171 protein-coding genes, 1 tRNA gene, 1 rRNA gene, 6 pseudogenes and 1 riboswitch are annotated in these 215,495 nt (G+C 71.4%); of the genes and pseudogenes, 59 read left to right on the forward strand and 120 right to left on the reverse strand.

Annotated features, from left to right (window positions below; genetic code table 11):
- Positions 1 to 836 (forward strand): elongation factor 1-alpha C-terminal domain-related protein (locus ABEB03_RS29875; RefSeq protein ID WP_345656015.1); only part of this gene is annotated, 836 nt, incomplete at its 5' end.
- Positions 837 to 870: 34 nt separating this feature from the next.
- Here ABEB03_RS29875 and ABEB03_RS29880 read toward each other — a convergent pair.
- Both ABEB03_RS29880 and ABEB03_RS29885 read right to left on the reverse strand, forming a co-directional pair.
- Positions 871 to 3,204 carry a bifunctional salicylyl-CoA 5-hydroxylase/oxidoreductase gene (locus tag ABEB03_RS29880; RefSeq protein ID WP_345656016.1) on the reverse strand — a complete coding sequence of 778 codons (2,334 nt, stop codon included), beginning with the start codon at positions 3,202 to 3,204 and terminating at the stop codon, positions 871 to 873.
- Between the two features lie 2 nt (positions 3,205 to 3,206).
- The gene (locus ABEB03_RS29885) at positions 3,207 to 4,034 is read right to left on the reverse strand and encodes an enoyl-CoA hydratase family protein (RefSeq protein WP_345656017.1); all 828 of its coding nucleotides are present in this window, start codon (positions 4,032 to 4,034) and stop codon (positions 3,207 to 3,209) included.
- A 399-nt stretch (positions 4,035 to 4,433) separates the two neighbouring features.
- On the opposite strand from ABEB03_RS29885, the gene ABEB03_RS29890 reads away from it, so the two are divergent.
- Positions 4,434 to 4,886, forward strand: coding sequence for an ATP-binding protein (locus ABEB03_RS29890; RefSeq protein ID WP_095937188.1), 453 nt, complete (start codon positions 4,434 to 4,436; stop codon positions 4,884 to 4,886).
- On the opposite strand, the gene ABEB03_RS29895 is transcribed toward ABEB03_RS29890, so the two are convergent.
- The 3 genes from ABEB03_RS29895 to ABEB03_RS29905 form a co-directional block, all read right to left on the reverse strand.
- Entirely contained in the window at positions 4,846 to 6,309 is a 1,464-nt protein-coding gene (locus ABEB03_RS29895; protein WP_345656018.1) for an amino acid permease, read from the reverse strand. The two genes, ABEB03_RS29890 and ABEB03_RS29895, sit on opposite strands and share 41 nt — an antisense overlap.
- A 308-nt stretch (positions 6,310 to 6,617) precedes the next feature.
- Complete coding sequence (gene argF, locus ABEB03_RS29900) at positions 6,618 to 7,625, reverse strand: ornithine carbamoyltransferase (protein WP_345656019.1); 1,008 nt, start codon at positions 7,623 to 7,625, stop codon at positions 6,618 to 6,620.
- Between the two features lie 165 nt (positions 7,626 to 7,790).
- Positions 7,791 to 9,014: an arginine deiminase gene (locus tag ABEB03_RS29905; protein ID WP_345656020.1), complete on the reverse strand. Its 1,224-nt coding sequence runs from the start codon at positions 9,012 to 9,014 to the stop codon at positions 7,791 to 7,793.
- Positions 9,015 to 9,208: 194 nt separating this feature from the next.
- On the opposite strand from ABEB03_RS29905, the gene ABEB03_RS29910 reads away from it, so the two are divergent.
- Complete coding sequence (locus ABEB03_RS29910) at positions 9,209 to 10,288, forward strand: SPFH domain-containing protein (protein ID WP_345656021.1); 1,080 nt, start codon at positions 9,209 to 9,211, stop codon at positions 10,286 to 10,288.
- A complete protein-coding gene (locus ABEB03_RS29915) occupies positions 10,285 to 11,178 on the forward strand; it encodes a hypothetical protein (protein WP_345656022.1) in 894 nt (297 codons plus the stop codon). The genes ABEB03_RS29910 and ABEB03_RS29915 overlap by 4 nt, the downstream gene beginning before the upstream one ends.
- 54 nt (positions 11,179 to 11,232) lie before the next feature.
- On the opposite strand, the gene ABEB03_RS29920 is transcribed toward ABEB03_RS29915, so the two are convergent.
- The 3 genes from ABEB03_RS29920 to ABEB03_RS29930 all read right to left on the reverse strand — a co-directional run bounded on the left by ABEB03_RS29920 (position 11,233) and on the right by ABEB03_RS29930 (position 16,315).
- On the reverse strand, positions 11,233 to 12,078 hold the full coding sequence (locus ABEB03_RS29920; RefSeq protein WP_345656023.1) for a M55 family metallopeptidase: 846 nt from the start codon (positions 12,076 to 12,078) through the stop codon (positions 11,233 to 11,235).
- A gap of 191 nt (positions 12,079 to 12,269) precedes the next feature.
- Positions 12,270 to 14,843, reverse strand: coding sequence for a polynucleotide kinase-phosphatase (locus tag ABEB03_RS29925; protein ID WP_345656024.1), 2,574 nt, complete (start codon positions 14,841 to 14,843; stop codon positions 12,270 to 12,272).
- Complete coding sequence (locus tag ABEB03_RS29930) at positions 14,840 to 16,315, reverse strand: 3' terminal RNA ribose 2'-O-methyltransferase Hen1 (protein WP_345656025.1); 1,476 nt, start codon at positions 16,313 to 16,315, stop codon at positions 14,840 to 14,842. The genes ABEB03_RS29925 and ABEB03_RS29930 overlap by 4 nt, the downstream gene beginning before the upstream one ends.
- 216 nt (positions 16,316 to 16,531) lie before the next feature.
- Here ABEB03_RS29930 and ABEB03_RS29935 point away from each other — a divergent pair, with 216 nt between their 5' ends.
- Positions 16,532 to 17,455 (forward strand): LLM class F420-dependent oxidoreductase, encoded by a 924-nt coding sequence (locus ABEB03_RS29935; protein WP_345656026.1) that lies wholly within the window; start codon positions 16,532 to 16,534, stop codon positions 17,453 to 17,455.
- A 186-nt stretch (positions 17,456 to 17,641) separates the two neighbouring features.
- Here ABEB03_RS29935 and ABEB03_RS29940 read toward each other — a convergent pair whose 3' ends face one another.
- From ABEB03_RS29940 to ABEB03_RS29955, 4 genes are all read right to left on the reverse strand, one after another.
- The gene (locus tag ABEB03_RS29940) at positions 17,642 to 18,121 is read right to left on the reverse strand and encodes a DUF6099 family protein (RefSeq protein ID WP_028802231.1); all 480 of its coding nucleotides are present in this window, start codon (positions 18,119 to 18,121) and stop codon (positions 17,642 to 17,644) included.
- Positions 18,122 to 18,304: 183 nt separating this feature from the next.
- Positions 18,305 to 18,640 carry a nucleotide pyrophosphohydrolase gene (locus ABEB03_RS29945; RefSeq protein WP_345656027.1) on the reverse strand — a complete coding sequence of 112 codons (336 nt, stop codon included), beginning with the start codon at positions 18,638 to 18,640 and terminating at the stop codon, positions 18,305 to 18,307.
- A gap of 34 nt (positions 18,641 to 18,674) precedes the next feature.
- Positions 18,675 to 19,835, reverse strand: coding sequence for an AAA family ATPase (locus ABEB03_RS29950; RefSeq protein ID WP_345656028.1), 1,161 nt, complete (start codon positions 19,833 to 19,835; stop codon positions 18,675 to 18,677).
- A 383-nt stretch (positions 19,836 to 20,218) separates the two neighbouring features.
- Complete coding sequence (locus ABEB03_RS29955) at positions 20,219 to 20,608, reverse strand: cell division protein SepF (RefSeq protein ID WP_345656029.1); 390 nt, start codon at positions 20,606 to 20,608, stop codon at positions 20,219 to 20,221.
- 175 nt (positions 20,609 to 20,783) lie between these two features.
- On the opposite strand from ABEB03_RS29955, the gene ABEB03_RS29960 reads away from it, so the two are divergent.
- The 3 genes and pseudogenes from ABEB03_RS29960 to ABEB03_RS29970 all read left to right on the forward strand — a co-directional run bounded on the left by ABEB03_RS29960 (position 20,784) and on the right by ABEB03_RS29970 (position 22,377).
- Complete coding sequence (locus tag ABEB03_RS29960) at positions 20,784 to 21,203, forward strand: TOBE domain-containing protein (protein WP_345656030.1); 420 nt, start codon at positions 20,784 to 20,786, stop codon at positions 21,201 to 21,203.
- A 23-nt stretch (positions 21,204 to 21,226) separates the two neighbouring features.
- Positions 21,227 to 21,427 (forward strand): annotated as a pseudogene (locus ABEB03_RS29965) (hypothetical protein); the annotation flags it as partial.
- A gap of 182 nt (positions 21,428 to 21,609) precedes the next feature.
- Positions 21,610 to 22,377: an SDR family NAD(P)-dependent oxidoreductase gene (locus tag ABEB03_RS29970; RefSeq protein WP_345656148.1), complete on the forward strand. Its 768-nt coding sequence runs from the start codon at positions 21,610 to 21,612 to the stop codon at positions 22,375 to 22,377.
- An 88-nt stretch (positions 22,378 to 22,465) separates the two neighbouring features.
- Here ABEB03_RS29970 and ABEB03_RS29975 read toward each other — a convergent pair whose 3' ends face one another.
- The gene (locus ABEB03_RS29975) at positions 22,466 to 23,782 is read right to left on the reverse strand and encodes a hypothetical protein (protein ID WP_345656031.1); all 1,317 of its coding nucleotides are present in this window, start codon (positions 23,780 to 23,782) and stop codon (positions 22,466 to 22,468) included.
- 72 nt (positions 23,783 to 23,854) lie between these two features.
- Positions 23,855 to 24,394, reverse strand: a complete 540-nt coding sequence (locus ABEB03_RS29980) for a DUF7144 family membrane protein (RefSeq protein ID WP_345656032.1) — start codon at positions 24,392 to 24,394, stop codon at positions 23,855 to 23,857.
- Positions 24,395 to 24,717: 323 nt separating this feature from the next.
- Between ABEB03_RS29980 and ABEB03_RS29985 the strand changes: the two genes are divergently transcribed.
- Positions 24,718 to 25,812, forward strand: coding sequence for a hypothetical protein (locus ABEB03_RS29985; protein ID WP_345656033.1), 1,095 nt, complete (start codon positions 24,718 to 24,720; stop codon positions 25,810 to 25,812).
- 93 nt (positions 25,813 to 25,905) lie between these two features.
- Here ABEB03_RS29985 and ABEB03_RS29990 read toward each other — a convergent pair whose 3' ends face one another.
- Positions 25,906 to 26,541 carry a TetR family transcriptional regulator gene (locus ABEB03_RS29990; RefSeq protein WP_095937170.1) on the reverse strand — a complete coding sequence of 212 codons (636 nt, stop codon included), beginning with the start codon at positions 26,539 to 26,541 and terminating at the stop codon, positions 25,906 to 25,908.
- Between the two features lie 86 nt (positions 26,542 to 26,627).
- Here ABEB03_RS29990 and ABEB03_RS29995 point away from each other — a divergent pair, with 86 nt between their 5' ends.
- A complete protein-coding gene (locus ABEB03_RS29995; protein ID WP_345656034.1) occupies positions 26,628 to 27,392 on the forward strand; it encodes an LmeA family phospholipid-binding protein in 765 nt (254 codons plus the stop codon).
- A gap of 260 nt (positions 27,393 to 27,652) precedes the next feature.
- Entirely contained in the window at positions 27,653 to 29,917 is a 2,265-nt protein-coding gene (locus ABEB03_RS30000) for an MMPL family transporter (RefSeq protein WP_345656035.1), read from the forward strand.
- 380 nt (positions 29,918 to 30,297) lie between these two features.
- Here ABEB03_RS30000 and ABEB03_RS30005 read toward each other — a convergent pair whose 3' ends face one another.
- The 3 genes and pseudogenes from ABEB03_RS30005 to ABEB03_RS30015 form a co-directional block, all read right to left on the reverse strand.
- Positions 30,298 to 31,311 (reverse strand): CU044_5270 family protein, encoded by a 1,014-nt coding sequence (locus tag ABEB03_RS30005; RefSeq protein WP_345656036.1) that lies wholly within the window; start codon positions 31,309 to 31,311, stop codon positions 30,298 to 30,300.
- The gene (locus tag ABEB03_RS30010) at positions 31,304 to 31,927 is read right to left on the reverse strand and encodes an RNA polymerase sigma factor (RefSeq protein WP_345656037.1); all 624 of its coding nucleotides are present in this window, start codon (positions 31,925 to 31,927) and stop codon (positions 31,304 to 31,306) included. The genes ABEB03_RS30005 and ABEB03_RS30010 overlap by 8 nt, the downstream gene beginning before the upstream one ends.
- Before the next feature lie 611 nt (positions 31,928 to 32,538).
- A pseudogene (locus ABEB03_RS30015) lies at positions 32,539 to 32,850 on the reverse strand (DUF4291 family protein); the annotation flags it as partial.
- Between the two features lie 110 nt (positions 32,851 to 32,960).
- Between ABEB03_RS30015 and ABEB03_RS30020 the strand changes: the two are divergent.
- Together ABEB03_RS30020 and ABEB03_RS30025 are read left to right on the forward strand one after the other, a co-directional pair.
- Positions 32,961 to 33,734, forward strand: a complete 774-nt coding sequence (locus ABEB03_RS30020; protein ID WP_345656038.1) for a hypothetical protein — start codon at positions 32,961 to 32,963, stop codon at positions 33,732 to 33,734.
- A gap of 117 nt (positions 33,735 to 33,851) precedes the next feature.
- Positions 33,852 to 34,445 carry a DUF4291 domain-containing protein gene (locus ABEB03_RS30025; RefSeq protein ID WP_345656039.1) on the forward strand — a complete coding sequence of 198 codons (594 nt, stop codon included), beginning with the start codon at positions 33,852 to 33,854 and terminating at the stop codon, positions 34,443 to 34,445.
- Positions 34,446 to 34,519: 74 nt separating this feature from the next.
- On the opposite strand, the pseudogene ABEB03_RS30030 reads toward ABEB03_RS30025, so the two are convergent.
- A pseudogene (locus tag ABEB03_RS30030) lies at positions 34,520 to 34,726 on the reverse strand (DUF4291 family protein); the annotation flags it as partial.
- Between the two features lie 171 nt (positions 34,727 to 34,897).
- Between ABEB03_RS30030 and ABEB03_RS30035 the strand changes: the two are divergent.
- A pseudogene (locus ABEB03_RS30035) lies at positions 34,898 to 35,227 on the forward strand (transposase); the annotation flags it as partial.
- 15 nt (positions 35,228 to 35,242) lie between these two features.
- On the opposite strand, the gene lysA reads toward ABEB03_RS30035, so the two are convergent.
- Both lysA and ABEB03_RS30045 read right to left on the reverse strand, forming a co-directional pair.
- Positions 35,243 to 36,577, reverse strand: a complete 1,335-nt coding sequence (lysA, locus tag ABEB03_RS30040; protein WP_345656040.1) for a diaminopimelate decarboxylase — start codon at positions 36,575 to 36,577, stop codon at positions 35,243 to 35,245.
- A 13-nt stretch (positions 36,578 to 36,590) separates the two neighbouring features.
- Positions 36,591 to 36,938: an SAV_915 family protein gene (locus tag ABEB03_RS30045; RefSeq protein ID WP_345656041.1), complete on the reverse strand. Its 348-nt coding sequence runs from the start codon at positions 36,936 to 36,938 to the stop codon at positions 36,591 to 36,593.
- Between the two features lie 323 nt (positions 36,939 to 37,261).
- Between ABEB03_RS30045 and ABEB03_RS30050 the strand changes: the two genes are divergently transcribed.
- Entirely contained in the window at positions 37,262 to 37,828 is a 567-nt protein-coding gene (locus ABEB03_RS30050; RefSeq protein WP_345656042.1) for a universal stress protein, read from the forward strand.
- On the opposite strand, the pseudogene ABEB03_RS30055 reads toward ABEB03_RS30050, so the two are convergent.
- Positions 37,810 to 38,298: pseudogene (locus ABEB03_RS30055) on the reverse strand (NAD(P)-dependent oxidoreductase); the annotation flags it as partial. The gene ABEB03_RS30050 and the pseudogene ABEB03_RS30055 sit on opposite strands and share 19 nt — an antisense overlap.
- Between ABEB03_RS30055 and ABEB03_RS30060 the strand changes: the two are divergent.
- Positions 38,285 to 39,706, forward strand: a pseudogene (locus ABEB03_RS30060) (xanthine dehydrogenase family protein molybdopterin-binding subunit); the annotation flags it as partial. The pseudogenes ABEB03_RS30055 and ABEB03_RS30060 sit on opposite strands and share 14 nt — an antisense overlap.
- A gap of 41 nt (positions 39,707 to 39,747) precedes the next feature.
- Here the strand turns inward: ABEB03_RS30060 and ABEB03_RS30065 are convergent.
- The 5 genes from ABEB03_RS30065 to ABEB03_RS30085 form a co-directional block, all read right to left on the reverse strand.
- Complete coding sequence (locus ABEB03_RS30065) at positions 39,748 to 40,197, reverse strand: response regulator (protein WP_345656043.1); 450 nt, start codon at positions 40,195 to 40,197, stop codon at positions 39,748 to 39,750.
- Complete coding sequence (locus ABEB03_RS30070) at positions 40,194 to 41,981, reverse strand: sensor histidine kinase (protein ID WP_345656149.1); 1,788 nt, start codon at positions 41,979 to 41,981, stop codon at positions 40,194 to 40,196. Before ABEB03_RS30070 ends, ABEB03_RS30065 begins: the two co-directional genes overlap by 4 nt.
- A gap of 53 nt (positions 41,982 to 42,034) precedes the next feature.
- Entirely contained in the window at positions 42,035 to 43,255 is a 1,221-nt protein-coding gene (locus ABEB03_RS30075; protein WP_345656044.1) for a PP2C family protein-serine/threonine phosphatase, read from the reverse strand.
- A 226-nt stretch (positions 43,256 to 43,481) separates the two neighbouring features.
- A complete protein-coding gene (locus tag ABEB03_RS30080) occupies positions 43,482 to 44,810 on the reverse strand; it encodes a class I SAM-dependent RNA methyltransferase (protein ID WP_345656045.1) in 1,329 nt (442 codons plus the stop codon).
- A 152-nt stretch (positions 44,811 to 44,962) separates the two neighbouring features.
- A complete protein-coding gene (locus ABEB03_RS30085) occupies positions 44,963 to 47,014 on the reverse strand; it encodes an APC family permease (protein ID WP_345656046.1) in 2,052 nt (683 codons plus the stop codon).
- A gap of 412 nt (positions 47,015 to 47,426) precedes the next feature.
- Between ABEB03_RS30085 and ABEB03_RS30090 the strand changes: the two genes are divergently transcribed.
- The gene (locus ABEB03_RS30090; RefSeq protein ID WP_028802244.1) at positions 47,427 to 48,098 is read left to right on the forward strand and encodes a potassium channel family protein; all 672 of its coding nucleotides are present in this window, start codon (positions 47,427 to 47,429) and stop codon (positions 48,096 to 48,098) included.
- Positions 48,098 to 48,775 carry a potassium channel family protein gene (locus ABEB03_RS30095; RefSeq protein WP_095937147.1) on the forward strand — a complete coding sequence of 226 codons (678 nt, stop codon included), beginning with the start codon at positions 48,098 to 48,100 and terminating at the stop codon, positions 48,773 to 48,775. Before ABEB03_RS30090 ends, ABEB03_RS30095 begins: the two co-directional genes overlap by 1 nt.
- A 308-nt stretch (positions 48,776 to 49,083) precedes the next feature.
- Here ABEB03_RS30095 and ABEB03_RS30100 read toward each other — a convergent pair whose 3' ends face one another.
- From ABEB03_RS30100 to ABEB03_RS30120, 5 genes are all read right to left on the reverse strand, one after another.
- A complete protein-coding gene (locus ABEB03_RS30100; RefSeq protein WP_345656047.1) occupies positions 49,084 to 49,839 on the reverse strand; it encodes a DUF3159 domain-containing protein in 756 nt (251 codons plus the stop codon).
- Between the two features lie 3 nt (positions 49,840 to 49,842).
- Positions 49,843 to 50,241 (reverse strand): OB-fold nucleic acid binding domain-containing protein, encoded by a 399-nt coding sequence (locus ABEB03_RS30105; protein WP_078629174.1) that lies wholly within the window; start codon positions 50,239 to 50,241, stop codon positions 49,843 to 49,845.
- A gap of 69 nt (positions 50,242 to 50,310) precedes the next feature.
- A complete protein-coding gene (locus ABEB03_RS30110; protein WP_095937145.1) occupies positions 50,311 to 51,027 on the reverse strand; it encodes a response regulator in 717 nt (238 codons plus the stop codon).
- Positions 51,021 to 53,567 carry a sensor histidine kinase KdpD gene (locus tag ABEB03_RS30115; protein WP_345656048.1) on the reverse strand — a complete coding sequence of 849 codons (2,547 nt, stop codon included), beginning with the start codon at positions 53,565 to 53,567 and terminating at the stop codon, positions 51,021 to 51,023. The genes ABEB03_RS30110 and ABEB03_RS30115 overlap by 7 nt, the downstream gene beginning before the upstream one ends.
- A 200-nt stretch (positions 53,568 to 53,767) precedes the next feature.
- Positions 53,768 to 57,418: a hypothetical protein gene (locus tag ABEB03_RS30120; protein ID WP_345656049.1), complete on the reverse strand. Its 3,651-nt coding sequence runs from the start codon at positions 57,416 to 57,418 to the stop codon at positions 53,768 to 53,770.
- A gap of 120 nt (positions 57,419 to 57,538) precedes the next feature.
- Between ABEB03_RS30120 and ABEB03_RS30125 the strand changes: the two genes are divergently transcribed.
- Positions 57,539 to 57,778, forward strand: a complete 240-nt coding sequence (locus ABEB03_RS30125) for a hypothetical protein (protein ID WP_345656050.1) — start codon at positions 57,539 to 57,541, stop codon at positions 57,776 to 57,778.
- Between the two features lie 48 nt (positions 57,779 to 57,826).
- Here the strand turns inward: ABEB03_RS30125 and ABEB03_RS30130 are convergent, their stop codons facing one another.
- From ABEB03_RS30130 to ABEB03_RS30150, 5 genes are all read right to left on the reverse strand, one after another.
- A complete protein-coding gene (locus tag ABEB03_RS30130; protein WP_028802250.1) occupies positions 57,827 to 58,519 on the reverse strand; it encodes an ABC transporter ATP-binding protein in 693 nt (230 codons plus the stop codon).
- Positions 58,520 to 58,578: 59 nt separating this feature from the next.
- The gene (locus tag ABEB03_RS30135) at positions 58,579 to 59,799 is read right to left on the reverse strand and encodes an alginate lyase family protein (RefSeq protein WP_345656051.1); all 1,221 of its coding nucleotides are present in this window, start codon (positions 59,797 to 59,799) and stop codon (positions 58,579 to 58,581) included.
- A gap of 263 nt (positions 59,800 to 60,062) precedes the next feature.
- Positions 60,063 to 60,827 carry a DUF3710 domain-containing protein gene (locus ABEB03_RS30140; protein ID WP_028802252.1) on the reverse strand — a complete coding sequence of 255 codons (765 nt, stop codon included), beginning with the start codon at positions 60,825 to 60,827 and terminating at the stop codon, positions 60,063 to 60,065.
- Between the two features lies 1 nt (position 60,828).
- Positions 60,829 to 61,353 (reverse strand): dUTP diphosphatase, encoded by a 525-nt coding sequence (dut, locus tag ABEB03_RS30145; protein ID WP_095937141.1) that lies wholly within the window; start codon positions 61,351 to 61,353, stop codon positions 60,829 to 60,831.
- A complete protein-coding gene (locus ABEB03_RS30150) occupies positions 61,350 to 61,934 on the reverse strand; it encodes a PaaI family thioesterase (RefSeq protein WP_345656052.1) in 585 nt (194 codons plus the stop codon). Before ABEB03_RS30150 ends, dut begins: the two co-directional genes overlap by 4 nt.
- 58 nt (positions 61,935 to 61,992) lie before the next feature.
- On the opposite strand from ABEB03_RS30150, the gene ABEB03_RS30155 reads away from it, so the two are divergent.
- The gene (locus tag ABEB03_RS30155; RefSeq protein ID WP_345656053.1) at positions 61,993 to 62,454 is read left to right on the forward strand and encodes a DUF3093 domain-containing protein; all 462 of its coding nucleotides are present in this window, start codon (positions 61,993 to 61,995) and stop codon (positions 62,452 to 62,454) included.
- A 171-nt stretch (positions 62,455 to 62,625) separates the two neighbouring features.
- On the opposite strand, the gene ABEB03_RS30160 is transcribed toward ABEB03_RS30155, so the two are convergent.
- The 4 genes from ABEB03_RS30160 to ABEB03_RS30175 form a co-directional block, all read right to left on the reverse strand.
- Positions 62,626 to 63,537 (reverse strand): hypothetical protein, encoded by a 912-nt coding sequence (locus tag ABEB03_RS30160; protein WP_345656054.1) that lies wholly within the window; start codon positions 63,535 to 63,537, stop codon positions 62,626 to 62,628.
- Between the two features lie 13 nt (positions 63,538 to 63,550).
- The gene (locus ABEB03_RS30165; RefSeq protein WP_003997302.1) at positions 63,551 to 63,847 is read right to left on the reverse strand and encodes a DUF4193 domain-containing protein; all 297 of its coding nucleotides are present in this window, start codon (positions 63,845 to 63,847) and stop codon (positions 63,551 to 63,553) included.
- 393 nt (positions 63,848 to 64,240) lie between these two features.
- The gene (locus ABEB03_RS30170; RefSeq protein WP_345656055.1) at positions 64,241 to 65,485 is read right to left on the reverse strand and encodes a sensor histidine kinase; all 1,245 of its coding nucleotides are present in this window, start codon (positions 65,483 to 65,485) and stop codon (positions 64,241 to 64,243) included.
- Positions 65,486 to 65,490: 5 nt separating this feature from the next.
- Positions 65,491 to 66,144, reverse strand: coding sequence for a response regulator transcription factor (locus tag ABEB03_RS30175; protein WP_010983842.1), 654 nt, complete (start codon positions 66,142 to 66,144; stop codon positions 65,491 to 65,493).
- A gap of 413 nt (positions 66,145 to 66,557) precedes the next feature.
- Here ABEB03_RS30175 and ABEB03_RS30180 point away from each other — a divergent pair, with 413 nt between their 5' ends.
- Complete coding sequence (locus ABEB03_RS30180) at positions 66,558 to 66,731, forward strand: hypothetical protein (protein ID WP_179332611.1); 174 nt, start codon at positions 66,558 to 66,560, stop codon at positions 66,729 to 66,731.
- A 110-nt stretch (positions 66,732 to 66,841) separates the two neighbouring features.
- Here ABEB03_RS30180 and ABEB03_RS30185 read toward each other — a convergent pair whose 3' ends face one another.
- Positions 66,842 to 67,657, reverse strand: coding sequence for an inositol monophosphatase family protein (locus ABEB03_RS30185; protein WP_345656056.1), 816 nt, complete (start codon positions 67,655 to 67,657; stop codon positions 66,842 to 66,844).
- Between the two features lie 8 nt (positions 67,658 to 67,665).
- The gene (locus ABEB03_RS30190; RefSeq protein WP_345656057.1) at positions 67,666 to 68,793 is read right to left on the reverse strand and encodes a ferrochelatase; all 1,128 of its coding nucleotides are present in this window, start codon (positions 68,791 to 68,793) and stop codon (positions 67,666 to 67,668) included.
- Positions 68,794 to 69,020: 227 nt separating this feature from the next.
- Between ABEB03_RS30190 and ABEB03_RS30195 the strand changes: the two genes are divergently transcribed.
- Both ABEB03_RS30195 and ABEB03_RS30200 read left to right on the forward strand, forming a co-directional pair.
- Positions 69,021 to 70,259: an MFS transporter gene (locus tag ABEB03_RS30195; RefSeq protein ID WP_095937134.1), complete on the forward strand. Its 1,239-nt coding sequence runs from the start codon at positions 69,021 to 69,023 to the stop codon at positions 70,257 to 70,259.
- Positions 70,219 to 71,538, forward strand: coding sequence for a D-arabinono-1,4-lactone oxidase (locus ABEB03_RS30200; RefSeq protein ID WP_345656058.1), 1,320 nt, complete (start codon positions 70,219 to 70,221; stop codon positions 71,536 to 71,538). Before ABEB03_RS30195 ends, ABEB03_RS30200 begins: the two co-directional genes overlap by 41 nt.
- Here ABEB03_RS30200 and ABEB03_RS30205 read toward each other — a convergent pair.
- Positions 71,462 to 72,241, reverse strand: coding sequence for a hypothetical protein (locus tag ABEB03_RS30205; protein WP_345656059.1), 780 nt, complete (start codon positions 72,239 to 72,241; stop codon positions 71,462 to 71,464). The genes ABEB03_RS30200 and ABEB03_RS30205 overlap by 77 nt on opposite strands.
- A gap of 439 nt (positions 72,242 to 72,680) precedes the next feature.
- On the opposite strand from ABEB03_RS30205, the gene sepH reads away from it, so the two are divergent.
- Positions 72,681 to 73,766: a septation protein SepH gene (gene sepH, locus ABEB03_RS30210; protein WP_345656060.1), complete on the forward strand. Its 1,086-nt coding sequence runs from the start codon at positions 72,681 to 72,683 to the stop codon at positions 73,764 to 73,766.
- 52 nt (positions 73,767 to 73,818) lie between these two features.
- Here the strand turns inward: sepH and ABEB03_RS30215 are convergent, their stop codons facing one another.
- Positions 73,819 to 74,646 (reverse strand): sulfurtransferase, encoded by an 828-nt coding sequence (locus ABEB03_RS30215; RefSeq protein ID WP_345656061.1) that lies wholly within the window; start codon positions 74,644 to 74,646, stop codon positions 73,819 to 73,821.
- A 324-nt stretch (positions 74,647 to 74,970) separates the two neighbouring features.
- Here ABEB03_RS30215 and ABEB03_RS30220 point away from each other — a divergent pair, with 324 nt between their 5' ends.
- The gene (locus tag ABEB03_RS30220; RefSeq protein WP_345656062.1) at positions 74,971 to 75,783 is read left to right on the forward strand and encodes a VOC family protein; all 813 of its coding nucleotides are present in this window, start codon (positions 74,971 to 74,973) and stop codon (positions 75,781 to 75,783) included.
- Positions 75,784 to 75,836: 53 nt separating this feature from the next.
- On the opposite strand, the gene ABEB03_RS30225 is transcribed toward ABEB03_RS30220, so the two are convergent.
- From ABEB03_RS30225 to ABEB03_RS30240, 4 genes are all read right to left on the reverse strand, one after another.
- Positions 75,837 to 76,484: a thymidine kinase gene (locus tag ABEB03_RS30225; RefSeq protein ID WP_028802266.1), complete on the reverse strand. Its 648-nt coding sequence runs from the start codon at positions 76,482 to 76,484 to the stop codon at positions 75,837 to 75,839.
- A gap of 68 nt (positions 76,485 to 76,552) precedes the next feature.
- Positions 76,553 to 77,794, reverse strand: a complete 1,242-nt coding sequence (locus ABEB03_RS30230) for an alkaline phosphatase family protein (protein WP_345656063.1) — start codon at positions 77,792 to 77,794, stop codon at positions 76,553 to 76,555.
- Entirely contained in the window at positions 77,794 to 78,381 is a 588-nt protein-coding gene (locus tag ABEB03_RS30235; RefSeq protein WP_345656064.1) for a DUF5998 family protein, read from the reverse strand. The genes ABEB03_RS30230 and ABEB03_RS30235 overlap by 1 nt, the downstream gene beginning before the upstream one ends.
- A 124-nt stretch (positions 78,382 to 78,505) precedes the next feature.
- Positions 78,506 to 81,373, reverse strand: coding sequence for a bifunctional acetate--CoA ligase family protein/GNAT family N-acetyltransferase (locus tag ABEB03_RS30240; protein WP_345656065.1), 2,868 nt, complete (start codon positions 81,371 to 81,373; stop codon positions 78,506 to 78,508).
- A 177-nt stretch (positions 81,374 to 81,550) separates the two neighbouring features.
- Between ABEB03_RS30240 and ABEB03_RS30245 the strand changes: the two genes are divergently transcribed.
- The gene (locus ABEB03_RS30245) at positions 81,551 to 81,832 is read left to right on the forward strand and encodes an HPr family phosphocarrier protein (RefSeq protein ID WP_028802270.1); all 282 of its coding nucleotides are present in this window, start codon (positions 81,551 to 81,553) and stop codon (positions 81,830 to 81,832) included.
- A 169-nt stretch (positions 81,833 to 82,001) separates the two neighbouring features.
- Here the strand turns inward: ABEB03_RS30245 and ABEB03_RS30250 are convergent, their stop codons facing one another.
- The 4 genes from ABEB03_RS30250 to ABEB03_RS30265 form a co-directional block, all read right to left on the reverse strand.
- Positions 82,002 to 82,697, reverse strand: a complete 696-nt coding sequence (locus tag ABEB03_RS30250) for a GntR family transcriptional regulator (RefSeq protein WP_345656066.1) — start codon at positions 82,695 to 82,697, stop codon at positions 82,002 to 82,004.
- A gap of 261 nt (positions 82,698 to 82,958) precedes the next feature.
- Entirely contained in the window at positions 82,959 to 83,723 is a 765-nt protein-coding gene (locus ABEB03_RS30255) for a M23 family metallopeptidase (RefSeq protein WP_345656067.1), read from the reverse strand.
- 12 nt (positions 83,724 to 83,735) lie between these two features.
- A riboswitch (cyclic di-AMP (ydaO/yuaA leader) is annotated at positions 83,736 to 83,895 on the reverse strand.
- 215 nt (positions 83,896 to 84,110) lie between these two features.
- Positions 84,111 to 85,511 (reverse strand): M16 family metallopeptidase, encoded by a 1,401-nt coding sequence (locus ABEB03_RS30260; RefSeq protein WP_345656068.1) that lies wholly within the window; start codon positions 85,509 to 85,511, stop codon positions 84,111 to 84,113.
- Positions 85,508 to 86,863 carry a M16 family metallopeptidase gene (locus tag ABEB03_RS30265; protein ID WP_345656069.1) on the reverse strand — a complete coding sequence of 452 codons (1,356 nt, stop codon included), beginning with the start codon at positions 86,861 to 86,863 and terminating at the stop codon, positions 85,508 to 85,510. Before ABEB03_RS30265 ends, ABEB03_RS30260 begins: the two co-directional genes overlap by 4 nt.
- A gap of 509 nt (positions 86,864 to 87,372) precedes the next feature.
- Between ABEB03_RS30265 and ABEB03_RS30270 the strand changes: the two genes are divergently transcribed.
- Entirely contained in the window at positions 87,373 to 89,832 is a 2,460-nt protein-coding gene (locus ABEB03_RS30270) for a DNA gyrase/topoisomerase IV subunit A (protein WP_345656070.1), read from the forward strand.
- Between the two features lie 49 nt (positions 89,833 to 89,881).
- Here the strand turns inward: ABEB03_RS30270 and ABEB03_RS30275 are convergent, their stop codons facing one another.
- Complete coding sequence (locus ABEB03_RS30275; protein WP_345656071.1) at positions 89,882 to 91,012, reverse strand: CobW family GTP-binding protein; 1,131 nt, start codon at positions 91,010 to 91,012, stop codon at positions 89,882 to 89,884.
- A 394-nt stretch (positions 91,013 to 91,406) separates the two neighbouring features.
- Between ABEB03_RS30275 and ABEB03_RS30280 the strand changes: the two genes are divergently transcribed.
- Positions 91,407 to 91,919 carry a DUF6082 family protein gene (locus tag ABEB03_RS30280; protein ID WP_345656072.1) on the forward strand — a complete coding sequence of 171 codons (513 nt, stop codon included), beginning with the start codon at positions 91,407 to 91,409 and terminating at the stop codon, positions 91,917 to 91,919.
- A 126-nt stretch (positions 91,920 to 92,045) separates the two neighbouring features.
- Positions 92,046 to 92,282 (forward strand): hypothetical protein, encoded by a 237-nt coding sequence (locus ABEB03_RS30285; protein ID WP_345656150.1) that lies wholly within the window; start codon positions 92,046 to 92,048, stop codon positions 92,280 to 92,282.
- A 304-nt stretch (positions 92,283 to 92,586) separates the two neighbouring features.
- Here ABEB03_RS30285 and ABEB03_RS30290 read toward each other — a convergent pair whose 3' ends face one another.
- The gene (locus tag ABEB03_RS30290) at positions 92,587 to 93,756 is read right to left on the reverse strand and encodes a citrate synthase/methylcitrate synthase (protein WP_345656073.1); all 1,170 of its coding nucleotides are present in this window, start codon (positions 93,754 to 93,756) and stop codon (positions 92,587 to 92,589) included.
- 96 nt (positions 93,757 to 93,852) lie between these two features.
- Here ABEB03_RS30290 and ABEB03_RS30295 point away from each other — a divergent pair, with 96 nt between their 5' ends.
- The 4 genes from ABEB03_RS30295 to ABEB03_RS30310 all read left to right on the forward strand — a co-directional run bounded on the left by ABEB03_RS30295 (position 93,853) and on the right by ABEB03_RS30310 (position 98,796).
- Positions 93,853 to 95,112: a citrate synthase gene (locus tag ABEB03_RS30295; RefSeq protein ID WP_345656074.1), complete on the forward strand. Its 1,260-nt coding sequence runs from the start codon at positions 93,853 to 93,855 to the stop codon at positions 95,110 to 95,112.
- A 168-nt stretch (positions 95,113 to 95,280) separates the two neighbouring features.
- Positions 95,281 to 96,225 carry a sucrase ferredoxin gene (locus tag ABEB03_RS30300; protein WP_345656075.1) on the forward strand — a complete coding sequence of 315 codons (945 nt, stop codon included), beginning with the start codon at positions 95,281 to 95,283 and terminating at the stop codon, positions 96,223 to 96,225.
- 145 nt (positions 96,226 to 96,370) lie between these two features.
- The gene (locus tag ABEB03_RS30305; protein WP_345656076.1) at positions 96,371 to 98,119 is read left to right on the forward strand and encodes a sensor histidine kinase; all 1,749 of its coding nucleotides are present in this window, start codon (positions 96,371 to 96,373) and stop codon (positions 98,117 to 98,119) included.
- On the forward strand, positions 98,116 to 98,796 hold the full coding sequence (locus tag ABEB03_RS30310; protein ID WP_345656077.1) for a response regulator: 681 nt from the start codon (positions 98,116 to 98,118) through the stop codon (positions 98,794 to 98,796). Before ABEB03_RS30305 ends, ABEB03_RS30310 begins: the two co-directional genes overlap by 4 nt.
- An 18-nt stretch (positions 98,797 to 98,814) precedes the next feature.
- Here the strand turns inward: ABEB03_RS30310 and ABEB03_RS30315 are convergent, their stop codons facing one another.
- From ABEB03_RS30315 to ABEB03_RS30325, 3 genes are read right to left on the reverse strand one after another with little or no spacing between them, the layout of a single operon-like run.
- Positions 98,815 to 99,873 (reverse strand): ABC transporter substrate-binding protein, encoded by a 1,059-nt coding sequence (locus tag ABEB03_RS30315; RefSeq protein ID WP_345656078.1) that lies wholly within the window; start codon positions 99,871 to 99,873, stop codon positions 98,815 to 98,817.
- Positions 99,874 to 99,928: 55 nt separating this feature from the next.
- Positions 99,929 to 100,804: an ABC transporter permease gene (locus ABEB03_RS30320; protein ID WP_345656079.1), complete on the reverse strand. Its 876-nt coding sequence runs from the start codon at positions 100,802 to 100,804 to the stop codon at positions 99,929 to 99,931.
- Positions 100,794 to 101,609, reverse strand: a complete 816-nt coding sequence (locus tag ABEB03_RS30325) for an ABC transporter ATP-binding protein (protein WP_028802285.1) — start codon at positions 101,607 to 101,609, stop codon at positions 100,794 to 100,796. Before ABEB03_RS30325 ends, ABEB03_RS30320 begins: the two co-directional genes overlap by 11 nt.
- Before the next feature lie 161 nt (positions 101,610 to 101,770).
- Here ABEB03_RS30325 and ABEB03_RS30330 point away from each other — a divergent pair, with 161 nt between their 5' ends.
- The gene (locus ABEB03_RS30330) at positions 101,771 to 102,463 is read left to right on the forward strand and encodes a response regulator (protein WP_095937111.1); all 693 of its coding nucleotides are present in this window, start codon (positions 101,771 to 101,773) and stop codon (positions 102,461 to 102,463) included.
- A gap of 113 nt (positions 102,464 to 102,576) precedes the next feature.
- On the opposite strand, the gene ABEB03_RS30335 is transcribed toward ABEB03_RS30330, so the two are convergent.
- The 6 genes from ABEB03_RS30335 to ABEB03_RS30360 form a co-directional block, all read right to left on the reverse strand.
- Entirely contained in the window at positions 102,577 to 104,169 is a 1,593-nt protein-coding gene (locus tag ABEB03_RS30335; RefSeq protein WP_345656080.1) for a solute symporter family protein, read from the reverse strand.
- Positions 104,166 to 104,654 carry a DUF485 domain-containing protein gene (locus ABEB03_RS30340; protein WP_345656081.1) on the reverse strand — a complete coding sequence of 163 codons (489 nt, stop codon included), beginning with the start codon at positions 104,652 to 104,654 and terminating at the stop codon, positions 104,166 to 104,168. The genes ABEB03_RS30335 and ABEB03_RS30340 overlap by 4 nt, the downstream gene beginning before the upstream one ends.
- A gap of 104 nt (positions 104,655 to 104,758) precedes the next feature.
- Positions 104,759 to 105,448: a response regulator transcription factor gene (locus ABEB03_RS30345; protein ID WP_345656082.1), complete on the reverse strand. Its 690-nt coding sequence runs from the start codon at positions 105,446 to 105,448 to the stop codon at positions 104,759 to 104,761.
- Positions 105,445 to 106,596 (reverse strand): sensor histidine kinase, encoded by a 1,152-nt coding sequence (locus tag ABEB03_RS30350; RefSeq protein ID WP_345656083.1) that lies wholly within the window; start codon positions 106,594 to 106,596, stop codon positions 105,445 to 105,447. The genes ABEB03_RS30345 and ABEB03_RS30350 overlap by 4 nt, the downstream gene beginning before the upstream one ends.
- Positions 106,593 to 107,114 (reverse strand): DUF1453 domain-containing protein, encoded by a 522-nt coding sequence (locus ABEB03_RS30355; RefSeq protein WP_345656084.1) that lies wholly within the window; start codon positions 107,112 to 107,114, stop codon positions 106,593 to 106,595. The genes ABEB03_RS30350 and ABEB03_RS30355 overlap by 4 nt, the downstream gene beginning before the upstream one ends.
- Before the next feature lie 630 nt (positions 107,115 to 107,744).
- Positions 107,745 to 109,868, reverse strand: a complete 2,124-nt coding sequence (locus tag ABEB03_RS30360; protein ID WP_095937105.1) for a DNA gyrase/topoisomerase IV subunit B — start codon at positions 109,866 to 109,868, stop codon at positions 107,745 to 107,747.
- Positions 109,869 to 110,310: 442 nt separating this feature from the next.
- On the opposite strand from ABEB03_RS30360, the gene ABEB03_RS30365 reads away from it, so the two are divergent.
- Positions 110,311 to 110,541, forward strand: coding sequence for a DUF7455 domain-containing protein (locus ABEB03_RS30365; RefSeq protein WP_345656085.1), 231 nt, complete (start codon positions 110,311 to 110,313; stop codon positions 110,539 to 110,541).
- Between the two features lie 108 nt (positions 110,542 to 110,649).
- Here ABEB03_RS30365 and ABEB03_RS30370 read toward each other — a convergent pair whose 3' ends face one another.
- The 7 genes from ABEB03_RS30370 to ABEB03_RS30400 all read right to left on the reverse strand — a co-directional run bounded on the left by ABEB03_RS30370 (position 110,650) and on the right by ABEB03_RS30400 (position 121,416).
- Positions 110,650 to 111,468, reverse strand: coding sequence for a S1 family serine peptidase (locus tag ABEB03_RS30370; RefSeq protein WP_345656086.1), 819 nt, complete (start codon positions 111,466 to 111,468; stop codon positions 110,650 to 110,652).
- A 132-nt stretch (positions 111,469 to 111,600) separates the two neighbouring features.
- Positions 111,601 to 113,136 (reverse strand): RNA polymerase sigma factor, encoded by a 1,536-nt coding sequence (locus ABEB03_RS30375; RefSeq protein ID WP_345656087.1) that lies wholly within the window; start codon positions 113,134 to 113,136, stop codon positions 111,601 to 111,603.
- 416 nt (positions 113,137 to 113,552) lie between these two features.
- The gene (locus ABEB03_RS30380; protein ID WP_345656088.1) at positions 113,553 to 114,440 is read right to left on the reverse strand and encodes a FadR/GntR family transcriptional regulator; all 888 of its coding nucleotides are present in this window, start codon (positions 114,438 to 114,440) and stop codon (positions 113,553 to 113,555) included.
- 162 nt (positions 114,441 to 114,602) lie between these two features.
- Positions 114,603 to 116,429 carry an ABC transporter ATP-binding protein gene (locus ABEB03_RS30385; protein WP_345656089.1) on the reverse strand — a complete coding sequence of 609 codons (1,827 nt, stop codon included), beginning with the start codon at positions 116,427 to 116,429 and terminating at the stop codon, positions 114,603 to 114,605.
- Positions 116,430 to 116,554: 125 nt separating this feature from the next.
- Complete coding sequence (locus ABEB03_RS30390; RefSeq protein ID WP_345656090.1) at positions 116,555 to 117,313, reverse strand: NUDIX hydrolase; 759 nt, start codon at positions 117,311 to 117,313, stop codon at positions 116,555 to 116,557.
- Positions 117,314 to 117,443: 130 nt separating this feature from the next.
- Positions 117,444 to 119,576, reverse strand: coding sequence for a glycogen debranching N-terminal domain-containing protein (locus tag ABEB03_RS30395; RefSeq protein ID WP_345656091.1), 2,133 nt, complete (start codon positions 119,574 to 119,576; stop codon positions 117,444 to 117,446).
- A 286-nt stretch (positions 119,577 to 119,862) separates the two neighbouring features.
- Entirely contained in the window at positions 119,863 to 121,416 is a 1,554-nt protein-coding gene (locus tag ABEB03_RS30400) for a DUF4192 domain-containing protein (protein WP_345656092.1), read from the reverse strand.
- A 538-nt stretch (positions 121,417 to 121,954) separates the two neighbouring features.
- Between ABEB03_RS30400 and ABEB03_RS30405 the strand changes: the two genes are divergently transcribed.
- A complete protein-coding gene (locus tag ABEB03_RS30405; protein WP_345656093.1) occupies positions 121,955 to 124,156 on the forward strand; it encodes a RecQ family ATP-dependent DNA helicase in 2,202 nt (733 codons plus the stop codon).
- 223 nt (positions 124,157 to 124,379) lie between these two features.
- Positions 124,380 to 125,003: a hypothetical protein gene (locus tag ABEB03_RS30410; protein ID WP_345656094.1), complete on the forward strand. Its 624-nt coding sequence runs from the start codon at positions 124,380 to 124,382 to the stop codon at positions 125,001 to 125,003.
- Positions 125,004 to 125,558: 555 nt separating this feature from the next.
- Here ABEB03_RS30410 and ABEB03_RS30415 read toward each other — a convergent pair.
- The 3 genes from ABEB03_RS30415 to ABEB03_RS30425 all read right to left on the reverse strand — a co-directional run bounded on the left by ABEB03_RS30415 (position 125,559) and on the right by ABEB03_RS30425 (position 127,742).
- Positions 125,559 to 126,185, reverse strand: coding sequence for a hypothetical protein (locus ABEB03_RS30415; RefSeq protein WP_345656095.1), 627 nt, complete (start codon positions 126,183 to 126,185; stop codon positions 125,559 to 125,561).
- A gap of 68 nt (positions 126,186 to 126,253) precedes the next feature.
- Positions 126,254 to 126,955 carry a ribonuclease HII gene (locus ABEB03_RS30420; protein ID WP_345656096.1) on the reverse strand — a complete coding sequence of 234 codons (702 nt, stop codon included), beginning with the start codon at positions 126,953 to 126,955 and terminating at the stop codon, positions 126,254 to 126,256.
- Positions 126,956 to 127,118: 163 nt separating this feature from the next.
- Positions 127,119 to 127,742: a TetR/AcrR family transcriptional regulator gene (locus tag ABEB03_RS30425; RefSeq protein WP_345656097.1), complete on the reverse strand. Its 624-nt coding sequence runs from the start codon at positions 127,740 to 127,742 to the stop codon at positions 127,119 to 127,121.
- A 173-nt stretch (positions 127,743 to 127,915) separates the two neighbouring features.
- Between ABEB03_RS30425 and ABEB03_RS30430 the strand changes: the two genes are divergently transcribed.
- Positions 127,916 to 129,463: an MFS transporter gene (locus tag ABEB03_RS30430; RefSeq protein WP_345656098.1), complete on the forward strand. Its 1,548-nt coding sequence runs from the start codon at positions 127,916 to 127,918 to the stop codon at positions 129,461 to 129,463.
- 150 nt (positions 129,464 to 129,613) lie between these two features.
- On the opposite strand, the gene ABEB03_RS30435 is transcribed toward ABEB03_RS30430, so the two are convergent.
- From ABEB03_RS30435 to ABEB03_RS30450, 4 genes are all read right to left on the reverse strand, one after another.
- Positions 129,614 to 131,266, reverse strand: a complete 1,653-nt coding sequence (locus ABEB03_RS30435) for a DUF4153 domain-containing protein (RefSeq protein ID WP_345656151.1) — start codon at positions 131,264 to 131,266, stop codon at positions 129,614 to 129,616.
- A 476-nt stretch (positions 131,267 to 131,742) separates the two neighbouring features.
- A complete protein-coding gene (locus ABEB03_RS30440) occupies positions 131,743 to 132,672 on the reverse strand; it encodes an ADP-ribosylglycohydrolase family protein (RefSeq protein WP_345656099.1) in 930 nt (309 codons plus the stop codon).
- A 12-nt stretch (positions 132,673 to 132,684) separates the two neighbouring features.
- On the reverse strand, positions 132,685 to 133,344 hold the full coding sequence (locus tag ABEB03_RS30445) for a histidine phosphatase family protein (RefSeq protein ID WP_028802307.1): 660 nt from the start codon (positions 133,342 to 133,344) through the stop codon (positions 132,685 to 132,687).
- A 104-nt stretch (positions 133,345 to 133,448) separates the two neighbouring features.
- Positions 133,449 to 134,054: a YdbC family protein gene (locus tag ABEB03_RS30450; protein ID WP_345656100.1), complete on the reverse strand. Its 606-nt coding sequence runs from the start codon at positions 134,052 to 134,054 to the stop codon at positions 133,449 to 133,451.
- Positions 134,055 to 134,209: 155 nt separating this feature from the next.
- On the opposite strand from ABEB03_RS30450, the gene ABEB03_RS30455 reads away from it, so the two are divergent.
- A complete protein-coding gene (locus tag ABEB03_RS30455) occupies positions 134,210 to 134,743 on the forward strand; it encodes a TerD family protein (RefSeq protein WP_345656101.1) in 534 nt (177 codons plus the stop codon).
- A 129-nt stretch (positions 134,744 to 134,872) separates the two neighbouring features.
- Here ABEB03_RS30455 and ABEB03_RS30460 read toward each other — a convergent pair whose 3' ends face one another.
- From ABEB03_RS30460 to nrdR, 3 genes are all read right to left on the reverse strand, one after another.
- Positions 134,873 to 136,033, reverse strand: a complete 1,161-nt coding sequence (locus ABEB03_RS30460) for a hypothetical protein (RefSeq protein ID WP_345656102.1) — start codon at positions 136,031 to 136,033, stop codon at positions 134,873 to 134,875.
- A 267-nt stretch (positions 136,034 to 136,300) separates the two neighbouring features.
- Positions 136,301 to 139,204, reverse strand: coding sequence for a vitamin B12-dependent ribonucleotide reductase (locus tag ABEB03_RS30465; protein WP_345656103.1), 2,904 nt, complete (start codon positions 139,202 to 139,204; stop codon positions 136,301 to 136,303).
- A gap of 150 nt (positions 139,205 to 139,354) precedes the next feature.
- Positions 139,355 to 139,909 (reverse strand): transcriptional regulator NrdR, encoded by a 555-nt coding sequence (gene nrdR / locus ABEB03_RS30470; protein ID WP_345656104.1) that lies wholly within the window; start codon positions 139,907 to 139,909, stop codon positions 139,355 to 139,357.
- Positions 139,910 to 140,428: 519 nt separating this feature from the next.
- Between nrdR and lexA the strand changes: the two genes are divergently transcribed.
- Positions 140,429 to 141,205 carry a transcriptional repressor LexA gene (gene lexA, locus ABEB03_RS30475; protein ID WP_095937079.1) on the forward strand — a complete coding sequence of 259 codons (777 nt, stop codon included), beginning with the start codon at positions 140,429 to 140,431 and terminating at the stop codon, positions 141,203 to 141,205.
- A gap of 202 nt (positions 141,206 to 141,407) precedes the next feature.
- Here the strand turns inward: lexA and ABEB03_RS30480 are convergent, their stop codons facing one another.
- From ABEB03_RS30480 to ABEB03_RS30505, 6 genes are all read right to left on the reverse strand, one after another.
- A complete protein-coding gene (locus tag ABEB03_RS30480) occupies positions 141,408 to 141,854 on the reverse strand; it encodes a DUF1772 domain-containing protein (protein ID WP_345656105.1) in 447 nt (148 codons plus the stop codon).
- Positions 141,855 to 142,320: 466 nt separating this feature from the next.
- Positions 142,321 to 144,297 (reverse strand): ATP-dependent DNA helicase, encoded by a 1,977-nt coding sequence (locus tag ABEB03_RS30485; RefSeq protein WP_345656106.1) that lies wholly within the window; start codon positions 144,295 to 144,297, stop codon positions 142,321 to 142,323.
- An 88-nt stretch (positions 144,298 to 144,385) separates the two neighbouring features.
- On the reverse strand, positions 144,386 to 146,437 hold the full coding sequence (locus tag ABEB03_RS30490; protein ID WP_425589323.1) for an IucA/IucC family protein: 2,052 nt from the start codon (positions 146,435 to 146,437) through the stop codon (positions 144,386 to 144,388).
- A gap of 57 nt (positions 146,438 to 146,494) precedes the next feature.
- On the reverse strand, positions 146,495 to 147,388 hold the full coding sequence (locus tag ABEB03_RS30495; protein WP_345656107.1) for a GNAT family N-acetyltransferase: 894 nt from the start codon (positions 147,386 to 147,388) through the stop codon (positions 146,495 to 146,497).
- A gap of 39 nt (positions 147,389 to 147,427) precedes the next feature.
- Positions 147,428 to 149,503, reverse strand: a complete 2,076-nt coding sequence (locus ABEB03_RS30500; RefSeq protein ID WP_425589324.1) for an IucA/IucC family protein — start codon at positions 149,501 to 149,503, stop codon at positions 147,428 to 147,430.
- Between the two features lie 971 nt (positions 149,504 to 150,474).
- Positions 150,475 to 152,064 (reverse strand): diaminobutyrate--2-oxoglutarate transaminase family protein, encoded by a 1,590-nt coding sequence (locus ABEB03_RS30505; protein WP_425589325.1) that lies wholly within the window; start codon positions 152,062 to 152,064, stop codon positions 150,475 to 150,477.
- Between the two features lie 358 nt (positions 152,065 to 152,422).
- Here ABEB03_RS30505 and ABEB03_RS30510 point away from each other — a divergent pair, with 358 nt between their 5' ends.
- Together ABEB03_RS30510 and ABEB03_RS30515 are read left to right on the forward strand one after the other, a co-directional pair.
- On the forward strand, positions 152,423 to 153,652 hold the full coding sequence (locus ABEB03_RS30510; protein ID WP_345656108.1) for a trypsin-like serine peptidase: 1,230 nt from the start codon (positions 152,423 to 152,425) through the stop codon (positions 153,650 to 153,652).
- A 186-nt stretch (positions 153,653 to 153,838) separates the two neighbouring features.
- The gene (locus ABEB03_RS30515) at positions 153,839 to 155,014 is read left to right on the forward strand and encodes a trypsin-like serine peptidase (RefSeq protein ID WP_345656109.1); all 1,176 of its coding nucleotides are present in this window, start codon (positions 153,839 to 153,841) and stop codon (positions 155,012 to 155,014) included.
- A 198-nt stretch (positions 155,015 to 155,212) separates the two neighbouring features.
- On the opposite strand, the gene hflX is transcribed toward ABEB03_RS30515, so the two are convergent.
- The 6 genes from hflX to miaA all read right to left on the reverse strand — a co-directional run bounded on the left by hflX (position 155,213) and on the right by miaA (position 163,695).
- Positions 155,213 to 156,706, reverse strand: a complete 1,494-nt coding sequence (gene hflX, locus ABEB03_RS30520; RefSeq protein WP_345656110.1) for a GTPase HflX — start codon at positions 156,704 to 156,706, stop codon at positions 155,213 to 155,215.
- Between the two features lie 169 nt (positions 156,707 to 156,875).
- Positions 156,876 to 158,372: a M1 family metallopeptidase gene (locus tag ABEB03_RS30525; RefSeq protein WP_345656111.1), complete on the reverse strand. Its 1,497-nt coding sequence runs from the start codon at positions 158,370 to 158,372 to the stop codon at positions 156,876 to 156,878.
- A gap of 78 nt (positions 158,373 to 158,450) precedes the next feature.
- Positions 158,451 to 160,664 carry a RelA/SpoT family protein gene (locus ABEB03_RS30530; protein ID WP_345656112.1) on the reverse strand — a complete coding sequence of 738 codons (2,214 nt, stop codon included), beginning with the start codon at positions 160,662 to 160,664 and terminating at the stop codon, positions 158,451 to 158,453.
- Between the two features lie 481 nt (positions 160,665 to 161,145).
- Entirely contained in the window at positions 161,146 to 162,015 is an 870-nt protein-coding gene (gene dapF / locus ABEB03_RS30535; protein WP_345656113.1) for a diaminopimelate epimerase, read from the reverse strand.
- A 70-nt stretch (positions 162,016 to 162,085) separates the two neighbouring features.
- Positions 162,086 to 162,649, reverse strand: coding sequence for a hypothetical protein (locus ABEB03_RS30540; RefSeq protein ID WP_345656155.1), 564 nt, complete (start codon positions 162,647 to 162,649; stop codon positions 162,086 to 162,088).
- Between the two features lie 107 nt (positions 162,650 to 162,756).
- Positions 162,757 to 163,695, reverse strand: coding sequence for a tRNA (adenosine(37)-N6)-dimethylallyltransferase MiaA (gene miaA / locus ABEB03_RS30545; protein ID WP_345656114.1), 939 nt, complete (start codon positions 163,693 to 163,695; stop codon positions 162,757 to 162,759).
- A 183-nt stretch (positions 163,696 to 163,878) separates the two neighbouring features.
- On the opposite strand from miaA, the gene ABEB03_RS30550 reads away from it, so the two are divergent.
- Positions 163,879 to 164,136 carry a hypothetical protein gene (locus tag ABEB03_RS30550; protein WP_345656115.1) on the forward strand — a complete coding sequence of 86 codons (258 nt, stop codon included), beginning with the start codon at positions 163,879 to 163,881 and terminating at the stop codon, positions 164,134 to 164,136.
- Positions 164,137 to 164,160: 24 nt separating this feature from the next.
- Positions 164,161 to 164,424 carry an antitoxin gene (locus tag ABEB03_RS30555; RefSeq protein ID WP_028802327.1) on the forward strand — a complete coding sequence of 88 codons (264 nt, stop codon included), beginning with the start codon at positions 164,161 to 164,163 and terminating at the stop codon, positions 164,422 to 164,424.
- Between the two features lie 108 nt (positions 164,425 to 164,532).
- On the opposite strand, the gene ABEB03_RS30560 is transcribed toward ABEB03_RS30555, so the two are convergent.
- The 3 genes from ABEB03_RS30560 to ABEB03_RS30570 form a co-directional block, all read right to left on the reverse strand.
- Positions 164,533 to 165,252 (reverse strand): class III extradiol dioxygenase subunit B-like domain-containing protein, encoded by a 720-nt coding sequence (locus ABEB03_RS30560; RefSeq protein WP_345656116.1) that lies wholly within the window; start codon positions 165,250 to 165,252, stop codon positions 164,533 to 164,535.
- Between the two features lie 308 nt (positions 165,253 to 165,560).
- The gene (gene miaB, locus ABEB03_RS30565) at positions 165,561 to 167,087 is read right to left on the reverse strand and encodes a tRNA (N6-isopentenyl adenosine(37)-C2)-methylthiotransferase MiaB (protein WP_345656117.1); all 1,527 of its coding nucleotides are present in this window, start codon (positions 167,085 to 167,087) and stop codon (positions 165,561 to 165,563) included.
- A 40-nt stretch (positions 167,088 to 167,127) separates the two neighbouring features.
- The gene (locus ABEB03_RS30570; protein WP_345656118.1) at positions 167,128 to 167,643 is read right to left on the reverse strand and encodes a pyrophosphohydrolase domain-containing protein; all 516 of its coding nucleotides are present in this window, start codon (positions 167,641 to 167,643) and stop codon (positions 167,128 to 167,130) included.
- Between the two features lie 87 nt (positions 167,644 to 167,730).
- Between ABEB03_RS30570 and ABEB03_RS30575 the strand changes: the two genes are divergently transcribed.
- On the forward strand, positions 167,731 to 168,729 hold the full coding sequence (locus ABEB03_RS30575; RefSeq protein WP_345656119.1) for a TAXI family TRAP transporter solute-binding subunit: 999 nt from the start codon (positions 167,731 to 167,733) through the stop codon (positions 168,727 to 168,729).
- A 260-nt stretch (positions 168,730 to 168,989) separates the two neighbouring features.
- On the opposite strand, the gene ABEB03_RS30580 is transcribed toward ABEB03_RS30575, so the two are convergent.
- A complete protein-coding gene (locus tag ABEB03_RS30580) occupies positions 168,990 to 170,396 on the reverse strand; it encodes a HAMP domain-containing sensor histidine kinase (protein WP_345656120.1) in 1,407 nt (468 codons plus the stop codon).
- A gap of 9 nt (positions 170,397 to 170,405) precedes the next feature.
- Positions 170,406 to 171,092 carry a response regulator transcription factor gene (locus ABEB03_RS30585; protein ID WP_095937060.1) on the reverse strand — a complete coding sequence of 229 codons (687 nt, stop codon included), beginning with the start codon at positions 171,090 to 171,092 and terminating at the stop codon, positions 170,406 to 170,408.
- A 282-nt stretch (positions 171,093 to 171,374) separates the two neighbouring features.
- Here ABEB03_RS30585 and ABEB03_RS30590 point away from each other — a divergent pair, with 282 nt between their 5' ends.
- From ABEB03_RS30590 to ABEB03_RS30625, 8 genes are all read left to right on the forward strand, one after another.
- Positions 171,375 to 172,151: an amino acid ABC transporter ATP-binding protein gene (locus tag ABEB03_RS30590; RefSeq protein WP_345656121.1), complete on the forward strand. Its 777-nt coding sequence runs from the start codon at positions 171,375 to 171,377 to the stop codon at positions 172,149 to 172,151.
- A 108-nt stretch (positions 172,152 to 172,259) separates the two neighbouring features.
- Entirely contained in the window at positions 172,260 to 173,096 is an 837-nt protein-coding gene (locus ABEB03_RS30595; protein WP_345656122.1) for a glutamate ABC transporter substrate-binding protein, read from the forward strand.
- 74 nt (positions 173,097 to 173,170) lie between these two features.
- Positions 173,171 to 173,836, forward strand: coding sequence for an amino acid ABC transporter permease (locus ABEB03_RS30600; RefSeq protein ID WP_028802336.1), 666 nt, complete (start codon positions 173,171 to 173,173; stop codon positions 173,834 to 173,836).
- Positions 173,833 to 174,732 carry an amino acid ABC transporter permease gene (locus tag ABEB03_RS30605; protein WP_345656123.1) on the forward strand — a complete coding sequence of 300 codons (900 nt, stop codon included), beginning with the start codon at positions 173,833 to 173,835 and terminating at the stop codon, positions 174,730 to 174,732. The genes ABEB03_RS30600 and ABEB03_RS30605 overlap by 4 nt, the downstream gene beginning before the upstream one ends.
- A 225-nt stretch (positions 174,733 to 174,957) precedes the next feature.
- On the forward strand, positions 174,958 to 176,625 hold the full coding sequence (locus tag ABEB03_RS30610) for an FAD-dependent monooxygenase (protein WP_345656124.1): 1,668 nt from the start codon (positions 174,958 to 174,960) through the stop codon (positions 176,623 to 176,625).
- 268 nt (positions 176,626 to 176,893) lie between these two features.
- Entirely contained in the window at positions 176,894 to 176,980 is an 87-nt protein-coding gene (locus ABEB03_RS30615) for a putative leader peptide (protein WP_324608114.1), read from the forward strand.
- 76 nt (positions 176,981 to 177,056) lie between these two features.
- A complete protein-coding gene (locus ABEB03_RS30620; protein WP_345656125.1) occupies positions 177,057 to 177,584 on the forward strand; it encodes a cupin domain-containing protein in 528 nt (175 codons plus the stop codon).
- Positions 177,581 to 177,979 carry a rhodanese-like domain-containing protein gene (locus ABEB03_RS30625; protein WP_345656126.1) on the forward strand — a complete coding sequence of 133 codons (399 nt, stop codon included), beginning with the start codon at positions 177,581 to 177,583 and terminating at the stop codon, positions 177,977 to 177,979. The genes ABEB03_RS30620 and ABEB03_RS30625 overlap by 4 nt, the downstream gene beginning before the upstream one ends.
- A gap of 105 nt (positions 177,980 to 178,084) precedes the next feature.
- Here the strand turns inward: ABEB03_RS30625 and ABEB03_RS30630 are convergent, their stop codons facing one another.
- From ABEB03_RS30630 to recA, 4 genes are all read right to left on the reverse strand, one after another.
- Positions 178,085 to 180,619 (reverse strand): ABC transporter permease, encoded by a 2,535-nt coding sequence (locus ABEB03_RS30630; RefSeq protein WP_345656127.1) that lies wholly within the window; start codon positions 180,617 to 180,619, stop codon positions 178,085 to 178,087.
- Positions 180,616 to 181,278: an ArsR/SmtB family transcription factor gene (locus tag ABEB03_RS30635; RefSeq protein ID WP_345656128.1), complete on the reverse strand. Its 663-nt coding sequence runs from the start codon at positions 181,276 to 181,278 to the stop codon at positions 180,616 to 180,618. The genes ABEB03_RS30630 and ABEB03_RS30635 overlap by 4 nt, the downstream gene beginning before the upstream one ends.
- A 232-nt stretch (positions 181,279 to 181,510) precedes the next feature.
- A complete protein-coding gene (recX, locus tag ABEB03_RS30640; RefSeq protein ID WP_345656129.1) occupies positions 181,511 to 182,347 on the reverse strand; it encodes a recombination regulator RecX in 837 nt (278 codons plus the stop codon).
- Positions 182,348 to 182,350: 3 nt separating this feature from the next.
- A complete protein-coding gene (gene recA, locus ABEB03_RS30645) occupies positions 182,351 to 183,475 on the reverse strand; it encodes a recombinase RecA (RefSeq protein ID WP_345656130.1) in 1,125 nt (374 codons plus the stop codon).
- Positions 183,476 to 183,890: 415 nt separating this feature from the next.
- Between recA and ABEB03_RS30650 the strand changes: the two genes are divergently transcribed.
- Positions 183,891 to 184,673 (forward strand): hypothetical protein, encoded by a 783-nt coding sequence (locus ABEB03_RS30650; RefSeq protein WP_345656131.1) that lies wholly within the window; start codon positions 183,891 to 183,893, stop codon positions 184,671 to 184,673.
- Between the two features lie 52 nt (positions 184,674 to 184,725).
- Here the strand turns inward: ABEB03_RS30650 and ABEB03_RS30655 are convergent, their stop codons facing one another.
- Positions 184,726 to 185,940 (reverse strand): AI-2E family transporter, encoded by a 1,215-nt coding sequence (locus ABEB03_RS30655; RefSeq protein ID WP_345656132.1) that lies wholly within the window; start codon positions 185,938 to 185,940, stop codon positions 184,726 to 184,728.
- Between the two features lie 60 nt (positions 185,941 to 186,000).
- Positions 186,001 to 186,195 carry a DUF3046 domain-containing protein gene (locus ABEB03_RS30660; RefSeq protein ID WP_345656133.1) on the reverse strand — a complete coding sequence of 65 codons (195 nt, stop codon included), beginning with the start codon at positions 186,193 to 186,195 and terminating at the stop codon, positions 186,001 to 186,003.
- An 80-nt stretch (positions 186,196 to 186,275) separates the two neighbouring features.
- Between ABEB03_RS30660 and ABEB03_RS30665 the strand changes: the two genes are divergently transcribed.
- Entirely contained in the window at positions 186,276 to 187,220 is a 945-nt protein-coding gene (locus ABEB03_RS30665) for a hypothetical protein (RefSeq protein ID WP_345656134.1), read from the forward strand.
- A 58-nt stretch (positions 187,221 to 187,278) separates the two neighbouring features.
- Here ABEB03_RS30665 and ABEB03_RS30670 read toward each other — a convergent pair whose 3' ends face one another.
- The 3 genes from ABEB03_RS30670 to ABEB03_RS30680 are packed head-to-tail and all read right to left on the reverse strand — an operon-like array spanning position 187,279 to position 189,193.
- Positions 187,279 to 187,587, reverse strand: coding sequence for an AzlD domain-containing protein (locus tag ABEB03_RS30670; RefSeq protein WP_345656135.1), 309 nt, complete (start codon positions 187,585 to 187,587; stop codon positions 187,279 to 187,281).
- Entirely contained in the window at positions 187,584 to 188,303 is a 720-nt protein-coding gene (locus ABEB03_RS30675) for an AzlC family ABC transporter permease (RefSeq protein ID WP_345656156.1), read from the reverse strand. The genes ABEB03_RS30670 and ABEB03_RS30675 overlap by 4 nt, the downstream gene beginning before the upstream one ends.
- Complete coding sequence (locus ABEB03_RS30680) at positions 188,204 to 189,193, reverse strand: AraC family transcriptional regulator (RefSeq protein ID WP_345656136.1); 990 nt, start codon at positions 189,191 to 189,193, stop codon at positions 188,204 to 188,206. Before ABEB03_RS30680 ends, ABEB03_RS30675 begins: the two co-directional genes overlap by 100 nt.
- Positions 189,194 to 189,483: 290 nt before the next feature.
- On the opposite strand from ABEB03_RS30680, the gene ABEB03_RS30685 reads away from it, so the two are divergent.
- From ABEB03_RS30685 to ABEB03_RS30695, 3 genes are all read left to right on the forward strand, one after another.
- Positions 189,484 to 194,592, forward strand: a complete 5,109-nt coding sequence (locus ABEB03_RS30685) for an ATP-dependent helicase (RefSeq protein WP_345656137.1) — start codon at positions 189,484 to 189,486, stop codon at positions 194,590 to 194,592.
- A gap of 152 nt (positions 194,593 to 194,744) precedes the next feature.
- A complete protein-coding gene (locus ABEB03_RS30690; RefSeq protein ID WP_345656138.1) occupies positions 194,745 to 195,587 on the forward strand; it encodes an Fpg/Nei family DNA glycosylase in 843 nt (280 codons plus the stop codon).
- A gap of 32 nt (positions 195,588 to 195,619) precedes the next feature.
- Positions 195,620 to 196,381, forward strand: a complete 762-nt coding sequence (locus tag ABEB03_RS30695) for an SDR family NAD(P)-dependent oxidoreductase (RefSeq protein ID WP_345656139.1) — start codon at positions 195,620 to 195,622, stop codon at positions 196,379 to 196,381.
- Positions 196,382 to 196,384: 3 nt separating this feature from the next.
- Here the strand turns inward: ABEB03_RS30695 and ABEB03_RS30700 are convergent, their stop codons facing one another.
- The 10 genes from ABEB03_RS30700 to ABEB03_RS30745 form a co-directional block, all read right to left on the reverse strand.
- Positions 196,385 to 196,612 carry a hypothetical protein gene (locus tag ABEB03_RS30700; RefSeq protein WP_345656140.1) on the reverse strand — a complete coding sequence of 76 codons (228 nt, stop codon included), beginning with the start codon at positions 196,610 to 196,612 and terminating at the stop codon, positions 196,385 to 196,387.
- Positions 196,613 to 196,713: 101 nt separating this feature from the next.
- On the reverse strand, positions 196,714 to 197,184 hold the full coding sequence (locus ABEB03_RS30705; protein ID WP_345656141.1) for a Dps family protein: 471 nt from the start codon (positions 197,182 to 197,184) through the stop codon (positions 196,714 to 196,716).
- Between the two features lie 233 nt (positions 197,185 to 197,417).
- Positions 197,418 to 197,795, reverse strand: coding sequence for a helix-turn-helix domain-containing protein (locus ABEB03_RS30710; protein ID WP_028802355.1), 378 nt, complete (start codon positions 197,793 to 197,795; stop codon positions 197,418 to 197,420).
- Positions 197,796 to 197,904: 109 nt separating this feature from the next.
- Entirely contained in the window at positions 197,905 to 198,450 is a 546-nt protein-coding gene (locus tag ABEB03_RS30715; RefSeq protein ID WP_095937036.1) for a CinA family protein, read from the reverse strand.
- Positions 198,447 to 199,169 (reverse strand): CDP-diacylglycerol--glycerol-3-phosphate 3-phosphatidyltransferase, encoded by a 723-nt coding sequence (gene pgsA / locus ABEB03_RS30720; protein ID WP_345656142.1) that lies wholly within the window; start codon positions 199,167 to 199,169, stop codon positions 198,447 to 198,449. Before pgsA ends, ABEB03_RS30715 begins: the two co-directional genes overlap by 4 nt.
- Positions 199,166 to 200,644, reverse strand: a complete 1,479-nt coding sequence (gene rimO / locus ABEB03_RS30725) for a 30S ribosomal protein S12 methylthiotransferase RimO (protein WP_345656143.1) — start codon at positions 200,642 to 200,644, stop codon at positions 199,166 to 199,168. Before rimO ends, pgsA begins: the two co-directional genes overlap by 4 nt.
- Positions 200,645 to 200,736: 92 nt before the next feature.
- On the reverse strand, positions 200,737 to 201,603 hold the full coding sequence (locus tag ABEB03_RS30730; protein WP_345656144.1) for a helix-turn-helix domain-containing protein: 867 nt from the start codon (positions 201,601 to 201,603) through the stop codon (positions 200,737 to 200,739).
- A 264-nt stretch (positions 201,604 to 201,867) separates the two neighbouring features.
- Positions 201,868 to 204,600: a DNA translocase FtsK gene (locus ABEB03_RS30735; RefSeq protein ID WP_345656145.1), complete on the reverse strand. Its 2,733-nt coding sequence runs from the start codon at positions 204,598 to 204,600 to the stop codon at positions 201,868 to 201,870.
- Positions 204,601 to 204,751: 151 nt separating this feature from the next.
- Positions 204,752 to 205,435 (reverse strand): response regulator, encoded by a 684-nt coding sequence (locus ABEB03_RS30740; protein WP_037620357.1) that lies wholly within the window; start codon positions 205,433 to 205,435, stop codon positions 204,752 to 204,754.
- Positions 205,436 to 205,777: 342 nt separating this feature from the next.
- Entirely contained in the window at positions 205,778 to 211,279 is a 5,502-nt protein-coding gene (locus ABEB03_RS30745; protein ID WP_345656146.1) for a HAMP domain-containing protein, read from the reverse strand.
- Positions 211,280 to 211,598: 319 nt separating this feature from the next.
- On the opposite strand from ABEB03_RS30745, the gene ABEB03_RS30750 reads away from it, so the two are divergent.
- Complete coding sequence (locus tag ABEB03_RS30750) at positions 211,599 to 214,346, forward strand: SpoIIE family protein phosphatase (protein WP_345656147.1); 2,748 nt, start codon at positions 211,599 to 211,601, stop codon at positions 214,344 to 214,346.
- 121 nt (positions 214,347 to 214,467) lie between these two features.
- Here ABEB03_RS30750 and ABEB03_RS30755 read toward each other — a convergent pair.
- The 3 genes from ABEB03_RS30755 to rrf form a co-directional block, all read right to left on the reverse strand.
- Positions 214,468 to 214,540 (reverse strand) — tRNA-Thr (locus ABEB03_RS30755).
- Positions 214,541 to 214,645: 105 nt separating this feature from the next.
- The gene (locus ABEB03_RS30760; protein ID WP_345656157.1) at positions 214,646 to 215,308 is read right to left on the reverse strand and encodes a DegT/DnrJ/EryC1/StrS family aminotransferase; all 663 of its coding nucleotides are present in this window, start codon (positions 215,306 to 215,308) and stop codon (positions 214,646 to 214,648) included.
- 114 nt (positions 215,309 to 215,422) lie between these two features.
- Positions 215,423 to 215,495: ribosomal RNA gene (gene rrf / locus ABEB03_RS45450) — 5S ribosomal RNA — on the reverse strand; the annotation flags it as partial.

Genomic DNA, 215,495 nt, shown 5'->3' on the forward strand with positions numbered 1-215,495 from the left:
CCCGACGCCACGCCGCCGTCGCCGCCCTCCTCCGCGTCCCCCACGTCGTCCTCGCCGTCAACAAGATGGACCTCGTCGAATACGACGAAGCCACCTTCGAGCGGATCGTCGAGGACTTCGCGGGCCACGCCGCCGAGTCGGGACTGCCCGGCTTCACGCCGGTCCCGGTCTCCGCGCTGCGCGGCGACAACGTGGTGGAGCGGTCGGCGCACATGGACTGGTACGCGGGCCCGGCGCTGCTGGAGCATCTGGAGACCGTGCCGGTGGCCTCCGACGAGTCGGCCGCTCCGGCGCGCTTCCCCGTGCAGTACGTGATCCGGCACGGCGAAGTCCGCCATTACGCGGGGCAGTTGGCGTCCGGGACGCTGCGCGTCGGCGACCGTGTCACGGTCCATCCGTCCGGCCAGACCTCCGCGATCGCCGGCATCGACGTCCTGGGCCGGGAGGCGGACATCGCCCGCGCGCCGCAGTCCCTGACGCTGCGGCTGGCCGATCAGCGTGACGTCTCGCGCGGCGACATGATCACCGCGGGGCCCCACGCACCCGCGCTCACCCAGGACGTCCGGGCGGCGGTGTGTCATCTGGCGGACCGCGCGCTGCGGGTCGGTGACCGGGTGCTGGTCAAGCACACGACACGGACCGTGAAGGCGGTCGTCGAGGACCTGGGCGGCGCGACCGAGCTGACCGCGAACGACCTCGGCAGGATCGTGCTGCGCACCGCCGGTCCGCTCGCGCTCGACGACTACGCCGAGGTGCGCCGGACGGGTGCGTTCATCCTGGTCGACCCGGCCGACGGGGCGACGCTGACGGCCGGTATGGCCGACCTGTCCGCGTAGTCCACGACGGCCGCTCCTTCGACTCTCGACGCCCTCAAGTGCCCAGCGTGAGGCGGGGCTTGGGGGCGTCGGTGCGTCCGGTCCGCGGAGGCCTGCTGCCCGCCCGGTAGGGCATGGGCCAGGCGATCCCCGGGCCGTCGTACCCCTGCTCGGCCGCCGCGTGCAGGGTCCAGTGGGGGTCGTAGAGGTGCGGTCGGGCCAGCGCGCACAGGTCCGTGCGTCCCGCCAGGACGAGGGAGTTGACGTCGTCCCAGGAGGAGATCGCGCCGACGGCGATCACCGGGACGCCGGTCTCGTGGCGGATCCGGTCGGCGTACGGCGTCTGGTAGGACCGGCCGTAGTCGGGCCGCTCGTCCGACACCACCTGCCCCGTCGACACGTCGACCGCGTCGGCGCCGTGCGCGGCGAAGGCCCGCGCGATCTCCACGGCGTCGTCGCCGGTGGTGCCGCCGTCCGCCCAGTCGGTGGCGGAGATGCGGACGGTCATGGGGCGCTCCTCGGGCCACACGGCGCGTACGGCGTCGAAGACCTCGAGCGGGAAGCGCAGCCGCCGGGTGAGGTCGCCGCCGTATCCGTCGGTGCGCCTGTTGGTCAGCGGCGACAGGAAGCCGGAGAGCAGATAGCCGTGGGCGCAGTGCAGTTCGAGCAGGTCGAAGCCGCAGCGTGCGGCCCGCCAGGCGGCCGACACGAACTGCTCGCGCAGATCGGTGAGCTGGGCGCGGGACAGCTCGCGGGGCGTCTGGCTCCCCGGCTTGTACGGGATCGGGGAGGCCGCCACGAGGGGCCAGTTGCCGTCGTCCAGGGGCTCGTCGATGCCCTCCCACATCAGCTTCGTCGACCCTTTGCGCCCGGCGTGGCCGAGCTGCACGCCGATGGCGGTGCCGGGGGCCTGCCGGTGCACGAATTCGATGATCCGCCGCCAGGAGTCGGCCTGTCGCTGGGTGTACATGCCCGCGCAGCCGGGGGTGATGCGGCCCTCGGCGCTCACGCACACCATCTCGGTCATGACCAGGCCCGCGCCGCCCAGTGCCCGCGCGCCCAGGTGGACGAGGTGGAAGTCGCCGGGGACGCCGTCGGCGGCCGAGTACATGTCCATGGGGGAGACGACGACGCGGTTGCGCAGGGTCAGGCCGCGCATCCGGAACGGCGTGAACATCGGGGGTGTCCCCGGCGGGCAGCCGAACTCGCGCTCCACCGACTCCGTGAAGCGCGCGTCGCGCAGCCGCAGGTTGTCGTGCGTGACGCGGCGGCTGCGGGTGAGCAGGTTGAAGGCGAACTGCCGGGCGGGCTGGCCGAGATGGAAGCGGATGTCCTCGAACCACTCCAGGCTGGCGCGGGCGGCCCGCTGGGTGGAGGCGACGACCGGCCGCCGCTCCTCCTCGTAGGCGGCGAGGGCCTGGGTGAGGCCGGGCTGTTCCTCCAGGCAGGCGGCGAGCGCGAGCGCGTCCTCGACGGCGAGCTTGGTGCCGGAGCCGATGGAGAAGTGCGCGGTGTGCGCGGCGTCGCCGAGCAGGACCAGATTCTCGTGCGACCAGTGGTCGTTGACGACGGTGCGGAAGGTCGTCCAGGCGGACTTGTTCGACCGCAGCGGCCGGCCGCCGAGGGTGTCCGCGAAGATCTTTCCGCACTGTTCGACGGACTGCTCCTCGTCGAGGTCCGCGAAGCCGGCCGCGCGCCACACCTCCTCGCGCATCTCCACGATGACGGTGGAGGCGTCGGGGGCGTAGGGGTAGCCGTGCAGCTGCATCACGCCGTGCTCGGTCTCGGCGATCTCGAAGCGGAAGGCGTCGAAGGCGAAGTCGGCGGCGAGCCAGATGTAACGGCAGCGGTGCTCCTCGACGGACGGCCCGAACACGTCGGCGTGGGCGGTCCGGGTGGCGCTGTGCACGCCGTCGGCGGCGATCACGAGGTCGTGGGCCGCCATGAGCTCGGCCACGGGTGGGGCCGGTGCCCGGAAGCGGAGGTCGACGCCGAGCGAGCGGCAGCGGTCGTGCAGGATCTCCAGGAGCCTGCGCCGCCCGAGGGCGGCGAAGCCGTGGCCGCCGGAGGTCTGACGGACCGAGCGGTGCACGATGTCGATGTCGTCCCAGCGTACGAACTCGTCCTGGAGCGCCGCGTACACGACGGGGTCGGCGTGCTCGATGCCGCCGAGCGTCTCGTCGGAGAGCACGACGCCGAAGCCGAAGGTGTCGTCGGGGGCGTTGCGTTCCCAGACGGTGATCTCGCGGCGCGGGTCGAGGCGCTTGAGCAGCGCGGCGGCGTACAGTCCGCCGGGCCCGCCTCCGATCACGGCGACCCGCAGGGGGTCGCCCGGCCGTCCGGAGGTGCCGTCGTGCGTCGCCGTCGCCGTGTCGCGCGGTGTCGTCATGGCTATCGCCCCCGCCACTTCGGCGGCCGCTTCTCCGTGAACGCGGCATGGAACTCGGCGTAGTCCTCCCCGTTCATCAGGAGGGCCTGGGTAGAGGCGTCGAGTTCGACGGAGGCGGCGAGCGGCATGTCCAGTTCGGCGGTGAGCAGGGCCTTCGTCTGGGCGTACGCGAGGGCCGGGCCCTCGGCGAGACGGTGGGCGAGCCGCTGGGCGGTCTCGTCGGCCGCGCCCTCCTCGGCCATTTCGCTGATCAGTCCGATGCGCTCGGCCTCGGGGGCGCGCACGGGTTCGCCGAGCATGAGCAGCCGGGTCGCGTGGCCGAGTCCGACGACCCGGGGCAGCAGATAGGCCGCGCCCATGTCGCCGCCGGACAGTCCGACACGGGTGAAGAGGAAGGCGAAACGGGCGCTCGGGTCGGCGATCCGGAAGTCGGCGGCGAGGGCGAGGACGGCTCCCGCTCCGGCGGCCACTCCGTGCACCGCCGCGATCACCGGGAAGGGGCACTCGCGTACGGCGCGGACGACCTGGCCGGTCATCCGGTTGAAGTCGAGGAGCTGGGCGGTGTCCATGGCGAGGGTGGCGCCGATGATCTCGTCGACGTCACCGCCGGAGCAGAAGCCGCGGCCCTCGCCCGCCAGCACCAGGGCGCGGACCGACCTCTCGCGGGACAGCTCGGCGAGCAGGTCGCGCAGGTCGGCGTAGGCGCCGAAGGTGAGCGCGTTGAGTTTCTCGGGGCGGGCCAGCGTGACCGTGGCGACCCCGTCGGCGATCTCGCACCTGAGGTGCTGCCAGTCGGAGGTGCGGGCGGCGGATCCGGTGAAGGGACTCATGACGTGCGGCCTCCTCGGGCGGGGGCGGCGGTCTGCGGCCTGGGGGAACCGGGCGGCGGGTGCCTGTGGGCTCCTCCCTCACGAAGTTATCACCTATCCGTGACTGTCGTCACGACCACGCAATAGCCCGGGCGGAGTGTCGCGCCTCGCGCCTCGTCGTCACGATGCGACAGCGCACCGTCACCGAGTCACCGTTCCTCGATAGCCGCGTAACGGCTGGAGCACCTCGGGGAGACGGGGCGTCCACCTGGGTACGCACCCTCATGCCGGGGCGAACGTCCCGGCGGATCACCGACCGACGTCCCGCAGCACCACCAAAGGTCCTCGAACGGCCCGCCGACCGCCGCTGCCCGGCGGCGCCGTACCATTCCTGAGGTTGAAAGCAGGACAGGCTGCTCCATGAACGGACTCGCCTTGCACGACACCCCGGCCCCCGCCTCCTGGCGCATCGCGCTGCCGCACACCGTCGCGGCCGTGCCCGTCGCGCGTGCTCTGGTGCGGACGGCACTGGCCGAGCTGGAGCACGCGGCCGACAGCGACACGGCGGAGCTGCTCACCGCGGAGCTGGTCGCGAACGCGGTGGAGCACACCGCGGGCACCGGCCCCATAGAGCTGGTCGTGGAGCTGCTGCCGACCGGCTGCCGGGTCGAGGTGCACGATCCGGACCCGGCGCCGCCGGGGCATCTCACGGTCCCGCACCCGGTCGGGGAGCCGGACCCCTGGCAGGAGCACGGGCGCGGTCTGCTGCTGATCCGCACCCTGAGCTCGTCCTGCGGCCACCGCCCCACCGACACGGGCAAGGCGGTCTGGTTCAGACTGCCTGTGGTACCTCGTCAGCGACGGCCTGCGTAGCCGCCGCGGCCCGGGCCGCCAGCCGTGAGTTGCGGCGCCCGTAGAGCACGTAGACCAGGAGCCCGGCCGCGAGGAAGCAGGCGAACTGGATCCAGGTCGTCCAGCCCGTCTCGTACATCAGGTAGAGGCAGAAGCCCACGCCGAGCAGGGGCACGACGGGGTAGAGCGGCACCCGGAACGTGCGTGCCAGGCCCGGCTCCGAGCGGCGCAACGCGATCACGGCGATGTTCACGGCGGCCATCACGGCGAGGGTCCCGATGGTGCACAGGTTGACCACGGAGTCCAGGGACGCGAAGGCCGCGGGGATCGCGAACACGATCGCGACGATCAGCGTGCCGGCGACGGGCGTCGAGGTCCTCGGGGAGACCCGCTCGAAGACCCGCGGGATGAGGCCGTCGCGGGACATCGACATGAGGATGCGGGTCTGGCCGTACATCACCGCGAGGACCACCGACGCGATGGCGACCACGGCCCCGAAGGCGATGACCCCGCCGCCGGCCGAGGAGCCGGTGACCTCGTTCACGACGTACGACAGCGCGGCGGGGCGGCCGCCCACCTCGTCCCCGCCGATGGCGCCGATCGCCGCGAGGGCGACCGCGCAGTAGAGCAGCGTGACCAGGCCGATGCAGACCAGGATCGCGATGGGGATGTTGCGGCGCGGGTTCTTGGCCTCCTCGCCGGCGGTGGTGATCGCGTCGAAGCCGATGTAGGAGAAGAAGGCGGCGGTGGTGCCCGCGCCGATGCCGCCGAGTCCCGCCGGGGAGAACGGGGTGAGGTTGCCGTCCTTGAAGGCGCTGAAGCCGACGGCGCAGAACAGGACGAGGACGACGAGCTTGAGCACGGCCATCGCGGCCGTCGCCCGCGCGCTCTCGCGCACGCCGCGCACCAGCAGGACCGACGCCAGCGCGATCACGATGACCGCGGGGAGGTTGACGATCCCGCCGTCCGACGGGCCCGCGGAGAGCGCGGCGGGAAGCTGGGCGCCGGTGAGGCTGCCGAGCAGTTCGTTCACGTACTGGCTCCAGCCGACCGCCACGGCGGACACGGAGACGCCGTACTCCAGGAGCAGGCACCAGCCGACCAGGAAGGCGGTGCCCTCGCCGAGTCCGGCGTAGGCGAAGGAGTAGGACGAGCCCGAGACCGGGATCGCGCCGCCGAGCTCCGCGAACGCGAACGCGGTGAAGACGCAGGTGACGGCGGCGAGGACGAAGGAGACGACCACGGCGGGTCCGGCCTGGGCGACCGAGTCGGACAGGCCGACGAAGATGCCGGTGCCGACGATCGCGCCGACACCGAAGCAGATGAGCTGGAAGAGACCCATGGTGCGCTTGAGGCCGTGCCCGTCGAGGTCCGCGCCGGATTCGGCGATCAGCAGCTCGGGGGACTTGACGCGGCGGGTGGGCCTGAGGGCGGGAGCGGGCATGCGGGTGGTGCTCATTTCGGTGGTGCGGGTGCGGCTGGGTTGGCCGCGCGACGGGCTTGCGGAAGGGGTGGTTCCGGGGCCGTCGAGGATGGTACGGGCAGGTCGGGCCGGTGCGCGAAACGCGTCGGCCCACCCGACCGGCGTGCGCCACGTGTCGCGGGTCCCGCGGGACGGGGGTGCCGTGCGCGGCGCGCGTAGCGCCGGGGCCGGGGTGCCACGCGCGGGGCGGGTGACAGCGGGGCCGGCGACACGCACGGCGGGGGCCGTGCCGGGGCCGGGGCGCCGCGGGGCGCGACCGGCCGCCGCGCTCAGGCGAGTGTGGCGACGAGGATCGCCTTGATGGTGTGCAGCCGGTTCTCCGCCTCGTCGAAGACGACCGAGTGCGCCGACTCGAAGACCTCGTCGGTGACCTCCAGGGAGTCCAGGCCGTGGGTCTCGTACAGCTCGCGGCCGACCTTGGTGCCGAGGTCGTGGAAGGCGGGCAGGCAGTGCAGGAACTTGACGTCGGGGTTGCCGGTGAGCCGCAGGACGTCCATCGTCACGGCGTACGGGGACAGGGCGCCGATGCGCTCGTCCCACACCTCCTTGGGCTCGCCCATGGAGACCCAGACGTCGGTCGCGACGAAGTCGACGTCGGCGACCCCTTCGGCGGGGATCTCGGTCAGCGTGACGCGTCCGCCGCTGCGCTCGGCGAGCTTGCGGGCGCGCGCGACGATCTCGTCGGCGGGCCAGTAGGCCTGCGGGGCGACGATGCGGACGTCCATGCCCAGCAGCGCGCCGGTGATCAGGTACGAGTTGCCCATGTTGAAGCGGGCGTCGCCGAGGTAGGCGAAGGCGATCTCGCCCAGCGGCTTGTCGCAGTGCTCGGTCATGGTGAGCACGTCGGCGAGCATCTGGGTGGGGTGCCAGTCGTCCGTCAGGCCGTTGTAGACGGGCACGCCCGCGTAGGCGGCGAGCTCCTCGACGGACGCCTGGCTGTCCCCCCGGTACTGGATCGCGTCGAACATCCGGCCGAGGACGCGGGCGGTGTCCTTCACGGACTCCTTGTGCCCTATCTGCGACCCGGAGGGGTCGAGGTAGGTCGTCGAGGCGCCCTGGTCCGCGGCGGCCACCTCGAACGCGCAGCGCGTGCGCGTGGAGGTCTTCTCGAAGATCAGCGCGATGTTCCTGCCCCGCAGGTACTGAGTCTCGGCCCCCGCCTTCTTGGCCGCCTTGAGCTCTGCGGCCAGCTCGATCAGACCGCGGAACTCCTCCTCGGTGAAGTCCAGCTCCTTGAGGAAGTGGCGGCCGGCGAGGGCGGTCGGGACTGTCGCCATGGGGGCGCTCCAGGGTTACGAAGACGAGGACCTTGGAATTCTATACGATACTCAGCATTTCTATACGGTGCCCTGCCTCCTCGTGCGCGGCAGCCGCACTCCCTCCACGATGCCCCCACCTCCTATATGCGGCGTCCCGACGCGCCATACCGCACCGCCGGCCTCCTATACGGCGTCCCGCTGGACCGGGCAGCTCATACAGCGCGGCCCGCCCCGGCCGCGGCCCAGCTCACTGCCCGGGATCTCGATGACCTCGATGCCCTGCTTGCGCAGGTGCGTATTGGTGGTGGAGTTCCGCTCGTAGGCGATGACGACGCCCGGCTCGACAGCGAGGACGTTGCAGCCGTCGTCCCACTGCTCGCGCTCGGCCGCGTGGACGTCCTGGGTGGCGGTCAGCACACGGATCTCATTGAGTCCGAGCGCGGCGGCGATCGCGCGGTGCATGTGCTCCGGGGGGTGGTCGGTGACCTTGAGCTCCTTGTCCTCCACGCCCGGCTCGATGGTGTACGAGCGGAGCATGCCGAGGCCCGCGTACTGCGTGAAGATGTCGCCGTCGACCATGGTCATCACGGTGTCGAGGTGCATCAGGGCCCGCCGCTTGGGCATGTCGAGGGCGACGATGGTGCGCGCCGAGCCGGCGGCGAAGAGTTTGTGCGCGAGCATCTCGACGGCCTGCGGCGTGGTCCGCTCGCTCATGCCGATGAGCACGGCGCCGTTGCCGATGACGAGCACGTCGCCGCCCTCGATGGTGGACGGGTAGTCGGCCTGACCCTCCGACCAGATGTGGAAGCCCTCGTCCCGGAAGAGCGGGTGGTGCCGGTAGATCGCCTCGAAGTGCACGGTCTCGCGCTGGCGCGCCGGCCAGCGCATGGCGTTGATGGAGACCCCGTCGTAGATCCAGGCCGAGGTGTCCCTGGTGAAGAGGTGGTTGGGCAGCGGTCCGAGCAGGAAGTCGTCGAGGTCCATGACGTGGAAGCGCACGGAGGTCGGCTCCGGGTGGACGTCCAGGAACTCCCGCTTGGTCATCCCCCCGACGAGGACGGGCGCCAGCTCGGCGGCGGGCAGGGTCTCGAACGAGGCCCTCAAGTGGTCGGTGGCCAGCGGCCCGTACTCCTTCTCGTCGAAGACCCGGTCCAGGACGAGTGCTCGGGCCGCCGGGATCTCCAGCGTCTCGGCGAGCAGGTCACCGAAGAGGTGGACGGTGACCCCGCGGTCACGCAGGACGTCCGCGAATCCGTCGTGCTCGGCGCGCGCCCGGCGCACCCAGAGCACGTCGTCGAAGAGCAGGGCGTCCTTGTTGCTGGGGGTGAGCCTTTTGAGCTCAAGATCCGGCCGGTGAAGGATGACGCGGCGCAGCCGCCCGGCCTCGGAGTCGACTTGGAATCCCATGCCTCCATCCTGACCATCCGGACGCGCGTTCACCCGCCGATCGCACGAGCTCGAACGCATTCATTTCGTCCCCTTGACGATAAGTGCGCCTCGCCATTATCGTCTTGCTGACGACAATGAGGAGTGGACGACGGGCGCACGGCGGCGGGAGATCATCCCCGCCCGGGGGACGCCCGACGACGAGGGGGTTTCCCATGGCCGACATCACGCGCCGGTTCGGCTGGCGCCATCTGCGCGGAGCGCCGACCGCCCACGTCCGGCACCACCGGTCGGGCCGGCTGGTCCACGACGGCCCGGGCCTCAGCTTCTGGTACCGCTCCCTGACCGCCGCGCTCTCCGAGGTCCCGGTCGACGACCGCGAGCTGGCGATGACGTTCCACGCCCGCACCTCCGACTTCCAGGACGTCGCCGTCCAGGCGACCGTCACCTACCGCGTCGTCGACCCCGCGATCGCCGCCGCCCGCCTGGACTTCTCCGTCGACCCCGACACCGGCGCCTGGCGCGGCACTCCCCTGGAACAGCTGGGATCGCTGCTGACCGAGACGGCCCAGCAGCACGCGCTGGACGTGCTGGCCCGCACCTCGCTGGCGTCCGCCCTGGTCGACGGCGTCGCCGCGGTGCGGGAGCGGATCGCCGGGGGGCTCGCGGCCGAGCCCCGACTGCCCGCGACGGGCATCGAGGTGGTGGCCGTCCGCGTGGTCGCCCTGCGCCCGGAGCCCGAGGTGGAGCGGGCGCTGCGCACGCCGGCCCGCGAGCAGATCCAGCAGGACGCCGACAAGGCGACGTACGAGCGCCGCGCCGTCGCCGTCGAGCGCGAACGCGCCATCGCCGAGAACGAACTCGCCAGCCAGATCGAACTCGCCCGGCGCGAGGAGCAGCTGGTCGACCAGCGCGGCACCAACGCGCGGCGCGAGGCGGAGGAGCACGCGGCCGCCGACGCGGTGCGGGCGGGCGCGGAGGCGGCACGGACGGTGCGCCTCGCGGAGGCGGAGGCCACCCGCGCGCTGCGCCTCGCCGAGGCGGAAGCCACCCGCAAGGTGCGGCTCGCCGGCGCCGAGGCGCAGGCCGAACGCGAGGTCGGCGCGGCCCGCGCCGAGGCACAGGCCGCCTGGCTGCGGGTCCACGCGGACGTGGACGTCAGCACGCTGCACGCCCTCACGGGCACCCGGCTCGCGGAGAACCTGCCGCGGATCGACAGCGTCACGGTGTCGCCCGACGTCCTCACGGGGCTGCTCGCCAAGCTGGGCAACCCGGACGCCGGGGACGAACGGTGAGCCTCGCGCCCCGGGTGGTCCTCGTCCATCGCACCACGGAGTACGAGGAGCTCGTCGCCCGGCACGGGACGCACGGGCAGGCGGCGTTCTTCCTCTCCTCCCGGGGACGCGACATCGCGGAGGTGGCCGAGCGGTACCGACGGGACCGCGAGGCGCTGGCCGGCGTGGTCGCGGCGATCCCACTGACCTGGCGTCAGGCCCGGGTCGAACGCGGCGACCTGGACCGCTTCCTGTTCGCCCCGGAGGACGTGGTCGTCGTGGTCGGCCAGGACGGGCTCGTCGCGAACGTCGCCAAGTACCTCGCGGGACAGCCCGTCGTCGGCATCGACTCGGACCCCGGGCGCAACCCGGGGGTACTGGTGCGGCACCGCCCCGGGGACGCGGCGGCGCTGCTCGCCTCGGCACACCGGAGCCGGGCCGACGAGCTGACCATGGTCGAGGCCGTCGCGGACGACACGCAGCGCCTGGTGGCGCTGAACGAGATCTATCTGGGAGCCGCGGGCCATCAGACGGCCCGCTACCGGCTGGGGCTCGACGAGTACGGGGGTGCCGTCGAGCCCCAGGCCTCCTCCGGGGTCCTGGTGGGCACCGGGACGGGGGCCGGCGGCTGGCTCCGCTCCGTGTGGCAGGAGCGGGGCGGGGAGCTGACATTGCCCGGCCCCACGGACGAACGCCTGCTGTGGTTCGTCCGCGAGGCCTGGCCGTCGCCGGCCACCGGCACCTCACTCGTGGCCGGCCACCTCACGGCGTCCGACCGCCTGTCCCTGACCGTGGAGTCCGACCGCCTCATCGCGTTCGGGGACGGGATGGAGAGCGACGCGCTGGAGCTGGTGTGGGGTCAGACGGTGCGGGTGGGGGTGGCGGGGGTGCGGCTGCGGCTGGTGGGATGACGCCGGGCCGGACGGGCCACGGCGGACGGTGCCCAGGCGGCACGCGACACCCCGTCAGCAGTACGGCGGCTGGTTGGTCAGGGACGCCGCCACCCTCATCCACACGCCGAACAGCCGGTACAGCGAGGGCAGTCGACCCTCCGCCCGGACGGTCCGGCTGTCCGTGGCGGTGACTCCGGGGATGCCCTGGAGCGTGGCGGCCACGGATGCCGACTGCCAGCGCACGGTGAGCTCACGAGGAGCCCGCGGTCCCGACGGGGGCGTCGACTCGGCCCGTACGGCGTGGGCCGACAGAGCGGTGGTGACGGCCTTCTCGATGGCCTCGCGCGCCTCGTCCACCGGGCGCAGCCGGGCCGCGAAGCGGTCCCGCGCGTACTTCACCGCGACGGTGGTGACGGAGTCGTCCCACGCGGTCGCCTCGTCGCAGGCGGTGTCGTCGCCGGTGAGCGCCACCAGCGGCACGCCGATCGCGGCGGCGGTGGCGTGGGCCAGCCCGATCTCGCCGACCGGGCGCCCGTCCAGCCACATGTCCTCGATCTCATGCCCCATGAAGCTGTGGCTGAGCACGCCGAGCACTCCGGCCCGGGAGTGGTACCCGACACCGATCATGGCGTGGTGTGCGGGGGTGAGGCCTTCGAGCATGCCCATCTGCTTGGGCTTGCCGCGGACGAGGCGGACCGCCGGGTGCAGGGCCTCGGGCAGCAGGTTGCGCATCGGGCCGTGCGCGTCGTTGACGACGATGTCGGTGGCGCCGGCGGCGAGGGCGCCGCGGACGGCGGCGTTGACGTCCTCCGCCATCATCAGCCGGCCCCGCTCGTAGTCCCGGCCGGCCGGCTGGACGTCGTCGGCGTCGACGAGTCCGGTGATGCCCTCCATGTCGGCGCTGATGTAGATCCGCACTGCGCGTACTCCTCCGGTTGATCACTTGGCAGACGCCGGGCCACCACGGCATGGTTCCGCCGTCCGGGCCCGCCCCGGCCGCCGGCGCACGGAGTGCGGCCGAGCGGCCGGCCCGTCCGGTCGGCGAGGACGGGAGCGTGCGCCGGGGGCCGCGGCCGGAGCCCCGGCCCCCGAAGTCGGGTGCGTACCCGTCACAGACGGGGGTCCACCGGTTCGGACTCCAGGGCCAGGACTCCGAACACCGCCTCGTGCACCCGCCACAGCGGCTCACCGTCGGCGAGCCGGTCCAGGGCCTCCAGCCCCAGCGCGTACTCGCGGATCGCCAGCGACCGCTTGTGGTTGAGGAAGCGGCCGCGCAGCCGTGCGAGGTTCTCGGGGCGGGTGTACTCCGGACCGTAGATGATCCGCAGGTACTCACGCCCACGGCACTTGATGCCCGGCTGCACGAGCCGACCCTGTTCGCTGCGCACCACCGCGCCGACCGGCTTGACGACCATGCCCTCGCCGCCGCGGCCCGTCATCTCCAGCCACCAGTCGACGCCCGCCTGCACCGACTCGGGGTCGCCGGTGTCGACGAAGAGCCGCCGGGTGGTCTGCAGCAGCCCGCTCCCGTCGTTCTCCACGAGGCGGTCGATGAGCGCGAGCTGCTCGTCGTGCGGCAGCCCGGCGAGGCTGCGGCCCTGCACCGCGAGGATCTGGAACGGCGCCAGCCTGACGCCCTCCAGTCCCTCCGTCGTCCAGCAGTACCGCCGGTAGGCCTCCGTGAACGCCTCGGCGTCCGCGGCACGTTCGCGCTGGCGGCCCAGCAGGTCCGCCACGTCGACACCACGCTCCGCCGCCCCTTCGAGCGCGGCCAGCGCCCCCGGGAACACGGCGCCGGACGCGGCGCCGACCGCGGCGTACTGGCTGCGCAGCAGCCCGGACGCCTTCAGCGACCACGGCATCAGCTCGGCGTCGAGGAGCAGCCAGTCGGTCTCCAGCTCCTCCCACAGCCCCGCCTCCGTCGCGGCGGCCCGCACCCGTCCGAGGATCTCCTCGGTGACGGCGTCGTCGGCGAAGAAGGGACGGCCGGTACGGGTGTACAGCGACCCCGTGGGACCGGTCCCGCCCGCACCGGACGGGCCCGGGACACCGAACCGCTCGCGCGTCGCCGCCGCGTCCCGGCAGACGAGGGCCACCGCGCGCGAGCCCATGTGCTTCTCCTCGCACACGACCCGGGGGACGCCGTCGTCCCGGTACTGCGCGAAGGCCTCGGCGGGGTGTTCCAGATAGCCCTCGACGTGCGAGGTCGCGGTCGGCGCCATCGTCGGCGGCAGGTACGGCAGCAGTCGGGGGTCCACCGCGAAACGGCTCATGACCTCCAGGGCCGCCGCCGCGTTCTCCTCGCGGACCGACACGCGTCCGCCGTGCCGGGTCTCGACGACCCGGCGGCCGTGCACGTCCGCCAGGTCCAGCGGGCGTCCCTCGTGCCCGCCGGGCGCCTCGGTGGCGAGCGGCTTGGCCGGCTCGTACCAGACCCGCTCGGCCGGTACGTCGACGAGTTCACGCTCCGGCCAGCGCAGCGCGGTGAGCTTGCCGCCGAAGACGGCTCCCGTGTCCAGGCAGATGGTGTTGTTCAGCCAGGTGGCCGTGGGCACCGGGGTGTGGCCGTACACGACGGCCGCGCGGCCCCGGTAGTCCTCCGCCCACGGGTAGCGCACCGGCAGCCCGAACTCGTCGGTCTCGCCGGTCGTGTCGCCGTACAGCGCGTGCGAGCGCACCCGGCCGGAGGTACGGCCGTGGTACTTCTCGGGCAGGCCCGCGTGGCAGACGACGAGGCGCCCGCCGTCGAGGACGTAATGGCTGACCAGTCCGTCGAGGAACGCCCGTACACCCGCGACGAATTCGTCGCTCTCCCCCGCCAGCTGCTCGATGGTCTCGGCGAGTCCGTGGGTGTGCTGGACCTTGCGGCCCCTGAGGTGGCGGCCGAGCTTGTTCTCGTGGTTGCCGGGCACGCACAGGGCGTTGCCCGAGCCGACCATGGACATCACACGGCGCAGCACGCCCGGGGTGTCGGGTCCCCGGTCCACGAGGTCGCCGACGAAGACGGCCGTGCGGCCCGCCGGGTGGACGCCGTCGACGTATCCCAGCTTGCCGAGCAGGCTCTCCAGTTCCGAGGCGCAGCCGTGGATGTCGCCGATGATGTCGAAGGGGCCGGTGAGGTGGGTCAGGTCGTTGAACCGCTTCTCGGTGCGGACCTCGGCGCCCTCGACCTCCTCCACGCCCCGCAGGACGTGGACCTTCCGGAAGCCCTCCCGCTCCAGGTGGCGCAGCGAGCGGCGGAGTTCGCGGATGTGGCGCTGGATGACGCGGCGCGGCATCTCGGCGCGGTCGCTGCGAGCCGCGTTGCGCGCGGCGCAGACGTCCTCGGGCACGTCGAGCACGATCGCGATGGGCAGCACGTCGTGCTTCCTGGCGAGCTCGACGAGCTGGCGGCGGCTCTCCTGCTGGACGCTGGTGGCGTCGACGACGGTCCGGCGGCCCGCCGCGAGGCGCTTGCCCGCGATGTAGTGCAGCACGTCGAATGCGTCGCCGCTGGCGCTCTGGTCGTTCTCGTCGTCGGCGACGAGTCCGCGGCAGAAGTCGCTGGAGATGACCTCGGTGGGCTTGAAGTGCTTGCGGGCGAAGGTCGACTTGCCCGAGCCCGAAGCGCCGATCAGCACCACGAGGGAGAGGTCGGTGACGGGCAGGACCCGCCCGGGGGTGGTGGTGTCGTCGTGCGTCATGCGGCCTTCTCCTCCTTCGGGGACGGGGTGGCTGTGGTCAGTGCGAAGACGGCCATCTGGGTCGGCGGCCCCACCTCGGGGTCCTCGGGTCCGACGGGGACGAACTCCACGGCGTAGCCGTGCCGTTCGGCGACCTCGCGGGCCCAGGTGCGGAACTCCTCGCGCGTCCACTCGAACCGGTGGTCGCCGTGCCGGGAGTGTCCGGCGGGGAGCGTCTCCCAGCGGACGTTGTACTCGACGTTCGGTGTCGTCACGAGGACGGTCCTCGGACGCGCGGATCCGAACACCGCGTACTCCAGGGCGGGCAGCCGCGGCAGATCGACGTGCTCGACGACCTCGCTGAGCACGGCGGCGTCGTACCCCTTGAGGCGGCGGTCGGTGTAGGCGAGCGAGCCCTGAAGGAGCTTGACGCGCGAGGACTGCCGCTCGCCCATGCGGTCGAGCTTGAGCCGTCGCGACGCGATGGTGAGGGCGCGCATCGACACGTCGACGCCGACGATCTCGGTGTACCGCACGTCCTTGAGCAGCGCCTGCACCAACTGTCCCTGCCCGCAGCCGAGGTCGAGGACGCGCGCGGCGCCGGCGGCGTCGAGGGCGGCGAGGATCGCGTCCCGCCGCTGCACGGCGAGCGGCACCGGCTTCTCCTCCGTGTCGCTCTCCTCGTCGACGGCGTTGTCGATCTCCGCGACATCGGTGTCGTCGGCCTCGGCGAGGCGGACGAGTTCGAGGCGCTCGTTGGCCTGCCGGGTCAGCGACCAGCGGCGCGAGAGGTAGCGGCTGGTGATCAGCTTCTGCTCGGGGTGGTCCGGCAGCCAGCCCTCGCCGGCCCGCAGCAGCTTGTCGACCTCGTCGGAGGCCACCCAGTAGTGCTTCGCGTCGTCGAGCACGGGGAGCAGGACGTAGAGGTGGCGCAGGGCCTCGGCGAGCGTGAGGTCCGCCGCCTCCAGCACCAGGCGCACATAGCGCGAGTCGCCCCACTCGGGGAAGTGGTCGTCGAGGGCGACGGCTTCGGCCGTCACCGTCCATCCCAGCGGCTCGAAGAGCTTGCGTACGAGTTCGGCACCGCCGCGCGCGGGCAGCGCGGGCACCTCGATGCGAAGGGGCAGCGGCCTGGCGGGCAGCTCCGGCCTGGCGGCGCACTGGCCCTTCATCGCGCTGGAGAACACGCCGCTCAGTGCCACGGCGAGTAGCGAAGACGCCGCGTACGGACGGTCGTTGACGTACTGCGCGAGTGCGGCGTCGGGCGCGCCGCCGCGCCCCTTGCCCTTGCCCCGCCGGACCAGTGCCACCGCGTCGACCTCCAGCAGCAGCGCGGCGGTGCACTGCTCGTCGGACGCCTGTGGGTACAGGACGTGCGCTGTGCCGTAGGACGTCGAGAACGCCTGCGCCTTGTCGGGATGCTTGTGCAGCAGGAAGCCGAGGTCGGTGGCGGGGCGCTCTGGGGTACCGGTGGTACTGATCGTCAGGAACACGGGGCTCTGCCTTAAAGCAGCTTCTGAGCTGCGGAAACGTGGTCGGACGCGACGCATGTCGGCGCGCCCTGACAACGTACAGTGAACGTCCTGGGCAGACTCGGGATTTTCCCCGGACCTACCGCCTCCGCCCGCGCGCGGACTGCTTCACGACTGTGAACCAGGCGCCAGCGGTTCGCGGCGGGGCGGTTGTTGTGACCGGTGCATGATGGGTGTATGGATCTTCGAGTCTTCACAGAACCGCAGCAAGGCGCGACCTACGAGACGCTGCTCCGTGTCGCCAAGGCCGCCGAGGACCTGCGCTACGACGCCTTCTTCCGTTCCGATCACTATTTGCACATGGGTTCCGTCGACGGGCTTCCCGGCCCCACCGATGCATGGATCACCCTGGCCGGCATCGCCCGTGAGACGAGCCGGATCGGGCTCGGCACGCTGATGACCGCGGGCACCTTCCGCCTCCCGGGCGTCCTGGCCATCCAGGTCGCCCAGGTCGACCAGATGTCGGGCGGGCGCGTGGAGCTCGGTCTCGGGGCCGGCTGGTACGAGGCCGAGCACGAGGCGTACGGCATTCCTTTTCCCAAGGAGAAGTTCGGCCGGCTGGAGGAGCAGCTCGCGATCGTCACGGGGCTGTGGACCACGCCCGTCGGTGAGCGTTTCTCCTTCGACGGCAGGTACTACCAGCTCAAGGACTCGCCCGCGCTGCCGAAGCCCGCGCAGTCGAAGGTGCCCGTCATCGTCGGCGGTCACGGGGCGAAGCGCACTCCGGCCCTCGCCGCGCGCTACGCCGACGAGTTCAACATCCCCTTCGCCTCCGTCGCGGACACGGAGCAGCAGTTCGCCCGGGTGCGCGCGGCGGCCGAGCAGGCCGGGCGCAAGGGCGACGATCTGGTGTACTCCAACGCGCTGGTGGCGTGTGTCGGGCGGACGGACGCTGAGGTGAAGCGCCGCGCGGACGCCATCGGGCGCGATGTCGACGAGCTGAAGGCGAACGGGCTCGCGGGCTCTCCCGCGGAGGTGGTCGAGAAGATCGCCCGGTACCAGGCCGTGGGTTCGCAGCGCATGTACCTCCAGATGCTGGATCTCGACGACCTGGACCACCTGGAGCTGATCGCCTCCGAGGTGATGCCCCGGCTGGTGTAGCTCGCGGCGCCGAGGGCCGTGGTCGACTCCGGCCGCGCCGGCCGACGTGGGCATCTCCTGCGGGGTGAGTGTCCGTCAACTCGGCGCGTGGTGGCGGCCCGTGCCGGTGGACGGGCCGGACCGCGCCTGACACCCCCGCCGTGGGGGGCGCCCCGCCGCGGCACGGCGGTGGGGCGTGAGCCGCCCCTACCCGGCGGCCCGGTCCCGCTCCACCACCGCCTTCTGGTCCCTGACCGCCAGCCGTCGCAGCATCTCCAGGACGCGGTCCCGCGACTCGTCGGCCGCGTCGATGGCCTCCATGCACTGCCAGTACGTGCCCTCGTCGTCCGCCGCGCAGGCGACGGTGACGAGGGCGATGCCGACCTCTCCGAGGAGGGCCCCCAGGCACAGCAGCGACTCCCGGGCGTCCCCCAGCTCGGAGAGCTGGGCGGCGCGCAGTGCCCCGAGGTCGAGGGCGGGCGCGCCGAGGACCCCGCAGCCCCGGCCCGCCAGTTCGGTCAATCCCAGGGCTTCGCCCCGTAGTTCCGGAGGCCCCGACACGGCGAAGCGGCTGCCTATCGCCTGAGCCAGGGCGTGTGCCTGCCACGCCTCCGTCATCACCTCCGGGGTGTCGCCGCTCTCCGCCAGGGCACGCCTGCTCGTCACGATGAGCCGCACCGCGTCCATGCGCTGCCCCCGTCTGTCCCGACGTGCTTTTCGCACGTCCGCCCGAACTCCGTTGTTCACTACCCAGAGTGAGGGTCTGTGGGACGAAAAGCCAGAGGAAGCCCGAAATCTGTGGACACGGAATTGATTGAAGCTGACTCAATGACTTCATAGAGTGACGATGCCGCTGGCCGGCCGGTCCCGTCACCTCTCCCCCGGCGCCGGGAACCTCCGCTCGTTGCGGTCGATCTTGGCATCGAGGGCGGCGAGGGGGTCGATGCCGAGGACCTCGCACAGCTGGAGCAGATACGCGAGGACGTCGGCGACCTCGTCGGTGACACGGTGCGCGCTGTCCGCGTCGTCCATCACCCGGGCCGACTCCTCCGGGGTCAGCCACTGGAAGATCTCGACCAGTTCGGAGGCCTCCACGCTCAGTGCGGCCACCAGGTTCTTGGGGGTGTGGTACTGCTGCCAGTTCCGGGCGGCCGCGAACTCGGCCAGTCTGCGCTGGAGCTTCGCCACGTTCAGGTCGTCCGTCACGGCCAGAGTTCCACCTTCGGTTCGTCCGTTCTCGTCACGACCGAAGGTCTACCACCGAGACGCCGGGCAGCCCGCGGGCCCAGGAGGCGTCGCTCACGGCGCCCACCAGCCGGATGTGCCCGCGCTCGCACATCCGCACCGCCAGCCGCACGAGTTCCTGGGTCTGCCGGGCGTCCAGGCAGTGGTCGAAGCCGTCGGCCAGGACCGTCAGCGACTGGAGTGCCTGCGGGACCTCGCCCGCCTGGTCGACCTCCAGCACGCCGGGCCCGGTGAGCAGCACCAGGGCGAGCGCGAGGTACCGCAGTTCGCCGTCGCCGAGCAGCCCGAGCGGTGTGCGCACGCCGTCGCCGCGGTCGAGGAGTCCGCGGACGGTGCCGTCGCCGAGCGGTTCGGCCGACACGTCCGCGACCGGACCCGAGCATCCGGCCCGTACCGCCGCCACCAGGTGCGCGTAGCGGTGGGCGCACTCCGAACGCGTGCGCCACAGCACCTCGGCGAGGTTCTCGCAGCCGCCCAGGAGCCGGCCCTGGCCTACCGGTGCGGGCGCGCGCATGCGCCGGGGGCTCGGGGCGCAGGCGTACACGGACCGCAGGGCGAGCACCATCTGTTCGGCGGCGGCGAGGACTTGGCGTTCGCCGTCCGTGCGGCCCGCGACGCGCAACGGCAGCAGCGCGGTACCGAGGCGGTCGTCCGGGAGCGGTCCCCTGGTCACCGCGGACGACCCTCCCGTGTGCCAGGCCGCCTGGACGGACCGGCGGCCGGGGTCACGCAGGGCCGTCTCCAGCAGGATCCGCCCGTCCGCCGTCAACCGCTCGCCCACGATGCGCAGTTCGGGCTCGGCCTGCACGGCGACGTCGAGCCGCACCGGACCCTCGGGGCCGTCCACCGTGCAGCCGATGCGGAAGCCGCGTCGCCGCTGGGCGTCCGGCCGGGCCGTCTCGGGCACGCAGGTGACCGGATCGGGGAACACCTCGGCCAGTCCGGCGCCGCCGCCGAGCAGCGCCAACGCCTCGTACGCCCGCAGGGCGACGGTCTTGCCGCTGCCGCTGGGACCGGTGACGAGGGTGAGCGGTCCCAGCGGGAACCGGACCCGGCGGTGGACGGCGAAGGCGGCGAGCCGTAGTTCGGTGATGCCCGGACGGTCGGGGTGGTGGGTGCGCGCCGTCACGACGGCCTCCGGGGATGACACGGTCATATCCGGACCGTAGGCCTCCGCCGGGCTGCGAACCGTTCCGGCCCGGAGACCTTCCCACGATCGGGGGAGCGCGCCGCGGCCTGCCGCGCACACCGCGATCCGCGCCGGCCGGACCCCGGCCCCCGCGGAACGGGCCCGCCACCGCCCTCGCAGGACGAGCCGGTCCGGCACCCGCCCGACTCGCGCGGCTTCCGGACCCGGCCCGGCCCGCGGCCGGCTTCCGGACCCGGCCCGGTTCAGGGTCCTGTTCGCCCCTCAGTCCCGGGGTCACGGGGTCACGGGGTCACGGGGTCACGGGCCCGAGCCGAACCTCGCGCACCCGCCGGACTGCGTACCGGACCCCGCACACCCCGGGCCCCGTACCGGACCCGCCCAACTCCCCTTCAGACGCCGGGAACCCCGGCCCCCTCCATCAGCCCGCGCACCTCGGTCCCCGGCGGTGTCAGCAGGAACACGTTCCGGTCGACCCGGTGCATGCTGCTCGCGAGCCCGAAGACCACACCCGTACTGAAGTCCAGCACCCGCTTGGCGACATCGGTCTCCGCGCCGGTCAGGTCCAGGAGCACCGGAATGCCTGCCATCAGCGTCTCGGCGACCTCGCGGGCGTCCGCGAAGACATTGACCCGCAGCACCACGAAACGGCGCCGGGCCTCGGTCGGGGCGTCGGGGATCGCCCGGTGGCCGACGGCCGACGGCCATGCGTCCCTGCCCCGCAGCGGAACGACCTGGGCGAGCCCCTCCCACTGTTCGTCGGTGACGTCGTGGCTGTTCACCCGTCCACCCCGTCCTGACTCGCACTCAGTATCTGCACCGGGCAATTCTTACGCATGGTCACCCGTTCGGCCCAACAGCGACACGGTCCGCGACGCGGTCGCACGCCCACTCGCTGCGGCAAACTGCGCATAGTCCAGCAATCCCGGCACCCAGTAGAGCGATCGAGGCCTCCCCATGAGTCTGAGCATCCGCAACCAGCTTCCCGGCACCGTCGTCTCCGTCACCGCGGGTGAGGTGATGGCGACGGTGAAGGTCCGTCTCGACGGCGGCCAGGAGATCGTGGCGGCCGTCACCCTGGAAGCCGTCGAGGACCTGGGCCTGACCGCCGGCTCGACGGTGCGGGCCCTCGTCAAGTCGACGGAGGTTTCCCTGGCGACCGGGCCGGTCGACGGCGTGAGCATCCGCAACCAACTGCCCGGCACGATCACGGACGTCGCCACGGGCGGGGCCATGGCACGCGTCAAGGTCGACGTCGCGGGCGGCGAGCTGACCTCGGCCATCACGAAGGACGCGGTCACCGAACTCGGCCTGGTCTCCGGTGCCCGCGTCGTGGCGCTCATCAAGTCCACCGAGGTGTCGCTCTCCAACGCCTGAAGCCCGAGGCGCCCTTGCCCTCCTGGTACGCGCACGCGAGTCTGCCGCTGGCCGCCGGTCTGCTCGCGCTGTTCGTGCTGTTCGTACGGCGGCTCGGGCCGGCGGCGACGGTCCTGCCGTGGTGCGCGTTCCATGTGGCGACCCGTTCGCAGGACGGCTACTACCTGATGATGACGCCCCTGTGGACGGCCGCGGCCGTCACCGCGCCCTCCGGCGCCTTCGCCCCTGACACCCGCCGCACGCCCGATCACCGGAGTCGGACCCGCTGCGGCGCACGGAGGTGCATGCTGGAACTCCCGTTCGGACAGGGGCTGTTGCGTGCGAGCGGCACGCGTCCGCTGCCGAACGGGTGGTGTGGTCGTGATGGTCGTCGTCGCCGAGTGCAGGGGGGTTGTGGGGCGTGAGCGTGGAGGACTTCTCGAAGCGGCCGGGCATCGCGTTCGTCGCGGGCGGTACGGGTGGCATCGGCGCCGCGGTCGTACGGACGCTGGCCGAGCGGGGCAGCGACGTGGCGTTCACGTACCGCGGCCGGCGGGCGGCGGCCGACGCGCTCGCCGAGGAGGTCGGTCGGCCGGGGCGCCGCGCGCTGGCACTGCGCGTCGACCTGAGCGACGAGGCGGCCACGGCGCGGGCCGTGGCGGAGGCCGCGGCCTGCGGGGGGCTGCACACCCTCGTGTACGCGGCGGGTCCGCACGTGCCCATGGTGCATCTGAGCAAGGTCACGCCGAGCCAGTACCGCGCCCAACTCGACGCGGACGCGGGGGCGTTCTTCAATCTCGTGCATCCCGCGCTGCCGCTGCTGCGGGAGAGCCGGGGCAGCATCGTCGCGGTCACCACCGTGGCCACCCGGCGGTTCCCCGTCCGCGACGGGTTGTCGTCCGGCACGAAGGGGGCCGTCGAGGCGGTGGCCCGGGCCCTGGCCGCCGAGGAGGGGCGGTACGGCGTCCGCGTGAACTGCGTCGGCCCCGGCATGCTGACCGACGGCAACGCGGCGCGGCTGATCGGCTCCGGCGAGCTCGACGAAGCCGCGCTGGAGATCACCCGGCGGAACATCCCGCTGCGCCGCTTCGGCGCCGCGACGGACATCGCCGAGGCGGTCGTGTTCCTCGCCTCCGACCGCGCGGGATTCATCACCGGACAGGCGCTGGGCGTCGACGGCGGCTACAGCGTCTAGCCGTATCGCCTCGCCGTGTCGTTCACGCGGCTGATCGGCGGGTGCCCGCCGGGTGCTGTGCGGAACGGCGGTGGTCGCAGGCGCGGAGTCAGCCGGAGCCGGCGAGCTCGAGGCCGCCCGACTCGGGTGGATCGTCGAGGAACTCGACCAGGGCCAGGGCCAGCAGGGCACCCAGCACGATCCAGAGTGTCACGGCGGCGGTGGGGTAGCTCCAGGCGAGCAGTGTGGCGGCCGCGACGGCGACCACGGTCCAGTTCAGCCAGCGCTTGGACCGGTGCACCCAGGTGCCGACGGATCCCGCCTCGAAGCCCGTGGCCTCGCGCACGGCACCGATGCCGGCGGTCCAGGCGAACCGCACCCGGGAGGCGGTCCGGCCGGTCCCGGTCAGCCAGGCCGCGAGCGCCACGACGACGCCGAGGGTGATCAGCATGCGGACCGTGGTCCGCAGGTAGCGCACCAGCGCGTCGTAGACGGCCCCCGCGGCGGGCTGCGAGACCTTCGCCGGCAGTTCGTCGAGATAGAGCGCGCGGCCGATCCAGAGACCCACTCCGAGGACGGCGGCGCCGAGCGCGACGGCGATGGCGACCGCGACGAGGGCCCGGCGTCTGCGCACGGCGGCCAGCACGGCCGCCGCCGCGAGGACCAGCGTCAGCACCGGCAGCCAGAACCCGACGAGTTGCAGCAGCCGGTAGCCCTTCTGGGCCTTGCCGACGGAGTCGGAGGTCAGGACCGTGAAGTCGGTGTGCACCTCGGGGATCTTCGACGCCACCGTCAGGCCCTTGTCGACGAGCGCCTGTTTCACCTGGTCGATGACGGGTGCGAGGTCGATGACCACGGAGTCGTCGGTGAGTTTCACCGCGCCGCCGCCGCTGCCGGTCAGCGCCTTGTCGACGGCGGCGTGAGCCCTTCTGTTCAGGTCCGTCCACAAGGTGGCGAAGGCGTCGCTGTCGACGAACTTCTCGGCGGTGCTGTGCACGAAGCCGGTGAGGCCGGAGGTGAGCGGACCGCTCAGTTTCTCCAGGGCGGCGCTCAGCCGGGGCCGGTCCTCGGGCGCGACGGATTCGAGAAGTGTCTGGAGGTCGATGTGCTGCATCACCGCGTCGGTCACCCGGTCGGCGACGGCTGCCTGGACGTCCGGGTCGGAGGCGAGGGGCTTCATGGTCGCCACGTACCGGTCGGTGTCCGCGACCTCGCTCCTGGCCCAGGCGGCCACCGCGCTGAGCGGCGTGAGCACGAAGGTCAGGAGGATCAGCAGACCGGCGACGAGCGAGCGCAGCCGGTGCCGGGAGGCGGTGGGTCCGCCCTGGCGCTCCAGCTCCGCGACCCTGGCCCGCAGGTCGGCGAGTTCCGTACCGCCGTCCGCGCCCGTGGCGCCTTTGGCCCCGCGGTCTTCGGAACTGGCCATGGATGCTCCTTGCGTGGGGTCGGGGGCCGGTGCGGCACGAAGCCGTCCGTCCGGCCCGCCGCGGGCCGCCCGTCAGCCCGTCGTGGGGCCGGGCTTGTGGACGGCGAGGGCCCAGATCACGAAGCAGTCGATGGCGATCACGACGAGGGACCAGACCGGCGCGTACGGCAGGAACATGAACTGGAAGATGATGCTCAGCGAGGCGAGCAGGATGCCGGTCAGGCGTGCCCAGTCGGCGTCCTTGAGGATGCCCCAGCCGACGACGATCGCGACGGCGCCGAGGACCACCAGGATCCAGCCCCAGCCGGTGAGGTTGATCCGGTACACGTAACCGTTCACGCGCGTGTACACGGTGTCCTCGACGATCGCGGAGATGCCCTGGAGGACGTGGAGGACGCCGTTCACGCACAGGAGGACACCCGCGAAGACGGTGCCGCCGGCCGCCCAGGCGTCGCGGGTCCGGTGCGAGGACCCCGCAGCCGGCGCGCCCGGCGCCGGCTGTCCCTGGTCTCCCCAGAGGGGCGCTTCGCCGCCCCCGGCGGAACCGGTGGAGGGGGCTGCGGCGCCGGTGGCGTGCGGGGTGTCCGACGGCTGCGAGGCGTCCTGGCTCATGTGCGACCCCTTGTGTGGTGTCGGCGTGCGGTGCCGGCCGGGCCCGCCCGTGCGGCGAGCACCGAGTCGAGTTCGAGCCTCGGCCCCGGCCCGTCGCTCCGCCACATGGGTTCGGCCGTTCGGGTGACGACCGCGCCGGCGTCGGCGGGCCCGTGCACGGCGGCGGCCCGGCCCGCGCGGCGGACCGCGTCGCCGGTCCCGTGCCGGAGTCCGTACGGGGCCCCCGAGGCGGGCTTTTCATGCTAGATACGACATATGGCGCAGTCGCCCCTTCCGTTCCGCGACAGCCGTGCGCCCCGCCGCACCCGGGGCACGCGGACCGGGTGCGCACACCCGGGCGCCGTACCGCGGCGGGCGCCCGGCCGCCGACGCTGCGCCCCGGAACCGACGCACCGCACGCGGTACGCGCCGATCCGTTCACGCCGGTCCGGGCGGGGCCCGCGGCGGTGTGGTGCCCGATGAGCCGCGCCGCACCCCGCCGGCCCGCCGGGCCCTCGCCCGAACGGTCGCTGCTGGCATCGGCGCTCGGCGACCCCGGCCGGCTGCCGGAGATCCTGGCGGCCTTCGCGGTCGCGCGGCACGGGCACGCGGCGGCCGACTCGGTGGCCCGGCTGCGTCACGACCACCCCGGGGCGAGCACCCCGGAACTGCGGGCCCAGGTGATCACGCGGGGCCATCGCGCGGTCGTCGCGGAGGGGGCGATGGTGGGCGGCCCGTTCCTCGTGCTGGTGCCCTTCGCGTTCTGCGCGGCGCTGCTGCGACAGGGACGCACGGTTCTGGAGCTGGCCGCGCTCGACGGTCACGACCCCACGACGAGCGCCCGCGTGGCCGAACTCCTCGCCCTGCAGGGCGTGTACGAGGACACCCCGCGGGCGCAGGAGGCACTCGCGGGGATCGCCCGCGCCGAACCCCTCCCCTCTCTGAAGCGCTGGCCGGCCATGTGGCGGCTCACCGTGCGGATGGCCTATCTGCTGGGTCTGGTCACGACCGGCGACGACACCGCGGGGGTGGGACGGGTGCGCAGGATCGCCGTCCAGACGGGCCGTTGGACACTGGTCGTCGCGGTCTTCCTGGTGGGCCTGGTGGCACCGCTCGTCTGGCTCCCCTACCTGGCGTACGTCTACCGGCGTTCCGACAACCGCCTGATGGAACGGGCCCTCGCCCAGTACGGCGCGGTCAGCGCACCCGCCCCGCGCCGCCGGATCGCCGGTATCGAGCCCGAGATGCTGTCCGCGGGACTGCGCGCGTGCGTCTCGCTGCTCGTGCCGCTCGCCCTGGTCACCCTGGCCGTCGTGGCGGACCTGCGCATCGCCGGGAGCAGATGGCCGGTGCTGGCGATCGCCCTGGCGGTCGCGTCGTTCCTGGCCGGCGGTCTGTGGCTGTGGCGGCGCCACCGCAGGCGCACCGGGCGGGCGTGACGGCGAGGCCGGGCTCCGCGCCGCCCGGCACCCCTGCGGCGCGGCGGTACGGCGACGGCGGGCGCCCGGGCCGGTCGACGTCCGGCGCCCGGGTCACACGGCCTCCCGTACGGCGTCGAACGCCTCCCGCAGCAGGGTGCCGAAGTCGTCGACGGAACGCCGTTCGGGCCCCGCGGCGTCCTCCGACACGTGCGCGAGCAGGGCGCTGCGGATGACGGCGACCGACACGCGGGCCAGCACGGCGGCCCTGCGCGCGCGCCGGTCGTCCGGCTCGTCGGGGTGCTGCTCGGCCAGGCGCACGACGAGCGCGTCGGCGATGCCGTCCTCGAAGTCGGTGAGGACGTGGGTACGCCGGGCGCCGGTGGGCAGGGCGCGCGGTGGTGTGCCGACGAACAGGATGGCCAGGCCCTCGTCGAGCGCACCGGCCGCCTCGACGAGGCCGTTGAGGACGGCGGTGAGCGGGGGTTCGCCGGCCGGGCGCCGCGGGATCTCCCGTCGCAGCAGGGGTACGAGGTCGAGGACCTCGGCGAAGACCAGGTCCTCCTTGGAGGGGAAGTAGCGGAAGAAGGTGCGCTCGGTGACGCCGGCCGCCGAGGCGATGTCCTTGACGGTCGTCTCCTGGTAGCCGCGTTCGGCGAACATGCGCGCCGCCGTCTGGAGCAGGGTCCGCCGCGTCGCGGCCTTCTTCCGGTCCCGCAGCCCTGGTTCGCGCTCGCCCCAGTCGTTCACCTGGTCATCCTGTCACGCCACGGGTGCGGCGCCGGGCCCCCGTTCAGCAAAGTGTCAGTCCTGACACTTTGTGTATCGTGTCAGTCATGACACTTTTTGGTGGGCGGCTGCCTCTGCGCGCCCTGACACGCCGGACCCCGGGGCGTCGCGGCCCGGGACACCCCGCCGCGGGACGCACCGTCACGAGACGCCGCAGGGCGGTCGCCGCGCTCACGGTCCTCGCCCTCGGCGGTGCCGCGGTGACGGCGGAGGCCGTGGTCCGGCACCGGGTCGGCGACCGTTTCGCGACCGCGGCGGCGGAACGGCTGGGCACGGTCCCCGACGTCGGCCTGGGCGGCACTCCCGTACTGATGCAGCTGTCCCGGGGCGCGTTCCCGGACGTCGAGCTCACGGCCGACGGTGTGACCGCCCGGCGGATGACCGGACTCGGCGTCGACGTCCATCTGCGGGACGTACGGCGGGCCGCGGGAACGGTCACCGTCGGTTCGAGCACCGCGGACGTCACCGTCGGCGCCGACCGGCTCGGCGGCGACGAGCTGAGACGGATGAACGGGGTGGTCGTCCCCGACCCGGGAACCAGACGGCTCCTCGTCCGTCTCGGCCGCACGGGCGCGCTCACCGTCCCCGTCACCCCGTCACTGGACGGCACGACCGTCCGCGTCACGCCCGCCCGGCCGACGTTCGACGGCGCTCCCCTCCCCGACGCGCTGTCCGCGAGGATCACCGGCAAGGTGCGGCGCACCGTCGAACTGACCGGCCTCCCGATGGACATGAAGCCGCAGAAGCTCACGGTCACCGACGACGGGCTGCGCCTCAGCCTGCGCGGCGGCCGCGCCGCCCTCGACGTCTGACCCCGTCGGCGCGCCTCCGGACGCACGGGACCGCACCACCGTCCCCCGCCACCCCCGCCCCCGCACCGATCGGCGCCCGCCCGAGCCGCGCGGGACCGCGTCCATCCCCACCGCCCCCGATCTCCGCCCCCGTCGGCACCGGCACCGGACGCGCGGGACCGTACCGGCCCCCGCCGCACCGCCCCGGCCGACGCCCGAGAAACCCCTCCCCGAACGTGCCGCTCGCCCCCGCAAGTCCCCCTTCAAGGAGTGGTTCTCCCATGGCTTCCCTGCTTCACCGGCTCGGCCGCGGCGCCTTCCGGCATCGCCGTGCCGTGCTGGCCGGCTGGCTCGTCGTGCTCGCCACGGCCGTCGCCTGCGTGGCCGGCTTCGGCGGCACCACGAACGACGAGTTCACCATCCCGGGCTCCGAGTCGCAGAGCGCGATGGACGCCCTCAGGACCGAACTGCCCTCGGCGGCCGGCACCAGCGCCCAGATCGTCTTCGTCGCCCCCGAGGGCCACGAGATCACCGAGCCCTCGTACGCGCGGGCCGTCGGCGCGACCATGGCACAGGCCGGGAAGGCGCCGCAGGTCACCCACGTCACCGACCCGATGACCGCGGGCCTCGTCTCCCGCGACCGCACGACCGCCCTCGGGCAGGTGCGCTACGACGTGACGAAGGCCCAACTGGCCGGGGACAGCCTCACCGCCCTGGAGAGGACCACCCGGCCGGCCGAGGACGCCGGACTCACCGTGGACGTCGGCGGGTCCGCGTACGGCAGCGACAAGAGCACCGGTCACTCCAAGGAGGCGACGGGGATGCTGTTCGCGCTCGTCGTGCTGACGGTGACCTTCGGCTCGCTGTTCGCCGCCGGCATGCCGCTGCTGACGGCGGTGACCGGCGTCGCCGTCACCTTGCTCGGCCTCCAGGCGCTGACCGGCGTGCTGACCGTCTCCGGCACCGCGCCCTCGCTCGCGTCGATGCTCGGTCTCGCCGTCGGCATCGACTACGCGTTGTTCATCGTGTCCCGCCACCGCTCCCAACTGGCGTCCGGCACGGACCCCGAGGAGTCCGCGGCCACCGCGACCGCGACGGCGGGCGGCGCGGTCGTCTTCGCCGGGCTCACGGTGGTCATCGCGCTGTGCGGGCTGGCCGTGGTCCGCATCCCGTTCCTGACCGTGATGGGCCTGGGCGGTGCCGCCGCCGTGCTGATCGCGGTGGCCGTCGCGCTCACACTGCTGCCCGCCCTGATGGGCTTCGCCGGTGACCGGCTGCGTCCCCGGCCCGGTTCGCGGACCGCCCGCCGGGAGCGCGCCGCCCACGACGGCGGGCGGAACGGACGGCCGAACCTCGGCGAACGGTGGGGCCGGCTGGCGATCCGCCGCCCGCTGCTGACCCTGGCCGCCGTGCTCGTCGCACTGCTCGCCCTGGCCGTCCCGGCACGGGATCTGCACCTCGCCCTGCCCGACAACGGATCGGCGCCCGCGGGCAGCACCGAGCGCAGGACGTACGACATCGTCTCGAAGGAGTTCGGCCCCGGGTTCAACGGGCCGCTGCTGATCCTCGCCGACACCTCGCACACCGCGGACCCCCGGCAGGCCACGGCCGCGCTCTGCGAGGAACTCAAGGCCATGGAGGGCGTCGCCACCGTCGGCGCGCCCCAGCGCGTCGACCACGGTGACGCGGCGGTCGTCCAGGTGGTGCCGCGGACCGGGCCCGCCGACGAGCGGACCAGGGAGCTCGTCGAGCACATCAGGGACCGGTCGGCCGACTGGCAGCGCTCGTCGGGCACCCGGGTGCGGGTGACCGGGAGCACCGCGGTCGGCATCGACGTCTCCGACCGGCTCGCCGACTCGCTGGTGCCCTTCGCCCTGGTCGTCGTGGGCCTGTCGCTGCTGCTGTTGCTGCTGCTCTTCCGCTCCTTGGTCGTCCCGCTCAAGGCTGGCCTCGGCTTCCTGCTCTCGGTGGCCGCGACGTTCGGAGCGGTCGTCGCCGTCTTCCAGTGGGGCCTGCTCGCCGACCTGCTGGGCGTGGCGCGGACCGGGCCGGTGGTGAGCATCCTGCCGATCCTGGTGATGGCGGTGCTGTTCGGACTCGCCATGGACTACGAGGTGTTCATGGTCAGCCGGATGCGCGAGGCGTACGTGCACGGAGCCGGGCCCCGGGACGCGATCCTGGCCGGCTCACGGCACGCCTCGCGGGTGGTCACCGGCGCCGCCCTGATCATGTTCGCGGTCTTCGCGAGCTTCGTGCCGGGGAGCAGCACCATGCTGAGGCCCATCGCGTTCGCGCTGGCCTTCGGTGTCCTCGTCGACGCGTTCGTCGTCCGCATGACCCTCGTACCCGCCGCTCTCGCCCTCGTCGGCCGGGCCGCCTGGTGGCTGCCGACGTGGCTGGCGCGGCTGCTGCCGGAGGTGGACATCGAGGGCGAGCGCCTGCGCACGGCGGGCGCGGGGACGTCCGACGCCGGCACGGCCCGGGAGGAGGTACCGGCCGGCGCCCCGGACGAACGCACCCTGCCGCCGGGTGTGCAGGGCGGCTAGGGGCGTCGGCGGACGGGCTCCCGGCAGCGGCCTCTAGTACTCCAGCAGGTCCTTGATGGAAGCACACGCGGCGGTCCAGATCGGCAGGTGTGCGAGGGCGATAGTGCTGTTGGCACATCGGGTGGGCGTGCACCGATCGATGAGAGGGACTTGATGCCCGTCCGGGGTGACGCCGTCCTCGGGCCCCGTGCCACGGCGTGTGCCGGAAGTGCTCTGGTGCGCTGACCGAGAAGGTTCGCCGGCTTGGTGCATAGAGGTGTTGGACTTCGTCGTCGCGGCGGTACCTCTGAGGGCGGCCGCGGACCTTCCGATCCTGGCCGCCCTCAGAGGTACCGCCGCCACTTCCCGGCCACCGCAACTGCCCCGTGGCCGCCTTCCGGCTACGGCCGCTGCTTGGCCTTGTCGACGATGGCCCAGCTGTCGAGGTAGGAGAGCTGGGTGAGCTCGATCCTGTGCTTGCTCATGACCAAGGCGCGCGCGTCACGGAAGCCGAGGAACGCGTAGGTCTTCGGGTCGAAGATGAAGTAGCCGCCGAAGGACGCCGACCCGTCCGCAAGCGTCGGGTCGTCATAGGCGATGGCCACGCCGGTACGGCCCTTCGCGTCCTTCTGGTTCGGCACCACCTTCACCCCGGGGATCATGCCGAGCGCCTCGTATGCTGCCGGGCGCAGCCCCTCAGGCATCACCGGGACCAGCTTGAGCAGCCCGGCAAGCTGGAAGTGGACCATCGACCACGTCTGGTCGGCGATCCCGCTGAGCGAGTCGTCCTTGTCGCTGGGCTTCCTGTGGGCGAGCGTAAGGATCAGTTTCTTGGGGTCGGTCGGAAGCTTCTTCAGCGTCCCCCAGTCCTGGGGCGGCCACACGGTCTCGTTCTTTTTCGATGGCTGAGACCACCAGCCCTTCCCGATCTCCATGATCCAGGAAGGCTTCGAGTTGTCCACCGACCTCCAGTCCTCGTCGGTGTAGGTCTTGGTGGCGCCGGTCTTCTCGTTGGTCTCCCTGATGATCTCCTTGGTGTAGATGAACTGGTCATCTCTCGGGCTGGCCGCCTGCTCGTGCCGGCGAGCGTAGGTGGCCGCACCGTCGAGCACGGTCTGCACGCTCAGGTTCTGCATGACCGGGGAACTGGCCGCCGGCGGTGCCGCTGTCTTCCCATCGCCGCTGTCGTCGCCCTGTCCGGTGACCAGAACACCGCCGACGACCGCGGCCGCGACCGCGCCGGTCAGGGCGATGCGCAGGACGGGGCGGCGGTGGCGTACCGCCGGGGCGGGTCCGTTTTCCGCGTTCATCGTGGAGAGCAGTCGTGCGCGCACTCGTCCCCGGGTGGCGTCGTCGAGCGGGGGAGTCCCCGCGTCGTACTCCCTCAGTTCTCGCAGTTCTTCGATGTCACGCATGGGCGTCTGCCTCTCGGAAAGCTGTCGGATCGGAACCGCCCAGTGCTTGGCGCAACCTGCTGCGAGCCCGGTTCAGCCGGGATCTGACGGTGCCGATCGGCACCCCGAGGGCTTGGCCCGCTTCCTGGTAGTCGAGGTCGCCCCAGGCCACCAGCAGCACGACGTCCCGGTGCCGGGCGGACAGCTTGGCCAGCGCTGCTGCCAGTTCCTGGTGCACTGCTGCGGCGCCGACCGCGGCGACCGCGCGGTCCGCGACCGGCTCCTCGTGCTGCACAGGCGCCGGAACCTTCGCGAGCGCCTTGAAACGGCGTGCTTCGGCCCTGCGGTGCCGGCTCATGAGGTTGGTCGCGATGCCGAACAGCCATGGGCGGGCGTCAGCACGGCTGAGGTCGTAGGTATGGCGCCGCTGGAAGGCGGTCGCGAACGTCTCGGCCATCAGATCCTCCGCCGTCTCGGGACCGATCCGCCTGGCCACGTAACGGTGCACGGCGTCGGCGTACCGGTCGAAGAGCGCGGCGAACTGTTCGGGCTCGTCCCGGGACCGCGCGATCACACGGGCGTCGCTGTCCTCGCGATCCTCCTCGCAGGTGCGGACGCCCGGGGTCTCAACGGCCATCGGGGCTCCTTTCGTTCATTCGAACGCCTTGAAGGCTTGGGCTTGTGCGAGTTTCACGTGTCCTTCGCCGGTGGGCCACATCGAGTTCCATTCCGGCGACAGCAGAGCCGGGGCTCTCCCGCCCATCGGGCCCGCCAGGTGTCCGACGTCCGACCGGGGCCCCGTTCCGGACGGAGTCGCGAGCCGGTGCAGGTATGCGGCCACGACAGCAGGTTGGCTCGATGAGCGTGCGGGGGCGGGTTGTCGACGGGGCGGACCGGTCGAGCCGAAGGCTGCGCTCCGGCCCGGCGGCGGCGGGTACCGAATCGGCTCGGCGGCTGACTTCGGAAGCTGAGTCGCTGCGCGATCGGCAGCGGAACTTGCCCCCTTGCACGGGCGCGGGTCAGCGGTCCTGTCCGTGCTGACGCTGAGTCCCGGAATGATTTCCGTGCTTCCCGTGCTGCTGGTGGAAGACTGCGAGGACTCATGGCCCGGGAGCCGGAGCCACCTTCTCGAACACTTGCCACAGAAGGTCTGTGAACGCTGCTTGACATGGATATCAAGCAGCTTTCACAGACCTGTGCTGCCATGTGACCCGTGGGTGATGCCGGCGGTTGTGGCCGGATTGCCGGTCAGGGACGCAGGTGGGCCAGGAGTTCTGCGCCGGTGGGGTATTCCTGCTCCTGAGGAAGCAGTCGGGTGGCTGACTCCAGTTCGCGGTCCCTGACGAGTGCGTGGATCTCGTGGGCGAGCGGGGTCACGTCGCTGATGGACACGATCCACTCGTTCGCGTACCGCGTCGACGCCTCGCCCGAGAGCCCCAGTTGCAGCGAGCGGTGCGGCAGGGGGCGCAGGTGCAGATCGCGTTCGGGATCCCACTGGACACGGGCCGGTGCGCGTTTGAGGTCGCGCTGCCAAGCGTCACGATCGGGATGCAGTCCGCGNGATCCATGTCAAGGCGCGTTCACAGACCTTTTGCTGGCTGGCATCACACATCCCTGGCCGCACACGAGGCCGACGCCAAATCCTGGACGTACGTCGTAGCCTTTGCCTCGTGACCAGCGAGAACCAGCAGACTGACGATCTGACGCCTGATGAACTGCCCCATCACCAGTCGTTGTTGGAGGGCACGGCTTGGGCCTCACTCGGCACCGCGAGAGGGAACGGCGGATTTCTGTCGGCCGCGCTGCCTCGCCTTCTCGATGCCGACCCGACGATTCAGATCAGGGCCATCAGCGAGCTGGAGCCGGTATGTCATCAGAACAGCTTCTACGAAGCCACGCTCCCCGTGGCGCTGTACGTGGCCGCGATCCTCGCCCACCCCGCGACGGCGGCCGTCGGGGCAGGCCGTCGGGCTGACTCGGAAAGAGACGGTCCGGTGAGGGCGGCCCTGCTGGACTGGCTTGGATCACTCGCCTACGACGCCTACAACGAGTGCCTTGCCGCCGCCGAGCGTCACTTCGATGGTGACGACCTCGACGACTATCCAGAAGTGCGTGTCTTTCTGGACCACCGCCCCACGTTCTACCGTGCCGTTTCAGCTTTCCTGGGCCACGAAGACACTGCTGTTCGTGAGGCCGCGGTCGTCGCCGCCATCCCCTTGATCGAGCATCCCGCCCTCATTGGCCACAGAGACGAACTTGGACGCCGCATCCATCGCCTCCTCGCTACAAGTACCAACCGCTACAACCGCAAGCGCTGTCTGGACGCACTCAAGAACTGGGGCTACGACATCGCTGCCCTGGAGAGTCCCGCTGACGTTGCCGCACGCGTTCGCTACGTCCGTGACGTCTGGACTGGTGGCTGTACGGAGGAACCCCCGTTCTGACGTCGGACGCCACATGGCCAGTACGGACGGCTGCCTGCTGCCAGCGTGCTCCGTCACGACTATCAGCGGTCGAAAATTAGGTGGTCGCCTGAGCCGGTCGGGCCCACGCTGTACGCCATGGAACAACCGCACCGCAGGATCCGCGCGCTCCACACGGCGTCCACGATCACCGTCTACCAGGCGTACCGCCCGGAGATCGGCGGACCCGCCGCCCGCAAGGGCCGTTTTCCCGCCGCGTGGAAGCCTGACCGCATGACGTGGATAAAACCCAGTTTCATGTGGATGATGTACCGCTCCGGCTGGGGCACGAAGGAGGGTCAGGAAACCGTCCTCGCCGTCGAGATCACTCGCGACGGCTTCGACTGGGCGCTGCGTCATTCCTGCCTGTCGAGTTACGTGCGCGGACTGCATCCCGATCGTGACGCTTGGCAGCGCGACCTCAAACGCGCACCGGCCCGTGTCCAGTGGGATCCCGAACGCGATCTGCACCTGCGCCCCCTGCCGCACCGCTCGCTGCAACTGGGGCTCTCGGGCGAGGCGTCGACGCGGTACGCGGACGAGTGGATCGTGTCCATCAGCGATGTGACCCCGCTCGCCCACGAGATCCACGCACTCGTCAGGGACCGCGAACTGGACTCGGCCACCCGACTGCTCCCCCAGGAACAGCCGTACCCCGCCAGCGAAGAGCTCCTGGCCCACCTGAGTTCCTGACCGGCAACCTGGGCACAACCGCCGGCACCACCCACGGGTCACACGGCGGCAAAGGTCTGCGAACGCTGCTTGATGATCCACGTCATCCGGTCAGGCTTCCACGCGGCGGGGAAACGGCCCTTGCGGGCGGCGGGTCCGCCGATCTCCGGGCGGTACGCCTGGTAGACGGTGATCGTGGACGCCGTGTGGAGCGCGCGGATCCTGCGGTGCGGTTCTTCCATGGCGTACAGCGTGGGCTCGGCCGGCTCAGGTGACCACCGATTTTCGACCTGTTGCCCGATCCGGCGGAGCACGCCGGCCGCGGGCGGCAGGCAGTTGGCCGCGCGCGCCAAGTAGCGTCCGGCATCAGGATCGACGTGCTGCCGGTCGGCCGGCTTGCGGAGCAGTGGCTCGCGCTCGGCGTCCCGCCGATGGAGATCGACCGCGTGGAGGAGTATCAGGAGCACTGGGGAGGCCTCGTGCTACCCCGGACCCGGCCCCTGGCCGTTCTGGCCGACCGCGCGCACTCCTCACGCGCCATCCGCAGTCACCTGCGGCGTCGGGGCATCCGCGCGGTCATCCCGCGGCCCTCGGACCAAGTCGGACACCGCCTGCGGCGGGGTCGCTCCGGTGGCCGCCCGCCCGCCTTCGACAGTGAGGCGTGCAAGCAACGGAACACGGTCGAGCGGTGCATCAACCGCCTCAAGCAGTGGCGCGGCCTGGCCACGCGAACCGACAAGCTCGCGATCGCCTACCAGGCCGCGCTTCACCTCGCGGGCATCCTCATCCGGACCCGACGCTGACCAAAGAGACAGAACCTAGAGGCCGACATCGCGGCTGCGGATGTCGTCCAGGGACTCGCGGCGTACGAGGAGTCGGGCGTGACCCGCGTGGACGGCGGCGACGGGCGGACGGCCGACCATGTTGTACCCGGAGGCCATGGACAGGTGGTAGGCGCCCGCGACGGGCACCGCGAGCAGGTCGCCGGGGCGTACGTCGGCGGGCAGCGCGACGTCGGCGGCGAGGACGTCGCCGGCCTCGCAGTGCCGTCCGACCACGGTCACCGGGGCGGGGGCCGCGGCGCTGTGCCGGCCGATCAGGCGCGGCGCGTACGGCACCCCGTACAGCGCGGGCCGCGGGTTGTCGCTCATGCCGCCGTCCACGGCCACGAAGGTGTGCTCGCCGGTGTGTTTGACGGACAGCACGTGGTAGACGGCGACCCCGGCCGGTCCCACGACTGCCCGGCCCGGTTCGATGATCAGGCGGGGCACGGGCAGTCCGGCCGCGGCGCACCCCGCGGTCAGTTCGGCGCGCACCTGCCGCGCCAGCGCGGTGAGGTCGAGAGCCGGTTCGCCGGGGCGGTAGGCGATGCCGTGCCCGCCGCCCAGGTCGAGTTCGGGCAGCACGATTCCGTGCTGCCCGTGCAGCCGGGCCATCAGCCCCACCAGCCGGCGCACGGCCGCGAGATACGGCTTGACGGTGGTGATCTGCGAGCCCAAGTGGCAGTGCAGCCCGGTGAGTTCGAGCCGGGGCTGGTCGAGTATGCGGGCGATGGCGTGCTGGGCGTAGCCGTCGCGGAGGGACATGCCGAACTTCTGGTCCTCGGTACCCGTGCGGATCTTGTCGTGGCCGCCGGCGCTGACGCCCGGCACCACGCGGACCATCACCTTCTGGCGGCGGCCGGGGCCGACCGCCGCGGCGAGCCGGGCGATCTCCGACGGACTGTCGATCACGATGCGGCCCACGCCGAGGCGCAGGGCCAGCTCCAGGTCGCGGGGCGACTTGGCGTTGCCGTGCAGCAGGATGCGTTCGGCGGGGAAGCCGGTGGTGACGGCGAGTTCCAGTTCGCCGGCGGAGCAGACGTCGAGGCCGAGCCCCTCCTCGCCGACCCAGTGGACCATGGCCCGGCACAGGAACGCCTTGGCCGCGTAGAGGACTTCGGCGTCGGGGAAGGCGTGGCGGTAGGTGCGGCAGCGCTCGCGCACCTCGCTCTCGTCCAGGACGTAGACGGGTGTGCCGAATCGGTCGGCGATCTCGGCGAGCGGTACGCCGCCCACCGCCAGGTCGCCCGCACGGGGCTCGGTGGTGGAGGCGGGCCACACCGACAGCTCGTCGGCCGGGGTGTGCAGGGCGGGTTCGTGCACGGTGGTCATCGTGGTGGCCTCCTCAGCCGATCCGTACGGCGGCGGCCGTGGCCGGTTCGGGAAGGGTTGGACGAAGCGGGGCGGGGGCCGGGGCGCAGAACTGCGGGTCCACCGTGACGGTGGTGACGCCGAGCGGGGCGGTCAGTGCGCGCAGCGCGGGTTCGGCGAGCCTGATCCACGCCTGGCCGGGGCCGAGTGTCGCGGTGAGCCTGTGCGCGGAGGTGAAGCCGACGGCCGTACGGTCGCCCAGGGGGGTACGGAACAGCCGGGCGGCGCATCCCGAGGGGCCCGGCCGGACCGGGACGAACAGGGGGCCGGCCGGGAACCGATCGCAGGGTTCGGGGTCTTCGCCGCTCAGAGGTTGTGACATGGGATGCCTCCTGGAGGATCCGGGGTGGTTCTGATGTGGAGCCTGAGCGCCCCGGCCGCGAGGACGCGGGCCGGGGCTCACCGATGACGTTATGCCCGTCTTCCCCGGCTTCCGGGTGTTCCCTGACGGGATGCTGACGGCGATCCGGCCAACGCTGACGGGACGCTGACGGCACCCCGCGCGCGGCCCGCCCGCGCCGTCAGAGCCGTGCCAAGAAGTGCTGTCCTGGCTGTTCGGGGCATCCGACCAGGAGTGTGATGGAGGGGGATCCGACGAGAACCGCCCGCGCGTGACCGCGCGGGCGGGTGAGGAACGGTGACGTGATGTCCGAGCCCGACGCGCCCCCTGTCGCCCGTGTCGTGGTCGGGGTGAGCGGCTCGCTGGGGAGTCTCACCGCGCTGTGCCGGGCCGCCGGCGAGGCGCGGCGGCGGGGCGCCGAACTGTGGCCGGTTCTGGCCTGGGAACCGCCTGGCGGGGACCTGGGGGCCCGGCGGGTGCCGGCCGCCTCCCCGAGTGTCCAGGACTGGCAGCGGCTGGCCCGGGAGCGGCTGGTCACCGCGCTCGACGAGGTGTTCGGCGGCGGGCCGGACGTCACCCTGCGCGCGCTCGTCGCCCGGGGAGCCCCCGGGCCGGCGCTGGTGGAGATCGCCGACCACGAGGACGACCTCCTCGTGGTCGGCGCGGGACGGCGCGGCATGCTGCACCGCGCCCTGTGCTCCTCGGTCGGCCGCTACTGCCTCGCCCATGCCGGCTGCGCGGTGCTGGCGGTGCCGCCGTCCCCGCTGGAGGCCGAGTTCGCGGCCGTCCACCGCCGCAATCTGTGGCGGTTGCGCCTGGACACCCGGGAGCTGGGGGTGGAGTCCGGGGCGGCTCAGCCGCCGACCGAGTAGGAGTGCGCTCCGGCGCCCGCCAGGGCTCCGCCGTCCACGATCAGGTATTCGTCCCGGATCGGCCGCCCGGCGAACCAGGATTCGAGGATCTCCCGGGTGCCCGCCGCGTACCGGGCCTGGGCCGAGAGCGAGGAGCCGGAGATGTGCGGGGTCATGCCGTGGTGCGGCATCGTGCGCCAGGGGTGGTCGGCGGGGGCGGGCTGCGGGAACCACACGTCGCCCGCGTATCCGGCCAGTTGCCCGCCGCGCAGCGCCCGTTCGACGGCGTCCCGGTCGACGATCCGGGCCCGTGCCGTGTTGACGAGGTAGGCGCCGCGCTTCATCGTGGCGATCAGCTCGTCCCCGAACAGGCCCTCCGTCTCGGGGTGCAGAGGTGCGTTGACCGTCACGACGTCGCAGTGCGGCACCATGGCGGCGGCGCTCTCGTGGAAGGTCAGCCCCAGCTCCTCCTCGACTCCCTTCGTCGTCCGGGTGCAGGCGGGCGCCCGCCGGGACGGCACCCTCACCGCGCTGCGCCTGCGGGTCGTCGCCGACACCGGGGCGTACGGCAATCACGGGCCGGCGGTGATGTTCCACAGCGTCGGCGAGTCGATGGCCGTCTACCGCGCCCCGCACAAGAAGGTCGACGCCTACTCGGTCTACACGCACACCGTTCCCGCCGGCGCCTTCCGCGGCTACGGCCTGGGCCAGGTGATGTTCGCGGTCGAGTCGGCGTTCGACGAGCTCGCCCGCCGACTCGGCCTGGACCCGCTGGAGTTCAAGGCACGCAACATCATCGGTCCGGGCGAGCCGATGGTCACTCCGGGAGGCGAGGAGGAGGACCTCCACATCGCCAGCTACGGCCTCGACCAGTGCCTGGCCGTCGTGCGCCGCGCCCAGGCACAACCGCCGGGCGAGCCCGTGCCGCAGGGCTGGCTGGTGGGCGAGGGGGCGGCGCTCTCGATGATCGCGACGGGTCCGCCGGGCGGCCACATCGCGGACGCGCGGGCGGCCCTGCTCCCGGACGGCACCTTCGATCTCGCCGTCGGCACCGCGGAGTTCGGCAACGGCACCACGACCGTGCACCGCCAGATCGCGGCGGGCGAACTGGCCACGACCGTCGACCGGATCGCCGTACGGCAGTCCGACACGGACGTCGTACGCCACGACACCGGCGCCTTCGCCTCGACCGGCACGGTGGTGGCGGGCAAGGCCACCCTGCGCGCCTCCCGCGCCCTGGCGGACCAGTTGCTCGACTTCGCCGCCGCCCATCTGCGCGTCCCGCGCGCCGACTGCCGGCTCGCGGAGGAGGCGGTGCTGCACTCCGGGGGACGCCTGCCGCTCAAGGAACTCCACGACGCGGCCCGCGCGGTCGGCGTGGAGCTCGGCGCCGACGGGCACTTCGGGGGCACCCCGCGCTCCGTCGCCTTCAACGCCCAGTGGTTCCGGGTTGCCGTCGACCCCGGCACCGGCGAGATCCGCATCCTGCGCAGCGTGCACGCCGCCGACGCGGGCAAGGTGATGAACCCGATGCAGTGCCGCGGCCAGGTCGAGGGCGGCGTGGCCCAGGCACTCGGTGCCACGCTCTTCGAGCACGTACGTCTCGACGCGACGGGCGCGGTCGACACGGCCGCGTTCCGCCGCTACCGGCTCCCCCAGTACGCCGACGTGCCCCGCACCGAGGTCCACTTCATGGAGACGTCCGACGCCATCGGCCCGCTGGGTGCCAAGTCGATGAGCGAGAGCCCCTTCAACCCGGTCGCGCCGGCCTTCGCCAACGCCCTGCGCGACGCCACGGGTGTCCGCTTCACCGAACTGCCGCTCACCCGGGACCGGGTGTGGCGGGCCTTGCGGGACGCCGGGGTGACGGACGGCCCGCCCGGCCGGGGAACGGGATGAGTCCGGCGGCCGGCGCGGGCCCCGGATCCGCGCCCCGCGGGTCAGCCGGACTGCCGGGGCAGGCGCACCACCTGGACGAAGAAGTCGTCGATCTGACGGACGGCGGCGATGAACTGGTCCAGGTCGACCGGCTTGGTGACGTAGGCGTTGGCGTGGAGCTTGTAGCTGCGCAGGATGTCCTCCTCGGCCGCGGAGGTGGTGAGCACCACGACCGGGATGTGCGACAGCGCCGGATCGGACTTGATCTTCTCCAGGACCTGCCGGCCGTCGTACTTGGGCAGGTTGAGGTCGAGCAGGATCAGATCGGGCTGCGGCACGTCGGTGTGCGCCCCACGCCGGTAGAGGAAGTCGAGCGCCTCCTCGCCGTCCCGCACGACGTGCAGGGTGTTGCCGATCTTGTTGTCCTCGAACGCCTCCCGGGTCATCAGTTCGTCGCCCGGGTCGTCCTCGACGAGCAGGACGTCGATGGGGGTGGCTGCGGGGGTGGTCATGTCAGGCTCTTCTCCTCGGTGCCGGCCTTGCCGCCGGTGTCGGTACGGTCGTCCGCGTCGGTGCGCGTGCCGTCCGTCGTCTCGGTGCGCGTGCCCTCGCCGGTGTCGGTGCGCGTGTCGTCGCCCCTGGCGGTGGGCGTGCCCTCGCCCGCGTCGGTGCGCGTGGTGTCCGCCCCGCCGGCGCCGTCGGCCGCGTCGGCCCGGTCGCCCTCCGCCGTGTCGGCGACGGACGGGAAGGTGAAGCAGAAGCGGGCGCCGTCGGTGTACGTGGTGTCCAACCAGATGCGGCCGCCGTGGTACTCGACGATCTTCTTGCACAGCGCCAGGCCTATGCCCGTGCCCCCGTAGGCGTCACGGCTGTGCAGCCGCTGGAAGATCACGAAGACCTTCTCCGCGAACTCCTCCGATATGCCGATGCCGTTGTCGCTCACGGACAGCCGCCAGGCGTCGGAGTCCTCCGGATCGCGCTCGCAGGTGACGCGGATGTGCGGCGTGCGGTCGGGGTGACGGAACTTGACGGCGTTGCCGACGAGGTTCTGCCAGAGCATGGCCAGCAGCGTCGGATCCCCGATGATCCGGGGCAGTTCGTCCGGGCGGTCGACGACCGCGCCGGTGTCGGCGACGACGCTGTCCAGGTTGGTCAGTGCCTTGGAGAGCAGCTGGTCCAGATCGGCGGGCAGCCGGGCGTCGTTGACGCGGCCCACGCGGGAGAAGGTGAGCAGGTCGTTGATGAGGACCTGCATCCGCTTGGCGCCGTCGACCGCGAAGTCGATGTACTGCCGGGCGCGGTCGTCCAGCTGGTCGCCGTACCGCTTCTCCAGCAACTGGCAGAAGGAGGCGACCTTCCGCAGCGGCTCCTGGAGATCGTGCGAGGCCACGTAGGCGAACTGCTCCAGCTCGGCGTTGGAGCGGCGCAGCTCCACGGCCTGGGCGTCCAGGTCGGCGGCCTGCCGGGCCAGGGCGTCCTGCTGCTCGCGGGAGGCGTCGAGCGCGAAGACGATCCGCTGCCGCATGTCCTCCACGTCCCGCGCGACCGCGGTGACGTCCACCGGACCGCCGCCGGTGATGACATGCCCGAACTCGCCCCGCGCGACCCGGCGGGTGGCGGTGCGCAGGTCCTCCAGCGGACGCGCCACGAGCAGGCGTACGAGGACCGTCAGCGCCACGCCGGTCAGCAGGAACGCCACGACCATGCCGATCAGCACGGCGTCGCGCACCTTCCGGGCGTGGTCCAGCCGGTCCTGGCCGTCCTGGACCGCCTTCTTGAGAGAGGTGTTCTGCGCGGCCAGCACCGAACGGATGCGGTCGAAGTCCTTCTTGCCGCGCTCCGCGGTCGCCCGGTCGATCGTGCGCGGTTCACCCTGCGTCACACCGGCCACCAGGGGGTCGGCGTAGGTGCGCCGCCAGTCAGCCGTCCGCCGCTCGACCGCCTCCAGGTTCCCGAGGAGGTCGGAACGGTCACCGATGAGCTCGCGGATCCGGGCGGCAGCGCGCCGCTCGTCCTTCTGTCCCTGGGTGTAAGGGGCCAGGAACTGCCGGTCGGCCGCGATGGCGTAACCGCGCACACCCGTCTCCTGGTTGAACAGGGCGGACTGCAGCCGGTACGCCTCCGTCTGGGCCGGCTCGACGTGCTGGAGCATCTCGTCGGTGACCGAGGCCGTCCGCTGAAGCATCGCGGCGCCCACCGCCGTCCCCACGACCACGAGCAGCGCCATCAGCGCCAGCACCAGCCGGAACCAGCCCTGCACGGTCAGCCGGCGTCCGGCCCACGGCTCGGCGGTCATCCTGGGTATCCCGTCCTCGGACTCACTGTTCTCTCTCACGCTCTTCACCGGCCTCAGTCCCAGCGCAGCCAGAGCACGGCGACGTCGTCGTCCAGCCCGCCCTGCCCCTCGGCCAGGCCCTCGGCCCGTTCGATGAGCCCGTCGACGAACGCGGCCGGGGCCAGGGGGACCAGCTCGCGTGCGACGGCCAGCAGTCCCTCCTCCCCCAGCCGTTCCGTGCCCCGGCCGACGCGCCCCTCGAACAGGCCGTCGGTGAACAGGACGAGCGCCGCGCCCTCGGGGACCGAGAGCTCCTCCACCCGCCAGCGCGCCCCGCCGGGCACGATGCCCAGCGCCGGCCCGCCCAGGACCTCCACCCACTCGACGGCGCCGTCCCCGCACAGCAGCGCACCCGGGTGTCCCGCCCGTACCATCCGGACCCGGCGCTCGCCGGGTGTGGCGGTGAGGACGACCAAGGTGGCGAAGACGCCCGCCTTGGCCCGCTCGGCCATCAGGATCTCCTCCAGCCGGGCCACCTGGTCGGCGCCGGTGACGCCGCTGAGCACCAGGGTGCGCCACGCGATGCGCAGGGCCACCCCCAGGGCCGCCTCGTCGGGTCCGTGGCCGGAGACGTCTCCGATCATCGCGTGCACGGTGCCGTCGGCGCCCTGCACGATGTCGTAGAAGTCGCCGCCGAGCAGCGCGTGCGCGCGGCCGGGGCGGTAGCGGGTGACGACGTCGACGCCGTCGCCGCGCAGCAGCGGCCGCGGCAGCAGTCCCCGCTCCAGGCGGGCGTTCTCCTGCGCCTGCATCTGGCTCGCCTGCAACGCCACCGCGTCCTGCTCGCCGTGCTTGCGCTGGATCGCGTAGCGGACCGCCCGCCCGAACAGCTCCGGCTCGACACGGCCCTTGACCAGGTAGTCCTGGGCGCCCGCCGCCACCGCGGCCAGTCCGGTGCCCTCCTCGGCGAGGCCGGTCAGCACCACGACGGCGACCTGTTCCGCGCGGTCGCGCACCCGGGACACCGCCTCCAGGCCCTGGGCGTCCGGGAGGTGCAGGTCCAGCAGGACGCAGTCCGGCAGTTCGGTCGCGAGCACGTCGCATGCCTCGGCCATCGAACGCACCCACCGCAGACGCATCTTGAGCGCGCTGTCGGCCACCAGTTCCTCGACGAGCAGGGCGTCGCCGGGGTCGTCCTCGACCAGCAGGACCGACGGCTCCTGGTCCCCCCATGCCGCGGCTCGATCGAGCGCGGGCGAAACCACGCCGGCAGCCCCGGGCTGCGACATCTTCATGAAAGCCCCCCACCCACCACCTTCCGTCCACACCGGGACGGACAACTCAGCGAGCATACTCAGGCGCGCGCGAGGGGCGCAGGGGGGCGGGGCGGTGCGGGACGGGCGGGGACGAGGACCCCGGTGTCCGGCTCCGCGTCACCCGGGGCGAGCAGATCCCACGGCTCCGCCCGACCGGGCCGACACCCCGTCGGCCCGCGCCCGCGCCGACCGGCGTCGGCGCGGCTCAGCGCCCCTTGTCCACCGGCTCCAGAATCGCCACGCACTCCACGTGATGCGTCATCGGGAACAGATCGAACGCCCGCAGCGTCCGCACCTTGTAGCCGCCGTCGCGGAAGTACGCCAGGTCGCGGGCGAGGGCCGCCGGGTCGCAGGCGACGTAGGCGATGCGGCGGGCGCCCAGGGACGACAGGTGCTCGACCGTCTTCTTGCCGGCGCCGGCGCGGGGCGGGTCGAGGACGATCAGGTCGACCTCGGTGATACCGGTGCGCGGGAGGACCGACTCGACCTTGCCCTGTTCGATGCGGACCCGGTCGAAGGCGGCGACGTTGTGCCGGGCGTCCTCGACCGCTCGCTTGCCCGACTCGATACCGAGGACAGCGCCCGTGTCGCCGAGACGGTCCGCGAGCGCGCCCGCGAAGAGACCGACACCGCAGTACAGGTCGAGCGCCATCTCACCCTTGCGCGGCAGCAGTCCCTGCATGACGGCCTTGACCAGGGTGTCGGCCGCCATCGGGTGGACCTGCCAGAAGCCGCCGCTGCCGACACGGTAGGTACGGCCGTCGGCGCGCTCGCGCACGAACGCGCGGCCGTGGACACGGTGGATGCCGCCGTCCTTCTCCTCGACGCGCATCACGGAGACGGGCTTGTCGAGTTCCACGAGGGGCAGGCGGGCCCCGGGCCGGGGTTCCAGGATCACCATGCGGTCCTGGGATCCGGTCGCGGCGATCGCGTCGACCGAGGCCATGCCGGACCAGTCACGCTCCTCGATGCCGAGTTCGCTGACACCGGGCGCCGCGATCATGCAGTGCTCGATCGGCTCGACCTCGTGCGAGCGGTGGCGGCGCAGCCCGGCATTGCCGTCGGCGTCCACGGCGTACTGGACACGCGTACGCCAGGCCGGCACCTGGCCCGCGGGCAGCTTGTCGCCCTCGGCGGGCATCACCGTGCCGTCCCAGCCGGCCTCCTCGGGCGTGAGGCCCGCGAGCCGCTGGAGCTGCTCGGCGATGACCTCGCCCTTGAGGCGGCGCTGGGCGCCCGGCTTGGCGTGCTGCCAGTCGCAGCCGCCGCAGCGGCCGGGGCCGGCGTAGGGGCAGGGCGCCTCGACGCGGTCCTTCGACGCCTCCAGGACCTGTACGGCGTCGGCGCGCAGGAAACGCGCGCCTTCCTCGCCCTCCGTGACCCGGGCGACGACCCGCTCGCCGGGCAGGGCGTGCCGGACGAAGAGGACCTGGCCCTCGCTGGTGCGGGCGATGCAGTGCCCGCCGTGGGCGACCGGGCCGATCTCGACCTCGTACTCGGCCCCCACCATCGACTTCTTCGGTTCTGCCTGCATGGCGGGGTGACTCCAGTTGAGAAATGGGGGAACGGCCGGACAACAGCCCACCAGTCTACGTGGACGTCGTCCGGCCGTTCACCACGAGGCGGCCGTGCCGGGCCCTGTCCGGCCGTTCCCGGCGGGCGACGCCGGGAACGGCCGGACAGGCCTCAGCCCTTCGTCTGGGAGGACTCCTTGGTCCGCTCCTCCGCCGGACCGCGGCGCACCGCACCCGGCGCGTTCCAGTCCTGCCGCTTGCGGGCGCGCTGCTTGGCCGCCTCGGAGGACACCAGCTGGTAGGGCACGGACGTCACCATGACGCCCGGGGTGAACAGCAGGCGGCCCTTGAGGCGCAGGGCGCTCTGGTTGTGCAGCAGGTGCTCGTACCAGTGGCCGACCACGTACTCGGGGATGATCACGGACACCGCGTCGCGCGGGGACTCCTTGCGCAGCCCCTTCACGTACTCGATGATCGGCCGCGTGATCTCGCGGTACGGCGAGTCGAGGACCTTCAGCGGTACGTCGATGCCGCGCCGCTCCCACTCCTCGCGCAGGGCCTTGGTCTCGGCCGGGTCGACGTTGACGCTGAGCGCTTCGAGGGTGTCGGAGCGCAGCAGCTTGGCGTAGGCGAGGGCACGCAGCGTCGGGCGGTGGATCTTGGAGATCAGGACGACGGAGTGGACGCGGGAGGGGCGGACACTGTCGTCGGAGGGGCCCTCGGGGGCGGCGATCTCCTCGGCCACCCGGTCGTAGTGCCGGCGGATCGCGCTCATCGTCGCGTAGAAGATCACCATGCCGAGCAGGGCGACCCAGGCGCCGTGCGTGAACTTGGTGACCAGGACGACGACCAGGACCAGGCCGGTGAAGAAGGCGCCGAAGGCGTTGATGGCCCGGGAGCGGACCATGTGACGCCGCTTGGCCTGGTCCTTCTCGGTGGCCAGGTGGCGGTTCCAGTGGCGGACCATGCCGGTCTGGCTGAGGGTGAACGAGACGAAGACGCCGACGATGTAGAGCTGGATGAGGCGGGTCGAGTCCGCCCCGTAGATGACGACCAGCAGGGTCGCGGCGCCCGCGAGGAGCACGATGCCGTTGGAGAAGGCGAGGCGGTCACCGCGGGTGTGCAGCTGACGCGGGAGGTAGCGGTCCTGGGCGAGGATCGAGCCGAGCAGCGGGAAGCCGTTGTAGGCGGTGTTGGCGGCCAGGAACAGGACCAGCGCGGTGGCGGCGGCCAGCACGATGAACAGGAAGCTGCCCTTGCCGAAGACGGCCTCGGCGACCTGCGAGATCACCGGGTTCTGGACGTAGCCGGAGCCGACCGGGGCGCCGTTGTGGATCAGGTCGTCGGCCGGGTTCTCGGCCATCCGGACCTTGGTCGACATGGCCAGCGCGATGATGCCGCAGAACATGGTGACGGCGAGCAGGCCCATCAACGCGAGGGTGTTCGCGGCGTTCTTCGACTTGGGCTTGCGGAAGGCCGGGACGCCGTTGGAGATCGCCTCGACGCCGGTGAGCGCGGCACAGCCGGAGGAGAAGGCGCGCAGCAGCAGGAAGACGAGGGCGAAGCCCGCGAGCCCCTGGTGCTCGGCCTTGATGTGGTAGTCGGCGGTCGGCGCGCGCATGGTGTCGTCGAGGACGAGCCCGCGGAAGGCGCCCCACGCGATCATGATGAAGACGCCCGCCACGAAGACGTACGTCGGGATCGCGAAGAGCTTGCCGGACTCCTTGACGCCGCGCAGGTTCATCAGCGTGAGGAGCACGATGACGGCGACCGCGCACGCCACCTTGTGCTCGACGACGAAGGGGATCGCGGAGCCGAGGTTCTCGATGCCGGAGGCGATGGAGACGGCGACGGTCAGGACGTAGTCGACGAGCAGGGCGCTGGCGACGGTCAGTCCCGCCTTGGGACCGAGGTTGGTGTTGGCGACCTCGTAGTCGCCGCCGCCGCTCGGGTACGCGTGCACGTTCTGCCGGTAGGAGGCGACCACCGTGAACATCAGCACGACGACCGCGACGGCGATCCAGGGGCTGAAGTGGTAGGCCGACACACCCGCGATGGACAGGACCAGCAGCACTTCCCCGGGCGCGTACGCGACGGAGGAGAGCGGGTCGGAGGCGAACACGGGAAGGGCGATGCGCTTCGGCAGGAGCGTTTCTCCGAGCCGATCACTGCGCAGTGCGCGCCCGATCAGAATCCGTTTGGGCACGTCGGTCAGTTTGGACACAACAGAGAAGCGTAAGGGTTCGAACACGGGGCCGCCCACCCGCCGCCCCGCTTCGGCACAGCATCTGCTCTCCGAGTGAAAACGGGGACCTGTCCGGCTGCGGATTCCGTGGCCGGACGGATCCACGTGTCTATATGACAAAACCCCGCCCTTGCCCCTGCCGTGGAGGATCCATGCATGTGACCGCGGAGCTGATCGGAGCCGCCGTCGCCCTCGTCGGCCTCGGAATCCTGACCCTGGTGAGTGTCCGCAGCATCACACGCCGCTGATCTCCCTTTCCTCGGCCGCCACCCAGAACCCGCAGGCGAACGTGCACAGGGGTGCCCCGGACGGACCGCGCGTGTGTAGCTTGGGCGGCGGTCTGAGACCCTGTTCACCCTGAGCCGTAACCATCAGATTCGGAAGGACGGTCGTGCACATCGTCATCATGGGCTGCGGAAGAGTGGGCTCCGCTCTTGCCCAGACCCTGGAGCAACAGGGGCACACGGTCGCCGTCATCGACCAGGACCCCACCGCCTTCCGACGACTGGGCTCCGGGTTCGGCGGCCGTCGTGTCACCGGAGTCGGCTTCGACCAGGACACCCTGCGCGAAGCGGGCATCGAGGAGGCCGGCGCGTTCGCCGCGGTCTCCAGCGGTGACAACTCGAACATCATCGCCGCCCGGGTGGCCCGCGAGATGTTCGGCATCGAGAACGTGGCCGCCCGCATCTACGACCCGCGCCGCGCCGAGGTCTACCAGCGCCTCGGCATCCCGACCGTCGCCACCGTCCGCTGGACGGCCGACCAGATGCTGCGCCGGCTGCTGCCCTCGGGCGCCGAGCCGCTGTGGCGCGACCCCACCGGCGGGGTGCAGCTCGCCGAGGTGCACACCTCCTCCGGCTGGGTCGGCCACAAGATCAGCCGCCTCCAGGACGAGACGGGCGTGCGCGTCGCCTTCCTCACCCGGCTGGGCGAGGCGATCCTGCCCTCCTCGCAGACCGTGCTGCAGGAAGGCGACCTGGTGCACGTCATGATGCGCTCCGACGAGGTGGACAAGGTCGAGGCGGCGTTCGCCAAGGGTCCTGAAGAGGAGGCCGGTCACTGATGAGGGTCGCCATTGCCGGTGCCGGCGCCGTGGGCCGCTCGATCGCGGGCGAGCTCCTGGAGAACGGCCACGAGATCCTGCTGATCGACAAGGCGCCGACCGCCATCTCGGTCGAGCGCGTGCCGCAGGCGGAGTGGCTGCTCGCCGACGCCTGCGAGATCACCTCCCTGGACGAGGCCGCGCTCCAGCGCTGCAACGTGGTCATCGCGGCCACCGGTGACGACAAGGTCAACCTCGTCGTCTCCCTGCTCGCGAAGACCGAGTACGGGGTCCCGCGGGTCGTGGCCCGCGTGAACAACCCGAAGAACGAGTGGCTCTTCAACGAGGCCTGGGGCGTCGACGTCGCCGTCTCCACCCCGCGCCTGATGTCGGCCCTCGTCGAGGAGGCCGTCAGCGTCGGCGACCTGGTGCGCCTGCTGCGCTTCAGTCACGGCGACGCCAACCTCGTCGAGCTGACCCTGCCGCCGGAGTCCGCGCTCGCGGGCACCACGGTGGGCGACGTCGAGTGGCCGCAGGACACCTCGCTGGTGACCATCATCCGCGGCACCCGCGTCCTCACCCCCTCCCAGGAGGACTCCCTGGAGGCGGGCGACGAACTCCTCTTCGTGGCCGCGCAGGCCCGCGAGGAGCAGCTGGAGGACCTGCTGTCGGTGCGCCGCGAGGACGCGACCGAGTAGACGGTCCTGAGCGTGTACGACGACGGGGCGCCCGGAGATCTCCGGGCGCCCCGTCGTCGTAGGCGGGCTGTCGGCTGCGGATGCGGGCCGTCGTCGGGGGCCGTCGCCTGTGGATCGTCACGGACCGTCGCCTGCGCGCGATCCCGTCGCCCAAGCTGCCGTCGAGGCTGTCCGAGCTGCCGTCCGCGCCGTCCCGCGGACCCGGCGCCCGTCCCCTCGCGAAGACCGCGCGCTTGAGCCTCGGGGCCCGGCGAGCGTGGCGGGGGCCGGCCCGGCCGCGGGGAGTGCCGTCCCGCGGCAAGGGTGGGCTACGTCTCCCGGCGGTGGCGGGCGGGTGCCGAGTCGCCGTGCTCCGCCGCGAGGGCGGCCTTGCGCTCCTTCTCGGCCTTCTCCTCCGCCTCCATCTCGGCGAAGACGTCGATCGGCGGGGGCGCCTTCGCGAGGAAGACCCAGGTGAGCCAGACGGCGAGGAGGAACGGCGGGATCTTCAGGGCGATGAGGACCCAGCCGAACTGGGTGGTGTCGGCCCACCAGTAGAGCGGGAAGAGCACCGCGCACTTGGCGAGCAGGATCAGGCCCCAGGCCCAACTGGCCTTGGCGTACGCCTTCTTGCGGCCGGGGTTGCGGGTGCGCCAGGAGAGGTTCTCCTTGAACACCGGTCCCAGGATCAGGCCGATCAGCGGGACGCCGGCGAGGGTCGTCACGATGTAGGCGATGGCCAGACCGAGCGTGTAGAGCATGCCCGGCAGGTAGAAGTCCTTCGCGTTGCCCGTCATCATCGCGAAGACCACGCCGAACGCGACGCCGAACACCCCGCTGAAGGCGTGCTTGACGGTGTCCCGCATGACGAGGCGGACCACCACGAGCAGCAGGGACACGCCGAGGGCGGCGATCGCCGACCAGTGCAGGTCCTTGTTGATCGTGAAGATGGTGACGAAGAGCAGGCCGGGCACGACCGTCTCGACCATGCCCCGCACGCCGCCGAACGCATCGAAGAGCGCGGCCTCGGTCACGGCCCTGGAGTCCTGCTGGGCGTCTTCGGTCGGCTTGTCGAGCGACGTCACCGGCTACTCCCGTCCGAGCGGTCTGAGTTCGTACTTCGGGTTGAACAGCACCCTACGGCCCCGGCTCATCGAAATCCGGCCCGATGCGATCAACTTGCGTCCCGGCTCGATCCCGACGATGGAGCGCCGGCCGAGCCAGACCACGTCCAGGGCGGCCGATCCGTCGAACAGCTCGGCCTCCAGGGCCGGGACACCGGCCCGCGGGCGCAGAGTGACCGTGCGCAACGTACCAGTAACCGTGACGATCTGGCGGTCGTGGCAGTCACCGATGCGGGTGCACCCGGTGGTCTCGGTGTCCTCCCGCAGCTCCTCGGACTCCAGGTCCTCCTGGGACGAGGAGAGCCGGTCTATCATCCGCCGGAACCGGCCCGCCGGCTTTTCGGAACGAGGAACAGCACTCATACCGAAAGCGTACCGGGGGCCGCCGACCCGTACGTACCCCCGGCACCATCGTGCGAACTCGCGTGCGACTCATCGCTCGAACCGGTAGCCCATCCCCGGCTCCGTGATGAAGTGCCGCGGATGCGAGGGGTCCACCTCCAGCTTGCGGCGCAGCTGGGCCATGTAGACGCGGAGGTAGTTGGTCTCCGTGCCGTACGACGGTCCCCACACCTCCTGGAGCAGCTGCTTCTGCCCGACGAGGCGGCCCGTGTTGCGCACCAGGACCTCCAGAAGGTGCCACTCGGTGGGCGTCAGGCGGACGTCGCGGCCGTCGCGGTTGACCTTCTTGGCGGCCAGGTCGACGGTGAAGTCGTCGGTCTCGACGATCACGTCGTCCTCGCCGCCCCCGGTGGGCTCCGCCCGGCGCACCGCGGCCCGCAGCCGCGCCAGCAGCTCGTCCATGCCGAAGGGCTTGGTGACGTAGTCGTCGGCGCCCGCGTCGAGCGCCTCGACCTTCTCGTCGGAGGAGTGCCTGGCGGAGAGCACCAGGATCGGGACCCGGGTCCAGCCGCGCAGCCCCCTGATCACCTCCACGCCGTCCATGTCGGGCAGCCCCAGGTCGAGCACGACGACGTCGGGGTGGCGGGCGGCGGCGAGCTGGAGGGCGGTCGCGCCGTCGGGCGCCGCGTCGACCTCGTACTTGCGTGCCCTGAGGTTGATCACCAGGGCCCGGGTGATCTGCGGCTCGTCGTCGACCACGAGGACCCTCGTGGGGGTCCGCGGGTCGCCCCCGGTCGAGCTCAGCATGGGACCTGCCTTTCTGCGCCTGATGGTGTGGTGGCCAGGTCGGGGCGGCGGTCCACCGCCCGCAGCGTGAGCACCATGGTGAGTCCGCCGCCGGGGGTGTCCTCGGCGTTCAGGGTGCCGGCCATCGCCTCGGCGAAGCCGCGGGCGACAGCGAGGCCGAGGCCCACGCCGGCGCCGCGCGGGGCGTCGCCGTAGCGCTGGAACGGCGCGAAGATGCGGTCCTTGGCCTCGTCGGGGACGCCCGGTCCGCGGTCGACGACCCGCACCTCCACCCGGTCGGCGATGGCGCTCGCGGACACCAGGACGCGTTCGTCGGCAGGGCTGTACTTGACAGCGTTCTCGACGAGGTTGGCGACGGCGCGCTCCAGCAGTCCGGCGTCGACGGCGACCATCGGCAGGCTCTCCGGGATCTCCAGCTCCACGCTGTCCTCCGGGACCCCGCCGAGGGCCATCGGCACCACCTCGTCGAGGTCGATCTCGCGGATCAGCGGGGTGACCGTGCCGGTCTGCAGGCGGGACATGTCCAGCAGGTTGCCGACCAGGTGGTCGAGGCGGTCGGCGCCGTCCTCGATGCCTTCGAGGAGCTCCGCCCGGTCCTCCTCGGACCATTCGACGTCCTCGGAGCGCAGCGAGGAGACCGCGGCCTTGATCCCGGCCAGCGGGGTCCGCAGGTCGTGGCTGACGGCCGCCAGCAGCGCGGTGCGGATGCGGTTGCCCTCGGCCAGCTCCTTGGCCTGGGCCGCCTCGTGCTGGAGCCGCTGGCGGTCCAGGACCACCGCGGCTTGCGCCGCGAACGCGGCGAGCACCCGGCGGTCCGAGGCCGGCAGGACGCGTCCGGACAGGGCCAGCGCCATGTGGTCGCCGACCGGCATGTCCACGTCCGCGTCCTCGGGACGGGCGGAGGACTCGGGTCCCACGCTGCCCGCGCAGGTCCACGGGTCGACGTCGCTCTCCCGCTCCAGCAGGGCGACCGACTCCATCGAGAAGGTCTCCCGGACCCGCTCGAGGAGGGCCTCCAGGCTCGTCTCGCCACGGAGCACACTGCCCGCGAGGAAGGACAGGATCTCCGACTCGGCCCGCAGCCGGGCCGCCTGGTGCGTGCGGCGGGCCGCCAGGTCCACGACCGACGCCACCGAGACGGCGACACCGACGAAGATCGCGATGGCGACGATGTTCTTGGGGTCCGCGATGGTCAGCCGGTGCAGGGGCGGCGTGTAGTAGTAGTTCAGCAGGAGGGTGCCGAAGGCCGCGGAGGCCAGTGCCGGGTAGAGGCCGCCGAGGAGCGCCGCCGCGACGGTCACCGTCAGGAACAGCAGCATGTCGTTGGCGAGGCCGAGGTCCATGGTGTTCAGCAGCAGGGCGAGGACGACCGGTCCGAGCACGCCGACCAGCCAGCCCCAGATGATCCGGGAGCGACCGAGCCGTGCCCCGCGCGCCACCGGCAGGCCGCGCCCCTTGGCGACCTCTTCGTGGGTGACGATGTGGACGTCCAGGTCGGGGCCGGACTCGCGGGCGACGGTGGTGCCGACCCCCGGCCCGAAGACGTACTGCCAGGTCTTGCGGCGGGAGGAGCCGAGCACGATCTGGGTGGCGTTGACGCCCCGCGCGAAGTCCAGGAGCGAGGCGGGGATGTCGTCGCCGACGACGTGGTGGAAGGTACCGCCGAGGTCCTCGACGAGGGTGCGCTGGACGGCCAGTTCCTTGGGCGAGGCGGAGGTCAGTCCGTCGCTGCGCGCGATGTAGACGGCCATCACCTCGCCGCCCGCGCCCTTCTCCGCGAGCCGGGCCGCGCGCCGGATCAGCGTGCGCCCCTCCGGTCCGCCGGTCAGGCCCACCACGATGCGCTCCCGCGATCCCCAGATCTTGGAGACCCGGTGCTCGCTGCGGTATTCGGTGAGGTATTCGTCGACCCGGTCGGCGACCCAGAGCAGGGCGAGCTCGCGCAGGGCGGTGAGGTTGCCGGGCCGGAAGTAGTTGGACAGGGCGGCGTCGACCTTGTCGGACTTGTAGATGTTGCCGTGCGCCATCCGCCGCCGCAGCGCCTGTGGCGACATGTCGACGAGCTCGATCTGGTCCGCCCTGCGCACCACCTCGTCCGGCACGGTCTCCCGCTGTCGTACGCCCGTTATGGACTCCACGACGTCGCCGAGTGACTCCAGGTGCTGGATGTTGACCGTCGAGACGACGTCGATGCCGGCCGCGAGCAGTTCCTCGACGTCCTGCCACCGCTTGTCGTTGCGCGAGCCGGGCACATTGGTGTGGGCGAGTTCGTCCACCAGGGCGACGGCCGGGGCGCGCTCCAGGACGGCGTCCACGTCCATCTCGGTGAAGACGGAGCCGCGGTGCTCCAGTTCCCTGCGCGGCACCTGCTCCAGGCCGTGCAGCATCACCTCGGTGCGCGGCCGGTCGTGGTGCTCCACGAAGGCGACCACGCAGTCGGTACCGCGTTCGACGCGCCGGTGCGCCTCGGAGAGCATGGCGTACGTCTTGCCGACGCCCGGTGCCGCACCGAGGTAGATCCGAAGCTTGCCGCGTGCCATGAGCCCTATTGTCTTCCTGTCACTGCCGTGTACGCAGCGTCGACCTTACGGCCATGAATTCCGGCAAAGGGGGCGTCGGGGCAGACGGGGGGCGTCTTTGACGCAACTCTGACGCGGCGGCGCAGGTACGGACACGGGTCGCGCGTTCGGCACGCCCGGCCGGGCGGACGGCCTCAGGCGGCACGGGCCGCCCGGGACGTTCAGGCGGAGGCCTCCCTCGGCTGCTGCCGGGGCAGCACGGAGCCGGTGCGCCGGGCCGCGCTCTGAGCCGGCATCGGCCCGGCCTCGGCCGGCACGAGCTCCTGGAGCGCGGGGTCGGCCGTCACCAGCCACGCCAGCATCTGCCTCAGCCGCAGCCGCCGGGGCGCCTCCGTCGCCGGATCGGTGATCAGTTCGGCCAGCCAGGTCACCGCGATCTCGGTCACGCCCGCGGCCTGGAGGTCCAGCAGCAGCTGGAGCTCACCGCTCTGCGGCGCGGAGGGGAAGCCCAGGACGTGCCGCCACAGGGTGAGCGCCGCGTCGCGTTCGCCGAGGGCGGCCAGCTCCCGGGCCAGCGTCCGCCGCTGCCCCCAGTAGAGACGCCGGTGCGTCATGGCGGTCTCCAGCACCCACGGCACCACGGCGTGGCCCTCGTTGCCCAGCAGGACCTGCAGTCCGCGCAGCACGTCGGACACGTCCGCCGAGGGGAGGTCGACGAGTTCCCGGGCGAACCGTCCCACCACCACGTCCGTCGTACGGTCCTCGAAGCGCGGCAGGGCGTCCAGCACTCCGTTGAGCCAGTTGGAGTCCTCGCCCAGTTTCGGATGGGCCGACCAGATCCGTTCGAGCCCGACGACGGCGTCGTGCCCGCCGGTCTTGAGCAGCACCCGCGCGGCATCCGCGTAGCTGTCCCGTCGTACGTTGGGCGTGCCCAGGGCGAGCTCGGCCATCTCCCCCGCCCGGTCGAGCGCACCGGCGTCGAAGAGGGCCTTCGCGGCGGGCGGGCGGTCGTACGAGGACAGCAGCCGGCCCCCGTCGAGGCGCTGCATGATCTGGTCGGCCCCCTCGACGCCGACCGCGGCCAGCCAGGTGGCGACGGTGTCCCCGGTCCCGTACACGCCCCAGCGTTCCTCACCGAAGACGTCGCGCGCCCAGTCGGCCGTGGTGCCGTCCGCAGTGAAAGGGGCGATCGTGCGGAGCAGCATGGCCGGGTGCCAGTAGTAGTGGCCGAGATCGGCGCTGCTGCGTTCGAACGCCGCGATGATCGCCTCGGTGGCCTCCGTGCCGCGGGCCTTGACCCACATCTCGGCCGCCCATTCGAGTGCGTTCAGCGGAACGGAGTCCACGCCGAGCATCTTGTGGGCGATCCGTGCGGCGGCCGCCTCGGCGCCGAGCTTGTCGAGGGTCTTGCCCACGGCCCATCGTCGGGCCTGCGCGGTGTCGGGCAGGGCGAGCGCCAGCCGCTCCGCCTCGGCCACCGCGCGGTCCGGCGCCGACGTCAGCCATGCCTCGACGGCACGCTCGGTCTCGGGTCCGTACGCCGTCGGTTCCCGCAGGACGCGCAGGGCCAGCTCCTCCGCGTCCTGCGCCCGCCCCAGGGTGGCGAGCGCCTCGGCTGCGAGGGACATCTCCCAGGCATTGGCGTCCGGCTTGTCGACCATCTGCCAGGCCCGCTCGCGCACCGCTTCCCGGGCGCCCTCGCCCAGAGTGCAGGCGATCCGGGCAGCCCGGCCGAGCAGCCCGTACACGCCGCTGAGCACGAGGCCCAGCAGCTCCTGAGTGATCTCGGCGCTCCCGGCCTTCGCGTACGCCTCGACGGCGTAGAACCGCACACCGGCCTCGAGGAACTCGCTGCGGGCCATGCCTTCCAGGCGGTCCAGCACCCCGGGCTGTCCCCCGAGCGCCCCCAGCACCTGGGCGGCCCGTTCCCGGTACTCCTCGTCGACCGCGCCCCGGGCCACGCCCTCCAGACGGCCGAAGGTCTCTTCCCGGTCCGCCGCGCCGAAGGCGACGCCCTCGGCCGCCAGCAGTCCGGCGAGCAGCGGCCTCTCATGGCCTCCGACGGCCCCGACGCGCAGTTGTTCGGCGAGCCGGCCCGCGTCGCAGTCCTCGCGTTCGCCCCAGAGGCAGAGGACGAACATGGCCAAGGTGCGCTCGTCGTCCTTGAAGGCGCGCAGGATCCACTCCTCGGCCTCGGAGAACGCGGGATCGAGCTGCTGCACGTAGGAACGGGCGGCGAAGTACTCGGCGAAGGAGTGGTGCAGGAAGCGGTAGTCGTCCTCGTCGCGGACGAGCAGGCCGGTGCCCTGCAGGAACTCCCGCGCGTCGGCCTCCCAGTCCGTCTCGGCCCATCCCTCGCACAGCCGCGGCCGGAACCATTCCAGGGCCGCCTCCAGCAGCGACGACTCGCCTTCCAGACGGCATGTGCCGAGCACGCCGAGGACTTGCCGCTTGTGCTGGTTGAACCACAGGTGCAGCTCGCGCCGCCCGGGATCGTCGCGGTAGCGGCGCATCAGCCCCTGGCGCACGGCACCCTCACTGCCCGCTCCTCGCGTCAGCAGGTGCTCGAAGAACCGCTGGTAGAGGCTGAGTCTGCTGGTCGGCAGCGGATGGGTCGGCGCCGCAGTCGCCGTGACAGCGGCGATGGTGGCGAGCAGCGGGTTGCGGACCAGGTCGCTCAGCCGGCCGTCCTCGGTCTCGCCGAGGAAGCGGTCGGCCGCGGTTCGTGCCTGTTCCTTGTCCTGGTGTTGTGCCGCGAACCACTTCGCCGCGAAGTCGCGCAGTTCGTCCGTGCCGAACGGCTCCATGCGGTACTCACCGATCAGCGCTCCCCGCAGCGGCGCCAGCTCGGGATCGGACAGCGGGCGGCTGGTGATGACGAAGCGGTAGTCGCTGTCGGTCCGGGCGTGCTGCGCGATCATCCGGACCACCTCGGCGCGCGACTCGCGGTCGGCGATCTCGTCGAGCCCGTCCACCAGGACCATCCAGCGCGCTCCGTGCATCCGCCCGAGGAACAGGCGTGCGTCGGGGTCGGCGACGAGGCTGTGACCGAGGGTGCGCCGCAGGGCCTGGCACAGCACGGCGCTCCAGGATCCGGCCTGGTCGACGAGGGTGCGCGCCGCGACGCGGACCGGGAGCACCGGCTCGGCCACGGGCGCCTCCAGGCTCGTGTCCTCGCGCAGCCAGATCCGCGAGAGGGTCCACGCCAGATGACTCGACAACGTCGACTTCCCGGCGCCCGGCTCGCCCGTGATCAGCAGGTGCTCGTGGCGGGCGAGGGCCTCCGGCACAGGGAGCTGCGCGTCGATGGTCTGTGTCTCGTCGCGGGCGGCCGAGTCCCCCTGAGCGGCCGAACCGCTTTCGAGCTGGGTGGAATTGCGGGCACTCCCCTCCGTCGAGAGGCCCCGGGCCCGCATGCGTTGGCGCACGTAGACCGCCGAGAGCGGCGGTTCGGCGACGCCGAGCATGTCGTACGGCAGCCGCTCCACAGCTTTCGCCTGCGCCTCGAGGAGGTTGCGGACGGCCGGGTTCGGCAGGGGGAGCTCGGTCCACTCCTTCAGCCGGGGTGCGGCCGCCTGACGGCTCTCGGCGCCGGCCCGGTCGAGCGCCTCCTTGGCCCGGACCCACAGCGGGACGATCTCGTCCGGGTCGCGCTCCAGCGCGACGGCCAGGGAGCGCAGGACGGGCAGCTTCAGCAGCCGGGTGGTGCTGCACGCGCCGTAGACGACGTTCTTGTGGGCCATCTCCGCGCGGACCACCGCATGGGGGCTTTCGTAGCCTGCGTCGGCTATCGCCCGCCGGAACCACGCGGCCAGCTCTTCGAGCGCCGGGTACCGCTCCGTGTCGCCCTTCGGTGGACGGCCCCCAGCCATACGTCTCCCTGCACCCGGGCGGCACTCGGTTTCCCGCAGTTTCTCCAGCGTAGTGGGAAACCCTTGCGGGCTCGGAGAGTTGGGGCAAGCCCGTCACCCTCCGGCATCCAGGAGCCCGCCATGACCGCGATCGACCCCTTCGCCTCGCTCACCGCCGCCGTTCTCACCGTCGCCCCGGGACTGTTCGCGCTGGCTCGTTCCTGGATCCGGCACCGGACGGTGGTGCGGACCGAGGAGGAGAACACGCGCCGCACCCTGATCGCCGTGGCAGGGTCCGATCCGCGCCGGCGCGCGGAGGTGGTGCGGGCGTGTGCCGCCCTGCGCCCGGTGCCGGAGCGGCAGGAGCGGGGCCGGCGGTGACCCGCCGTGGCGGGCGGTGTGCGCCCGTGGCGGGACGCGGCGGCGCCGTCAGTGTTCGACGATCTCGCCGTCGCTCAGCTCCAGCACCCGGTCGGCGAGGTCGAGCAGGGCCGCGTCGTGCGTGGCGACGAGGGCGGTGACCTGCTCGCTGCGGACGACTGCGCGCAGCAGTTCCATCACGGCGATGCCGGTCTCCGCGTCGAGTTGCCCGGTGGGCTCGTCGGCGATCAGGAGGGCGGGGTTGTTGGCCAGAGCGCGGGCGATGGCCACGCGCTGCTGCTGGCCGCCGGACAGCTCGCCGGGCCGCTGCGCCGCGTGGTCGGCGAGGCCGACGAGCGAGAGCAGCAGTTCCACGCGCTCCTCGCGCTCGCGCGGGTCGGCCCGGCGCAGCCGCAGCGGTACGCCGACGTTCTCGGCGGCGGTGAGGATGGGGATGAGCCCGAAGGACTGGAAGACGAAGCCGATGCGGTCGCGGCGCAGTCCCAGCAGGCCGTTCTCGTCGAGGCCCGACAGGTCGAGGCCGTCCACGGTGATGCGGCCCTCGTCCGGCTCGTCGAGACCGCCCACGAGGTTGAGCAGGGTGGTCTTGCCGGATCCGGAGCGGCCCTTGAGGGCGACGAGCTCGCCGCGCGGCACGTCGAAGGAGACCCCGCGCAGTGCGTGCACGGCGGCGGCTCCGGTGCCGTAGGAACGATGGACGTTCTCGACCCGCAGCATGGTGTCGGTGGCGACCTGACTCATGTTCCTCCCCCGTCGGCCGGGCGCCAGTATGTCCAGCGGGCGCCCGGCCGGGCAATGGGTCAGCCGAGGTTGTCACCGTGGGTCAGCGTCTCCCAGGCCACGAACAGGTTGTTGCTGCCGGCCGGGCGGTTCTGCTCGGTCAGCCGCTGGGTGTTGGTCATCGCGATGCCCAGGCGGTTGTGCAGGGCGTTGTAGCCGACCTCGGTGACCGGTCCGAGCCCGAGGTTCAGGGACCCGCCGCACAGCCAGCTCGGGGCGGCCTCGCCCAGCTGGTACTTGGACTGGAAGCCGAGTGCCTGGCGCAGCCGCTCGCCGACGTCGGTGCCGTACAGGTCCTGGCCCTGGATGCGGCTGGTCTCGGCGATGTGCGAGATGGCGGAGATGCCGTAGCCGGTGTGCGTGAAGTCGCGGCAGGTCTCCTGGGTGAGTCCGGTGACGAAGGTGGACTGCCCCTGCCAGTAGTTGACGATCTTCGCCTTGGTGTCGAGGTTCTGGCTCGGCACGGTCTTCGGCAGGTCGCCGTCCGAGGCGAGGTAGACGTAGGCGGCGGTACGCGTCCGGAACTTCGCCATGGCCTTGTCGTACGACGTCCTGTCCTCCAGGAAGACGGAGATGCCGACGGCGGCCTCCATCATCGACAGCTCCCAGTTCCCGTTGGAGTTCGAGCCGTTGATGATCTCGGGCAGGTAGACGTCGCGCAGCATGGTCGCGAAGCGGCCGGAGTTGGCCCACGTCCCGGTGTACGTGTACTTGATGATCTCGGCGGCCTTCGGCCAGGAGGAGCCGGCCCAGCCGGTCTGCAGGGGCGCGTTGCTGTTGGTGTGGTCCTTGATCACCGCCGACCAGGCGTCCATCAGCTCGATGGCCTTCTTGGCGTACCGGTCGTCGCGCGTGATGTACCAGGCGAGCGCGTCGGTGTACGCGGCGATCGCGTCCTCGCGCTCGTCGGTGCACCCGTAGTTGGGGTTGGAGTACGAGCCGCACTCGACGGTCGCGCGGGGCTTGGCGGTGCGGCTCAGTGAGGCGTACTTGCTCGCCGTCATCTGGTCGAAGGCGCCCTTCCAGGGCTGGGCGCCCGCGTTGACCTCGGTGCGTGCGAAGTCCAGCTGGCTCTTGGAGACGGTGACTCCGGGGTGCGCGAAGACGGCGGGCGCGGCCTCGGCCCGATGGGCACCGGGCCAGGAGACGAGGGTGCCCACGAGCGCCGCGGTCGCGGCGGCGACGGTGGCGAGGACGAGGGGGCGCCGTCTGCGGTGGTGCCGTGTGGGGGTGTCGGGCATGTGGGGGCCATCCATTCTCGTATGTGAACGACACATGGAATGCTGAACACGCGCGTTGGCCGGTGACCATAGGTATGGACCAGCCTTCCGTCAAGGCCTGAAGAAAGACCCGCAGCTCAACTACCGTTCATGGATGAGAACTTGGCCGGGCCCGGACATACGAAAGGGCCGCACCCCCTTGGGGAGGTACGGCCCGAGCTCGCATGTGTCCCTCGGCCGGCGGCGGCCCGGTGCTCCCGGGTCCGTCGGTCTCGGAGCACCCGTCAGCGGACCTCGGTGATCTCCGGTCCGCGCTGGAGCTGTCCCATGCCGCCGGAGAAGCGGGAACCGCCCTGCTCCTCCTGCTGGACACCCTCGGGGACCATCTGCGCGTCGTTCGGCAGCTTCAGGACGATCGGGTCGCGGGGGGCCATCGGGCCCTCGCCGCGGACGACGACCGTGTCCCGGAAGATCTGCTCCAGCAGACCCGCGGCCTGCGGCTGCACCGCGCCCTGCCCGGAGATCACTCCGCGCAGGAACCAGCGGGGACCGTCCACGCCGACGAACCGCACGACCTGGAAACCGCCCGTGCCGTCCGGCAGCTGCACCGGAACCTGCGCACGCAGCTCCCAGCCCAGCGGACCCTCGACCTCGTCGATGACACCGCCCTGCTGGGTGATGCCGGAGGCGATCTCCTCGCGCACCTCGCCCCAGATGCCCTCGCGCTTGGGAGCGGCGAAGGCCTGCAACTGGACGGCACTGTCCTTGAGGACCACGGTCGCCGCGACGATCGCGTCGCCCGCGACCTCGACCCGCAGTTCCATGCCGTCGACCCCGGGCACGAAAAGACCGCCCAGGTCCACCCGGCCCTCGGCCGGCTCACGGACCTCGGAGCTGTCCCAGGGTCCGTCGGGGCGGGGCTCGGGCTCGAGCCTCACGCGCTCCCGCTCCTCCGCCTCGTCCGCCTCAGTGTCGACGCCGTCGACGACCTGCTCGGCCTCGCCCGCCGCGTCCTCGGCGGCACTGCCCTTCTTGCGACGTCCGAACACGTCACTGTCCTTCCCGGTCGGATACGACCGAAGCGTATCGATTCCCACCCGTTGTGCTGCCCACGGCGGCATGACCGCCGGTAGACCCGAAGCCCCCTGCGGCCCGCGCCGTGTCGGGAAGCTCCGCCACCTCCTCGAAGCGGACCCTCTCGACCTGCTGGACGACCAGTTGAGCAATCCGGTCGAAGCGCTCGAACCGCACGGACTCGCGCGGGTCGAGATTCACCACGATCACCTTGATCTCCCCACGGTACCCGGCATCCACCGTCCCCGGGGCATTCACGAGGGCGACACCGCAGCGTGCGGCGAGCCCGGAACGGGGGTGCACGAAGGCCGCGTACCCCTCGGGCAGCGCGATGGACACCCCGGTGGGGAGCACGGCCCGCTCACCGGGCGCCAGTTCGCAGCTCTCGGTGGTGCGCAGATCGGCTCCCGCGTCGCCCGGGTGCGCGTACTCGGGCAGCGGTACGTCGGGGTCCACGCGCCTGATCAGCACGGGGAGTTGTCCGCCGGGGTCACGGGTCACGGGTTCACCTCGAAGGCACGGACTCGCCGGCTCTGGTCCGGGTCGTTCATGGCCGCGTGGATCTCCTCCTGGCGGCCGTTCTCGATGAAGTGGTCGACCTTCACCTCGACGAACAGGCCGTCCGCGCGGACGGCCACGGGCCCGTCGGGGCCGCCGATCCGCCCGGTGGCGGTGGAGTAGATCTTGCGGCCGGCCACCGCGGTGACCTCGGCCTCCAGGTGGAGCACGGTGCCGACGGGCACCGGGCGCCGGAAGTCGGTCTCCAGCCGCCCCGTCACGGCGATGGTGCGCAGCAGCCAGTTCAGCGAGCCGAGCGTCTCGTCCAGCGCGGTGGCGAGGACGCCGCCGTGCGCGAGGCCCGGGGCGCCCTGATGGGCGGGCCGCACGGTGAACTCCGCGGTGATCCGGACACCTTCGCCGGCGCGGGCCTCCAGATGCAGCCCGTGCGGCTGCTCACCGCCACAACCGAAACACTGTTCGTAGTGGGCGCCGAGGAGTTCCCCGGGGGCGGGCGCGTCGGGGTGCCGCACCGGCGCGACGGCGTCGGCGGGAGGCGTCAGAGCTGCGGAAGTACCACTCACAGGCGCAGACCTTACCCGCGAGTCGGCCCACCGTACGCACCGTGTCAAGCTTGGCTTCATGCAGCTCTCCGCCTCGCCGTACGAAGAACGCCTCACCGCACCCCGCTCCTGGTGGCTGGTGTGCTTCATGGTCGGGGTCGCGATGGCCCTGATCCTGCTGCCGTTCGGCACGCTGCCGTTGCTGGGCGGCCTGGTCGGCGGAACCGCGGTCTCGGCGGTCGTGGCCAGTTCGTACGGCTCGATCCGCATCCGGGTCGTCGGTGACTCGCTGATCGCGGGCGAGGCGAAGATCCCTCTCGCGGCCCTCGGCGACGCCGAGATCATGGACCGGGAGGAGGCGCGCGCCTGGCGTACGTACAAGGCCGATCCCCGCGCCTTCATGCTCCTGCGCGCCTACATCCCCACGGGCCTGCGCGTCCAGGTCACGGACCCGCAGGACCCGACGCCGTACCTGTACCTGTCGACCCGGGAGCCGGAGCGCCTGGCGGCGGCCCTGAAGTCGTCCCGCGCCGAGGCGTGACTCGCGGCCGCACCGTCCGGCGACGGCCGCGTACGCGCGGCACGGCGGCCCGCTCCGTCGAGCCGGGCCCGGCGCACGCACGCGTGCCCTGAGGCGGCTCCAGGGGCCCGGGGAGCGCGCCGTGCGCGTCTTCCCGACCCGATCGGCCGGGGCGCGCGGAGCGGACGTGCCTCAGCGGCCCAGCTCTCTGGGGATCTCGCCGAGGCGCAGGGGGTCCGCCGGTTTCTCCAGCGGCGGCAGTTCGGGCAGCGCGTCCCACGGCACCTGCATCTTCCGCAGGTCCTTGCGGATGCGGGACGCCAGGCGTCTGGTGTCGCGGCGGTTCATGAGCGCGCCGACCGCCGCTCCGACCATGAACGGCATCAGGTTGGGCAGGTCCCGCACCGTCCGCTTCATGATCTGCTGGCGCATCTCGCGCTTCATCTGGCCGCCCAGTGCGGCGTTGATCGTCGACGGCTTCGTCACGTCGATACCGCGCTCCCCCGACCAGGAGTTCAGGTACGCGGTGCTGCGCTCTTTCAGATTGCCGGGCGGCCGCAGGCCGTAGACCTCGTGGAGCTCGGCGATCATCTTGAGCTCGATCGCGGCCACGCCGGTGATCTCGGCGGCGAGCTCGGTGGGCATCGCCGGCGGCACCGGCAGCATGGCGGCGGCACCGATCCCGGCGCCGACCGTGGACGTCGCGGCGGCCGCGCCCGCGACGAGCTTGTCCGCGAGCTCCTCGGGCCCGAGGCCCGGGAATTGCCTGCGGAGGGTCGCGAGGTCCCGTACGGGCACACGCGGGGCGTTGTCGATGATCCTGTCGGCGACATAGGCCAGCCCCGCCTTGGCGCGGCTGCTGCCCTTCTGGACGCCTTTCAGGACCCCGTCCCTGACAGCCGCCGCGCGGCGCGTGGCCGTGCGTGCGGGAGGGGCCTGAGGGGCCTCCAGGGCGCCGCCTGAGGGCGGCTCGTCGAGCGAGGCTGATCCCGGTGCGGAAGAGCCTCGCTCGTCGTCACGTACGCCTTCAGAGCCGCCGTACGGCCCTTCGTCCGCTCCCCGCCGGGAGGAGCGGCGCTTCCAAGGAGGGGTCGAGCCAGTCACGGCCGACCCTGCCTCAGTCGCAGTCGCGGCAGATCGGCTGGCCGTTCTTCTCGCGGGCCAGCTGGCTGCGGTGGTGCACCAGGAAGCAGCTCATGCAGGTGAACTCGTCCTGCTGCTTGGGCAGGACCCGGACGGCGAGCTCCTCGTTCGAGAGGTCCGCACCGGGCAGTTCCAGGCCTTCTGCGGCCTCGAACTCATCTACGTCGACGGACGAGGTCGACTTGTCGTTCCGGCGTGCCTTCAGCTCTTCAAGGCTGTCCGAGTCGACGTCGTCGTCGGTCTTGCGTGGGGTGTCGTAATCCGTTGCCATGTCGCTCTCCCCCTCTGGGTGTCTGCGGTGTCTCCAGCGCACGTAACGCGTGAGAGGCCGGACTTGTGCCCGACCCGAGGCGGAGATTTTGCCTCACATCAAGGTCTGTTACTCAATCGACACCCAACCGGACTCCTCAAGAGTGATCGGCTTGGATGGCGATGCGGACCGTACACGGTCCTGATGGCGCACTTCAAAGGCGTCTCACCGTGTACTTCCCGTGATCAAGACCCCCGAAAACCCGGATTTTCCCGGCTTTCCGACAGCCTGCATGATCACGGAGAGTAGATGGCCTGAAAATCGCCCTTGTGATCGATCACACACGACTCTCCCGGACGGGTGGCCGGAAAATTCCGCGCAAAGCGAACATCGCCGCGTGTGCGGGACATGCTCTCAGATCGGAAGGGTGACGCGCATCACGAGCCCACCTCCGTCACGTGGCTCCGCGGTGATGTGCCCGCCGTGCGCGCGGGCCACCGACCGGACGATCGACAGGCCGAGGCCCACGCCCTTGTCGCTGCCCGTGCGCTCGGTGCGCAGCCGCCGGAAGGGCTCGAAGAGGTTGTCGATCTCGTACGCCGGCACCACCGGACCCGTGTTCGACACGACCAGGACCGCCTGTCCGTGCTCGGCCGCCGTGGTGACCTCGACCCAGCCGCCCTCCGGCACGTTGTACCGGACGGCGTTCTGCACGAGGTTCAGGGCGATCCGCTCCAGCAGCACGCCGTTGCCCTGGACGACGGCGGGCTTCCGCTCGCCCCGGATCTCCACGCCCTTGGCCTCCGCCTCGGCGTGCACCTGGTCGACGGCCTGCTCGGCGACCTCGGCGAGGTCCACCGGCTTGCGCTCGACGATCTGGTTGTCGCTGCGGGCGAGCAGCAGCAGGCCCTCGACGAGCTGTTCGCTGCGCTCGTTGGTGGCGAGGAGCGTCTTGCCGAGCTGCTGGAGCTCGACCGGCGCCCCCGGATCAGAGAGGTGCACCTCCAGGAGCGTGCGGTTGATCGCGAGCGGGGTGCGCAGCTCGTGAGAGGCGTTCCCGACGAACCGCTGCTGGGCGGTGAAGGCACGCTGGAGCCGCTCCAGCATGTCGTCGAAGGTGTCCGCCAGCTCCTTCAGCTCGTCGTCCGGCCCGTCCAGCTCGATCCGCCGGGAGAGGTCCGAGCCGGCCACCGCGCGCGCGGTGCGGGTGATCCGGCCGAGCGGCGAGAGCACCCGGCCGGCCATCGCGTAGCCGAAGGCGAAGGCGATGATGGCGAGGCCGAGCAGCGCGAGCAGCGAGCGGCTGAGCAGGTTGTCCAGGGCGGCCTGGCGCTGCTGGTCGATGCAGTGGCTGATCGCGGCGTTGAAGGCATCGAGCGACAGGCCCGAGTTCACCGCGGGGCAGTTGTCGCTGGTGACCTTGATGTCGGTGCCGCCGGCGATCCTGAAGAGCGGCTCGTTGCCGGTGTTCAGTGCCTGCGCCGCGAGCAGGTAGATGATCGACAGCAGCATGATGCCGGCGATCAGGAACATGCCGCCGTAGAGCAGCGTGAGCCGTATGCGGATGGTCGGACGCAACCAGGGGAACGGGGGCTCCGGCCTTCTCGGTTCCCAGGTGGGCTTGGGGGGCGCCGCGGGGGGCGCCGGGGTCGCGGCCACGGCGGTCAGATCCTGTAGCCGGAGCCGGGCACGGTGACGATGACCGGGGGCTCGCCGAGCTTGCGGCGCAGGGTCATCACGGTCACGCGTACGACGTTGGTGAAGGGGTCCGTGTTCTCGTCCCAGGCCTTCTCGAGGAGCTGCTCGGCGGAGACGACGGCGCCCTCACTGCGCAGCAGCACCTCCAGGACGGCGAACTCCTTGGGCGCGAGCTGGACCTCCTTGCCGTCGCGGAAGACCTCCCGGCGGTTGGGGTCGAGCTTGATCCCGGCACGCTCCAGGACGGGCGGCAGCGGCACGCTCGTGCGCCGCCCGAGGGCACGCACGCGTGCCGTCAGCTCGCTGAACGCGAACGGCTTGGGCAGATAGTCGTCGGCGCCGATCTCCAGCCCCTCCACGCGGTCGCTGACGTCACCGGACGCGGTGAGCATCAGCACGCGCGTGGGCATCCCGAGCTCGACGATCTTCCGGCAGACGTCGTCGCCGTGCACGAGCGGGAGGTCGCGGTCGAGGACGACCACGTCGTAGTCGTTCACGCCGATGCGCTCCAGGGCGGCCGCACCGTCGTACACGACGTCGACGGCCATGGCCTCCCGGCGCAGTCCGGTGGCCACCGCATCGGCGAGCAGCTGCTCGTCCTCGACGACGAGTACGCGCACGTCGCTAGTCCTTCCTCTGTCCACCCGCGCGACGGCACTTGGGCGCACGCGGGCAGGGCTTGTCACGGGTGAGGGCTCCATCCTGCCCTTTTCGGCCGTAAACCGGCTGTAAGACGGTGACAGGGGGGCGGGGCTCCGGTCCCGGGGCCCGGGAATGCCAGATTTTCTCGTCGGGTTGAGGTTTCCACGGAAGGAAGCGGGGGGAGGACGGCTTTACACCCCGCGATCACGCTCTGCACAGGGCAAGCCACCTTGTGGTACGTCCAACCGCTTCCGCAGAGCGGGCGTGGATGTCCGGCACCGTCGCCGCCCGGCCTGGGCAGCGCTGGGCACCCATCTGGAGACGTGATCGCCCCTTCCGACGGCACACCCCCGTGCCACCCGACCCACGACCCAGGACGAGGGGGCGCAGCATGGACGCATTCACCGCAGGACTTCTGCAGCGCATAAGGGCGACCGAGTCCGACCTGACGCGGGCTCGCGAGACAGGCGACGACTTCCTCGCGGAGGTCGAGCAGGGCGAGCTCGACGACCTGCACCGCCTTGCCGCCGAGCACGGTGTGGAGGTCGGCGCGTCGCGCGTCTGATCGGTTCGTAGGAGAGCGGGGCCCCGGTATCGATCCAGTGCCGGGGCCCCGCTCCTTTGCGTTCCCGCGCGCTTCCGGCACCGGTCGTGGTGCCGTGCGCGCGGCCGGGCTCAGTCGTGCCAGGCGCCGAAGTCCTCCAGGAGGCGCTGGAGGGGCTCGAAGACACCGGGCGAGGCGGCGATCGCGAGATCGCGTGCGGGGCGCTCTCCGGGGCGTCCACCGGTCAGCGCGCCCGACTCCCTGGCGATCAGGTCCCCCGCGGCGAGGTCCCAGGGGTGCAGTCCGCGTTCGTAGTAGCCGTCGAGCCGGCCCGCGGCCACGTCGCACAGGTCGACCGCCGCGGAGCCGGAGCGCCGGATGTCCCGCAGCAGCGGGATCAACTGCTGGGCGACGTCGGCCTGGTGGGCCCGGACCTGGGCCACGTAGTTGAAGCCGGTCGAGACCAGGGCCTGGTCGAGGGGCGGCGCGGGACGGCAGGCCAGCCTGCGCTGCCCGGCCCAGGCACCGACGGCGTAGGCGCCCCGGCCGCGCACCGCGTGATACGTCTCACCGCGCATCGGCACCGCCACCACCCCGACGACGGTCTCCCCGTCCTGCTCGGCGGCGACGGACACGGCCCAGGTCGGCAGTCCGTACAGGTAGTTGACCGTGCCGTCGAGCGGGTCGACGACCCAGCGGATGCCGCTCGTGCCCTCGCTGGAGGCGCCCTCCTCGCCGAGGAGACCGTCGTCCGGGCGGTGTTCGGCGATGAGGTCGGTGATCAGCTTCTCGGCGGCGATGTCCATCTCGGTGACGACGTCGATCGGGCTGGACTTGGTGGCGGCGACCGCGAGGTCCGCCGGACGCCCGTCCCTCAGCAGCTCGCCGGCGCGGCGCGCCGCTTCCTGGGCGAGCTGCAGCAGTTCGGTGTGCAGGGGCTCGGTCACGGGGCTCCTCACGCGTACGGGCTGTCGGCGCCCGCGGCGGCGGGCTTGGGGGCACGGGCCGGGCAGCAGCCCACCGGGCACACGTCGTGGCTCGCGCCCAGCGTGCCGAGCGCGCAGGGGGCGACGTGCCGTCCGTTCTCCGTCGCGGCGCGCTCCAGGACGAGGTCGCGGATCGCCGCCGCGAACCGCGGATCGGCGCCCACGGTGGCGGAGCGGCGCACCGGCAGTCCGAGTTCCGCGGCCTTCGCCGTCGCCTCCGTGTCCAGGTCGTACAGGACCTCCATGTGGTCCGAGACGAACCCGATGGGGGCCATCACGACGGCCGGGGCGCCGGCGCCGTGCAGCTCCTCCAGGTGGTCGCAGATGTCCGGCTCCAGCCACGGGATGTGCGGGGCACCGGAGCGCGACTGGTAGACGAGCCGCCAGGGGTGCTCGATGCCGGTCTGCTCGCGCACCGCGTCGGCGACGAACCGGGCGACGTCCAGGTGCTGCCGGACGTAGGCGCCCCCGTCGCCGTGCCCCTCGACGGGGCCGGAGGTGTCCGCCGCCGTGTCCGGGATGGAGTGCGTGGTGAAGGCGAGGTGGGCACCTGCGCGCACGTCCTCGGGCAGGTCGGCGAGCGCCTTCAGGACGCCTTCGAGCATGGGCTCGACGAATCCGGGGTGGTTGAAGTAGTGCCGCAGCTTGTCGATCCGCGGCGGCTCCAGCCCCTCCGCCTCCAGGGTGGCCAGCGCCGCGGCGAGGTCCTCGCGGTACTGACGGCAGCCCGAGTAGGAGGCGTAGGCGCTGGTGGCGAGGACGAGGACGCGGCGGCGGCCGTCGGCGGTCATCTCGCGCAGGGTGTCGGTCACGTACGGCGCCCAGTTGCGGTTGCCCCAGTAGACCGGCAGGTCGAGGCCGTGGTCGGCGAAGTCCTTGCGCAGGGCATCCAGCAGGGCGCGGTTCTGGTCGTTGATGGGGCTGATCCCGTCGAACAGGAAGTAGTGCTGCCCCACCTCCTTGAGCCGTTCCTTGGGGATGCCGCGCCCTCGCGTCACGTTCTCCAGGAACGGAACCACGTCGTCCGGGCCCTCCGGGCCGCCGAACGAGAGCAGGAGCAGGGCGTCGTAAGGGGTGGCATCGAGCGCATCTGGCATGCGTCCGATCCTGCCACCCGTCACTGACGGGCGGGAAACGACGGGGCGGCGGGAGAGCAGGTGGCGGGCGTGAAGAGGGTCCGGACGGGCGCCCGGAGGGGGACGCGTGCAGGGGGCGTGCGTAAGGGTGACCTCACCCGTAAGCTGTATCAGCCACCTTCACGCCTTACAGAGTTCGCGTCGCCCTTGATGACCGGGTAGCCGAGCCGAGCCGACCGGAGACCCCCGTGCCCAGCCCGTACCGTGCCCTGTTCGCCGCCCCCGGCTCCAAGGGTTTCTCCGCCGCGGGCTTCCTCGGCCGGATGCCGCTGTCGATGATGGGCATCGGCGTCGTCACGATGATCTCCCAGCTGACCGGACGGTACGGGCTCGCCGGTGCGCTGTCGGCGACCATGGCGCTGGCCGCGGCCGTCCTCGGCCCGCAGGTCTCGCGCCTCGTGGACCGGCACGGACAGCGGCGGGTGCTGCGGCCCGTGACCCTGTTCGCCCTCGTGGCGGCCGCCGGGCTGCTGTGCGCCGCCCGCTTCGAGTGGCCGGACTGGGTGCTGTTCGTGTGCGCGGCGGGCATCGGCTGCGTCCCGAGCGTGGGTGCGATGGTCCGGGCCCGCTGGGCCGCCCTGTACGGGGGCACCCCTCAGCTGCACACCGCGTACTCCTTCGAGTCCGTGGTGGACGAGGTCTGCTTCATCTTCGGGCCGATCATCTCCATCGGCCTGTCCACGGTGTGGTTTCCGGAGGCGGGGCCGCTGCTCGCCGCCTGCTTCCTCGCGGCCGGCGTCTTCTGGCTGACCTCCCAGCGCGCGACCGAGCCCGTGCCGCACCCGCGCGAGCACCACGCCGGCGGCTCCGCGCTGCGCTCGGCCGGGCTCCAGGTGCTGGTGGCCACCTTCGTGGCGACCGGCGCGATCTTCGGGGCCGTCGACGTGGTGACCGTCGCCTTCGCCGAGGAGCAGGGGCACAAGGGGGCGGCGAGTGTCGTCCTCGCGCTGTACGCGGCGGGTTCGTGCGTCGCCGGCGCCGTGTTCGGGCTGCTGCACTTCAAGGGGGCGCCCGAACGCCGGTGGCTGCTGGGCATATGCGCGATGGCCGTGAGTATGATCCCCCTCCTACTGGTCGGAAACTTGCCGTTCCTGGCCGTGGCGTTGTTCCTTGCGGGCCTGTCCATCGCTCCCACGATGATCACGACGATGTCCCTCATCGAGCAGCACGTACCACGCGCGAAACTGACCGAGGGCATGACCTGGGTGAGCACCGGACTCGCGGTCGGGGTCGCGCTGGGCTCCTCCGTGTCCGGCTGGGTGATCGACGCCGCCGGCGCGAAGGCCGGGTACGGGGTTCCGGCGGTGTCCGGGGCCGTCGCGGTCGCGGTCGGTTTCCTCGGGTATCGCCGGCTGAACAGGCCGGTTCCGCAGCGGGGAGGGTCCCATGAGCACCACAGTGAGCGGGAAGAGCGGCACGTGGCGTAACTGGGCGGGGAACGTCACCGCCCGTCCCGTACGGGAGGTCACCCCCGCCTCGGTGGATGAACTCTCCGCCGCGGTGCGGAAGGCGGCCGACGACGGTCTGCGGGTGAAGGCCGTCGGTACCGGGCACTCCTTCACGGCCGCCGCCGCGACCGACGGTGTGTTGATCCGCCCTCAACTGTTGACCGGCATCCGCGGGATCGACCGCGAGGCGGGCACCGTCACCGTCGAGGCCGGCACTCCGCTCAAGCGGCTCAACATGGCTCTCGCCCGTGAGGGACTGTCGCTCACGAACATGGGCGACATCATGGAGCAGACCGTGTCGGGGGCGACCAGCACCGGCACGCACGGCACGGGCCGCGACTCGGCCTCGATCGCCGCGCAGATCAAGGGCCTTGAGCTGGTCACGGCGGACGGCTCGGTCCTCACCTGCTCCGAGAAGGAGAACCCCGAGGTCTTCGCGGCGGCCCGTGTCGGCATCGGCGCGCTGGGCATCGTCACCGCGATCACCTTCGCCGTGGAGCCCATATTCCTGCTCACGGCCCGCGAGGAGCCGATGACCTTCGACCGGGTCACCGCCGACTTCGACGAACTGTTCACCGAGAACGAGCACTTCGAGTTCTACTGGTTCCCGCACACCGGCAACTGCAACACCAAGCGCAACAACCGCAGTGCGGGTCCCGAGAAGCCGGTGGGGCAGATCGGCGGCTGGATCGAGGACGAGTTCCTCTCCAACGGCGTCTTCCAGGTGGCCAATCTGCTGGGCCGCGCCGTACCCGCCACGATCCCGGCGATCGCGAAGATCTCCAGCCGTGCGCTGTCCGCGCGGACCTACACCGACATTCCCTACAAGGTCTTCACGTCTCCGCGCCGGGTGCGCTTCGTGGAGATGGAGTACGCCGTCCCGCGCGAGGCCCTGGTGGAGACGCTCCGCGAGCTGAGGACGATGGTCGACCGCTCGTCCCTGCGGGTCAGTTTCCCCGTCGAGGTGCGCACGGCTCCAGCCGACGACATCGCGCTGTCGACGGCGTCCGGGCGGGAGAGCGCCTACATCGCCGTCCACATGTTCAGGGGAACCCCCTATCAGGGGTACTTCACCGCCGCCGAGCGGATCTTCACCGCCCACGAGGGGCGGCCGCACTGGGGCAAGGTGCACACGCGCGACGCCGCGTACTTCTCCGAGGTCTACCCGCGCTTCGGCGAGTTCACGGCGCTGAGGGACCGGCTGGACCCGGACCGGCGCTTTGCGAACGACTACTTGCGTCGGGTGCTGGGCTCGTAGGCACGCTCGGGGTGGGGGTCGGGCTGTCGCTCCCGGCCTCCGCGTCCGACGAGGTGCCGGCCTCGGGCGTCGGCGTGGCCGTCGCACCGACATCGCCGTCCCCCTCGGGGGTTCCGGTGTCGCCGCCTCCGGAGGACGGCCGCTTCGAAGGGGTGTCCGCCGAGGGCGTCGTGGCGGGCTCCGGCGTCGTGGCGCCGGTGCCGGAGCGGCTCCCCTTGAGGGCGTCACCGACGGTCGTGCTCCTGCCGGCACCGCTGAAATTCTGTCCCGAGACCAGCTCGTAGGTGGTGATTCCGGCCATCGTGACGCCGAAGACGAGTGCCGCGGCGACGACCGGCCTCCGCCAGTTCCTGACCCGCGCGCGGTAGACGGTCCCTTCGGTGAACTCCCCCGGCACCGGCGTCCTCCGCGGCGCCGCTTTCGGTTTGGCCTGCACCGTCGCGTCCCGCAGCTGTTCTCCGGTGCGCTTGAGGAAGTGCTGGAAGAGCGTTCCTCCGCAGGTCGCGATCACGCTGACCAGGCCGGCGCCCAGGATCGTCCCGTAGACGCCGAAGTAGGAAGCGAGTTTCGCGGCCACCACCGCCGCCACCGCGCTTCCCGCGACTTGAGGCAGGCTCAGGTCGACCCGTTTCCTCCTCGGCCCCTCGTCGGCACCCGGCTCATGGACACCCGGCTTCTCGCCGACTTCGGACTTCTTACGCATCCCCGGACCTTGCCTGCCTTTCCCGAACTTGGTCGACCGACTGCACGAGAAGGGGACGTACGGGCGAAACGATTGGTTCCGTTTCCGACGATTAGGTGAAGTGCGCCACGTTCCATGGTCACGAATGCGGCGCTTCGGGCGGCCAACTACCACCCCTTGACCGAAGTTGGGCGGCGCGCCGATCCACGTAGGTGGCCCGAATGGAGTACTGTTGCGAGCCCTGGGTCCGGACTCCCGCCAGGGTGTCCGGGGCCTTGCAGGACCGCCGGGAGGGGGCTCGTTGCACAGGGTGATGAGGTTCGTCACTTAGCGTTGCGAAAAGGTAACCGTGCCATAACGGCGCTCCCGGGCCCATGCCCGACACGCCGGGCAACTCGGCAAGGTTGTGGCAGGCTGCACCCGGGCAGGCCACACTCGACTAGCGGAAGCAGCGACGCACGTGACGTCGGCAGGCACCACCCGGGAGGTCCCCATGCCCGAACTGCGTGTCGTGGCCGTCTCTAACGACGGCACACGGCTGGTGCTGAAGGCTGCGGACAGCACGGAGTACACGCTTCCGATTGACGAGCGTCTGCGCGCCGCCGTACGCGGCGACCGTCCCCGCCTCGGCCAGATCGAGATCGAGGTGGAGAGCCACCTCCGCCCCCGCGACATCCAGGCGCGTATACGTGCCGGCGCCTCCGCGGAGGAGGTCGCCCAGCTCGCCGGAATCCCCGTCGACCGCGTGCGCCGATTCGAGGGGCCCGTGCTCGCCGAGCGCGCCTTCATGGCCGAGCGCGCGCGGAAGACCCCGGTCCGCCGCCCCGGCGAGAACGCCGGACCCCAGCTCGGCGAGGCCGTCCAGGAGCGACTGCTGCTGCGCGGCGCCGAGAAGGACACCGTGCAGTGGGACTCGTGGCGCCGCGACGACGGCACCTGGGAGGTCCTGCTGGTCTACCGGGTGGCGGGCGAACCGCACTCGGCGAGCTGGACGTACGACCCGCCGCGGCGTCTGGTCCAGGCCGTCGACGACGAGGCGCGCTCGCTGATCGGCGAGTCCGACGACCTCGCCGCGCCCGAGCCGAGCTTCCCGTTCGTCCCGCGGATCGCGCGGCTGCCCAGGGACCGTCCGCTGGACCGCGCCCTGGACCGGCAGATGGAGCGGCCGAGCCTGCCCGCCCCGTCCCCGGAGCCGGTCGAGGAGTCCGGCGACCGGGATTCGCTGACCAGCCTCCTGGAGGCGGTACCCAGCTTCCGGGGCGACATGGTGGTGCCCGAGCGGCCCTCGGCAACGGAGCGGCCCGCCACGGAGGAACCCGACCCCGAGCCCGAGGCGGAGGAGCCCCCGGCTCCCGCGGCGTCGGCCGGTGCCGGTTCGGCGTACGCGGACGTCCTGATGCCGCGTTCGGTGGGCAGCCATCGCGACCGTCTGGTCGGCGCGACCGACCGGCAGGCCGAGGCCGACGGCGTCCGGCCGGGCCGCCGGGCGGCGGTACCGAGCTGGGACGAGATCGTCTTCGGTACGCGACGGAAGAAGCAGGACTAGTCAGTTGTCCGACGAAGGGGCCCGCACCGGTTCGGCGCGGGCCCCTTCGCTGTCACTGGGGGTCGGGTCCCACCGCGACCGGACGGCTCCCGTCCCGGGACCACTCGGACCAGGAACCCACGTACAGGGCCGCGGGGATGCCGGCCACGGCGAGGGCCAGGACCTCGTGCGCGCCGGAGACACCGGAGCCGCAGTAGACGCCCACCTCGGAAGTGGCACCGGCGCCCAGCGACTTGAAGCGGTCGGCGAGTTCGGCGGCGGGCAGGAACCGTCCGTCGGTCTCGACGTTCTCCGTGGTCGGCGCGGACACGGCGCCGGGGATGTGCCCGCCGACCGGGTCGATCGGCTCGACCTCGCCGCGGTAGCGCTCACCCGCGCGGGCGTCGAGCAGGACGCCGGTACGGGCGAGAGCCGCCGCGCCGTCCGCGTCGAGCAGCGGGCGCGCACCCGGTGCCGGTGCGAAGCTTCCGGGCTCCGGGGCCGGCCGTTCCGAGGACACCGGCCCGTTCCAGGCGGCGAACCCTCCGTCGAGGACGCGTACCGACGGATGACCCGAATAGCCCAGCAGCCACCAGGCGCGCGCGGCGGCCCAGCCCTGACCGCCGTCGTACACGACGACATCGCGGTCCGCGGACACGCCGGCGGCTCGCATCGCGGAGCCGAAGACGTCGAGATCGGGCAGGGGATGCCGTCCGGCCGCCCCGGCCGGACCGGCGAGTTCGGAATCCAGATCGACGAAGACGGCTCCCGGGATGTGCGCCTTCTCGTACTCGTCGCGCAGGTTCGGGCCGCCCAACTGCCAGCGGACGTCGAGGAGGACCGGCGGGTTCGGTCCTGCCAGATCGCTCGCGAGTTCAGGTGCGGTGATGATGGCGTTCATGGCCACCATCCTCGCGCACGGGGTGGCCGCGTCGTCCAGCTCCGGCTACTCTGCTCGGCCGGACAGGTCCGATCACGAGGCGTACGGGATCGGGCACATGCTGTACAGCTGATGGACACCACCCGGCAATCACGCCGAAACGGATGAGAAACGACACTCCGGGCATCCTCCGGCCGGGGACCGCTGAGCGGCGGTGCGACCGGAGCGCGCGGTGTGACCGGTGGTGCGAACATCGGCACGGGGCTTGCACGGGTGCCGCTGCGGTACCCGTGTTCGTAGGCGGAAGGTGACCGGCCACCGCGAGGGGCCGAGAAGAGAGTGACGATGACCGAGGCACGGGGGTCGACCGGCCTGAACGGCACCACGCACGCTCGGCGCACACCCGGCACACCCTGCTGGGTGAGCCTGATGGTGCACGGGATGGCCGCGACCCAGGAGTTCTACGGACAGCTGTTCGGCTGGGAGTTCCGGCCGGGACCGCAGCAGCTCGGCCCGTACGTGCGGGCTCTGCTGGACGGTCACGAGGTGGCGGGGATCGGCCAGCTGCCACCCGACCGGCATCTGCCCATCGCCTGGACGCCCTACCTCGCCTCGGACGACGTGGACGTGACCGCGGAGACGGTCCGGCACAGCGGCGGCACGGTGGGCGTGGGTCCCCTCGACGCCGGGGAGGCCGGGCGCATGGCGATCGCCTCGGACCCGACGGGCGCCGTCTTCGGCATCTGGCAGGCCGCCGAGCACCTGGGTACGGGGATCACCGGGGTGCCCGGCACACCCGCGTGGAACGAGCTCGTGACCCGCGACACCGACAGCGTGGTCAAGTTCTATCAAGGGGTGTTCGGTTACCGGCTGGAGCCGACCGTCTCGGCCGACTTCGACTATGTGACCCTGCACATCGAGGGCCACCCGGTGGCCGGCGTCCACGGCGTCGGGAACGCGCTGCCGCGCGACCGCGGACCGCACTGGCTGACGTACTTCGAGGTCGCGGACGTGGACGACGCCGCCCGGCATGTCGTCGAGCTCGGCGGGCATCTCCTCAAGTCCGCCCACGACTCGCCGTACGGGCGGGTGGCGACGGTGGCGGACCCCGAGGGCGCGATGTTCTCGCTCATCCACGCCGACCGCCGGGAATCCTGAGGAGCCCGGGGCGACCGGCCCCTGTGACGTCCCGGGACTCACGCCCCGCGAGATCAGGCAGAGGCCACCGGCAGCACGTCCGGTGACAGGGCGCCCGCCCGGGCCGTCGCGGCCGTCATCCGACGGCGGTGGTGCCGGCGGCACAGCACCTCGTACCCGATGTCCTCGGACTGGTTGACGTCGCCGACGACGACCTGGGCGCCCTCGACGACCATCTCGCCGCCTATGGTGCGGGCGTTGTGGGTCGCGCGGGCGCCGCACCAGCACAGGGCCTCGACCTGGAGGACCTCGACCCGGTCGGCCAGCTCCACGAGCCGCTGGGAGCCGGGGAACAGCTTGGACCGGAAGTCGGTGGTGATCCCGAAGGCGTAGACGTCCAGGCCCAGGTCGTCCACCACACGGGCGAGCTGGTCGATCTGCGCGGGGGCGAGGAACTGCGCCTCGTCCGCGATCACGTAGTCCGCCCGGCCGCCCTGGGAGAGATGGTCGACCAGGTATCCGTACAGGTCCTGGTCGTCCGCCACCTCGACGGCGTCCGTGACCAGGCCCAGCCGGGAGGAGAGCTTGCCCTCGCCCGCCCGGTCGTCACGCGTGAAGATCATGCCCTGCAGGCCACGCGCCGAGCGGTTGTGCTCGATCTGGAGAGCCAGCGTCGACTTCCCGCAGTCCATGGTTCCGGAGAAGAACACCAGCTCGGGCATGGGGAGTTGAGCACCTTTCGGCAACGGGAGTACGGGGCGGCGGGACGTGATCAGCGTACGGGAACAGCCTAGGAGCGTACGTGCAGGAGGGGCACGAGCTGTTCGGCGGGGGTCATGGAGCCGTGGTTGCCGACCATCGCGGACTCCTTCGGCTCCCGCTCGGACGCGATGATCAGCACGTCGTCGCGGGCCGCCGCGACGACGTCGCCGATCCGGGCGTACACCCGCTCGTCGACCTGCGGGCCGAACCAGCCCGCGGCGATCGCCTCGTCCCGCGAGGCCACCCAGAACTGCTCGCCGAGCACCTCGCGCCAGCAGGTCAGGACGTCCGACGCGGCGCCCGGAACCGCGTAGACGTGGCGGGCGCGGCCCTCGCCGCCCAGCAGGGCGACCCCGGCGCGCAGCTCCCAGTCCTCGTCGAAGTCGATGCGGTGCTGCTCGTCGAACGGGATGTCGACCATGCCGTGGTCGGCGGTCACGTACAGCGCCGTGCGGGGCGGCAACTGCTCCGCGAGGCGCTGGACCAGCCGGTCGACGTACATGAGCTGGCCGCGCCAGGGGTCCGAGTCGACGCCGAAGCGATGGCCCTTGCCGTCCACCTCGGCGTAGTACGTGTAGACCAGCGAACGGTCCCCGGCGGCCAGTTGCTCGGCCGCGAGGTCCATGCGCTCCTCGCCGGACAGCCGTCCGTGGAACGTGCCGCCGGACAGCGCGATCTTCGTCAGGGGCGTGTTCTGGAAGGTGGGCGACGAGACCTGCGCGGTGTGCACGCCGGCCGCGTCCGCCAGCTGGAAGACCGTCGGATAGGGCTGCCAGGCGGTCGGCTCCGTCCACGGGTTCCAGCGGAGCTGGTTCATCAGCTCGCCGGTCGCCGGATTGCGGGCGGTGTAGCCGGGCAGGCCGTGCGCGCCGGGCGGCAGGCCGGTGCCGACGGAGGCGAGCGAGGTCGCGGTGGTCGCGGGGTAACCCGCGGTGATGGGGCGGCCCGTGCCCCCTCGGGACGACGCCAGGAGCGACGCCATGAAGGGGGCCTCTTCGGGGTGGGCCTTGAGCTGCTCCCAGCCGAGACCGTCGATCAGGAAGACGCAGTTCCGGTCGGCCGCGTCCAGCTCCGGTATGGCGGCGGTCAGACCGGGCACGCCCATGCCCGCGGCCAGCGTGGGCAGCAGATCCGCGAGGGAACCGGCGCCGTACTCGGGGACGGGCGCGGAGTCCACGGCGAGCGGCTCCGGCTGGTCCCAGGCGGAGGGGGGCGGAGCGGGCGCGAAACGCCCGCCCTCGTGGGCTGCGGAGGGGAACGGGTGCGACATCAGCGGGTGATGTCCGCGGTCGCCTCGGAGAGGGACTGCGCGAAGGCCAGGGCCTGGCGCACCGTCTCCGGGCCGTCGCCGGCCTCGCTGACCCGCAGGCTCAGGTCGTCGGCCGTCGAATTGCCCGTGTAGCCGTGGTCCGCTTCACAGTTGGGGTCGCCGCAGGCGGCGGGCTCCAGGTCGATGCGGGAGACCGCGCCCCAGCCGATGGTCAGGACGACCTCGCGGGGCAGGGTGCCCGGTGTGTACGACTCCGGGTTCGAGACGACTCGGCTGACGACGACCGACGAGATCCGGCCGAGTTTCACCGACTCCGTCGAGGTCGTGGCGTACGGCGTCGGGGAGGTGCTGTCCGCTGCCTGCTCGTCGGTGTGGCTCACGATGAAGCGGTTGCCGGTGAGGACGAGGACCGTGACGTGCCGGCGCACCTCATTGGCGTCGAACGTCGTCTCCTGGTGGACCAGGTACGACCGGATGGTCTCGCCGCCGATCGCGGCCTCCACCGCCTCGGCCACGAGGGCCGGGTAGTAGCCGCTGCGCTCGATCGCCGCTCGCAGCCCCTGGGTCGTCGTACTGGTCTTGGCCATGACGTCCATCCTACGGTGGCCCACTGACTGCGAGGCACCGCTCGCGGGTGTCCGTCGCGCACGGACCGGGCACCGGGCGGGCGCGGCACGGATCACCCGCCGCGGGCCAGGACGGCGGCCCGGCTCAGACCACGGGGAGCGTGCGAGGACCGAGATCGTCACGCACGGGGGCGCGGGCCAGCCGCACCGTGGCCCCGAGCACGCTGAGGCCGTGCGGAGCGACCACCACGGGCTCCAGCGACACGGCGACGACCTCGGGATGGTCGTCGACCAGCCGCGACACCCGCAGCAGCAGCTCTTCGAGGGCGGCCGTGTCGACCGGCGCGGAGCCCCGCCAGCCGAACAGCAGCGGCGCCGTCCTGATCGACCTGACCAGGGAGGTCGCCTCCCGGTCGGTGACCGGGACCAGCCGATGCGCGGTGTCGCCGAGCAGCTCGGAGGCGGCCCCGGCGAGCCCGAAGGACAGGACGGCCCCGGCCGCCGGGTCGATGACGGCGCGTACGACGGTGTCCACTCCGCGCGGCGCCATCGCCTGGACGACGGGGCGCAGCTCCTGGGGCGTCCCGAACAGGTCGGTCAACTCCGTGTACGCCCGTCGCAATTGTTCCTCGTCCGCCAGGTCGAGCCGGACTCCTCCCAGGTCGGCGCGGTGCCGCAGATGCGGGGCGGTGGTCTTGAGGGCCACGGGATAGCCGAGGGTGCGCGCGGCCTGCGCGGCGTCGTCGGGCGTGGGCGCGGGCAGGGCCCGGCGCACGTCGATGCCGTAGTGCCCGAGCAGGACGCAGGCCTCCTCCGTGCCGAGCGTCAGTCCCTCGCCTCGTGCGAGAAGGGCGTCGATCTGCGCGGCCGCACCCTTCTCGTCGATGTCCTCGTACTCGGGCACCTTGCCGGGCTGGGCGGCGTCTCGTCGCCACTGGGCGTATCTGACGGCTTCGGCGAGGGCGCGGACGGCGCGCTCGGCCGCGGGGTAGGCCGGGATGAGACGGCGGTCCGGCACCGGCGCGGATCCCACCGGCGCGGTCGGGCCCTCGCCGGGCGGACCGGGGGGCCGCGATGCGGGCGGGGCCGAGGCGGCGGGGGTGCGGGGGGCGTCCGCGGCTCCGGGAACCGGGGCCGCGGCCTGGGGCGCGGTGCTCGCCGCCGCGGACAGCGCCTCGGCGAGTCCGCCGAGCTCCACGTGCACGACCAGCACCGGCTTCGTGGGGGCCTCGGCGGAGGCCGAGCGCAGGGCCTCGGCCAGGGCCGCGTCCCGGGCGGACGTCTCCCCCACCGCCGGGATCGCCGTCACCACGACGGCGTCGCAGCCGCCCTCGGACAGGGCCTGGGCCAGCGCGCGCCGGAAGTCCTCAGCCGATGCCGCCGTGGTCAGGTCCAGCGGGGGCAGTGGACGCAGCCCCTGGGCGAGGCATGCGTCGTAGGTGAGAAGCCCCAGCGACTCGGAATTGCCGAGGATGGCCACCCGGGGACCCTGGGGCAGCGGCTGACGGGCCAGGAGCAGCCCGGCGTCGACCAGTTCGGTGATCGTGTCCACGCGGATCACCCCGGCCTGCCGCAGCAGGGCGGACACGGTGGCGTACGGCAGGCGCGTGGGCCGCACGGTGTGGCCGAGGGGCGCCACTCCCCCGTGCCGCGCGCCCTGCACCACGACCAGCGGCTTGGCCGCCGCCGTCCGGCGGGCCAGGCGCGTGAACTTGCGCGGGTTGCCGATGGATTCGAGGTACATGAGGGCGACGTCGGTGTCCGGGTCGTCGTACCAGTACTGGAGGACGTCGTTGCCCGAGACGTCCGCGCGGTTGCCCGAGGAGACGAAGGTGGACACGCCGGTCACACCGGTGACACCGCCGCCGCGCCGGTGCAGCCGGGACAGCAGGGCGATGCCGATGGCCCCGGACTGGGCGAACAGCCCTATCCGCCCGGGGCGCGGCATCTCAGGGGCGAGCGAGGCGTTGAGGCGCACCCGCGGGGACGTGTTGATGACGCCGAAGGCGTTGGGACCGATGATCCGCATGCCGTACGAGCGTGCCTGGCGCACCAGTTCGCGCTGGAGTCGGCGTCCTTCGGGGCCGCTCTCCGCGTATCCGGCGGAGACCACCACGAGTCCCTGTACCCCGTGCACCCCGCACTCCGCGACGACCTCGGGGACGTACGGCGCGGGCACGGCGACGACCGCCAGGTCGACGGGCTCGGTGATGTCACGCACGGAGCGGTAGGCGGGGACTCCGTCGAGTTCCTTCTCCTGGAGCGCCTTGTTGACCGCGAAGAGGCGGCCCGTGAAGCCGGCGTCGCGGAGGTTGGCGAGGACGCTGCGGCCGACGCCGCCGGGGGTGCGGCCCGCGCCGATGACGGCGACCGAGCCGGGGGCGAGCAGCCGCTGCACGGACCTGGCCTCGGCGCGCTGCTCCCGCGCCCACTGGACGGCACGCGAGCGGTCGGTCGGTTCGAGGTCGAACTCCAGGCGTACGACGCCGTCCTCGAAGCTGCGCTTCTGGGTGTACCCCGCGTCCGTGAACACCTTGATCATCTTGTTGTTGGCGGGCAGCACCTCGGCGGCGAAGCGGCGGATGCCACGCTCACGGGCCACGGCCGCGATGTGTTCGAGGAGGGCCGAGGCGACACCGCGGCCCTGGTGGGCGTCCTGGACGAGGAAGGCGACCTCGGCCTCGTCGGCGGGGGCGGACGCGGGCAGGCCGTCGGCATTGATGCGGTCGTAGCGTACGGTGGCGATGAACTCGCCGCCCACTGTGGCCGCGAGACCCACCCTGTCCACGAAGTCGTGGTGCGTGAAGCGGTGGACGTCCTTCGCGGACAGGCGCGGATACGGCGCGAAGAAGCGGTAGTACTTCGACTCGTCGGACACCTGCTCGTAGAAGCTGACCAGGCGCTCGGCGTCATCGACGGTGATGGGCCTGATGCGGGCGGTGCCGCCGTCGCGCAGCACCACGTCGGCTTCCCAGTGAGCGGGGTACGCGTGCCCGTCCGGCGAGGTCTGCATGGGCCCCAGAGTACGGCTCGCGTCCGACAACGGCGCGCGGCAGTCTGTGGAGGACGGAAGCCGGATCGAGGCCGCGATCCGGCGACACTCGGGACGGGACTCCGGACCGCTCCGGGCAGTCTTCACGTTATGGGACACTGGTCTAGACAACCCTGAACACCTGAAGGGCAGCATCACATGGCTGAGCGCCGCGTCAACGTCGGCTGGGCTGAGGGCCTCCACGCCCGCCCCGCCTCCATCTTCGTCCGGGCCGCCACGGCCTCCGGCATCCCCGTGACGATCGCCAAGGCCGACGGGAACCCCGTCAACGCGGCCTCCATGCTCGCGGTCCTCGGCCTGGGTGCCCAGGGCGGCGAGGAGATCGTCCTCGCCTCCGACGCCGAGGGTGCGGACGCCGCCCTCGACCGCCTTGCCAAGCTGGTCGCCGAGGGGCTCGAGGAGCTCCCGGAGACTGTCTGATCGCATTGCCGGCGACGGCGGACTTCGCCCCGAGAGGCGAAAGAACGCCGTCCCGCACATCCGCCGAAGGGCTCGTCCGAGAATCTCGGACGAGCCCTTTGCTTTTCCCGTTTCCGGGCAGCAGAAATAATCCCCCGCGAATTACTCATCTTTGTATACGGTGCCCGTGTTAATGCCGCACGCCCGTCATGTTTACGGGATGTTGCGAAGTCCTCACACGCTCCGCCCGGTCCCCGCCGCCGGGAAAACGGAGCCGGTGCGCGGCCGTCGCACGCTCCGCGTGCAGAGCCGTGATCGACCGCGCCCGCTCGCTGTCGCCCCGCGCGACGGCGTCCACGATCCCGCCGTGCTCCGCCCAGGACTCCGCCGGGCCGGCCGGCACCTCCACGGTGTACATCCAGGCGATCTTGTGCCGCAGCTGCGCGAGCGTGGACGTCAGCGCCGGGCTGCCGGAGGCCTGCGCGAGGGTCTCGTGGAACCAGCCTCCCAAGGAGCGCAGATCCTCGCTGTGCCCCCTCCTGGCGCGCTCCTGACCGAGCCTGACCAGGCCCCGGAGCACCTTCAGATGGGCCTCGGTCCGGCGCTGGGCGGCCCGTGCCGCGGCCAGCGGCTCCAGCAGCATCCGCATCTCCAGCAGGTCCGACGCCTCCTGCTCGGTCGGCTCCGCGACACACGCGCCCGCGTGCCGCCGGGTGACGACGAAGCCCTCGGCCTCCAGCGTGCGCAGCGCTTCGCGCACGGGGACACGCGAGACGCCGTAGCGGCGGGCGAGCAGTTCCTCGGTGAGCCGGCTGCCGCGCTCGTAGACGCCCGAGACGATGTCGTCACGGATCGCCGTGCATACCGAGTGCGCCGGAATACGCATGACCGGACCTCCGCTTTAATGCCCGCGAAACGCCATCGATTGACGCCTGTTCAGTGACTCTATTGCAGGCAGCCGGAATTTCCGACGGGAGGCCGGAATCCATGGATATTTTTTGGACAGATGCCCGGCCGAAACGACGATGCCCCGGCTCGGTGAGCCGGGGCATCCAAAGTCGTGAAGAAGTCGCGGAGCGGACGTCGGAGGTTCACACCGCGCGAGCGGCGGCGCGCCGGGCGTCCGTGCCCCGCGGGCCGAGGTGCGTCAGACGCTCACACCGCGCGCGCGGAGGTAGCCGACGGGGTCCATGTCCGAGCCGTACTCCGCGGTCGTACGGGCCTCGAAGTGAAGGTGCGGTCCGGTGGTGTTCCCGGTGGACCCGGAGAGGGCTATCTGCTGCCCCGGGGTGACCGCCTGGCCGACGGAGACGCCGATGGACGACAGGTGGCCGTACATGGTGTACGTGCCGTCGTGCATCTTGATCACGACCTGGTTGCCGTAGGCGCCGCCCCAGCCGGCCGTGACGACCGTGCCCGAGCCGACGGCGTGGACCGGGGTGCCGGACGCCGCGTGGAAGTCGACGCCGGTGTGGCTGCCGGAGGACCAGAGGCTGCCACCGGTCTTGTAGCCCGTGGAGACGTACGAGCCGGTGATCGGCAGGACGAAGGAGTTGAGGCGCTTGCGCTCGGCCTCGCGGGCGGCGCGCTCCTTGGCCTCACGCTTCTTCTTGGCCTCCTCGGCGGCCCGCTTGCGGGCGGCCTCCTCGGCCTTCTTCAGCGCCGTGGCCTCGTCGGCGGCGCGCTGCTGCGCCACGGCCTGCTCGTCGATCTGCTCGGCTACCGAGTCGCCGAGGGAGACGACCGGAGTCAGTCCGGTCTGCTCGACGGAGGTCTCCGCGGCGAGCGCGGGTGCGGCCAGCGCCCCGACGACGCCGGTGGTGGTGAGCGCCGCGACGCCGACGGCGTTCGTGGTGGTGCGCTTCACGCGGCTCGGACGACGATGCTTCCCGGTGCCACAGGTGAACGCCATGTAGGGGCTGGTCCTTTCCTTCCCTCTCGCCTACCGGGTTAGCTGACGGGTTCGGAGCAGGAAGGTCTCCTACGGACCCCCTCCGGGAGGGCGTCCGATTCACCCCAGGGACTGCGTATGGGTCCCCGGCTCCCCTGGCTCGCGCCGTACGGGGACTCGGCGATGACTGTCCGGTGCCGCGGGCGCGGCGCACTGCCTGGCGAACAGCCGGATCGACGCTAGACGGGGCGCCTTTCGAACAACAAACGGATCACGGTTTTTGTAGTGCATGCCACAGGGCAGACAGGCAACCTCTCCACCAATACGGACAAATCGAGAAGGGAGTCCGGACAAAGCGAGGCCCAGGTGACGTATGCGCCACCTGGGCCTCCGAGATGTCGCGCCGCTCTACTCGGCCGTCACGACGGTCACTTCACCGATTCCGAGGGCCTGGACGGGCTCCTTGATCTTCTCGGCGTCGCCCACCAGCACCGTCACCAGCCGGTCCACCGGGAAGGCGTTCACGACGGCCGCCGTTGCCTCCACGGTGCCCGTCGCGGCCAGCTGCTGATACAGCGTCGCCTGGTAGTCGTCGGGCAGGAACTGCTCGACCTGGTCCGCGAGTGTGCTCGCCACGGCCGCCGCGGTCTCGAACTTGAGGGGCGCCACACCGACCAGGTTCTGCACGGCGACGTCCCGCTCGGCGTCGGTCAGACCCTCGGCGGCGAGGGTGCGCAGCACCTTCCACAGGTCGTCGAGCGCCGGACCCGTGTTCGGGGTGTCCACGGAGCCGCTGATGGCGAGCATCGCCACGCCCGTGGTGCCCGCGGAGGACGACGGCGCGGCCCGCAGGACCTGGCCGAACGCCCGTACGCCGTAGGTGTATCCCTTCTCCTCGCGCAGGACCCGGTCCAGACGCGAGGTGAGGGTGCCGCCGAGGCAGTAGGTGCCGAGCACCTGGGCGGGCCACACACGGTCGTGCCGGTCGGCCCCCACACGGCCGATGAGCAGCTGCGTCTGCACGGCACCGGGCCGGTCGACGATGATCACGCGGCCCGTGTCGTCGGCGCTCACCGGCGGCACCGGGCGCGGCTCGGCGGACGAGCCGGTCCAGGAGCCGAGCGTGTCGCCGAGCAGTTCGTCGACGTCGACGCCGGTGAGGTCACCGACGATGACCGCGGTCCCGGTCGCGGGACGCACGTGCTTCTCGTAGAAGGCGCGCACGGCCGCCGAGTCGATGTTCTCGACGGTCTCCTCGGTGCCCTGCCGCGGGCGCGACATGCGCGAGGTCGACGGGAAGAGCTCCTTGGAGAGCTCCTTGGCGGCGCGGCGGGCCGGGTTGGCCGACTCGTGCGGGATCTCGTCCAGCCGGTTGCGCACCAGCCGCTCGACCTCGCTGTCCTCGAACGCCGGTGCCCGCAGGGCGTCGGCCAGCAGACCGAGCGCCTTGGGCAGGCGGGAGACGGGGACTTCGAGCGACAGACGCACGCCGGGGTGGTCCGCGTGCGCGTCGAGCGTGGCGCCGCAGCGCTCCAGCTCCGCGGCGAACTCCTCGGCGGAGTGCTTGTCCGTGCCCTCGGAGAAGGCCCGCGCCATGATGGTGGCGACGCCGTCCAGACCGGTCGGCTCGGCCTCCAGGGGCGCCGCGAGCAGCACCTCGACGGCGACGACCTGCTGACCGGGGCGGTGGCAGCGCAGCACCGTCAGGCCGTTGTCCAGCGTGCCGCGCTCGGGGGCCGGGAACGCCCAGGGCTTGGCCTCGCCCGCCTGGGGCTGCGGGTGGAAATCCATGCTCGCGAGCTCGGTCACTTCGCCGACTCCTCGTCTTCGTCGGTGGTTTCGGCGGCCTGAGGGGCCTCGGCGAGCGGCTCGTAGACGAGCACCGCGCGGTTGTCGGGGCGCAGCCGGGCCTTGGCGACCTCCTGGACCTCCTCGGCGGTGACGGCGAGGACGCGCTGCACGGCGGTCAGGGCGAGCTGCGGGTCGCCGAACAGGACGGCGAACCGGCACAGTTCGTCGGCGCGTCCCGCGACCGTGCCCAGCCGGTCCAGCCACTCGCGCTCCAACTGGGCCTGCGCCCGCTCCATCTCCTCGGCGGTGGGGCCCTCCTCGGCGAACCGGGCGAGCTCCGCGTCGACGGCGGCCTCGATGACCGGGACCTCGACGTCGCCGGACGTCTTCACGTCGAGCCACCCCAGGGAGGGCGCTCCGGCGAGCCTGAGCAGGCCGAACCCGGCCGCGACGGCGGTGCGGTCGCGGCGGACCAGCCGGTTGTAGAGCCGGGACGACTCGCCGCCGCCGAGGACGGTGAGGGCCAGGTCGGCCGCGTCGCACGCGCGCGTGCCGTCCTCCGGGAGCCGGTAGGCGGCCATCAGGGCGCGCGCCGGGACCTCTTCCTCGACGACCTCGCGCAGCTGCTCGCCGATGACGTCGGGCAGCGAGCCGTCGCGCGGTGCGGGCTTGCCGTCGTGCCCGGGGATCGAACCGAAGTACTTCTCGATCCAGGCGAGCGTCTGCTGCGGATCGATGTCACCGACGACCGACAGGACCGCGTTGTTGGGCGCGTAGTACGTGCGGAAGAACGCGCGCGCGTCCTCCAGGGTGGCGGCGTCCAGGTCCGCCATCGACCCGATGGGGGTGTGGTGGTACGGGTGGCCCTCCGGATACGCCAGCGCGGTCAGCTTCTCGAACGCGGTGCCGTACGGGACGTTGTCGTAGCGCTGACGACGCTCGTTCTTCACGACGTCCCGCTGGTTCTCCATCGACTCGTCGTCGAGCGCGGCGAGCAACGAGCCCATGCGGTCGGCCTCCAGCCAGAGGGCGAGCTCCAGCTGGTGGGCGGGCATGGTCTCGAAGTAGTTGGTGCGCTCGAAGCTCGTCGTGCCGTTGAGCGAACCGCCGGCGCCCTGGACGAGCTCGAAGTGGCCGTTGCCGTGGACCTGCTTGGAGCCCTGGAACATCAGGTGCTCGAAGAGGTGAGCAAGTCCGGTACGGCCGTTGACCTCGTGGCGCGAGCCGACGTCGTACCAGAGGCACACCGCCGCGACCGGGGTCAGGTGGTCCTCGGAGAGCACCACGCGCAGGCCGTTGGCCAGGCGGTGCTCGGTCGCTGTCAGGCCGCCGGAGCCTGCCTCGGCTGTGGCCGTGTGACCCATGGGCATGTACGTCCCTTCGATCGCGGAAAACTGCCTTTTCCTGTCGGTCCTGCCACTGTATGCAAGCGCGCGGAAAGCTGGCGAAGTTCCCGCACCCCGTACGCCGAGAGCGAGACTCACGTGTACTACGGTCCTTGCCGGGCGAGTCGGCGGGACACGCCGCGCAGACGGAAACCCCGGTGTGCCGTGGGCAGGTCTCCCGGCGCGCCTCGGACGCGGCCCGGAACTCGGCGAGGCAGGTCCGGGGACCGGTCGTGGACAGGTCCGGGAACCGTCGTGGACAGGTCCGGTGATTGTCTTCGCGAGGGCCGGGGACTCGTCACCGACCAGGTCCGGGGCCGGTCGCGGAACGCGGCCGGGACCCTCCGCGGACCGGGTCCGGGACCTGTCACGGAAGGGTCGCGAGACCCGCTACGGACGGGTCGCGGTCCACGTTGTCAGTGGGGCGGTCCACAATGGTCCGCGTCAGATCCCGTTCATGCCCCGGCAGAGACTGTGAAGGAGCCGCAGCAGCGATGGCCCGCCGCAGCACGAAGACCCCGCCGCCCGACGACTCGTACGAGGAGAAGATCCTCGACATCGACGTCGTGGACGAGATGCAGGGCTCCTTCCTTGAGTACGCGTACTCGGTCATCTACTCGCGAGCCCTGCCGGACGCCCGGGACGGGCTCAAGCCCGTGCACCGCCGCATCGTCTACCAGATGAACGAGATGGGGCTGCGCCCCGACCGCGGCTACGTGAAGTGCGCCCGCGTCGTCGGCGAGGTCATGGGTAAGCTCCACCCGCACGGCGACGCGTCGATCTACGACGCGCTGGTGCGTCTGGCCCAGCCCTTCTCGATGCGCCTGCCGCTGGTCGACGGCCACGGCAACTTCGGCTCGCTGGGCAACGACGACCCGCCGGCCGCGATGCGTTACACCGAGTGCCGGATGGCCGACGCCACGTCACTGATGACCGAGTCCATCGACGAGGACACGGTCGACTTCACGCCGAACTACGACGGCCAGGAGCAGGAGCCCGGGGTCCTCCCCGCCGCGTACCCGAACCTCCTGGTCAACGGCTCGCAGGGCATCGCCGTCGGCATGGCCACCAACATGCCGCCGCACAACCTCGGCGAGGTGATCGCCGCCGCCCGGCATCTGATCCGCCACCCCGGCGCCGACCTCGACACGCTGATGAAGTACGTCCCGGGCCCCGACCTGCCCACGGGCGGCCGGATCGTCGGCCTCTCCGGCATCAGGGACGCGTACGAGAACGGCCGGGGCACCTTCAAGATCCGCGCCACGGTCTCCGTGGAGAACGTGACCGCGCGCCGCAAGGGCCTCGTCGTCACCGAACTGCCCTTCACCGTCGGCCCGGAGAAGGTGATCTCGAAGATCAAGGACCTGGTCGGCTCCAAGAAGCTCCAGGGCATCGCGGACGTCAAGGACCTCACCGACCGTGCGCACGGACTGCGGCTGGTCATCGAGGTCAAGAACGGCTTCGTGCCGGAGGCCGTCCTCGAACAGCTCTACAAGCTGACGCCGATGGAGGAGTCCTTCGGCATCAACAACGTGGCGCTGGTGGACGGTCAGCCGCTCACCCTGGGCCTCAAGGAGCTCCTGGAGGTCTACCTCGACCACCGCTTCGAGGTCGTCCGCCGCCGCAGCGAGTTCCGCCGCGGCAAGAAGCGCGACCGGCTGCACCTGGTGGAGGGGCTCCTCGTCGCCCTGCTGGACATCGACGAGGTCATCCGCCTCATCCGCTCCAGCGAGAACTCCGCGCAGGCCAAGGAGCGCCTGATCGAGCGGTTCTCGCTCTCCGAGGTGCAGACGCAGTACATCCTCGACACGCCGCTGCGCCGGCTCACCAAGTTCGACCGCATCGAGCTGGAGTCGGAGCGCGACCGGCTGAACGGCGAGATCGACGAGCTGACCGGGATCCTGGAGTCGGACACGGAGCTGCGCAAGCTCGTCTCCGCCGAACTGGCCGCGGTCGCCAAGAAGTTCGGCACCGACCGGCGCACGGTGCTCCTCGAGTCCGCGGGGGCGCCCGCCGCGGCGGTCCCGCTCCAGGTGGCGGACGACCCGTGCCGGGTGCTGCTGTCCTCCACGGGCCTGCTGGCGCGCACGGCGAACGGCGACGCGTTCGCGGACGCCGCGGAGGCCCGGCGCACCAAGCACGACGTGATCGTCTCCGCGGTGCCCGCGACCGCGCTCGGCGAGGTGGGCGTGGTCACGTCCTTGGGCCGCCTCCTGCGGCTGAACGTGATCGACCTCCCGCAGCTGCCGGAGACGGCCGCGGCGCCCAACCTCTCCGGAGGCGCGCCCATCTCGGAGTTCCTGTCCTCCCTGGAGGCGGACGAGACAGTGGTGTGTCTGACGACGCTCGACGAGTCGTCACCGGGACTGGCCATCGGCACGGAACAGGGCGTCGTCAAGCGCGTGGTCCCCGACTACCCCTCGAACAAGGAGGAGTTGGAGGTCATCGCGCTCAAGGACGGCGACCGCATCGTCGGCGCCGCGGAGCTGCGCACCGGCGAGGAGGACCTCGTCTTCATCACGGACGACGCCCAGTTGCTGCGCTACCAGGCCTCGCAGGTCCGCCCGCAGGGCCGGGCGGCGGGCGGCATGGCGGGCATCAAGCTCACCGACGGCGCCAAGGTGATCTCCTTCACCGCCGTCGACCCCGCGGTCGACGCGGTGGTGTTCACGGTCGCGGGCTCCCGCGGCACCCTGGACGACTCCGTGCAGACCACGGCCAAGCTCACCCCGTTCGACCAGTACCCGCGCAAGGGCCGTGCCACGGGTGGTGTGCGCTGCCAGCGGTTCCTGAAGGGCGAGGACTGCCTGTCGCTGGCCTGGGCCGGCGCGACGCCCGCTCGGGCCGCGCAGAAGAACGGCACACCGGTCGAGCTGCCGGACGTCGACCCGCGCCGTGACGGCTCGGGCGTGTCCCTCGCGAAGACGGTGGCCGTGGTGGCGGGCCCGGTGTAGTCCGCCGGCCCTCCCCTCTCAGAGTCCAGGGCCCCTGGCCGCCGCGGTCTCAGCGGTCGGGGTCCGTCTCCTCGGGGGCCTGAACGTAGCGGAGGACGCCCCACATGCTGTGCTCGTCGGCGTGTGGGGCGTCCTCCTTGCACGACTCCAGCTCCTTGGCCAGAGCCGCCGCGTCGATGCCGGAGCCGATCAGGACGAGCTGGGTGAGGCGCTGCTCGGCGCGACCCCAGGGTTCCGGGTAGAAGCGCAGGAACCTTCCGACGGCGTGGACGGCGTAACGGTTGGCGGTGTCCTGCACGCCGAAGTCGACGTACCCCTTGATGCGGTAGAGGCCCTCCGGCCGGCTGTCGAGGAAGGCCATCAGCCTCCGCGGGTCGAGCGGCACCTCGGAGCTGAAGGAGACGGACTCGTAGGCAGCGTGCAGATGACCGGTGTGACCGGGCGCCGCGTGTCCGTGGCCGTCCTGCCCCTCCTCGCGCTCCTGCCCATGCCCGCCCTCGTCGTGCAGATCGTCGAAGGACAGCTGTCCGATGCGTTCCTCGCTCGGCCGGCAGTCGAAGAGGAACTCCGGATCGATACGACCGTACGTGGCGGGCACGACGGCGGCCCGGCCGGCGAGCTCCCGGACGGTGCGGAGCACTCGTTCTCCGTCGGCGGCGCGGTCGGCCTTGTTGACGACGACGAGGTCGGCGATGCCGAGGTGCCGGTCGATCTCGGGATGCCGTTCCCGGGTGGAGTCGAACTCGGCCGCGTCGACGACCTCGACGAGCCCCCCGTACACGATCCCCGGGTGCTCGCTGGCGAGCACCATCCGCACGAGCTCCTGGGGCTCGGCCAGTCCGCTCGCCTCGATGACGATGACGTCGACACGTGCCGAGGGCTGGGCGAGCCGTGTCAGGTACTGGTCGAGCTCACCGGCGTCGACGGCGCAGCAGAGGCACCCGTTGCCCAGGGAGACGGTCGAGTCGCCCAACGCCCCCGCCACCGCCATGGCATCGATCTCGATCGCCCCGAAGTCGTTGACGACGGCCGCGATACGGCTGCCGCCACTGCGGTGCAGGAGGTGGTTGAGCAGCGTGGTCTTGCCTGAGCCGAGAAACCCGGCGAGCACGACGACGGGAATCTGCCCGGGCACACCCTGCGCGTTCGGGGGACGCTCGGGACTGGACGGCTGGCTCAACGGGCGACCTCTTTCACACCGGTACGTGCACCGGCTCGCGGACCGGCTCGCGTACGAGCACGGCTCACACACCGGCACTCGTACGGACAATCAATGCCGACCCAGCATACGAGTGGGGGGAAACGCCCCGAAGTGAACGATTGTTAGCGGCGCTCACGGGGCACACGTTGGACATGGCGCCGGGATACACGACCCGCACTTCCCTCCGTGCGCCTCCTCTCCGCCTCCCTGCCGATCAGAGCCGCTCGGCAACACTGGGAGACGGCAAGCGCGCCGCCCACCGCTCGCCGGTCCGCTCCCTGTCGCCCCACCACCGACGACCGGCGCAAGGTCGCCTGATTCGGGGGTTGACATGACCACACAGAACTTTGGGGCGCGGAGCTCGGGCTCTGCCGTGACGGCAGGGCTCGCCTTCGCGGCCGGCGCCCTCATGGTCCTGGCCCTCCAGCAACGGCGCCTGGAAGCCCTCCGTCTACGGGTCGCGCAGGTGGAACGGACCGACGGAAGGAACGCGAGGCTCGCGGAGCAGCAACGCTTCCAGACGTATCTGCTCGACAAGGCTCTCGGAGATCCGGACCTCGCCGAGGTGCTGAGCACCATCGACGAACTGGACCCGGTCCGGCGACGTCAGTACCTCTTCGCCAACGCGCTGTACACGAACGCCCTGCGTGCATACCGGGCCGGAGACGTCGACCGGGACGAGTTGCACGGCCATCTCAGGGTGATCTGCCAGAGCGCGATCTTTCGCGACTACTGGGACGCCACCCGCCACCATCGCGCAAGCCTCAAGAAGACCTCGCAGGAGGCGCGCGTGGGCCGAATGACGGACGCACTCATACGCGATCTGGACCAATCGGACACGGAGGAGTGGTGGGTGGTGGGTGAGCCACCGCCGGAACGGGACTGATGTTTGGGGCGCGAACAAGCAGTCGCCGTAGGCCAGTTGGCCTAGGAGGGCCGAAGGTTTAAGCCGTTAAACTCTCGGCTACTGTGTCCCCGTTTTCACTGTCTAAACTTGAGGACCGGGATCACCTTGAAAATCCTGCGCCGCATTGGCGCGTCTCCACGCGAGCGAGGCAGCCTGTCGGGTGAGACGTGCCCCGACATCTTCGAGCTCAGCGACGGGAACTTCGCCGTCATCGGCACCGAGGCGACAGCGACGCTCGACACCCAACTCCCCCATGACGCCGCTCGCGCGGACTACGAGCGCATCGTCGTCATCAGCCGGGAAACACTCATCCGCGCGAAGGCGGACATCCCCGACAGTTGAAACGGGCTCAGGGCCATCGCAGGACCCGCCCATGGTCCGTCGAGATCCATCGGTCACCCCGACCCTTCTCCGGACCGCGGCCACGAGACTGGGCCCGCACCCCGCCATCTCACGAGCCCCGCGGACATCCCCACCGCCGGCGGCCCGAGCGACGCCGACGCTCACCGCGCACCGTGCCGCTCGACACGAGCTTCCCGAGGTCCAGCACCGACCGGTGCTGGACCTCTCGCGTGCCAGGACCCGCCGCTTCTCGCGCCGCCACGGAGCGGCGCGGCCACGATCCCGGGCACCATCGGACGGGCGCCTACACGGCCCCCGGCACGGCCGCCGGCGCCCCCGGCCCCACATACCGTGCCGCCGGGCGGATGATCTTCGAGTCCTCCGACTGTTCCAGGATGTTGGCGCTCCAGCCGACCACGCGGGCGGCGGCGAAGGTCGGGGTGAACATCTCCCGGGGCAGGCCGCACAGTTCCATGACCACGCCCGCGTAGAACTCCACGTTCGTGTGCAGTTCCCGGCCGGGCTTGAGCTCGGCGAGGATCGCTTCCACCTGGCGTTCGACCTCGACGGCGAAGTCGACCAGCGGGCCGCCGAAGGACTGCGCGATGCCCCGGAGCATGCGCGAGCGGGGATCCTCCGTGCGGTAGACCGGGTGCCCGAATCCCATGATGCGATCGCCGGCCAGGACGCGTTCACGGATCCACGGGTCGATGCGCTCCGGTGTGCCGATCGCGTCGAGGGTGTCCAGGGCCCTGCTCGGAGCACCGCCGTGGAGAGGTCCGGACAAGGCGCCGACCGCTCCCACGAGGCATGCCGCCACGTCCGCTCCCGTGGACGCGATCACGCGTGCCGTGAAGGTTGATGCATTGAATCCGTGATCAATGGTTGAGATGAGATATTGCTCGACCGCACGGGCCCGCCCTGCATCGGGTTCGGAGCCCGTCAACATGTACAGATAGTTGGCGGCGTACCCGAGGTCCTCGCGCGGCTCCACCGGGTCCAGGCCCTGACCGAGGCGGTACAGCGCGGTGAGCAGTGTCGGGACGGCCGCGGTGACCGTGAGCGTGTCCGCGAGGCGCCGCTCGGCGTCGATGTCGTACACGGGCCGGAACCCGGCTGCGGCACCGAGGAGCGACAGCGCCGTACGCAGCCCGGCGAGCGGCCCCGAGAGGCGCGTCGCCGCCGCGATGGCGGGCAGCGCGGTGCGGACCTCGTCGGGCAGCCGGCGCAGCCGTGCCGTCCGCGCGGTGAACGCCGCACGCTGTGCCGCGTCGGGCAGTTCGCCGTGGACGAGCAGATGCCAGACGTCCTCGAAGCCGCGGGTCTGCGCGAGTTCGACGGCCGAGTACTGGCGGTAGTGGTAGAAGCCCTCCAGCCCCCTGACGTCACCCAGTCGGGTGTCGGTGACGACGACGCCCGCGAGTCCTCGCGGCACGTCGACGGAGGTGGTGGACGCGGCCCGGTTGATCGGCATGTTTCCTCCCTGGACTTGACCCGACTGTCCATGCTTGACTCAATCATTGTCAATATTGATTTAATCAATATGCTGATCCATGGATACGGTGGCGCCATGAGGGATCAAGAAGCGGCAGCGTCCGGGCGCGAGGGCCGACGGCTCAGCACCAAGGAGACCGCCGAACTGCTCGGCGTGAAGCCCGAGACCGTCTACGCCTATGTGAGCCGCGGCCAGCTGAGCAGCCGGCGCGAACCGGCCGGCCGCGGCAGCACCTTCGACGCGAAGGAGGTGGAGGCGCTGGCGCGCCGCAACAGGCGTGACGCCGGGGCGAGTTCGAGCACGGGCGACGAGTTGTCCGTGCGTACCCGCATCACCCTCATCGACAAGGACCGGTACTACTTCCGCGGGGTCGACGCGACGGAGTTGGCCGCGGCGTACTCCTACGAGGAGATCACCGAGTGGCTCTGGACGGGACGGCTGCGCCCGGGCGTCACGTTCACCGCCCCCGAGGCGTCCGTCGCCGTCGCGCGCCGCGCCGTGGACGCGCTGCCCGAGCACAGCGGCCCGACCGACCGGCTGCGCGTGGCGGCGATCGCCGCGGCCGCCGCCGATCCACTGCGCTTCGACCTCAGCGAGGACGCCGTCCTGGGCACCGGACGGACCCTGATCCCGACGCTCGTGGCAGCCCTTCCACCCCTGCGTCACGACCACCGCGACGATGGCCCGCTCGCCCACCGCCTGTGGGGGCGGCTGACCGGACGCACCCCTGACGAGGCGTCACTTCGAGTTCTGGACACGGCACTTGGCCTGCTCGTGGACCACGATCTCGCCGCCTCGACACTGGCGGTCCGGGTCGCGGCGTCGGCGCGCGCCCACGCGTACGCCGCGGTGTCGGCGGGCCTCGGCGCACTCGAAGGACCCCTTCACGGCGCGGCCAGCCGGCTCGCCCACCGGATGCTCCTCGACGTCCTGGACCGGGGCACGGCCGCCCCTGTCGTCGCCGACGAACTGCGCGCCGGGCGCCGTGTCCCCGGGCTCGGTCACCGGCTCTACCCCGGCGAGGACCCCCGCGCTCGTGCTCTGTTCGCCCTGCTGGAGGACGTCCCCGCCGCCGGACCCGCGCTGGCGGCGGCCCAGGACGTCGTGACGACGACCGCCCGTCACGCGCCCCTGCACGCCAATGTCGACCTGGCGCTGGCCGTGCTCACCGTCTCGTCCGGGATGTCGGCCTCCGCGGGGGAGACGGTCTTCGCCGTCGCCCGCACGGCGGGCTGGATCGCCCACACCCTGGAGGAGTACGCGGAGCGCCCCCTGCGCATGCGCCCGAGCGGCCGGTACGTGGGGGAACGCCCACCGCAGCCACTCCCCCGCTAGGGCCTGTCCGGCATTTCCCGGCGTCGCCCGAAGGGCCGGACAGGCCCTGGGAGAAGCGCTCCGGTCCCGTGCCGCGCACTCCCTCGTGTGCGCCTGGACCACCCCAAGTGCGCCCCCATCGGCGGGGCCGGAAGTCGCCCCGGCTCAAGTCAGGTTAGGCTCACCTCTGTGAGTATGTGCACGACCGCGTCGCGGCACCTCGACGAGCCCCTTGCGGGGACTGCGGCCACCGCGAGGACATGGCTGCTGATCGAGCAGCCCGGCCCCTGGGGTGCGAAGGCGCTCACTTCGAGCCACCTGGACCCCACGATCGGTCGTGCCCTCGAAGCGGCGGCGAAAGGCACGGGCGTGCGGATCGCGCTGATCCGCCGCCCCGGACGGCACGCCGACTGCGGGACGCTCGCGGAACGCCATGTGTACGCGGCGCACACCACTCCCGGAAACGTGTGGCTGCACAGCGCCATGACGGCCGATCCCGAGCACCTGCTCGACCTCGACTTCGACGCTCTCGGCATGGGCGACCGCCACACCTTCGACAGTGTTCTCCAGGGCGGACCGCACACGGGCGACCCGCTCGCGCTCGTCTGCACCAACGGCAAGCGCGACCGCTGCTGCGCCCTGCTGGGACGCCCCCTCGCCGCCGAACTCGCCATGTCCGGCGCGGCGGGCGTCTGGGAGGTCACCCATCTGGGCGGACACCGCTTCTCGCCGACCGTGCTCGTGCTGCCGTACGGATACGCGTACGGCCGCGCCGAGGCGCACGCCGTCAAGGAGATCGTCCAGGGCGCCCGTGAGGGCCGGATCGTCACCGACGGCTGCCGCGGGAACTCCGCGTGGGAGCGGCCGGGCCAGGCGGCCGAGCTGGCCGTGCGCGCGGCCCTGGGAGAGCACACGGCCGAGGCCCTGACGGTGGTCCGCACCGAAGGCGCAGCTCCCCGCTGGGAGGTCACCGTCGCGCACACGGACGGCCGTCTGTGGCGTGTCTTCGTCGCCCAGGGTGCCGCGCTGCCGCCGCGTCCGGAGAGCTGCGGTTCGGTGCTGGGCTCGCCCGCCCGGATGGACGTCGTGGCGGTGCGGGCGATGGGGCGGGCGACCGTCGCGGTGGCCTGCTGACGCCGGGCCGGCGCACTCGCCGGCTCTCACCGGCCCCGTAGCGGGGCTCCGTGCCCCGGTCCCCACGACTCCCCCACCGGACGATCAAGAGATCCGTGCCACACTCCCTTCGGCCGGGTGCGCCCGCCCCCGTACCGTCATAGCCATGAGCCCCACTCCCCCCGCACGACGACTGCGCCTCGGTCTGCCGCGGCGGGTGTTCTCGCAGGTGCTGCTGATGCAGGTGGCGATCGCCGCGGGAGTCGCCGTCCTCGCCACCGGGCTCTTCCTCGCACCGCTCAGCGCGCAGCTCGACGACCAGGCGATGCGCCGCGCGCTGGCGATCGCGCAGACCACGGCGGCACAGCCGCAGATCGCCGACGATCTGCGCACGACACGGCCGTCCGTGGCGGGCCCGGTGCAGACCGAGGCGGAGCGGATCCGTATGGCCAGCGGGGCCGAGTACATCGTGGTGATGGACATGCAGGGCATCCGGTGGTCGCACACCGATCCCTCGGAGATCGGCCGGACGGTCTCCACGGACCCCCGCCAGGCGCTGCGCGGCGAGGACGTCATGGAGATCGACACCGGCACCCTGGGCCGCTCCGCGCGGGGCAAGGTCCCGCTGCGCGACGCCGACGGGAAGATCATCGGTGCGGTCTCGGTCGGCATCAGGTACGACAGTGTGCGCGCACGGCTGGTCGACGCGATCCCGGGCCTGTTCGCGTACGCGGGCGGAGCGATGGCCGTGGGCGCGCTGGCCGCCTATCTGATCTCCCGGAGGGTGCAGCGACAGACCCGTGATCTGGCCTTCTCCGACATCTCGGCACTGCTCGCGGAGCGCGAGGCGATGCTGCACGGCATCAGGGAGGGCGTGGTCGCGCTCGACGGCGCCAGCCGCGTACGTCTCCTCAACGACGAGGCGCAGCGTCTGCTGGGCCTCGGCTCGGAGGCCATCGGACAGTCCCTGGACGACGCGCTCGGCCCGGGACGCACGACCGACGTGCTCGCCGGGCGCGTGACCGGGACCGATCTGCTCACCGTCCGCGGCCAGCGCGTCCTGATCGCCAACCGGATGCCCACCGACGACGGCGGCGCCGTCGCCACCCTGCGCGACCGTACGGAGCTGGAGCAGCTCGGCCGGGAGCTCGACTCCACACGCGGCCTGATCGACGCCCTGCGTGCCCAGGACCACGAGCACGCCAACCGCATGCACACGCTCCTCGGACTGCTCGAACTGGAGATGTACGACGACGCTGTCGACTTCGTCGGAGAGGTCGTCGGCGACCACAAGGTGACCGCGGAACAGGTCACCGAGAAGGTCCACGACCCGCTGCTCGCGGCCCTGCTGGTCGGCAAGGCGACCGTGGCCGCCGAGCGGGGCGTGGCCCTGTGGATCTCGGACAGGACGCTGCTGCCGGACCGGCTCGTCGACCCCAGGGGACTGGTCACCGTCGTCGGGAACCTCGTCGACAACGCGCTCGACGCCGTCGCGGGCAAGCCTCACGCGCGCGTGGAGGTGGAACTGCGTACCGAAGGCCGCACCGCCGTGCTCCGCGTGCGGGACACCGGTCCTGGGATCCCGCAGGAACAGCGGGAACTGGTCTTCACGGACGGATGGACCACCAAGAAGCCCCCGGCGCACGGGAAGCGCGGCATCGGGCTCTCCCTGGTGCGCCGGCTGGCCGAGCGGCAGGGCGGCAGCGCGCGGGTCGCCGAGGCGGACGGCGGGGGCGCGGAGTTCACGGTGGTGCTGCCGGAGGCGCTGACCGAACCCCTGCCCGACGAGGCTGCCGGGCGGGAGGACGGCCCCGTCCCCGCGCTGGCGCCGCGTCTCGTACGGCAGTCCCCGTCCCCCGAGGCTGCGGGCCCGGGAGCCACCGCCGCCCCGAACGCCGAGGAGGAGTCGCGATGATCGAGGTACTGGTCGTGGACGACGACACCCGGGTCGCGCGGGTCAACGCCGCCTACGTCGGGAAGGTGCCCGGCTTCCACGTCGCGGGCGAGGCGCACAGCGCGGCGGAGGCCCTGAGCCGGATGGAGGCGCTGCCCCGCGTGGACCTGGTCCTCATGGACCACTACCTGCCGGACGACACGGGTCTCGCCGTGGTCCAGGAGATGCGCCGCCGCGGCCACCAGACCGACGTGATCATGGTGACCGCGGCCCGGGACATCTCGACCGTGCAGGCCGCGATGCGGCAGGGCGCGCTCCAGTACCTGGTCAAGCCGTTCGCCTTCGCGGGGCTGCGCGCCAAGCTGGAGGCCTATGCGGCCCTGCGGCGCACCCTGGACGGCGGCGGTGAGGCCGAGCAGCCCGAGGTGGACCGGATCTTCGGCGCGCTGTCCGCGGGGGCGGAGCCGGATCTGCCGAAGGGACACTCCCCCTCGACCGCGGAGCTGGTGCGCCGCGCGCTGGTGAACGCGGAGGGGCCCTTGTCGGCCCAGGAGGTCGCCGACGAGACCGGGCTGAGCCGGCAGACCGCGCAGCGCTATCTGAAGCTCCTGGAGCGCACCGGGCGGGCCAGGCTCACCCTCAAGTACGGCGACGCGGGCCGCCCGGAGCATCGCTACGTCTGGGCGACCCGCGTCTGAGCTGCGTGCGTCGGCGGATCAGCCCGCGGCCTTCTTCACGAACTCGGTGGTGTACGTCTTGCTCAGGTCCACATCGGCATTCTTGATGTTGGGGTTGAACGCCTTGAGGACCTTCTCGACGGTCTCGGGACCGTTCTCGGGCATCACGCCATCCTTGGTGAACATCGGCAGGGTGCTCTGGATCGCGCCCGCGTACAGCGTCTTGTTGCCCTGCGAGTAGTCGGCGGGCATCTTGTCGGCGATGTCCGCGGCGCTGTGCGTGGACATCCACTTGAGAGTCTTCACGAAGGCGTTGGCCAGCTTCTGGACCGTGTCCTTGTGGCTGTTCACCCAGTCCGTCTGCATGTACAGACTGGACGAGGGGTACGGTCCGCCGAGCGCCTCCTGGGAGCCCTGCGGCGTCCGCATGTCGACGAGCACCTTGCCGAGGTTCTTCTCCATGACCGTGGCGACGGTGGGGTCGGTCGTCATGCCGCCGTCGATGGCGCCCTTCTGGAGGGCGGAGATGAACGTGGGGCCGGCGCCGACAGCGACGGGCGTGAACTCGCTGACCTGCACGCCGTTCTTGACCGCGAGGTACTTGGTGAGGAAGTCCGTCGAGGAGCCCAGGCCGGTGATGCCGAGCTTCCTGCCCTTGAAGTCCTTGGGTGAAGTGATGTCGTCCTTGCGCTTGTCGGAGACGATCTCCACCTCGCCGGGCGCGTGCGAGAACTGCACGACGGACTCCACGGACTTGCCCTTGGTCTGCAGGTCGAGGGTGTGGTCGTAGAAGCCGACGGCCCCCTGCACCTGACCGGAGACGAGGGCGGTCTCGGCCTGAACACCGGCGGGCTCGCTCAGGAGTTGGACATCCAAACCCTCCTCCTTGAAGTAGCCGAGCCGCTGCGTGAGCATCGCCGGCAGGTAGATGACCTTGTCCAGTCCACCGACCATGATCTTGACGTGCTCACCGCCACCACCTCCGTTGTCGCCGGAGTCGGCCGTCGTGCCGGCCGCGTCGTTGGCGCAGGCGGTGAGCGAGGTGAGAGCGAGCAGACCGGCGGCTGCCAGGGCGGAGTATCTGGCGGTCTTGCGCATGGTGGTTCACGTCCTTGTGAGAGAAGAGCGGGTGCGGTGCGCGGGTGCGACGGGTTCAGCGGTCGGAGTCCGACGGCTTCCACCGGAAGATGCGGCGCTCGGCGAAGGTGAGCAGTCCCTCGGCCAGCAGGGCGACGACGGCCAGGATGACCATCGCGGCATAGACACCGGCGGCGTTGAAGGTGCCCTGCGACTGCGCGACGAGCAGGCCGATGCCCTTGGTCGCGCCGATGTACTCGCCGACGATCGCGCCGATGAGCGCGAAACCGAAACTGACGTGCAGGCTGGTGAAGATCCACGAGGTGGCGGACGGGATGACGACCTGGAGCGTCACCCTGCGGTCACTGGCCCCGAGAATGCGGGCGTTGGCCACCAGGTTGCGGTCGACCTCCCGCGCGCCCTGGAAGGCGTTGAAGAAGACCGGGAAGAAGACGAGGACCACGGCCGACGCCACCTTGGAGGCCGGCCCGAGTCCGAACCAGATCACGAAGATGGGTGCGAGGACGATCCTGGGTATGGAGTTGAGCACCTTGATGTAGGGCCCCAGGACGTCGGCGAGGAACGTGATCCGGCCCAGCGCGATGCCGAAGACGACACCGGCGACCACTCCGATGATCCAGCCGAGCAACGCCTCGTGGAGCGTGAACCAGATCTGTTCGCCGAGCGAGCCGAGCGCCGTGCCGTGGGTCGTCCACGTGTAGATCTGGTCCCAGATCTTCGACGGCATCGAGAAGTTGAACGGGTCGATGACCTTGGCCCGGGAGAGCCCCTCCCACAGGCCGAGCACGGCGACCAGGAGCAGCGCGCGGGTGGCGGTCACGACGATCTTGCGGCGGCGAGCGGCCCGCGCGCGGGAATGCGTACGGTCCTGCTTGGCGGGCTCGGCGTCCTTCGGGGCGACGACCGTCTCGGGAAGGGTGTCAGGCGACATGGGCCGCGCCCCTCTCCCGGGTGATGCGGACCTCTTCGCCCAGCGACTCCCAGATCTCGCGGTAGATCTCGATGAACCGCGGCTCCAGGCGCACCGACTCGACCTTGCGCGGGCGAGGCAGGTCGATGTCGAAGACGTGCTTCACGGTCGCGGGGCCCGCGGTCATGACGACGACCTTGTCCGCGAGCGCGATGGACTCCTCCAGGTCGTGGGTGACGAAGACGACCGAGGCGCCGGTGCCCTCCCAGAGTTCCAGCAGTTCGTCCGACATGAGCGCCCTGGTCTGCACGTCGAGCGCGGAGAAGGGCTCGTCCATCAGCAGGATCTCGGGGTCGTTGACGAAGGTGGCGGCGAGGGCGACGCGCTTGCGCTGACCGCCGGAGAGCTGGTGGGGATAGCGGTCCTCGAAGGCCGCGAGCCCGACTCGGGCCAGCCATTCGCGGGCCCGCTGCTTCGCCTCCGACTTGGGCACGCCCCGGAAGCGGGGACCGGCCATCACGTTCGACAGGACGGTGCGCCAGGGGAACGTGGCGTCCTGCTGGAAGACGAAACCGACCTTGTCGCCGACGCCCGCGACGGGCTCCCCGGCGACCAGGACCTCGCCCTCGGTGGGCTCTTCGAGTCCGCTGACCAGGGTCAGCGTGGTGGACTTCCCGCAACCGGTGGGGCCGACGACGGCGACGAACTCGCCCCGGCCGATCGTGAGGTCCAGCTCCCTGACCGCCGTGTGCAAACCCCCCGACGGCGTCTTGAAGATCTTGCTCGCGCCCCGCAGTTCGATGGCGGGGCTGATGTCTGTGCTCATGGCCCGGGACCGTAGGTGTGGCGGGGGCCACAGCATCAGTCTTCTGGGCGCAAGGCCTTCTTCTGCTTGCAAGAGTCTGTTGTGCTCATTTTGCTCGCGCTACAACAGCGGAGCCGAAACACGGGTTCAACGCCCGCCAGGCCTTGAGAGAAAGAGGCCCGATGATTGACGTCCTGGTCGTGGACGACGACTTCCGCGTCGCCGAGATCAACGCGAAGTACGTGGGGAAGGTTCCCGGATTCCGGGTGACCGCCCGCGCGCACAGTGCTGCCCAGGCGCTGGCCGCGGTCGAACGCGCGCCCGTCGACCTGGTGCTGCTGGACCACTACCTGCCCGACCAGACGGGGCTGGAACTGGTCCACCGGATGCGCGAACGCGGCCACGGCACCGACGTCATCATGATCACCGCCGCCAGCGACGTGGTGACCGTGCAGGCCGCGATGCGTCTCGGTGCGCTGCACTATCTCGTCAAGCCGTTCACGTTCGCCGCGCTGCGCGCCCGTCTCGACTCGTACGCCGCCCTGCGCCGCACCGTGGACCGGGTGGGCGGGCACGGTGTGGCGGGCCAGGAGCAGGTCGACCGGATCTTCGGCGCCCTGCGCACCACGCCCGTGCCGTCGTCACCGGGGCTGCCCAGCGGTCACTCCGAACCGACCACCGACCTCATCTGCGACGTGCTGCATCGTGCGGACCATCCTCTGTCGGCCCACGAGGTCGCCGCCGAGACCGGCCTCAGCCGCTCCACGGCACAGCGCTATCTGCGCCACCTCGAACAGGCCGGACGCCTGAGCCTGTCGCTCAAGTACGGCGACACGGGCCGACCGGAGCACCGGTACGCGTGGGTGGCGCCCTAGATCCCTCACGTGCGGGCCGGCCCCGACAGCAGCCGCCCTGGCCCCGAGGAGCCGGCGGTGCCGTCCCTGTTCTCCCTGTTCGACGAGCGGCGGGAACGCCCTCGGCGGCGCCCTCAGACGGCTCCGGCGCCGGTGAGCGCCCGCACCTCGGTCTCCGCGTGCTTGGCCTCGTCCGGTTCCTCCGCCGACGTGACCGTGCCGAGCCAGCCCGCCAGGAAGCCCAAGGGGATCGACACGAGGCCCGGATTCTGCAGCGGGAAGTACTGGAAGTCCACGTCCGGGAACAGCGATTCGGGACTCCCCGAGACCACGGGCGAGAGCACGACGAGCACCAGCGCGGGCACCAGGCCGCCGTACACGGCCCAGACCGCGCCGCGCGTGGTGAACGACCGCCAGAACAGCGAGTAGAGCAGCACCGGCAGGTTCGCGGACGCCGCGACCGCGAAGGCGAGGCCCACCAGGAAGGCCACATTGAGGTCACGGGCGAGCAGCCCCAGCGCGATGGCCACCACGCCGACGCCGACGGCAGCCGCCCGCGCCACGGCGACCTCGCTGCGCGGCTTCGCGTGCCGACGCCGCAAGGACGTGTACAGGTCGTGGGCCACGGACGCCGAGGAGGCGAGGGTGATGCCGGCGACGACCGCCAGGATGGTCGCGAAGGCGATGGCGGCGACCACCGCGAACAGAACCGTTCCACCCGTCGAGTCGGCGCCGCCGCCCAGGTCGAGAGCCAGGAGCGGGACCGCTGTGTTCCCCGCCGCGTTGGACGCGCGCACCGTCTCCGGACCCACGATCGCCGCGGCCCCGAAGCCCAGCACGATCGTCATCAGGTAGAAGCCACCGATGAGCCCGATCGACCAGACCACCGAACGCCGCGCCGCCCGGGCCGTCGGCACGGTGTAGAACCGGGCCAGGATGTGCGGCAGCCCGGCCGTGCCGAGGACCAGCGCGAGCCCCAGACTGATGAAGTCGAAGCGCGCGGTCCAGTCGCCGCCGTACTTCAGCCCGGGCGCGAGGAACGCCATGCCGTGCCCGCTGCGGTCCGCCGCCGAACGCAGCAGCTCATTGACATTCCCGTGGAACCGCGCCAGGACGAGCACCGTCAGCGCGACGGCTCCCCCGAGCAACAGCACGGCCTTGACGATCTGAATCCATGTGGTGGCCCGCATGCCGCCCAGCGACACATAGATCACCATGAGCGCGCCGACGCCGATCACCGTCCAGTTCCGCGCGGCGTCGCTCGTGCCTCCCAGCAGCAGCGCGACCAGGCTGCCCGCTCCCACCATCTGCGCCACGAGGTAGAGCACGGACACGGTCACCGATGACGTTCCCGCCGCGATCCGTACCGGCCGCTCGCTCATCCGGGCCGCGACGACGTCGGCGAGCGTGAAACGCCCGCAGTTGCGCACCAGCTCGGCGACCAGGAACAGCACGACGAGCCAGGCGACGAAGAACCCCACGACGTACAGCAGGCCGTCATAGCCGTACAGCGAGATCAGCCCCGTGACACCCAGGAAAGACGCCGCCGACATGTAATCACCTGAAATGGCAAAACCATTCTCCATCGGCGAGAACAACCGCCCGCCGACGTAGAACTCCTCCTCCGAACCATGTCGGTTACGGCTCACCCACGTCGTGATCGCCAGCGTCACCGCCACGAACGCGCTGAACAGCAGCAGCGCCAGCGTCTGATGGTTGCCGGTCACCGCTCACCGCCTCTGACGTGCCGTGTCAGCTCCTGCGTGTCCCAGCGGAGATCCAGCGCTGCCCGGTCCCGGCGCAGCCGCGCGTGGCGCGCGTACGCCCATGCGAGCAGGAACGTCGTGAGGAACTGTCCGAGTCCCGCGAGCAGTCCCACGTTCACCGCGCCCGCGACGGGCCGCGCCATGAACCCCGGCGCTGTCGTCGCCGTCACCACATAGCCCACGTACCAGGAGAAGAAGACGGCGACGGCCGGGATCACAAACCTCCGGTACCGGCTGCGCACTTCCTGGAACGCAGCGCTGCGCTGCACCTCCAGATAGACGTCGGCCGCTCCGCCCGCCCGCGGTTCGTGCTGCGCGCGCGCCGCCGGCACCGCGGGTGCGGGCGCTCCCGTGCCGTCCAACTCACCCCAGCCGGAGGCGAGCGCGTCGTACCAGGGGTCGTCGAACCGGACCTCTCCGGTATCGCCGCCGTCGTGCTTCTCCACCGATCTCTCCTTGTCCGCGGGCCGATGTCGCCGCGTGCCCAAGGATGGGCAGATCGGGAAGATCCCGGACTCTTCTCTCCGTGCTCTTCACCCCATCAGGTGACTCAGTCCACCGGTGGCCGGACGAGTCCCTTCCCGAAGGCGTAACGCACCGCCTGAGCACGGTCCTTCAGCCCCGTCTTCGCGAACAGGTTGTTGATGTGGGTCTTCACCGTGGCTGTGGAGACATGCAGCTTGCGGGCGATCTCCTGGTTGGTGAGCCCCTCGGCGATCAGCAGCAGCACCTCGGTCTCGCGCGCGGTCAGCCCGTCGGGTCCCTCCGTCGGCGGCAACGGCTCCGCCGGCGGTTCCGACAGCCGTTCCAGGAGCCGACGTTGGATGCTCGGCGAGAGCCCCGCGTCCCCCGACAGCACGCTCTCCACCGCCCGTACGATCTCGTCCCCGCCCGCGTCCTTGGTGAGATAGCCGCGCGCTCCCGCTCTCAACGCGGGAAACAGCGACTCGTCGTCTGCGTACGTCGTGAGGATGACCACCTGTGTGCCCGGGTACTCGGCCCGGATGCGGCGGGTGGCCTCCACACCGTCGCAGCGGGGCATGCGCAGGTCCATCAGCACGACGTCCGGGGCCAGTTCGGCGACCAGTGCCACAGCTTCGTCCCCGTCGCCCGCCGCTCCGACGACCTCGACCCCGGGCAACAGGCCCAGCAGCATCACGATGCCCTCGCGCACGACCGTCTGGTCGTCCGCGACCACGACCCGCGCCGGCTTCCTGCCCGTCTCCTCCGTCTCCGTCATACGGGCACCCTCAGCGTCACCACGAATCCCTCCTCCTCCGGCCCGGCCTCCAACGAGCCGCCCAGCAACTCGGCACGCTCCCGCATGCCCAGCAGACCGTACCCGGCTCCCGAGCCGCTGAGATCGCCCGGCGGGCCGCCCGAGTCCCTTACGTCCAGCGTCACTTCGCTCTCGCCGTAGTCGAGATGCATGTGCACCTTGGCTCCCCGGGCGTGCTTGCGCACGTTCGTCAGGGCCTCCTGCGCGACCCTGCGCACGGCCTGCGAGGTCTCGGCGGGCAACGGCTGCCGTTCGCCCGTCACAGTGACGTCCGCTCCGTCCGCCGTGGCGACGAGTTCACTCAGGAAGTCCTCCAACGGGGACATCTCACCTCGCAGAGCCGAGAGCGCCTGCCTGGTCTCCGCGAGCCCCTCCCGGGCCATCCCCCGCGCCGCCACGACCCGTTCGAGGATCGCGTCCCGGTCGGCGCCCCGCTCGATCAGCAGACGGGCCGCCTCCAGATGCACGAGTTGCGCCGACAGACTGTGGGCCAGCACGTCGTGGATCTCCCGCGCGATCCTCGTCCGCTCGGCCAGTGCCGCCGACTCCGCCTCGGCCGCACGGGCCGCGCGCTCCTGCGCCAGCAGTCGCTGCGCGTTCCCTCGTGCCTCCGCGTCCAGGCGCAGCACATACCCGGCGAGGGCGAGTCCCGCCGTGGTGGCCGCGGTGGTCAGCCACACGTCGTCGTTGACCGCCGCGTACGCACTCAGCGCCACGGAGGTGACGGGCAGTGCCGCGGCGAGAGGCAGCCGTTCGATGGCGCTGACGGCGCACCCGCACCACAGCACGAGGGCCGGGACTCGGAAGCCCACGCCATGCCCCAGCGTCGCGATCGCCAGCAGCAGGGTCAGCAGCCCCACGGAGGGCAACAGGCGGTGTTCGAGCGTGGTCCGCCAGAAGGCCCACAGCAGGAACGCGCACACCATGATCCCTGCGATGCCCGCGGCGATCTCCCACCCGCTCAGGCCCGCCTTCGTGAAGGTCGTCGCGACGAGGACGCCCAGGGCGACGATCCTCGAGACCCATCCGAGCACGCGCCTCGGCCTGGACACCCCGACCTGCAGGAGCGCCTCGCGGGACGGCCACCGAGTCCAAGCGCTCTCGTTCACACGCGCTCCTTCCACGAGGCGGGCACGCCGTCACCGTACGCCGGGGTCTGCGCCCGCGTCGGGTGCAGGAGCTGGGTCCGCCAGGCCAGGAACCCGGCGCGGACCAGCAGAGTGGCGGCGAGACCCAGCAGCAGCGCCGAGGACTCCTGATGCACGCCGAACAGCACGCCTGTCCCGAAGAGGCCGGCACGCAAAGCGATGCCCCCGATCCAGACGGCCACGCTGGCCTTGGTGCTCCTGCTCCACACCGAGCCGTCCGGCTCCGTCCATATGCGCGTCGTCCACGCCCAGCCGGCACCGGTCGCCAGGGCCACCAGCAGCTCCGCGCCCAGCAGCACGATCGCCCCCGCTCGATGGTGCGGGTCGATCAGCCCGGGATTGCGCAGCGCCATGACTGCGAGGACGACGGGCACGATCCACCAGCGCTTGTCGTCGCTGATCCTGCGGGTGCGGAACTGGCGGCCGATCACCAGTACGGCAACGGCGCAGATCAACAGAGCATCGACGAGCCCGGACATCGCGGCCTCCGTGGGCGAGGGGAGCGACAGCGGGTGCTGTCGACGCCTTCGACGCTACGGAAATCTGCAGGTCAGCAGATCGGAGCCGGGGTGGATCCCGGGTGGATCTCCCACCACCCCTCACCTCCACCCACGGGTGGAGCGCCGCCCCAGACGCGGACCCACGGGTGAAGCCCCGGCCCCCGACGCGGCCCCGCGACAAACGTCCCTCGCCCCCTCCGCCCCTACCCGACCCGAACCCCCAGGGGCTCCGCCCCCGAACCCCCGTTCGGCCTGAACGGCCTCGTCCTCAAACGCCGGACGGGCTGAAAGGTGGCTCCCTGCCCTCAATGCGGGGCGGGGCGGGAGCCGCCGCCGGACGCGCCACCGGCTGGACCTCAGCCCCACTCACACCCGCAGCCGCTATCCCACCGAAGGGGCCGTGCCGGTGAATCAAATGCCCGTTGCGGACGGCGCCACGCACCCACCGAGGTCCTACCAGCACCGCCCCGCACAAGGGCTGCAACGGGCGGATCACCGGCACGGCCCCGACCCACCCACCGGACAGACTGCGAGACGGCGAAGCGGCGCAACGGCGGGATGGCGAGACGGCGAGACAACCCAGCAGACAGCCCCGCCCCGCCCGCCCCGCTACGCGTCGATCCGCGACCGATCCAACGTCGCCGCCGAGCTCGCGATGAACTCCTTACGCGGCGCCACATCGTTCCCCATCAACAGGTCGAACACCTGCTCGGACGCTTCGAGGTCGGAGATGTTGATGCGCCGCAGGGTCCGGTGGCGCGGATCCATCGTCGTCTCGGCCAGCTGGTCGGCGTCCATCTCGCCGAGACCCTTGTAACGCTGGATCGAGTCCTTGTACCGCACGTTCTTGCGCTGGAGCTCCAGCAGCGTCTCCCGCAGCTCCCGGTCCGAGTACGTGTACAGGTACTTGTCCTGGCCCTTCTTCGGCTGGCTGAGCTCGATCCGGTGCAACGGCGGCACCGCCGCGAACACCCGCCCCGCCTCGACCATGGGCCTCATGTACCGCTGGAACAGCGTCAGCAGCAGAATCCGGATGTGCGCCCCGTCGACATCGGCGTCGACGAGCAGAATGATCTTCCCGTACCGCGCCGCGTCGATGTCGAAGGTCCGACCCGACCCCGCCCCTATGACCTGGATGATCGCACCGCACTCGGCGTTCTTCAGCATGTCCGTCACGGACGCCTTCTGAACGTTGAGGATCTTGCCGCGAATCGGCAGCAGCGCCTGGAACTCGGAGTTCCGCGCGAGCTTGGCGGTGCCGAGCGCGGAATCACCCTCGACGATGAACAGCTCACTGCGGTCCACGTCGTCGCTGCGGCAGTCGGCGAGCTTGGCGGGCAGCGACGACGACTCCAGAGCCGTCTTCCGGCGCTGCGCGTCCTTGTGCTGGCGGGCGGCGATCCGCGTACGGGCGGCAGCGACGGCCTTCTCGAGGACGACGCGGGCCTGTGCGGCGGCGTCCCGCTTCGTGGAGGTCAGGAACGCCTTGAGTTCCTTGCTGACGACGTTCGTCACGATCCGGCGGGCCGCGGAGGTGCCGAGGACCTCCTTGGTCTGCCCCTCGAACTGCGGCTCGGCGAGACGCACGGTGACGACCGCGGTGAGCCCCTCCAGGGCGTCGTCCTTGACGATGTCGTCCTCGGCGACGCGCAGCAGCTTCTTGGCCCGCAGCACCTCATTGACGGTCTTCATGACGGCCTGCTCGAAGCCGGCCACGTGCGTGCCGCCCTTGGGAGTGGCGATGATGTTCACGAACGACTTCAGAGTCGTGTCGTACCCCGTGCCCCAGCGCAGCGCCACGTCGACGCCGAGCTCGCGCGTGACCTCGGTGGGCGTCATCTGGCCGTGCTCGTCGAGGACCGGGACGGTCTCCTTGAACGTGCCCTGGCCCGAGAAGCGGAGGACGTCGCAGACCGGCTTGTCGGTGGCGAGGTACTCGCAGAATTCGCTGATGCCGCCGTCGAAGCGGAACGACTCCTCACCCTTGCTGCCGCCCTCGCCGAGCCCGTACTCGTCACGGACGACGATGGTGAGGCCCGGCACCAGGAAGGCGGTCTGACGGGCACGCTGGTGCAGGTTCTCGAGGGAGAGCTTGGCGTCCTTCAGGAAGATCTGCCGGTCGGCCCAGTAGCGCACGCGCGTGCCGGTGCGGGTCTTGGGGATGCGCTTGAGCTTGCGCAGGCCGCCCGTCGCATCGAAGGCGGCTTCGGGCCCGTCCGCCTTGAACGTCCCGGGGGTACCCCGCCGGAAGCTCACCGCGTGGGTGTTGCCACCACGGTCGACCTCGACGTCGAGGCGGGCGGAGAGCGCGTTCACCACGGAGGCGCCCACGCCGTGGAGGCCGCCGGAGGCCGCGTAGGAGCCGCCGCCGAACTTGCCGCCGGCGTGCAGCTTGGTCATGACGACCTCGACACCGGAGAGGCCGGTCTTGGGCTCCACGTCGACGGGGATGCCACGGCCGTTGTCCCGCACCTCGACGGAGCCGTCGTCGTGCAGGACGACGTCGATGTGGTCGCAGTAGCCCCCGAGGGCTTCGTCGACGGAGTTGTCGATGATCTCCCAGAGGCAGTGCATCAGACCGCGACTGTCAGTCGATCCGATGTACATGCCCGGACGCTTGCGTACCGCTTCGAGCCCCTCAAGGACGAGCAGGTGCCGCGCGGTGTAGTTGGAACCGTCCCGGTCTGCTCCGGTCAGCAGGGCTGTGGACGGCACGGACGTCTCGGCGGTCACGCGGTTCGCTCCTCGCTGAATTTCAGATGGGACCCATTTGGGTAAGGCCCCGGCTTCGGTCGCCGCTCAGAGGGTACCGAGGCCTGGTAGAGCCGATGTAACGCCACCCTCGCATGAACTCAGACTAGTCCAGAGTCGCATGCATGTTCGATCCCTCGATTGAGTGAAGTACATATCACGTTCCCTTCCAGGCATGAACCATTTAGGCTCCGGGCACGTCCTCATGAACAACCGGCAACCCAGCCGGGAGGGCAGACCACCTGACAATCAGCGCGAACCCGTACGACACGAAGACTTGCGATACGGCTCATTCGCCGCCACCCGGCAGCAGACAGCCGCCCCGGAGAGAAATTTTCGAGGAAAAGCCACGAGCGGGAACGTTTTCGGCCTGGTTGGATGTTGACCCTGGTACGACAGCTCGTCGAGCTAGAGAAGAGGCGACGTGACTACTGTTCTGACCCCCGCGAGCCCACTGACGGCCGCTGACCGCTGCGACCGTTGCGGCGCCCAGGCATATCTGCGCGTCGTCCTTCTGAGCGGCGGAGAACTGCTCTTCTGCGCCCACCACGGTCGCAAGTTCGAGCCGGAACTCAAGAAGATCGCCGCCGAGATACAGGACGAGACGGAGCGGCTCACGACCGTTCCCGCAAGCGCCAACGAAGAAGAGCGCTGACACTTCGCGTCGACGACGAGTGAGTGCCGGCACAGGCCGGACGTCGGGCGGCCACCCCCTGGACACAGGGAGTGGCCGCCCGAACTCGTAGCGCGCCGTCCGCGACGCTCAGCGGCGCTTGCCGAGCGCCCGGGCGACGTCCGCGACCCGCGTGTAGACGCCGGGGCTGCCGGGCTGCCCACAGCCGCTTCCCCAGGACACCAGGCCGATCAGCTTCCCCTGGGCGACCAGCGGCCCTCCGCTGTCCCCCTGGCAGGCGTCGTGGCCGCCTGCGGCCTCTCCGGCGCACAGCATCGACGCCGACCGATACGTGCCTTCCTCGCCACCGGGGTAGGCCGCCTCACAGGCGCTGTCGGGGAGCACCTTCACCCCTGCGGCCCTGAGGCTGTGCGGATAGGTCCCGAAGCCCGTCGTGTCACCCCAGCCGTAGACCTCCGCGTCCGTACCCGGCCGGTAGGCGGAGTCCCCGGACGGAGCCATGCGGATGACCGAGCTCTCGGGCAGCGGTGAGGTAAGTGTCACCACGCCGTAGTCCCCCGCGTTCGTATAGCTGTCGTAGTCCGGATTGACCCAGACGTCACGCACAGCGATCTCCTTGCCGCTGTCCGACAGCAGGTCGCCGCGGCCCGCGATGACCTTCAGGTCGGTCACCTGCCGCGGCGGGGTCCCCAACACGTCCGTACCCAGGCAATGGGCCGCGGTCAGGACCTTGGACGGACTGATCACCACTCCCCCGCAGAACTGTCCCGCCCGCGTACCCCCGAACCGGTCACGGCTGGCCAGCGCCACCGTCCACGGGCTCTTCGAGATCTCGACGGGATACCCGCCTATGACGACGCTGTCGGCAGCGGCCGGTACGGGGGAAGCCAGCGGTATCACGGCCGCGGCGGCCACAAGGGCCAGCGCTGAGGCAAAAGGACGGCGCATGCGCACTCCTCACTCTGGGATGGTCATGGGAAACCCAGAGTGATCCAGCAGTCGGAAGCACGCACTCCGCACAGACGCCGAGGGCCCGGCTCCCCCACGGGAGCCGGGCCCTCGATGACGTGGCGCCGAGGCCTAGTCGAGGTAGTCGCGCAGCACCTGGGAGCGCGACGGGTGACGCAGCTTCGACATCGTCTTGGACTCGATCTGGCGGATGCGCTCACGCGTGACGCCGTAGACCTTGCCGATCTCGTCGAGGGTCTTCGGCTGACCGTCGGTGAGACCGAATCGCATGGAGACGACGCCGGCCTCGCGCTCGGACAGGGTGTCCAGCACCGAGTGCAGCTGCTCCTGCAGAAGCGTGAAGCTGACCGCGTCGGCCGGGACGACGGCCTCGGAGTCCTCGATGAGGTCACCGAACTCGCTGTCGCCGTCCTCGCCCAGCGGCGTGTGCAGGGAGATGGGCTCGCGGCCGTACTTCTGGACCTCGATGACCTTCTCAGGGGTCATGTCGAGCTCCTTGGCCAGCTCCTCCGGGGTGGGCTCGCGGCCCAGGTCCTGGAGCATCTGACGCTGCACGCGCGCGAGCTTGTTGATGACCTCGACCATGTGCACCGGGATACGGATGGTGCGGGCCTGGTCGGCCATGGCGCGGGTGATCGCCTGACGGATCCACCAGGTGGCGTACGTGGAGAACTTGTAGCCCTTGGTGTAGTCGAACTTCTCGACCGCGCGGATCAGACCGAGGTTGCCCTCCTGGATGAGGTCCAGGAAGAGCATGCCGCGGCCGGTGTAGCGCTTGGCCAGGGAGACCACCAGACGGAGGTTGGCCTCCAGGAGGTGGTTCTTGGCGCGGCGGCCGTCCTCGGCGATGATCTCCAGCTCGCGCTTGAGCTTCGGGGCGAGCTTGTCCGCGTTGGCCAGCTTGTCCTCGGCGAACAGACCGGCCTCGATGCGCTTGGCGAGCTCGACCTCCTGCTCGGCGTTGAGCAGCGGGACCTTACCGATCTGCTTGAGGTAGTCCTTGACCGGGTCGGCGGTGGCACCGGCAGCGGCGACCTGCTGCGCGGGCGCGTCGTCCTCGTCCTCGTCGGACAGGACGAAGCCCTGGGCACCGTCCTCGGTGGGCTCCTCGGTTCCGGGCTTGCCCGGGGTCTCCTCGACCGCCTCGTCGTCGATCAGCTCGACGTCGTCCTTCTTGGCGGTGGTCTTCTTGGCCGCCGTCTTCTTGGCGACCGTCTTCTTCGCGACCGCCTTCTTGGCGGTCGTCTTCTTGGCAGCGACCTTCTTGGCGGACGCGTCCTCAGCCGGATCGTCGGCGGCAGGCACGGCCGGGGCGGCGGGGGCGGCGGCCTTCTTGGCGGTCACCGTCTTCGCGGCCACCGTCTTGGTGGCGGTGCGCTTGGCCGGACTCTTCGCTGCGACGCTCTTTCGGGTGCGCTTGGGCTCCGCGGCACTGACCATCAGCGTCACACCCTCTTCCTCGAGGATCTGGTTGAGGCTGCGCAGTACGTTCTTCCACTGAGTGGCCGGAATCTGGTCAGCTTCGAAGGCCCGACGCACGTCATCGCCGGCGATCTGCCCCTCAGCCTTTCCCCGCTCAATGAGCGCCATGACAGAGACGGACTCGGCGATCTCCGGCGGGAGCGTACGGGATGTGCTGGCCGACACGAACAACCTCTCGGAACGTTGGAAAACGGCTTCCGGCCCCGTCCACTGCGGACAGGAGCCGACGACCGCCGACTGGGGATGGGCCGACGGCGCGGGCGGGGGCCGGGAAGAGGCACAGCGCCGCAAGCGGCGTCTGTATTCCCTCCTCGGCTGTCACCTCTTAGGTCATCGCGCTGTTCCGAGGAGCGTTACGCCCAATCTGCGTGGCCCGAGTCACACCCCGTAAGCGGTCAAAAGCTGCCAGATACGGTCAGACGAGGTCAGCCGATGGTCCGCGACCACCTCGCGCCGCCGGACCTCGCCGGATCCGGGAGGGATCCGGCGAGGTCCCGATGGGCGAGGGGGTCCGCCGACCGGGCGATGCCGCTCGAGGGCGCACGGCGCATATCGCCGGCCGCGCCGCCCCCGGTGCGCGATCAGTGTTCGCGCGGCGCGGGCACCACACGCTCCACCTCGGGGTGGACGGTGAGCAGTTGGCGCATGGCCGTCTCGGCCGCCGCGCCGTCGCCCGAGGCGAGGGCGTCGACGATGCGGGCGTGGTGCCCCAGGGTCGAGTCGTTCGGCCGGTCACAGCCGGTGACGGGGCCGCCGGAGACCTGGAGCGCGGCCGACACGATCCCGGAGAGGTGCTCCAGCATCCGGTTGCCCGCGAGCTGGATGAGCAGCGAGTGGAACTCGGCGTCGGCCCGGGAGAAGGTGAGCGAGTCACCCTGCCCCATGGCGTGGCCCATGATCTCGACCATGTCGCTGAGCCGCTGCTGCACCTCCTCACGTCCGTGCCCGGCGGCGAGGCGAGCGGCGAGCGGCTCGATCGTCCAGCGCAGCTCGCTCAGCTCGCGCCGCTGGTCGTCGCGCTGCGGCCCGAAGGCGCGCCATTCGATGATGTCCGGGTCGAGGAGGTTCCAGTCGCTGACGGGGCGCACCCGCGTGCCGACGTTCGGGCGGGCGCTGACCAGTCCCTTCGCCTCCAGGACGCGGAGCGACTCACGGACGACGGTGCGGGAGACCTCGAACCGCTGGCCGATCTCCTCAGGGACGAGCGGCCGGTCCGCGCCCAGGTCGCCGGAGACGATCATCTGTCCCAGTTGCTGGACGAGTTGGCCGTGCAGCCCGCGTCCGCGGCTTCCGGCGGCGCGCCGGCCCACGCGGCCGAGTTCGGGGTCCGCGCTCTCCCACGCGGGCGCACTCACGCGGTCGACACCGGGGGTCTCCGCGTAGGGGTAGCGGTCGATTTCGCCCGGTCCGGCGAGGCCGGAGTCGGCGGAGCGGGCGGCGGTCATCATGGTCTGCGCAAGGGTACTCACGTGACCTTTGTCGGCGCGGTCTCCAACTCCCTTGAGGTCTTTGGTGAAAAGCACACGAAAGGGTGATCGCTCACCCCGTCGCAATTGACGCCTTATCGGAAAGAAATGGGCGTTCTTCGGGGAGTTGTGCGCACACCGGGAACGGAAGGGTCCGGACGGTCGTCATCGGACCCTGCTCCGCAGCGTGGTGAGCAGATATGCGCAGAGCAGGGCGGTGAGCGACAACATCAGGGCACCGCCCACGGGTTGGGCGACCATCCGGACACCGGCCGTCAGGAATCGCTCGCCCCCGAACGGCCACTGCATCATCACCAGCTCGCGCAGCCTCAAGGGGAATCCGGCGGCGGTCCGCACGGACGGCCCCTCCCAGACCTTCTGTACGAGCGGTACGACGAGGACCGGTACGGCGAGCACCGCGGCGAGCCCGGCGGTCGTGGACCGGAAGAGACCGGCGGCCAGTACCCCCGCCCAGGCACAGCCCACCACCAGCCCGGTCCAACTCACGGTCAGGGACAGCCAGTCCGCGGGGATCGCGGTGAGCTCCCGTCCGTAGACGAGGTAGAGCATCTCGAGGTCGCACCCGACGGTGAGGAAGGCCAGGGTCAGTGCGGTGACCGAGGCGAGCAGGAGTTTGGCCGCGAGCAGCCCCAGGCGGCGGGGGACGGTGCCGCGGTCCGTGGCCAGCGCGGGGTGACGGAACTCCTCGCCGAAGGCCACCGCGCCCAGCAGCCCGGCGCCGAGCGCGGCGGGCGGCAGGGGAAATTCCCGCGGCCACGCGGCCAGCAGGCGCGGCTGGGGCGTGTGACCGATCCTGGCCAGGATGACGGACAGGAGGGCCGAGGTGACGAGAACGGCCGCCGCGGTGAGGTAGCCGGTGCCCACCCCCGCGGCGCGCCGCAGTTCGTAGCGCAGCGGACGCAGCGGGCTCGGGGCCTGGCGTACCGCGATGGGGGGCGGCAGGGGGGCGACGGCATTCGAGGACGGCGTCCCGGCCGGCCCCGGCGTACCGCCGTCACCCACGACGCCTCCCCCGTCGCCGTCACTGCCACTGCCACTGCCACTGCCACTGCCACTGCCACTGCCACTGCCACCGTCCTCCGCCTGCGCGCGGACGGGCTTCATGTCGCCGATCTCGTCGGCGAGTTGATGGACGAGGATGCCGTGCCGGAAGGCCGTCTCGCCGACGTCGGCGCATGTGCTGCCGTACACGGAGAGCCGGTTGCCGTCCTCCCGCACGACCTCCACGGAACGCTGGGCGGAGCGGGCCTCCTTGGCCAGCAGCGCGCCGAGCCGGGCCGCGTGCGGGCTGCGGACGGCGACCCTGGGGCGGAGCCGGGTGCGTGCGAAGTCTGCGGCCTCCTGGTCGGCGACGACCCGGCCCTGCTCCAGCGTGACGATCCGGTCGGCCGTGCGTGCGGCCTCCTTGGGGTCGTTCGTGGTGAACAGCACCGTGCCGCCCTGGGCGGCATGGGCGCGCAGAATCCCGTGCAGCCAGCGGGCTTCACGGGCGGAGAGTCCGTCGGAGGGTTCGTCGAGGACGAGCGTGTGCGGGTCCGACAGGAGCGCGCACGCAAGCCCCAGGCGGCGGTCCATGCCGCGTGACAGGGTGCCCAGACGCTCGTCACGGAGGCCGACGAGCCCGACGACTTCGAGCACCTCGTCCGCGCGGCGCGCGGGCACCCCGGCAGCCGCGCACAGCATGCGGAGTTGGCCGCTCACCGTGCGCGCCGGGTGGCCGGGCACCTCGCCCATGAGCACGCCGACCTCACGCGAGGGGTGGGCGATGCGATGCAGCGGCCGGCCCCTGAAGCAGGCGACACCGCGGCCCTGTTGGAGTTCGAGCATGAGCTTCAGCACCGTCGTCTTGCCCGCACCGGGAGCCCCGAGGACCGCTGTGACACGGCCCGCGAGCGCCTCGAAGGACACGTCGTCGACGGCGGCCCGCAGCTCCTTGCGGGGGTTGCTGGTCAGTCCGATGGCCTGGATCACTCACAGCAAGATAGCGTGACAATTCGGGTTTTCCGGGCACCTTGCGGCCTGTCTCGAGCAGGGCCCGACAACTCGCGCCGCCACCCCCTCGCCGCGGCGCCCCGACCTGCCCCTCCAGGCCTTGCTCAGACCTCGGGGCGCAGCATCGGCGGGTTGAGCAGCGTGGCGCCGCCCGCGCGGAAGAGCTGGGCCGGGCGACCGCCCTGGCGCGTGGTCGTACCGCCCGTGGGCACCAGGAAGCCGGGCGTGCCCGTCACCTTGCGGTGGAAATTGCGCGGGTCGAGTGCCACACCCCACACCGCCTCGTAGACGCGGCGCAGCTCACCCACGGTGAACTCGGTCGGGCAGAACGCGGTCGCCAGCGACGAGTACTCGATCTTCGACCGGGCACGCTCGACGCCGTCCGACAGGATCTGCGCATGGTCGAAGGCGAGGGGCGCCGCCTGCTCTCCGTCCCGGCCGTACCCGCCCTGCTGCAACAGTTCCTCGACGGGTGCCCAGCGGGCGCTGTTGGCGTCACCGCCCGCCCGGGGCGCGGGCAGATCGGGGGCCAGGGCGAGATGGGCGACGCTGACCACCCGCATCCGGGGGTCCCGCTTGGGATCGCCGTAGGTGGCGAGTTGTTCCAGATGCGCGCCGTTGTCCTGCGCAGGGGCGGACGGGTCGTGGGCCCGCAGCCCCGTCTCCTCGACCAGCTCGCGCGCGGCGGCCTGCGAGAGGTCCTCGTCGGCCCGCACGAAGCCGCCGGGAAGCGCCCATCGCCCCTGGAACGGCTGCTCGCCCCGTCGTACCGCCAGCGCGCACAGGGCATGGCGGCGCACGGTCAGCACGACCAGGTCCACGGTCACGGCAAAGGGCGGAAAGGCCGACGGGTCGTAGGGCATGCCGCGATCATAGTCGTCTGCCTGACGATAAACACCTCCTTCGTCAGCCGCGTACGCAGTTGATCCACTTCGGTCCGGTACTACGTCGATCGGCCCGCGTCGGTCTCCGTCCAGGAACGTGACCGCCGTGTCACACCCCCAACTGCAGTCCATCGGCCGCCTCCTCGACCATGGCGAGACCGAGCCGGCTGACGCGCACGGAGAATGGGGCGCCACAGACCCGCAGCCCCGTCAGCACGATCTCGCCCAGCGGTGCGCACCGGATCGGTCGCAGCGTCACCGTCCCGGCCGGGGCGTCCGGACGGATCCCGGCCAGCGAGGCGAGCAGCAGCACGCCGGCGCCGGCCGCCGTCGCCGCCGGCCGGGAGGCCGCCGGGTGGGGCACCGGGGTGCTGCCCTCCGTGCGCTGCTCCCCCGCGTACATCTCGGGCAGCCGATGGCCGAACGCCTCCGCCGCCGCCAGTACGCCCCTGAGCAGGGAACTCGCCTCCTTCTCGTAGCCCGAGGCGGCAAGCCCCGCGACGGCGATCGCCGAGTCCTGGACTCGCACGGCACCGGCACGGTGACCGAACGCGTTGTACCCCGGCTCCTTGGCGCCCAGGCCGCGCAGTCCCCAGCCCGAGTCCATGGCCGGGCCGCCCAGCAGCCGGGCGAGCTGCTCGGTCCGCACCTTGTCGAGCAGTCCTGGGGCCAGCTCCCCCGACCCCAGGAGACCGGTGTCGAGGAGGTGCGCCGCAGCGGAACCCAGGTACGGCACCAGGCGTCCGTCCCGAGTGCGGGCCGCGGCCGGTCTGCCGCCGCCCAGGTCCTCGATCCAGAACTCGTCACGGAACGCGGTCCGCAGCTCCTGTGCCCATTGCCGCAGCTCGGGGGCGCCCGGCCGGCCGACTTCGTCGAGGAGGTCGGCGCCCAGCAGGGCCGCACGGTGTGCCTGCACCTGTGTCTCGCAGCGCAGCGCCCCGCCGGGATGCGGGTCGGACAGATAGACGCCGTCACCGACCATGGTCCGCAGCCACTTGAGGCACTGCTCGGCCGTGGGCAGCAACTCCTCCACCTCTTGCTCCGGAAGCCCCCAACGGCGGGCCTCGGCGAGGAGCACGGGGAACATCAGGGTCGCCTCTGTCGCCGTGCAGCCGGGCGGCAGGTGCGGTCCCGCGTCCCGGCGGGGCCCGGGAATCAGACCGGACCGGCCTCCCGGACCGGCGAGTTGGGTTCGGGCCAGTGTCCGCATGGTGCCCGCGGCCAGCCGCGTTCCGAGCGGAAGCGTCATCCGTGCCGCGACGATCGCCTCGGCCGGCGCCAGGCCGCACCGCCAGGGAGCCCCCGCCGCGAGATGCACGTCGGCCGGATACTCGGGGTCCCGCAGCAGCAACGCCTGGAGATCGTCGACGCAGGTGCGCAGGAGTGCCCCGGCCCTGGGGTCGTCGCCCCCCGCACGGGGTGCGGCGAACGGCCCGGGGCCACGTCCCGCCGCCCTGATGGACCCCGCTCCATCCGACCGTACGCGCAGCTCCACGCTCCGGGTCGCGCCCGGCGGCAGTTCGAGCTCCCAGCGCAGCAGTCCGGCGGCGGCCAGCGCGTCGGTGGGCGGGGGGTCGGCGGTGACGGCCGAGTGTCCGGTGGCGCAGGACCAGCGCAGGCCGGAGTCGTGGACGCTGGCGGGCAGTTCGGGCCCGGACCGGCCGAGGGCGACCGAGCCGAGTTCCGCGAGGTCCGTGCCGAGGGCGACCTCGACGGGCAGACGCAGCGTGCGGGCGGCAGCGCTCTGCAACGTGATCCGCTCGGTGCCGTCCGCGTACCGCGTCCGCTCGACGATCACATCCGGGTCGGGGCCGACGTCGGGGGATGCGCGCAGCGTCCCCACGAAGCGGGCCGTGTCGGCCCCGACCATTCGCGCCTGCACGACGAGCGGCTCCCGGCCCGCGATCCGTACCTGGCAACGGGAGAGCAAGCGCCGCCCCGCTCGGTAGAACCCCTCCAGGCCGCGCCCCGTCAACTGCCCCTGCTCCGTGGAGATCACCAGTCCCGGCAGCGCGACACAGATCAGGGCCGTATGAGCAGGCGGCAGGTTCCCCGCACCGCGCGGCACGGAGTGCGCGGCCTGGACAGCCGTGGGCCCGCACGCTCCCGGGCGGGAGGACGAGGCACCGCCGCCTCTGGCGAGCGGGGCGGACGCGTTGTCCCCAGGACTGACGGGCCTTGCCGTCTCGCGCGCGGGCGGACGGTCTTCGCCGGAAGCCGGGGAGGGGATGGGCAAGGTCATGGACATTTCCTCCGCGCTCGGTGCGCCTTGAGCGCGCTCGGCGCCGGGTGGTGGACTCCGTGGGGATCGGGGGCACAGGGGCGGCGGGGCCCGGCCACGGCTTCCGCCACTCAGGTGAACGGAACGCCCCCGCCCCAGGTCACGCCTTCGGCCGGGGAAGCCGACCGAATGGCGGTGCGCCCTGCGGACGGGGCCGACCGAACAGCGGTGCGCCGAGGGTCGGTGGCCCGCGCAGCCGACCCCGCACCCGCTGCTCAGCTGTCCGCGAGGGCCGCCCGTGCATGGTTCAGTCGTCCTCGCCCGCCCCATGACGACCGCCCTCGCGGTGCGCGCGTGGGCGACCGGGAGCCTCGGTCTCCGCGCGTCCCGGTCCCTCCCCGCTGGGCGAGGTCCCGTCGGTGGGCCGACGTCGGCGGGCTTTCGCCGCCTGTGCGCTGCGGCGACCCGAACGAGCCACGCCGCCGGCAGCCGAGCGTGATCGGTGTCGGCGTCGCGTGGCAGGAGCGAACGCGCGGGATGTCGCTTCCGGCGCCCCTGCGGCGCGCACCGCCACGTCGGATGCGGGCGGGGCCGGGTCCGGTGCCGCGCATCCGGTGGGCTGCTCTCCGTCCTCGGAGGTACGCCCTTCGGAGGCACGCCCTTCGAGGGCATGCCCTTCGGAAGCACGCTCCGTGCGCTCCGCACGTAGGCACCGCCGGACGGATTCGGGGTCCAGTCCCTCGTTGCACGCCTGGTGCAGGAGGCGTGCGAAGAGGTAGTCGGGGTCGGCGCCAAGGGCCATGGCCAGGGCTTCGCGGGCCTCCAGCTCGTCGCCGGTGGACCAGGCGACCCAGCCCGCGAGCGTGAGGGGTGCCGCCGCGTGCTCACGGTAGGGGCCGACGCAGCGGCGGGCCAGCGCCCGCCACAGACGCAGGGCCGGGCCGGCCTCGTCCCCCTCCATCCACTGGGCGGCACGGTCGCGAGTGGTGCGGTCCTGGAGACCGAGGATCAGCGTCGCGGCCTCCTCGTGTTCCAGGAGCGAGTCGTCACGCAGGTCCGCGGGGCGGGTCCCCGACACCGGTGGGGTGTCGGTGAGGCGCTTCATGAGCCGCCCCGCCAGTTCCAGGGACTGCTCTGCCACCGCCGCTCGGCCTTCCTCGTCGAGAATCCTCGGGACGAGCGCCATGCTCGCGGTGTCGAGCGCGGCTTCCTGCTCCCGGGCCGCCGATGTCTCCCATGGGAGGAGCCGCTCGGTCAGTTCCTTGAGGGATCCGCGGACTTGGAGTCCCGCGTAGGTCGCGGCGGCGGCAAGGACGGACGTCCCGGGCAGCCCCATCGTGTGCCCCTCGGGGGGACAACACCCCTGCCCCGGGCACACGTAGGACCAGAATCGGCCATCGGAGATGCACAGGCCCTCGACCACGGGGACGTCCAGGCGACCGCACGCCGTCCGCAGCAGTTGCGCGAGCGGACGCAGCCGCTCGACGACCTCTCGCCCGGACTCCCCGCTCTCCGGTTCACGGCAGAGGAAGAGGACCATGCTCTCGGGCCGGGCGCCCCTGCGCTCGCTGCCCTTCACCAATCCCTGCGCCAGTTGCTCGGCGGCGGACGGCCAGTCCTCCGCCTGGCGGGGGATGCCGAGCCGGGCGCGGCCACCGAAACGCCCGCGCCGGTCCCGGTCGTGCAGAGCGACCAGGACGATGCTGTCCTCGGGACGGTAACCGAGCAGATAGGGCAGGGCGTCGGCCAGCTCCGCGGGGGTGCGCAGGGTGACCTGGTGCGCCCCACCGCCGGGACCCGGCCCGTGGACGGCCGCGGAGACTCCGTGACCGCCGAAGGGTCCGGAGGCTCCGAGCCCCACGAACCGACCGGATCCGGCCTCCCTCAAACCTTCGCCTTCGCTCTCGGGTCGAGCCGGCACGGCACCACCCCACCGTCGAGCGGCGGCGGGCCCTCCGTCACCCGCTCCCTCCTCAAGCGCGGCACCGCCCGCGTCGATCGCAGCGCCGCCCGCGCTCCCGCACCGATCCGCCACCTGTCGGCTGCCCCACTCCCCGCCCGAGCCCCGCTCGGCATCGTCGCCTCCCGCTCGACCGTCGTCTCCGTCACACCCCGACCGCGCCACGGGCTCGGCCCCCGCCGCGGCGTCCGTGCGCGCTTCACACCCCGCGGGCACGGTGTACTCGCCCTGTCCATCGCATGCGCCGCCGAGCCCGCTGATGTCCTCGTCGCCGGACCTGCCGGTCGCTTCGTCGTGATTCGTCATGCCGTGACCATCCCGCGGATGCCGAAATTCCGCTTGAGCCTGTGGATAACCACGAGCATGGCCACGACAGAAGTTGTCCACAGCTCGTCCGGCTCGTTCGCGCGATGTCCGACCCATCGGGTTGCATGGGGCCATGACCAACGAAGACCCGCGACCCACAGCCCCCGACCCCGCGCCTGCCGAGGACGAGACTCTGCGCACGGCGGCCGACGCCGTACTGGCCCGACTCGTCGGCGCCCGCCCGGGCGAGGCCCGGCTGCGCGAGGACCAGTGGCGTGCCATCGAGGCGCTGGTGGCCGACAAGCGCAGAGCCTTGGTGGTCCAGCGCACCGGCTGGGGCAAGTCCGCGGTGTACTTCGTCGCGACCGCGCTGCTGCGCGAGAGGGGCGCGGGCCCCACGGTGATCGTCTCGCCGCTCCTCGCCCTCATGCGCAACCAGGTGGAGGCTGCGGCCCGCGCCGGAATCCACGCGAGGACGATCAACTCCTCCAACACGGAGGAGTGGGAGACGATCCAGGCCGAGGTCGCCGCGAGCGAGGTCGACGTCCTCCTGGTCAGCCCCGAGCGGCTGAACAACCCGGACTTCCGCGACCAGGTCCTGCCCAAGCTGGCCGCCGCGACCGGTCTGCTCGTGGTCGACGAGGCACACTGCATCTCCGACTGGGGCCATGACTTCCGGCCGGACTACCGCCGCCTGCGCACCATGCTCGCCGACCTCCCGCCCGGCGTGCCCGTCCTGGCCACGACCGCGACGGCCAACGCGCGCGTGACGGCCGACGTGGCCGAGCAGCTGGGCACCGGAGCCAGCACCGACGCACTCGTGCTGCGCGGCCCCCTGGACCGGGAGAGCCTGAGCCTCGGTGTCCTCCGGCTGCCCGACGCGGCCCACCGGATGGCCTGGCTCGCCGAGCATCTGCGGGACCTGCCCGGCTCCGGCATCATCTACACGCTCACCGTCGCCGCCGCCGAGGAGGTCACCGCGTTCCTGCGCCAGAGCGGCCACACGGTGGCGTCGTACACCGGCAAGACGGAGAACGCGGACCGCCAGCAGGCCGAGGAAGACCTCCTCGCCAACCGGGTCAAGGCCCTGGTCGCCACGTCGGCGCTGGGAATGGGGTTCGACAAACCCGACCTGGGTTTCGTGGTGCACCTGGGGTCGCCTTCCTCCCCCATCGCCTACTACCAGCAGGTGGGACGCGCCGGTCGCGGTGTGAAGCACGCCGAAGTGCTGCTCCTGCCCGGCAAGGAGGACCAGGCGATCTGGGAGTATTTCGCGTCGATCGCCTTCCCGCCCGAGGAGCAGGTGCGTCGCACGCTGGACGTGCTGTCACGGGCCGACCGTCCGCTCTCGCTGCCCGCTCTGGAACCGCTCGTGGAGCTGCGCAGGTCCCGCTTGGAGACCATGCTCAAGGTGCTCGACGTGGACGGAGCCGTACGCAGGGTCCAGGGCGGCTGGATCTCCACCGGCAACCCATGGACGTACGACACCGAGCGCTACGCATGGGTCGCCAAGCAGCGGGCGGCCGAGCAGCAGGCGATGCGGGACTACGTCACGACGACCGGTTGCCGGATGGAGTTCCTGCGACGTCAGCTGGACGACGAGGGTGCGGCGCCGTGCGGGCGCTGCGACAACTGCGCGGGCGCACGGTTCGAGGCCGCCGTGTCACCCGCGGCACTCGACGCGGCCAACGGAGAGCTCGGCCGCGCGGGTGTGGAGGTCGAGCCCCGGAAGATGTGGCCCACGGGCCTGCCCGCGGTCGGCGTCGACCTGAAGGGCCGTATCCCCGCCGGCGAGCAGGCCGCGCCCGGACGCGCCTTGGGACGGCTCTCGGACATCGGCTGGGGCAACCGGCTGCGCCCCATGCTCGCGCCCCAGGCCCCCGACGGCCCTGTTCCGGACGATGTCGCCAAGGCTGTCGTCGGCGTGTTGGCGGACTGGGCGAAGGGGCCCGGCGGCTGGGCTTCGGGGCAGCCCGACGCACAGCCCCGACCGGTCGGCGTCGTGACCGTGGCCTCGCGGCGACGGCCGCAGCTGATCGGATCTTTGGGCGCTCGGATCGCGGACGTCGGCAGACTGCCGCTGCTGGGTTCCGTGGAGTACATCGGCGAGGCCCAGCAGATCTCGCGGAGCAACAGCGCGCAGCGGCTGAAGGCACTCGACGGAGCGCTGACCGTACCGCCCGATTTGGCAGCGGCCTTGAAGGAGGCGCACGGTCCCGTCCTGCTCGTGGATGACGCGACGGAGACCGGCTGGACACTCGCCGTGGTCGCGCGCATGCTCCGCAGAGCGGGAGCCCAGGGGGTGTTGCCCCTGGTCCTGGCCGTTCAGGCGTGACGCGTGCATCGCCGCCCGAAACCTTGGGCAAGGATATAGGTCACACATAGCCCGAAAACGGTCCGCCGTCCCAATTGCTCGTTGCCGCAACCAAGTTCGACAGGAAGAATTGAAGTCCGCTCCCCGCACGGCTCGCCCGTGGTCCGGTAGGGCTCTGCTGCGGCGTGCGCTCCCCCAAGTCCGACCCCGCCCGCTGTGTGGGCGCGTAGCCGAAGGGAGGACCGTGACCTTCGGATTCGCTCCGTCCTCGGCGGCGTCCATGTCGACGTCTGCCGACCCGTCCACCAACCCACTGGCCCGGATGCTCGAACCCGCCGAGTGGGCCTCCGCGGGGATTCCGCTGCTGCGCAATCCCCGGGAGGTCGTCAGCGGGCTGCACGCCAGGCATCGGCCCAGGCCTTCGACCGCGATCGTGGCCGTCCTGGATCCGGACGAGCGGCTGAACGCGAGTGCCTCGTTCATCCGGCGCCCGGCTCCGGCCGACGGCTGGATGTTCCGCAACGCGCTGCTGTCGCAGCTGCGCCGGGTCATCCCGCACGACCTGCGCCGCCGCACGCCGGTACGCACGGCCGTACTGATGTACTGCCGTGACGGCGACGCGCGTTGGACGGAGGAGGACGGGGCCTGGATGTGGGGGCTGCGGGACGCCTGCACGCTCCACGGGCTGCGCTGCGGGGCCTACATCACCCTGACCCGCGACGGATGGCAGGTGCTCGGCGAGGGCCGTGGCGGACGCCGCCCCAATGCGGACTCGCCGCCGGAGCCCTTCGCGCTGTCCGAGGTGCCACCGCTGCCGCGCACCGGAGGCGCCGCGTCGGAGGTCCTTCGCAGGGCAGCCGCCCGCTGAGCCGCGGCGCCCCGGTGGGCGCCCGCTCCGGGTCGGGGAGCCCGGGGCACCGGCAGACAAGGTGCGGTGGCCGCGACCGTCGGCAGACTGGACGGTGGCCACCTCGCGCCCGTCGAGTGCGGGAGGGGTCCGGCCGATCCGCCGGCGGAGGCTCATGACGACACCACGGTCAGCCGAGGGCGCACGACCATCCGTCCGAGGGCACCGCCTCCACCCGGAGACACCAGGATCAGTCCCGGATGCCGCAGGACGACCGAGCCGTCCGCCGGGATGTGCGGCGCTCCAGGCCGGGCCAGGCGCTCACCAACGGTCGCGGACGTACGCCGAGGACGCACTCCGTTCTCGGCGGCACTCGGCGAGCCGTTTGCGAGCCGTCTGCCGGTCATGGCAGCGCACCGAAGGTGCGGCACGCGGCACAGCCCGTCACCCGCGCGCGGGTACGCCGAAATGACCGCCGTGCAGGTCTCGCCGCGACCAGGACCGCCGTACAGGTGCCGCCGCGGCGGCACCCTCAGCGTCCCTCCGAACGATTCCCGGACCGTGCCCGGAAGTCGGTCAGACGCCCGCGCCCAGCACCGAGTTGATCTGCTGCGGGTCGCCGCAGACGATCAGCAGGGCACCGGCCCGGCCGTGGGCCAGGGGCAGCGCGGTGGCGGCAGCGGTGTCGGGACCGCCGTTGACCGCGACCACGACCACGGGACGGGTCGCGGCCCGGCCGGCGACGGAGGCGTCGGCGTAGAAGACGTCGTCGCCCGCGTCGTGCTGCTTCCAGTACGCGGCCTCGCCGAAGGAGAGCTCGTGCGCGGCCCACGGGTGCGGGTCGCCGGTGGTGATCACCAGCACCTCACCCGGAGCGCGGCCCGACTCCAGCAGCAGGTCGACGGCCTCTTCGGCGGCGTCCAGCGCACCCTCGGCCGAGGCCGGGATCAGCTGGATCTGCGGGGCGACCGCAGCGGCTGCGGCCTTCGGGGCGGACGGTCCCGGCGTGGGCACGGCCGACTCGCGCGGCGTGCGTTGCGCCGGCATCGGCCGGACAGGACCCGGACGGCCGGGACGCGGCGGTGCCGCGGGACGGGGGCCGGGTACGGGGCGGGGGGTCTGCGCGCTGCGGCCGGTGGCCGGAGTGACGCGGGGACCCTGGGCACTCTCGTGAATCTGAGGCTCCTCGGGAATGAGAGGCATGAGCTGATATCTATCAAACGCCGGTGCGACTCGCGTCGGCGGGTGGCACATGAGTGCGAGCGGAATCGTCAGAAATCGAAGCCGAGCTGACCCTCGATCTCCGGAACGCTTCCGTCCGCCCAGCTGCGGACCTTCTTGAGGTGCCGCCACTGGGGCAGCGCATCAAGATACGCCCATGACAACCGGTGGTACGGGGTGGGCCCCCGCTCCTCCAGCGCGGCCTTGTGGACCGGTGACGGGTACCCGGCGTTGGCCGCAAAACCGAAGTCTGCATGGTCGATGCCCAGTTCGGCCATCATTTTGTCGCGCTGGACCTTGGCGATCACCGAAGCAGCCGCGACAGCGACGCACGACCGGTCGCCCTTGATCACCGTGCGGACCCGCCAGGGAGCACCCAGGTAGTCGTGCTTCCCGTCGAGGATGACCGCGTCGGGACGGACCGGCAGGGCTTCCAGGGCACGCACGGCGGCGAGGCGCAGTGCGGCCGTCATGCCGAGGTCGTCGATCTCCTCCGGGGAGGAGTGCCCGAGGGCGTACGACGTCACCCACGTCTCCAGTTCCGCCGCGAGCGCGGTCCGCCGCTTGACGGTCAGGAGCTTGGAGTCGGTGAGACCCTCGGGCGGCCGGCGCAGTCCGGTCACGGCGGCGCAGACGGTGACGGGGCCTGCCCAGGCACCGCGTCCCACCTCGTCGACACCGGCAATGATCTTCGCTCCGGTCGTTGCGCGGAGGGAGCGCTCGACGGTGTGAGTGGGTGGTTCGTACGGCATGGCGCCCTCAGCCTACGCCGCCCGGAGCCCCTCGCGACACCCAGGTTTGCCCGAGCGACGCGGGGGTCGGGACGGGGGTCGCCACGACTGTCGCTCGGCCGCCCGAACGGGCCTCCCCGGGAGCCTCGGGCGAATGCCTCCCCGGCCGCCGCCGAGGGACCACTCAGGCGGCCGGGCCGCGCAGCAGCGGGACCATCAGCTGGTCGATCATCTCCGACAGGTCCTCGTCGCTCCATTCGCTCGCGCACACCTTGGAGCGGTACATCATCATCGCCGGGATGGCATCGAAGACGTAGGAGTTGGCGGCGTCGGGACGCACCTCTCCCCGCTCGATTCCGCGGTCGATGACCTCACGCAGCAGATGCATGGTCGGCTCGACGACCCCGCCGATGATCACTCGGTGGAAGCGTTCGGCCTGCGACGCGTCGCATTCGTAAAGGACCGATCGCAGCGCGAATCCGGGCTGCGAGAACATCGCGTCCCGCACCCGCCGGCACAGCTCCAGCAGGTCCTCCCGGACACTCCCGAGGTCGGGCGCCTCGGCCTGGTTCGGCAGCCCGGCCTGGAGCGCGTCGGCGACGAGATCCTCCTTGGACGGCCAGCGACGGTAGACCGCGGCCTTGCCGGTCTGGGCGCGCGCCGCGACGCCCTCCATCGTGAGCCCGTTCCAGCCGACCGTGCCGAGCTGCTCCAGCGCGGCCTCCAGGATCGCGCGTTCGAGTACGGCACCACGCCGACGCGGGGAGGCCGCCTGAGCGGGGGCGGCCGTCCAACGCGAACTAACCATCTGACTGTCTCCGTTGTGCAGGGGGGAGCGGCTTTTTCGGGGGGTTTGCGCGGTCGAGTTGACGCCACATGGCAGCGACTTCAGTGAACGCTTGCGTTCACTGTCGGGGACTCACTACCGTTGACGCGACAGTGAACGCGAGCGTTCACTAACGCACTTGTGGGGGACCCATAGTGACAACCTCTCAGTTGATACAGGAATCAAAGCCAGGAGCGGCCCGCCGGGAGGGGCACCCCGGTATCGCGCTCACCGTCATCGCGGCCTGCCAACTCATGGTGGTACTCGACGCGACGATTGTGAACATCGCGCTCCCGCACATTCAAGACGCGCTCAAATTCAGCACGACCGATCTGACATGGGTGATCAGCGCGTACACCCTCACCTTCGGTGGCCTGCTGCTTCTCGGCGCCCGCGCCGGTGACATCCTCGGCAGGCGCCGGGTCTTCATGACTGGCATCCTGCTGTTCACCTTCGCCTCGCTGCTCGGTGGACTCGCCCAGGAACCCTGGCAATTGCTGGCCGCCCGTGCCCTGCAAGGCGTCGGTGGCGCGATCGCGTCACCGACCTCGCTGGCGCTCATCACCACCACGTTCCCCGAGGGCCCGGAGCGGAACCGGGCGTTCGCCGTCTTCGCCACGGTCTCCGCCGGCGGTGGCGCCGTCGGTCTGCTGGCCGGCGGCATGCTCACCGAGTGGCTCGACTGGCGCTGGGTCCTCTTCGTCAACGTGCCCATCGGTGTTCTGATCGCGGTGCTCGCACCGATGTACATCAGCGAGTCCGAACGCCACCCCGGACGCTTCGACATCGCGGGTGCCCTCACCTCGACGGCGGGCATGGCGTCCCTGGTCTACGGCTTCATCCGCGCCGCGGAGGAGGGCTGGCGGGACAGCCTCACCATCGGGTCGTTCGGTGCGGCCGTGGTGCTGCTGGTGGCCTTCGTGATCGTCGAGACCCGCGCGAAGGAACCCATCACCCCGCTGAAGATGTTCGCCGACCGCAACCGGTCGGGCACGTATCTGATCATGCTGAGCCTGGCCGCGGCGATGTTCGGCATGTTCTTCTACATCGTGCTGTTCGTGCAGAACGTGCTCGGCTACAGCCCGATCTCCGCCGGTGTGGCGTTCCTGCCGGTCACGGTCGCGATCGCGGTCGGCGCGGGTCTGTCGCAGCGGTTCCTGCCGGTGCTCGGCCCCAAGCCGTTCATGGTCGTCGGCTCGTCGCTCGTCGCACTCGGGCTCCTGTGGCTGACCTTCATCAGCTCGGACAACTCGTATGTCGGCGGGGTGCTCGGCCCGATGCTGCTGTTCGGCTTCGGCATGGGTCTGAACTTCGTGACGCTGACGGTCACCGCAGTCTCGGGTGTCGCCCAGCACGAGGCGGGCGCCGCCTCGGGCCTGCTCAACGTCACGCAGCAGGTCGGCGGTTCGCTGGGGCTCTCCATCCTCACCACGGTCTTCGGCTCGGCCAGCCGGGACGAGGCGGAGAAGCAGATGCCGAAGTTCCTGACGGGCGGCTCGCCCGAGCAGAAGGCGGAGTTCGCCAAGACCCATCAGCTGCCCGCGCCCTGGGGCCACGAGGTGCTCGCCCAGGGCATCTCGACCGCCTTCATCCCGGCGGCCGCGATGGCCCTGCTGGCGCTGATCACCGCGGCGCTGGTGATCAGGGTCCGCAAGAGCGACCTGGAGGCCCTTTCCGGTTCGGCGGGACCGGTCGCGGGCTGACGAGGGAGCCGCGGAGGCCGGGCCGGGTCCCGGGGGTCCGACAGCGAGGACCCCGGCCCGGCCGTCCGCCGGACGAACGGCGAACCGCGGCCTCCGGTGCATGTCACCGGAGGCCGCCTGGCCCCTCCGCCCTGCGGGACCCGGCCCCACTCAGCGCAGGTGCGTGACGTCGATACTCAGCCGGTGGCACGCGGACCAGTCCACGTCCGTCGCCGGCGGCCGGTCACGCAGGATGTCCCGGGCGCGGGCCTCGCCCCAACTGGTCGCGTACCAGGGGTCGTCGCTCTCCCCCAGGTCGTTCGCTATGGGTCGCAGCGCGCACGAACGCAGCGGCTCCTTCAGCTTGTCGAGCGCCGGTACGGCGTCGGCGGACAGGCTTCCCGCGTAGTCGAGGTCGAACTTGCCCGTCTCCTCGTAACGCTGGACATTGCGCTCGGCGATCAGACCGTCCGGCGACACGAGCCCGAAGGCCAGCACTCCCACAGCGGCACTGGCCGCGACCGCGCGCGGCAGCCATCGGGCGCCCCACACGCCGGCCGCCATGATGAGCACGATGACGACGCCGAGCCACATCTCCACGGCCAGCACGGAGACCCGCAGCCGCGTCAGGCCGTAGGCCTCCACGTACATGTCCATGCGCCGCACCGCCGAGGCCACGACCACGATCGCCAGGGCGCACAGGGTTCCCAGCACGCCCCGCACCAGGGTCCAGTCGCGGGCGTCGCCGCGGGGTGCCCAGCGGAGCGCGAAAACCACGACGAGCAGGGTCAGGAGGGTGACCAGCAGCAGCTGCCAGAACCCCTGGCGTGCGTACTCGGAGTACGTCTGGCCGGTCTTCTTCAGGACGGCCTCGTAGCCTCCGAAGAGCACGGCGAGCTGCACCGCGTTGAAGGCGGCGAAGAGCGCCGTGAGCACGACCAGCGGGAGGGCCCATTCGACGCGGCCGCGGGGGCGGCCGGCGGGTACCTGGACCCGGTCCCACTGGACGGGTGCGGCCGCGGTGTGGGCCGCCGCGAGCGCTCCGACCACACCGAAGGCAAGGAGCACCAGGCGCCACGGGCCGCCGGAGACGGACGCGTCGGGCATGAGGTCGCCCAGCAGATCGGCGAAGGCCGCGTCGGCCCCCGCGAAGAGGGCCCCGAAGACCAGCAGCAGGACCGCGGTGACCACGAGCGCGCGCAGCACCGCACCGACACTGCGGCGGCGCCCGCCGAACCGTTCACGCACTCCGCGCCAGCCCCAGGCAGGACCGGTGACCAGGGAGTTGAACATGCCGATGGGGCCCAGCAGGACGGCGGGCCAGGAACGGCCGCCGTGCAGTGCGAGCGAGCCCAGCGCGATCGCGCTCACGACGGCGAGGAACGAGGGCCAGTCCGCGTCACGCAGGGCCGGAACGACCAGCAGCCCGATGCCTCCGGCCGCCCAGACCACCGTCCAGGCGCGCATCCGTCGTCCCGCCGCCTGTGCGGCGAAGTAGGCGGCGACGGCGGCCGGGACGGCGACCAGCAGGAGATTGACCGCCACCCCGTCGCCGAGCAGGAACATGCTGAGCAGTCCGGTGGCCAGCGCGGCCCACAGCGTGGCCGTACGCACGGGGGCGGGCTCCCTCACCCCAAGGTCGGCCGTCCAGGGAGTGGGCGACGGCGGCACGGCCCAGTCGGCGCCCCCGCCCGCGGCTCCCTTCCCTTCACCGTCCATGTCACCGTCCCCGTCGCCGTCCGCGCCTTCGCCGCCGCCGTCGTCCGCGTCCGAGCCGGTGTCCTCACGGTCGGAAGGGTCTTCCGGGGCGGTGGCCTTCGTCATGGGCACGGGAGGTTCCGTCGACGCCGCCGGATCCCTGACGTCCTCTGCCTCCCTCGCTTCCTTCGCCTCCGGTGCTCCCGGCTTCGGCGGCCCCTGCTCCATCGGCTCGGGCGTGGACGGTATGTCGGACACGGGACCCCCTCCCAACCGGCAGCGGACAGCCCACGGCACGCCATGACGGCGGAGGCTGACGACCGGTGTCTTGTTCGGCGCTCGCCCGCGATGATCAACGGGCCGCGTGGCGCACAGGGTATCCACGGGCAAGACGCTCGGCGGTGCGGCGGCGTGGCTGTAGCAAGCCTGTGACAGATACGCCCGGCGCCCGGTGCCCACCACGGCACCCGGTGACTCGCAGCGCTCAACGGCACCCGGTGACTCCGCAGCGACCCGCCCAGCGGCCCCCGGCACCGCGCCGGCCGGCACCGCAGCACCGGCACCGGCACCGGCACCGGCACCGGAAGCGCCCCTAGACGGACCTACGCGCCGCCCGTCGCGGCCCCGTACGCGGCCCCCGGCACCCAGTCCGGCAGGGACTCCGTGGCCTCCACCCAGGTCGCGGGGGGCGCGCCCGCCTGCCCGGAGGCGATCACGCCGCCGACGATGGCGCACGTGGTGTCCACGTCGCCGCCCACCTGCGCGGTGCCCCAGAACGCCTTCTCGTAGTCGCCCAAGGACCGGGCGGCCGACCACAGCGCGAACGGCACGGTGTCGTGCGCCGACGTGCGCCGGCCGCAGCCCAGGACCGCCGCCACGGTCCCGGCGTCCCCGTAGTCGAGCATGTCCCGGGCTCGTCGCAGACCGGCGCCGACCGCGCTGCGCGGGACGAGCGCGACGACCCCGTCGAGCAGGGCCTCGGGGCTCGGGGGTCCCGCCGGGTCGGCGGCCAGTGCGGCGGCCGCGGCGACGGCCATGGCGCCGACCACGGCCTCGCGGTGCTGGTGCGTCGGATAGGCCGAGATCTCCGCCTGGTGGGTGGCCTGCTCCGGGTCGTCCGCGTACCAGGCGCCGAGGGGAGCGATGCGCATCGCGGCGCCGTTCCCCCAGGAGCCCTGGCCCTTGAACAGGGCGGACGCGAGCTCGCGCCAGTCGCCGCCCTCGCGGACCTGTCGCAGCAGCCGGTTGACCGCGGGGCCGTAGCCGCGGTCGAAGTCGTGGTGCTCTGCGAAGGAGCGGGCCAGTTCGTCCTGGTCGATACGGCGGTGCGCGGCGAGCACGCTCACCACGGAGCAGGCCATCTCCGTGTCGTCGGTCCACTGCCACTGGTGGGGCGGCAGCTCACGGCGCTTGAGCAGCGGGTAGTTCGCGGGCACGAAGAACTGCGAGCCCAGCGCGTCTCCCACGGCGAGTCCGCGCAGGCTGGCCAGGGCGCGGCCGAGGCGCCCTTCGGTCGAGGAGTCAGCGATCATCGCCCTGCCACTCTATCCGGTGGCTCCGTACGACTCAGGGTCACGCCACCGCTCGAAAGGTCGGTCAAGCGTGTACTTGCCGTCGTCTCCCAGAACGAGCATGCGTGTCTCCCCGTTCCCCGGATTGGACAGCGACTCGAATTCCGCCACCGTCCAGTGGAACCAGCGCATGCAGAACAGCCGCATGGCCAGACCGTGGGTCACGATGAGCACGTTGGGCGGGTGGTCGGGAGCCTCGAAGCTCCGGTAGAGGCTCTCCAGGAAGCCGCCGACCCGGTCGTACACGTCGGCGCCGGACTCGCCCTGCGCGAAGCGGTAGAAGAAGTGCCCGTAGGCGTCGCGGTACGCCTTCTGCAGGCGGACGTCGTCACGGTCCTGCCAGTTGCCCCAGTCCTGCTCGCGCAGCCGCGGCTCCTCGCGCACCCGGACGAGCGCGGGGTCGAGGTGGAAGGCGCGGAACGTCTCGTGCGTACGACGGTACGGCGACACGTAAACGCTTACGCGCTCCTGCCCGAACAGCTCCCGCAGTTTCTTGCCCGTCTCCTCCGCCTGCTGCCAGCCCTTCTCGGTGAGCGGCAGGGCGTGGTCGGGTTCGCGTTCGTACACGGTGTCATCGGCATTGCCCACCGACTCGCCGTGCCGGACCAGAACGATGCGCCGTGGTCGTGCCATGCCAAAACCCTAGATCGTGTCACCGCGGATCGAGCAGCCGTACGGGCTCCATACGGCGTAGGTCACACAGCTTCCCCACGCGATGACGACGTCCGGGAGCCCTCTCAGACCGTCCAGGCGGGCTCCAACTGCACGATGTCGCCCGCGAGGGCCGCGACGTCGGCCTCGATCTGGGCGCGCAGCGCGAGCCTTTCCACTCGCTCCGCGCGGTACTTGCCGTGCTCCGCGGTGGACTGCCACATCGACAGGACGAGGAACTCGCTGCCCGGTGCCTCGCCGAAGAGGCCCCGCACCATGCCGGGCGAGCCCGCCATGGCGGGGTTCCAGACCTTCTCCTGCATCAGTGCGAAGTGCTCGGCCCGTTCCTCGTGGACCCGGCAGTGCGCGACCCGCACCAGATCGGCGTCGCTGAAGCGCGGCTCGAAGCCGGTCTTCACGTCGAAGCGGTGATCGAACAGCTTGACCTGGGAGTCCTTGAAGGTGCCCGACTGGGCGGCGGCGAGCCGGTCGTGGGAGCGGGCCATGAAGGAGTCGTAAAAGGCACGGCTCTCCCAGAAGGCGAAGATGTGCGCGACGCCGGACCGGCCCGTGCTCCATCCGCCACCCTGTCCCCGGAAACCCGGCTCCCCCAGAAGCCCCGCCCACTTTCGCTGCCCCCGTTCGAAACCGCGGCGGTCGACCACGGTGCAGCGAATCCACTTGACCAGCACCGCGCCATCGTAAGGCCACGGAGCGTGGCGCCGGTCACGCTCCGGCGGAGTACATCCGCGCGAGCGCCCCGGCGCGCGTGGCACGATGGACAATCGGCGCTGCCAGCAGGGCGGTTGGGCCGAAGAGCAGTTGGGGAACGGGGAGGGGAGATCCGGTGAACGGCCTCAACAAGGGCATCCGCAAGGTCGAACTGGCGGTGAAGTGGGATCCGAGTCCCGTGGGTGAGCCCGCGACCGATCTCGACATCATCGCGGCGACCTACACGGCGGAGGCGCAGAGCGAAACACCCGAGTACGTAGTGCATTTCGACAGCCGTTCGCCGGACGGCACCATCTATCTGAACCGGGACAGCAAGGACGGCAAGGGCTTCGGCTGGGACGAGGTCATGACCCTGGAGCTCGACCGTCTCAACAGCCGCTACGCGCGCGTGGTGGTCGGCGTCCTCATACAGCAGCGTGCCGGCCACAAGAGCTTCGTGGGGGTGCTGAACCCCGGTTTCCGGATGCGGGAGAACTACACGGTGCTCTCGGAGGGCGATTTCGCGGACGTCCTCGGGTCCACCGCCGCGACCCTCGGGGAGTTCGTGCGCGACGACGCGGGCGGGTGGACCTTCCACCCCGGTGTCCGCGGCTACGACACGGACCCGGCGACCTTCACCAGGGTCATGGGCAGCGCCCAGAGCGCCTGAGCGGACCCTCCCGGGGCCGTCGTGCTCCTACAGCCCCGGGATCTCCCGAAGCGCGCTCCCTTCAGCGCAGTGAGAAGCCTGAAGGGTGGCACGGCTGCGGGCCGCGCCGCCCTTCAGGGGCCGTCCCGGTCATCGGCGGACGGAGGACTCGCCCGGCCGATCACGGCGAAAGGCCCTCAGTTCGAGCTCCGGCGCCACGGCGTCGGCGAGAAATGCGAGGCGGGCATCCTCGGCGGCGAGACCATCCCGCGCCGTTTCGCACCATTCCTCGCGATCGAGCAGGGCGAGGTAGGAGGACCGGATCTGCTCCCGACGCGTCCCGGAGCCGGACTCCCCGGACTCGACGGGTGTCTCCCCGGACTCGACGGGCGTCTCTTCGGTCAGGTACCGGGCGATCGTCGCCGCGGCGAAGTAGCGCTCGACGGTCGGCCCGAGCCGCCCGAGCAGGCGAACGTGCGCCTCCAGCACCGTGTTCGCGTGCGCGTAGCGGCGCAGCGAAGTGCCCATGCCGTCGGAGTACGTCATCGCGTGGAGGAGCCGGGTCGTGTGGTCGACCAGTTCCGCGTCGCCCCCGGACTCCGCGAAGACCTCGTGGAGCCGGGTCACTTGCGCGACCCGGCCCACGAAGTAACCGTTGAGGAAGTCGCCGTCGGCCGCTCTGCGCAGCAGCCAGGGCCGGACGGCCGGATGCGCGTCCACGAGTCGGCACAGGGCCTCCACCACGTAGACCCGTCCCCAGCCGCTCACCCGCTCCGCCAGCCAGATCAGTGCCTCCGCACCGCCGGGCAGGCGTTCCAGAGCCCGAGCCGCGAGCGGGCCGAAGGTGCAGGAGAGGAGTCCGACGGTCTGGATCAACGGGATGTCGTCCACGGTGCCGACGACGGCGAGCAGGGCCAACCCCACCGTGACCGCGCGGGTATCGGTCCCGTGCCGCACCAGCCGGCGGCCCGCTTGCCGGGCGCGGACTTCGCCTGCCGCCAGGGCGGCCGCGGCGATGTGCTCGTTGTGGTGGATCGGTACGTGGATGCTCTGGAAGCGGTCGTTCAGCGCGCTCGGCGGGGCCGCCGGTCCGGCGAAGTGCGCGTCGAGGATCCGGGCGACGTCGGCTCCCACGAGCTTCGTGTCCCGCGGCCTCTTGGGACGTGGTTCACGTCGGCGCCGTTCCTCGTCGGGGTACGGCTCGCCGTCACGCGGGAGGGGTCCGTCCGGCGTCTGCTGATGCAACCGGAGCGCATGGCGGAACAGAGTGGTCCGCGTTGCGGGCAGTCCGGGCCCGGTCGTCTCGCTCATCGGCGGACGGAGGACTCGATTCTCTTGATCATGGGCCGCAGCGTGTCACGACGGCCGGGTCGCGACAAGCCAGTTGCCCGGTCGCCGCACGAGGCGCCGCAGCCCGTTGCCCGGTCGCCGCACGAGGCGCCTCACGAGGTGCCGCAGCCTGCTGCACAGCCGCCGCCACAGGCCACGCGGCAGGCGTCACCAACGCCGAGGGCGGTGGAGCCGAGAACCGGCTCCACCGCCCTGCACAGGCAATTCACGCCTCAGCGGCGCCCAGGATCAGCTGCAGCCGCTGGTCGAGCCGCAGCCCTCGCAGATGTAGCAGGAACCGGCCCGCTGCATCTTCGTACCGCAGGAGAAGCACAGAGGGGCGTCCGCCTGGATGCCCAGCTGCATCTCGACCAGTTCGGCACTGGTGTGCGCCTGCTTCGGGGCGGGCTTGGCCGCCTCGACCTCGGCCTTGGGGGTGGCGACGGCCTTCAGCTCCTGCGCGCGCGGCGCGGACTGGGCCAGCCCCTCCACGTCGACCTCGACATCGTCGATGGTCGGCTCGTAGGAGCCCGTCTCCAGGTGGCGCTGGCGCTCCTCGGCGGAGTGGATGCCGAGCGCGGAGCGCGTCTCGAAGGGCAGGAAGTCGAGCGCCAGGCGGCGGAAGATGTAGTCGACGATCGACTGCGCCATCCGCACGTCCGGGTCGTCCGTCATGCCGGCCGGCTCGAAGCGCATGTTCGTGAACTTCGAGACGTACGTCTCCAGGGGCACGCCGTACTGGAGACCCACGGAGACCGCGATCGAGAAGGCGTCCATCATGCCCGCGAGGGTGGAGCCCTGCTTCGACATCTTCAGGAAGACCTCGCCGAGACCGTCGTCCGGGTAGGAATTGGCGGTCATGTAGCCCTCTGCGCCGCCCACCGTGAAGGAGGTCGTGATGCCGGGACGGCCCTTGGGGAGGCGCTTGCGGACCGGGCGGTACTCGACGACCTTCTCGACGGCCTCGCGGATCGTCGCCTCGGTCTTCGCGGTCACCTCGGCCTTCTCGTCCTCCTTCTTCTTGGCGGAGAGCGGCTGGCCGACCTTGCAGTTGTCGCGGTAGATCGCGAGCGCCTTGACGCCCATCTTCCAGGCCTCGAAGTAGACCTCCTCGACGTCCTCGACCGTCGCCGTCTCCGGCAGGTTGACGGTCTTGGAGAGGGCGCCGGAGATCCACGGCTGGATCGCGGCCATCATGCGGACGTGGCCCATCGCGGAGATGGAACGCTCGCCCATGGCGCAGTCGAACACCTCGTAGTGCTCGAGCTTGAGGCCGGGAGCGTCGATCACATTGCCGTGCTCGGCGATGTGGGCGACGATCGCCTCGATCTGCTCCTCCTGGTAGCCCAGGCGACGCAGGGCCTGCGGCACGGTGCCGTTGACGATCTGCATCGAGCCGCCGCCGACCAGCTTCTTGAACTTGACCAGGGCGAGGTCGGGCTCGAGGCCGGTGGTGTCGCAGGACATCGCGAGACCGATGGTGCCGGTCGGGGCGATGACGGACGCCTGCGCGTTACGGAAACCGTTCTTCTCGCCGAGGCGGACGACGTCCTGCCAGGCCTCCGTGGCGGCGGCCCAGATCGGGCTGTCCAGGTCGTCCATGCGGACGGCCGCGGTGTTGGCGTCGGCGTGCTGCTTCATGACGCGCTGGTGCGGGGTGGCGTTCTTGGCGTAGCCCTCGTAGGGGCCGACGACCGCGGCGAGCTCCGCGGAGCGCTTGTACGACGTACCCGTCATCAGCGACGTGATGGCACCGGCGAGGGCACGGCCGCCGTCGGAGTCGTAGGCGTGGCCGGTCGCCATCAGCAGGGCGCCGAGGTTGGCGTAGCCGATGCCGAGCTGACGGAAGGCGCGGGTGTTCTCGCCGATCTTCTGGGTCGGGAAGTCCGCGAAGCAGATCGAGATGTCCATCGCGGTGATGACCAGCTCGACGACCTTCGAGAAGCGCTCGACGTCGAAGGACTGGTGTCCCTTGCCGTCGTCCTTCAGGAACTTCATGAGGTTCAGCGAGGCGAGGTTGCAGGACGTGTTGTCCAGGTGCATGTACTCGCTGCACGGGTTCGATCCGTTGATACGGCCGGACTCCGGGCACGTGTGCCAGTGGTTGATCGTGTCGTCGTACTGGATGCCCGGGTCGGCGCACGCCCAGGCGGCCTCGGCCATCTTGCGGAAGAGCGCCTTGGCGTCGACCTCCTCGATGACCTCGCCGGTCATGCGGGAGGTGAGCCCGAACTTGCCGCCCGACTCGACGGCCTTCATGAACGTGTCGTTCACGCGGACCGAGTTGTTGGCGTTCTGGTACTGGACGGACGTGATGTCGTCGCCGCCCAGGTCCATGTCGAAGCCCGCGTCACGGAGGGCGCGGATCTTCTCCTCCTCCTTGACCTTGGTCTCGATGAAGTCCTCGATGTCGGGGTGGTCGACGTCGAGGATGACCATCTTGGCCGCGCGGCGCGTGGCGCCACCCGACTTGATCGTTCCTGCGGAGGCGTCGGCACCGCGCATAAAGGAGACGGGACCCGAGGCGTTGCCGCCCGAGGAGAGCAGCTCCTTGGAGGAGCGGATGCGGGAGAGGTTCAGGCCGGCGCCGGAGCCGCCCTTGAAGATCATGCCCTCTTCCTTGTACCAGTCGAGGATCGACTCCATGGAGTCGTCGACGGACAGGATGAAGCAGGCGGAGACCTGCTGGGGCTGGGGCGTGCCGACGTTGAACCAGACAGGGCTGTTGAAGCTGAAGATCTGGTGCAGGAGGGCGTACGCCAGCTCGTGCTCGAAGATCTCGGCGTCAGCGGGCGAGGCGAAGTACTTGTAGTCCTCACCGGCCTTCCGGTAGGTCTTCACGATGCGGTCGATGAGCTGCCTGAGGCTCACCTCGCGCTGCGGGGTGCCGACGGCACCGCGGAAGTACTTGCTGGTGACGATGTTGACCGCGTTCACCGACCAGAAGCCGGGGAACTCGACGCCACGCTGCTCGAAGTTGACCGAGCCGTCGCGCCAGTTGGTCATGACGACGTCACGACGCTCCCACTCCACCTCGTCGTACGGGTGCACCCCGGGGGTGGTGTGGACGCGCTCGATACGCAGTCCCTTGCTGCCCTTGGCCCCGCCCTTGGCGCGGGAACCTCGTGCCGGACCGCTCGCCGTCTCTGTCATGCCGCCTCCCTGTATCGGGCTAAAACGCCCTGAAGTGCCTCGTTCTTCCCGTGGCACGGTGTGTGTCTGGTGCTGCGCGCGCCGCTGTGCGGCCGCCCGCAACGGGTCTGTGGTCGCCGCCGACGGGGCCGATCCGTGTCGGCTCGTCCGTCAGTCGGCGGCGGTGGCGGGCACGGGGACCTGGACGGCCCCTCCGGACCCGCGGTCGTCTTCCGGGCGCTCCGCGTCCGTGTCTTCGTCGTCCACGGCGGGGCGCCGCCTCGTGCCTTCCCTGAGTTCCGCGATGGCGGCCTCGAAGTCCTCGAGCGAGTCGAACGCCCGGTAGACGGACGCGAACCGCAGATAGGCGACGAGGTCGAGCTCCTGCAACGGGCCGAGTATGGCCAGCCCCACGTCGTGCGTGGTCAGCTCGGCGCTTCCGGTGGCGCGCACCGCCTCCTCGACCCGCTGGCCGAGCTGGGCGAGTGCGTCCTCGGTGACGGGCCGACCCTGGCAGGCCTTGCGCACGCCGTTGATGACCTTGGTACGGCTGAAGGGTTCGGTCACGCCGGAGCGCTTGACCACCATCAGCGAGCACGTCTCCACGGTCGTGAAACGACGGGAGCAGTCGGGACACTGGCGGCGCCTACGGATCGACGTGCCGTCATCGGTCGTACGGCTGTCGACGACGCGGCTGTCGGGGTGCCTGCAGAAGGGGCAGTGCATGGCTCCAACCCTCCTTCACAGCACGACTCATAGACCTCGGGAGACCTCACGGGCCCCTCGAAGCAGCCCCAAGCATAGGCGATTCCCGTGGGCCCGAAGACCCGGGGGACCACAACTTCTGGGTCGCTGCCGCAATCCAACCACTACATGTGGGGCTCGGTCCGTAAATTCACACACGACGCGCGTGTCGCACACGTAATGGCATGTGCCGCATGGACATACCCATCACGGACACCCGGGAGATAGCGTGGGCGACGCACGGAAGGGGGGCCGGTCCCCGGCCGACCGGGCGCCGGATGGCACACTGGTCGGCGCCCGCATCGGCTGTCTCGGCCTTCACCCCCGGCGGTGAAGAGTACAGCAATGGGCCCTTTTGTCCGCCAGGTACCGTGCGAGCCATACACCCGGATTCATGATCACGTCAGTTACTTCACGGTTTTTCACTCGAACGTGTGTTTGGCGCAACCTTTCGAAAGCAACTACCGTTGTCCAGCAGGGAGACCATCGAGAGGGGCCGACGTGACCACGACCGCAGACAGTGCCACCATCACTGCCCAGGACCGCTCCCAGGGCCGATTCGAGCCGGTGCATGCGATGAACGAAGCCGCGAATCATGAGGGACCCAAGCGCTCCCTGCCGGGTCGACCTCCAGGCATCAGGGCGGACAGCTCCGGGCTCACGGACCGACAGCGCCGGGTCATCGAGGTCATCAGGGACTCCGTGCAGCGGCGCGGCTACCCGCCGTCGATGCGGGAGATCGGCCAGGCGGTCGGCCTCTCCAGCACCTCCTCGGTCGCGCACCAGCTGATGGCGCTGGAGCGGAAGGGCTTCCTGCGCCGCGACCCGCACCGCCCGCGCGCGTACGAGGTCCGCGGCTCCGACCAGGCGTCGGTGCAGCCCACGGACACGGCGGGCAAGCCGGCCGCGTCGTACGTCCCGCTCGTCGGCCGCATCGCCGCCGGTGGCCCCATCCTCGCCGAGGAGTCGGTCGAGGACGTCTTCCCCCTCCCCCGGCAGCTGGTCGGTGACGGCGAGCTGTTCGTCCTCAAGGTCGTCGGCGACTCGATGATCGAGGCCGCCATCTGCGACGGCGACTGGGTCACCGTCCGCCGCCAGCCCGTGGCCGAGAACGGCGACATCGTGGCCGCCATGCTCGACGGCGAAGCCACGGTCAAGCGCTTCAAGCGCGAGGACGGGCACGTCTGGCTTCTCCCCCACAACTCCGCGTACCAGCCGATCCCCGGCGACGAGGCGACCATCCTCGGCAAGGTCGTGGCCGTCCTGCGCCGCGTGTAACACCCCGCGAGGGGCGAGACGGTCCGCCCCGCCCATGACCGGGCCCCGGAACCAACTGCGCCGGTTCCGGGGCCCTGTGTGTTCACCGCCTCCGCGGCCGGGACACGCTCCTCGCCTGCGCCGCCGCGGGTCCGGTGTACGCGTTCGCCGCGCGTGAGGCCTGCGGCGAGTTCACCGTCCCCCGCGATCGGCCGTCGACTCGTCACGCCAGGCCGACGACCAGCAGGACGAACGCCGCGACGATCACAGCGACCCGCACATAGTGGAACCGGTCCCAGCGGCCGACCTGCCGCTTCCAGTCCGCCGGAACACTCTCCCTGGTCCACTCGGCGACGCGGGAGTTGATCGGGACCAGCAGAGCGATGGACATCAGGACGCTCAGCACGAGCAGCGCGGTGGCCGTGACCACGAGACCCGCCTCCGCGTCGCCCCACGCCGAGGCCGCCCAGACGGCACCCAGGACGACCGACCCGATGTACCAGAACGGCATGACCTTGCCGAGCACCCGGGCGCCGTCACTGCGAGCCGCGAGACCACCGTCGTTCGGCAGCCGGTCGAGGATCGGATTGACGAAGGCCGCCACCGCGAACTCCACGCCCACCATCAGGCCGACGACCACCACGGCGACGATGGCCAGTATGTGCTGCATGTCCACTCCCGAAGTTCTCCGCGATTTTTTCTAGCGCTGCTAGGTGATGAGGCAATGCTAGACATAGCATCGCTTGAATGTCTAGCACTGCTAGCAAGAAAGCGTGTGGAGGCATCGACGGGTGTAACTCCGGCGGGCCGGTGCGCGCGTGGGGCGAGGCGGCAAACGCGACGAGGCCCCCGCCGGCGAGGCGTGGGGGCTGCGGGTGAAGTGGGCGACCTTCGGCCGGCCGGAGACGGTGCGGGCGCCCACCCGTCGGTCGGCAATATAGGCACAGGCGGCCGGGCGGCCACCGGTCGGTCGGCTGTAAAGGCACAGGCGGCCGGGCGGCCACCGGTCTGCAGAAGGCGCTCGGACGGCCACCGGTCGGCCGGAGGGACAGCACGGCAACCCGGTCGGCCGGAGGCGCGCGGACGGCCATCGGCGGGTGCGCCGACCGCCCCCGTGTTCGGCGGCCCGCCCCGTGTTACGCCTCTTCCGTCTTCCGGGCCGCCTCGTCGATCGCGGCGAGCGACCTGCGGACCTGATTGCGATCCGTCGTGTACCAGAAGTCCGGCAGCGACGCCTTCAGATAGCTGCCGTAGCGCGCCGTGGCCAGGCGCTGGTCCAGTACGGCAACGACGCCACGGTCCCCCGACGCCCGTACGAGACGGCCCGCGCCCTGGGCCATGAGGAGCGCGGCATGCGTGGCGGCGACCGCCATGAAGCCATTGCCGCCGGCGTCCTCGACCGCCTTCTGGCGGGCGCTCATCAGCGGGTCGTCCGGACGCGGGAAGGGGATCTTGTCCATGACGACCAGCTGGCAGCTGGCCCCCGGGACGTCGACGCCCTGCCACAGGGACAGCGTGCCGAACAGACAGGTCTTGGGGTCGGCCGCGAAGTTCTTGATCAGCTCGCCGAGCGTCTCCTCGCCCTGCAACAGGATCGGGTACTCCGGGATGCGCGACCGCAGTTCCTCGGCCGCGAGCTGGGCCGCCCGCATCGAGGAGAACAGCCCGAGCGTACGACCGCCGGCGGCCTGGATCAGCTCGGTGAGCTCGTCCAGCATGTCCCCGCGGTCGCCGTCCCGCGCGGGGCGTGACAGGTGCTTGGCGACATAGAGGATGCCCTGCTTCGGGTAGTCGAACGGCGAGCCGACGTCGACGCCCTTCCACTGTGGAAGGTCGTCGCCCTCCGTGCCCTCGGGGGCGAGTCCCAGCGAGGCCCCGACCCCATTGAAGTCGCCGCCGAGCTTCAGCGTCGCCGAGGTCAGCACGACCGAGCGGTCGGCGAACAGCTTCTCCCTGAGCAGCCCGGACACGCTCATCGGAGCCACTCGGAGCGAGGCACCGAAGCGGTCGTGGCGCTCGTACCAGACCACGTCCCACTCGGAGCCGTTGGTGATGCGCTCCGCCACGTCGTGGATGCTCTCCACGGACGCGAGGGCCTGCTTGCGCACGGCGTCCTCGTCCTGGACGGACTTGTCACGGGTGCTGCCGATCGCCGAGATCACCGTACGCGCGGCGTCGCGCAGTGCCATCAGGGCGTACCCGAGGTCCTCCGGGATCTCCTCCAGGCGTCCCGGCAGTGCCAGCTCCATGAGGCGCTCGAAGCCCTCGGCGGCGGTCTGAAGCTGGTCCGCGGCCTTTTCGTTGACGAGTTTGGCGGCGCGGCGGACCGCGCGGTTGACCTGGCCCGGGGTGAGCTCACCCGTGGCCACGCCGGTGACCCGGGACACCAGTTCATGGGCCTCGTCGACGATCAGCACCTCGTGCTGCGGGAGCACCGGCGCGCCCTCGATGGCGTCGATCGCGAGCAGCGCGTGATTGGTGACGACGACCTCGGCGAGCTTGGCCCGCTCGCGCGCCATCTCGGCGAAGCACTCCGCTCCGTACGCGCACTTGCTCGCGCCCAGGCACTCGCGGGACGACACGGACACCTGGGCCCAGGCGCGGTCGGACACGCCCGGCGTGAGGTCGTCGCGGTCGCCCGTCTCCGTCTCGTCCGACCAGTCCCGCAGCCGGAGCAGGTCCTGGCCCAGCTTGCTGGTGGGCGCGGCTGCCTCGAACTGGTCGAAGAGGCCCTCCTCCTCGTCCTGCGGCACTCCCTCGTGCAGGCGGTGCAGGCACAGATAGTTCGACCGGCCCTTGAGCATGGCGAACTCCGGCCGGCGGCGCAGCTGGGGGTGCAGCGCGTCGACGGTGCGGGGCAGGTCCCGCTCCACGAGCTGTCGCTGGAGCGCCAGGGTGGCGGTCGCCACGACGACCCGCTCCCCGTGCGCGAGGGCCGGCACCAGATAGCCGAGGGACTTTCCGGTGCCGGTGCCCGCCTGGACCAGCAGGTGGGAGCTGTCGTCGATGGCGTCGGCGACTGCTTCGGCCATGGTCACCTGGCCGGGGCGCTCCGTGCCGCCGACGGCGGTGACGGCGGCATGCAGGAGTTCGGGGAGTGAGGGCTTCGTCATAGCGCTGCCACCCTACGGGGCTCCACTGACAATCGGGCGATCACGGCGACCGCGACGGACGTGATCGAGACGGGTGCGGGATGTGTGATCAAGGCTGGTGCAGGGGGTTCGGGACGGTGCCGTGGACGGCGGCGTGCGGGCGGTCGGGGCGGTCACGGTAGCCGTCGAGGTGCAGCCGGTTGCGGTTGAGGCAGAGGCGCTCGATACGGGGCGTGAGCAGGTCGAACATCTCGTAGCGGTCCTTCAGCTCCGGGAACCGCGTCTGATGGCGGACGATCTCCGCGCGTACGAGAGACCAGAACTCGTCCTCCGGGACGCCCAGTTGTTCTTCGCACAGTGGTCCGAGGTGGCGGAACACTCCCACGAAGAGACCGGAGTGGATGAACTGGATCAGGAACTCGGGGGGCTCGGCGAGCAGCACCCGTCGTACTTCGTCGGGCATGGACGCGTGCTCGGGAAGCGGCTCGGCGCTCACGTTGACGTCGTCCACGAAGTCCTTCACGGCGAGCCGGACCGGTACGTCGTGGTCGTCGAAGACGACGATCGCGTTCTCTCCGTGTGGGCTGAACACGGTGCCGTACCGGTACAGGAAGTGCAGCAGCGGCGGCAGCAGTGCGCCGAAGAGGCGGCGCAGCCAGGCCTTCGGCGCGAGCCCCGAGCGCCCGACGAGCTGCGCGGTGAAGGCGCGGCCGTGCGGATCGGTGTGCAGCAGCGCGGCCAGTGTGCGGGCGCGTTCGCCCGGGGCGAGCCGACAAAAGAGCGGCTCGCGCCAGATCGCCCCGAGCAGTTCCTTGTACTGGTAGGGCACCTCCGGGAGGCCGTCGTAGACCGGATGCCCGACGGTCACGGAGGCGACCTCGCCGAGGAGGATCACCCCGCAGGTGTCGCGCAGGAACGGGTCGGTGTCGCGCAGGCCGTGCATCCAGGAGGTGACGGCGGGGGCCGCGAGCGTCCGTTCCGTCGGCAGGCCCCGCCACACCAGGGTGTTGAGGACGGATAACGGCAGCTTCAGGGTGTGCCGGTCCGGGCGCGAGACGTTGAGGAACGTACGGATCGACTGCTGCGGCAGGCGCAGGTCGCCGTCCGAGTGCAGGGGCACGATCCGGTCCGCGGCGACGTCGGACGTGAACAGGGGCAGCACGACGTCGTCCCACTGCCAGGGGTGCACGGGCAGGTAGAGGTACGACTCCGGGGCGAGCCCGCGCGCGCGGAGGACACCGTCGAAGGACTCCCTGACGGTGGGGGCGAGCTCGCGCGCGTAGAGCTGTTCCGCTGTGTCGAGGCCCGGAACGCCGCGGTAGGCGGCCAGCGAGACGTGCACGGCGATCCAGGGCAGGGCCGTCGCCTTCCGGGCCTCCGGCGCCCAGTCGCCCGCGTCCCGTGCGGAGAAGCCGAGGCGCCCCTTGTTCAGCACGAGCCACGGGTGCCCGGTCTGGTGGCCCTCCAGTTCGGCGTACCCCAGCTCGGCGAGCTCGGCCGCGGTGAGAGCGTCGTGGTCGAGGCGCGCGTCGGCGGCGAGGGTGGTGCTCATCTCGCGGATGGCGTGGCCGAGCGTCGCCCCGTCCAGTCGCAGCACGCCGCGGGCACGGGTGAGGAACCGGATCGGGTCGGTGAAGGGCCGCGGTTCCCCGTCCCGCTCCGTGAGAGTGGGCGATTCGGGGTCCACCCGCCAACTGCCGTACGCGGTGCGACGGGCGCGGAAGGAGAGGATGCCCCCGTCGTCGACCGGGAGGGAGTAGCGGGAGAGGGGGGTGCGTGGGCCTGCGGTCGCGACCGGATGCCCTTCCCCTGGCCCCGCCTCGTGCTCATGCGACTCCGGTACGTCGCCTCGCCCCCGCTCTGGCCCGGCGCCGGGCCCCAGCCCGCGCCCTGTCCCGTGGCCGCGGTCTGGCCCGTGGCCGAGCTTGGCCGCGGGCGCGGCCTCCGGCTCCGGCTCCGGCTCCGGCTCCGGCTCCGGCTCCGGCTCCGGCTCCGGCTCCGGCTCCGGCTCCGGCTCGATGATCCCCTCGTACGCGAACTCGCCGATCATCTTGGCGAGCAGGCGGCGGCCGGCCCGCTCCCATCGGTCTTCGCGCAGCTCAGGCGGGTCGTACAGGGAGGGCGTCGCTGCGGAGACCGGGTTTGCGGAGAAATTCGGCACGGGGACTCCTCGACAGGGAACCGGAACGGGACGAGCGGTGTACCAAGAGTGACGGCGCTACAACAGATCGCGCAGGGCCCGGTCTCGGACCATGAGGGCTGCCCGCTTGTCGGGCAGGTCGACCTCGGCGGAGAAGCGGAAGCCGGCGCTCAGGAAGGCGGAGACGGAGGGGGTGTTGCGAAGGTCGGGTTCCGCGACGACACGCGCGCATGAAGGGCGGCAGTCGAGCGCGTGGTCGGCCACGGCTCTGAGCAAGGCAGAGCCGAGCCCTCGCCCACGGTGGGCGACGCCACCGATGAGGAGGTGAATTCCGGTGTCGTGCGGTCGGGCGGGGTAGTGGCGGGCCAGGGGATCGAGATCCGCGCGGTAGATCTCCCAGTAGCTCATCGGGGTGCCGTCCAGCAGTCCGAGGCAGGGCACGCTGCGCCCGTCGCCGTCGAGTTGGAGGCGCAGATGTTCTTCGGTGACGGACCCGGGCCCGGCGAGTTTCCAGAATTCGGCCACGACCGGGTCGTTCATCCAGCGGGTGATCAGGGTCAGGTCGCGTTCGACTCGGACGGGGACGAGCTGGAAGACGCCGACGGGGGTGGTGGTCGGCCCCCAGCCGCCCACGCGATCGAGCAGGTCGACGTCCGCCGACGCGACGTACGTGCTCTCCGTCGCGCCGCCCTGCGGGATGCCTGCGCCGCCGCCCCGGCCCCCTGCGGCTCCGTCCACGGCCCCCGGGACGGCCCCGCCCCGCCCGTCGGCTGTCTCCGCGAAGTACGCGAGGAGCTCTTCGGGGAGGCGCAGGTCGAGGGTGTCCTCGACGTCCGCACTCACGTAGGAGCGCAGGTCAGGGTCCGAGGGCGGACTCGTGTCGGTGCCGGATTCGCAGCCGGATGTGTCGGCACGTCCCGGGACGGGGGCCGGTGGGGTGTCGGCGTCGGTGCTCGCGTCGGTGGGAGGCACGGCGACGCTCCTCTCAGGAGACGGGGTGGGGCATGTTCCTCAGGAATGAAGGGGGTTGGAGATGGTGACGTAGACGGACTGGGTGTCGACGGGCCCGACGAGCTCGTCGAGGCCGTGCAGTCGGGTCAGCAGGTTGGCTTTGCAGCGCAGGACCGGTGATTCGAGCAGCAGGGCAGGAAGGGGGGTGCGTAGCCGGGCGGATCCGGTGGCCACGTCGACGAGGAATCGGCGGAAGGCGGCGAGCAACAGCCTCTCGTCGGCGAGGTGCTGGGACCCGAACGCGCCGATGAGGCCGAACACGTTGTTGATGCCGAGGTAGTAGGCGAAGCGTTCGTCGGTGACCTCGTCGGAGACGAAGGTGTCGCTGTGGGTGCCGATGCCGGGCAGCCTCGCGTCGAGCTCCGCGCGCCTGGACTCGCGGAAGTAGTAGCCCTGGTTGTCGCGGTAACGGCCGCCCCGGGGCCAGCCTTCGGGGTCGAGGAGGAGCAGCGTGTTCTGCTGGTGCGCCTCCAGGGCGATGCCCGCCTCGCTGTCCAGCCAGAGCACGGGGCGCACGACGTGGTGCAGATAGCGCAGGAACCACTCGGTGGCGACGGCGCCGCGGGGACGACCGGTGCGCCGGGCGAGCCCGGTGATGATCTCGGTGAGCCTGGACCGCATCAAGGGCCGGTCCGCGAGCGTCCTGCCACTGCCGGGCAGCACGGCCGGCCGGGGTGACACCAGCCCGGCGATGCAGCCGGCGTCGTCCGTCGGGCTGAAGGGGTTGTGGCGGATCACGACGTCGAGCCCCGGCAGCGGGCTGCCGTCCGGGCCGTCGACGGCGAGCCAGGCCGGGTCCCGCACGATGTCGAAGCCGGGGTGTGCGGCCTGCCACTGCTCGGACAGACCACCGCGCAGCAGGCGGTGGACCTCCACTCCGCGGTGGAGTTCCTTGCGGAGGTTCTCACGGCGGGAGTTGGTGATGCGCAGGCCCAGGGACAGCTTGAGCATGGCCGGGGCGTCGGGGCGGTGGACGGTGCGGACCGAGGAGGTGGGGTGCCACGGGGCGCCCTGCGCGCCGAGGTCCTTGAGCAGGCCGGCGTCCATCAGTTCGGCGGTCTCGCGCCGGTGCCGTACCTCGCGCATCTGCCAGGGGTGCAGGGGCAGGGCGGCGGCGTACCCGGCGGGCAGCGGGAGTTCCGCGCCCGCCAGCCGCAGGGTGAGCTGCTCCGCGGAGACGGGGCGGCCGCGCTCCGTCCATGCCGAGTCGGTTGCGAGCGCGGAAGGGGCGATCGCCATCCAGTGCAGGGGGAAGGAGCCACGCAGTTCAGGCGAGTAGAGCCGGGCCTCGGCCTCGGACAGCCCCTCGCGGCCCTTCGGTGTCGGGTGCAGCGGATGACCGAGCAGGAGCGCCTGCTCCGCGGCGAGGAAGAGGTGGGGCGCGTCCGTGGGCCGCTGTCTGCGGTCGCTGATGAAGACGGCGGTGCGGTGCACGGAGTCGGCGACGCGGCCGACGAGGTCGGCTCCCGCGAGGCCGACGCCGTATTCAGCACGGGCACCGTGTCCGGGCTCCCCGGTTCCCGCGGCTGCGCCGGTTCCGTCCGCCCTCCCGGCCGCCCCGGTCTCCTCGGCTCGCCCGGCTGCTCCGGTTCCTTCTCCTTCGGCTCCCCGGGCCGCTCCGGTTCCGTCGGCCGCCACGGCTGCCGTGGCCGTTTCGCGGGTGATCAGGGCGGCTACGGTCACCGCGTCCGCGGGCGGTGCCCCCTCGGGGGCGCCGGCGAGACAGGGCAGGCCGAAGCGGTGCCAGCCCGTGGCGGACCAGTAGTGCACGGGGACCAGGAGGCTTGTGCCGCTGGCGGGGAGGGGGATGTGGAGCGTGCCGTCGTCGGGGGCGGCCACGTCGTTCTCCCGCACCCAGCAGCGCAGCAGGTTCTCGACCGCCGCAGCCTGTGCAGCGGTCTGCGCGTCAGGGTGTTCCAGCAGATCGGCGGTGGCGCCATGCAGACGCTCGGACACCCTGGCGCCCTCCTTCTGCCGGGGCACCGTTTCGGCTCCCGGCATCGGCGGGGTCTGTGTGCCGCGGACCACGCGCTCGTTGCTGTCGGGGCGGCCGTCTGGTGCGGGGGTGGCGTTCACGGGAGTTCCTTGTGGGGTCGTTCGGACTCGTGCGGCGATGAGTCGGTCGTTACGGGTAGGTGGGCCTTCGGCTTTCCCGGTCGGTTCGGACGGGGCCGGCTCTTCCGGGACGGGCTGGTGGTCCGGGCTGGGCCGACGGTCAGGCTCAGGCAGGCGCTCCGGTCGCCCTGGTCGTCCTGCACGGGCCGGTCGCCCTGCACGGCGGGCTGGTCGTTCAGGCCTGGCTGGTCGCCCCGCTCGGGCTGGACGTTCAGGCCGGGCGGGTCCGTCAGGCCGGGCGGGTCGTTCCGCGCGGGCTGGTGATGGCGTCGGGCAGGCGCCCGGACTCGTAAGGGCACTCGGCGTTCGTGCTCGGGCACCGAGCTCGGACGATGAGCGCGGGCCCTGCCCCACTGCCGTCGCACCACGCTTCGCCCGACGCACCGCGGACACCCCACCCACCGACCGGAGCGAGTGCTCCAGCGCTGACTGGACCGAACCCCCCGCGACCGGCCGGCACGCGCGCCCCACGCCGTGGCGGGCCGAGCACCCCACGAACGGGCGGGCCGGGCGACCCGGGCAAGAGCGAAACGGGCGGACCGCGTCGAAGCATGACGGGCGAACCGCCGCGTCAGCACTGGACGAGCTCCCCGGCCTGCCCTGCCGATTCATCAGACTCTGCTGATTCATCAGGTTCTGCTGAGCCAGCGGGCTCTGCCGGTTCATCAAGCTCTGCCGGTTCATCGAGCTCTGCCGACTCGTCAAGCTCTGCCGATTCGTCAGGCTCTGCTGGACCATCAAGCCCTGTCGGTCCGTCAGACCCTGCGACTCCGAGCGGCCCTGCCGCGCCCGCCGCATGCTTCGGACACACCGGATGTACCCCCTGCTTCGAACGCACCGGACGTACCCCCTGCTTCGAACGCACCGGACGTACCGCCCGCTCCCGCGCCCCTGCCCCGGTCCCGCCGAGCGCTTCCCGCAGCCCCCGCCCACTATGGGCTCCGCCACCGCCCCACGCCCTCGTCGCGCGGCGTGCCCTCCGTACGTGGCGGGCACACGCCCGGCGGTCCGCATGCGTCGCCGGGTGGTCTCTCCTCGTCTCGGGGACCGCCGATGGGTGCGCGCACTCCACTCTGCCCCAGGTCCCCTCGCGCGACGACTGCCACGGCGTCGGCGAGGCGGTCGAGGACCGCGGTGGCCTGTTCGTCGCTGATGGTGAGGGGAGGAAGGAGCCGCACCACGCTGGAGTGGCGACCGCCCAGCTCGACGATGAGTCCTCGGCGCAGGCACTCCCGCTGGACGGCGGCGGCGAGTTCGGGCGCGGCGGGCCGGGGGCCTCCCGCGGTGTCCGCGGCCGCTTCGGGGTCCACTAGTTCGACACCGATCATCAGGCCCCGGCCGCGCACGTCGCCGACGCAGGGGAAGTCGTCGCCGAGCACCCGCAGTTGGGCCAGCATGTGGGCTCCCACGGTGCCCGCGCGTTCGGCGAGACCGTTCTCGCGGACGTGAGCGAGGGTCGCTGCACCCGCGGCCATGGCGAGTTGGTTGCCGCGGAACGTGCCGGCGTGGGCGCCCGGTTGCCAGACGTCGAGGTCGTCGCGGTAGACGATCACGGCCAGCGGCAGGCTGCCGCCGATGGCCTTGGACAGCACCATCACGTCGGGCGTGACCCCGCTGTGCTCCACGGCCCAGAAGGTGCCGGTGCGGCCCACGCCGGTCTGGACCTCGTCAGCGATCAGGGGGATGCACCGCGCCGCCGTGATCTCGCGCATGCGCCGCATCCAGCCGTCGGGCGCGGGAATCACCCCGCCCTCGCCCTGGACGGGTTCGAGGATCATCCCGGCAGGGTGCGGTACGCCCGACTTGGAGTCGTCGAGCACGGACTCGGTCCAGCGCGCGGCGAGTTCGGCACCGTGGTCGCCGCCGACGCCGAACGGGCAGCGGTAGTCCTGCGGGTACGGCAGGCGTGCGACACGTACGTCGGTCGCGCCCCCGGATGCTTCGAGCGCCCCCGCGGTCATCCCGTGGTAGGCGCCGGTGAAGGCGAGCATGCCCGCGCGGCCGGTCGCCATGCGCACCAGTTTGAAGGCCGCCTCGACCGCGTCCGTCCCGGCCGGCCCGCAGAACTGCACCCGGGCACGGTCGGCGAACTCGCGGGGCAGCGTGCGGAACAGCTCCGTGGTGAACGCGTCCTTCACCGGGGTGGCGAGGTCGAGGACGTGCAGCGGGGCCCCCGAGTCGAGGATCCTTCTGATCGCCTCCAGGACCACCGGATGGTTGTGGCCCAGGGCCAGGGTGCCCGCGCCGGAGAGGCAGTCGAGGTACCGGCGTCCGTCGGCGCCCTCGATGGTCAGGCCGCGGGCCCTCACGGGAACGATCGGCAAGGCACGCGCATAGGTGCGGGCCGCCGACTCGCGCGCCGATTGGCGCCGCAGAATCCCCTCGTGCGCCGCGCGCGCCCCCTCGGACGCTCCGGGAACAGCTTCGGGCGCCGTGTCGGGGGTTCCGGGCGTACCGGCCCGCTTCCCCTCGGACGGCCCAGTCGCTCCCACCGGCACCACCGCAGACTCGGTCACGGCCACTAGTACAGGTCCTCCCGCTGTCCACAGGCGAGTTGGCGAGGGGTTCTGAACACAGGCGGCAGGCCCCCCGTACGTACCAACGACGCGGCGCGTCCGGGGAAGCGGGTGAGTCGAAGATCCTTGCCGTGACGGAACCGTTGCCGTTCCGTCGGATGTCCCCCACAGCGACCGCATAAGGTGTGGTGCCGTTCAGCCTTATCGAACGATCAAGGTCGATCGGCTCCCCGAGGTCCCGAACCAGGGGTCCGGTTCGGCCGATCCGTACGAAGCCGCACGTACGCACGCGTACGCCGGACACCACGACGTACGCACCGCACCAACAGCGCACAGTTCTCTGACGTCCAGGGGGAGTTACACCATGCGATCCATACGTCCGCCCTTCGCCGCCCGTCGAGGGAGGGGCGCGCGCCGCAGAACCTCCCCCGTGCTGGCCGCGATCGGCCTCACCGCGGCGCTGGCGCTGACCGCCACCGCCTGCAACTCCGGGGACGACAAGGCGGGTGGCGAGCCCAGCGCGGCCGCGACCCAGGGCGGCGACGACAAGATCAAGATTCCGGACGACATCAAGAACAAGCTCAAAGAGCACGGCATCGATGTCGACAAGTGGAAGAACGGCGCCTGGAAGAACTGGGACAAGGACGACTGGCTGCGCGAGGCGGACGACTTCATCAACCCGATCATCAAGGGTCTGTGGGACCCGGACCGGATGCGTGGGGCCGACGACCCCGACAAGGACAAGGGCGTCGACGACAGCGACCTCTCCGGTGACCAGGGTGTCACCGATCCGACCCCGGCTCCCGTGACGGCGCAGGCCGTGAAGCCCGCGTACCACGGCAGCGTGCCGGTGGCCGGCAAGGTGTTCTTCGACGCCCCCGAGGGCACGATGGTCTGCTCGGCGACGGTGGTCGAGGACCCGGCGCACCCGGGCAAGTCCAATCTCGTGTGGACCGCGGGCCACTGCGTGCACGCCGGCAAGAAGGGCGGCTGGTACCGCAACATCGCCTTCGTGCCCTCGTACAACGACTCGGGGATGAACTCCGCGCAGCTGGAGAAGGCCGGCCGGCAGCAGGTCGCGCCGTACGGCGTGTGGTGGAGCGACTGGGCGCAGACCTCGGACCAGTGGATCGAGCAGGGTGGCTCCACGGGCGGCCAGGGTGCCCCGTACGACTTCGCCGTGCTGCATGTGACGCCGGAGAAGGGCAGCGACGGCAAGTCCCTCGAGGAGACCGTCGGTTCCGCGCTCCCGGTGAACTTCAACGCACCGGCGGTGCCGAAGGTGTCGAGCATCACGGCCACGGGCTACCCGGCGGCCGCGCCGTTCGACGGTCAGAAGCTGTTCCAGTGCACGGACAAGCCGGGACGGCTCTCGGTCACGCAGGCCGACCCGACGATGTACCGCATCGGCTGCACCATGACGGGTGGCTCGTCCGGCGGCGGCTGGGTGGCCGCGGGATCGGACGGCAAACCGGCGCTGGTGTCCAACACCTCGATCGGCCCGGTCAAGTTCGGCTGGCTGGCGGGCCCGCGCCTGGGCGACGTGGCCAAGGGTGTGTACACCTCGGTGAGCGAGAAGTTCGCCGGGCAGTGACGCGACGGACGTAGCGGCACTCGGACAGACGGCGGTGGGCCGGCTCACGGGAACTTCACCGGCTCACCGCCGTTCGTCCCCGACCGCACGCGCACAGTGGGGTGCCGCGTCCGGGCGGGCACGCGCACGGTCATCCCGCATCTGACCAGCACATGACACATCAGCTCCAACGGGGGTTTCAGCACCATGCGTTCCACTCACCGGCGAAGGCGCCTGTTCGCCGCCACCGGACTCGTCGCGGCCCTGGCGCTCACCGCCACCGCCTGCGACTCCGGTGACGACAAGGCGAGTGACAAGCCGAGCACGCCCGTCAGCCAGGGCGGCGACGACAAGATCAAGATCCCGGGCGACATCAAGGACCGGCTCAAGGAGCACGGCATCGATGTCGACCAGTGGGAGAACGGCGGCTGGAAGAACTGGGACAAGGACAAGTGGCTCAGTGAGGCCAAGGACTTCGTCAACCCGGTGATCGACGGGCTGTGGAAGCCCGAGCGGATGAAGTCGGCCAAGGACCCCGACAAGACGATCTCCGCGAAGGACGCGGCCGCCGACCAGGGCGTCAGCGACCCCGATCCGGCGCCCGTCGACGCCAAGGCCGAGAAGACCCCGTACCACGAGTACGCCGCCCCGGTCGGCAAGGTGTTCTTCGACTCCCCCGAGGGCTCGATGGTCTGCTCGGGCACGGTCGTCAAGGACGTGAACCACCCCGGCAAGTCCAATCTCGTGTGGACCGCCGGGCACTGTGTGCACGCAGGCGGCAGCGGCGGCTGGTACCGCAACATCGCCTTCGTGCCCTCGTACAACGACCAGGGCAAGTCCGAGTCCGAGCTGGGCAGCGCCACCGCGTCGGAGATCGCGCCCTACGGTCAGTGGTGGGCGGACTGGGCCTCCACGTCGAACGAATGGATCTCGGGCGGTGACGAGACGGGCGGCGCGGGCGCGCCGTACGACTACGCCGTGCTGCACGTGAAGCCGGAGCAGGGGAGCAAGTCCCTGGAGGAGACCGTCGGCAACGCCCTGGCGGTGGACTTCTCGGCGCCGTCCGCCCAGGACGTCGACGCGATGGGGGCGTGGGGCTACCCGGCCGCACCGCCGTACAACGGGCTCGACATGTTCAAGTGCGTCGACCGGCCGGGCCGCCTCTCGCTCGACCCCGCGCTCCCGACGATGTACCGGATCGGGTGCACGATGACCGGCGGTTCCTCCGGCGGCGGCTGGTTCCGCGTGGTCGACGGCGAGACGAGGCTCGTCTCCAACACGTCGATCGGCCCGTCCGACAACACCTGGCTGGCGGGCCCGCAGCTCGGCAAGGGCGCCGAGGCGCTCTACCAGAGCATGAGCAAGGAGTACGGCGGCCGGTAAGGCACCGTCGTGTGCGGCGCCGGCGGAACGCCGCGGCACACCACCCCGGCGGAACGCCGCCGCACACGACGCCGGTAGGCACCGCACCGCACCGTCACCGGCACCGCGCACACCTGGAACGACGAAGGCCCGCCCCCTGCGAGAGGGGGCGGGCCTTCTTGCTCGTCGGTCTCCAGCGTCGCGGAGGCCGGAGTGCGACTACAGCGCCGGTGCCGGGACGTACGGCGCGAGGTCCGCCGCCAGTTCCTCGTGCACGCGCGCCTTGAGCAGCGTGCCCTCCGGGGTGTGCTCCTCGGAGATCACCTCGCCCTCGGTGTGCGCGCGGGCGACCAGCTTGCCGTGCGTGTACGGCACGAGCACCTCGATCTCGACCGAGGGGCGCGGCAGATCGTTGTCGATGAGCGCGAGCAGTTCGTCGATGCCCTGACCGGTGCGGGCCGAGACCGCGATGGAGCGCTTCTCGATCCGCATCAGCCGCTGGAGCACCAGCGGGTCCGCCGCGTCCGCCTTGTTGATCACCACGATCTCCGGCACGTGGGTGGCGCCGACGTCGCGGATGACCTCGCGCACGGCGGCCAGCTGCTCCTCCGGCGCGGGGTGCGAACCGTCCACCACGTGCAGGATCAGGTCGGAGTCGCCGACCTCCTCCATGGTGGAGCGGAACGCCTCGACCAGGTGGTGCGGCAGGTGCCGTACGAAGCCGACCGTGTCGGCCAGCGTGTACAGCCGGCCGCTCGGGGTCTCCGCCCGGCGCACGGTCGGGTCCAGGGTCGCGAACAGTGCGTTCTCGACCAGGACGCCCGCGCCGGTGAGGCGGTTGAGCAGCGAGGACTTGCCCGCGTTGGTGTAACCGGCGATGGCCACGGAGGGCACCTTGTTGCGGCGGCGCTCCTGACGCTTGATCTCGCGGCCGGTCTTCATGTCCGCGATCTCCCGGCGCATCTTCGCCATCTTCTCGCGGATACGGCGCCGGTCCGTCTCGATCTTGGTCTCACCGGGACCACGGGTGGCGAGGCCGCCGCCCTTGCCGCCGCCCATCTGACGGGACAGCGACTGACCCCAGCCTCGCAGTCGCGGCAGCATGTACTGCATCTGCGCAAGCGCGACCTGCGCCTTGCCCTCTCGGGACTTGGCGTGCTGGGCGAAGATGTCGAGGATCAGGGCCGTACGGTCGATGACCTTGACCTTGACGACGTCCTCGAGGTGGATCAGCTGGCCGGGGCTCAGCTCACCGTCGCAGATCACGGTGTCGGCACCGGTCTCCAGGACGATGTCGCGCAGCTCGTAGGCCTTGCCGGAACCGATGTACGTGGCCGCGTCGGGCTTGTCGCGGCGCTGGACGACGCCGTCGAGCACGAGCGCTCCCGCGGTCTCCGCGAGGGCGGCCAGCTCGGCGAGCGAGTTGTCCGCGTCCTGAATGGTCCCCGTGGTCCAGACACCGACGAGTACGACGCGCTCCAGGCGGAGCTGCCGGTACTCGACCTCGGTGACGTCCTCCAGCTCGGTGGAGAGGCCTGCCACGCGGCGCAGGGCCGCGCGCTCGGAGCGGTCGAACTGCTCGCCGTCCCGCTCTCCGTCGATCTCGTGGCTCCAGGCGACGTCCTCTTCCATCAGGGCATCGGCCCGAAGACCTTCGGGGTAGTTCTGCGCGAAGCTCTGCGCGTCCTGGGAAGGGGAAGAAGAGGAGGTCATTGGATCCTTACGTCGATGGGAACACTTGTTCGGCGGACGTCGTCCGTCATAGAGGAGAACGTCCCCGGCCACCGGGAGATTCCCGGATTCCGCCGGGCGAACCCCTGAGGGGCCGGGCCGGCGACTCGAAGATGGTCGCACGGCACGGCCCGTCTCGTCACGCGAGTTGTCAGGCACCCTTGCGCGCCTTCGGCGGGTCGCTCTTCCAGTCCTCGTGCCCCGGCATCGGCGGTGTCTTCTTGTCGTACAGCCATGCTTGGAAGAACCCGCTCAGGTCACGGCCGGCGACGGCGGTCGCGAGGGCCACGAAGTCGTCCGTCGAGGCGACGTCGTCGCGGTGGGCGCTCACCCAGGTCCGCTCCAGGAGCTCGAAGGCGGAGCGCCCGATCTTCTGGCGCAGCGCGTACAGGACGAGTGCCGCTCCGTCGTAGACGCTCGGCCGGAAGATGCTGATCTTCTGCCCGGGGGCCGGCTCCTTCGGTGCCGCGGGCGGGCCGCCGGCGTCGCGCCAGGAGTCGGACGCGCGGTAAGCCGCCCGCATCCGCTCCTCCATCGGCTTGTGCGCCTTCTCCTCCGCGTACAGGGCCTCGTACCAGGTGGCGTGTCCCTCGTTGAGCCACAGGTCGGACCAGGCGCGCGGGCTGACGCTGTCGCCGAACCACTGGTGCGACAGCTCGTGCACCATGATCGACTCGACGTACCACTTCGGGTACGCGGGCTCCGTGAACAGCTCCTTCTCGAACAGGGAGAGTGTCTGCGTCTCCAGCTCGAAGCCGGTCTGCGCCTCGGCCATGAGGAGCCCGTACGTCTCGAAGGGGTACCGGCCGACCTTGCCCTCCATCCAGGCGATCTGGTCGGGGGTCTTCTTCAGCCAGGGTTCGAGCTTCTTGGCGTCCTTGGTGGGCACGACGTCCCGCACGGGCAGACCGTGCGGCCCGCTCCGGTGCAGCACGGAGGACCGGCCGATGGAGACCTGCGCCAGCTCGGTGGCCATGGGGTGCAGGGTGCGGTACGTCCAGGTGGTGGACCGGCTGGAGCGATCGGCTCCCGCGGGCAGTCCGTTCGCCACGGCCGTGTACCCGTCGGGCGCCGTGACGTGGAAGGTGAACATCGCCTTGTCGGAGGGGTGGTCGTTGCACGGGAAGACGAGGTGGGCGGCGTCGGCCTGGTTGGCCATGGCGAGCCCGTCCTTGGTGCGGACCCAGCCGCCGTCCTGGTCCTCGGCGGTGACCGGGTCGCTCGTGTGGTGCACGACGACGTGCATCCGGCTGCCCAGCGGCAGCGGCTTCGCGGGCGTGACGACGAGGTCCGGCCCGGCGCTCGTGAATGCCGCGCGCTGCCCGTTGACCTCGACCGACTGCACCTTGCCGTGGGCGTAGTCGAGGTTGATGCGTTCCAGCCGGGAGAACGTGAGGGCGTCGATGGTGGTGACGGCCGCGAGCGGCTTGTCGTTGGCTCCGGGATAGGTGAACGCGAGGTCGTACGACTGGACGTCGTATCCCGGGTTGCCCAGGTGCGGGAAGAGGCGGTCGCCGATCCCGAGGGGGGTGGCCGGCGAGGGGGCGCTCGCGGCGATCAGGCAGACGGAGACGGCCGAGGCGAGCAGAGCGGCCCTGATGCGGCGGGTCGGGGGACGGGGAATCCTGGGGCGGATGTTGCGCAGCATGAAACACCGCTACCAGCGCCCACGCGCGACTCGGTGACGACGCGCGCCCGGCCCACCCGAACGGGTCGGCGCGGCGGCCTAGTGCGGGGCTGCCGCCTGGTGCTGCGCGCGGCTCACGTCGTACACCCCCGGCACGTTCCGCATGGCCCGCATCAGGCGGGGCAGACGCGCCGCGTCCGGAAGTTGGAGCGTGTACGTGTGGCGCACGCGCTGCTGGCTGGGGGGTTCGACGGTGGCCGAGACGATCGCGACGCCCTCCAGGGCGATGGCCTCGGTGAGATCGGCGAGCAGATGGGGCCGGCCGAAGGACTCGGCGACCAGGGTGACGCGGCATTCGGTGGTGTCCCCCCAGCGCACGCCGATCTCCGCGCGTCCCCCGCTCTTCATGCGCGTCGCCCCGGCGCACTCCACCCGGTGGACGGTCACCACTCCCCCGCGCACGGCGAAGCCGGTCACCTCGTCGGGCGGTACGGGCGTACAGCAGCCGGCGAGGCGTACGGACGCGCCCGGCTGGTCGACGACGGCGCTGGCGGCGGGCCGTTCCGTGGGCGCGTCCTGGACGGGACGCTCGGCGGGGACCTCGACGGCCGGGCGCCGGACGGCGGACGCCTCGGAATCATCGGACGACGGGTCGGCGGTGGGCGAGGGGTGCGCGGCCAGCCAGCGCTGGATGGCGATCCGCGCGGCGGGCGTGTGCGCGTGCTCCAGCCACTCCCTGGACGGCTCGGAGGCCGGGTCCTGGCCCATGAGTAGCTGCACGGTGTCGCCGTCCCTGAGGACCGTACTCAGCGTCGCCAGACGGCCGTTGACACGTGCGCCGATGCAGGCGTGGGCGTCCTCGCCGTACTGCGCGTACGCCGCGTCCACGCAGCTGGCCCCCTCGGGGAGGCCCAGCGAGCCGCCGTCGGCGCGGAAGACGGTGATCTCGCGGTCCTGGGCGAGGTCCTCGCGCAGGGTGGACCAGAAGGTGTCCGGGTCCGGGGCGCCCTGTTGCCAGTCGAGGAGCCGGGACAGCCAGCCGGGGCGGGTCGGGTCGGCCCGCTCGCCGTCGGGCCGTTCGCCGTCGCCGTCGCCGTCGGCCTGGTCCTCCGACGGCGTGGCGTAGGGGCTGCCGAGCGCGATGACTCCGGCCTCGGCGACCTTGTGCATCTGGTGGGTGCGGATGAGGACTTCGGCCACCTCCCCGTCCTCGCGTGCCACCGCCGTGTGCAGCGACTGGTAGAGGTTGAACTTGGGGACGGCGATGAAGTCCTTGAACTCCGAGACGACCGGGGTGAGGCAGGTGTGCAGTTCGCCCAGGACGCCGTAACAGTCCGCGTCCTCGTTCACCAGCACCAGGAGCCGCCCGAAGTCGGCGCCGCGCATCGGTCCGCGCTTGCGCGACACGCGGTGCACGGAGACGAAGTGCCGTGGCCTCACGAGGACTTCGGCCTGGATGCCCGCGTCGCGCAGGACCGCGCGGGCCTCGTCGGCGATCTCCGCGAGCGGGTCGCCGGCACGCGCCGCGTTCTCGGCGATCAGCTCCCGGGTGCGCTCGTACTCCTCGGGGTGCAGGATCGCGAAGACCAGGTCCTCCAGCTCGGTCTTCAGCACCTGGACGCCGAGCCGTTCGGCGAGCGGGATCAGCACGTCCCTGGTCACCTTGGCGATCCGCGCCTGTTTCTCGGGGCGCATGACGCCGAGGGTCCTCATGTTGTGCAGCCGGTCGGCGAGTTTGATCGACATCACGCGGACGTCGTTGCCGGTCGCGACGAGCATCTTGCGGAACGTCTCGGGCTCGGCGGCGGCGCCGTAGTCGACCTTCTCCAGTTTGGTGACGCCGTCGACCAGGTAGCGGACCTCCTCGCCGAACTCCTCCCGCACCTGATCGAGCGTCACTTCCGTGTCCTCGACGGTGTCGTGGAGCAGGGAGGCCGTCAACGTCGTGGTCTCCGCGCCGAGTTCGGCGAGGATGAGGGTCACCGCGAGGGGGTGCGTGATGTACGGCTCGCCGCTCTTGCGCATCTGACCCCGGTGCGAGGACTCGGCCAGCACGTACGCGCGGCGCAGGGGCTCGAGGTCCGCGTCGGGGTGGTGGGCACGGTGCGCGTCGGCGACATGGCCGATGGCGTCGGGCAGCCGGTCGCGGGCCGCCGGGCCCAGCAGCGCGGCCCTGCCGAGGCGGCGCAGGTCGATCCGCGGGCGGCCCTTCCTGCGGTGTGCCGCGGGGGCCGCCTGCTCCAGCGGGGCCGAGACCTTGGGGGCGGGCGTCGCAGGACCTGGCGTCGCGGGATTCGTCGCCTCCGCACTCATGGGCACCTCCGGCTGCGTAGACCGGCGGACGGGTGCCCCATGGCGAACACGGCTCAGGGGATTGCCTCGATCCCCCGTCCGGGCCGGTGCTTGATGCTACCGAGCCCATCACGCTCGACTGACCGCCTCTCGCCGAGCGTGAAACGGATCACCCATTCGAGCGATGGATTGGGGGTTTACGGTTTCGATCTTTGGTTGAGGACAGAGCCGGGAACGGCACCCCGACCGGAGTGCCCCGGTCCGGTGCGGTGCCGTGCGATCCCGACCGGCCCCGCGCCGCCCCGCCGGGACGGGCCGGTGCCATGCGCTGCGCCGCGGTGCCGTGCGATCCCGGACAGAGCGGTGCCGTGCGATCCCGGACAGAACCGTGCGGCCCGGCCGGAACGGGCCGGTGCGGTGCGGTGCGGTGCGTGCATCGCGCCGCGGTGCCGTGCGGTGCGGCCGAAGGCCGGGCGGTTCGCCCGACGGGACGCCGCGGGGCTCAGCCCTGCGCGGCGGCCAGCCATTCCGCGTCGATCTCGCCCTCGGCGACGATCACCGCGGGCCCCGTCATCTCGATCTCGCCGTCCGGGCGCTCGGTGATGACCAGGCGCCCGCCGGGCACGTCGACGGTGTACGTAGCGGGCGTGCCCGTCACGGCCGGGTCGGCGCCGTCGCGGCGCGCCGTGGCGACGGCCACCGCGCACGCGCCCGTGCCGCAGGAGCGGGTCTCTCCGACACCGCGCTCGTGCACCCGCAGGGCCACGTGGCGCGGGCCGCGGTCGACCACGAACTCGACATTGACCCCGTCCGGGTAGGCCGACGCCGGGCTGAACGGCGGGGGCGTGAACAGATTGCCGGCGTGGGCGAGGTCGTCCACGAAGGCGACCGCGTGCGGATTGCCCATGTTCACGTTGCGGGCGGGCCAGCTGCGCTCGTCGACCCGGACGGTCACGTCGCCCTCGGGGAGGAGTGCCTTGCCCATGCCGACCGTGACGTCCCCGTCCTTGGCCAGGTGCACGGTCTTCACGCCCCCGCGCGTGGCGACCGCGATGTCCCCCTCGGTCACGTGCCCGGCACGCTGGAGGTAGCGCGCGAAGACCCGCACGCCGTTGCCGCACATCTCGACGGTCGAGCCGTCGCCGTTGCGGTAGTCCATGAACCACTCCGCCTCGGCGGCCATCGCCCTGGCCTCGGGGTGCGCGGCGGACCTGACGACGTGCAGCAGACCGTCGCCGCCGATGCCCGCGCGCCGGTCGCACAGGGTGGCGACGGCGGCCGGGGACAGGTCGATGGCGTTCTCCGGGTCCGGGATGATCACGAAGTCGTTCTCGGTCCCGTGGCCCTTGAGGAAGGCGATCCGCGTGCTCATTCCTCGATCGTACGGGGTCGGCAGGACACTCCCGCCGCCGTGGGGCCCGTCGGCACGGGCGACGGCGCGATCAGCGCAGCCGCGCCACGCGCCACACGGCGAGCACCGCCACCGCGGCGACGACCACCACGTACGCGATCGCCACGCGCCAGTCCGGACGGCGGCCGGAGCCCCGCGGCGGGAAGCCCGGCCAGGTGTAGCCGACGCGGCGGGCGGCCATCATGCCCCAGCCCGCGGCGCACGAGCAGATCAGCAGACCGAGCATGGCGACGACGGCTCCCCCGTCACCGAACTCGAAGGCGAGCGGGAAGGCGAACATCAGCGACCCGGTCGCGGCCAGCCCCACGATGGGCGCGAGCTGCCAGATGCGCAGCCTGCGCTGCGGGCGCAGCTCGACCTCGACCTCGGGTCCCTGGGACATCTCGTCGAGCCCGGGCCCGTCGGCGGTCACACCGCCGGGGGTGTCCTCGGGACCGTCGGAGCTCAGTCGCTCCGCGCCCGGCTCGGGGTTCAGAGGGTCTGCGTCCGGGTCGATGCTCAGACGATCTCCATCAAGGCCGATGCCCGGACGGTCTTCGTCCGGATCGGCGCCGTGCTCGGTGTCTCGTGCTGTGTCGCGAGGGCCGGCCTCCATCGCCACGCGCCCTCCCAACTCGGACTTCACTGGTCGATCGAAGCTCGATGATGGCACGGCGCCGGAGGCCGCGATGGCGGCCGGAGCGTCCCGATGCCATGACGTGATCAGGCTGTAACCGGTCGTTCGACCAACGCCAGTGCGAGTCCCGGGAGTTCTGTGAGATCCGCCGCAGCGCCGCTGAGCCAGTGCACCCGGGGGTCGCGACGGAACCAGGAATCCTGTCGGCGCGCGAAGCGTTTGGTGGCGCGCACGGTCTCCGCGCGCGCCTCTTCCTCGGTGCATTCGCCCGCGAGAGCCGCCAGCACCTGCTGGTATCCGAGCGCACGCGACGCCGTGCGCCCCTCACGCAGGCCCTGCGCCTCCAGCGCGCGCACCTCGTCGACGAGCCCCGCGTCCCACATGCGGTCGACCCGGCGGGCGATGCGGTCGTCGAGCTCGGGCCGCGCCACGTCGACGCCGATCTGGAGGGTGTCGTAGACGGAGTCGTGACCCGGCAGGTTGGCGGTGAAGGGCTTCCCGGTGATCTCGATGACCTCGAGAGCGCGGACGATGCGCCGGCCGTTGCTGGGCAGGATCGCGCGGGCGGCCTCGGGGTCGGCCGCGGCCAGACGGGCGTGCAGGGCGCCCGATCCCCGCAGGCCGAGCTCCTCCTCCAGGCGGGCCCGCACCTCGGGGTCGGTGCCGGGGAACTCGAGGTTGTCGACGGCTCCGCGGACGTACAGGCCGGAACCCCCGACCAGGATCGGCCAGCGGCCCTCGGCGAGGAGGGCGTCGATGCGGGCGCGGGCGAGCCGCTGGTACTCGGCGACGCTGGCCGTGACCGTGACGTCCCAGATGTCCAGGAGGTGGTGCGGGACGCCGTCGCGCTCCTCGGGCGTCAGCTTGGCGGTGCCGATGTCCATCCCTCGGTACAACTGCATCGAGTCGGCGTTGACGACCTCGCCTCCGAGGCGTCGGGCGAGGAAAACGCCCAGATCAGACTTTCCTGCCGCGGTCGGTCCTACGACGGCGATGACCCTGGGGGCGGGGGGTGCGCTACTCACCGCCCCAGTCTCGCAAACCTCGCGGGCTCTCCTCGAACGAGCTACGTGACGCCACGGGTCCGGCGTCGTTGCCTGTTGCGAGGTTCCAGCCGCCGGTTTTCGAGGACCGGTGACCCGGGCGAAGCAATGGGACGCACCGGGTGACGCGGGATTTCGCTCTCACGAGTAACGTATGGAGTGGATATGGGCGTTTTTGCACGGCTTCTCCGGAAGGCGAAGGCCACGGAGGAGGCGTCGACCGCCGAGGTGCAGACCGGCCCGTGCGGGGCCGACGCCGAGGCGGAGACGGCGGAGGAGGCGAAGGCACCGTCCGAGACCGGAGGCCCGGCCACCGCGGAGAAGACCGCGGCGACCGCTGCCGAGGAGGACGTGGAGATTCCTCAGCAGCAGACGGCCGACAAGGCCGCGGACAACGAGGCCGGTGAGGGCGCCCGCAAGTAACTGTCCCGCGAGAGAAGGGGAACCATGAGTCTCCTGGAGACATTGAAGTCCAAGCTGGCGCCTGCGAAGGACAAGGTCTCGGACCTCGCGCAGCAGCACGGGGGCAAGGTCACCGACGGTCTGGACAAGGCCGCGAAGGTGGTCGACGAGAAGACCAAGCACAAGTACAGCGACAAGATCCACACGGGCACCGACAAGGCGAAGGGTGCCATGGACCGACTCGCGCACAAGGACAGTGGCGGGCCCACGCCCCCGCCGGACGCGCCGTCCCCGCCTCCGGCATCCTGAACACAGCACCACATATCGGCGGACGGCCGCGGAGCGCACCGGGCTCCCGGCCGTCCGCCGTTTTCACGCCCGGCCCGCCCGGTCGGCTCGCGCGCACCGGCAGGTCCGCTACGACCAGGCCGCGACCAGGTATCCCACTCCGTAGGGAGCGTCGTCGTAGAGCAGGGCGCCGCCCAGCCCCGCGCCCTCGGCAGCGCCCGCGAGGACCTGCCAGGCCGCTCGGCCCGAGGCCTTGAGCTCGTACGCCAGCTCGGTGTCCAGCGCCTTCAGCGCCGCCAGGTCCGCCACTCCGAGCGCACGGGCGACCTCGGCGTCGAAGGCCTCCGCACGCTCGTCGAGGTAGCCCGGCGCCTTGAGCGTCCGGCACGCGCTGGCGTCGCCCATCACCAGCAGCGCCACCCGCTCGGCCCGTCCCGCGATCGCCTGCCCGGCCCGGACGCAGCGCTCGGCCGCGAGCGGTTCCCCCACACCGAGCCCCTCCACGGGGGCGTCGGACCAGTCCGTCCGCTCCAGCAGCCACGCGGCGACGGCCAGCGACGGCGGCAGCCCGCGCTCCGCAGCGGCCGGGGCGGGCCCCTCTCCCCCGAGGTGCACGTCGAGATCGACGCCGAACCCACGGAAGGAGCCAGGTGCCCCTTGCGGGAACGTGCCACGACCGGACTCGTCGGCCGGCCCCACGACGACCAGCAGGTCGGGACGGGAAGCGGCCAGCAGTCCCAACGCGTCGGAGCACGCGGCGCGCGCCGCGTCCAGCTCGGGGGCCGCGCCGGCGGCGACGTCGGGGACGAGCAGCGGAGGGCAGGGGCAGACTGCGGCGGCTACAAGCATGATCCGCAGCGTAACGCGCTCGGTGGGGCATCAGCCCCGAGTCCCCTTCCAGCCCGTGGGCAGGAAGGGGCGCGTGCGCAGGCAGCCGCGTGAACCCTCGCCGGCGAGCCCGCTCGCGGGGCCGGAGATCGCGTCAGCCCCCCGCCTCCGGTCGGTCCGGGGCAGTCCCCCCGGTCGGGCCGGGGTCGGCCCGTCCCGGTCAAGTCGAAGCGGCCGACCCTGATCGGACCGGGGTCGGCCCGTCCCGGTCAAGTCGAAGCGGCCGACCCTGATCGGACCGGGGTCGTCCCGGCCCCGGGCAGGCCGGTTCAGTCGCAGCCGCAGCCGCTGCCCGTGGCGACCGGGAGCGGTGCGGGCATGCCGATCTTCGGCAGCCCGAGCATGACACCCGCCGGCTTCGCGGCCTCGGCGGCGTTGCGCTTCTCCCAGGCGTCCCCCGCGCGCGTGCGGCGCACCTTCAGGACCTGGCCCTCGGCGAGGAGATGGTGCGGGGCGGCGTACGTGATCTCGACGGTGACCACGTCGCCGGGGCGCACCTCTTCGTCCGGCTTGGTGAAGTGGACCAGGCGGTTGTCGGGGGCGCGGCCGGAGAGCCGGTGGGTGGCGCCGTCCTTGCGGCCCTCGCCCTCGGCGACCATCAGCTCCAGGGTGCGGCCGACCTGCTTCTTGTTCTCGTCCCAGGAGATCTCCTCCTGGAGGGCGACGAGACGCTCGTAGCGCGCCTGGACGACCTCCTTGGGGATCTGCCCCTCCATGGTGGCCGCCGGCGTTCCGGGGCGCTTGGAGTACTGGAAGGTGAACGCCTGGGTGAACCGGGCCTCGCGGACCACGTGCATGGTCTGCTCGAAGTCCTCCTCGGTCTCGCCGGGGAAGCCCACGATGATGTCGGTGGTGATCGCGGCGTGCGGGATGGCCGCGCGTACCTTCTCGATGATCCCCAGGTAGCGGTCCTGGCGGTACGAGCGGCGCATCGCCTTCAGCACCGTGTCCGAGCCGGACTGGAGCGGCATGTGCAGCTGCGGCATCACGTTCGGGGTCTCCGCCATCGCGGCGATCACGTCGTCCGTGAAGTCGCGCGGGTGCGGGGAGGTGAAGCGGACGCGCTCCAGGCCCTCGATCTGCCCGCACGCCCGCAGCAGCTTGCTGAAGGCCTCGCGGTCGCCGATGTCGCTCCCGTAGGCGTTCACGTTCTGTCCGAGCAGCGTGATCTCGGAGACGCCCTCGCCGACCAGTGCCTCGATCTCGGCCAGGATGTCGCCCGTCCTGCGGTCCTTCTCCTTGCCGCGCAGCGCCGGGACGATGCAGAAGGTGCAGGTGTTGTTGCAGCCGACGGAGATGGAGACCCAGGCGGCGTACGCGCTCTCACGCCGAGTGGGCAGCGTCGAAGGGAACGCCTCCAGGGACTCGGCGATCTCGACCTGGGCCTCTTCCTGGACGCGGGCGCGCTCCAGGAGGACCGGCAGCTTGCCGATGTTGTGCGTCCCGAAGACGACGTCCACCCAGGGCGCCTTCTTCACGATGGTGTCGCGGTCCTTCTGGGCCAGGCAGCCACCTACGGCGATCTGCATCCCGGGACGCTTCGACTTCATCGGGGCGAGGCGGCCGAGGTTGCCGTACAGCCGGTTGTCGGCGTTCTCCCGGACGGCGCAGGTGTTGAAGACGACCACGTCGGCGTCGCCGTCCGAACCCTCGGGCGCACGCACGTAGCCGGCGCCCTCGAGGAGCCCGGAGAGCCGTTCGGAGTCGTGCACGTTCATCTGGCACCCGTAAGTGCGCACTTCGTAGGTCTTGGGTTCCTGAACGTCCACTGCCTGACTCCGGTCGCTGCTGCTCATGTGACAAGGGTAGGCGGTACCCGGGGTACCTCCTGTCGCCCTATGCCTCAGCGGCCGTCCAGCCCTGACCGCGAAGGATCCGGGCGACGTCCGGGGCCCTGTAGTGGTCCCCCTTGAGGACCTTGCCGTCGGCCCTGCGGGCGACCCGGCCGTCGGGGCCCAGCTTGGTCATGTTGGACCGGTGGACCTCGGCGATCACCGCGTCCAGGTCGATGCCGTGGACGAGCGCGGTGCCGTAGGCCACGTACACGACGTCGGCCAGCTCGTGCGCCAGCCGGTCGAGCGGGCCGCCGACCGAGACCTCGGCGACCTCGGCGGCCTCTTCGGCGAGCAGGTCGCCGCGCTGGGCGGCCAGGGCCGGGGACACCTCGGTCGGGGTACTGCGGGCGTCCAGACCGAACGCGAGGTGGAACTCGCGCACCAGGGACGCGGGCGACGCCGCGGGGGCACCAGCGGTACGGGGCGAAGGCGCGGGGACAGCGGAGGGGGCCGGGACGGCGGAGGAGGAGGCCGGGACGCGGGGCGTGGGGTCCTGGGAGGGATCGGAGGACGGCATCCGGCGACCCTACCGATCCGGGAGGTGGCCGCGCGGTCGGCGGGGGCGGCCCTGGTCATGGCAGCCCCCGGCTGGCAGGATCGCGGAATGCTTCAGGCACTCCCCCGTATCGGCCGGCGCCGCGCGCTGCTCGGCTCGGCGGCCGCGTTCGTGGTCTTCGGGCTGCTGCTGTGGTGGCTGCTGCCGCTGGGCGAGGAGTCGCCCAGCGGGAGGATCAGGTTCAGCACGGGCACGCCGACGGGGGTCTACCAGAAGTACGGCACCCTCCTTCAGGACGCCATCGCCAAGGATCTCCCCCGCCTGGACGTGGAGCTGCAGAACAGCGACGGCTCCCAGGAAAACGTCCAGCGGGTGGCCACGGGGAAGGCCGACTTCACCATCGCGGCGGCCGACGCGGTGGAGACGTACCTGCTGCACGGCAGGCCGGGGGCGAAGCGACTGCGGGGCTGCGCCCGGCTCTACGACGACTACGTGCACCTGGTCGTCCCGCGCTCGTCGTCCGTGAAGTCGGTGGCGGACCTGCGGAACAAGACCGTCGCCGTGGGCCCGAGCGGCTCCGGGGTACGGCTGATCGCCAACCATGTGCTCCAGGCGGCCGGGCTCGACCCCGACGAGGACATCCGCCCGGTGGCCGACGGCATCGCGACCATGCCGGACCTGCTCAAGCGGCACAAGATAGACGCCTTCTTCTGGTCCGGCGGCCTGCCGACGAGCGCCGTGGTGGAACTGTCCAGGACGGACAGCATCAGGCTCGTGCCGATCGGCAGCAAGCTCATCAAGAAGCTGCACGAGCAGGGCGGCGCCTCCCGCTACTACCGCGCCGCGGTGATGCCCGCCGACGCCTACCCCAAGGCTCAGCGCGGCATGTCCGTGCAGACGCTGGCGGTGGCCAATTACCTGATCACGCGGGAGGACGCGGACGCGGACCTCACCCAGGAGCTCACCCGCACGGTGATCGCCAGCCGTGACCGCATCGGCGCCGTGGTGCACGCGGCGCAGCTCGTCGACCTGCGCACGGCCATCTACACCGACCCCCTGCCGCTGCACGAGGGCGCCCGCCGCTACTACCGGTCGATCAAGCCCTGACTCCACTCGAGCCCTGGCCGCGCGCCAGGGCGGTCGCCCACGGCCGAGCGGCGCGTGGGACCGTCGCTCCGCGAGCCGAGGCTCCGCGCGAGGGCGGTCGATAGGGCCCTGTCCATGGCAGGAGGACGGTCGATAGGGCCCTGCCCATGGCGGGAGGACGGTCGATAAGGCCCTGCCCATGGCAGGAGGGCCGTCGATCAGGCCCTGTCCGTGGCAGAAGGGCGGCCGATCGAGCCCAGCCCCGGCACGAGGGCGGTCGCTCAGGAAGTCGGCCCCGACCTCGGCACCCTCACCGTGACCCGCAGGCCGTGCGGCTCGTGGTGGTCGTACGCGATCGAGCCGCCGCCCGCCGAGAGCAGCGCGCGCGAGATGGACAGGCCGAGGCCCGAGCCCTTGATGTTCTGGTGTCCCGCGCTCCGCCAGAACCGGTCCCCGACGCGGGCCAGGTCCTCCTCGCTGAGGCCGGGGCCGCCGTCGGTCACGACGATCGTCGAGGCCTCCCCGTTCGAGGCGACCTCCACGTCGACGCTTCCTCCCTCGGGCGTGAACTTCACCGCGTTGTCGATGACCGCGTCCAGGGCGCTGGACAGGGTGACGGGGTCCGCCCAGGCCGTGGTGGCCGGGCAGGCCCCCGCGAGCCGTACGCCCTTGCTCTCGGCGACGGGCTGCCAGGACGCCACGCGCTCGGCCGTCAGGGCGCCGATGTCGGTCAGCTGGAGGTCGGCCTCGGCGTGCTCGGCGAGCGCCAGGTCGAGAAGGTCGTCGAGCACCTGGGCGAGCCGTTTGCCCTCGGTACGGACCGACGCGATCTCCTCATTGCCCTCGGGCAGTTCCAGGGCGAGCAGTTCGATGCGCAGCAACAGCGCCGAGAGCGGATTGCGCAGCTGGTGCGAGGCGTCGGCGACGAAGGCGCGCTGCTGCTCCAGGACCTCTTCGACGTTGTCCGCCATCTCGTTGAACGACCGGGCCAGTCGTCTGAGCTCCGGCGGGCCGCCGGCGGCCGCCACCCGGGACTTCAGACGCCCGGTCGCGATGTCGTGGGTGGTGGCGTCCAGAACGCGTACCGGTCTGAGGACCCAGCCGGTGAGGCGCAACGCCGCGCCGAGGGCGAGCAGCATCGCGGCGATCTCGCCCGCGCCGATGATCAGCCAGCCGTGCAGGGTCTTGGAGCGCATCTGCCCGGTCGGCGAGTCGGTGACGACGACGGCGATGACGTCACCGTCCCTGATGACCGGGGAGGCGACGACGAGGCGGTGCCGCTGCCAGGGCCAGACCTGTTGCGGGTCGTGGCTGCGCCGGCTGACGCGCGCCTCGTTGAACGCGTCGCGCGCCTCGCCCTTCTTGGGCAGGAACCAGGTGTCCGGCGCGTTGGCCATGGGCGTGTCGTTGCGGTAGAAGACGCCGGCCCGGATGCCGTACACGCTGTAGTAGCGGGCGAGTTCCGTGCGCAGGGTCTGGCCGCGTTCGTCGGTGAAGTTCTCCGGGGCCGCGGTCGGCGGGTCCGTGACGAACTGGGCGAGGGCCGCGAAGCGCGCCGTGTCGTCGATGCGGTCGACGACCACCCGTTGCTGCTCGGCCGCCGCCACACTCACGGCCAGCGGGACGCCGAGCGCCAGCAGCACAGCGGCCATCAGGACGATGAGCAGCGGCAGAAGACGTGTGCGCACCCGGCCCCGCTACGGCACCGGGGCGACGAGCCGGTACCCGACGCCGCGTACGGTCTCGATCAGCGCCGGCATGCGCAGTTTGGAACGCAGGGACGCGACGTGCACCTCCAGGGTGCGTCCGGTCCCCTCCCAACTGGTCCGCCACACCTCGCTGATGATCTGTTCCCGGCGGAAGACCACCCCGGGCCGCTGGGCCAGCAGTGCGAGGAGATCGAACTCCTTGCGGGTCAGTTGGACGGTCGAACCGTCGACGGTGACCTGGCGGTTGGGGAGTTCGATGTGCACGGGTCCGAGGCGCAGCGCGGTCTCGCCGTGGGTGGCGGCCTCGTCCGGCACGCTGCGCCGGCTGACGGCGTGGATACGGGCGAGCAGCTCTCCGGTGTCGTACGGCTTCACCACGTAGTCGTCGGCGCCGAGGTTGAGGCCGTGGATGCGGGAGCGTACGTCCGAACGGGCGGTGACCATGATCACCGGGGTGCTGGTCCGCTTGCGGATCTTGCCGCACACCTCGTAGCCGTCCTGGTCGGGCAGTCCCAGGTCGAGCAGGACGACCCCGAAGCCGTCGCACTCCGGCACCAGCGCCTGGAGCGCCTCCTCGCCGCTGCGGGCGTGCGTGACGTCGAAACCGTGTCGCGCCAGCACCGCGGACAGGGCGGCGGCGACATGGTTGTCGTCCTCGACGAGGAGCAGTCTCATTCCGGCCCCCTCCGGTTCATCGCTCGTACGGTCTCGGCTTGTAGATACGCGACGCGCGCGTGCACTGTGGAAGTCACGCCGATGGACAAGGATGGCGTCAAGAGCCATCGGGTTGCCGACGGCTTCCGTTACCCAGCCGGTACGCGGCCGCACACCCCCTGCTACGACACGTGTCCGATTGCTACCGGATCGTGATGCTCAAGTTCCCCTCAGATGTAATGACGCTGGTCGTACGGGGTTACTACTGTCCTCCGAAACCGAGGAGGATGGAGCCAAAAAGCGATGACCGAAGCATCGGTGGCCAAGGACGCCGTGGCCGCGGCCGAGGAACTGGTCGTCCTGAAGGGCGTCAACAAGCACTTCGGCGCGTTGCACGTGCTCCAGGACATTGACCTGACGATCGCCCGCGGCGAGGTCGTCGTGGTCATCGGGCCCTCCGGGTCCGGAAAGTCCACTCTGTGCCGCACCATCAACCGCCTGGAGACCATCGACTCGGGTGACATCTCGATCGACGGCAAGCCGCTGCCCGAGGAGGGCAAGGCACTCGCCCGGCTGCGGGCCGACGTGGGCATGGTCTTCCAGTCCTTCAACCTCTTCGCGCACAAGACGGTGCTCGAGAACGTGATGCTGGGGCAGATCAAGGTCCGCAAGGCCGACAAGAAGGCCGCGGAGGAGAAGGCCCGCGCGCTTCTCGACCGCGTCGGCGTCGGCACGCAGGCGGACAAGTACCCCGCACAGCTGTCGGGCGGCCAGCAGCAGCGTGTCGCGATCGCCCGGGCGCTGGCCATGGACCCCAAGGTCATGCTCTTCGACGAGCCGACCTCGGCGCTGGACCCCGAGATGATCAACGAGGTCCTGGAGGTCATGCAGCAGCTCGCCAGGGACGGCATGACCATGATCGTCGTCACCCATGAGATGGGCTTCGCCCGATCGGCCGCCAATCGAGTGGTGTTCATGGCCGACGGTCGCATCGTCGAAGAGGCTGTGCCGGACCAGTTCTTCAGCAACCCGCGCAGCGACCGTGCCAAGGACTTCCTGTCGAAGATCCTGCACCACTGACGTCCTGCGCTTCTTCACGGCTGGCCCTCGTCGACGGGGTCCAGCCCCCGAAGTCCCCCATTCGTTCCTGAAGAACTGCATCTCTTCACCAGTCAAAGGATGTTCACCATGAAGCTCCGCAAGGTCACCGCCGCCTCGGCCGCCGTCCTCGCGCTCGCGGTCACCGCCACGGCGTGCGGTTCGGGCGACAAGGACGACAACGGGTCGTCGGGTGGCGGCAAGAAGATCACCATCGGCATCAAGTTCGACCAGCCCGGCATCGGTCAGAAGACCCCGCAGGGCTACTCCGGCTTCGACGTGGACGTCGCGACGTACGTCGCCAAGAAGCTCGGCTACAAGGCCGACCAGATCCAGTGGAAGGAGTCGAAGAGCGCCGACCGCGAGAACATGCTGAAGCGCGGTGACGTCGACTTCATCGCCGCCTCCTACTCGATCACCCCTGAGCGCCAGCAGCTCGTCGACTTCGCCGGCCCCTACCTGCTGGCCCACCAGGACGTCCTGATCCGCGCCGACGACAACTCCATCAAGTCGCCGGCGGACCTCAACAGCAAGAAGCTGTGCTCGGTGACGGGTTCGACCTCGGCCCAGAACGTGCACGACAAGCTGGCCCCCAAGGCGCAGCTCCAGAAGTACCCGACGTACTCGGCGTGTCTGACCGGCCTGCAGAACAAGGCGATCGACGCCCTGACGACGGACGACTCCATCCTCGCGGGTTACGCGGCGCAGTCGAACTTCAAGGGCAAGTTCAAGCTCGGCGGCTTCAAGATGACCAACGAGAACTACGGCATCGGCGTCAAGAAGGGCAGCGACCTCAAGGCCAAGATCAACAAGGCCCTCGAAGAGATGGTCGCCGACGGTTCGTGGCAGAAGGCCGTCGACAAGAACTTCGGCCCGGCGAACTACAAGAACGAGCCGGCGCCGAAGATCGGCAACGTCGTCAGCTGAGCAGGGCCCGACGGTGCGCCGCCCACGGGGGGTGGCGCACCCGGGCATCGCCACACGCGGAAGCGCGGGAGATCGTGTTCGACTTTCTTGAAGGTTACGACCTGCTGGGAGCCTTCTGGGTGACGGTGAAACTCGCCGTCTTCTCAGCCATCGGCTCTCTCATCTGGGGAACGATGCTGGCGGCCATGCGCGTCGGCCCTGTGCCCCTCATGCGCGGTTTCGGCACCGCCTACGTGAACATCGTGCGGAACATCCCGCTCACCGTGATCATTCTGTTCACCTCACTGGGCCTCAACCAGACCCTGGGTGTCAGCCTCGGATCGAGCAACTTCGACACGATCAACTTCCGGCTTGCCGTGCTGGGTCTGATCGCCTACACCTCCGCCTTCGTCTGCGAGGCACTGCGTTCGGGCATCAACACCGTCCCGGTGGGCCAGGCGGAGGCGGCACGCGCCATCGGCCTGAACTTCACCCAGGTCCTGACGCTCATCGTGCTGCCACAAGCCTTCCGTTCGGTCGTCGGCCCGCTGACGAACGTGCTGATCGCGCTGACGAAGAACACCACGGTGGCGGCCGCGATCGGTGTGGCCGAAGCGGCGACCCTGATGAAGGAGATGATCGAGAACGAGGCTCAGCTCGTCGCGATCTCGGCCGTCTTCGCCTTCGGATTCATGTGCCTGACGCTGCCGACCGGCCTGCTGCTCGGCTGGGTGGGCAAGAAGGTGGCGGTGAAGCGATGACCTCCGTCCTGTACGACGCCCAGGGCCCCCGGGCCAAGCGGCGCAACATCCTCTACACGGTGGTGTTCATAGTCGGACTCGCCGCCGTGGCGTGGTGGGTGTTCAAGAACCTCGACGACAAGGGACAGCTCACCTGGGACAAGTGGAAGCCCTTCGTCCACTCCGAGGCCTGGACCACGTACCTTCTGCCGGGCCTCAAGAACACGCTGAAGGCCGCGGCGCTCGCGATGGTGATCGCGCTGCCGCTGGGAGCCTTCTTCGGCATCGCGCGGCTCTCGGACCATGCCTGGGTCCGCGTCCCGGCGAGTGCGATCGTGGAGTTCTTCCGCGCCATCCCGGTGCTGGTCCTCATGATCTTCGCCGTGGCCGCCTACTCCCAGTACACGGACGTGAGCTCGGACGACCGTCCGTTCTACGCGGTCGTCACCGGCCTCGTGCTCTACAACTCCTCGGTCCTCGCGGAGATCGTCCGCGCGGGCATCCTGTCCCTGCCCAAGGGACAGTCCGAGGCGGCCATGGCGGTCGGCCTGCGCAAGAACCAGGTCATGCGGTTCATCCTGCTGCCGCAGGCGGTCACGGCGATGCTCCCGGCGATCGTCAGCCAGCTCGTCGTCATCGTGAAGGACACCGCGCTCGGCGGCGCGGTCCTCACCTTCCCGGAACTGCTCGCCTCGGTCGGCCCGATGAGCGCGTACTACGGCGCCAACACGATCGCCAGCTTCACGGTCGTGGCCGTGATCTACATCGTGCTGAACTTCAGCCTGACGAGCTTCGCGAGCTGGCTCGAGGGCCGGTTGCGTCGCGGCAAGAAGTCGACCGGTGCGGTCGTCGGTGCCGACGCCGTCGCCGAACTCGCGACGCCGGGCGAGCACCCGGACACCACCAAAGCGCCGTGAGACTGCGGACCGGGTCGGGGGATCGCCGTACGCAAGGTGACGGCCGGGCCTAAGAACTGACGAGATGTGAGCATGACGGAGGCAGTGGCGCGAGCGCCGCTGCCTCCGTCACTTGACGCAAGCAGCGGCAATGGGTTGCATACGTTCTGTGATCGTGCACCCCGCTCCAACTGCCTGTTCCCGTACGTCCCTCAGGGCACCGCACCGGGCAGGGGGCGCCGCGTCGTGGACCCGGTGATCATCGTCGGAGCCGGCCCCGTAGGGCTCGCCCTCGCCCTTGCGCTGGCCCGCCAGGAGGTGCCGTGCGTGGTCCTCGACGAGGGGCCGGGCAAGGATGAACAGCGGCTCGCCAGGACGGTCGTGCTGCGCGAGGACACGGTCGCGCTCGTCGAGCGGCTGACCGGTCTCCCGCTCTCCGAGCTGGGGTTCCGTTGGGCCGGATGGCGGTCTCTGCGGCGCAAGCAGGTGACGCGCGAGATCACGTTCGGCGGCGAGACACCCGCGGCGGACGACCCGGCCGGTGCACCCGGCACGGCGTCCCCCCAGGGCGGCGCCGGCGCCGGGACGTACGCCGCCCCGCTGCACATCACGCAGCACGCGCTGACCGGCGCCCTGCGCGACGCCATCGGCGACGAACAGTTGATCAAGCTCGCCGTGGACAGCCGCCTCGACGCCATCGAGCAGGAGCCCTCGGGCGTCACCGCGCACACCAAGGGCCCCAAGGGCACCTGGTGGCGCGGCAGCTACCTGGTCGGCTGCGACGGCCCCCGCTCCACCGTGCGCAAGCTCCAGGACATCCGGTTCCCGGGACGCACGGCCGTGGAGCGGCACGCGGTCGCGGCACTGCGCACGGAACTTCCCTGGCCCGGCGAGGCGTTGTTGCATCGCACGCCACCGTGGCGGACGTCGAGTCCCTCGGCCGCGGAGGTGACCGCACGCCCGCTCGCCGACGACCTGTGGCGCCTCGACTGGCTGCTGCCCCCGGGCAAGGACCTGGTGACGCCCGATCTGCTGGTGACCCGTGTCCGGGAGACCCTCGCCGGCTGGAGCGGCGGCCCCACACCCCCGTACGAGCTGCTCGACACCGGAGTCCACACCGTCCACCACCGGCTCGCCCGCCGGTGGCGCGCCGGACGTGTCTTCCTCGCGGGTGATTCCGCGCACCTGCTGGGCGCGCTCGGCACCCAGGGGCTCGACGAGGGCCTGCGCGACGCCGACAACCTCGCCTGGAAACTCGCGCTCGCCTGGCACCACGGACCGCACGAGTCGCTGCTGGACAGCTATCAGACGGAGCGTCGCGCGGTCGTCGCCGCCCGGCTGCGCGCCGCCGACCAGGCGCTGCCGCTGCTCCGCGGCGGCGGAGGTCTGCGCGCCTACGTTCCCGGGGCCGCCCGAGGTCATGACGCGCTGCTCACGGACGGTCATCTGGGACGCGGCCCGCTGGGTGCGCCGGGGACGTACGGGGACTCGCCGCTCGCACCTCCGCGTGCCGAGTCGGAGACCCCCGTGCACACCGCTCCGGGCGCGCCCGTCGTCGACGTGCGCGTGACCGCCGAGGACGGCTCCTTCGTGGGGCTGCGCGAGCGGCTCGGACGCGGGGTCCTCCTCGTGGTACTGGTCGCTCCCGGTACGGGCGTGTGGGAACGGAAGCACTGGGTCACGGCGGGGATCATGCCCCGGCTCGCGGCGGCCGTGACCGCGCTCCCCCACCCCGCCGAACTGCTGGTCGCCGAGAACTACCCCGGCGCCGCCGCGCACACCGTGCTCCTGGTCCGCCCGGACGGGCACCTGGTCACCGCGCTCGGCGGGGTGCGCCCGGCCGATCTGTACGAGGCGGCGGAGGCCGCGCTCGGCGGCCCCACGAAGACGGAGGCCACCGCGAGCACGGGCTGAGTCCCCCGCCCCGGCACCGACCGAGTCCCCCGGGTCCCGGGTCGCCGTGGAATTCGGGCAGTGCCGGGGTGCGAATCGGTCCGCCTCAGGTCTGCCTCACCTCTGCCTCGGTCCGGCACCGACCGCCCGTCCGTCCGATCACGGGGTGACCCGCTGCCGCCCGGCTCTCGGCAGCGGCACCCAGGGAATCCAGGCCTCCACGATTACCGAGCGTCCACATAGTGACGGTGAGTTGACCGGTCTGCGCCGTCATGGTCTACTCCGGAACGTGACCGACACCCGTGTACGCCTGTGGCGGAGGGTCCATATGGACCTCGTCCGCTATGCGGGCTGCGTGTGTCGCCCGTCCTGCTGAATTCGCACCCCTCTTCCTTGCGCGCGCCGCGCTCTCGCTGCCGCGCGCTCCCACGCGAACCCTCAGGACGGTACGAGTGTCTGTGTCCCCCGCTGTCGACACGCTCCCGCAAACCCCCACGCAGGCCGACCTGCTCGACTTCGTGCGCCGTACGGCCGCCGACACCGAACTGATCGCCTCGCTCCCCCTCGACCACGAGGGCCGCACCTGGGTGCGTCTCGAAGGGCCGGGCGGCAGTGAGGCCTGGCTCATCGGCTGGCCGCCCGGGACCGGAACCGGCTGGCACGACCACGCCGAATCCGTCGGCGCCTTCCTCACCGCGTCCGGCGAGCTCAAGGAGAACTCTCTCGGCGCCCGCCTCCCCGCGGACGGCTGGAAGACCCTGGAACTGTCCGAGGGCATCGACCGGGAACGGAACCTGCCGGCGGGCAAGGGGCGTTCCTTCGGCCGCCACCATGTCCACGAGGTGCTCAACGAGTCCACCGAGGAGCACGCGATCTCGATCCACGCCTACTACCCGCCGCTCCCGCAGATCCGCCGCTACAGCCGTACGGGTCCGGTACTGCGCCTGGAGCACGTCGAGCGTCCGGAGGACTGGCAGTGAGCGGCCCGCGCCCCGTGGGGATCGACGAGTTGCTGGAGCGGGCCCGCGAGGACCTGGACCGAGTGGAGGCCGCGGAGGCCTACGAGGCCGCGGAGGCCGGCCGGGCACTGCTGGTCGACACCCGGTACGCCGCGCTGCGCGAACGCGACGGCGTCATTCCCGGCGCCCTCGTCGTCGAACGCAACGAACTGGAATGGCGCCTCGACCCGCACGGGAGTCATCGCGCCCCGCAGGCCACGAGCCACGACCTGCGCATCGTGGTGATCTGCAACGAGGGGTACGCGTCGAGCCTCGCCGCCCTGTCCCTGCGCCAGTTGGGACTGCACCGGGCCACCGATCTGGTCGGTGGGTTCCAGGCGTGGAAGGCGGCAGGTTTCCCGGTGACCGCCGCGTAGGCCGGAACGCCTGGCGTACCCGCCTGCCTCGGGCGCCACTCGATGTCCGTACGCATCAGTGGGCGCCCCCGGAGGTAAGGGGCGCCCACTCTTGCGTATCGCCCCTTACTCCTTGGCCGTGGCCACCGCCACGGGGCGCACCCGCAGTGCGACGCGGCCGGGCAGCGCGGTGGCGACGAGTGCGAGTACTCCGGCGACCGCGACGACCGTCACGTACACCAGAGGCGTGACCGCCGGGGCCGCGCTGCCGGTCATCCCGACGCTGAAGGCGGTCAGCACGGCGAGCGCGATGGAACTGCCGAGCGCGGTGGCGAGAAGCAGCACCGACAGGGCTTCGGTCCGCAGCATGCGCAGGACCTGGCGTCGGGTCGCCCCGGCGAGGCGGAGCATCGCGAACTCACGGACCCGCTCGGACACCGACATGGCGAGCGTGTTGACGACGGCGATGGCGGTGAACGCCAGGACCAGTCCCATGGCGAGGTAGTTGACCTCGGCGTTCGCCTGCTGGCGTTCCGCCTGGATCGAGTCTGCGGTGGCGGGTGCGAGAACACGGACCGCCGGGAACTTACGGAGCGTAGTCGCGAGTTGTGTCTGTGTACGGTCCGTGCCGACCAGGACGGAGGTGGCGAGCGGGTTGTCGACATGGTGTGCGACCAGGTCATGGGCGAAGGTGAGGTCCCCGAAGCCGAGTCCCTTCGCGTAGACGGCGGCGACGGTCACGGTGACCGGCGTGCCGTCACCGAGGGTGAGCTTCAGGGTGCTACCGGGCCTCAAGTGGCGCTGCTGCGCGGCGAGTTCGCTGACGGCGACGGTGTCGTTCCCGAGGTCCTTCAGGGATCCCGCGGTGACCTCCGGGTCCCAGGTGCGGGTGAGACCGGCCGGCGTCACTCCCTGGGCCGCGTATTTGTCGAGGCCGACGCGGACGGTCGTGCGGACCACTTCGGTGACGACGTCGTGCCGCGCGCGCAGTGCCCGGGCGGCCTCGGCCGGGACACCGGGCCCCTGTGCGGCGAGCACCCAGTCGGCACGGATTCCTTCGCGGGCCTGGGCTCGGGCCGCGTCGCCGAGGGTCGGCTGGACGAACAGCACCGTGCAGGTCATGCCGACGAGGAGGGTGAGAGGGGTGACCACGGAGGCCATGCGGGCCGCGTTGCCCCGCAGATTGGCGCGCGCGAGGCGGCCACCGGGGCCGCTCAGCCGCAGCGGGCCCGCGAGTACGGTCGCGGCGGCCTTGACCAGCAGCGGCCCCAGCAGCGCCACGGCGCAGGCGAGGACCACGACGGCCAGGAAGGTCACGGGAGTCGAGGCGGGCTCGGTGCGCAGCACGCTGAGCACGGCCACGAGGACGGCGCCCCCCGCGAGCAGGACGAGGCCGGCGAGGAGGCGTCCCCAGGCCGGGCGGGTGCGCTCGGCGCGGGCTTCGGCGAGTGCTTCGGCCGGACGGATCCTGGCGACCCGGCGCGACGAGATACGGGCGGCGGCCCAGGCGCCGAGGAGCGTGGCGGCCACCGCGGCGAACGGCGGGAAGACGCCGGCCGAGTGCTGGAGCGTGGCCGGGACGGCCCCCATGGCGACGAACCGGCTGTGCAGCCAGGCGCCCAGCGGAAGTCCGGCGAGCGCGCCGGTCACCCCGGCGGCCGCCCCGACGATCAGTGCCTCCTTGCCGAGGAGTCCGCGGATCTGGCCCGGTGTGGCGGCGATGGCGCGCAGCAGGGCGAGTTCGCGGTGGCGCTGCTGCACGGAGAGGGCGAAGGTGCCGACGACCACCAGCACGGCCACCAACAGGGAGGTGCCGCCCATGGCGCCGCCCATGCTGACCAGCTTCGTACGTGCGGCGGCCGCGTCCAGGAACTCGACCGGGCCGCGGGCGTCCCCCGAAGCGACCTGTGCGGTGGTGCCGTGCAGCGCCTCGGTCACCGACCGCTCCAGGGCGGTGGTGCCGGTCCCCTCGGTCGGCAGGACGCCGAAGGCGGTGACGTGTCCGGGGTGTGCGGCCAGGCGCCGCGCCTCGGCGGTGGAGAAGAAGAGCGAGGTCTGGTGGCGGACGTTCACGGCGGCCTGGGCGATTCCGGTGATCCGGTAGGTGCGCGGCGACTGCGTCGACTGGACGGTGAGACGGTCGCCGGGCTCCAGATGGGCGCGCTCGGCGAAACGGCGGTCGACGACCAGGTCACTCGCGGCCCTGGGCGCCCTTCCGGCGCTCAGCGTGTAGGGGGTGAGCACCGCGGAGTCCCATGCGTGACCGTAGGCGGGCCGGCTTGCCTCGACAGCGGCACCGGACGTCAACGGCTGAGCCAGGAAAGTCAGTTCGGGTACGACGCGGCCCACGCCCGGTGCCCGGTGGAGCCGTGCGGCAAGGCCTTCGTCGAGCCACGCCCGTTCCGCGATCGGCTTGGCCTTGTGTTTGACCTTGGTCTTGCCCTTCTTGTGCTTGACCGTGGTCCGGTGGACGTTCTGGTCGGCGGAGACCACGACGGGGGCCGCGGCATAGCGTTCGGTGCTGATCGTGCCGCGCAGACCGGTTTCGAGGAGGGTGCCGCATGCGGTGATCAGAGCGGCGGCGCACATCAGGGCGAGGAAGGCTCCGACGAAGCCGCCCTTGCGGGCCCGGACGGTCTTCAGGGCGTACCGCAGCATCATGAGGGGTCGCTCTCTCTTCTGTTGTGGGGCGCCGGGTGGGTCTCGGGAGCGGCGACGGGGGCCGGGAAGGCGAGGAATCGGGTGAGTACGGTGCGCGCTCCGCGCGGGGTGTCCGCGTCCGGGCGCTTGTAGCGGTTGAGGAGTGCGATGTACTCCTCGAAGAAGGCGCGGAGTTCGGGGAGGGTCAGCCGGATGCTGCCGCGCGAGTAGGGGAAGGCGTCCGCCCAGGGGTCTTCGTATCCGCCGGCCTGGAGCTGGGTCTGCTCGAAGAGTTCGAGGTCGGCGGCGTAGGCGTGATGGTTCAGCTCGTCCATGACGAGCCGCATCTCGGCGCTCTGCCGGCTGCGCGGCGGGAAGCGGCGGTCTCCGGGCACGGCCCGCCACCAGCGCTGCCTGCCCTGGCCGCGCGGGTCGGACGACTCCTCCACGAAGCCGTACCGTGCGAGTTCGCGCAGGTGGTAGCTGGTGGATCCGGTGTTGAGTCCCAGCGCCCGGGCGAGCGTGGCGGACGTGGCGGGGCCGTGCAGGGTGAGGTGCTGGAGCATGCGCTGCCGACGGGGCTGCGCGAGCGCCTTGAGCGTGGCGAGGTCGGAGAGCTCGGTGGGTGCGTGCGGCGCCTTCGAGGGGGATTCCGCTCGCGCGCCGGGTTCCTGTGCCATGCGTACACAGTCGTCTGTGCACAGGTGTCTGTGCAGTGCGGCGGCCCGGCGTCTTCCACCGGGGGTTAACCCCACCCCGGCCAAGGGGAGTTGAGTCGCTGGAGTCGAGCGTGTGCTGCGGTACGCCCGGACGGCGAGCGGGCTCCGAACGCGATCGGCGCCCCCGCGCGTCGACCGTGCTCAGAGCCCTCGTACGTCTGCCGGTGTGCGGCTTCTGCCGCTGCGAAGCCGGTCAGTACCCCGCGTCGTCCAGCCCCTCCGTGTCCTCGCCCTCTTCCTCCAGCGCCTGGCGGACCACGCGCAGGGCCATGCCTTCCGGGTAGCCCTTGCGGGCGAGCATGCCCGCGAGCCGGCGCAGCCGCTTGTCGCGGTCGAGACCGCGGGTGGAACGCAGTTTGCGGGCGACCAGCTCCCGCGCGGTCGTCTCCTCCTGCTCGGAGTCGAGCTGTCCGACGGCCTCGTCGATCAGCGTCGAGTCGACGCCCTTGGTCCGCAACTCCTGCGCGAGTGCCCGTCTGGCCAGCCCCCGGCCGTGGTGCCGGGACTCCACCCAGGCGCCGGCGAAGGCACTGTCATTGATCAGGCCGACCTCTTCGAACCGTGTCAGCACTTCGTCCGCCACGTCGTCCGGGATCTCGCGCTTGCGCAGCGCGTCGGCGAGTTGCTTCCGCGTACGCGGGGTCCCGGTGAGCAGGCGCAGACAGATTGCCCGCGCCCGCTCAGCCGGGTCCCCTGAAGACTCCCCCTTCTCGGCCCTCGACGAGGCAGGGGCGCCTCCGTCCTGTGGGTCGCCGGACGCCTCGCCGAAACCGCCACGCCTTCGACGCCCTCGGCCACCACGCGGCCCCCCGTCGGCGCGCCGGCCCCCGCCGCGGCGCGAGCCACCGCCGACTGAGGCACCGCCCGGCGCATCGCCGTCCGGGTCGCCCTGAAACCCGTCGTGCGCCGCGGTGTCGTACGCGTTGTCACCGTGTCCGGCCGAGCCGCCGTCCCGCCCGTCGTACCCCTGCCCCGGCCCTTCCGGAGCGATGGGGTACGCGTACTCGGCCCAGTCGGTTCGTCGCGTCATGGACTAGCTCTTGGCCGCCGCGGCCTTGGACTTGGTCGCCTTGGCAGCCGGTGCGGGCACCGTCTTCGCGGCCTCGTCCGCGCCCGCGGAGACCGCGGCGTCCGTGCCGGGCTCGGTGGCGGGCTCCTCGGGACGCACGCCGACGCCCAGCTTCTCCTTGATCTTCTTCTCGATCTCGTTGGCGAGGTCGGGGTTGTCCTTGAGGAAGTTGCGGGCGTTCTCCTTGCCCTGGCCGAGCTGGTCGCCCTCGTACGTGTACCAGGCGCCGGCCTTGCGGACGAAGCCGTGCTCCACGCCCATGTCGATCAGGCCGCCCTCGCGGCTGATGCCCTGGCCGTAGAGGATGTCGAACTCGGCCTGCTTGAAGGGCGGCGCAACCTTGTTCTTCACGACCTTGCAGCGGGTGCGGTTGCCGACCGCCTCCGTGCCGTCCTTCAGGGTCTCGATGCGGCGGATGTCGATGCGCACCGAGGCATAGAACTTCAGGGCCCGGCCACCCGTCGTGGTCTCCGGGGAGCCGAACATCACGCCGATCTTCTCGCGGAGCTGGTTGATGAAGATCGCGGTGGTCTTCGACTGGTTGAGCGCGCTGGTGATCTTCCGCAGGGCCTGGCTCATCAGGCGGGCCTGCAGACCCACGTGCGAGTCGCCCATCTCGCCCTCGATCTCCGCGCGCGGCACCAGGGCGGCCACGGAGTCGATGACGATGAGGTCGAGCGCGCCCGAGCGGACCAGCATGTCCACGATCTCCAGGGCCTGCTCGCCGTTGTCCGGCTGCGACAGGATCAGGTTGTCGATGTCGACGCCGAGCTTCTTCGCGTACTCGGGGTCGAGGGCGTGCTCGGCGTCCACGAAGGCCACCTGGCCGCCGGCCTTCTGCGCGTTCGCCACCGCGTGCAGGGTCAGGGTCGTCTTGCCGGAGGACTCCGGGCCGTACACCTCGACCACTCGGCCGCGCGGCAGGCCGCCGACACCGAGGGCGACGTCGAGTGCGGTCGACCCGGTGGGGATGACCTCGATGGGCTCATTCGGCCGCTCGCCGAGGCGCATCACGGCGCCCTTGCCGAACTGCCGTTCAATCTGTGCGAGCGCGGCGTCGAGTGCCTTCTCGCGGTCGGTTCCTGCCATGGGTTCCACCCGGTTTGCTTGAGTCGATCGCTTCACGTCAAAGACGCTAACGCCTGCCACTGACAATGCGCCCCGACGCCCGTCCGGCCTGTGGATAACTCGGGCACATCTCCATCAAAACCCTGTCGAAATGCCCGCCGAGAGCCTCGCTGGAGCCTCCATAAGAATGGATGTTCGATTTTCGTGTCAAGCGCACCACGCGCATCTCCGAGAGTACGGCGGCGCTCCGACAACGCCCCGGCCCTCCACCGGACGACGCCCGGTCCTCCGCCGGCCGGGCACGGATCGTCCGGGCCCGGCGGGCGGTCGCTCCCGCGCCGTGCCCACCCGGCGGCCGGGCTACTCCCCCGGGCGTACGGGCGGTGCCTTCGGGGGTACGACGACGCGGCGGGGCCCGGTCGCCAGGCTGTGAGCCATGGAGACCACCACCACGTCCCGGCCGCCGGCACCGGTGAGGACCACGCCCCGCCCGGCCGAGCGGCTCTGCTACGCGACGGGCGCGCTGCTCGTCCTGACGGGATGCGCGCACCTGGCGGTCTTCGCCGTCGACGGCGGCCCCTGGGACGGTCCCGTCTCCTGGCGCAAGCCCGTCACCTTCGGACTCTCCTTCGGGCTGACCCTGATCGCGATCACCTGGGTCACGTCCTACCTGCGCGTCGGCAGCCGGCTGCGCACGGCGCTGCTGGTCGTGTTCGCCGCGGACTGCGTGGTGGAGGTCGGCGGGATCACGCTTCAGGCATGGCGCCGGGTGCCCTCGCATCTCAACATGGAGACCGGCTTCGACACGGCGGTCTCCATGACGCTCGCCGTGGGCGGCGGAGTGCTCGTCGTCCTGCTCACCGTGTTCGCCGTCGCCTCGTTCCGCGGCCGGCCCACGGGCCCGGCGGGCATGCCGCTCGCGCTCCGTGCCGGGTTCGCCATCTTGATCGTCGCCCTGCTGTCGGGCGCCGCGATGATCGCGCGAGGGGTCGTCCTCACCCGGACCGGCCACCAGGAGGCGGCGTACCACTCGACGGCCCCGCTCAAGCCGCTGCACGGGGTGAGCCTGCACGCCGTGCTGGTGCTGCCCGCGCTGGCCCGGCTGCTCTCCCGCACCACCTGGAGCGGCGCGGCCCGGCAGCGGATCATGTACGCGGCGGTCGGCTGCTACACGGCGGCCGTCGTCGGCGCCGGTGTGTGGGCGGCCCTCACCTGGTGAACGGCCGGGCGCCCGCACGCTCGGGCGCCCCCGTTGAGCGGCCCGGCGGACGTCAGCGGGTGAACAGGCCCCGCACCCGCCCGAGGAAGGTGCTCGAACTCCGCGTCCGGTGCCCGTGCACCCGGGGGTCGTCCGTGACGTCGTACCGCTTCACGTAGGCCCCGAGGAACGCCTGGAGCGTGGCGACGGCCGGAATGGCGATCAGCGCACCGACGGCGCCGAGGAGCGCGGTGCCCGCGATGACCGACCCGAAGGCGACCGCGGGATGGATGTCCACGGTCTTGGCGGTCAGCTTGGGCTGGAGCACGTAGTTCTCGAACTGCTGGTAGACCACGACGAAGATGAGCACCCACAGCGCGTACCAGGGGTTGATCGTGAAAGCGATCAACATGGGCAGGGCGCCCGCGAGATAGGTGCCGATGGTGGGGATGAACTGCGAGACCAGGCCCACCCACACGCCGAGCACGGGCGCGTAGGGCACGCCCAGTGCCTGCAGCAGGATGTAGTGGGCGATGCCCGAGACGAGCGCCATCAGGCCGCGCGAGTACAGATAGCCGCCGGTCTTGTCGACCGCGATCTCCCAGGCGCGGAGCACCTCGGCCTGCCGGGCCGGCGGCAGCACCGAGCAGAGCGCCCGCCGCAGGCGCGGCCCGTCGGCGGCGAAGTAGAACGAGAACAACACGATCGTCAGCAGTTGGAAGAGGCCACCCAACACCTGCGCGGACACGTCGAGGACGCCGGTGGCGCTGTTCTGCACGTACTTCCGCAGCCAGTCGGAGTGGAGCAGGCTGTCCTGGATGTCCACCCGTCTCAGGTCGGTGTGGAAGTGCGTGTTGATCCAGTTGATGACCGAGTCGAGGTACTCGGGGAAGCCCTCGACCATCTTGATGATCTGGCCCGCGAGCATCGAGCCGAGCAGCGTGATGAACCCGGCTATCACGATCATCGACCCGATGAAGACGAGGAAGGTGGCCAGCCCCCGGCGCATGCCGTGCGAGGCCATCCAGCTCACCGCGGGCTCGATGGCGAGCGCCAGGAAGAACGCGATGAGGATGTTGATCAACAGGCCGGTGAGCTGGTGGAAGGCCCAACTGCCCAGCTGGAAGACGGCGATGAGGGCGAGAGCGAGCACCATGGCACGCGGCAGCCAGCGCGGCATGCGTCCGCCGCGCGCGTCGGCGTCTCCGCCCGGGGGTGGATCGGGCGGCGTCGTGCCGAACGGTGATGCCTGCGGGGCGACCTGCGCGGTCTCGTCTGTCGGGGCCACCCAGCAAGTCTCGCCCACGCCGCCGACAATCGGGACCCGCCCCCGGATCTTCGTGGCCGGTCAGCGGTTTTCGTGCGGAATGTTCATGGTCGCGCACACCACACGCCACACGTCCTTGGCTTCCCAGCCCGCGTCCAGCGCCTCGCGCACGGTGCGCCCGCCGAGTTCCGTCATCACATGATCGCGCGCGAAAGTGTCGGCGTACCCCGCACCGAAGTGATCCGCCATCCGCTGCCAGAAGACCGTCAACCGCATGACCCCAGTATCCCGCCCCTGCGAGTGGGCCGGAGCCGGGACCACTTGCCGAGACCGCTTTCCGCCCTACGGTCTGTCGCATGGCCGATACAGGAGCATCCCCACTCCCCCCGACGCCCCCGGCGCACTCCCCGCTCTCGCGCGCCGAGCACTTCGTCTGGCTCACCGCGCGCGTGCTGGAGCAGCGCCGTTTCGCGTACCACTTCCTCCGCGGCGACGCCGACGCGGTGGAAACCGCGCTGGCCGCCTACCGCAATGAGGACGAGGGGTACGGTCACGCGCTCGAACCCGATCTGCGCGGTCCGGTCAGCCAGCCGCTGCACACCGGTCACGCACTGCGCGTGCTCGACTCCATCGGGCGCTGCGGCGGACAGCGCGTGGAACGCGTGTGCCGCTACCTGACCTCCGTGTCCACGGCGGACGGCGCCCTGCCCGCGATCCACCCGAGCCAGCGCGGATACCCGACGGCCCCCTTCGTCCCGATCGTCGACGACCCGCCCAGCGAACTCCTCGCCACAGGACCCGTGGTCGGCCTGCTGCACCGCAACGAGGTGTGGCACGCCTGGCTGTTCCGGGCCACCGACTTCTGCTGGCAGGCGGTCGACTCCCTGGACAAGTCTCATCCCTACGAGATCGAGGCGGCCGTCGCCTTCCTGGACTCCGCGCCCGACCGCTCCCGCGCGAAGGCCGCCGCCGACCGGCTGGGCCGGATGGTGCGCGAGCACCGGCTCGCGGCGCTGGATCCCGAACGCCTGGAGGCGTTTCCGGTCGCGTCCGGATACGCGCCGGGCGAGCACCACTTCCCGCACGACTACGCGAAGACCCCCGAGTCTCTCGCGCGCGCGTGGTTCACCGACGAGGAGATGTCGCGCTCCCTGGATCACCTGGCAAACGAGCAGGAGGCGGACGGAGGGTGGCCGGTCCGCTGGCGTCAGTGGGCGCCGGGCACGGCCCTGGAGTGCCGCCCCATGGTGACCATCGAGGCGCTGCGCACACTGCGCGCGTACGGCCGGCCCATCGGCTGACGGCCGGGGCTGCCGGGGCTGCCGGGGCTGCCTGCGGGCGACTGCCGCGACAGGATCGTCAGCCGGTGAGCGCCCGCACACCCGCGGTCACCACGACGGCGGCGCCGACCACGAGCAGGAAGGGCGCCCGCAGGACCAGTGCGACGGCGGCGGCGGCGAGCCCCGCGGCCTTCGCGTCGATGACGAGGACCCGTCCGTCGGCGAAGGTCTGCTGGGCGGTGAGCGCCGCGAGGAGGGCGACGGGCAGCAGGGCGGAGAGGCGCTGCACGACCGGGCGTTCCAGCACTCCGGCCGGGACCAGCAGCCCGATGAGCTTGACGGCGTAGCAGCCCACGGCTGTGGCGCCGATGGCGATCCAGATGTTCAACGCTCTTCCCTCGGTCCGTCGTCGGCGGTCTTCGTCCCGCGGCGCCCCTGCAGCCACAGAGCCACCGGCGCGGCCAGCGCCGCCACCAGGACGGGCACTCCGGCGGGCAGCACGGGCAGCAGGCCAAGTCCCAGCAGGACCGCGGCTCCGGCGACCGCGCGCTCCGTGCCGGTCCTCAGCATCGGCGCGAGCAGGGCCAGGAAGACGGCGGGTCCTGCGGCGTCCAGCCCCCAGGCGTCGGTGTCGCCGATGGCCTCGGCCCCGACGGCCCCGAGCAGTGTGGTCAGGTTCCACAGCAGGTAGAGGGTGAGTCCGGTGACGGTGAAGCCGATGCGGACACTGCGCCGGGTGGGCTGGGCGAGCGCGACCGCCGTGGTCTCGTCGATGACCCACTGGGCGGCGAAGGGACGCACCGCGCGCGGGAGGGCCAGCAGCTGCGACAGACGCAGTCCGTAGAAGGCGTTGCGGACCCCGAGGAAAAACGCGCCCGCGGCGGCCGTGAGCGGGTTGCCCCCGGCCGCGAGTGCGCCCACCAGTGCGAACTGCGAGGCCCCGGTGAAGACCAGGAGACTGAGCGCGCAGGTCTGCAGCAGGGTGAGCCCGCTGCCCGCCGAGGTCACCCCGAAGGCGAAACCGGACAGTCCGACGGCGACCCCGACTCCCAGGGCGTCCCGGACGACGGCGGCGTCGGGTTTTCCGCGTCCTTCACTGCGTATGTCTGCGAGAGCTGTCTGTTCTGCCACACCCCGGACGGTACGGCCAGGCGTCCGTGATGGTCTTGTACGTTCTTGCGCTCGCGCTGGTAGGCACCCGGGGGCACGCCCACGATCCGGCTGAAGTGCCGGTTCAGGTGCGGCTGGTCCGTGAAGCCGACGGCGACCGCCGCTTCCGCGGGCGCGGAACCGGCGTCCAGCAGGTGCCGCGCCCGGCGTACCCGGGCGTCGGTCAGCCAGGTGTGGGGAGGCATGCCGTAGGCGTCCCGGAACGCGCGCAGCAGGGCGAACGGGCTGGTCCCGAGGTCGGCGGCGAGCCGCTCCAGGGTCGGGGGCTCGGCCATCCGCTCCTCCAGCACGGCACGCGCGCGTGCGGCGGTGCGAGCACCCGCGGAGCGCACGGACCGCTGGGGCAGCGGCCCGCCGTTCAGGCGCAGCAGCCGGGTCACCGCGACGCGCAGCATGGTGTCGGCGGCGAGCGCGTTGCCCTCCTCAGCCGCCCGCAGGACCTGGTGGACCAGGCCCACCGTGTACGGGTCGTCGAGCACCGGGGCGACGAATCCGGGGGTGCCGCGGATGGACGTGGTCTCGGCGGCGATCTCGGCGACCAGCTCAGGCGACGGGTACACCGCCCCGTACCGCCAGCCTTCGGGTACGCCGGCGCGGCCGGTGTGCGCGGTGTCCGGGTTGACCAGGGCCAGGGAACCTGGACCCGCGTACTGGTCGGCGCCGCCGTGGTGGAAGACCTCTACGCCGTCGGCGATGGCTGCGATGACGAAGTTCTCGTGGGTGTGCCGCACGAAGATCTTTTCCACGTAACGTGCGCGGAGCAGGTCGACGCCGGGCAGTTCCGCGTACCGCCAGTGCCGTGCCCGTTCCGCCGAGGTCGCCATGCCCTCCATTCTCCGTCAGCGGTGGCGGCCGGATCGCGGGCTCCGGCGGCCACCGTCGGGCCATGCGGCCTCGGAGGAGCGACGGAACCGCCAGGCCACCCGCGCCCCGACATCACCGCCACCTCCCCGGTCTCCCGGCTTCCGGCTTCCGGCTTCCGGCTCCCGGCTCCCGGCTCCCGGCTCCCGGCTCCCGGCTCCCGGCTCCCGGCTCCCGGCTCCCGGCTCCCGGCTCCCGGCTATCATTTCCGCAGGTCAGGCACATTGTCAGTGGCCGGGTGCAGGATGGACGCATGGTCAGCTCCGCACACCGAGCCCTCGACGGCTTCTCCCCCGCGACCCGCGGCTGGTTCACGGGGGCCTTTTCCGCGCCCACCGCGGCCCAGGCCGGGGCGTGGGCAGCCATCGGCGAGGGTTCGGACGTCCTCGTCGTGGCCCCCACGGGCTCCGGCAAGACGCTGGCCGCCTTCCTCGCCGCGCTCGACCAGCTGGCCTCCACCCCGCCCCCGGCCGACCCGCGCAAGCGCTGCCGGGTGCTGTACGTGTCCCCGCTGAAGGCCCTCGCGGTCGACGTGGAGCGCAATCTGCGCAGCCCCCTCACCGGCATCAGGCAGGAGTCGGTGCGGCTCGGGCTACCCGAACCCGAGGTCAAGGTGGGCATCCGCTCCGGGGACACCCCCGCGGCCGAGCGGCGCGCGCTGGCCACCCGTCCGCCGGACATCCTGATCACGACTCCCGAGTCGCTGTTCCTGATGCTGACCTCGGCCACGCGCGACGCGCTGACGGGCATCGAGACGGTGATCCTCGACGAGGTGCACGCGGTGGCGGGCACCAAGCGCGGCGCCCATCTCGCGCTCACCCTGGAGCGCCTCGACGAGCTGCTCCCGAAGCCCGCCCGCCGGATCGGCCTCTCGGCCACGGTGCGCCCGGTGGACGAGGTGGCCCGCTTCCTCTCGCCCCGCCGCAAGGTGGAGATCGTCCAGCCGCGGTCCGGCAAGGAGTTCGATCTCTCCGTGGTCGTCCCGGTGGAGGACTTGGGCGAGCTGGGCGCCTCCCCCGCCGCCGACGGCAATGAGGGCGCCGAGAAGCCCTCCATCTGGCCGCACGTCGAGGAGCGGATCGCCGACCTCGTCCAGTCCCACCGCTCGACGATCGTGTTCGCCAACTCCCGCCGCCTGGCGGAGCGCCTGTGCAACCGGCTCAACGAGATCGCGTACGAGAGGGCCACCGGGGAACCGCTCGAAGAAGCGCACGCACCGGCCCAGTTGATGGGCGGTTCGGGAGCCGCGCAGGGTGCCCCGCCCGTCATCGCCCGTGCCCACCACGGCTCCGTCTCCAAGGAGCAGCGGGCCCTCGTCGAGGAGGACCTGAAGGCCGGTCGTCTGCCGGCCGTGGTCGCCACCTCCAGCCTGGAGCTGGGCATCGACATGGGTGCGGTCGACCTCGTCGTCCAGGTGGAGTCGCCGCCGTCCGTGGCCTCCGGCCTGCAGCGCGTGGGGCGCGCCGGTCACCAGGTGGGCGCGGTCTCCACGGGTGTGGTGTTCCCCAAGTACCGGGGCGACCTGGTCCAGGCGGCCGTCGTCACCGAGCGGATGCGCACCGGTTCCATCGAGTCCCTCCGGGTGCCCGCCAATCCCCTGGACGTGCTGGCGCAGCAGCTCGTCGCCATGACCGCGCTCGACACATGGCAGGTCGACGACCTGCTCGCCATGGTCCGCCGGGCGGCCCCTTTCGCCTCGCTCCCGGAATCGGCCTTCACCGCGGTGCTCGACATGCTCGCGGGCCGCTATCCCTCCGACGCCTTCGCGGAGCTCAGGCCGCGCGTGGTGTGGGACCGCGTCGCCGGCACGGTCACCGGCCGGCCGGGTGCTCAGCGCCTCGCCGTCACCTCCGGAGGCACGATCCCCGACCGGGGGCTCTTCGGCGTCTTCCTCGCGGGGTCCGACCCCAAGAAGGGCGGCGGCCGGGTCGGCGAGCTCGACGAGGAGATGGTCTACGAGTCCCGTGTCGGCGATGTCTTCACGCTCGGCACCAGTTCGTGGCGCATCGAGGACATCACGCGCGACCGCGTCCTGGTGTCGCCGGCCCCGGGCGTCCCGGGCAGGCTCCCCTTCTGGAAGGGCGACCAGCTCGGCCGTCCCCTCGAACTGGGCCGCGCGGTCGGCGCGTTCCTGCGCGAGGTGGGCTCGCTCTCCAGGGAAGACGCGCGGCTCCGGCTGCTCGCCGCCGGTCTGGACGCCTGGGCCGCGGACAACGTGCTGTCGTACCTGACCGAACAGCGCGAGGCGTGCGGTCACGTGCCCGACGACCGGACCATCGTCGTCGAGCGGTTCCGCGACGAGCTGGGCGACTGGCGCGTCGTCGTGCACTCGCCGTTCGGCGCCCAGGTCCACGCCCCCTGGGCGCTCGCGCTGGGCGCCAAGCTCTCCGAGCGGTACGGCATGGACGCCCAGGTGATGCACGCCGACGACGGCATCGTGCTGCGGCTCCCCGACGCCGATCTGATGGGCCTGGACCTGCTGGACCAGACCCCGACGAAGGCGGGCACGGAGTACGACGCGGAGCAGGCGCCCGTGGGAGCGGCGGACGTCGCCTTCGACAAGGGCGAGGTCGACCAGATCGTCACCGACCAGGTGGGCGGCTCCGCACTGTTCGCGTCCCGCTTCCGCGAGTGCGCCGCCCGCGCGCTGCTGCTGCCGCGCCGCAGTCCCGGCAAGCGCACTCCGCTGTGGCAGCAGCGTCAGCGCGCCGCCCAACTCCTCGAAGTGGCGAGCGAGTACGGATCGTTCCCGATCGTCCTCGAAGCGGTCCGCGAGTGCCTCCAGGACGTCTTCGACGTGCCGGGCCTCACGGAACTGATGGGCGACATCGAGTCCCGCAAGGTGCGACTCGTCGAGGTCACCACACCCGAGCCCTCCCCCTTCGCCCGTTCCCTGCTCTTCGGGTACGTCGCGCAGTTCCTGTACGAGGGGGACTCCCCGCTGGCCGAGCGGCGCGCCGCGGCCCTGTCGCTGGACTCGCGGCTGCTGGCCGAGCTCCTCGGCCAGGCCGAGCTGCGCGAGCTCCTCGACGCCGACGTCCTGGCCGAGTTGGAGCGTGAGCTCCAGTGGCTGACGGAGGACCGCCGCGTCAAGGACGCGGAAGGTGTCGCCGACCTGCTGCGTCTGCTGGGTCCGCTCACGGACGGCGAGCTGGCGGAACGCGGCGCCGAACCGCAGTGGGCCCACGAGTTGACCGCGGCCCGCCGTGCGATCCGGGTACGGATCGCCGGGGCGGACCACTGGGCCGCCGTCGAGGACGCGGGCCGACTGCGCGACGCACTCGGCACGGCGCTGCCCGTCGGTGTCCCGGAAGCCTTCACCGAACTGGTCAAGGATCCGCTCGGCGACCTGCTCGCCCGGTACGCGCGCACCCACGGCCCGTTCACCTCCACGACGGCCGCGGCCCGCTTCGGTCTCGGCACGGCCGTCACGGACGGCGCGTTGCAGCGGCTCGCGGCGAGCGGGCGTGTCGTGCAGGGCGAGTTCCATCCGGCGGGCATCGGCCAGGAGTGGTGCGACGCGGCGGTGTTGCGCAGGCTGCGGCGGCGCTCCCTCGCGGCCCTTCGTCACGAGCTGGAGCCGGTGCCGCCCGCCGCGCTCGCCCAGTTCCTGCCGCAGTGGCAGCACGTGGGTCAGGGGCACGGGCTGCGTGGCGTCGACGGACTGGTGCGTGCCGTCGAGCAGTTGCAGGGCGCGTCCGTGCCCGCGTCCGCGTTGGAGAAGCTCGTCCTGCCCTCCCGGGTCGCGGGTTACGCCCCCGCGATGCTCGACGAACTCACCGCCGCCGGAGAGGTGGTGTGGGCCGGGGCCGGGTCGCTGCCGGGCAAGGACGGGTGGGTGTCGCTGTATCTGGCCGACGCCGCCCCGCTGCTCCTGCCGGCCCCGCACCCGTTGGAGCTGACGGCGCTCCACCAGTCGGTGCTGGACTCGCTGTCCGGGGGGTACGGCCTCTTCTTCCGCCAGATCGCCGACCAGGTGCGCGCCACCACGCACCCCGATGCCACCGACCCCCAGCTCGCCGACGCGATCTGGGACCTGGCCTGGTCCGGGCGCCTGACGAACGACACGCTCGCGCCGATGCGCTCCGTCCTGGGCTCCGGCCGTACCGCGGGGTCCACGGCGCACCGCGCCAAGCGCTCCGTCCCGCGTGGGCGTTACGGCTCACTGACCGGCGGGGCGCGTCCTCAGTCCCGGACCGGTCCGCCGACGGTGGCGGGCCGCTGGTCGCTGCTCCCCGAGCGTGAGCCGGATGCCACGGTGCGCGCTCATGCCCTGGCCCGCACCCTGCTCGACCGGCACGGCGTGGTGACGCGGGGTGCCGTCGCCGCGGAAGGGGTCGAGGGCGGCTTCTCGGCGGTGTATCGCATCCTGTCCGCGTTCGAGGACAGCGGCCAGGCCCGGCGCGGCTATGTGGTCGAGGGGCTCGGCGCGGCTCAATTCGCGATGGACGGCGCGGTGGACCGTCTGCGCGCGGCGGCGAACGCCCGGGACCGGGGCGAGGCCCTGTCCGCCCAGGGCCTGCCGGACGGATTCCCGGGCTTCCCGGACGGACTCCCGGCCGTCCCCGCCTTCCCCGGCGATCTCGGATCCGCGAACACCCCCGCGTTCCCGGGCGACCGTGGTGCCGCGCGCGGGTCGGACGTCCCGGACGACGGGGACGCGCTGGACGCGTTCGGCAAGTCGCACGGTTTCGGGCCGACCGAAGGCACCGGCTTCCCGGACGTCCCCGGATCCGGGGACGCCCTCGGCTTCCCCGACTTCCCCGACGACCACGGCACCGACGGCTCCGGCCTCGGCCCCGACGGCGATCACAGGTACTCCGCCGACTCCGCGTTCTCGGCAGGTTCTCCCTTCCCCGCCCGTTCCGGCGGTCCCTACGGTTCCGCCCGCCCCCCGTCCCGGTACGGCGACGGCACCGGCCGTCCGGGCGGCCCGGGCTTCGGGAGCGGCCGCTCCCGCACCCGAGCGGCGGCCCCGGCGGTGGTGCTGGCGGCCGCCGACCCGGCCAATGCGTACGGCGCGGCGCTGTCCTGGCCCGAGCCCCCGACCGGTGCGGGACACAAGCCGGGCCGCAAGGCGGGTTCGCTCGTGGTGCTCGTCGACGGCGAGCTGGCCCTCTACATGGAGCGGGGCGGCAAGACCCTGCTGGCCTGGCCCTCGGACCCGGACGCGTCGGTCATGGAGGACGCCCGGCTGCTCAGTGCCGCCGAAGCGCTCGCCGGTGCCGCCCGCGCGGGCTCCCTCGGCACGGTCACGGTCGAGCGGGTCAACGGCGCCTCCGCGCTCACGTCCCCGTTCGGCACCCTCCTGGAAGGAGCGGGCTTCATCGCGACCCCCCGCGGACTGCGCCTGCGCGCCTGACCCGCCCGCCGACACCCCGCCACACGCCACCAGCCCGAGCCACCCACCGACAGCCGCCACACGCACACCCCACGCACCCGCACACTCGCACCCCACACACCCGCGACTGCGCCCCACGTCCACCACCCCCCGACGCGTGCCACCCTGGAGCCATGCCTGAAGGAGACACCGTCTGGCAGGCCGCGAAAAGGCTGCACACCGCCCTCGCGGGCAAGGTGCTGGTCCGGTCCGACCTGCGGGTGCCCCGGTACGCCACCGCCGACCTCACCGGCCGTGCCGTCCTGGAGGTCGCCCCGCGCGGAAAGCACCTCCTCACCCGGATCGAGGGCGGGCTGACCCTCCACTCGCATCTGCGGATGGACGGCTCCTGGAAGGTGTACGCCCCCGGCCAGCGCTGGAGCGGCGGCCCCGCGCACCAGATCCGGGCCGTCCTCGGCACCGCCGACCGCACGGCCGTCGGCTACCGCCTCCCCGTACTGGACCTCATCCGCACCGGCGAGGAGGAGCGGGCGGTGGGCCACCTCGGCCCCGACCTCCTCGGCCCGGACTGGGACCCGGACAAGGCCCTCGCGAACCTCCTGCGCGACCCGGCCCGCCCTCTCGGGGAGGCACTGCTGGACCAGCGCAATCTCGCCGGGATCGGCAACGTCTACAAGAGCGAGCTGTGCTTCCTGCTGGGCGTCACCCCCTGGCTCCCCGTCGGCGACCTTCCCACCGACCGCGCCGCTCAACTGCCGGTCCTCGCCAGGAGGCTGCTGGAGGCCAACCGCGACCGCCCCACCCGCATCACCACGGGACGCCGCGACCAGAACCTGTTCGTGTACGGCCGCACGCCCCGCCCCTGCCTGCGGTGCGGCACCCCGATCCGGTCGGCCGACCAGGGAGACGGTTCCCGCGAGCGCCCCACGTACTGGTGCCCGAGGTGCCAGCCGGGCCCCACCCCGCCGCCGGGCGCCGGCCGACTGCGTACAACTCCCCGGCACACAGCTAATTGACGACCCGTCAGAAACCCTCGTACCGTCAATTCATGGCCCTCACGGCGTACGACCTCACCGGACGCACCGCATTCGTCACCGGCGCCGCCAGCGGTATCGGCCGCGCCTCCGCCGTGCTGCTCGCCCGGGCCGGAGCCACCGTCCATTGCGCGGACCGTGACGCACAGGGCCTGGACCGGACGGCCGTACTGATCAAGGACGAGGGCGGCACGGCCCACACGCACCCGCTCGACGTCTCCGACCGCACCCAGGTCCAGCAGGCCGTCGCATCCTGCGAGCGGCTGGACGTCATGGCCGCGATTGCCGGGATCATGCACAGCAGCCCGGTTCTGGAGACTCGGGACGAGGACCTCGACCGCGTTCTGAACGTCAACTTCAAGGGCGTGTGGTACGCCTGCCAGGAGGCCGCCCGCCTGATGATCGCGAAGGGCATCAGGGGCAGTGTCATCACGATGGCGTCCGGCGCCATCGACACCGGCGGCCCCGGACTGTTCTGCTACGGAGCGGCGAAGGCAGCCGTGGTGCAGCTGACGAAGACGCTGGCCACCGAGGTAGGCCCGCACGGCATCCGGGTCAACGCGGTCGCGCCCGGCTGGACCCGTACGGCCATGACCGATCGTCACGGGGAGGCGCAGGCACACACGGAGGCGTTCATGGCGCGTCTGTCACCACTGGGCCGGGTCGGCGAACCGGAGGACATCGCCCACGCGGTGCTGCATCTGGCCTCCGACGCCTCGGCGTTCACCACGGGTCAGATCCTGCGCCCCAACGGCGGTGTGTCGATGCCCTGGTAGCGGTCACGAGTCCGGCCGCGCGGCCACGGCGACCCGCGCCGGCCTCGCGGCACGCGCCGTCCGGGACTTCGGCACGCAGTGCACCGGCAGCACGCTCAGCCCCCAGCCGCCGGCCGCGACCGCGCCCTCCAGCATCCCGGCGCCCGGCACCAGCGCGAGCCTGAGCACGCTCCACCACCACAGCGCCCCCAGCCCCAGTACGGCCCCCCAGCGCGCTATTCGCCCTGCCATGCCGCCACCTCCAGCCCGACGCTAGATCGCTGTCCCGGCACACGAGCAGGGCACACCGGCGGTGCCACCAGGGCACACCCCGGGCGCAGCCCCGCGGACGGTCACCCGTTCTCCGCCTGGAACATCCAGTGATGCTTCTCCAGGTCGGCAGTGATTCCGATGAAGATGTCCTGGCTCACCGGGTCCGGTGCCGCCGTGGCCTCCACCCGCTCACGCATCCGCGCGATCACCGCGTCCAGCGCGTCCACGAGCGTCTTCACGGCGTCGGTGTCCCGCACCCAGCCCTCCGGCGTCACGTCGATGCCGGAACTGGTGGCCACGGTCGAGGCCCGCCCGTCCGGCGGGACTCCGAGGGTCGCGGCGCGCTCGGCCACGGTGTCGGAGTGCAGCCGAGCGGTGTCCACGACCTCGTCGAGCTGGAGGTGGATCGAGCGGAAGCGCGGCCCGACCACGTTCCAGTGGACCTGCTTGGCCACGAGCGAGAGGTCCACCAGGTCGACCAGTGCGCCCTGCAGCGCATCGGCCACGGTCTTCAGGTCCGCGTCGGACAGCGGGCTCTTCACGACGTACATCCACATCCTCCGATTACGACGATCGATCGCGATCAAGACGTCCGGCGGCAGCCGCCGGCCGCTACCGAGCTGCCCCTCCACCATGGCCGCCGCATCGGATACCGGCAAATGGACGCATAGAGGACACCCGCACAACGCGAAAACCCCGGCCGCACTCCTCCAGGTCTCCCCGGAGAAGCCCCGGCCGGGGCTCTCACACACTTCCTCGACCCACGAGCGTGAGCCCGCGGGCGTCAGGCGGCGACGACGTCGACCGCTTCTGTAGGCGCCTTGATCGTGACCCGTTCCGGTGGCACACCGGTCACCGACACGGAATTGAGCATCGGGCGACGTACCGGTGCGGGCACCGGTTCGGTGGCCGCAGCCGACTGTGCCAGCTCGGCGAGGGCGAGCTCGTCGCTCACTTCCCGCATGAGCTCGGACATCCGTACGTCCAGCGCGTCGCAGATCGCGGAGAGCAGCTCGGAGGATGCCTCCTTCTGCCCCCGCTCCACCTCGGAGAGATAGCCGAGTGAGACTCGGGCGGACGAGGAGACTTCGCGCAGAGTACGGCCCTGGCGCTGGCGCTGCCGACGCAGCACGTCACCCAGCAGGCGACGGAGCAGAATCATCGGTGGCTCCCTCCTCGGACCGCGTAGCCGCATCCTTCACGCCCCACCGTACCGCCTCGCGCCGCGGCCGTGCGGGGAGCGATGTCGTGTTCACTCAGGGCTGCAAACATCAAAACCCCCCGTTCTGTTCCGTATCCTGTGCCCGCTCATTCCCGGTCTGTTCGCCCGCCAGCTCCTTCAGGAGCAGGGCGAGTACGCTCCGTACACTCTCCATACGGATCTCCGCCCGGTCGCCGTTCAACCGCAGCGGTATCACTTTCCCGCCACGGGCGGGTTCAAAAGTCGTCGGGGAAGGCGCTTCGACGGCCACGAAGACGGTGCCGACCGGCTGGCCGTCCTGGGGGTCCGGACCGGCCACACCGGTGGTCGCGATCCCCCAGTCCGCGCCGAGCGCCTTGCGCACACCGACCGCCATCTGGGCCGCGACCTGCGGATCCACCGCACCGCGCTCGGCCAGCAGAGTGGCGTCGACGCCGAGCAGCTCGTGCTTGAGCTCGGTGGCGTACGCGGTCACGGAGCCTCGGAAGACCTTGGAGGCTCCCGGAACCGCGGTGATCTCCGCGGCGACCAGGCCACCGGTGAGCGACTCCGCGACGGCCAGGGTCTCACCCCTCACCGTGAGTAGTCGCACCACGTCAGTGGCCGGGGAAGTCACCGCTCCGCCTCCTCCGCAGCCGCCCGGCGCTCCGCGATTCCGCGCCTGCGCAGCACAATGGCCTGTCTCACGTAGTCGAGTCCTGTGACCACGGTGAGGACGACCGCCACGGCCATCACCCAGAACCTCAGGGTGGCCAGCGGTCCCGTCAGTGCCAGCACGTACATGCCGACGGCCGTGCCCTGGGCCAGCGTCTTCATCTTGCCGCCGCGGCTGGCCGGGATGACCCCGTACCGGATGACCAGGAAACGCATCAGCGTGATCCCGAGCTCGCGCCCGAGGATCACCCCGGTCACCCACCAGGGCAGATCGCCGAGGTACGAGAGGCAGATGAGCGCCGCGCCCATGATCGCCTTGTCGGCGATGGGGTCGGCGATCTTCCCGAAGTCGGTGACGAGGTTGTACGTCCGGGCCAGGTGGCCGTCGAAGATGTCGGTGATCATGGCGACGGCGAAGGCCGCCCAGGCCCAGGCTCGCCACGCCGGGTCGTACCCGCCGTCGGCCAGCATCAGCACGACGAAGCCGGGGACGAGGACGAGCCGGACCATGGTCAGGATGTTGGCGATGTTCCAGAGGCTGGCCTGGTTGACGGCGGCAGCGCCCAGTTTCCCGCCCCGCACCGGCTTGGCACCTCCCGGAGCACCGGATGCGCCGGGGGCGCCCGCCGCGCCCTGTGCGCTGGAGGAGCCGCCCGCCGCGGACGCCGGGACTCCGGTCATCTGCCCGCCTCCTCAGGACACGACGGCGAGCCCACCAGGAGCGGCTCGGCCACCAGGTCGACACCTTCCGTGCCGACCACCTTCGCCTCGACGATACGGCCCACGGTGAGCCCCTCGCCGCTCGTGAACAGCACCTGCCCGTCCGTCTCCGGCGCCTGGTGGGCGGCGCGGCCATAGGCGCCGTCCTCGTCGTCCAGGGACTCCACGAGCACGTGCAGGGTCTCTCCGACCCGCTCCTCGGCGCGCTGCGCGACGAGTTCCTCGGCGAGACGGGAGACACGCGCGAGGCGCTCGGCGACGACGTCCTCGTCGAGCTTGTTCTCGTACGTCGCCGCCTCGGTGCCCTCCTCGTCGGAGTACCCGAAGACGCCGATCGCGTCGAGGCGCGCACCCGTGAGGAAGCGCTCCAGCTCCGCGAGGTCGGCCTCGGTCTCGCCGGGGAAGCCCACGATGAAGTTGGACCGCACGCCGGCCTGCGGGGCCTTGGCGCGGATGGTGTCGAGCAGCTCCAGGAAGCGGTCGGTGTCGCCGAAGCGGCGCATCGCCCGCAGCACGCCGGGAGCGGAGTGCTGGAAGGACAGGTCGAAGTAGGGCACCACGTTCGGTGTCGAGGTGAGCACGTCGATGAGGCCCGGGCGCATCTCGGCGGGCTGGAGGTAGCTGACGCGGACACGCTCGATGCCGTCGATCTCGGCGAGCTCGGGCAGCAACGTCTCCAGGAGGCGGATGTCGCCGAGGTCCTTGCCGTACGAGGTGTTGTTCTCGGAGACCAGCATGATCTCCTTGACGCCCTGCTCGGCGAGCCAGCGGCTCTCGTTCAGCACGTCGCTGGGGCGGCGCGAGATGAAGGAGCCGCGGAAGGACGGGATGGCGCAGAACGAGCAGCGCCGGTCGCAGCCGGAGGCGAGCTTCACCGAGGCGACGGGCGAGCCGTCGAGGCGGCGGCGCAGGGGTGCGCGGGGGCCGGAGACCGGGGCCACGCCCTCGGGGAGGTCCTCGGGTGCGCCGTGGCCGGGAAGGGCCACCTCCTCGCCTGCGGTCTGCCGCTCGGCGGGGCTGATCGGCAGCAGCTTGCGCCGGTCGCGCGGGGTGTGCGAGGCGTGGACGCCGCCGCTCAGGATGGTCTGGAGGCGGTCGGAGATGTCTGCGTAGTCGTCGAAGCCGAGCACGCCGTCGGCCTCGGGCAGGGCCTCCGCGAGTTCCTTGCCGTACCGCTCGGCCATGCAGCCCACCGCCACGACGGCCTGGGTTCTGCCGTGCCCCTTGAGATCATTGGCTTCGAGGAGGGCATCGACGGAGTCCTTCTTGGCGGCCTCGACGAAGCCACAGGTGTTGACGACCGCGACGTCCGCTTCCTCGGCGTCCTCCACGAGTTGCCAGCCGTCCGCCTCCAAGCGGCCTGCGAGCTCCTCCGAGTCCACCTCGTTACGGGCGCAGCCAAGGGTGACGAGTGCGACGGTACGGCGTTCAGGCATGGGCTCAAGACTACTTTGTCTCTCCGACAGCCCACGTCGACGGGGTTGGCCGATCTTGGCCAACCCCGTACCGGCCATCCCCTTCGGACGGTTTATCCGACCTGGGGGTCGCCCTTCGTGTAGGTGAGACGCTCGACCGCGCCGGGCTGGAAGTCGTCCTCGATCTTCTTGCCGTTCACGTACAGCTGGATGGCTCCGGCGTCCCCGAGGATCAGGTTGATCTTCGAGTTGTCCTGGAAGGTCTTGGACTCGCCCTGCTTCAGCAGGCCGTCGAAGAGCATCCGGCCGTTGTGGTCCTTGGCGGAGATCCAGCTGCGTCCGTCGGCGGCGCTGACCTGGACGGTGACCTTGTCCTGCGGCGCGGCCGCGATGGCGCTCTCGGAGGGGTCGGGCTTGGGGTCGGCGGGCTTCGTGGTCTCGGGGCCGGCCGAGGAGGCGGTCTTGCTGGCGGTCGGCTTGGATCCCTCGGCGACCTGTGTCTTCGAACCGTCCTCGTCGCCGCCGCTGCCCTTGACGACGGTGAACCCGACGAAACCGATCACCGCGACGATCGCGGCGACCATGGCGGCGGTCCAGTTCGGCCCGCGCCGCTCCGGGCGGATACGTTCCGCCTCGAAGAGCGGGGCGGCCGGCGTGGGTGCGGGGCGCCCGCCGTGCTCGGCGTCGTACCGGGCGAGCAGCGGAGCCGGATCGAGGTGGACGGCGCGGGCCAGGGTCCTGATGTGACCGCGGGCGTAGACGTCGCCGCCGCAGGGGGCGAAGTCGTCCTGTTCGATCGCGTGGACGATGGCGATGCGGACCCTGGTGGCGTTGGTGACGTCGTCGACGCTCAGTCCCGCCTCGATGCGCGCCTGCTTGAGGGCACGGCCGATCGAGAGGAACTGCTCGGCATCGCGGTCGTCTTCGAACGGACGCTCGTCTTCGGGGAAGTTGCCGTCAGGGGAGTTGCCGATGGACACGGGGGCGCCTTTCGAGCGTGTAGCCACCTGTGCTGGACGTTCAGTCTAGGGGGGGTACGAAAGGGTGGGGCAACCGGGCGGTAGGACTTTGTACGCCATCAGAATGGCCGGTCATCCTGATGTCGGGACGCCTTCGCGCCCCTTCGCTCAACTTGACGTGCGACGACGGGAAACGGTTGCTCGCGGTTTCCTTACAGGTGAGTCACGTTCGAATACCCGCGTGTCGCGGACTCATCCGTCCGGTGACCGACCTGTCCTGTTTCCTTACGCTTCAGCTTCCCCACGAATCACGGCGAGCACTCCATCGAGTTCGTCCGCCTTCACCAGGACGTCGCGCGCCTTGGACCCTTCGCTGGGGCCGACGATGTTGCGCGACTCCATGAGGTCCATCAGGCGACCGGCCTTCGCGAAACCGACGCGCAGCTTGCGCTGGAGCATCGAGGTCGATCCGAACTGCGAGGTGACGACCAGTTCGGCGGCGGCGCACAGCAGGTCGAGGTCGTCGCCGATGTCCTCGTCGATCTCCTTCTTCTGCTTGGTGCCGACGGTGACGTCGTCCCGGAAGACGGGCGCCATCTGGTCCTTGCAGTGCTGGACGACCGCGGCGACCTCGTCCTCGGTGACGAAGGCGCCCTGCATACGGGTCGGCTTGTTCGCCCCCATCGGAAGGAAGAGCCCGTCGCCCTTGCCGATCAGCTTCTCGGCGCCCGGCTGGTCGAGGATGACCCGGCTGTCGGCGAGCGAGGAGGTGGCGAAGGCGAGCCTGGAGGGCACGTTGGCCTTGATGAGACCGGTGACGACGTCGACGGACGGCCGCTGCGTGGCGAGCACGAGGTGGATGCCGGCCGCGCGGGCGAGCTGGGTGATGCGGACGATCGCGTCCTCGACGTCACGCGGGGCGACCATCATGAGGTCGGCGAGCTCGTCGACGATCACCAGCAGGTAGGGGTACGGCTGGAGTTCGCGCTCGCTGCCCTCGGGCAGCTTCACCTTGCCGTTCCTGATGGCCTCGTTGAAGTCGTCGATGTGCCGGTAGCCGAACGCCGCGAGGTCGTCGTAGCGCAGGTCCATCTCGCGGACGACCCACTGCAGGGCCTCGGCGGCCCGCTTCGGGTTGGTGATGATCGGTGTGATCAGGTGCGGGATGCCCTCGTAGGCGGTGAGTTCCACGCGCTTGGGGTCGACGAGGACCATCCGCACGTCCTCGGGCGTCGCGCGGACCATGACCGAGGTGATCAGGCAGTTGATGCACGAGGACTTGCCGGAGCCGGTGGCGCCGGCGACGAGGACGTGCGGCATCTTCGCGAGGTTGGCCATCACGTAGCCGCCCTCGACGTCCTTGCCGAGCGCGACCAGCATGGGGTGGTCGTCCTCCGCCGCGTCCGCGAGACGCAGGACGTCACCGAGGTTGACCATCTCGCGGTCCGTGTTCGGGATTTCGATGCCGACCGCCGACTTCCCGGGGATCGGGCTGATGATCCGGACGTCGGGGCTGGCGACGGCGTACGCGATGTTCTTGGTGAGGGCGGTGATGCGCTCGACCTTCACGGCGGGGCCGAGTTCGACCTCGTACCGCGTGACCGTCGGGCCGCGGGTGAAGCCGGTGACGGCGGCGTCGACCTTGAACTCCATGAAGACGTTCTGGAGGGAGGCGACGACCGCGTCGTTGGCGGCGCTGCGCGTCTTGCCGGGGCCGCCGCGCTCCAGCAGGTCGAGTGACGGCAGCGAGTAGGTGATGTCGCCGGACAGTTGGAGCTGCTCGGCGCGCGGGGGCAGTTCGCGCGTCTCGTCGGGCGCGGCCTTGGTCAGGTCGGGCACGACGGAGTCGACCGGCAGGGCCTCCTGCTTGGGCGCCTTGGCCGCCTTGGGGCTCTTGGCGCGCGCGGCCGGTACGGGCGTCGTCTCCTCGTATCCGTCCCGCTCCACGCTGACGCCCTGGGTGAGGTCGGCCACCAGCGGCGAGGGCGGCATGCCGTGCAGCACGGCTCCGTCGAGGGCGGCCGCCGCGGCGGCGGCGACGTCCACCGCGTCCATCGGGCGGTTCATGTCGGGCTGCTGCACGGCGGACCGCCTGGGGCGGCTCCGGCGCTTGCTGAGGGCGTCCTGCTCGGCGCTGTCCGGGTCGTAGGCCTCGGGGGCACTGGCACGCCTGCGGGGGCGCGCGGGAGTCGCCTCGCGCCACTGCTCGTCGTAGCCCTCGTCGCCGAGGTCGTCCTCGTCGGCGTCGGCCTGGACGACGCCGAGCCTCTGGCCGAGCGTCCGCAGTCGCTGCGGAATGGCGTTCACCGGGGTCGCGGTGACGACCAGCAGTCCGAAGACGGTGAGCAGCACCAGGAGCGGTACGGCGAGGACGTCACCCATCGTGTACGTCAGCGGGGTGGACGCGCCCCAGCCGATGAGCCCGCCGGCATCCCTTATGGCCTGCATGCCGTCGCTGCGCGCGGGCGCCCCGCACGCGATGTGGACCTGGCCGAGCACGCCGATCACGAGCGCGGACAGGCCGATCACGATGCGGCCGTTGGCCTCCGGCCTCTCGGGGTGCCTGATGAGCCGCGCGGCGATGACGCCGAGCAGTATCGGGACGAGCAGGTCGAGGCGGCCGAAGGCGCCCGTCACCAGCATCTCGACGAGGTCGCCGACGGGACCGCGCAGGTTGGACCAGGTGCCCGCCGCCGTGATCAGCGCCAGGCCGAGCAGCAGGAGTGCGACCCCGTCCTTGCGGTGAGCCGGGTCGAGCCCCTTCGCGCCCTGCCCTATGCCGCGGAACATCGCTCCCACGGCGTGCGCGATGCCCAGCCAGAGGGCGCGTACGAGTCTGTACACGCCCCCGGTCGGGTTGGGCGCCGGCGCGGGAGCGGGCTTCTTCGCCGCGGTCTTCTTGGCGGGCGCCTTCTTGGCGGCTGCCTTTTTCGCGGGGGCCTTCTTCGCCGGAGCCTTCGTCGGAGCGGCCGCCTTCTTCGCTGGCGGCTTCTTGGCTGCGGACTGACGTGAGGCCATGCGTGTGAGGTTACCGGTGGAGACGGCAGCGGACACGTGTGCCTACTGCTTCACCCGTTCGTGTCGCCTTTGCGAGGGACGAAAACTGACGCCGCCTCACCCGGGAGGCGTGACGTCCGGGTTCGTCCTGGAGGGACGGGACGGACGGCGCTCAGCTCTGCGACGGCACCGAGGGTGCCCCGCTCCCCGTGCCCGGCTCCAGTGCGTCCAGCGCCCTGCGCAGGCCGGTGAGTTTGCGTTCGAGATGGGCCGCGGTGGCGACCGCCGCCGCGTCGGCGGAGTCGTCGTCGAGCTGCTTGGACAGCGCCTCGGCCTGCTCCTCGACGGCCGCGAGCCGCGCGGAGAGCTCGGCGAGCAGTCCGGCGGGCTCCTTGGCCTCGCCCAGCGCCGCCTTGCCGCCGCCTTCCAGCTGGAGGCGCAGCAGAGCCGCCTGCTCACGGAGTTGGCAGTTCTTCATGTAGAGCTCGACGAAGACGGAGACCTTCGCGCGCAGCACCCATGGGTCGAACGGCTTGGAGATGTAGTCGACCGCGCCGGCCGCGTAACCCCGGAAGGTGTGGTGCGGACCGTGATTGATCGCGGTGAGGAAGATGATCGGGATGTCCCGGGTCCGTTCCCGGCGCTTGATGTGCGCGGCGGTTTCGAAACCGTCCATGCCCGGCATCTGGACGTCCAGCAGAATGACCGCGAAGTCGTCCGTGAGCAGCGCTTTGAGCGCTTCCTCCCCGGACGATGCCCGAACCAGTGTCTGATCGAGCGCGGAGAGGATCGCCTCCAGCGCCAGCAGATTCTCCGGCCGGTCATCGACCAGGAGGATCTTGGCCTTCTGCACCATGGCCCGCCCTCCTCGCCCCGGCATGGGGCCTCCCCTGTCCGAAGGACTTGAGGTGGCACCGGGCGCCGCCCCAGGGGACGACTCCCTTGCGTCGTCCGTCCTTGTGCCGGTCATGGTAGCCGCACCCCGCCTGTCGCCACACCCTGTCACCGCGATGTCACTGTGCACGTAGCAGAAACGTAGCGGGAGACCAGAAGGTTCCCCGTATCCCGTACTTCTACACGGCTTCAGGCACAGTCAGTTATGCGACACAGGGCCCGCGGCGCCGCCGGCACGGCGCGCGGAACCCAACGTTCCGGTCGCTGACGGTGCGTGACGACCGGAACGCCCGATCAGACTCCGTCACTCCCCATGCATCCACTGTTCCATCACCGTGAGCAGGTGATCGGGATCGACCGGTTTCGTCACATAGTCGGACGCACCCGATTCGATGGCCTTCTCCCGGTCGCCCTTCATCGCCTTCGCGGTGAGCGCGATGATCGGCAGCCCGGCGAACTGCGGCATCCGTCGGATCGCCGTGGTCGTCGCGTACCCGTCCATCTCCGGCATCATGATGTCCATCAGGACGACCGTCACGTCGTCGTGCTGCTCCAGGACCTCGATGCCCTCACGGCCGTTCTCCGCGTACAGCACCGAGAGGCCGTGCTGCTCCAGGACGCTGGTCAGCGCGAACACGTTGCGGATGTCGTCGTCGACGATCAGCACCTTCTCGCCCTCGAAGCGGATGCCCCGCTGCGGCTGAGCCGGGGCCTCCGGCCGGCTGCCGGCCTGCCACTGCTCCTGTGCCGCCACCGTGGCGCCCGGAGGCTGCTCGGGCAGCGCGGGCCGCTGTTCGGGCGCGGAGACCGCCCTGCGGCGCCGCCTGAAGAGCGCGGCGGCGCCGTTCTGGGTCTCCCGGTACGACTTCACCTCGGCCGGCGTCTCGATGTCGGACCCGGCCAGCTCCGCCTCGGACGCGAGCAGTTCCCCCGCCTCCAGGGCGGGCGCGAGCTGCCCGTAGCCCTGCGGCGGCAGTTCGCTCGGGTGCAGCGGCAAATACAGCGTGAAGGTGGAACCGCGCCCCGGCTCGCTCTGCGCGTGGATCTCGCCGCCCAGCAGCCGCGCGATCTCGCGGGAGATGGAGAGCCCGAGGCCCGTACCGCCGTACTTCCTGCTCGTCGTGCCGTCCGCCTGCTTGAAGGCCTCGAAGATGACGCGCATCTTGCTGGCCGCGATGCCGATGCCGGTGTCCGTCACGGAGAACGCGATCAGATCGGCGTCCGCGTCGCGCAGCGAACCGGACTCCAGGAGTTGTTCCCGGATGGCCACCGGAACGTCCGCGCCGGCGGGCCGGATCACCAATTCGACCGCTCCGGAGTCGGTGAACTTCACCGCGTTGGACAGCAGGTTGCGCAGCACCTGGAGGAGCCGCTGCTCGTCGGTGTGCAGGGTGGCGGGCAGCTCCGGCGAGACCCGTACGGAGAAGTCGAGGCCCTTCTCCGCGGTCAGCGGCCGGAACGTGGCCTCCACGTAGTCGACGAGCTGGACGAGCGCGATACGCGTCGGCGACACGTCCATCTTGCCCGCCTCGACCTTCGACAGGTCGAGGATGTCGTTGATCAGCTGGAGCAGGTCGGATCCCGCGCCGTGGATCGTCTCGGCGAACTCGACCTGCTTCGGAGTGAGGTTCGTGTCCGCGTTGTCGGCGAGCAACTTGGCCAGAATGAGCAGGGAGTTGAGCGGCGTACGCAGCTCGTGCGACATGTTCGCCAGGAACTCGCTCTTGTAGCGCATGGACACCGCGAGCTGCTCGGCGCGCTCCTCGAGGACCTGGCGGGCCTCCTCGATCTCGGTGTTCTTGACCTCGATGTCGCGGTTCTGCTGGGCCAGCAGCTCGGCCTTCTCCTCCAGTTCGGCGTTCGAGTCCTGGAGCGCCTTCTGCCGGTTCTCCAACTCCGCGGAACGTTCCCGCAGTTGCTCGGTGAGCTCCTGCGACTGCCGGAGCAGCACCTCCGTCTTGGTGTTGACGGAGATGGTGTTGACGCTCGTCGCGATCATCTCGGCGATCTGGTTCAGGAAGTCCTTCTGGATCTGTGTGAACGGCGTGAACGAGGCCAGCTCGATGACGCCGAGCACGGTCCCCTCGAAGAGCACCGGCAGCACGATGACCTGCGCCGGGGGCGCCTCACCGAGCCCGGAGGAGATCTTCAGGTAGCCGCTGGGTGCGTTCTCCACGAGGATCGTGCGCTTCTCCTGTGCGGCCGTGCCGATCAGCGCCTCGCCGGGCCGGAACGACGTCGGCATGGAGCCCATCGAGTAGCCGTACGACCCGAGCATGCGCAGCTCGTACGCGTCCTCGTCCTCGGTGCCCGGCTCCTTGCCGTCGACGAGCGGCATGGAGAGGAAGAACGCCCCGTGCTGCGCCGAGACCACGGGCGTCAGCTCGCTCATGATCAGCGAGGCCACGTCGTCGAGGTCGCGGCGGCCCTGCATGAGCGCGGAGATACGGGCCAGGTTGCCCTTCAGCCAGTCCTGCTCCTTGTTGGCGATCGTGGTGTCGCGCAGGTTGGCGATCATCTTGTTGATGTAGTCCTGAAGCTCCTGGATCTCGCCGGAGGCGTCCACGTCGATCTTCAGGTTCAGGTCGCCGCGGGTCACCGCGGTCGCCACGCGCGCGATCGCACGCACCTGCCGGGTGAGGTTCCCGGCCATCTCGTTCACCGACTCGGTGAGGTCGCGCCAGGTGCCGTCGACGTCACGCACGCGTGCCTGACCGCCCAGCTGCCCCTCGGTGCCCACCTCGCGGGCGACCCGGGTGACCTCCTCGGCGAAGGACGACAGCTGGTCGACCATCGTGTTGATGGTGGTCTTGAGCTCCAGGATCTCGCCGCGCGCGTCGATGTCGATCTTCTTGGTCAGGTCGCCCTTGGCGATGGCCGTGGTGACCATCGCGATGTTGCGCACCTGGCCGGTCAGGTTCGACGCCATCCCGTTCACGGACTCGGTGAGGTCCTTCCACGTACCCGACACGCCCGGTACGCGTGCCTGGCCGCCGAGGATGCCGTCCGTGCCCACCTCGCGGGCCACCCGGGTGACCTGGTCGGCGAACGAACTCAGCGTCTTCACCATGGTGTTGACGGTGTCGGCGAGCTGCGCGACCTCGCCGCTGGCCTCGACCGTGACCTTCTTGGTCAGGTCGCCGTTGGCCACCGCCGTCGCGACCTGCGAGATGTTCCGCACCTGGTTGGTCAGGTTGTTGGCCATCACGTTGACGTTGTCGCTGAGGTCCTTCCAGATGCCCGTGACACCCGGAACCCGCGCCTGACCGCCCAGGTTGCCCTCGGTGCCCACCTCGCGGGCCACCCGGGTCACCTGCTCGGCGAAGTTGGACAGCTGGTCGACCATCGTGTTGACGGTGGTGACCAGTTCGAGGATCTCGCCCTTGGCGTCGACGGTGATCTTCTTCGACAGGTCGCCCTTGGCGACCGCGGTGGTGACCTCGGCGATGTTGCGCACCTGGATGGTCAGGTTGTTCGCCATGAAGTTCACGGACTGGGTGAGGTCCTTCCAGGTGCCCGAGACACCCTGCACCTCCGCCTGCCCGCCGAGCATGCCCTCCGTGCCCACCTCACGGGCCACGCGCGTGACCTGCTCCGCGAAGTTCGAGAGCTGGTCGACCATCGTGTTGAGGGTGTTCTTCAGCTCCAGGATCTCGCCGCGCGCGTCCACGTCGATCTTCTGCGACAGGTCACCGCGCGCCACCGCCGTCGCGACCTGGGCGATGTTGCGCACCTGGGCGGTGAGGTTACCGGCCATGCCGTTCACCGAGTCGGTCAGGTCGCGCCACACACCGGCGACGCCGGGCACCTGCGCCTGACCGCCGAGGCGGCCCTCCGTACCCACCTCGCGGGCCACCCGGGTCACCTGGTCGGCGAAGGCCGAGAGCTGGTCGACCATCGTGTTGATGGTGTTCTTCAGCTCCAGGATCTCGCCGCGCGCGTCCACGTCGATCTTCTGCGACAGGTCGCCGCGCGCCACCGCCGTGGTGACCTGCGCGATCTGCCGCACCTGCGAAGTCAGGTTCCCCGCCATGAAGTTGACGGAGTCGGTCAGTTCCTTCCAGGTGCCGGACACGCCGTCCACCCGGGCCTGGCCGCCGAGGCGGCCCTCCGTACCCACGTCACGGGCCATCCGCGTCACCTGGTCGGCGAAGCTCGACAGCTGGTCCACCATCGTGTTCACGGTGTTCTTCAGCTGGAGCATCTCACCGGAGACGTCCACGGTGACCTTCTGCGACAGGTCGCCGTTGGCCACCGCCGTCGTCACCTGCGCGATGTTGCGGACCTGACCGGTCAGGTTCCGGAACGCCGTGTTGACGGAGTCCGTGAGGTCCTTCCACGTCCCCGCCGCGCCGGGCACCTGTGCCTGGCCGCCCAGCTCACCCTCGACACCGACCTCGCGGGCCACCCGCGTCACCTCGGCACCGAACGACGACAGCTGGTCCACCATCGTGTTGACGGTGTTCTTCAGCTCCAGCATCTCGCCGGCCACGTCGACGGTGACCTTCTGCGACAGGTCACCGTTGGCCACCGCCGTCGTCACCGCGGCGATGTCACGCACCTGGGTCGTCAGGTTGCGGAAGACCGTGTTGACGGAGTCCGTCAGGTCCTTCCACGTCCCCGCCGCGCCCGGCACGTTCGCCTGACCACCGAGCCGGCCCTCGCCGCCGACCTCGTTGGCCACGCGCGTGACCTCGTCGGCGAACGTGCGCAGCGTCTCGGTCATCTGGTTGATCGTCTCGGCCAGCTGCGCGACCTCGCCGCGCGCACTGACCGTCACCTTCTGCGACAGGTCGCCGTTGGCCACGGCGGTCGTCACCTGCGCGATGCCGCGCACCTGCGCCGTCAGGTTGCCGGCCATCAGGTTCACCGAATCGGTGAGGTCCTTCCACACGCCGGCCACACCCGGTACCTGCGCCTGGCCGCCCAGCTCGCCCTCCGTACCCACCTCGCGGGCGACTCGCGTCACCTCGGAGGAGAAGGACGACAGCTGGTCCACCATCGTGTTGACGGTGTTCTTCAGCTCCAGCATCTCCCCGGCCACGTGAACCGTGACCTTGCGGGACAGGTCACCCTTGGCGACCGCCGTCGTCACCAGGGCGATGTCACGCACCTGGGCCGTCAGCCGGTACGCCATGGTGTTGACCGAGTCCGTGAGGTCCTTCCACGAACCGGACATCCCACGCACCCGGGCCTGCCCGCCGAGCTTGCCCTCGGTGCCGACCTCGCTGGCCACGCGCGTCACCTCGTCGGTGAACGTGGACAGCTGGTCGACCAGGTTGTTGACGGTCCGCCCGACCTTGAGGAACTCGCCGCGCAGCGGATGCCCGTTGCCGTCGGCCGCCTGCGCGCGCAGTTCCATGCGGGGCGACAGGTCGCCCTCGGCGACCGCGGACAGTACCCGGCCGACTTCGGAGACGGGCCGTACGAGATCGTCGACCAGCGCGTTGGACGCGTCGATCGCGGCGCCCCAGGAGCCTTCGCAGGCGCCTGTTTCCAGCCGTTCCGTGAGTTTCCCCTCACGTCCGACCATGCGACGCACCCGGGACAGCTCACCCGTCAGATGGAGATTCCGGTCGGCCACCTCGTTGAAGACCGCGGCGATCTCGGACATCACTCCGTCGCCGGAGACGGTGAGCCGCTTGCGGAAGTTGCCGTCCCGCATCGACACGAGGGCCGCCAGCAGGCGGTTCAGGGCAGCGGTGTCGACCTCCGTCGTACCGTTGCGCGGTGTGCGCCCGTTCTCCAGGGACTGTCCGCCTTTCGCGCGCGTCTTACTGCCCCGCGTCGCTGCGCCAGACTCCACTGTGTCCCTCCCGCAAGGGTCGACCATTACTGCTCGGCGTACTCGGGTACTTCTGTTCGGCGTGCTGGACGGCATTCAGCCTGCCCGGACCTTCTCCATGAAGCCTGCCCAGTGTTTCACCCCGGCTGAACCAGGCCATAACAGTTCGGCAGCTTCGCACATCGTCCGCACACCCTCCGGGCGGAAACACTGGTGACCGGCATCCGCATGGACGGCGAAGGTAAGTAACCTTGCATGCGGCTGTCCAGCCGTGCCGGTCCCGTCCGGCCTGGGCGGTGGCACGAGCACGAGCGGGCACGCATCGGAGGGGCACCGCACCATGACCACCGGACTGCGTCCTGAGGGACACCCCCAGGATCCCCGGCCGACGGGGAACCACGCCCTGCTCCGGCAGGAGCAGGTCGGCCACGGAGCCCTGCACGCAGACAACCGCACGAGGAGTTCTGTGATCACCGCGCGCGCGGCCGCCAGTTTCGAGCCCGTGGGGCGCTCCGTCGCGACCGCCCGCTCGTTCGTCCGTGACACCCTCCAGGGCTGGGGCTTCGGCGACATCGTCGACGATGCGGTGGTCCTGACCAGCGAACTCGTCACCAACGCCGTTGTGCACGCGGGCACCTCCGCGGACGTACTGTGTCTGCGCAGCGACGAGGGCGTACGCATCGAGGTGGCGGATCGCTACCCGGAACGTGAGATTCCACTCCAGGCTGCGGCCATCAACATGGGCAGCCCCGACCGCGAGGGCGGCCGCGGACTCCAACTGTGCGCCGCGCTGGCGGGCCGCTGGGGCGTCGAGTACACGCCGACGCACAAGCAGGTCTGGTTCCAGCTCGACCTCCCCGAGCGGCCGGTCGGCACCCGAACGGCGGGCCCCTCCCTGCCCGCCGACCTCCTCCCGCTCGCCGACGGACGCGTCCGTGTCGCCGTCGTCCAGATCGACCGCTCCGGCTGCATCAGCGCCTGGAGCGAGGACGCGGAGGAACTCTTCGGGTACGCCGCCGAGCAGGTCGTCGGCAAGCCCCTCACCGACCTCGCAGCCTGGCCGCACACGCCCGGCACCAGCACGGGCATCGCCGAGGCGCTCCAACTCTCCCGCTGGGAGGGCAGTTACGGCATCCGCGGCGCCGACGGCCGGGTGACACCCGTCTACGCCTCCCACCTCCGCGTCCGCGACACGGCCGGCGAGCCCTCCACGGTCTGCCTCCTCGTCCGCGACCACGAACGCGCCGTCCTGCAGACCCCGTTGCGCCTGCCCGCCTCGGACACCGGCGCCGGCCCCGAGGGCCCGACAGCGGACGCCTTCGAGGTCTTCATCGGCTCACCCGCCCCGGACGACCTCGACGGCCTCCTCCAGCGCACCGTGGAGCGCGCCCGGGACATGCTCGACGGCGACTCGGCCTTCCTCCTGCTGGCCACCGACGACGAGACGGAGCTGGAGGTACGGGCCTCGACGGGCCTGCCCTCCGCCCGCCAGCGCTTCGCCCGCGTCCCCGTCGAGGCGGGCCCCGGCCGCTACGGCTCGGCCCGCATGCCCGCCGTGCACGAGGACCTCACGGTCGTCCCCGGCGCCGTACCCCTGCTCGGCGGCACCGGCATGCGTTCGGTCGTCACGGTCCCGCTGAAGGTCGAGGGCCGTCTCACCGGCTCCCTCGGCGTCGCCGCCGAAGCACCCGGCCGGTACTCCAACGAGGAGGCCCTGCGCCTCCAGTTCGCCGCCGACCGCATCGCGCTGGCCGTGGAATCCGCCCGCCTCGGCGAACTGGAACGCCTGCGCCGTGGTTCGCTGAGTTTCCTCGTGGAGGCCTCCGACCTCCTCGCCGGCACCCTGGACCGCGACCAGACGCTGGCCCTCATGGCCCAGATGACCGTCCCGACCCTGGCGACCTGGTGCGCCGTCTACACGATCGCCGACCAGGCCTCCGAGCCCTACCTCTCGTACGTCCTGCACGAGGACGAGGAACGCATCGACGGCCTCAAGGCGCTCCTCGCGAAGATCGCCCCGCCGGATCCGGTCCCCACCCCGGGCGCCCGGGTCTGGTCGGCGCCGGCCGAGGCCGCCCACCAGGCGGCCCTGCGCACCTCCATGCGCAGTCTGGGGCTGGGCGAGCAGCCCTCGGTGTCCTCCGGCATCGGCACTACGCTGGCGACGGCCTCCGCGGTCGGCGGCGAGACCGTCGTCCTCCCCCTGGTGGCCCGCAACCGCGTCATCGGCATGCTGACGCTCGGCAAGCCCTCGGACGAGCACTTCCGCCAGGAGATCCTGGAGTTGGCGGAGGACCTGTCCCGCAGGGCGGCCCTGGCACTGGACAACGCCCGCCTGTACTCGGAGCGCATGGCCATCAGCCAGTCCCTCCAGCGCAGCCTCCTGCCGCCGGAGCTCCCCCTCGTCGACGGCGTCGAGGTCGAGGTCATCTACCGCGCGGCCGGCGAGGGCAACGAAGTCGGGGGCGACTTCTACGACCTCTTCCCGATCCGCGACGGCGCGTACGGCTTCGCCATCGGCGACGTCTGCGGCACGGGCCCGGAGGCCGCGGCGGTGACCGGTCTGGCCCGGCACGCGCTGAGGCTGCTGGCCCGCGAGGGCTACGGCGGTCCCGCGGTCCTGGAGCGCCTGAACTCGGCGATCCTCGACGAGGGCGCCCGCAGTCGCTTCCTGACGCTCCTGTACGGCGAGTTGTGGCCCCAGGAGGACGGTTCGGCGGTCCTGAAGGTCGTCTGCGCCGGCCATCCGCTCCCGCTCCGCCTGCGCCAGGACGGCACGGTCGAACCGGCCGCGGAACCGCAGCCGCTGCTCGGCGTGATGGAGGACCTGGAACTGTACGAGCAGACCGTCACGCTCGACCCGGGCGACGTCCTGCTGTGCGTCACGGACGGCGTGACGGAGCGCCGCGAGGGCACTCGCATGCTCGGCGACGACGGTCTCGCGGACGTCCTCACCGCCTGTACGGGTCTGACGGCCGGCGCGGTCGCGGCCCGGATCATGCGGGCGGTCGAACGCTTCGCCTCCGACGCCCCGTCGGACGACATGGCCATTCTGGCAATGCGCGTGCCGGGGCTCCAGAAGGACTGACGCCGAGGACTGACGGCGGGGCCCACGAGCACTCGACGGCCGGGCCCCGCGGCGCTGAACAGCCCTCCCACGGAAGGCACATGCAAAAAGCCCCGCCCACATGGGCGAGGCCTTTTCTCTGAGCCCCCAAACGGAATCGAACCGTTGACCTTCTCCTTACCATGGAGACGCTCTACCGACTGAGCTATAGGGGCCTGTTGCTTTCCGAGGTTTCCCTCGCGGCAACGAAATAGATCATACCCCGGACAGAGGCGTGCTCCTAATCGCTCCCGTATAAGTCCCGTTGGAGTCCCGACGGGTCAGAACGCGGGCTGCAACAGACCGCCCAGCGCGTTGCACGCGGAGACGATCCGGTGCATCTCCCGCTTCGTCAGCGCCGCGTCCACGGGCAGCGCGAGGGTCTCGTCGGCGGCCCGCTCCGTCTCCGGGAGCTGGATGTCGCGGCGGAAGGCGGGCATGCGGTGCACGGGGGTCTTCACCGGCACCCGGCACTCGACTCCCCTGGCCCGCAAGGCCCGTGCGAACGCGTCACGGTCGGGGCGTCCGTTGCCCGGCACGCGCACGACGTACTGCTGGTACGTGTGCCCGTCACCGCCGTACGGCGTCCGCACTCCGTTCAGTCGGCCGTCGAGGTACGCGGCCCGCTGCCGGCGCTGCGCCGTCTCGTCGTACGGGGCCTCGGACTCGCCCTGTTCGAGGACCAGGAGCCCGTGCCGCTGCCCGACGTCCCTCAGCCGCGCCATGTCGGCCGTGCGCCCGAAGCGGTGCACGACGACGAGAGCGGCCGACCGGGGAGTGAGGACGGCTTCCGCCATGCTCGGGTCGAGGCAGTATGTCGCCGGGTCTATGTCGGCGAAGACCGGGGTCGCGCCGGCCTGGGTCACGGCCTCGGCAACCTCCACGTTGCCGAAGGCCGGCACTATGACCTCGTCGCCCGTCCCGACGCCCGCGGCCCTGAGCATTGCAGCAGTACCCATGTCACGGATGTTGGTCGCGCAACGTGAACGCGAAGTGACGCGAAACAAAAAAGAGCTGGTCCCCGAACCGAAGTTCGGGGACCAGCTCTTTCAATATTAGTTCGGCGGCGTCCTACTCTCCCACAGGGTCCCCCCTGCAGTACCATCGGCGCTGTAAGGCTTAGCTTCCGGG

It is taken from the genome of Streptomyces siamensis (assembly GCF_039543605.1).
GTDB classification, from domain to species: Bacteria; Actinomycetota; Actinomycetes; order Streptomycetales; family Streptomycetaceae; genus Streptomyces; species Streptomyces siamensis.

Coding starts and splice junctions, on each gene's coding strand:
- ABEB03_RS30685 (WP_345656137.1), top strand. CDS start 189,484: ATGGTCAGCTCCGCACACCGAGCCCTCGACGGCTTCTCCCCCGCGACC.
- ABEB03_RS30740 (WP_037620357.1), bottom strand. CDS start 205,435: ATGGTGCAGAAGGCCAAGATCCTCCTGGTCGATGACCGGCCGGAGAAT.
- ABEB03_RS30110 (WP_095937145.1), bottom strand. CDS start 51,027: ATGCTGAGCTCGACCGGGGGCGACCCGCGGACCCCCACGAGGGTCCTC.
- ABEB03_RS29890 (WP_095937188.1), top strand. CDS start 4,434: ATGAACGGACTCGCCTTGCACGACACCCCGGCCCCCGCCTCCTGGCGC.
- ABEB03_RS29905 (WP_345656020.1), bottom strand. CDS start 9,014: ATGGGATTCCAAGTCGACTCCGAGGCCGGGCGGCTGCGCCGCGTCATC.
- ABEB03_RS29895 (WP_345656018.1), bottom strand. CDS start 6,309: ATGCCCGCTCCCGCCCTCAGGCCCACCCGCCGCGTCAAGTCCCCCGAG.
- ABEB03_RS30050 (WP_345656042.1), top strand. CDS start 37,262: ATGTCCGAGCCCGACGCGCCCCCTGTCGCCCGTGTCGTGGTCGGGGTG.
- ABEB03_RS30605 (WP_345656123.1), top strand. CDS start 173,833: ATGACCTCCGTCCTGTACGACGCCCAGGGCCCCCGGGCCAAGCGGCGC.
- ABEB03_RS30120 (WP_345656049.1), bottom strand. CDS start 57,418: ATGGCTGGGGGCCGTCCACCGAAGGGCGACACGGAGCGGTACCCGGCG.
- ABEB03_RS30710 (WP_028802355.1), bottom strand. CDS start 197,795: ATGATTCTGCTCCGTCGCCTGCTGGGTGACGTGCTGCGTCGGCAGCGC.
- ABEB03_RS30465 (WP_345656103.1), bottom strand. CDS start 139,204: ATGACAGAGACGGCGAGCGGTCCGGCACGAGGTTCCCGCGCCAAGGGC.
- ABEB03_RS30200 (WP_345656058.1), top strand. CDS start 70,219: ATGAGCACCACAGTGAGCGGGAAGAGCGGCACGTGGCGTAACTGGGCG.
- ABEB03_RS30395 (WP_345656091.1), bottom strand. CDS start 119,576: ATGACCTTGCCCATCCCCTCCCCGGCTTCCGGCGAAGACCGTCCGCCC.
- ABEB03_RS30155 (WP_345656053.1), top strand. CDS start 61,993: ATGCAGCTCTCCGCCTCGCCGTACGAAGAACGCCTCACCGCACCCCGC.
- ABEB03_RS30540 (WP_345656155.1), bottom strand. CDS start 162,649: ATGGAGGCCGGCCCTCGCGACACAGCACGAGACACCGAGCACGGCGCC.
- ABEB03_RS30680 (WP_345656136.1), bottom strand. CDS start 189,193: ATGGCGACCTCGGCGGAACGGGCACGGCACTGGCGGTACGCGGAACTG.
- ABEB03_RS30205 (WP_345656059.1), bottom strand. CDS start 72,241: ATGCGTAAGAAGTCCGAAGTCGGCGAGAAGCCGGGTGTCCATGAGCCG.
- ABEB03_RS30315 (WP_345656078.1), bottom strand. CDS start 99,873: ATGCGCAAGACCGCCAGATACTCCGCCCTGGCAGCCGCCGGTCTGCTC.
- ABEB03_RS30650 (WP_345656131.1), top strand. CDS start 183,891: ATGGAGACCACCACCACGTCCCGGCCGCCGGCACCGGTGAGGACCACG.
- recX (WP_345656129.1), bottom strand. CDS start 182,347: ATGACGCGACGAACCGACTGGGCCGAGTACGCGTACCCCATCGCTCCG.
- rimO (WP_345656143.1), bottom strand. CDS start 200,644: ATGCCTGAACGCCGTACCGTCGCACTCGTCACCCTTGGCTGCGCCCGT.
- ABEB03_RS30135 (WP_345656051.1), bottom strand. CDS start 59,799: ATGCCCGACACCCCCACACGGCACCACCGCAGACGGCGCCCCCTCGTC.
- ABEB03_RS29925 (WP_345656024.1), bottom strand. CDS start 14,843: ATGACGCACGACGACACCACCACCCCCGGGCGGGTCCTGCCCGTCACC.
- ABEB03_RS30250 (WP_345656066.1), bottom strand. CDS start 82,697: ATGCGTATTCCGGCGCACTCGGTATGCACGGCGATCCGTGACGACATC.
- hflX (WP_345656110.1), bottom strand. CDS start 156,706: ATGACCTCCTCTTCTTCCCCTTCCCAGGACGCGCAGAGCTTCGCGCAG.
- ABEB03_RS30130 (WP_028802250.1), bottom strand. CDS start 58,519: ATGAGTCAGGTCGCCACCGACACCATGCTGCGGGTCGAGAACGTCCAT.
- ABEB03_RS30370 (WP_345656086.1), bottom strand. CDS start 111,468: ATGCGCCGTCCTTTTGCCTCAGCGCTGGCCCTTGTGGCCGCCGCGGCC.
- ABEB03_RS30235 (WP_345656064.1), bottom strand. CDS start 78,381: ATGGCCAAGACCAGTACGACGACCCAGGGGCTGCGAGCGGCGATCGAG.
- ABEB03_RS30530 (WP_345656112.1), bottom strand. CDS start 160,664: ATGAGTGCGGAGGCGACGAATCCCGCGACGCCAGGTCCTGCGACGCCC.
- ABEB03_RS30345 (WP_345656082.1), bottom strand. CDS start 105,448: ATGACGGAGACGGAGGAGACGGGCAGGAAGCCGGCGCGGGTCGTGGTC.
- recA (WP_345656130.1), bottom strand. CDS start 183,475: ATGGCAGGAACCGACCGCGAGAAGGCACTCGACGCCGCGCTCGCACAG.
- ABEB03_RS30115 (WP_345656048.1), bottom strand. CDS start 53,567: ATGGCACGCGGCAAGCTTCGGATCTACCTCGGTGCGGCACCGGGCGTC.
- ABEB03_RS30295 (WP_345656074.1), top strand. CDS start 93,853: ATGAGGGATCAAGAAGCGGCAGCGTCCGGGCGCGAGGGCCGACGGCTC.
- ABEB03_RS30415 (WP_345656095.1), bottom strand. CDS start 126,185: ATGCCTCTCATTCCCGAGGAGCCTCAGATTCACGAGAGTGCCCAGGGT.
- ABEB03_RS29935 (WP_345656026.1), top strand. CDS start 16,532: ATGGATCTTCGAGTCTTCACAGAACCGCAGCAAGGCGCGACCTACGAG.
- ABEB03_RS30000 (WP_345656035.1), top strand. CDS start 27,653: ATGGCTTCCCTGCTTCACCGGCTCGGCCGCGGCGCCTTCCGGCATCGC.
- ABEB03_RS30575 (WP_345656119.1), top strand. CDS start 167,731: ATGCTTCAGGCACTCCCCCGTATCGGCCGGCGCCGCGCGCTGCTCGGC.
- ABEB03_RS30310 (WP_345656077.1), top strand. CDS start 98,116: ATGATCGAGGTACTGGTCGTGGACGACGACACCCGGGTCGCGCGGGTC.
- ABEB03_RS29975 (WP_345656031.1), bottom strand. CDS start 23,782: ATGGCCAGTTCCGAAGACCGCGGGGCCAAAGGCGCCACGGGCGCGGAC.
- ABEB03_RS30320 (WP_345656079.1), bottom strand. CDS start 100,804: ATGTCGCCTGACACCCTTCCCGAGACGGTCGTCGCCCCGAAGGACGCC.
- ABEB03_RS30635 (WP_345656128.1), bottom strand. CDS start 181,278: ATGGCACAGGAACCCGGCGCGCGAGCGGAATCCCCCTCGAAGGCGCCG.
- ABEB03_RS29880 (WP_345656016.1), bottom strand. CDS start 3,204: ATGACGACACCGCGCGACACGGCGACGGCGACGCACGACGGCACCTCC.
- ABEB03_RS30420 (WP_345656096.1), bottom strand. CDS start 126,955: ATGCCGTACGAACCACCCACTCACACCGTCGAGCGCTCCCTCCGCGCA.
- ABEB03_RS30215 (WP_345656061.1), bottom strand. CDS start 74,646: ATGAACGCCATCATCACCGCACCTGAACTCGCGAGCGATCTGGCAGGA.
- ABEB03_RS30255 (WP_345656067.1), bottom strand. CDS start 83,723: ATGGCGTTCACCTGTGGCACCGGGAAGCATCGTCGTCCGAGCCGCGTG.
- ABEB03_RS30245 (WP_028802270.1), top strand. CDS start 81,551: ATGGCTGAGCGCCGCGTCAACGTCGGCTGGGCTGAGGGCCTCCACGCC.
- ABEB03_RS29980 (WP_345656032.1), bottom strand. CDS start 24,394: ATGAGCCAGGACGCCTCGCAGCCGTCGGACACCCCGCACGCCACCGGC.
- ABEB03_RS30270 (WP_345656070.1), top strand. CDS start 87,373: ATGGCCCGCCGCAGCACGAAGACCCCGCCGCCCGACGACTCGTACGAG.
- ABEB03_RS30585 (WP_095937060.1), bottom strand. CDS start 171,092: ATGAGACTGCTCCTCGTCGAGGACGACAACCATGTCGCCGCCGCCCTG.
- ABEB03_RS29960 (WP_345656030.1), top strand. CDS start 20,784: ATGAGTCTGAGCATCCGCAACCAGCTTCCCGGCACCGTCGTCTCCGTC.
- ABEB03_RS30190 (WP_345656057.1), bottom strand. CDS start 68,793: ATGCCAGATGCGCTCGATGCCACCCCTTACGACGCCCTGCTCCTGCTC.
- ABEB03_RS30075 (WP_345656044.1), bottom strand. CDS start 43,255: ATGAAGATGTCGCAGCCCGGGGCTGCCGGCGTGGTTTCGCCCGCGCTC.
- nrdR (WP_345656104.1), bottom strand. CDS start 139,909: ATGCACTGCCCCTTCTGCAGGCACCCCGACAGCCGCGTCGTCGACAGC.
- ABEB03_RS30290 (WP_345656073.1), bottom strand. CDS start 93,756: ATGCCGATCAACCGGGCCGCGTCCACCACCTCCGTCGACGTGCCGCGA.
- ABEB03_RS30425 (WP_345656097.1), bottom strand. CDS start 127,742: ATGGTTAGTTCGCGTTGGACGGCCGCCCCCGCTCAGGCGGCCTCCCCG.
- ABEB03_RS30555 (WP_028802327.1), top strand. CDS start 164,161: ATGAGTCTCCTGGAGACATTGAAGTCCAAGCTGGCGCCTGCGAAGGAC.
- ABEB03_RS30445 (WP_028802307.1), bottom strand. CDS start 133,344: ATGGCACGACCACGGCGCATCGTTCTGGTCCGGCACGGCGAGTCGGTG.
- ABEB03_RS30690 (WP_345656138.1), top strand. CDS start 194,745: ATGCCTGAAGGAGACACCGTCTGGCAGGCCGCGAAAAGGCTGCACACC.
- ABEB03_RS30485 (WP_345656106.1), bottom strand. CDS start 144,297: ATGACGAAGCCCTCACTCCCCGAACTCCTGCATGCCGCCGTCACCGCC.
- ABEB03_RS30005 (WP_345656036.1), bottom strand. CDS start 31,311: ATGCGTGACATCGAAGAACTGCGAGAACTGAGGGAGTACGACGCGGGG.
- ABEB03_RS30750 (WP_345656147.1), top strand. CDS start 211,599: ATGACCACCGGACTGCGTCCTGAGGGACACCCCCAGGATCCCCGGCCG.
- ABEB03_RS30550 (WP_345656115.1), top strand. CDS start 163,879: ATGGGCGTTTTTGCACGGCTTCTCCGGAAGGCGAAGGCCACGGAGGAG.
- ABEB03_RS30305 (WP_345656076.1), top strand. CDS start 96,371: ATGAGCCCCACTCCCCCCGCACGACGACTGCGCCTCGGTCTGCCGCGG.
- ABEB03_RS30125 (WP_345656050.1), top strand. CDS start 57,539: ATGACCGCGATCGACCCCTTCGCCTCGCTCACCGCCGCCGTTCTCACC.
- ABEB03_RS30760 (WP_345656157.1), bottom strand. CDS start 215,308: ATGCTCAGGGCCGCGGGCGTCGGGACGGGCGACGAGGTCATAGTGCCG.
- ABEB03_RS30695 (WP_345656139.1), top strand. CDS start 195,620: ATGGCCCTCACGGCGTACGACCTCACCGGACGCACCGCATTCGTCACC.
- miaB (WP_345656117.1), bottom strand. CDS start 167,087: ATGAGCAGCAGCGACCGGAGTCAGGCAGTGGACGTTCAGGAACCCAAG.
- ABEB03_RS29910 (WP_345656021.1), top strand. CDS start 9,209: ATGGCCGACATCACGCGCCGGTTCGGCTGGCGCCATCTGCGCGGAGCG.
- lysA (WP_345656040.1), bottom strand. CDS start 36,577: ATGACCACCGTGCACGAACCCGCCCTGCACACCCCGGCCGACGAGCTG.
- ABEB03_RS30095 (WP_095937147.1), top strand. CDS start 48,098: ATGAGGGTCGCCATTGCCGGTGCCGGCGCCGTGGGCCGCTCGATCGCG.
- ABEB03_RS30225 (WP_028802266.1), bottom strand. CDS start 76,484: ATGCCCGAGCTGGTGTTCTTCTCCGGAACCATGGACTGCGGGAAGTCG.
- ABEB03_RS30460 (WP_345656102.1), bottom strand. CDS start 136,033: ATGAGCGAGACGACCGGGCCCGGACTGCCCGCAACGCGGACCACTCTG.
- ABEB03_RS30705 (WP_345656141.1), bottom strand. CDS start 197,184: ATGTACGTCGTGAAGAGCCCGCTGTCCGACGCGGACCTGAAGACCGTG.
- ABEB03_RS30510 (WP_345656108.1), top strand. CDS start 152,423: ATGCGATCCATACGTCCGCCCTTCGCCGCCCGTCGAGGGAGGGGCGCG.
- ABEB03_RS30180 (WP_179332611.1), top strand. CDS start 66,558: ATGGACGCATTCACCGCAGGACTTCTGCAGCGCATAAGGGCGACCGAG.
- ABEB03_RS29995 (WP_345656034.1), top strand. CDS start 26,628: ATGACACTTTTTGGTGGGCGGCTGCCTCTGCGCGCCCTGACACGCCGG.
- ABEB03_RS29940 (WP_028802231.1), bottom strand. CDS start 18,121: ATGGACGCGGTGCGGCTCATCGTGACGAGCAGGCGTGCCCTGGCGGAG.
- ABEB03_RS30480 (WP_345656105.1), bottom strand. CDS start 141,854: ATGCAGCACATACTGGCCATCGTCGCCGTGGTGGTCGTCGGCCTGATG.
- ABEB03_RS30265 (WP_345656069.1), bottom strand. CDS start 86,863: ATGCCCATGGGTCACACGGCCACAGCCGAGGCAGGCTCCGGCGGCCTG.
- ABEB03_RS30070 (WP_345656149.1), bottom strand. CDS start 41,981: ATGACCGCCGAGCCGTGGGCCGGACGCCGGCTGACCGTGCAGGGCTGG.
- ABEB03_RS30010 (WP_345656037.1), bottom strand. CDS start 31,927: ATGGCCGTTGAGACCCCGGGCGTCCGCACCTGCGAGGAGGATCGCGAG.
- ABEB03_RS30630 (WP_345656127.1), bottom strand. CDS start 180,619: ATGATGCTGCGGTACGCCCTGAAGACCGTCCGGGCCCGCAAGGGCGGC.
- ABEB03_RS30165 (WP_003997302.1), bottom strand. CDS start 63,847: ATGGCAACGGATTACGACACCCCACGCAAGACCGACGACGACGTCGAC.
- ABEB03_RS30330 (WP_095937111.1), top strand. CDS start 101,771: ATGATTGACGTCCTGGTCGTGGACGACGACTTCCGCGTCGCCGAGATC.
- ABEB03_RS30525 (WP_345656111.1), bottom strand. CDS start 158,372: ATGCTGCGCAACATCCGCCCCAGGATTCCCCGTCCCCCGACCCGCCGC.
- pgsA (WP_345656142.1), bottom strand. CDS start 199,169: ATGACCGGAGTCCCGGCGTCCGCGGCGGGCGGCTCCTCCAGCGCACAG.
- ABEB03_RS30435 (WP_345656151.1), bottom strand. CDS start 131,266: ATGACGAAGGCCACCGCCCCGGAAGACCCTTCCGACCGTGAGGACACC.
- ABEB03_RS30405 (WP_345656093.1), top strand. CDS start 121,955: ATGACCAACGAAGACCCGCGACCCACAGCCCCCGACCCCGCGCCTGCC.
- ABEB03_RS30440 (WP_345656099.1), bottom strand. CDS start 132,672: ATGATCGCTGACTCCTCGACCGAAGGGCGCCTCGGCCGCGCCCTGGCC.
- ABEB03_RS30660 (WP_345656133.1), bottom strand. CDS start 186,195: ATGCGGTTGACGGTCTTCTGGCAGCGGATGGCGGATCACTTCGGTGCG.
- ABEB03_RS30065 (WP_345656043.1), bottom strand. CDS start 40,197: ATGACCACCCCCGCAGCCACCCCCATCGACGTCCTGCTCGTCGAGGAC.
- ABEB03_RS30700 (WP_345656140.1), bottom strand. CDS start 196,612: ATGGCAGGGCGAATAGCGCGCTGGGGGGCCGTACTGGGGCTGGGGGCG.
- ABEB03_RS30515 (WP_345656109.1), top strand. CDS start 153,839: ATGCGTTCCACTCACCGGCGAAGGCGCCTGTTCGCCGCCACCGGACTC.
- ABEB03_RS29885 (WP_345656017.1), bottom strand. CDS start 4,034: ATGAGTCCCTTCACCGGATCCGCCGCCCGCACCTCCGACTGGCAGCAC.
- ABEB03_RS30230 (WP_345656063.1), bottom strand. CDS start 77,794: ATGTCGCACCCGTTCCCCTCCGCAGCCCACGAGGGCGGGCGTTTCGCG.
- ABEB03_RS30390 (WP_345656090.1), bottom strand. CDS start 117,313: ATGCCCTACGACCCGTCGGCCTTTCCGCCCTTTGCCGTGACCGTGGAC.
- argF (WP_345656019.1), bottom strand. CDS start 7,625: ATGGCGACAGTCCCGACCGCCCTCGCCGGCCGCCACTTCCTCAAGGAG.
- ABEB03_RS30570 (WP_345656118.1), bottom strand. CDS start 167,643: ATGCCGTCCTCCGATCCCTCCCAGGACCCCACGCCCCGCGTCCCGGCC.
- ABEB03_RS30325 (WP_028802285.1), bottom strand. CDS start 101,609: ATGAGCACAGACATCAGCCCCGCCATCGAACTGCGGGGCGCGAGCAAG.
- ABEB03_RS30735 (WP_345656145.1), bottom strand. CDS start 204,600: ATGGCCTCACGTCAGTCCGCAGCCAAGAAGCCGCCAGCGAAGAAGGCG.
- ABEB03_RS30025 (WP_345656039.1), top strand. CDS start 33,852: ATGGAACAACCGCACCGCAGGATCCGCGCGCTCCACACGGCGTCCACG.
- dapF (WP_345656113.1), bottom strand. CDS start 162,015: ATGAGCACGCGGATCGCCTTCCTCAAGGGCCACGGGACCGAGAACGAC.
- ABEB03_RS30080 (WP_345656045.1), bottom strand. CDS start 44,810: ATGCAGGCAGAACCGAAGAAGTCGATGGTGGGGGCCGAGTACGAGGTC.
- ABEB03_RS29950 (WP_345656028.1), bottom strand. CDS start 19,835: ATGACCGTGTCATCCCCGGAGGCCGTCGTGACGGCGCGCACCCACCAC.
- ABEB03_RS30045 (WP_345656041.1), bottom strand. CDS start 36,938: ATGTCACAACCTCTGAGCGGCGAAGACCCCGAACCCTGCGATCGGTTC.
- ABEB03_RS30355 (WP_345656084.1), bottom strand. CDS start 107,114: ATGTCCGGGCTCGTCGATGCTCTGTTGATCTGCGCCGTTGCCGTACTG.
- ABEB03_RS30105 (WP_078629174.1), bottom strand. CDS start 50,241: ATGAGTGCTGTTCCTCGTTCCGAAAAGCCGGCGGGCCGGTTCCGGCGG.
- ABEB03_RS30220 (WP_345656062.1), top strand. CDS start 74,971: ATGACCGAGGCACGGGGGTCGACCGGCCTGAACGGCACCACGCACGCT.
- ABEB03_RS30665 (WP_345656134.1), top strand. CDS start 186,276: ATGGCCGATACAGGAGCATCCCCACTCCCCCCGACGCCCCCGGCGCAC.
- ABEB03_RS30560 (WP_345656116.1), bottom strand. CDS start 165,252: ATGCTTGTAGCCGCCGCAGTCTGCCCCTGCCCTCCGCTGCTCGTCCCC.
- ABEB03_RS30595 (WP_345656122.1), top strand. CDS start 172,260: ATGAAGCTCCGCAAGGTCACCGCCGCCTCGGCCGCCGTCCTCGCGCTC.
- ABEB03_RS30240 (WP_345656065.1), bottom strand. CDS start 81,373: ATGCAGACCTCGCCGGACGGGCACGCGTACCCCGCTCACTGGGAAGCC.
- ABEB03_RS30590 (WP_345656121.1), top strand. CDS start 171,375: ATGACCGAAGCATCGGTGGCCAAGGACGCCGTGGCCGCGGCCGAGGAA.